The organism is Cupriavidus sp. FW306-1B-F12B (genome assembly GCF_058781795.1).
The window spans coordinates 57,354-280,995 of record NZ_JBYSXC010000008.1; the positions used below are offsets into that span (position 1 = coordinate 57,354).

Annotated in this window: 201 protein-coding genes and 3 pseudogenes (2 of these 204 only partly in view); 94 read left to right on the top strand and 110 right to left on the bottom strand. The window is 66.7% G+C overall.

Annotated elements, in window-relative coordinates:
* Window positions 1-6,509, bottom strand: partial view of an amino acid adenylation domain-containing protein gene (locus AC3WLE_RS15275; RefSeq protein WP_492356007.1) — the 5' portion only. 2,779 nt of this gene lie to the left of the window's left edge; 6,509 of the gene's 9,288 nt are visible here — the first part of the coding sequence; its start codon is at window positions 6,507-6,509; the stop codon falls past the left edge of the window.
* A 115-nt stretch (window positions 6,510-6,624) separates the two neighbouring features.
* Window positions 6,625-7,572 (bottom strand): TauD/TfdA family dioxygenase, encoded by a 948-nt coding sequence (locus AC3WLE_RS15280; RefSeq protein WP_492319570.1) that lies wholly within the window; start codon window positions 7,570-7,572, stop codon window positions 6,625-6,627.
* Between the two features lie 326 nt (window positions 7,573-7,898).
* On the opposite strand from AC3WLE_RS15280, the gene AC3WLE_RS15285 reads away from it, so the two are divergent.
* The 4 genes from AC3WLE_RS15285 to AC3WLE_RS15300 are packed head-to-tail and all read left to right on the top strand — an operon-like array spanning window position 7,899 to window position 11,160.
* Entirely contained in the window at window positions 7,899-8,105 is a 207-nt protein-coding gene (locus AC3WLE_RS15285; RefSeq protein WP_492352175.1) for an MbtH family protein, read from the top strand.
* Window positions 8,102-8,920: a thioesterase II family protein gene (locus tag AC3WLE_RS15290; protein ID WP_492319569.1), complete on the top strand. Its 819-nt coding sequence runs from the start codon at window positions 8,102-8,104 to the stop codon at window positions 8,918-8,920. Before AC3WLE_RS15285 ends, AC3WLE_RS15290 begins: the two co-directional genes overlap by 4 nt.
* On the top strand, window positions 8,907-9,725 hold the full coding sequence (locus AC3WLE_RS15295; RefSeq protein ID WP_492319568.1) for a 4'-phosphopantetheinyl transferase family protein: 819 nt from the start codon (window positions 8,907-8,909) through the stop codon (window positions 9,723-9,725). Before AC3WLE_RS15290 ends, AC3WLE_RS15295 begins: the two co-directional genes overlap by 14 nt.
* A 10-nt stretch (window positions 9,726-9,735) precedes the next feature.
* The gene (locus tag AC3WLE_RS15300; RefSeq protein ID WP_492319567.1) at window positions 9,736-11,160 is read left to right on the top strand and encodes a diaminobutyrate--2-oxoglutarate transaminase; all 1,425 of its coding nucleotides are present in this window, start codon (window positions 9,736-9,738) and stop codon (window positions 11,158-11,160) included.
* 48 nt (window positions 11,161-11,208) lie between these two features.
* On the opposite strand, the gene aliA is transcribed toward AC3WLE_RS15300, so the two are convergent.
* The 4 genes from aliA to badH are packed head-to-tail and all read right to left on the bottom strand — an operon-like array spanning window position 11,209 to window position 15,660.
* The gene (gene aliA / locus AC3WLE_RS15305) at window positions 11,209-12,852 is read right to left on the bottom strand and encodes a cyclohexanecarboxylate-CoA ligase (protein ID WP_492356006.1); all 1,644 of its coding nucleotides are present in this window, start codon (window positions 12,850-12,852) and stop codon (window positions 11,209-11,211) included.
* Between the two features lie 45 nt (window positions 12,853-12,897).
* Window positions 12,898-14,049 carry a cyclohexanecarboxyl-CoA dehydrogenase gene (gene aliB / locus AC3WLE_RS15310; RefSeq protein ID WP_492356005.1) on the bottom strand — a complete coding sequence of 384 codons (1,152 nt, stop codon included), beginning with the start codon at window positions 14,047-14,049 and terminating at the stop codon, window positions 12,898-12,900.
* Window positions 14,050-14,079: 30 nt separating this feature from the next.
* On the bottom strand, window positions 14,080-14,862 hold the full coding sequence (badI, locus tag AC3WLE_RS15315) for a 2-ketocyclohexanecarboxyl-CoA hydrolase (protein WP_492319564.1): 783 nt from the start codon (window positions 14,860-14,862) through the stop codon (window positions 14,080-14,082).
* A 30-nt stretch (window positions 14,863-14,892) separates the two neighbouring features.
* Window positions 14,893-15,660 carry a 2-hydroxycyclohexanecarboxyl-CoA dehydrogenase gene (gene badH / locus AC3WLE_RS15320; RefSeq protein WP_492356004.1) on the bottom strand — a complete coding sequence of 256 codons (768 nt, stop codon included), beginning with the start codon at window positions 15,658-15,660 and terminating at the stop codon, window positions 14,893-14,895.
* Window positions 15,661-15,799: 139 nt separating this feature from the next.
* Between badH and AC3WLE_RS15325 the strand changes: the two genes are divergently transcribed.
* Together AC3WLE_RS15325 and AC3WLE_RS15330 are read left to right on the top strand one after the other, a co-directional pair.
* Window positions 15,800-16,321 carry a MarR family winged helix-turn-helix transcriptional regulator gene (locus tag AC3WLE_RS15325; protein WP_492319562.1) on the top strand — a complete coding sequence of 174 codons (522 nt, stop codon included), beginning with the start codon at window positions 15,800-15,802 and terminating at the stop codon, window positions 16,319-16,321.
* Between the two features lie 264 nt (window positions 16,322-16,585).
* Entirely contained in the window at window positions 16,586-16,879 is a 294-nt protein-coding gene (locus AC3WLE_RS15330) for a GYD domain-containing protein (protein WP_010810201.1), read from the top strand.
* Between the two features lie 78 nt (window positions 16,880-16,957).
* On the opposite strand, the gene AC3WLE_RS15335 is transcribed toward AC3WLE_RS15330, so the two are convergent.
* The 6 genes from AC3WLE_RS15335 to AC3WLE_RS15360 form a co-directional block, all read right to left on the bottom strand.
* Window positions 16,958-17,974 carry a zinc-binding alcohol dehydrogenase family protein gene (locus AC3WLE_RS15335; protein WP_492319561.1) on the bottom strand — a complete coding sequence of 339 codons (1,017 nt, stop codon included), beginning with the start codon at window positions 17,972-17,974 and terminating at the stop codon, window positions 16,958-16,960.
* Window positions 17,975-18,143: 169 nt separating this feature from the next.
* Window positions 18,144-20,960: a formate dehydrogenase subunit alpha gene (gene fdhF, locus AC3WLE_RS15340; RefSeq protein WP_492356003.1), complete on the bottom strand. Its 2,817-nt coding sequence runs from the start codon at window positions 20,958-20,960 to the stop codon at window positions 18,144-18,146.
* A gap of 9 nt (window positions 20,961-20,969) precedes the next feature.
* A complete protein-coding gene (locus AC3WLE_RS15345; RefSeq protein ID WP_492319559.1) occupies window positions 20,970-22,679 on the bottom strand; it encodes an NADH-ubiquinone oxidoreductase-F iron-sulfur binding region domain-containing protein in 1,710 nt (569 codons plus the stop codon).
* 180 nt (window positions 22,680-22,859) lie between these two features.
* On the bottom strand, window positions 22,860-24,182 hold the full coding sequence (oxlT, locus tag AC3WLE_RS15350) for an oxalate/formate MFS antiporter (protein ID WP_492319558.1): 1,323 nt from the start codon (window positions 24,180-24,182) through the stop codon (window positions 22,860-22,862).
* Between the two features lie 679 nt (window positions 24,183-24,861).
* On the bottom strand, window positions 24,862-25,080 hold the full coding sequence (locus tag AC3WLE_RS15355; RefSeq protein ID WP_010810206.1) for a hypothetical protein: 219 nt from the start codon (window positions 25,078-25,080) through the stop codon (window positions 24,862-24,864).
* Between the two features lie 147 nt (window positions 25,081-25,227).
* Window positions 25,228-26,151 (bottom strand): LysR family transcriptional regulator, encoded by a 924-nt coding sequence (locus tag AC3WLE_RS15360; RefSeq protein WP_492319557.1) that lies wholly within the window; start codon window positions 26,149-26,151, stop codon window positions 25,228-25,230.
* A 318-nt stretch (window positions 26,152-26,469) separates the two neighbouring features.
* Here AC3WLE_RS15360 and AC3WLE_RS15365 point away from each other — a divergent pair, with 318 nt between their 5' ends.
* From AC3WLE_RS15365 to AC3WLE_RS15375, 3 genes are all read left to right on the top strand, one after another.
* Window positions 26,470-27,411, top strand: a complete 942-nt coding sequence (locus AC3WLE_RS15365) for a LysR family transcriptional regulator (protein WP_492319556.1) — start codon at window positions 26,470-26,472, stop codon at window positions 27,409-27,411.
* A gap of 104 nt (window positions 27,412-27,515) precedes the next feature.
* The gene (locus tag AC3WLE_RS15370; protein WP_492351331.1) at window positions 27,516-27,821 is read left to right on the top strand and encodes a LysR family transcriptional regulator; all 306 of its coding nucleotides are present in this window, start codon (window positions 27,516-27,518) and stop codon (window positions 27,819-27,821) included.
* 152 nt (window positions 27,822-27,973) lie between these two features.
* Window positions 27,974-28,561: a TetR/AcrR family transcriptional regulator gene (locus tag AC3WLE_RS15375; RefSeq protein WP_492319554.1), complete on the top strand. Its 588-nt coding sequence runs from the start codon at window positions 27,974-27,976 to the stop codon at window positions 28,559-28,561.
* A gap of 24 nt (window positions 28,562-28,585) precedes the next feature.
* Here AC3WLE_RS15375 and AC3WLE_RS15380 read toward each other — a convergent pair whose 3' ends face one another.
* The 12 genes and pseudogenes from AC3WLE_RS15380 to AC3WLE_RS15435 form a co-directional block, all read right to left on the bottom strand.
* Window positions 28,586-29,599 (bottom strand): Bug family tripartite tricarboxylate transporter substrate binding protein, encoded by a 1,014-nt coding sequence (locus tag AC3WLE_RS15380; protein ID WP_492319553.1) that lies wholly within the window; start codon window positions 29,597-29,599, stop codon window positions 28,586-28,588.
* A gap of 77 nt (window positions 29,600-29,676) precedes the next feature.
* The gene (locus tag AC3WLE_RS15385; protein WP_492319552.1) at window positions 29,677-31,254 is read right to left on the bottom strand and encodes an AMP-binding protein; all 1,578 of its coding nucleotides are present in this window, start codon (window positions 31,252-31,254) and stop codon (window positions 29,677-29,679) included.
* Between the two features lie 279 nt (window positions 31,255-31,533).
* Window positions 31,534-31,971, bottom strand: a complete 438-nt coding sequence (locus AC3WLE_RS15390; protein WP_492340420.1) for a PAS domain-containing protein — start codon at window positions 31,969-31,971, stop codon at window positions 31,534-31,536.
* A gap of 154 nt (window positions 31,972-32,125) precedes the next feature.
* A complete protein-coding gene (gene frc / locus AC3WLE_RS15395) occupies window positions 32,126-33,376 on the bottom strand; it encodes a formyl-CoA transferase (protein WP_035818898.1) in 1,251 nt (416 codons plus the stop codon).
* Window positions 33,377-33,418: 42 nt separating this feature from the next.
* A complete protein-coding gene (gene oxc, locus AC3WLE_RS15400; protein WP_492319550.1) occupies window positions 33,419-35,158 on the bottom strand; it encodes an oxalyl-CoA decarboxylase in 1,740 nt (579 codons plus the stop codon).
* 576 nt (window positions 35,159-35,734) lie between these two features.
* Window positions 35,735-35,935 (bottom strand): annotated as a pseudogene (locus tag AC3WLE_RS15405) (oxalate/formate MFS antiporter); the annotation flags it as partial.
* A gap of 359 nt (window positions 35,936-36,294) precedes the next feature.
* Window positions 36,295-37,692 (bottom strand): Re/Si-specific NAD(P)(+) transhydrogenase subunit beta, encoded by a 1,398-nt coding sequence (gene pntB, locus AC3WLE_RS15410; RefSeq protein ID WP_492319549.1) that lies wholly within the window; start codon window positions 37,690-37,692, stop codon window positions 36,295-36,297.
* A gap of 14 nt (window positions 37,693-37,706) precedes the next feature.
* Window positions 37,707-39,269, bottom strand: coding sequence for a Re/Si-specific NAD(P)(+) transhydrogenase subunit alpha (locus tag AC3WLE_RS15415; protein WP_492356002.1), 1,563 nt, complete (start codon window positions 39,267-39,269; stop codon window positions 37,707-37,709).
* Between the two features lie 37 nt (window positions 39,270-39,306).
* The gene (locus AC3WLE_RS15420; RefSeq protein ID WP_010810220.1) at window positions 39,307-40,089 is read right to left on the bottom strand and encodes a fumarylacetoacetate hydrolase family protein; all 783 of its coding nucleotides are present in this window, start codon (window positions 40,087-40,089) and stop codon (window positions 39,307-39,309) included.
* A gap of 138 nt (window positions 40,090-40,227) precedes the next feature.
* Window positions 40,228-41,460, bottom strand: a complete 1,233-nt coding sequence (gene frc / locus AC3WLE_RS15425; protein ID WP_035818879.1) for a formyl-CoA transferase — start codon at window positions 41,458-41,460, stop codon at window positions 40,228-40,230.
* Window positions 41,461-41,818: 358 nt separating this feature from the next.
* Window positions 41,819-42,538 (bottom strand): GntR family transcriptional regulator, encoded by a 720-nt coding sequence (locus tag AC3WLE_RS15430; protein WP_010810222.1) that lies wholly within the window; start codon window positions 42,536-42,538, stop codon window positions 41,819-41,821.
* Window positions 42,539-42,814: 276 nt separating this feature from the next.
* Window positions 42,815-43,792, bottom strand: coding sequence for a 2-dehydropantoate 2-reductase (locus AC3WLE_RS15435; RefSeq protein ID WP_492356001.1), 978 nt, complete (start codon window positions 43,790-43,792; stop codon window positions 42,815-42,817).
* A gap of 205 nt (window positions 43,793-43,997) precedes the next feature.
* Between AC3WLE_RS15435 and AC3WLE_RS15440 the strand changes: the two genes are divergently transcribed.
* The 3 genes from AC3WLE_RS15440 (at window position 43,998) to AC3WLE_RS15450 (ending at window position 47,310) form a co-directional block, all read left to right on the top strand.
* On the top strand, window positions 43,998-44,750 hold the full coding sequence (locus tag AC3WLE_RS15440; RefSeq protein WP_492351336.1) for a TerC family protein: 753 nt from the start codon (window positions 43,998-44,000) through the stop codon (window positions 44,748-44,750).
* A 133-nt stretch (window positions 44,751-44,883) separates the two neighbouring features.
* A complete protein-coding gene (locus AC3WLE_RS15445) occupies window positions 44,884-46,497 on the top strand; it encodes an OpgD/OpgG family glucan biosynthesis protein (protein WP_492319546.1) in 1,614 nt (537 codons plus the stop codon).
* Window positions 46,498-46,617: 120 nt separating this feature from the next.
* Complete coding sequence (locus tag AC3WLE_RS15450) at window positions 46,618-47,310, top strand: GntR family transcriptional regulator (protein ID WP_492319545.1); 693 nt, start codon at window positions 46,618-46,620, stop codon at window positions 47,308-47,310.
* 24 nt (window positions 47,311-47,334) lie between these two features.
* Here the strand turns inward: AC3WLE_RS15450 and AC3WLE_RS15455 are convergent, their stop codons facing one another.
* Together AC3WLE_RS15455 and AC3WLE_RS15460 are read right to left on the bottom strand one after the other, a co-directional pair.
* Window positions 47,335-48,210, bottom strand: coding sequence for an EamA family transporter (locus tag AC3WLE_RS15455; RefSeq protein WP_492351337.1), 876 nt, complete (start codon window positions 48,208-48,210; stop codon window positions 47,335-47,337).
* 216 nt (window positions 48,211-48,426) lie between these two features.
* The gene (locus AC3WLE_RS15460) at window positions 48,427-48,612 is read right to left on the bottom strand and encodes a hypothetical protein (RefSeq protein WP_010810228.1); all 186 of its coding nucleotides are present in this window, start codon (window positions 48,610-48,612) and stop codon (window positions 48,427-48,429) included.
* A gap of 286 nt (window positions 48,613-48,898) precedes the next feature.
* Between AC3WLE_RS15460 and AC3WLE_RS15465 the strand changes: the two genes are divergently transcribed.
* Window positions 48,899-49,702, top strand: a complete 804-nt coding sequence (locus AC3WLE_RS15465) for a BPL-N domain-containing protein (RefSeq protein WP_492319543.1) — start codon at window positions 48,899-48,901, stop codon at window positions 49,700-49,702.
* Window positions 49,703-49,722: 20 nt separating this feature from the next.
* Here AC3WLE_RS15465 and AC3WLE_RS15470 read toward each other — a convergent pair whose 3' ends face one another.
* Genes AC3WLE_RS15470 through AC3WLE_RS15485 form a run of 4 tightly spaced genes read right to left on the bottom strand, consistent with a single transcriptional unit; the run spans window position 49,723 to window position 55,245 of the window.
* On the bottom strand, window positions 49,723-51,453 hold the full coding sequence (locus AC3WLE_RS15470; protein ID WP_492356000.1) for an acetyl/propionyl/methylcrotonyl-CoA carboxylase subunit alpha: 1,731 nt from the start codon (window positions 51,451-51,453) through the stop codon (window positions 49,723-49,725).
* A 26-nt stretch (window positions 51,454-51,479) separates the two neighbouring features.
* Window positions 51,480-53,123 (bottom strand): 5-oxoprolinase subunit PxpB, encoded by a 1,644-nt coding sequence (gene pxpB, locus AC3WLE_RS15475; protein ID WP_492355999.1) that lies wholly within the window; start codon window positions 53,121-53,123, stop codon window positions 51,480-51,482.
* 27 nt (window positions 53,124-53,150) lie between these two features.
* Complete coding sequence (locus AC3WLE_RS15480; RefSeq protein ID WP_492355998.1) at window positions 53,151-53,963, bottom strand: putative hydro-lyase; 813 nt, start codon at window positions 53,961-53,963, stop codon at window positions 53,151-53,153.
* Window positions 53,964-53,991: 28 nt separating this feature from the next.
* Window positions 53,992-55,245 (bottom strand): MFS transporter, encoded by a 1,254-nt coding sequence (locus AC3WLE_RS15485; RefSeq protein WP_492319539.1) that lies wholly within the window; start codon window positions 55,243-55,245, stop codon window positions 53,992-53,994.
* Between the two features lie 335 nt (window positions 55,246-55,580).
* Here AC3WLE_RS15485 and AC3WLE_RS15490 point away from each other — a divergent pair, with 335 nt between their 5' ends.
* Window positions 55,581-56,249 carry a GntR family transcriptional regulator gene (locus AC3WLE_RS15490; RefSeq protein ID WP_492319538.1) on the top strand — a complete coding sequence of 223 codons (669 nt, stop codon included), beginning with the start codon at window positions 55,581-55,583 and terminating at the stop codon, window positions 56,247-56,249.
* 108 nt (window positions 56,250-56,357) lie between these two features.
* Here the strand turns inward: AC3WLE_RS15490 and AC3WLE_RS15495 are convergent, their stop codons facing one another.
* Complete coding sequence (locus AC3WLE_RS15495) at window positions 56,358-57,254, bottom strand: GntR family transcriptional regulator (protein WP_492355997.1); 897 nt, start codon at window positions 57,252-57,254, stop codon at window positions 56,358-56,360.
* 267 nt (window positions 57,255-57,521) lie between these two features.
* On the opposite strand from AC3WLE_RS15495, the gene AC3WLE_RS15500 reads away from it, so the two are divergent.
* Window positions 57,522-58,646, top strand: coding sequence for an NAD(P)H-dependent flavin oxidoreductase (locus tag AC3WLE_RS15500; protein ID WP_492355996.1), 1,125 nt, complete (start codon window positions 57,522-57,524; stop codon window positions 58,644-58,646).
* 83 nt (window positions 58,647-58,729) lie between these two features.
* Window positions 58,730-59,326 (top strand): DJ-1/PfpI family protein, encoded by a 597-nt coding sequence (locus AC3WLE_RS15505; protein WP_492319535.1) that lies wholly within the window; start codon window positions 58,730-58,732, stop codon window positions 59,324-59,326.
* Window positions 59,327-59,360: 34 nt separating this feature from the next.
* Here the strand turns inward: AC3WLE_RS15505 and AC3WLE_RS15510 are convergent, their stop codons facing one another.
* Both AC3WLE_RS15510 and AC3WLE_RS15515 read right to left on the bottom strand, forming a co-directional pair.
* Window positions 59,361-60,005, bottom strand: a complete 645-nt coding sequence (locus AC3WLE_RS15510) for a response regulator transcription factor (RefSeq protein ID WP_492319534.1) — start codon at window positions 60,003-60,005, stop codon at window positions 59,361-59,363.
* Window positions 60,006-60,048: 43 nt separating this feature from the next.
* Entirely contained in the window at window positions 60,049-60,987 is a 939-nt protein-coding gene (locus AC3WLE_RS15515; protein WP_492355995.1) for a S1C family serine protease, read from the bottom strand.
* A 491-nt stretch (window positions 60,988-61,478) separates the two neighbouring features.
* On the opposite strand from AC3WLE_RS15515, the gene AC3WLE_RS15520 reads away from it, so the two are divergent.
* On the top strand, window positions 61,479-62,111 hold the full coding sequence (locus tag AC3WLE_RS15520) for a malonic semialdehyde reductase (RefSeq protein ID WP_492319532.1): 633 nt from the start codon (window positions 61,479-61,481) through the stop codon (window positions 62,109-62,111).
* A 12-nt stretch (window positions 62,112-62,123) separates the two neighbouring features.
* Here the strand turns inward: AC3WLE_RS15520 and AC3WLE_RS15525 are convergent, their stop codons facing one another.
* Both AC3WLE_RS15525 and AC3WLE_RS15530 read right to left on the bottom strand, forming a co-directional pair.
* Window positions 62,124-63,503 (bottom strand): FAD-containing oxidoreductase, encoded by a 1,380-nt coding sequence (locus AC3WLE_RS15525; protein WP_492356021.1) that lies wholly within the window; start codon window positions 63,501-63,503, stop codon window positions 62,124-62,126.
* Between the two features lie 68 nt (window positions 63,504-63,571).
* Entirely contained in the window at window positions 63,572-64,489 is a 918-nt protein-coding gene (locus AC3WLE_RS15530; RefSeq protein WP_492351346.1) for a LysR family transcriptional regulator, read from the bottom strand.
* Window positions 64,490-64,602: 113 nt separating this feature from the next.
* Here AC3WLE_RS15530 and AC3WLE_RS15535 point away from each other — a divergent pair, with 113 nt between their 5' ends.
* Entirely contained in the window at window positions 64,603-65,352 is a 750-nt protein-coding gene (locus AC3WLE_RS15535; protein WP_492355994.1) for an SDR family oxidoreductase, read from the top strand.
* Between the two features lie 55 nt (window positions 65,353-65,407).
* A complete protein-coding gene (locus tag AC3WLE_RS15540; RefSeq protein ID WP_492355993.1) occupies window positions 65,408-65,731 on the top strand; it encodes a putative quinol monooxygenase in 324 nt (107 codons plus the stop codon).
* Window positions 65,732-65,743: 12 nt separating this feature from the next.
* Here the strand turns inward: AC3WLE_RS15540 and AC3WLE_RS15545 are convergent, their stop codons facing one another.
* A complete protein-coding gene (locus tag AC3WLE_RS15545) occupies window positions 65,744-67,189 on the bottom strand; it encodes an efflux transporter outer membrane subunit (RefSeq protein ID WP_492351348.1) in 1,446 nt (481 codons plus the stop codon).
* Between the two features lie 95 nt (window positions 67,190-67,284).
* Here AC3WLE_RS15545 and AC3WLE_RS15550 point away from each other — a divergent pair, with 95 nt between their 5' ends.
* The 3 genes from AC3WLE_RS15550 to AC3WLE_RS15560 all read left to right on the top strand — a co-directional run bounded on the left by AC3WLE_RS15550 (window position 67,285) and on the right by AC3WLE_RS15560 (window position 72,237).
* Entirely contained in the window at window positions 67,285-67,902 is a 618-nt protein-coding gene (locus AC3WLE_RS15550) for a TetR/AcrR family transcriptional regulator (RefSeq protein WP_492355992.1), read from the top strand.
* Window positions 67,903-67,996: 94 nt separating this feature from the next.
* Window positions 67,997-69,121, top strand: a complete 1,125-nt coding sequence (locus AC3WLE_RS15555) for an efflux RND transporter periplasmic adaptor subunit (protein WP_492340419.1) — start codon at window positions 67,997-67,999, stop codon at window positions 69,119-69,121.
* Window positions 69,118-72,237: an efflux RND transporter permease subunit gene (locus AC3WLE_RS15560; protein ID WP_492319524.1), complete on the top strand. Its 3,120-nt coding sequence runs from the start codon at window positions 69,118-69,120 to the stop codon at window positions 72,235-72,237. The genes AC3WLE_RS15555 and AC3WLE_RS15560 overlap by 4 nt, the downstream gene beginning before the upstream one ends.
* A gap of 298 nt (window positions 72,238-72,535) precedes the next feature.
* On the opposite strand, the gene AC3WLE_RS15565 is transcribed toward AC3WLE_RS15560, so the two are convergent.
* The 3 genes from AC3WLE_RS15565 to AC3WLE_RS15575 form a co-directional block, all read right to left on the bottom strand.
* Window positions 72,536-73,009, bottom strand: a complete 474-nt coding sequence (locus tag AC3WLE_RS15565; protein ID WP_492319523.1) for a MaoC family dehydratase — start codon at window positions 73,007-73,009, stop codon at window positions 72,536-72,538.
* A gap of 65 nt (window positions 73,010-73,074) precedes the next feature.
* Entirely contained in the window at window positions 73,075-73,971 is an 897-nt protein-coding gene (locus tag AC3WLE_RS15570; protein WP_492355991.1) for a thiolase family protein, read from the bottom strand.
* A 128-nt stretch (window positions 73,972-74,099) separates the two neighbouring features.
* Window positions 74,100-74,588 (bottom strand): winged helix-turn-helix transcriptional regulator, encoded by a 489-nt coding sequence (locus tag AC3WLE_RS15575; protein WP_492319521.1) that lies wholly within the window; start codon window positions 74,586-74,588, stop codon window positions 74,100-74,102.
* Between the two features lie 291 nt (window positions 74,589-74,879).
* Between AC3WLE_RS15575 and AC3WLE_RS15580 the strand changes: the two genes are divergently transcribed.
* The gene (locus tag AC3WLE_RS15580; RefSeq protein WP_492319520.1) at window positions 74,880-75,656 is read left to right on the top strand and encodes an enoyl-CoA hydratase; all 777 of its coding nucleotides are present in this window, start codon (window positions 74,880-74,882) and stop codon (window positions 75,654-75,656) included.
* Between the two features lie 32 nt (window positions 75,657-75,688).
* Here AC3WLE_RS15580 and AC3WLE_RS15585 read toward each other — a convergent pair whose 3' ends face one another.
* The 6 genes from AC3WLE_RS15585 to AC3WLE_RS15610 all read right to left on the bottom strand — a co-directional run bounded on the left by AC3WLE_RS15585 (window position 75,689) and on the right by AC3WLE_RS15610 (window position 81,042).
* The gene (locus tag AC3WLE_RS15585) at window positions 75,689-76,123 is read right to left on the bottom strand and encodes a MarR family winged helix-turn-helix transcriptional regulator (protein ID WP_492351352.1); all 435 of its coding nucleotides are present in this window, start codon (window positions 76,121-76,123) and stop codon (window positions 75,689-75,691) included.
* A 232-nt stretch (window positions 76,124-76,355) separates the two neighbouring features.
* A complete protein-coding gene (locus tag AC3WLE_RS15590; RefSeq protein WP_492319518.1) occupies window positions 76,356-77,408 on the bottom strand; it encodes an alpha/beta fold hydrolase in 1,053 nt (350 codons plus the stop codon).
* A 158-nt stretch (window positions 77,409-77,566) separates the two neighbouring features.
* Complete coding sequence (locus AC3WLE_RS15595; protein WP_492319517.1) at window positions 77,567-77,758, bottom strand: hypothetical protein; 192 nt, start codon at window positions 77,756-77,758, stop codon at window positions 77,567-77,569.
* Between the two features lie 13 nt (window positions 77,759-77,771).
* The gene (locus AC3WLE_RS15600) at window positions 77,772-79,373 is read right to left on the bottom strand and encodes a DHA2 family efflux MFS transporter permease subunit (protein WP_492355990.1); all 1,602 of its coding nucleotides are present in this window, start codon (window positions 79,371-79,373) and stop codon (window positions 77,772-77,774) included.
* Complete coding sequence (locus tag AC3WLE_RS15605) at window positions 79,373-80,479, bottom strand: HlyD family secretion protein (RefSeq protein WP_492351354.1); 1,107 nt, start codon at window positions 80,477-80,479, stop codon at window positions 79,373-79,375. The genes AC3WLE_RS15600 and AC3WLE_RS15605 overlap by 1 nt, the downstream gene beginning before the upstream one ends.
* Window positions 80,480-80,553: 74 nt before the next feature.
* Window positions 80,554-81,042, bottom strand: coding sequence for a winged helix-turn-helix transcriptional regulator (locus tag AC3WLE_RS15610; protein ID WP_492319514.1), 489 nt, complete (start codon window positions 81,040-81,042; stop codon window positions 80,554-80,556).
* Window positions 81,043-81,164: 122 nt separating this feature from the next.
* Here AC3WLE_RS15610 and AC3WLE_RS15615 point away from each other — a divergent pair, with 122 nt between their 5' ends.
* Window positions 81,165-82,643 carry an efflux transporter outer membrane subunit gene (locus AC3WLE_RS15615; RefSeq protein ID WP_492355989.1) on the top strand — a complete coding sequence of 493 codons (1,479 nt, stop codon included), beginning with the start codon at window positions 81,165-81,167 and terminating at the stop codon, window positions 82,641-82,643.
* Between the two features lie 16 nt (window positions 82,644-82,659).
* On the opposite strand, the gene AC3WLE_RS15620 is transcribed toward AC3WLE_RS15615, so the two are convergent.
* The 3 genes from AC3WLE_RS15620 to AC3WLE_RS15630 form a co-directional block, all read right to left on the bottom strand.
* Window positions 82,660-83,964 (bottom strand): sensor histidine kinase, encoded by a 1,305-nt coding sequence (locus tag AC3WLE_RS15620; RefSeq protein ID WP_492351356.1) that lies wholly within the window; start codon window positions 83,962-83,964, stop codon window positions 82,660-82,662.
* Window positions 83,961-84,704, bottom strand: coding sequence for a response regulator (locus AC3WLE_RS15625; RefSeq protein WP_492319511.1), 744 nt, complete (start codon window positions 84,702-84,704; stop codon window positions 83,961-83,963). Before AC3WLE_RS15625 ends, AC3WLE_RS15620 begins: the two co-directional genes overlap by 4 nt.
* Before the next feature lie 147 nt (window positions 84,705-84,851).
* The gene (locus AC3WLE_RS15630; protein WP_492355988.1) at window positions 84,852-85,562 is read right to left on the bottom strand and encodes an SDR family NAD(P)-dependent oxidoreductase; all 711 of its coding nucleotides are present in this window, start codon (window positions 85,560-85,562) and stop codon (window positions 84,852-84,854) included.
* A gap of 289 nt (window positions 85,563-85,851) precedes the next feature.
* On the opposite strand from AC3WLE_RS15630, the gene AC3WLE_RS15635 reads away from it, so the two are divergent.
* Window positions 85,852-86,763: a LysR family transcriptional regulator gene (locus AC3WLE_RS15635; RefSeq protein ID WP_492355987.1), complete on the top strand. Its 912-nt coding sequence runs from the start codon at window positions 85,852-85,854 to the stop codon at window positions 86,761-86,763.
* Window positions 86,764-86,778: 15 nt separating this feature from the next.
* Here the strand turns inward: AC3WLE_RS15635 and AC3WLE_RS15640 are convergent, their stop codons facing one another.
* Both AC3WLE_RS15640 and AC3WLE_RS15645 read right to left on the bottom strand, forming a co-directional pair.
* Entirely contained in the window at window positions 86,779-87,243 is a 465-nt protein-coding gene (locus AC3WLE_RS15640) for a RidA family protein (RefSeq protein ID WP_492319508.1), read from the bottom strand.
* Between the two features lie 149 nt (window positions 87,244-87,392).
* Window positions 87,393-88,343, bottom strand: a complete 951-nt coding sequence (locus AC3WLE_RS15645; RefSeq protein ID WP_492319507.1) for a GlxA family transcriptional regulator — start codon at window positions 88,341-88,343, stop codon at window positions 87,393-87,395.
* A 142-nt stretch (window positions 88,344-88,485) separates the two neighbouring features.
* Here AC3WLE_RS15645 and AC3WLE_RS15650 point away from each other — a divergent pair, with 142 nt between their 5' ends.
* Window positions 88,486-89,289 (top strand): SDR family NAD(P)-dependent oxidoreductase, encoded by an 804-nt coding sequence (locus tag AC3WLE_RS15650; RefSeq protein ID WP_492355986.1) that lies wholly within the window; start codon window positions 88,486-88,488, stop codon window positions 89,287-89,289.
* Between the two features lie 53 nt (window positions 89,290-89,342).
* Here the strand turns inward: AC3WLE_RS15650 and AC3WLE_RS15655 are convergent, their stop codons facing one another.
* The 8 genes from AC3WLE_RS15655 to AC3WLE_RS15690 all read right to left on the bottom strand — a co-directional run bounded on the left by AC3WLE_RS15655 (window position 89,343) and on the right by AC3WLE_RS15690 (window position 96,677).
* Window positions 89,343-90,377, bottom strand: a complete 1,035-nt coding sequence (locus AC3WLE_RS15655; protein WP_492319505.1) for a LacI family DNA-binding transcriptional regulator — start codon at window positions 90,375-90,377, stop codon at window positions 89,343-89,345.
* 92 nt (window positions 90,378-90,469) lie between these two features.
* Window positions 90,470-91,453 carry a tripartite tricarboxylate transporter substrate binding protein gene (locus tag AC3WLE_RS15660; protein ID WP_492355985.1) on the bottom strand — a complete coding sequence of 328 codons (984 nt, stop codon included), beginning with the start codon at window positions 91,451-91,453 and terminating at the stop codon, window positions 90,470-90,472.
* A 16-nt stretch (window positions 91,454-91,469) separates the two neighbouring features.
* On the bottom strand, window positions 91,470-92,573 hold the full coding sequence (locus tag AC3WLE_RS15665) for a porin (protein ID WP_492355984.1): 1,104 nt from the start codon (window positions 92,571-92,573) through the stop codon (window positions 91,470-91,472).
* Window positions 92,574-92,658: 85 nt separating this feature from the next.
* Entirely contained in the window at window positions 92,659-93,000 is a 342-nt protein-coding gene (locus AC3WLE_RS15670; RefSeq protein WP_492319502.1) for a cupin domain-containing protein, read from the bottom strand.
* Window positions 92,997-93,974, bottom strand: coding sequence for a quinone oxidoreductase family protein (locus AC3WLE_RS15675; protein WP_492355983.1), 978 nt, complete (start codon window positions 93,972-93,974; stop codon window positions 92,997-92,999). Before AC3WLE_RS15675 ends, AC3WLE_RS15670 begins: the two co-directional genes overlap by 4 nt.
* A 41-nt stretch (window positions 93,975-94,015) precedes the next feature.
* A complete protein-coding gene (locus tag AC3WLE_RS15680) occupies window positions 94,016-94,900 on the bottom strand; it encodes a beta-keto acid cleavage family enzyme (protein WP_492355982.1) in 885 nt (294 codons plus the stop codon).
* 51 nt (window positions 94,901-94,951) lie between these two features.
* The gene (locus tag AC3WLE_RS15685) at window positions 94,952-95,701 is read right to left on the bottom strand and encodes an SDR family NAD(P)-dependent oxidoreductase (protein WP_492319499.1); all 750 of its coding nucleotides are present in this window, start codon (window positions 95,699-95,701) and stop codon (window positions 94,952-94,954) included.
* Window positions 95,702-95,741: 40 nt separating this feature from the next.
* Window positions 95,742-96,677 carry a dioxygenase family protein gene (locus AC3WLE_RS15690; RefSeq protein ID WP_492319498.1) on the bottom strand — a complete coding sequence of 312 codons (936 nt, stop codon included), beginning with the start codon at window positions 96,675-96,677 and terminating at the stop codon, window positions 95,742-95,744.
* Window positions 96,678-97,091: 414 nt separating this feature from the next.
* Between AC3WLE_RS15690 and AC3WLE_RS15695 the strand changes: the two genes are divergently transcribed.
* The 5 genes from AC3WLE_RS15695 to AC3WLE_RS15715 all read left to right on the top strand — a co-directional run bounded on the left by AC3WLE_RS15695 (window position 97,092) and on the right by AC3WLE_RS15715 (window position 100,888).
* Complete coding sequence (locus AC3WLE_RS15695) at window positions 97,092-97,403, top strand: hydroxyquinol 1,2-dioxygenase (protein ID WP_492319497.1); 312 nt, start codon at window positions 97,092-97,094, stop codon at window positions 97,401-97,403.
* A 33-nt stretch (window positions 97,404-97,436) separates the two neighbouring features.
* Complete coding sequence (locus AC3WLE_RS15700) at window positions 97,437-97,856, top strand: organic hydroperoxide resistance protein (protein WP_492319496.1); 420 nt, start codon at window positions 97,437-97,439, stop codon at window positions 97,854-97,856.
* 58 nt (window positions 97,857-97,914) lie between these two features.
* Window positions 97,915-98,430 (top strand): DUF1097 domain-containing protein, encoded by a 516-nt coding sequence (locus tag AC3WLE_RS15705; RefSeq protein ID WP_051591497.1) that lies wholly within the window; start codon window positions 97,915-97,917, stop codon window positions 98,428-98,430.
* Window positions 98,431-98,516: 86 nt separating this feature from the next.
* The gene (locus AC3WLE_RS15710) at window positions 98,517-99,062 is read left to right on the top strand and encodes a thioredoxin family protein (RefSeq protein WP_492355981.1); all 546 of its coding nucleotides are present in this window, start codon (window positions 98,517-98,519) and stop codon (window positions 99,060-99,062) included.
* A 38-nt stretch (window positions 99,063-99,100) separates the two neighbouring features.
* On the top strand, window positions 99,101-100,888 hold the full coding sequence (locus AC3WLE_RS15715) for a cytochrome c biogenesis protein DipZ (RefSeq protein ID WP_492355980.1): 1,788 nt from the start codon (window positions 99,101-99,103) through the stop codon (window positions 100,886-100,888).
* Window positions 100,889-101,052: 164 nt separating this feature from the next.
* Here AC3WLE_RS15715 and phoU read toward each other — a convergent pair whose 3' ends face one another.
* From phoU to AC3WLE_RS15745, 6 genes are all read right to left on the bottom strand, one after another.
* Window positions 101,053-101,745 carry a phosphate signaling complex protein PhoU gene (gene phoU, locus AC3WLE_RS15720; RefSeq protein WP_492319494.1) on the bottom strand — a complete coding sequence of 231 codons (693 nt, stop codon included), beginning with the start codon at window positions 101,743-101,745 and terminating at the stop codon, window positions 101,053-101,055.
* 13 nt (window positions 101,746-101,758) lie between these two features.
* Window positions 101,759-102,544: a phosphate ABC transporter ATP-binding protein PstB gene (gene pstB / locus AC3WLE_RS15725; protein WP_492319612.1), complete on the bottom strand. Its 786-nt coding sequence runs from the start codon at window positions 102,542-102,544 to the stop codon at window positions 101,759-101,761.
* A 68-nt stretch (window positions 102,545-102,612) separates the two neighbouring features.
* The gene (gene pstA / locus AC3WLE_RS15730) at window positions 102,613-103,536 is read right to left on the bottom strand and encodes a phosphate ABC transporter permease PstA (protein WP_492355979.1); all 924 of its coding nucleotides are present in this window, start codon (window positions 103,534-103,536) and stop codon (window positions 102,613-102,615) included.
* An 11-nt stretch (window positions 103,537-103,547) separates the two neighbouring features.
* Entirely contained in the window at window positions 103,548-104,501 is a 954-nt protein-coding gene (gene pstC / locus AC3WLE_RS15735) for a phosphate ABC transporter permease subunit PstC (protein ID WP_492319492.1), read from the bottom strand.
* 60 nt (window positions 104,502-104,561) lie between these two features.
* Window positions 104,562-105,554 (bottom strand): PstS family phosphate ABC transporter substrate-binding protein, encoded by a 993-nt coding sequence (locus tag AC3WLE_RS15740; protein ID WP_492319491.1) that lies wholly within the window; start codon window positions 105,552-105,554, stop codon window positions 104,562-104,564.
* Between the two features lie 210 nt (window positions 105,555-105,764).
* On the bottom strand, window positions 105,765-106,661 hold the full coding sequence (locus AC3WLE_RS15745) for an AraC family transcriptional regulator (protein WP_200872552.1): 897 nt from the start codon (window positions 106,659-106,661) through the stop codon (window positions 105,765-105,767).
* 98 nt (window positions 106,662-106,759) lie between these two features.
* Between AC3WLE_RS15745 and AC3WLE_RS15750 the strand changes: the two genes are divergently transcribed.
* The 9 genes from AC3WLE_RS15750 to AC3WLE_RS15790 all read left to right on the top strand — a co-directional run bounded on the left by AC3WLE_RS15750 (window position 106,760) and on the right by AC3WLE_RS15790 (window position 114,657).
* Window positions 106,760-107,503, top strand: coding sequence for an SDR family oxidoreductase (locus AC3WLE_RS15750; RefSeq protein ID WP_492319611.1), 744 nt, complete (start codon window positions 106,760-106,762; stop codon window positions 107,501-107,503).
* A 131-nt stretch (window positions 107,504-107,634) separates the two neighbouring features.
* Window positions 107,635-108,690, top strand: a complete 1,056-nt coding sequence (locus AC3WLE_RS15755) for a LacI family DNA-binding transcriptional regulator (RefSeq protein ID WP_492319490.1) — start codon at window positions 107,635-107,637, stop codon at window positions 108,688-108,690.
* 246 nt (window positions 108,691-108,936) lie between these two features.
* A complete protein-coding gene (locus AC3WLE_RS15760; protein WP_492319489.1) occupies window positions 108,937-109,740 on the top strand; it encodes a transporter substrate-binding domain-containing protein in 804 nt (267 codons plus the stop codon).
* 54 nt (window positions 109,741-109,794) lie between these two features.
* Entirely contained in the window at window positions 109,795-110,553 is a 759-nt protein-coding gene (locus AC3WLE_RS15765; protein WP_492319488.1) for an amino acid ABC transporter permease, read from the top strand.
* The gene (locus AC3WLE_RS15770) at window positions 110,550-111,200 is read left to right on the top strand and encodes an amino acid ABC transporter permease (RefSeq protein ID WP_492340418.1); all 651 of its coding nucleotides are present in this window, start codon (window positions 110,550-110,552) and stop codon (window positions 111,198-111,200) included. The genes AC3WLE_RS15765 and AC3WLE_RS15770 overlap by 4 nt, the downstream gene beginning before the upstream one ends.
* Window positions 111,187-111,921: an amino acid ABC transporter ATP-binding protein gene (locus AC3WLE_RS15775; protein WP_492351369.1), complete on the top strand. Its 735-nt coding sequence runs from the start codon at window positions 111,187-111,189 to the stop codon at window positions 111,919-111,921. Before AC3WLE_RS15770 ends, AC3WLE_RS15775 begins: the two co-directional genes overlap by 14 nt.
* Complete coding sequence (locus tag AC3WLE_RS15780; protein ID WP_492319485.1) at window positions 111,918-112,706, top strand: sugar phosphate isomerase/epimerase family protein; 789 nt, start codon at window positions 111,918-111,920, stop codon at window positions 112,704-112,706. The genes AC3WLE_RS15775 and AC3WLE_RS15780 overlap by 4 nt, the downstream gene beginning before the upstream one ends.
* Window positions 112,703-113,647, top strand: a complete 945-nt coding sequence (locus tag AC3WLE_RS15785) for a sugar kinase (protein ID WP_492355978.1) — start codon at window positions 112,703-112,705, stop codon at window positions 113,645-113,647. Before AC3WLE_RS15780 ends, AC3WLE_RS15785 begins: the two co-directional genes overlap by 4 nt.
* Before the next feature lie 20 nt (window positions 113,648-113,667).
* On the top strand, window positions 113,668-114,657 hold the full coding sequence (locus AC3WLE_RS15790) for a 2-hydroxyacid dehydrogenase (RefSeq protein WP_492319483.1): 990 nt from the start codon (window positions 113,668-113,670) through the stop codon (window positions 114,655-114,657).
* 15 nt (window positions 114,658-114,672) lie between these two features.
* Here the strand turns inward: AC3WLE_RS15790 and AC3WLE_RS15795 are convergent, their stop codons facing one another.
* Window positions 114,673-115,635, bottom strand: a complete 963-nt coding sequence (locus AC3WLE_RS15795; protein ID WP_492319482.1) for a tripartite tricarboxylate transporter substrate binding protein — start codon at window positions 115,633-115,635, stop codon at window positions 114,673-114,675.
* 36 nt (window positions 115,636-115,671) lie between these two features.
* Here AC3WLE_RS15795 and AC3WLE_RS15800 point away from each other — a divergent pair.
* Window positions 115,672-115,901: pseudogene (locus AC3WLE_RS15800) on the top strand (biotin carboxylase N-terminal domain-containing protein); the annotation flags it as partial.
* A gap of 150 nt (window positions 115,902-116,051) precedes the next feature.
* Here the strand turns inward: AC3WLE_RS15800 and AC3WLE_RS15805 are convergent.
* From AC3WLE_RS15805 to AC3WLE_RS15825, 5 genes and pseudogenes are all read right to left on the bottom strand, one after another.
* A complete protein-coding gene (locus AC3WLE_RS15805) occupies window positions 116,052-116,552 on the bottom strand; it encodes a DUF6496 domain-containing protein (protein WP_492319610.1) in 501 nt (166 codons plus the stop codon).
* A 375-nt stretch (window positions 116,553-116,927) separates the two neighbouring features.
* A complete protein-coding gene (locus AC3WLE_RS15810) occupies window positions 116,928-118,088 on the bottom strand; it encodes an acyl-CoA dehydrogenase family protein (RefSeq protein ID WP_492355977.1) in 1,161 nt (386 codons plus the stop codon).
* 26 nt (window positions 118,089-118,114) lie between these two features.
* Window positions 118,115-118,963, bottom strand: a complete 849-nt coding sequence (locus AC3WLE_RS15815) for an HTD2 family dehydratase (protein WP_492319609.1) — start codon at window positions 118,961-118,963, stop codon at window positions 118,115-118,117.
* 195 nt (window positions 118,964-119,158) lie between these two features.
* A pseudogene (locus AC3WLE_RS15820) lies at window positions 119,159-119,395 on the bottom strand (aldolase/citrate lyase family protein); the annotation flags it as partial.
* A 94-nt stretch (window positions 119,396-119,489) separates the two neighbouring features.
* Complete coding sequence (locus tag AC3WLE_RS15825) at window positions 119,490-120,668, bottom strand: CaiB/BaiF CoA transferase family protein (RefSeq protein ID WP_492319480.1); 1,179 nt, start codon at window positions 120,666-120,668, stop codon at window positions 119,490-119,492.
* Window positions 120,669-120,891: 223 nt separating this feature from the next.
* Between AC3WLE_RS15825 and AC3WLE_RS15830 the strand changes: the two genes are divergently transcribed.
* Window positions 120,892-121,815 carry a LysR family transcriptional regulator gene (locus AC3WLE_RS15830; RefSeq protein WP_492355976.1) on the top strand — a complete coding sequence of 308 codons (924 nt, stop codon included), beginning with the start codon at window positions 120,892-120,894 and terminating at the stop codon, window positions 121,813-121,815.
* A 56-nt stretch (window positions 121,816-121,871) separates the two neighbouring features.
* Here AC3WLE_RS15830 and AC3WLE_RS15835 read toward each other — a convergent pair whose 3' ends face one another.
* Genes AC3WLE_RS15835 through AC3WLE_RS15845 form a run of 3 tightly spaced genes read right to left on the bottom strand, consistent with a single transcriptional unit; the run spans window position 121,872 to window position 124,508 of the window.
* Window positions 121,872-123,341, bottom strand: a complete 1,470-nt coding sequence (locus AC3WLE_RS15835; RefSeq protein ID WP_492355975.1) for an aldehyde dehydrogenase — start codon at window positions 123,339-123,341, stop codon at window positions 121,872-121,874.
* Window positions 123,342-123,373: 32 nt separating this feature from the next.
* Window positions 123,374-123,970, bottom strand: coding sequence for a thiamine pyrophosphate-dependent enzyme (locus AC3WLE_RS15840; protein WP_492351374.1), 597 nt, complete (start codon window positions 123,968-123,970; stop codon window positions 123,374-123,376).
* Window positions 123,971-123,974: 4 nt separating this feature from the next.
* Entirely contained in the window at window positions 123,975-124,508 is a 534-nt protein-coding gene (locus AC3WLE_RS15845; RefSeq protein ID WP_492319608.1) for a phosphonopyruvate decarboxylase, read from the bottom strand.
* A 134-nt stretch (window positions 124,509-124,642) separates the two neighbouring features.
* On the opposite strand from AC3WLE_RS15845, the gene AC3WLE_RS15850 reads away from it, so the two are divergent.
* On the top strand, window positions 124,643-125,572 hold the full coding sequence (locus tag AC3WLE_RS15850; protein ID WP_492319476.1) for a LysR family transcriptional regulator: 930 nt from the start codon (window positions 124,643-124,645) through the stop codon (window positions 125,570-125,572).
* A gap of 18 nt (window positions 125,573-125,590) precedes the next feature.
* On the opposite strand, the gene AC3WLE_RS15855 is transcribed toward AC3WLE_RS15850, so the two are convergent.
* Together AC3WLE_RS15855 and AC3WLE_RS15860 are read right to left on the bottom strand one after the other, a co-directional pair.
* Window positions 125,591-126,556, bottom strand: coding sequence for a Bug family tripartite tricarboxylate transporter substrate binding protein (locus tag AC3WLE_RS15855; protein WP_492344818.1), 966 nt, complete (start codon window positions 126,554-126,556; stop codon window positions 125,591-125,593).
* Window positions 126,557-126,830: 274 nt separating this feature from the next.
* Window positions 126,831-127,811, bottom strand: a complete 981-nt coding sequence (locus tag AC3WLE_RS15860; protein WP_492355974.1) for a tripartite tricarboxylate transporter substrate-binding protein — start codon at window positions 127,809-127,811, stop codon at window positions 126,831-126,833.
* Between the two features lie 507 nt (window positions 127,812-128,318).
* Here AC3WLE_RS15860 and AC3WLE_RS15865 point away from each other — a divergent pair.
* From AC3WLE_RS15865 to AC3WLE_RS15875, 3 genes are read left to right on the top strand one after another with little or no spacing between them, the layout of a single operon-like run.
* The gene (locus tag AC3WLE_RS15865) at window positions 128,319-129,314 is read left to right on the top strand and encodes a Bug family tripartite tricarboxylate transporter substrate binding protein (protein ID WP_492355973.1); all 996 of its coding nucleotides are present in this window, start codon (window positions 128,319-128,321) and stop codon (window positions 129,312-129,314) included.
* A 38-nt stretch (window positions 129,315-129,352) separates the two neighbouring features.
* Window positions 129,353-130,708, top strand: coding sequence for an acyclic terpene utilization AtuA family protein (locus tag AC3WLE_RS15870; protein WP_492319472.1), 1,356 nt, complete (start codon window positions 129,353-129,355; stop codon window positions 130,706-130,708).
* A 9-nt stretch (window positions 130,709-130,717) separates the two neighbouring features.
* Window positions 130,718-131,068, top strand: coding sequence for an AtuA-related protein (locus tag AC3WLE_RS15875; protein ID WP_492319471.1), 351 nt, complete (start codon window positions 130,718-130,720; stop codon window positions 131,066-131,068).
* Window positions 131,069-131,085: 17 nt separating this feature from the next.
* Here the strand turns inward: AC3WLE_RS15875 and AC3WLE_RS15880 are convergent, their stop codons facing one another.
* Together AC3WLE_RS15880 and AC3WLE_RS15885 are read right to left on the bottom strand one after the other, a co-directional pair.
* Window positions 131,086-131,904, bottom strand: a complete 819-nt coding sequence (locus tag AC3WLE_RS15880) for an IclR family transcriptional regulator (protein WP_492319470.1) — start codon at window positions 131,902-131,904, stop codon at window positions 131,086-131,088.
* Between the two features lie 41 nt (window positions 131,905-131,945).
* Window positions 131,946-133,139 carry an acyl-CoA dehydrogenase family protein gene (locus AC3WLE_RS15885; protein WP_492319469.1) on the bottom strand — a complete coding sequence of 398 codons (1,194 nt, stop codon included), beginning with the start codon at window positions 133,137-133,139 and terminating at the stop codon, window positions 131,946-131,948.
* Between the two features lie 227 nt (window positions 133,140-133,366).
* On the opposite strand from AC3WLE_RS15885, the gene AC3WLE_RS15890 reads away from it, so the two are divergent.
* Genes AC3WLE_RS15890 through AC3WLE_RS15925 form a run of 8 tightly spaced genes read left to right on the top strand, consistent with a single transcriptional unit; the run spans window position 133,367 to window position 142,402 of the window.
* Window positions 133,367-134,800, top strand: coding sequence for an FAD-binding oxidoreductase (locus AC3WLE_RS15890; protein ID WP_492355972.1), 1,434 nt, complete (start codon window positions 133,367-133,369; stop codon window positions 134,798-134,800).
* Window positions 134,801-134,819: 19 nt separating this feature from the next.
* Entirely contained in the window at window positions 134,820-135,905 is a 1,086-nt protein-coding gene (locus AC3WLE_RS15895) for an ABC transporter substrate-binding protein (RefSeq protein WP_492355971.1), read from the top strand.
* A gap of 38 nt (window positions 135,906-135,943) precedes the next feature.
* Window positions 135,944-137,035, top strand: a complete 1,092-nt coding sequence (locus AC3WLE_RS15900; RefSeq protein WP_058696498.1) for an ABC transporter ATP-binding protein — start codon at window positions 135,944-135,946, stop codon at window positions 137,033-137,035.
* Window positions 137,032-138,801, top strand: a complete 1,770-nt coding sequence (locus AC3WLE_RS15905) for an ABC transporter permease subunit (RefSeq protein ID WP_492351377.1) — start codon at window positions 137,032-137,034, stop codon at window positions 138,799-138,801. The genes AC3WLE_RS15900 and AC3WLE_RS15905 overlap by 4 nt, the downstream gene beginning before the upstream one ends.
* Window positions 138,802-138,812: 11 nt before the next feature.
* Entirely contained in the window at window positions 138,813-139,727 is a 915-nt protein-coding gene (gene dapA / locus AC3WLE_RS15910; protein WP_492319465.1) for a 4-hydroxy-tetrahydrodipicolinate synthase, read from the top strand.
* A 13-nt stretch (window positions 139,728-139,740) separates the two neighbouring features.
* Window positions 139,741-140,898: an alpha-hydroxy acid oxidase gene (locus AC3WLE_RS15915; RefSeq protein WP_492355970.1), complete on the top strand. Its 1,158-nt coding sequence runs from the start codon at window positions 139,741-139,743 to the stop codon at window positions 140,896-140,898.
* A gap of 37 nt (window positions 140,899-140,935) precedes the next feature.
* On the top strand, window positions 140,936-141,760 hold the full coding sequence (locus AC3WLE_RS15920; RefSeq protein ID WP_010810310.1) for an IclR family transcriptional regulator: 825 nt from the start codon (window positions 140,936-140,938) through the stop codon (window positions 141,758-141,760).
* Window positions 141,761-141,763: 3 nt separating this feature from the next.
* The gene (locus AC3WLE_RS15925; protein ID WP_492319463.1) at window positions 141,764-142,402 is read left to right on the top strand and encodes a uracil-DNA glycosylase family protein; all 639 of its coding nucleotides are present in this window, start codon (window positions 141,764-141,766) and stop codon (window positions 142,400-142,402) included.
* 43 nt (window positions 142,403-142,445) lie between these two features.
* Here the strand turns inward: AC3WLE_RS15925 and AC3WLE_RS15930 are convergent, their stop codons facing one another.
* The 3 genes from AC3WLE_RS15930 to AC3WLE_RS15940 are packed head-to-tail and all read right to left on the bottom strand — an operon-like array spanning window position 142,446 to window position 145,986.
* A complete protein-coding gene (locus AC3WLE_RS15930; RefSeq protein WP_492319462.1) occupies window positions 142,446-143,438 on the bottom strand; it encodes a tripartite tricarboxylate transporter substrate-binding protein in 993 nt (330 codons plus the stop codon).
* A 32-nt stretch (window positions 143,439-143,470) separates the two neighbouring features.
* Window positions 143,471-144,970: a M81 family metallopeptidase gene (locus tag AC3WLE_RS15935; RefSeq protein ID WP_492355969.1), complete on the bottom strand. Its 1,500-nt coding sequence runs from the start codon at window positions 144,968-144,970 to the stop codon at window positions 143,471-143,473.
* A gap of 26 nt (window positions 144,971-144,996) precedes the next feature.
* Window positions 144,997-145,986, bottom strand: a complete 990-nt coding sequence (locus AC3WLE_RS15940; protein WP_492319460.1) for a Bug family tripartite tricarboxylate transporter substrate binding protein — start codon at window positions 145,984-145,986, stop codon at window positions 144,997-144,999.
* A 135-nt stretch (window positions 145,987-146,121) separates the two neighbouring features.
* On the opposite strand from AC3WLE_RS15940, the gene AC3WLE_RS15945 reads away from it, so the two are divergent.
* The gene (locus AC3WLE_RS15945; protein WP_492355968.1) at window positions 146,122-147,165 is read left to right on the top strand and encodes a LysR family transcriptional regulator; all 1,044 of its coding nucleotides are present in this window, start codon (window positions 146,122-146,124) and stop codon (window positions 147,163-147,165) included.
* Between the two features lie 18 nt (window positions 147,166-147,183).
* On the opposite strand, the gene AC3WLE_RS15950 is transcribed toward AC3WLE_RS15945, so the two are convergent.
* Window positions 147,184-148,008 carry an IclR family transcriptional regulator gene (locus AC3WLE_RS15950; RefSeq protein ID WP_492319458.1) on the bottom strand — a complete coding sequence of 275 codons (825 nt, stop codon included), beginning with the start codon at window positions 148,006-148,008 and terminating at the stop codon, window positions 147,184-147,186.
* Window positions 148,009-148,139: 131 nt separating this feature from the next.
* Here AC3WLE_RS15950 and AC3WLE_RS15955 point away from each other — a divergent pair, with 131 nt between their 5' ends.
* The 3 genes from AC3WLE_RS15955 to AC3WLE_RS15965 all read left to right on the top strand — a co-directional run bounded on the left by AC3WLE_RS15955 (window position 148,140) and on the right by AC3WLE_RS15965 (window position 152,047).
* The gene (locus AC3WLE_RS15955) at window positions 148,140-149,795 is read left to right on the top strand and encodes a GMC family oxidoreductase (RefSeq protein WP_492355967.1); all 1,656 of its coding nucleotides are present in this window, start codon (window positions 148,140-148,142) and stop codon (window positions 149,793-149,795) included.
* 129 nt (window positions 149,796-149,924) lie between these two features.
* The gene (locus AC3WLE_RS15960) at window positions 149,925-151,253 is read left to right on the top strand and encodes an MFS transporter (RefSeq protein WP_492355966.1); all 1,329 of its coding nucleotides are present in this window, start codon (window positions 149,925-149,927) and stop codon (window positions 151,251-151,253) included.
* A 68-nt stretch (window positions 151,254-151,321) separates the two neighbouring features.
* Complete coding sequence (locus tag AC3WLE_RS15965) at window positions 151,322-152,047, top strand: GntR family transcriptional regulator (RefSeq protein ID WP_492340417.1); 726 nt, start codon at window positions 151,322-151,324, stop codon at window positions 152,045-152,047.
* 20 nt (window positions 152,048-152,067) lie between these two features.
* Here the strand turns inward: AC3WLE_RS15965 and AC3WLE_RS15970 are convergent, their stop codons facing one another.
* Window positions 152,068-152,736, bottom strand: a complete 669-nt coding sequence (locus tag AC3WLE_RS15970) for an alpha/beta hydrolase (protein ID WP_492319454.1) — start codon at window positions 152,734-152,736, stop codon at window positions 152,068-152,070.
* A 445-nt stretch (window positions 152,737-153,181) separates the two neighbouring features.
* Between AC3WLE_RS15970 and AC3WLE_RS15975 the strand changes: the two genes are divergently transcribed.
* Both AC3WLE_RS15975 and AC3WLE_RS15980 read left to right on the top strand, forming a co-directional pair.
* Entirely contained in the window at window positions 153,182-155,647 is a 2,466-nt protein-coding gene (locus AC3WLE_RS15975) for a DUF3772 domain-containing protein (RefSeq protein WP_492355965.1), read from the top strand.
* Window positions 155,648-156,031: 384 nt separating this feature from the next.
* Window positions 156,032-156,400: a hypothetical protein gene (locus AC3WLE_RS15980; RefSeq protein ID WP_035818922.1), complete on the top strand. Its 369-nt coding sequence runs from the start codon at window positions 156,032-156,034 to the stop codon at window positions 156,398-156,400.
* Window positions 156,401-156,562: 162 nt separating this feature from the next.
* Here the strand turns inward: AC3WLE_RS15980 and AC3WLE_RS15985 are convergent, their stop codons facing one another.
* The 4 genes from AC3WLE_RS15985 to AC3WLE_RS16000 form a co-directional block, all read right to left on the bottom strand.
* Window positions 156,563-159,679 (bottom strand): efflux RND transporter permease subunit, encoded by a 3,117-nt coding sequence (locus tag AC3WLE_RS15985; protein WP_492317430.1) that lies wholly within the window; start codon window positions 159,677-159,679, stop codon window positions 156,563-156,565.
* Window positions 159,680-159,685: 6 nt separating this feature from the next.
* Window positions 159,686-160,846, bottom strand: a complete 1,161-nt coding sequence (locus AC3WLE_RS15990) for an efflux RND transporter periplasmic adaptor subunit (RefSeq protein WP_492357077.1) — start codon at window positions 160,844-160,846, stop codon at window positions 159,686-159,688.
* A 2-nt stretch (window positions 160,847-160,848) separates the two neighbouring features.
* Window positions 160,849-162,303, bottom strand: coding sequence for a TolC family protein (locus AC3WLE_RS15995; protein ID WP_492357076.1), 1,455 nt, complete (start codon window positions 162,301-162,303; stop codon window positions 160,849-160,851).
* A gap of 217 nt (window positions 162,304-162,520) precedes the next feature.
* On the bottom strand, window positions 162,521-162,925 hold the full coding sequence (locus tag AC3WLE_RS16000) for a cobalt-zinc-cadmium resistance protein (protein WP_492317427.1): 405 nt from the start codon (window positions 162,923-162,925) through the stop codon (window positions 162,521-162,523).
* Between the two features lie 337 nt (window positions 162,926-163,262).
* On the opposite strand from AC3WLE_RS16000, the gene AC3WLE_RS16005 reads away from it, so the two are divergent.
* Window positions 163,263-163,478: an antitoxin of toxin-antitoxin stability system gene (locus AC3WLE_RS16005; protein WP_492340416.1), complete on the top strand. Its 216-nt coding sequence runs from the start codon at window positions 163,263-163,265 to the stop codon at window positions 163,476-163,478.
* Window positions 163,471-163,830 carry a type II toxin-antitoxin system PemK/MazF family toxin gene (locus AC3WLE_RS16010; protein ID WP_492317425.1) on the top strand — a complete coding sequence of 120 codons (360 nt, stop codon included), beginning with the start codon at window positions 163,471-163,473 and terminating at the stop codon, window positions 163,828-163,830. The genes AC3WLE_RS16005 and AC3WLE_RS16010 overlap by 8 nt, the downstream gene beginning before the upstream one ends.
* A gap of 70 nt (window positions 163,831-163,900) precedes the next feature.
* Here AC3WLE_RS16010 and AC3WLE_RS16015 read toward each other — a convergent pair whose 3' ends face one another.
* The 3 genes from AC3WLE_RS16015 to AC3WLE_RS16025 form a co-directional block, all read right to left on the bottom strand.
* Complete coding sequence (locus AC3WLE_RS16015) at window positions 163,901-165,523, bottom strand: rhodanese-related sulfurtransferase (RefSeq protein WP_492357075.1); 1,623 nt, start codon at window positions 165,521-165,523, stop codon at window positions 163,901-163,903.
* On the bottom strand, window positions 165,520-166,137 hold the full coding sequence (locus AC3WLE_RS16020; protein ID WP_492317423.1) for a cysteine dioxygenase family protein: 618 nt from the start codon (window positions 166,135-166,137) through the stop codon (window positions 165,520-165,522). Before AC3WLE_RS16020 ends, AC3WLE_RS16015 begins: the two co-directional genes overlap by 4 nt.
* A 113-nt stretch (window positions 166,138-166,250) precedes the next feature.
* Window positions 166,251-167,462 carry an acyl-CoA dehydrogenase family protein gene (locus tag AC3WLE_RS16025; protein ID WP_492317422.1) on the bottom strand — a complete coding sequence of 404 codons (1,212 nt, stop codon included), beginning with the start codon at window positions 167,460-167,462 and terminating at the stop codon, window positions 166,251-166,253.
* 228 nt (window positions 167,463-167,690) lie between these two features.
* Between AC3WLE_RS16025 and AC3WLE_RS16030 the strand changes: the two genes are divergently transcribed.
* The 8 genes from AC3WLE_RS16030 to AC3WLE_RS16065 all read left to right on the top strand — a co-directional run bounded on the left by AC3WLE_RS16030 (window position 167,691) and on the right by AC3WLE_RS16065 (window position 177,169).
* Window positions 167,691-168,788 (top strand): LLM class flavin-dependent oxidoreductase, encoded by a 1,098-nt coding sequence (locus tag AC3WLE_RS16030; protein ID WP_492357074.1) that lies wholly within the window; start codon window positions 167,691-167,693, stop codon window positions 168,786-168,788.
* A gap of 41 nt (window positions 168,789-168,829) precedes the next feature.
* Window positions 168,830-169,846 (top strand): ABC transporter substrate-binding protein, encoded by a 1,017-nt coding sequence (locus AC3WLE_RS16035; protein WP_492351389.1) that lies wholly within the window; start codon window positions 168,830-168,832, stop codon window positions 169,844-169,846.
* 4 nt (window positions 169,847-169,850) lie between these two features.
* Window positions 169,851-170,897: an ABC transporter permease gene (locus tag AC3WLE_RS16040; protein ID WP_492357073.1), complete on the top strand. Its 1,047-nt coding sequence runs from the start codon at window positions 169,851-169,853 to the stop codon at window positions 170,895-170,897.
* Entirely contained in the window at window positions 170,891-171,769 is an 879-nt protein-coding gene (locus AC3WLE_RS16045) for an ABC transporter ATP-binding protein (RefSeq protein ID WP_492351391.1), read from the top strand. Before AC3WLE_RS16040 ends, AC3WLE_RS16045 begins: the two co-directional genes overlap by 7 nt.
* A gap of 31 nt (window positions 171,770-171,800) precedes the next feature.
* Complete coding sequence (locus tag AC3WLE_RS16050; RefSeq protein WP_492317417.1) at window positions 171,801-172,976, top strand: c-type cytochrome; 1,176 nt, start codon at window positions 171,801-171,803, stop codon at window positions 172,974-172,976.
* Between the two features lie 403 nt (window positions 172,977-173,379).
* Window positions 173,380-175,146, top strand: coding sequence for a sulfoacetaldehyde acetyltransferase (gene xsc, locus AC3WLE_RS16055; RefSeq protein WP_492317442.1), 1,767 nt, complete (start codon window positions 173,380-173,382; stop codon window positions 175,144-175,146).
* 221 nt (window positions 175,147-175,367) lie between these two features.
* Complete coding sequence (pta, locus tag AC3WLE_RS16060; RefSeq protein WP_492317416.1) at window positions 175,368-176,402, top strand: phosphate acetyltransferase; 1,035 nt, start codon at window positions 175,368-175,370, stop codon at window positions 176,400-176,402.
* Window positions 176,399-177,169 carry a TSUP family transporter gene (locus tag AC3WLE_RS16065; protein WP_492317415.1) on the top strand — a complete coding sequence of 257 codons (771 nt, stop codon included), beginning with the start codon at window positions 176,399-176,401 and terminating at the stop codon, window positions 177,167-177,169. The genes pta and AC3WLE_RS16065 overlap by 4 nt, the downstream gene beginning before the upstream one ends.
* A gap of 103 nt (window positions 177,170-177,272) precedes the next feature.
* On the opposite strand, the gene AC3WLE_RS16070 is transcribed toward AC3WLE_RS16065, so the two are convergent.
* Genes AC3WLE_RS16070 through AC3WLE_RS16080 form a run of 3 tightly spaced genes read right to left on the bottom strand, consistent with a single transcriptional unit; the run spans window position 177,273 to window position 180,886 of the window.
* Window positions 177,273-178,994: a cobaltochelatase CobT-related protein gene (locus tag AC3WLE_RS16070; protein ID WP_492317414.1), complete on the bottom strand. Its 1,722-nt coding sequence runs from the start codon at window positions 178,992-178,994 to the stop codon at window positions 177,273-177,275.
* The gene (locus AC3WLE_RS16075; protein ID WP_492317413.1) at window positions 178,991-180,007 is read right to left on the bottom strand and encodes an AAA family ATPase; all 1,017 of its coding nucleotides are present in this window, start codon (window positions 180,005-180,007) and stop codon (window positions 178,991-178,993) included. Before AC3WLE_RS16075 ends, AC3WLE_RS16070 begins: the two co-directional genes overlap by 4 nt.
* A gap of 48 nt (window positions 180,008-180,055) precedes the next feature.
* On the bottom strand, window positions 180,056-180,886 hold the full coding sequence (locus tag AC3WLE_RS16080) for an IclR family transcriptional regulator (protein ID WP_492317412.1): 831 nt from the start codon (window positions 180,884-180,886) through the stop codon (window positions 180,056-180,058).
* A 335-nt stretch (window positions 180,887-181,221) separates the two neighbouring features.
* Between AC3WLE_RS16080 and AC3WLE_RS16085 the strand changes: the two genes are divergently transcribed.
* The 4 genes from AC3WLE_RS16085 (at window position 181,222) to AC3WLE_RS16100 (ending at window position 186,300) form a co-directional block, all read left to right on the top strand.
* Window positions 181,222-182,658, top strand: coding sequence for an amino acid permease (locus AC3WLE_RS16085; RefSeq protein ID WP_492317411.1), 1,437 nt, complete (start codon window positions 181,222-181,224; stop codon window positions 182,656-182,658).
* Window positions 182,659-182,734: 76 nt separating this feature from the next.
* Window positions 182,735-184,297 (top strand): MocR-like pyridoxine biosynthesis transcription factor PdxR, encoded by a 1,563-nt coding sequence (gene pdxR, locus AC3WLE_RS16090; protein WP_011617530.1) that lies wholly within the window; start codon window positions 182,735-182,737, stop codon window positions 184,295-184,297.
* A gap of 140 nt (window positions 184,298-184,437) precedes the next feature.
* Complete coding sequence (locus tag AC3WLE_RS16095) at window positions 184,438-184,842, top strand: nuclear transport factor 2 family protein (RefSeq protein WP_492317410.1); 405 nt, start codon at window positions 184,438-184,440, stop codon at window positions 184,840-184,842.
* A gap of 15 nt (window positions 184,843-184,857) precedes the next feature.
* On the top strand, window positions 184,858-186,300 hold the full coding sequence (locus tag AC3WLE_RS16100; protein ID WP_492317409.1) for an NAD(P)/FAD-dependent oxidoreductase: 1,443 nt from the start codon (window positions 184,858-184,860) through the stop codon (window positions 186,298-186,300).
* 349 nt (window positions 186,301-186,649) lie between these two features.
* Here AC3WLE_RS16100 and AC3WLE_RS16105 read toward each other — a convergent pair whose 3' ends face one another.
* Window positions 186,650-187,423 (bottom strand): SDR family NAD(P)-dependent oxidoreductase, encoded by a 774-nt coding sequence (locus tag AC3WLE_RS16105; protein ID WP_492317408.1) that lies wholly within the window; start codon window positions 187,421-187,423, stop codon window positions 186,650-186,652.
* A gap of 357 nt (window positions 187,424-187,780) precedes the next feature.
* On the opposite strand from AC3WLE_RS16105, the gene AC3WLE_RS16110 reads away from it, so the two are divergent.
* The 3 genes from AC3WLE_RS16110 (at window position 187,781) to fusA (ending at window position 192,415) form a co-directional block, all read left to right on the top strand.
* Window positions 187,781-188,710 carry a LysR family transcriptional regulator gene (locus tag AC3WLE_RS16110; RefSeq protein ID WP_492357233.1) on the top strand — a complete coding sequence of 310 codons (930 nt, stop codon included), beginning with the start codon at window positions 187,781-187,783 and terminating at the stop codon, window positions 188,708-188,710.
* A gap of 569 nt (window positions 188,711-189,279) precedes the next feature.
* Complete coding sequence (locus AC3WLE_RS16115) at window positions 189,280-190,158, top strand: oxidoreductase (protein WP_492352877.1); 879 nt, start codon at window positions 189,280-189,282, stop codon at window positions 190,156-190,158.
* A 202-nt stretch (window positions 190,159-190,360) separates the two neighbouring features.
* Window positions 190,361-192,415, top strand: a complete 2,055-nt coding sequence (gene fusA, locus AC3WLE_RS16120) for an elongation factor G (protein ID WP_492357234.1) — start codon at window positions 190,361-190,363, stop codon at window positions 192,413-192,415.
* Between the two features lie 23 nt (window positions 192,416-192,438).
* Here fusA and boxA read toward each other — a convergent pair whose 3' ends face one another.
* From boxA to AC3WLE_RS16140, 4 genes are all read right to left on the bottom strand, one after another.
* Window positions 192,439-193,719, bottom strand: a complete 1,281-nt coding sequence (gene boxA / locus AC3WLE_RS16125) for a benzoyl-CoA 2,3-epoxidase subunit BoxA (RefSeq protein WP_492317404.1) — start codon at window positions 193,717-193,719, stop codon at window positions 192,439-192,441.
* Window positions 193,720-193,910: 191 nt separating this feature from the next.
* On the bottom strand, window positions 193,911-195,338 hold the full coding sequence (gene boxB, locus AC3WLE_RS16130; protein ID WP_492357235.1) for a benzoyl-CoA 2,3-epoxidase subunit BoxB: 1,428 nt from the start codon (window positions 195,336-195,338) through the stop codon (window positions 193,911-193,913).
* Between the two features lie 45 nt (window positions 195,339-195,383).
* Window positions 195,384-197,042: a 2,3-epoxybenzoyl-CoA dihydrolase gene (boxC, locus tag AC3WLE_RS16135; protein WP_492317402.1), complete on the bottom strand. Its 1,659-nt coding sequence runs from the start codon at window positions 197,040-197,042 to the stop codon at window positions 195,384-195,386.
* 159 nt (window positions 197,043-197,201) lie between these two features.
* Window positions 197,202-198,164, bottom strand: a complete 963-nt coding sequence (locus AC3WLE_RS16140) for a helix-turn-helix transcriptional regulator (RefSeq protein ID WP_492317401.1) — start codon at window positions 198,162-198,164, stop codon at window positions 197,202-197,204.
* A gap of 90 nt (window positions 198,165-198,254) precedes the next feature.
* On the opposite strand from AC3WLE_RS16140, the gene AC3WLE_RS16145 reads away from it, so the two are divergent.
* From AC3WLE_RS16145 to AC3WLE_RS16160, 4 genes are all read left to right on the top strand, one after another.
* Window positions 198,255-198,719, top strand: coding sequence for a DUF4863 family protein (locus tag AC3WLE_RS16145; RefSeq protein WP_492317400.1), 465 nt, complete (start codon window positions 198,255-198,257; stop codon window positions 198,717-198,719).
* A 7-nt stretch (window positions 198,720-198,726) separates the two neighbouring features.
* Window positions 198,727-200,274, top strand: a complete 1,548-nt coding sequence (locus AC3WLE_RS16150) for a 3,4-dehydroadipyl-CoA semialdehyde dehydrogenase (protein ID WP_492357236.1) — start codon at window positions 198,727-198,729, stop codon at window positions 200,272-200,274.
* A gap of 85 nt (window positions 200,275-200,359) precedes the next feature.
* On the top strand, window positions 200,360-201,964 hold the full coding sequence (locus tag AC3WLE_RS16155; protein ID WP_492357237.1) for a benzoate-CoA ligase family protein: 1,605 nt from the start codon (window positions 200,360-200,362) through the stop codon (window positions 201,962-201,964).
* A gap of 47 nt (window positions 201,965-202,011) precedes the next feature.
* Window positions 202,012-203,370: an MFS transporter gene (locus AC3WLE_RS16160; protein WP_492357238.1), complete on the top strand. Its 1,359-nt coding sequence runs from the start codon at window positions 202,012-202,014 to the stop codon at window positions 203,368-203,370.
* 79 nt (window positions 203,371-203,449) lie between these two features.
* Here the strand turns inward: AC3WLE_RS16160 and ycaC are convergent, their stop codons facing one another.
* Together ycaC and AC3WLE_RS16170 are read right to left on the bottom strand one after the other, a co-directional pair.
* Window positions 203,450-204,076: an isochorismate family cysteine hydrolase YcaC gene (gene ycaC, locus AC3WLE_RS16165; protein ID WP_010812838.1), complete on the bottom strand. Its 627-nt coding sequence runs from the start codon at window positions 204,074-204,076 to the stop codon at window positions 203,450-203,452.
* A 91-nt stretch (window positions 204,077-204,167) separates the two neighbouring features.
* The gene (locus AC3WLE_RS16170) at window positions 204,168-204,845 is read right to left on the bottom strand and encodes an isochorismatase family protein (protein WP_492357239.1); all 678 of its coding nucleotides are present in this window, start codon (window positions 204,843-204,845) and stop codon (window positions 204,168-204,170) included.
* A gap of 152 nt (window positions 204,846-204,997) precedes the next feature.
* Between AC3WLE_RS16170 and AC3WLE_RS16175 the strand changes: the two genes are divergently transcribed.
* The 4 genes from AC3WLE_RS16175 (at window position 204,998) to AC3WLE_RS16190 (ending at window position 207,214) form a co-directional block, all read left to right on the top strand.
* Window positions 204,998-205,906 (top strand): LysR family transcriptional regulator, encoded by a 909-nt coding sequence (locus AC3WLE_RS16175; protein WP_492357240.1) that lies wholly within the window; start codon window positions 204,998-205,000, stop codon window positions 205,904-205,906.
* 431 nt (window positions 205,907-206,337) lie between these two features.
* A complete protein-coding gene (locus AC3WLE_RS16180) occupies window positions 206,338-206,562 on the top strand; it encodes a hypothetical protein (protein WP_037023361.1) in 225 nt (74 codons plus the stop codon).
* Window positions 206,563-206,660: 98 nt separating this feature from the next.
* Window positions 206,661-206,882, top strand: a complete 222-nt coding sequence (gene infA / locus AC3WLE_RS16185) for a translation initiation factor IF-1 (RefSeq protein ID WP_008646230.1) — start codon at window positions 206,661-206,663, stop codon at window positions 206,880-206,882.
* Between the two features lie 77 nt (window positions 206,883-206,959).
* On the top strand, window positions 206,960-207,214 hold the full coding sequence (locus AC3WLE_RS16190) for a hypothetical protein (protein WP_018308947.1): 255 nt from the start codon (window positions 206,960-206,962) through the stop codon (window positions 207,212-207,214).
* Between the two features lie 30 nt (window positions 207,215-207,244).
* On the opposite strand, the gene AC3WLE_RS16195 is transcribed toward AC3WLE_RS16190, so the two are convergent.
* The 4 genes from AC3WLE_RS16195 to AC3WLE_RS16210 form a co-directional block, all read right to left on the bottom strand.
* On the bottom strand, window positions 207,245-207,619 hold the full coding sequence (locus AC3WLE_RS16195; protein ID WP_492317394.1) for a hypothetical protein: 375 nt from the start codon (window positions 207,617-207,619) through the stop codon (window positions 207,245-207,247).
* Between the two features lie 93 nt (window positions 207,620-207,712).
* Complete coding sequence (locus AC3WLE_RS16200; RefSeq protein ID WP_492317393.1) at window positions 207,713-208,039, bottom strand: hypothetical protein; 327 nt, start codon at window positions 208,037-208,039, stop codon at window positions 207,713-207,715.
* A gap of 141 nt (window positions 208,040-208,180) precedes the next feature.
* The gene (locus AC3WLE_RS16205) at window positions 208,181-208,483 is read right to left on the bottom strand and encodes a hypothetical protein (protein ID WP_492317392.1); all 303 of its coding nucleotides are present in this window, start codon (window positions 208,481-208,483) and stop codon (window positions 208,181-208,183) included.
* Between the two features lie 178 nt (window positions 208,484-208,661).
* The gene (locus AC3WLE_RS16210; RefSeq protein WP_010812830.1) at window positions 208,662-208,865 is read right to left on the bottom strand and encodes a cold-shock protein; all 204 of its coding nucleotides are present in this window, start codon (window positions 208,863-208,865) and stop codon (window positions 208,662-208,664) included.
* Window positions 208,866-209,189: 324 nt separating this feature from the next.
* Here AC3WLE_RS16210 and AC3WLE_RS16215 point away from each other — a divergent pair, with 324 nt between their 5' ends.
* Window positions 209,190-209,417, top strand: coding sequence for a hypothetical protein (locus tag AC3WLE_RS16215; protein ID WP_010812829.1), 228 nt, complete (start codon window positions 209,190-209,192; stop codon window positions 209,415-209,417).
* Window positions 209,418-209,498: 81 nt separating this feature from the next.
* Here AC3WLE_RS16215 and AC3WLE_RS16220 read toward each other — a convergent pair whose 3' ends face one another.
* Entirely contained in the window at window positions 209,499-211,736 is a 2,238-nt protein-coding gene (locus AC3WLE_RS16220) for an NADP-dependent isocitrate dehydrogenase (protein WP_492317390.1), read from the bottom strand.
* Between the two features lie 338 nt (window positions 211,737-212,074).
* On the opposite strand from AC3WLE_RS16220, the gene AC3WLE_RS16225 reads away from it, so the two are divergent.
* On the top strand, window positions 212,075-213,445 hold the full coding sequence (locus AC3WLE_RS16225; RefSeq protein ID WP_492357241.1) for an esterase-like activity of phytase family protein: 1,371 nt from the start codon (window positions 212,075-212,077) through the stop codon (window positions 213,443-213,445).
* Between the two features lie 69 nt (window positions 213,446-213,514).
* Here AC3WLE_RS16225 and AC3WLE_RS16230 read toward each other — a convergent pair whose 3' ends face one another.
* Entirely contained in the window at window positions 213,515-215,056 is a 1,542-nt protein-coding gene (locus AC3WLE_RS16230; protein ID WP_492357242.1) for a methyl-accepting chemotaxis protein, read from the bottom strand.
* 279 nt (window positions 215,057-215,335) lie between these two features.
* Between AC3WLE_RS16230 and AC3WLE_RS16235 the strand changes: the two genes are divergently transcribed.
* Window positions 215,336-215,764, top strand: a complete 429-nt coding sequence (locus tag AC3WLE_RS16235; RefSeq protein WP_010812825.1) for a phasin family protein — start codon at window positions 215,336-215,338, stop codon at window positions 215,762-215,764.
* A gap of 12 nt (window positions 215,765-215,776) precedes the next feature.
* Here the strand turns inward: AC3WLE_RS16235 and AC3WLE_RS16240 are convergent, their stop codons facing one another.
* The gene (locus tag AC3WLE_RS16240) at window positions 215,777-216,082 is read right to left on the bottom strand and encodes a DUF1272 domain-containing protein (protein ID WP_492317386.1); all 306 of its coding nucleotides are present in this window, start codon (window positions 216,080-216,082) and stop codon (window positions 215,777-215,779) included.
* A gap of 167 nt (window positions 216,083-216,249) precedes the next feature.
* Here AC3WLE_RS16240 and AC3WLE_RS16245 point away from each other — a divergent pair, with 167 nt between their 5' ends.
* From AC3WLE_RS16245 to AC3WLE_RS16265, 5 genes are all read left to right on the top strand, one after another.
* Entirely contained in the window at window positions 216,250-216,453 is a 204-nt protein-coding gene (locus tag AC3WLE_RS16245) for an STAS domain-containing protein (RefSeq protein ID WP_492317385.1), read from the top strand.
* A 255-nt stretch (window positions 216,454-216,708) separates the two neighbouring features.
* Window positions 216,709-217,317, top strand: a complete 609-nt coding sequence (locus tag AC3WLE_RS16250; protein WP_492357243.1) for a C39 family peptidase — start codon at window positions 216,709-216,711, stop codon at window positions 217,315-217,317.
* Entirely contained in the window at window positions 217,314-218,225 is a 912-nt protein-coding gene (locus tag AC3WLE_RS16255; protein ID WP_492357244.1) for a hypothetical protein, read from the top strand. Before AC3WLE_RS16250 ends, AC3WLE_RS16255 begins: the two co-directional genes overlap by 4 nt.
* A 32-nt stretch (window positions 218,226-218,257) precedes the next feature.
* Window positions 218,258-218,692 carry a hypothetical protein gene (locus tag AC3WLE_RS16260; RefSeq protein WP_492357245.1) on the top strand — a complete coding sequence of 145 codons (435 nt, stop codon included), beginning with the start codon at window positions 218,258-218,260 and terminating at the stop codon, window positions 218,690-218,692.
* 48 nt (window positions 218,693-218,740) lie between these two features.
* Window positions 218,741-219,055 carry a hypothetical protein gene (locus tag AC3WLE_RS16265; RefSeq protein WP_492317381.1) on the top strand — a complete coding sequence of 105 codons (315 nt, stop codon included), beginning with the start codon at window positions 218,741-218,743 and terminating at the stop codon, window positions 219,053-219,055.
* Between the two features lie 402 nt (window positions 219,056-219,457).
* Here AC3WLE_RS16265 and AC3WLE_RS16270 read toward each other — a convergent pair whose 3' ends face one another.
* On the bottom strand, window positions 219,458-220,387 hold the full coding sequence (locus AC3WLE_RS16270; RefSeq protein ID WP_010812822.1) for a LysR family transcriptional regulator: 930 nt from the start codon (window positions 220,385-220,387) through the stop codon (window positions 219,458-219,460).
* A gap of 178 nt (window positions 220,388-220,565) precedes the next feature.
* Between AC3WLE_RS16270 and AC3WLE_RS16275 the strand changes: the two genes are divergently transcribed.
* The gene (locus tag AC3WLE_RS16275; protein ID WP_492317379.1) at window positions 220,566-221,540 is read left to right on the top strand and encodes a tripartite tricarboxylate transporter substrate-binding protein; all 975 of its coding nucleotides are present in this window, start codon (window positions 220,566-220,568) and stop codon (window positions 221,538-221,540) included.
* An 8-nt stretch (window positions 221,541-221,548) separates the two neighbouring features.
* Here AC3WLE_RS16275 and AC3WLE_RS16280 read toward each other — a convergent pair whose 3' ends face one another.
* The 3 genes from AC3WLE_RS16280 to AC3WLE_RS16290 form a co-directional block, all read right to left on the bottom strand.
* Entirely contained in the window at window positions 221,549-221,836 is a 288-nt protein-coding gene (locus AC3WLE_RS16280) for a XapX domain-containing protein (RefSeq protein ID WP_492317378.1), read from the bottom strand.
* A 39-nt stretch (window positions 221,837-221,875) separates the two neighbouring features.
* The gene (locus AC3WLE_RS16285) at window positions 221,876-223,336 is read right to left on the bottom strand and encodes an aldehyde dehydrogenase family protein (RefSeq protein WP_492352886.1); all 1,461 of its coding nucleotides are present in this window, start codon (window positions 223,334-223,336) and stop codon (window positions 221,876-221,878) included.
* Between the two features lie 160 nt (window positions 223,337-223,496).
* Window positions 223,497-223,642, bottom strand: the 3' portion of a protein-coding gene (locus AC3WLE_RS16290; protein WP_492357246.1) for an MFS transporter. 1,480 nt of this gene lie beyond the right edge of the window; the window shows 146 of its 1,626 coding nt (coding positions 1,481-1,626); its start codon lies off the right edge, out of view; the stop codon is at window positions 223,497-223,499.

Below are 223,642 nucleotides of genomic sequence, written 5' to 3' on the forward strand. Positions count from 1 at the left end.
CCCTCCTCGCCGGCGGCTGCCACCTGCGGCGCGGGCAGCGCCTTGCGGTCGATCTTGCCGTTGGCGTTGAGCGGCCAGACCGGCATGCGCACCCACGCGGCCGGCACCATGTAGGCCGGCAACCGCGCCGCGACGCTGGCGGCAAGCTCGGCTTCCAATACGGCTTCCGCGCCGGCTTCTGGCTGCCAGTAGGCCGTCAGCCATTCGCTGCCGGCGGCCTGGTACACCGTCACCAGCGCCTGACGCACGGCGGGATGCGCGGCCAGCACGGCCTCGATCTCGCCCAGCTCGATGCGGTAGCCGCGCAGCTTGACCTGGAAGTCCTTGCGACCCACGTACTCCAGCACGCCGTCGGCCTGCCAGCGGCCGAGGTCGCCGGTCAGGTAGCGGCGGCTGCCCGGGGCGCCGGTCGGATCGGGCACGAAGGCGGCGGCGGTGCGGCGCGGGTCGGCCAGGTAGCCCCGGCCCACGCCGGCGCCGGCCACCGCGATCTCGCCGATCACGCCGGGTGCGGCCAGGTTGCCGTCGGCATCGAGCACCTGCAGCACCGCATTGGCGGTGGGACGGCCGATCGGCACGGTGTCGCTGCCCTGCTCCAGCCTATCGGCAGACAAGGGGTGGAAGGCCACGTCGTCCGAGCATTCCGCGGGACCGTAGGCGTTCATCAGCGGCACCGCCGGGTAGCGCCCGAACCAGGCGCGCGCGGTGGCGGGCGGCAGCGCCTCGCCAGTGGGCAGCACCCAGCGCAGCGCCGGCAGCGGCGCGTCGCGGCCCTCGGCGGCCTGGCAGTCGAGCATGGCCTGCAGCAGCGACGGCACCGGTTCGAACAGCGTCACGCCGCGCTGCGCCAGCAGCGCCGTCAGCGCCGAAGGATCGCGCACCACCTCGTCGGCGACGATCTCCATGCGCGCGCCGAACAGCGGCGCGGCGAGCGCCTGCCATACCGAGATGTCGAAGCACGGCGGCGCGGTCTGGGCGATCACATCGCCCTCGCCCAGCCCCAATGGCACCACCTTGGCCAGCATGTTGTTGAGCATGCCGGCGCGCGTGACCATCGCGCCCTTGGGCACGCCGGTCGAGCCGGAGGTGAACAGCACGTAGGCGAGCTGGGCGGGGTGCGAGGATGCCGGCAGTGCCGTCGATCCCGCAGCGGTGGCCTCGACGGCGGCCAGCGTCCGGGCGTCTGCGATCCCCGCCTCGGCAATCGCAGCAACGCCTGCAGCATCCGTCAGCACCTGCGCGGGGCGCGTCTGCGCCAGCACCTGCAGCCAGCGCGCCGGGGGATGGCTGACGTCGAGCGGCACCCAGGCCGCGCCGGCGCGCAGTATTCCGGCCAGCGCGACCAGCCAGTCGAGCCCGCGCGGCAGCAGCACTGCGACGACGTCATCCTGCGTCACGCCCGCGGAACGCAGGCCCCCGGCAAGCCGGCCGGCACGTTGCCACCAGTCGCCGTAGGTCAGTGCGGCGTCGCCGCAGCGCGCCAGCACGCGCTCCGGATGCGCGGCGACGCGGCGCGCCACGCGCTGTACGTAGTCGTCGTGCAGGGCTGCCTGCGAGACGCTGGTGTCATCGCTGGCGCCCCAAGCCTGCAGCCGCGTGCGCGTGGCCGGGTCAAGCAGATCGACGGCACCGACATGCGCCGCGCCCTCGGCCAGCGATGCCAGCGCGGCCGCGTACGCGTCCATCCATTGCGCGAGGCGTTTCGCCTCAACGCGGCCGGCATCGCAGGTGAAGCGGACGGTGAAGCGACGATCGGGCATCACTTCCAGCGTCAGGCCGTAGTGGGTCTGCTCGATGTTGTCGTGCTGGCGCAGGCGCAGGCCCGCCACCTCGCGCGCCCGGTCGTTCAGGTCGGGCAGGTTCTGGAACACCATCAGCGTGTCGAACAGCGCGCCACCGGTACCGGCCTGCGCCTGGATCTCGGCCAGCGCGGCATGTTCGAACTCGCGCATGGCGACGCCGGCTTGCTGGGTAGCCTGCAGATAGTCCGTCACCGTCAGCGGGCCGCGCGGACGCAGACGCAGCGGCAGTGTGTTGATAAACACGCCCAGCATGCGCTCGGCGCCGTCGAGGCCCGTTGGCCGGCCGGCCGAGGTCACGCCGAAGACGATATCGTCGCTGCCGCAATGGCGCGCCAGCACGATACCCCACGCCGCCTGCATCACGGTATTGAGCGTGACGCGATGCGCGGCCGCCAGCGCGCGCAGGCTGGCGTCGAGTCCGGCCGGCAGCACCAGGTCGCGGCACAGCGGCACCGCATTGGTGTGCGCGGCCGCCGGCGCGATGCCCGGCAGCACGGTGGGACCGGGCAGGCCGGCGAAGGCCTCGCGCCAGAAAGCCTGCCGCGCCGTCGCGGGCTGCGCGGCAAGCCAGGCGATATAGTCGCGGTACGGCCGGCGCGGCGCCGGGGCGTGGGCCGGATCGGCGTAGCGGGCCAGCGCGTCGTCGAGCAGTTGCACCGAGCCCCAGCCGTCGACGATCAGGTGGTGCCGGCTCCAGACCAGCCACCATCCCTGCTCGCCGGTGCGCAGCAGTGCCAGCCGCATCAGCGGCAGCGCAGCCGGGTCGAAACCACGCGCGCGGTCGGCGCGGCACCAGGCCGCCAGACGCTCGGCCAGCGCTGGACTGTCCTCGCCGCGCCAGTCCTCTACGGCCACGGGCAACGTGGTGCGGGCATGCACGCATTGCAGCGCGCGGTCGCCGCAACCGGCTTCGCCTGGCGCGACAAAGGTGGTGCGCAGGATCGGATGGGCGTCGAGCAGCCCCTGCCACGCGGCAGCCATGCGCGTCGGGTCGAGCGGCCCGTCGATTTCCAGCACCAGTTGGTTGACATAGGCGCCGTTGCCGCCGTCGCGCAGGTGGTGGAACAGCAGCCCTTCCTGCAGCGGCGACAGCGGATAGGCATCCTCGATGCCGCCCTGCGCGATGCGCAGGCGCTCCAGTGCTGGCGCGTCGCAACCGCTCAGCGCAAATGGCTGTGCCACGGCCGGCGTCGCAGCGGGAGCGGCGGCAGGTTGCGCGCGCGCGGCGAGATGCGCCGACAGGCGCGCCAGCGTCGGGTGCGCGAACAGGTCCCTGGGCGCCAGCATCAGTTGTTGCGCGCGGGCCTTGGCCACGATCTGCAGCGCCAGGATGGAATCGCCGCCGAGCGCGAAGAAGTCGGCGTCGCGGTCGACCTCGTCGCGCCGCAGGATCTCGCGCCAGAGCGTGCGCAGCGTCTGCTCGATGGCAGCGCTTGCGTCAGCCGGTGCGGCGCATGCGCGCAGCGCGGCGGCCAATGCCGAGGGCGTGGGATGGGAGAACAGCAGCTTGGGGGTCAACGCCAGACCGGCCTGGCGCGCTTGCGCGACCAGCTGCAGCCCGAGGATCGAGTCGCCGCCGAGGGCGAAGAAGTTGTCGTCGGCGCTGACGGCATCGCGCCCGAGCACGTTGGCCCACAGGCGCGCCAACGTCGCCTCGGTTTCGTCCTGCGGTGCAGCGCGGACGGGCGCGACGCCTTCATCGGGCACCGGCGGCAATGCCTTGCGATCGACCTTCCCGTTGCGCAGTCGCGCGAAGGCGTCGCACTGCACGAAGGCCGCCGGCAGCATCGGCGCCGGCAGTGCGGCAGCCATGGCGGTGCGCAGTGCGGCCAGGTCGAATCCGTCGGCGGGCACGAGATAGGCGACCAGCCGCAGCCCTTCGCCTGCGGGCGAGGGCTGCGCCAGTACCACCGCATCACGCACGTGCGGCGCCTGGCGCAGCCAGGCTTCGACTTCGCCGGGTTCGACGCGGAAGCCACGGATCTTGACCTGGGCATCGGCACGGCCGAGGAAGACGATGGCGCCGTCATCAGTCATGCGCACGCGGTCGCCGGTGCGGTACAGGCGGCCGCCGGGCTGGAACGGATCCGGCACGAAGCGTTCGGCGCTCAGCGCCGGGCGGCGCAGGTAGCCGCTCGCGACGCCGGCCCCGCCGACGTAGAGCTCGCCTGCCGCGCCGCGCGGCACGGGATTCAGGTGCCGATCCAGCACGTGGGCGCTGACGCCGGGCAGCGGGCGGCCGACCGGAATCGCACCCTGCGCTCCGCCCGATGGCACCGCGTGCGTCAGGCAGCCAACCGTGGTTTCGGTGGGCCCGTAGTGGTTGACCACGCGGCAGGCCGGATGCAGCGCCTGCACGCGCGCCACCAGCGCCGCATCCAGCGCCTCGCCACCGAACACCAGGCATTGCCGCGGCACCAGCCGCGCCGGATCGGCGACGGCCAGCAGTGCGCGCAGGTGCGAGGGCACGATCTTCAGGCAATCGACCGGCCGCGCCGCCAGCGCGCTGGCGAGGGCCTCGGGGTCTTCGCCCAGCGCATCGTCCAGCACGCGCAGCGTGTGGCCGCCCAGCAGCGCGCCGAGCCAGGCGGTGTGGCCCAGGTCCGCGGTCACGGAGGACAGCGACGCCATCGACGATCCCGCCGGCAGGGCCAGCGCGTGCAGCACGCCAGCGGCGTAGTGCGCAAGGTTGCCTTGCGTCACCACCACGGCCTTGGGCGTGCCGGTCGAGCCGGAGGTGTAGATCAGGTAGGCCGGCTGGGCGGGCACGGCAGCGGGCCATGTAGCCGGGCGGGTTGCGGCATCGGCTTGCAGGGAGGCGGCATGCCAGCCGGCAGCGGGCAGCGCGTCCGCCAGCCACTGCGGCCGGCCACCCTCGCCCACTACCGCTTTCAGGTCCGCATCTGCCGCCAGTTGTGCCAGCCGCGCGGCGGGCAGGGCTGCGTCGAGGCACAGGAACGCGGCGCCCGCTTTCCACGAGGCGAGCATGGCCACGGCCATGCCGGCGCCGCGCGGCAGCAGCAGGCCGACCACGTCGCCGGCGCGCGCGCCGCCGTGCTGCAATCGCGCAGCGAGCGCGGAGGCGACAGCGTCGAGCGCACCGTAGGACAACTGCGCATCGGCAGCGTCTACCGCGAGGCGCTCCGGATGCTCGCGCACGCCGGCCTCGAAGGCCACCAGCGCGGTGGCGTGGGCCTGCGTTGCGGCGCCGCTGGCCTGCCCATGCGAAAGCATCGCCACATCGAACAAGGACAGATCGCCGACACGCACTTCCGCATCGTCAAGCACCGCATCCACCGCAACCCCCAGCGCCGCAATCAGCCGCAGCACTGCCTCCGGGGCAAAGCGGTCAGCGTCGTAGCGCCACTGGCCGCGCAGGCATTCGCCTTCGTCCTGCCAGCGCAGGTTCATGTCGTTGGCCGCGCCGCGCTGCGTGGCCAGGTATTCGCGCACCAGGTAGCGGCCCAGCACCTTGCGCGGGCCCACCGGCACGAAGGTCGTCATATGCCGGAACAAGGGTCCCGAGGTGCGATCCGCGCCGCCCATGCGCGCCAGCGGATATTGCTGGTGGCGCAAGGCGCCACGCATCTGGCGGGCGCAGTCGCGCACCACCGCGGCAAAGGCCGGGTTGGCGGAGAATTCCGCGCGCAACGGCACGGCGTTGAGCGTATAGCCGATCAGGTCGGCATGCTGCGCGCCGGAGCGTCCGGCCGTAGGCGTGCCGATGAGGAAGCCGTCCTCGCCGCTGGCCCGGTGCAGCACGGTCTTGAACAGCGCCAGCATCACCACGAAGACGCTGACCTCGAGCCGCACGGCCAGGTCGCGCAGCCCCTGCGTCTGTTGCGCCGTCAGGTGGAATTCAATCTCGGCGCCGCGCAGGCGGGGCTCGACGGCGCGCTCGCCGGCCAGGGCCGGCGCCGCGGGCGCGTCCTCGAGTACGCTGTCCCAGTAGGCGCGCAGCGATGCACCACGCGGCCCCGCCAGCAACTGGCGCTGGCGCACCAGCCAGTCGCGGTAGCGGCCCACCTGCGACGCCATCGGCGGACTGGCCGGGTCCTTGGCACGCAGCGCTTCGTAGGTCGCAAGGATCTGGTCGCAAACCGTCTCGAAGCCGAGGTAGTCGCCGGCGATATGGTGCATGCCGGCACACATCCACATGCGATCGGTGCCGTCGGCCTGGCGCGAGACCAGGAAGCGGAAGCGGCAGACCTGGCCCGCGTCGGGGTCGAACGGCTCGTCCGCTTCGCGCTCGAACCAGGCCATCAGATCGGCCTCGGCAAGGCCGTCGACGCGCGTCAGCGAAACCTCGGCTTCAAAGCCGGCCGGCCGCGCCATCACGATCTCGCCGTCCTCGTCCAGGTAGGCGCTGTGCAGCGCCTCGTGGCAATCCACTACATGGCGCGCGGCCTGCTCCAGCAGGTCGAAGCGCAGCCCCGGCGCCAGCTCGATCGTGAAGACCATGTTGTACGCGGCGCTGTGCGGATGGCGGCGATGGAAGGCCAGCAGCGCCAGCTGGCCGGGGCCGGCGGGATAGCGGTCGAAATAGCCGGGATGCGCGGCCAGCCAGGCATCGGCCTCGGCGGCGCGCGTGGCGAGCAGCGCGGCCGCGGCGTCCAGCGCCTCAGCGCTGGCGGCGCAGCCATCGGCCACGCGCCAGCGCCCGTCCAGCAGGCGCAGGCGCACGCCATCGGCGCGCAAGGTTCGCATCAGGGCGCCGGTTTCTGCCGGCAGGGAAGCTACGGAAGACGACATGGCGAAAACGTTGGAGATGGCAAGGCCCTGGCCCGCAGGGCGGCCAGTGGGCATCGGGACGGCGGCGGGATCAGCCCAGGCCGGGCGGCGCGGGCTCGGCCATGGCGACGATCACGCGGCGCGGGCCGCTGAAGGTGCCGCGCCCGTGGGCGGCCAGCATGTTGTCGAGCATCAGCACATCGCCCTGCTGCCAGGGAAAGCGCACGGTGCAGTCGTCGAGCGTGGCGCGGATGGCGGCAAGGGCGTCGTCCTCCAGCGGCGCGCCGTCGCCGTAGACGACATTGCGCGGCAGTTCGTTGACGCTGCCGACCACGGCGAGCAGGGCCTCGCGCACGTGGGGCGCGAGCCCCGAGACATGGAACAGGTGGGCCTGGTTGAACCACACCATCTCGCCGGTCACCGGATGCCGCGCGACGGCCTGGCATAGCTGGCGCGTGCGCAGTTCGCCGTCGGCCTTCCATTCGAAATCGATCTGCTGGGCGCGGCAGAAGCGCTCCACCTGCGCGCGGTCATCGGTGTTGAAGGCGCGTTGCCAGCTCAGGTCGAGGCCGTTGCCGTAGTTGCGCACGTACATCAGGCGGCGCGCGGCAAAGCGCTCGCGGATGACTGGGTCCAGGCGCTGGTAGACCAGCCGGCTGTCGGCGATGGGCGTCTCGCCGCCCGATTCGCTCGGCTGCACGCAATGGAACCAGATCTTCATCGGCCACTGCAGCGTGTACGACTGCTCGTTATGCAGCGGGATGACCTGGTGCGCCGGGTATTCGGTGGAGGTATAGACGCCCTCCTTCACCTGCGAGCGCGGCGTCGAGCCGAACTCATAGCTCAGCAGCGGATGGCCGAAGGCGCTGGCGAAGGCGCGGAAATCCGAGTCATCGTCAAAACGGAAGCCGCGGAACAGCACGCCGCCGACGCGCGGCAACTGTTCCGCGGCAATCGCGGCCATGGCGCCGAACTGGCGGCGCCAGTCGGTGTCGCCGTCGGGGGTGACCACCAGCGGCAGCGCGCTGTGCTCAAACATCGGCGCGGCGCGCAGCGCGCCCGCCCTCGCTGTCGATGCGGTGGCAGTTGCGGCGGAGCCGGCGCGACAGTCCGCATGGAGGTCGGCGATGGTAGCGGTCGTGTCCAAATCCATATCCCTGTTGCCTCGCTGGGTTCGTTCGCGCTTGCCGCACGGCGCCGGAAGGCGTTGCAGCGGGGCCAGGGGCGGGAGGGGCGCGGCCACGCGAACAATGTCTGCACATTGGATGGAAAGCGAGTCTACCGGAAATATTTACGAATGGAAATACAAATCATTATCATTTACGATATAGCCTTCGACGTCTTACTACCTGAAGGAGCACAGCCATGAGCTGGGATCATCCCGACACGCGTTTCCACGTCGTCCGCAACGATGAAGGCCAGTATTCGATCTGGCCCGACTACAAGCCCGTACCGGCAGGATGGACCAGCGTGGGCTTCCAGGGCAGCCGCGACGAGTGCCTGGCCCATATCGAGACGGTCTGGACCGATATGCGTCCGCTGAGCCTGCAGCGCGCGCTGGCCGGCGCATGAGCCCCGCGCAGCCGATGCGCGATCCCTGGTACGCCGTGATGCCGGGCCGCGGCGGCCCGGCTGCCGGCGATCGCGTGCGCCTCTATTGCCTGCCCTACGCCGGCGCCGGCCATACTGCGTACCACGGCTGGCGCGCCGCGCTGCCCGCCGCGATCGAGCTGGCGCCGGTATGCCTGCCCGGACGCGGCACGCGCACGGCCGAAGCGCATGGCGCATCGATCCATGCGCTGGCCAGCGCGCTGGCCGCGTCGATCGCGCGCGCGGCCCGAGCCGAAGCGCCGCGCTTTGCGCTGTTCGGCCACAGCATGGGTGCGCTGCTGGGGTTCGAAACCGCGCGCGTGCTTGAGACCGTGCATGGCCTCTCCCCCGCCGCGCTGGTGGTGTCCGGGCGCGGCGCGCCCGCGCTGCCGTCGGCTCGGCCGCCGTTCAGCAGCCTGCCGGACGGCGCCTTTGCCGACGTCATCGCCGCCATGGGCGGCATGCCGGCCGAGATCCGCGAAACGCCGGAAGCGCTCGCCTTCTTCCTGCCCGTGCTGCGCGCGGATATCGCGCTGTGCGAGGCCTGGCGCTACCGTCCCGGGCCGCGGCTGGGCTGTCCGGTCACCGTGCTCGGCGGCAGGGACGACGTCCACGCCCCGCCCGCGATGCTGGCCGCGTGGCGCGACGAGACCCTGCACGACTGCAGCCACCGGCTGTTCGCGGGCGGGCATTTCTTCCTGCACGAGGCGGCGCAGGACGTGCTGGATGCGGTCACGGATGCCGTGCTCGGTTCCACGTTGAGCGCCACCAGAGACCACGGCCATGCGCTCGCCTGACATGGCCGCGCCCGCGCACGGCCAGATCCACGTCTGGCACGTGGCAGTCGACGCTGCGGCAGACCTGTCGGCGCTGTCGGCAAGCGAACGCGCGCGCGCCGCCACGTTCCGGCAACCCGGCGACCGCGCCCGCTTCACCGCGGCCCGCTCGGCATTGCGGACACTGCTGGGCCTATACCTGGGCGTGTCGCCCGACGCCGTGCCGCTGGTCGCCAACGCGTTCGGCAAACCCACGCTTGGCGGCCATTGCACCACAGCCTTGCAGTTCAACGTCAGCCACAGCGACGCACGCGCCGCAATCGCCTTGTCATGCGCGCCGGTCGGGATCGACATCGAAGCCTGGCGCGCGGACATGTCGTGGGCTGCCTGGCACGACAGCGCGGCCGTGGCCTGCGCCCCCGACGAAATGCGCTGGCTTGGCGCGCTGGCGCAGCGCCGGCCGCGGGACGCCATGCTCGCCTTCCTGCGCCTGTGGACCGCCAAGGAAGCGTGCAGCAAGGCCGTCGGCACCGGGCTGTCGGCTGCGCCGCAGTCGGTGCGCGTGGCGCTGCCGGCGTGCGCTGCCTGCGTGCCGCCGCTGGCGCGCGCCGGGGCCGACCTGCGCGTCTGGCATATCCACGATGCATGTGGCCAGCCCGATCACGACACCCGCTACGTCGCGAGCCTGGCCACGCCACTGGCCGCCGCGCGCGTCGTGCACCGGCAGTATCCGCCGCGCGAGCTGCCCCCGCGCGCGGCCAACCCATCTTGCCCGGTCTCGATGCCGGGCCCCGCAGTCAACGTCCCTGTTCAACGCCCCCGTTAGGAACGAAACCATGACGCCTCCCTCGCTCGCCACGCATGCCCACGGCCAACCAGCGCCGTTCTCGGCCGGCGCCTTCGTCCGGCAAGCGCCGATCCGGCTCGACGACAACCCCTACCTGCAGCGCCAGTGCGCGCGCGAGTCCAACGCCCGCTCCTATCCGCGCCGCATCCCGCTGGCGCTGGAACAGGGCTATGGCGTGTATTTGCGCGATACCAGCGGCCAGCTCTTCATCGACTGCCTGGCCGGCGCCGGCACGCTGGCGCTCGGCCACAACCACCCGGCGGTGGTGCGCGCGCTGCGCGACACGCTCGACAGCGGCCTGCCGCTGCATACGCTGGACCTGGCCACGCCGGTCAAGGACCGCTTTGTCGACGACCTGTTCGGCCTGCTGCCGCCCGAGTTCGCCGCGCGCGCCCGCATCCAGTTCTGCGGCCCGACCGGCGCCGACGGCATCGAGGCGGCGCTCAAGCTGGCCAAGACCGCCACCGGCCGCCATACGGTGCTGAGCTTTGCCGGCGGCTACCACGGCATGACGCACGGCACGCTGGCGCTGATGGGCAATCTCGGCCCCAAGGCGCCGCTGGGTGCGCTCGGCGGCAGCGTGCAGTTCCTGCCCTACCCGTATGACTACCGCTGCCCGTTCGGCCTGCGCGGCGACGCCGGCATCGACGCGGGCCTGCGCTATATCGAGCAGATGCTGGCCGACCCGGAGTCCGGCGTGCTGCCGCCGGCGGCGGTGGTGGTGGAAGCGGTACAGGGCGAAGGCGGCGTGATCCCCGCGCCCGCGCGCTGGCTGCGCGAACTGCGCCGCATCACGCGCGAGCACGGCATCGCGCTGGTGCTCGACGAAGTGCAGACCGGACTGGGCCGCACCGGGCGCATGTTCGCGTTCGAGCATGCCGGCATCGTGCCGGACGTGCTGGTGCTGTCCAAGGCGATCGGCGGCGGCTTGCCGATGTCGGTGGTGATCTACGACAACGCGCTCGATGCGTGGCAGCCGGGCGCGCACGCCGGCACCTTCCGCGGCAACCAGCTGGCGATGGCGGCGGGCTCCGCCACCATCCGCACCCTGGTCGCGCAAGGCATCGTCGCCCATGCCGAGACCATGGGCCAGCGCCTCGCCACGCGGCTGCGGCAGTTGCATACCGCGTGCCCCGCGATCGGCGAAGTGCGCGGGCGCGGCCTGATGATCGGCGTGGAACTGGTCGACGAACGTGCCGAGCCCGATGCGGTGGGCGCCTACCCGGCCGACGGCACCTTCGCGCGCACGGTGCAACGTGAATGCCTGCAGCGCGGGCTGATCGTCGAACTGGGCGGACGCCACGGCGCCACGGTGCGCTTCCTGCCGCCGCTGGTCATCGGCGAGACCGAGATCGACCTGGTGGCCGAGTTGTTTGGCGACGCAGTCAGCGCGGCGCACAAGCAATGCCGCTGAGCGCTTGCGCGCCGTTCCGCGGTGGCCGGGGCCACCGCGGAACCAGCTTCAGGACGCGTCGCCGCGCAGCATCTCGCGCAGACGGAATTTCTGGATTTTCCCGGCGGGCGTGGCCGGCAGGGCGTCCCGCACCACGAGCTTCTCGGGGATGTACTGCAGCGCCATCTTCTGCGCCTTGAGCCAGTCCACCATCGCCGCCTGGTCGAAAGGCTGGCCGGCGCGCGGCACGACGAAGGCGCAGGCGCGCTCGCCCAGGCGCTCGTCGGGATAGGCGACGATGGCCACCTGCGAGACCGCGGGATGGCGGTACAGCAGGGTCTCGACCTCCAGCACGGGGATGTTCTCGCCGCCGCGGATGATCACGTCCTTGCTGCGCCCCGCGATGCGCAGGTAGCCGCTGGCATCCAGCCGTGCGAGGTCGCCGGTGTCGAACCAGCCGTCGGCATCGGTGCCGTTGAGCTGCGGACGCTTCAGGTAGCCGCCGAAGTTGGAACAGGCGCGCACCAGCAGGCGGCCGGTTTCCCCCGGCGGCACGTCGGCGTCGGTGCCGTCCACGATGCGTATTTCGACGCCTGGCAGCGGGCAGCCGTCGGTGGTCGACGCGAGTTCGTCGCTGTCATCCGGCAGCGTGGTGGTGACCGCGCCGTTCTCTGTCATGCCCCAGGCCGACACGATCTTCGCGCCGAGCGCCTCGCGGGCGCGCTCGACCAGCGCGCCGGGAATCGGCGCACCCGCGCACAGGAAGATGCGCAGGCTGGGGACCGGCGTGCCGGACTCCGCCACCACACGCGCCAGATCGGTCAGGAACGGCGTCGAGCCCATGGTGAAGGTCACGCGCTCGTCGCGAATCAGGGCGGCGGCGCGCGCGGGGTCCCAGATGTCCTGCAGCACCGCATGCGCGCCCAGCACCACCGGCATCAGCAGCCCGTACATAAAGCCGGTCTGGTGCGCCATCGGCGAGGCCATCAGCACCACATCGTCGCCGGTCAGGCGCAGCCGTTCGGCATAGGCGACGATGTTGGAGAACAGCGTGTTGGCCGTGTGCATCACGCCCTTGGGCTCGCCGGTGGTGCCGGAGGTGTAGATCAGCTGGGTGACGTCGTCCGGGCCGGGGCGGCTGTGCAGCAGGATGTTGGCGGCATCGGGCTGTTCTTCCCATGCCGGCCCGCTCAGCAGCGCGTCAAAGCTGTCCGGGCCATCACCGCCGGCAACAACGATGTGGCGCAGCGCCGGCAATGCCTCGCGCAAACCCTGCAGCATCTGGGCATGGCCGAAGCCACGGAACAGCTGCGGCACCACCGCCACCTTGCATTGCGCATGCGCCAGCATGAACGACAGCTCGCGCTCGCGGAAGATCGGCATCAGCGGGTTGAGCACCGCGCCCAGCCGCGAGCAGGCGAGATACAGCACAGTCAGGTGCCAGCCGTTCGGGAGCTGGCATGACACCACATCCTGCGCGCCGATGCCGAGGCGGCTGAGCCCCACCGCTACCCGGTCCGCCATCCGGGCCAGTTCGCGCCAGGTGAAGCGTGTCACGCTGCCGCTGTCGAGGCTCAGCGCCGTCAGCGCTGGGGCGTCGGGCCGGTCGCGCACGCAGGCGGCCAGGTAGTCGTTGACGGTGCGGTCATGCCAATGCCCGGCGGCAATGCTGGCGGCACGGCGCGGCGCGATCAGTACGGCGTCGAAATCCATGGGTGTCTCCTCTTTATCGGATGGCTCGGCGGTCGTGGCGCCGCTTCAGGCCGGTACGGCTTCGCGCCCCGCGCGCGTGCGGGCAATGATGGTCTTCATGATCTGTGCCGTGCCGTCGCCGATCTGGAAGCCCAGCACATCGCGCAGGCGCTGCTCCATCACGCCGCGGTCATAACCGCCGTGGCCGAACGACAGCAGGCACTGGTGCACCACGTCGTACGCCAGCTTGGGCGCCCACCACTTGCACATCGCCGCCTCTGCGGTGTGCGGCAGGCCACGGTCCTTGAGCCACAGCGTCTGCAGGCACAGCAGGCGCGCGCCCTGCACCTGGGTCTCGAAGTCGGCGAGCGGATGCGACACGCCCTGGAAGGCCGACAGCGGCTTGCCGAAGGCCTGGCGCTCGGCCACGTAGGCCCAGGTCTCGTCCAGCGCGGCCTGCGCCACCGCCAGCACCTGCAGGCCGATCAGCGCGCGCGAGAAGTCGAAGCCCTGCATCACCTGCACGAACCCCTCCCCCTCCTTGCCGAGCAGGTGGCTGGCGGGCACGCGCACGTTCTCGAAGAAAATCGAGCCGCGCCCGATGGCGCGCTGGCCGTGGCAGTCGAAGCGGTTGCGCGTGATGCCCGGCAGGTCCATCGGCACCAGCAGCGCAGACACGCCGCGCGCGCCGGACTCGACGGTGCCGCTGCGGGCAAAGACCACCGCGGCATCGGCCTGGTCGGCGGCGGAGATCGAGGTCTTCTCGCCGTTGAGCACGTAGACATCGCCATCGCGCTCCATGCGCAGGCGCAGGCTGGCCGCGTCGGAGCCGCCGCGCGGCTCGGTCAGCGCGATTGCCAGCAGCGCCTCGCCGCGCGTCAGGCGCTGCAGCCACGGTCCGGCGATTTCCGGCTGCGCATGGTGCGCCAGGATCTGGCCGTTCAACGAAGCCAGCAGGTTGATGTACGACAGGCTCAGGTCGGCGCGCGCCACGGCTTCATGGATCACGCCAGTCGCCAGCGAGCCCATGCCCTGCCCGTCATACTGTTCCGGCAGTTCGGGCGCGATAAAGCCCATCTCGCCCATTTCGCGCATCAGCGCGCGGTCCAGCACGCGGGTGCGGTCGCGCTCCAGGTAGCCGGGCGCCACGCGCGCATCGGCAAAGCGGCGCGCGTGCTCGGCCAGTGCCGTCAGGTCTTCGTCAAGATAGGGATTCATGGTGGTCTCCGCTGGTTCGGACGGCACGGCTTACTTCGCGTACTTGCGGAACTCGGGCTTGCGCTTTTCCTGGAAAGCGCGCACGCCTTCGCGCGATTCCTCGGTGTCGTAATAGAGCTTGAGCGCGTACATGCCCATGCCGGCGATGCCGCTCTGGTGCGCGGTATCGAGATTGAAGGAGCGCTTGGCGATGGCGATCGCGGTGGGACTCTTCTCCATGATCTCGTCGCACCACTTCTGCACCTCGGCATCGAGCTGCTCGTGCGGCACCACCGCATTGACCAGCCCCATCGCCAGCGCTTCCGCGGCCGGGTAGCGGCGGCACAGGTACCAGATCTCGCGCGCCTTCTTCTCGCCCACCACGCGCGCCAGGAAGGCGGTGCCGTAGCCCGGGTCGACCGAGCCGACCTTGGGCCCGACCTGCCCGAATACGGCCTTGTCCGACGCGATGGTGAAATCGCAGATCGTGCACAGCACGTTGCCGCCGCCCACGGCATAGCCCTGCACGCGCGCGATCACCGGCTTGGGCACGTCGCGGATGGCGTTGTGCAGTTCTTCCATCGGCAGGCCGATGGTGCCGCGGCCGTCGTACTGGCCCTCGTGCGCGGACTGATCGCCGCCGGTGCAGAAGGCCCTTTCGCCGGCACCGGCCAGCACGATGGCGCCGATCTCGCGGTCATAGCCGGCGCGGTTGATCGCGTGGATCATTTCGTCGCAGGTGCGGCCGCGGAAGGCGTTCATCTTTTCCGGGCGGTTGATGATGATCCAGGCGGCGCCGTTGCGCACTTCGTACAGGATGTCTTCGTATTGCATGGTGGTCTCCGTTTTCTGGTGTTTGCTTGCTCAGCCGTTCATGGTCAGGCCGCCCGACACGCTCAGCACCTGGCCGGTGATGAAGCCGGCGTCGTCGCTGGCAAAGAACAGCACCGCGCCGGGCAGGTCGTCGGGCTGGCCGATGCGGCCCAGCGGGATCGAGCGGGTAAAGGCTTCCACCAGCTTCTCGGGGTTGCCCGCGCCCTGCTTGTAGTCTTCGAACAGCGCGGTCTCGGTCGGCCCCGGGCACACCACGTTGACGGTGATGCCGTGGCGCGCATGCTCGCGCGCGATGGTCTTGGAGAACGACACCAGCCCGCCCTTGCACGCGGCGTAGACCGCTTCGCCGGACGAGCCCACGCGCGCGGCATCGGAGGCGATATTGACGATGCGCCCGCGCTTGCGCTCGACCATGCCGGGCAACACCGCGTGATGCATGTGCAGCGCGCCGGTCAGGTTGATGGCGATCAGCCGATCCCATTGCGCGGGCTCGGTCTTGATGAACGGCTTGAACACATCCCAGCCGGCGTTGTTGACCAGCACGTCCACCGGGCCCAGGCCCTGCTCCACCGCCGCCACCGCGGCATCCACGCTGGCGCGCTCGGTGATGTCGCAGCGGATCGCCAGCGCCCGCCCGCCAGCCTCGCGGATCTGGCCGGCGACGCGCTCGGCCGCTTCCGGGTTCAGGTCGAGTACGCCCACCGCCGCCCCGGCGCGCGCAAAGCGCAAACACGTTGCACCGCCGATACCACCGCCACCACCGGTCACGATGACCGTCTTGCCTTCAAGTCCTTGCACAGCGTTCTCCTTTCAGGATTCCGGTGCTATCGTGCCGGCCATGACGCCGCCACATCGCACCGCCAATTAGGTAAATATATTTACCTATAATAGGAGGCAGCCATTGCCTGCGCAAGACGCCAACACTGTGGAAAAGACTATGGTTAACCCGGACGTAGAAGCAGAACTCCCCGCAAACGCGCGCATGGAACTGGCCAACCGGCTTTTCTTCCGGCTATACCAATGCGCAAATATGTTGCATAAAACGGGATCACGAGCCGTCGAGGCAGAGGGCCTGACGACGCAGCAGTGGGCCGTGCTCGGCGCGCTGTCGCGTCCGGAAGCCGCCGATGGCATGAGCGTGGGCGACCTGGCCCGCTACCTGATGGTGAGCCGGCAGAACCTGTCAGGACTGGTCAGCCGGATGGAACGCGACGGCCACGTCACGCTGGCCCCGGACGGCCGCGACCGCCGCTCACGGCTGATACGGATGAGCGAACCGGGACGGGAGGTCTGGCTGCACCAGGCGCAGCCGAAGATCCGGGCCTATTACGAGCAGGCGCTGACGGGGTTTTCTACCAATGACCTGACGCACACGCTGCATTACCTGCTCAAGTTGCTGGACAACATGCGTGCGCTCGACACGCCCGACAGCGCAGACGGTGGCAGCCCAGGGGACTGAGCCGCACGCAGTATCGCAACTGAAACACACCGGCCGGCTGGAACAGCCGAGCGCGCGCCCGCGATCCGCATCCTGGCCTGCCGCGCCGACTGGCGCGCAATATGCGTTGGCATGAAGTTGCTCAGACATCGCGAGCATCAACGGCGAGGCGCCATGCCATTCGCGCCTCGCCACGCCCCGAAGCCCTGAACCACTGCCCCGGCCGCTTGCCCCATGCACGCCGCCGGGACGGCGACCGATCCAACCATAACCGGAGGTCCCGCCATGACCCGCTACATCGTGCTAGCCAGCTTCACCGACCAGGGCATCCGCACCGTCAAGGACACCACCAAGCGCGCGGCCGCCGTGCGCGAGATGGGGGCACGCCTGGGCGTGCAGATGAAAGACATCTACTGGACGCTGGGCGAATACGACATCGTGCTCACCGTCGAAGCGCCCGACGACGAGACCATGACCAGCTTCGGGCTGACCATCGGCGCGGCCGGCAACGTGCGCACCCAAACCCTGCGCGCCTTCAATAGCGACGAGATGCAGAGCATCCTCGGCAAGATGGGCTGACCCCTGCCGCGGAAACGCACAACGCCCGCCGAGGCCATGCCGGCGGGCGTTGTTGTTTGCCGGGCGCAGCGCGCCGGCTCAGAACCCTTCCAGCACCAGCTTGCCGATAGTGCGCCCGCCTTCCAGCATGGCGTGCGCGCGCCGCAGGTTCTCCGCATTGATGCGCCCCAGGTTCTCGCCCAGCGTGGTCTGCAGGCGCCCGGCATCGACCAGCCGCGTGACCTCGTTAAGCAGACGATGCTGCGCGACCATGTCGGGCGTGCTGTACATGGCGCGCGTGAACATGAATTCCCAGACGAAGGTGGCGCTCTTGTTCTTGAGCAATTCCACCGGCAACGGCCGCGTATTCGCGACGATCGTGCAGATCTTGCCCTGCGGGGCGACCACTTCGGCCATCGCCGGGAAATGCCCGTCGATATCGTTGAAGCAGAGGATGTAGTCGACCTCGGCAAATCCCAGCGCCTTCAGCTGCGCCGGCAGGTCGCCACGATGGTCAACCGTATGGTCGGCGCCAAGGCGGCGGCACCATTCCTGCGACTCGGGCCGCGACGCGGTGGCGATCACGGTCAGCCCGGCCAGCACCTTGGCCAGCTGGATGCCGATCGAGCCCACGCCGCCCGCGCCGCCGACGATCAGCACCGGGCGCCCGGCGTGATCCCCGTTGGGCGAAATGCCCAGCCGGTCGAACAGAGCCTCCCAGGCGGTGATCGCCGTCAGCGGCAGCGCCGCCGCATTGGCGAAATCCAGCGAGGCAGGCTTGTGGCCGACGATGCGCTCGTCGACCAGGTGGAACTCGGCGTTGGAGCCGGACCGAGTAATGCTGCCCGCGTAGTAGACCGGGTCGCCGACCTTGAACAGGGTCACCTCCGGCCCCACGGCGACCACCGTGCCGGCCGCGTCCCAGCCCAGCACGCGCGGCGCGGGCTCTACCTGCGCCTTGGGCGCGCGCACCTTGGTGTCGACCGGGTTGACCGAGACGGCCTCAACCTTCACCAGCAGGTCGCGGCTGCCGGGGCTGGGTATGTCGATCTCCACGTCTTGCAGCGAACGCGGGTCGGAGATGGGCAGGTACTGGGTCAGGCCGATGGCTTTCATGGCGGGCTCCGGGTTGTGTAGGGAATGAACCGAAGCGTAGCCTGTCACGATTGATTTGATTAGCTGGAAGCTACAGCAATCAATTTCCCGAAACTCCGGATAATCACCCAACAAAAAGGGCCGCCTGCGCTACCCGCGCAGGCGGCCCCGCCAGGGCTTGCCGTCGGCCCTACACCGGCGCCAGGATCTGCCCGCCGCCGTAGCTCGACTGCTCCGGCGCCGCGCCGCCCAGTGCCATCTTCACCGCGCAGTACTTGAACTCCGGGATCTTGCCGAAGGGGTCCAGTGCCGCATTGGTCAGCTTGTTGATCGCCGCCTCGTAGTAGCAGAACGGCACGAACACCGCCCCGCGCGGCGTGCCGGCGTCGGCCCGCGCGTACAGCGTGACTTCGCCGCGGCGCGATGCCAGCGTGACCACGTCGCCCGGCTTGCCGCCCAGCGCGTCCAGGTCCAGCGGGTGCACCAGCGCCACCGGATCCGGCTCGATCGCATCCAGCACGCCGGCGCGCCGCGTCATGCTGCCGGTGTGCCAGTGCTCGAGCTGGCGGCCGGTGATCAGCACCATCGGGTAGTCGATATCGGGCCGCTCGGCTGCCGGGATGATGTCGGCCGGCACGAAGCGCCCACGGCCGCTGGCGGTCGGGAAGCTGTCGATAAAGATCACCGGTTCGCCCGGGTCGCCCTCTTCCTTGCACGGATAAGTCACGGCGTGCTCGCGCTCCAGCCGCTCCCAGGTCACGCCGCCGATGCTGGGCATGGCCTGGCGCATCTCGTCGAAGACCTCGGCCACGCCGTCGTAGTGCCAGTCCAACCCCAGCTGCGCAGCCATCTGCTGGATGATCCACAGGTCCTGGCGCGCCTGCCCCGGCGGGTTCAATGCCTGGCGGCCGAGCTGGACGGTGCGGTCGGTGTTGGTGAAGGTGCCGGTCTTCTCCGGGAAGGCCGAGGCCGGCAGCACCACGTCGGCCAGATAGGCGGTCTCGGTCAGGAAGATGTCCTGCACCACCAGGTGGTCGAGCGAGGCCAGCGCCTCGCGCGCATGCTCGGCGTCGGGGTCTGACATCGCCGGGTTCTCACCCATGATGTACATGCCGCGCACCTCGCCGCGCTCGATCGCCTGCATCACCTCGACCACGGTCAGGCCGGGCTGGCGGTCCAGCGGCATGCCCCACAGCGCCTCGAAGCTGGCGATCGCCACGGGATCGTCCACGCGGCGGTAGTCCGGGTACATCATCGGGATCAGGCCGGCATCGGACGCGCCCTGCACGTTGTTCTGGCCGCGCAGCGGATGCAGGCCGGTGCCGGGGCGGCCGATCTGGCCGGTCATCAGCGCCAGCGCGATCAGGCAACGCGCGTTGTCAGTGCCGTGCACGTGCTGCGACACGCCCATGCCCCACAGGATCATCGAGGCCTTGGACGTGGCATACAGCCGCGCCACCTCGCGGATGACCTCGGCCTCGATGCCGCACACCGGCGCCATCAGTTCCGGGCTGTACGCCGCGACATTGCGCTGCAGCTCGTCGAAGCCGATGGTGCGGCTGTCGATGAAGTCCTGGTCCACCAGGCCCTCGGTGACGATGACATGCATCATCGCGTTGAGCAGCGCCACGTCGGCATCGGGCTTGAACTGCATGAAGCGATGGGCAAAGCGCGCCAGGTCCGAGCGGCGCGGATCTGCCACGATCAGCTTGGTGCCGTTCTTCACCGCATTCTTGATCCAGCTGGCCGCGACCGGGTGGTTCACGGTCGGGTTGGCGCCGATCACGATCACCACCTCGGCCTTGTCGACATCCATCACCGGGTTCGATACCGCGCCCGAGCCGATCCCCTCCAGCAGCGCCGCCACCGACGAGGCATGGCACAGCCGCGTGCAGTGGTCGACGTTGTTGCTGCCAAACCCGGTGCGCACCAGCTTCTGGAACAGGTAGGCCTCTTCATTGCTGCCCTTGGCCGAGCCAAACCCTGCCAGCGCGCGCTTGCCGTGGGCGTCGCGGATCTGCGCGAGCTTGCCGCCGGCCAGCGCCAGCGCCTCTTCCCAGGTGGCCTCGCGGAACACGTCCATGACGTGGTCCGGGTCCATGACGAAATCGCCCTGCTTGGGCACGCCTTCGCGGCGCACCAGCGGCACCGTCAGGCGCTGCGGATGCTGCACGTAGTCAAAGCCGTAGCGGCCCTTCACGCACAGCCGCTCGTGGTTGGCCGGGCCATCGCGCCCTTCCACGAACAGGATGCGGTTGTCCTTGATGTTGTAGGTCAGCTGGCAGCCCACGCCGCAGTACGGGCAGACCGAGTCCACCTGCTTGTCCGGAACCGCCAGCGCGGCATCGCGCGCGGGCATCAGCGCGCCGGTCGGGCAGGCCTGCACGCATTCGCCGCAGGCCACGCAGGTCGACGCGCCCATGGGGTCGTCCATGTCGAACACGATGCGGGCTTCGTCGCCGCGCAGGGCCAGGCCGATCACGTCGTTGACCTGCTCGTCGCGGCAGGCACGCAGGCAGCGCGTGCACTGGATGCAGGCATCCAGGTTGACGGCGATGGCCGGGTGCGACAAATCCGCCGCCACGCGTTCGCGCGGGGCAAAGCGCGGCTTGCCGACCTCCAGCTTCGCGGCCCACTGATCCAGCTCGTTGTGGCGGGTGTAGTCGGTCTCGGGCATGTCCGACTGCAGCAGCTCCAGCACCGTGCGCTGGGCGCGGCGGGCGCGCTCGGATTCGGTCTGCACCTGCATGCCTGCGGCGGGATAGCGGCAGCAGGACGGGGCCAGCACGCGCTCGCCCTGGATCTCGACCATGCAGGCGCGGCAGTTGCCGGCCGGCTCCAGGCCGTCCTTGTAGCACAGGTGCGGCACGTCGAAGCCTTCGCGCTGCGCGACCTTCAGCAGGCTTTCGCCGGGCTGGGCGCTCACCTCGCGGCCATTGAGCGTGAAGGTGACGGCTGGCTCGGCGGATTCGACAAGCGCGCGTTCGGCGCGGGTCAGTGCATTCATGTCAGTCTCTCAGGCCAGTTCGTGCGGGAAGTACTTGATGACGCAGTCGACGGGATTGGGCGCGGCCTGCCCCAGCCCGCAGATCGATGCATCGCGCATCACCGCGGACAGGTCATCCAGCGCCGACAGGTCCCACTTGGGCTGGCGGATCAGGTCGAGCGTCTTGGCGGTGCCAGTGCGGCACGGTGTGCATTGCCCGCAGGACTCGTGCTTGAAGAAGTGCATCAGGTTGCGCGCTGCGTGCGTGGCGCTGTCCTGGTCGGACAGGATCACCACCGCGGCCGAGCCGATAAAGCAGCCGTAGGGCTGCAGCGTGTCGAAGTCCAGCGGGATATTGCCCATCGACGCCGGCAGGATGCCGCCCGAGGCGCCACCCGGCAGGTAGCCGTAGAACGCATGGCCGTCGAGCATGCCGCCGCAGTATTCGTCGATCAGCTCGCGCACGGTGATGCCGGCCGGCGCCAGGTGCACGCCAGGGCGTTTCACGCGGCCCGAGACCGAGAACGAGCGCAGGCCCTTGCGCCCGTTGCGCCCCTGCGAGGCAAACCACTCGGCGCCCTTCTCGATGATGTCGCGCACCCAGTACAGGGTCTCGAAGTTGTGCTCCAGCGTGGGCCGTCCGAACAGGCCCACCTGCGCCACATAGGGCGGGCGCAGCCGCGGCATGCCGCGCTTGCCTTCGATCGACTCGATCATGGCCGACTCTTCGCCGCAGATATAGGCGCCCGCGCCGCGGCGCAGTTCGATCGTCGGCAGGCCGGGGATTGGCGGGTCTTGCTGCAGCCGCCGCAGTTCTTCCGCCAGCAGCTCGCGGCAGCCGGCGTATTCGTCGCGCAGGTAGATATAGATCGCTGACACGTTGACCACCGTTGCCGCGATCAGCATGCCTTCCAGGAACCGGTGCGGATCGCGTTCCAGGTAGACGCGGTCCTTGAAGGTGCCGGGCTCGCCCTCGTCGATGTTGATGGCCATCAGCCGCGGTGCGGGCTCGTTCTGCACGATGCGCCATTTGCGCCCGGTCGGGAAGCCTGCGCCGCCCAGGCCGCGCAGGCCGGAGTCCTCCATCGTGCACAGCACGGCGGCCTGGTCCAGGTCGCCGCTGGCGAGGGACTTAAGCAAGGCATAGCCGCCGTCCTTCCGGTAAGCGTCGTAGCCGATATAGGGCTCGGGCGCATGGCGCACGGCCTTTGCCTGCACGGCGGCGTCGATGGCCTCGGCCGTGGCGGTGTCGACCGGATTCTGCCCGACCAGCGCCGCGGGCGCCTTCTCGCAGCGGCCGATGCAGGGCGCGGCCACCACGCGCACTTCAGTGCCGAGCAGCGCGGGCAGCTTGTCGATCAGCGCCTGTGCGCCCGCCAGCTCGCAGGCAATGCCTTCGCATACGCGCACGGTCAACGCCGGCGGCGGTGCGATCTGGCCGTCGGCGTCCTCGCGCACCACGTCGAAGTGGTGATAGAAGGTGGCGACTTCATAGACCTCGGTCATCGACAGCCGCAGTTCGCTGGCCAGCGCCACCAGGTGCGGCATCGCCAGCTGGCCGTAGCGGTCGTTGATGCAGTGCAGGTGTTCGATCAGCAAGTCGCGCCGGCGGGGCATGTCGCCCAGCGCCACGCGCACTTCGGCCAGTGCGGCCGCGTCTACCTGCCGGCCCTTGGGCTGGCGGCGCTTGCGCTGCCGGCCGAGCCCCGTCGCCTCGAGAGGAATGACAACCTGGTTCATGGCGTGCCTGGATTCTGTTTGTGGGTATCCGATGTGCGATCAGGAAGGCGCCCGGCGGGCCGCCTCCCTGTCGCTCTTTCTATTTTTCGTATTGTGCTACCGGGCGCGGCGCCTGTGCAGGCATCGCAGCCGCCACGTCCGGGTCCTGCCGGCGCCGGAGGCGCCGTACTGCTTTCTTCATCAGGTCAGGTCTTCCGGCACGGTACGATAACCGATCGGTGCCGAGGCATTGGCATGCACATACTTGCGGGCATGGGCCTCGCGCATCGGCTTGAGCACGAACAGCGCCATCACCGCGGTCAATGCCGCCATGCCGGAGGCCACCATGAAGACCGCATGCCAGCTGCCGGTGGCAGTGGTGATCACGCTGGAGAACGGCACCAGCAGCGCGGCCGTGCCCTTGGCGGTGTACAGCAGGCCCGCGTTGGTGGCGGCAAACTTCGGCCCGAAGGTGTCGCCGCAGGTGGCAGGGAACAGGCTGTAGATCTCACCCCAGGCAAAGAACACCACGCCTGTCAGCACCACGAAGGCAACCGGATGGTGGCCGTACTTGGACAGCAGCAGGATGCCGATGGCCTCGACCCCGAAGGCAAAGAACATGGTGCGTTCACGGCCGATATGATCGGAGATCCAGCCGAAGAACGGGCGCGTCAGGCCATTGAGCACGCGGTCGATGGTCAGTGCGAAGGTCAGCGCCGGCAAGGTCAGGCCGAGGATCGAGATGGGGGCGTCGTGCAGGCCGAAGTCCTTGGCGATCGGGCCGAGCTGGGCGGTTGCCATCAGGCCGCCGGCGGCCATCATCACGAACATCGCGTACATGACCCAGAAGATCGGCGACTTCAGCACCTCGCGCGGCGAAGCGTTGTAGGTTGCGGCAGCCTTCAGCGTGGACTTGACCTCGCTCAGGATCTTGGCCGACGGCGGGTACAGGGCCATGCCCAGGACGAACACGATCAGGCCCTGGCCAAGACCGAACCACAGGAACGCAGCCTCATAGCCCGAAGTCTTGATCATGTTGGCAATGGGCACCACGGTCAGCGCCGAGCCCGCGCCGAAACCGGCTGCGGTAATCCCCGCTGCCAGCCCCCGGCGATTGGGAAACCACTTCAGCGCGTTGCCCACGCAGGTGCCATACACCGCGCCCGCACCCAGGCCGCCGATCGCCGCCGCGAAGTAAAGCATGGGCAGCGAGGACGCCACCGAGTTCAGGGCCCAGGCAATGGCGCACAGCAGGCCGCCGCCCACCACTACCGGACGCGGGCCGTACTTGTCGACCAGATAGCCTTCAATCGGGACCAGCCAGGTTTCCGTCACGACGAAGATGGTGAAGGCCACCTGAATCGCGGTGCGGCCCCAGTGGTACTTGTCGTCGATCGGGTTGACGAACAGCGTCCAGCCGTATTGCATGTTGGCGATCATCGCCATGCAGATCACGCCGAATACCAGTTGCACCCACGGCGACGCAAAGCGCGACGTGGACTCCCTCTGCTGCTGCAATTCCATGATGTCTCCTTATAGCGGCTTGCCGCCAAGGTGGAAGATGGGCGCCTGTAGACGCCTCTGCGTGACTCTCAGTCAAAGAACAGCTGAGCCGTTCTAGTGCTATACGGTATGTGATATATCAGGTAAGTCAAGCGTATTCGTCGCGGCTCTGCAGCATGGAACCGCGGTGAGCGACGCCTGGTTGGCCGTTGCTGCAGTGCGACTGGTGCACATACCGCATCAATGGCCGGTCCGACAGCATCCGGAGTCTTTGGAAATCAAGCAGTTGCCATGCATCGGCACATGAATCAGCCGACTGATGGCATCTGCAAGAATGCCGGGGATCGCGCCTCGGAAAAACCGGGAAAACGATGAATTGGGGAAAGTCCCTAGATGCATACATTAATGTCTGGTCACGCGCGTATGGCTTGGGAACGACGCCGAAAGCGGCGTTAAAGACACAGCAGCGAGCCTGCCGGCTTGGCACCGGGCGCAGGAAGAGGGGTCGTGCAGAGCGATCGCTGGCAGCGATCGGGGGAGGAAGATGGTGGCGGCCGCAGGTTCGTGCAGAACCCTGCCCTGGCTCGCGGCGAATGCCGCAGATCAGGAATCAACCGAGGTACTGCCACAAGGGATGCCGGCCGCTACAACCCTTGCTGGTTGCGCGGTTCAGCGCGATGGCGCATGGCGCCGGCGCGCATTACGCGTAGGCCAGCTCACCGGCAGCGGGAACGATGCGCGACGGGCTGGCACGGCCCACGCCATCGCCTTCCTGGTTCGAGCCCAGGCCGGCGAAGCGACCGTGCTCCTGCGCGGTCACCAGCACATCCATCGGCAGGCGCGTGGCCAGCAGCGTGGTCACGCCGGCACCGGCAGCAATCAGGCCCAGGCCAAGAGCGAAGAGAAGAGCGACTTCCATTTGAAAACTCCAATAGCGTTGTGATCAGGAGTTTTCATTATATGCTGCACCGCACTATGTGTAAATATCCTGTATGTGATATATCAATGGAAGTTTTGCACTAATACAACGAATGCCCGCCCCATGCCCTCAGATGAGCCGATTGCCTCACACCATGGTGGTTTCACGACGCACCACCGGCGACTCCTGATACTCCTGGCCGCGCAAGGCATCCCAGATTGCCGCGGCATTGGGCTTGAGCGAACGGCTCTTGCGCCGAACCAGCATCACCGTGGAAGTCACCTGCGGACGCAGCGGCCGCATCACCGCCGCCGGGTTCATGCCGCCCACCTGGGCACGCGACGGCACCACGCCGATGCCAAGGCCCAGCGCCACCATGCCGAACACTGCCGCAAAGTGGCCGAGCAACTGCAGCGAGCCCGCGCGCACGTGATAGCTGCTGAGCGCCTTCTCCACCGCGGGCTGCATGCCGCACTGCTGGTCCAGGGCCAGCACGCGGGCATCGCTCAGGTCGCCCCACCCTACCGCGTCGCGCATGGCCAGCGGGTGCTGGGCGGGCAGGACGGCGTGGTAGGCATCGACGCACAGCGGTTCACAATAGAGGTCGTCGGTTGGCTTCGGATCGGTGGCAATCCCGAAGTCCACCTCGCCGCTGCGCACGCTCTGCAGCACCGACTCCTGCGAGCGGTCCTTCAGGTGGATGGCAATTGCCGGCCACGCTTGCCGGCAGCCGGCCAGCCACGTCGGCACCGACATCGAGCTGAGCACCGGATCCGAAGCGATCTGCACCAGGCCCTGGCACGGACGGCTGGCGCTCTGGCTGTCGCGCAGGGTCTGCTCGACCTCTTCGATCAGGTGGCAGATGCGCTGCGACAGGTGCTGGCCGGCATCGGTCAGTTCCACCTGGCGCGTGGTACGGTCGAACAGGCGCTGGTCGATCTCATCTTCCAGCTCACGCACGCTGCGGCTGACCGCGGATTGCGTCAGGCCGAGCTCAACCGAGGCACGCGTAAAGCTCTTGTGCCGCGCCACTGCGGCGAAGGCCTTCAGTTGGGGGAGCGAGATATTCACGACCTGCCCCCCTGCCCGGCACCGGCGTGGCTGCGATGGGTCTCTTCAGCCATGGCGGGGTGCCGCGTTGCACGCACCGTTGCATTCAGTCCGGTCACGGTAGTCTCCTTGTGTATTTTTTGTCGTGGCTGTAGGCAGCCATCGTTGTTATCGGCCATGCTTGTGGCCATTGGCGGGCTCCTGGCGCAAGCCGGAGAGCCGGATTCGGGGCGGGGCAGGCAAATCCGACGATTGATGCTACTTGAATCTAAGATCAGCACTGCATAAAGTTTTTTATCGTTTATATAGCCAATCGTTTATATATTGCACGGGACGAGGATGAGGAACGCCACACTGCGGCAGTTGAAGGTCTTTGAGACCGTTGCCCGCCATATGAGCTTTTCACGCGCTGCCGAGGAACTGCACCTGACGCAGCCCGCGGTATCGACCCAGGTGCGGCAGCTGGAGCACCACGTGGGGCTGCCCCTGTTCGAGCAGTTGGGCAAGAAGATCTACCTGACCCCGGCGGGCCACGAGATGCTGCATTACAGCCGCAGCATCATCCAGCAGTTCCGCGAGGCCGAAGACGCCATGTCCCAGCTCAAGGGCATCTCCGGCGGCCGGCTCAACGTGGCGGTGATCAGCGCCGGCGACTATTTCTTTCCGCGCCTGCTGGCCGAGTTCATGAACCGCCATGAAGGCGTGACCCTGAACCTTGCCGTGCATAACCGCGAGGAATTGCTGCACCAGCTGGCCGGCAACCTGACCGACCTGGCGGTGATGGTGCGCCCGCCCGAAGGCATGGACACCATCAACGAGGCCTTCGCCCCCCACCCCTATGTCATCGTGGCTGCGCCCACCCACCCGCTGGTCGGCCAGCGCAATATCCCGCTGGCCGAGCTGGCTGATGAAGCCTTCGTTTCACGCGAGAAAGGCTCGGATACCTGGAATTCGATGCAGGAGGGCTTTGCCGGGCGTCTGTCGAACATGCGCATCGCGATGGAGATCAAGAGCACCGAGACCATCAAGCAGGCCGTGATCGCCAACATGGGCATCGCCTTCCTGTCGGCGCACACGGTCGGCCTGGAATTGCAGGCCGGCAAGCTCGCGGTGCTGGACATCGAGGGCTTCCCGGTGATGCTCAACTGGTATGTGGTGCACCGCAAGAACAAGCGGCTGCCACCGGTGGCGCTGGCGTTCAAGCAGTTCCTGATGGAGGAAGGCGCGGGACTGATCGAGCGAATTACCGGCGTGGAAGGTTTGATCCGCCAGAATGCATAAACGATTGATTATGGTTTTGCTATGAAACTTTAATTATCGTAAATCATTCGCGGTCTCTATGCTTGTCTCAACCCAACCGCTACAGCGCATCTCAGGAGACGAGCATGAACCAGGTCCAGCAGGAAAGCCGCCAGGCTGCCATCACGGTCGGCACCGATAACCAACCCATTCCGCGCGACACCCAGCTCGCCGCCTACAACGCCGCGTTTATCGAGCTGGGCCTGCGCTTCCGCTGGGACGCCGAGATGTATGAATGGCTGTGCGGCATCGAATGCGAGAAGGCGCGCGTGGCCCGCTATATCGAAGAACACCACGCGCACCTGCTGGCCGCCTATGATGCCGCCTTTCTGAGCGCGCTGATCTTCGAGAAGAAGAACGAATACCTGCGCGCGGTCGGTCATCTCAACTGAGGGGGCCGGTCAGTTCACGGCGAGGCGCGCGAGCGGCCTCGCCTGATGGAAGCCTGCTTGCGATCCATCGCCATGCCTGCACCGCGCAGTCGTCGTAAGATTCGGCATCTACACTCACGCGCCCGGCGCTTGCCCGGCTTGCCACCCGTTTCATGCCGACTCGACGCACCGATGAAGAATTTGTCCACGAACTGACCCGGCTGCTGAGCACCGAAGGCGTGTCGTCGCTGACCATCGGCGAGATTGCCCGACGCATGCGCTGCTCGCGGCGGCGCCTGTACGAGATCGCGCCGACCAAGGAAGCGCTGTTCGTCGGCATCTGCCGCGACGTGCTCGCTGACAACCTGGAAAGGGGCTTTGCCGCGGCGCGCCGCGAAAGCGATGCGGCGCGGGCAGTGTCCGCCTACCTGCATGCCGCGCTCAACACGTCGGGACTGAGCAAGGCCGCGCTGGCGGACCTGGATGCGATCGACAGCGGCCGGGCGATATTCGACGACTACCAGCTGGCGCGCGTGCGCGGGCTGGAGAGCCTGCTCGAGGCAGGCATGCGGCAAGGGCTGATGGCGCCGCACAATCCGCGGCTGGTTTCCGAAGCGATCCTGGGCGCGGCGTACCGGCTGCGCAATCAGCAGTTCCTGAAGGAAACCGGCCTGAAGATCGGCGATGCCTTCAGCGAGTTCTACGAGATCATCCTGAACGGCCTGCTGTGCCGGCCCGAAGCCGGCGCCGGCACGTCCTAGCCGCGGATCGCGGCGCCTGCCCTGCTATTGCGGCGGGATGTTGGCGGCGCGGATCACGCGGCCCCACTTGACGTATTCATCCTGCACGAAGCGGCTGGCCTGGTCGGGCGCCGCCACTACCGGGATCAGCGCCGCGGCATCCAGCGTGGTGCGCAGATCCGGGTTCTTCTGGGCCTGGTTGATGACCTCGTTCAGCCGCGTCACCACTGGCGCCGGCGTGCCCTTGGGCACGAAGGCCGCCATCCATCCCACGACCTCGAAACCGGGGACGCCCGATTCCGCGATAGTGGGCACGTCCGGCAACTGCGGCGCGCGTTTCGCGGTGGTTACCGCCAGCGCGCGCACCTTGCCCGATTTCACCTGCGTGACCGCGGCGCCGATGTTGGCGAACAGGAAGTCCACGTGCCCGCCTATCAGCGCGGCCATGGCTTCGGACGGCCCGCCATAGGGCACGTGCGTGTACTCCAGCCCCTTCACGTCCTGCTTGAGCAACTCCGCCGACAGGTGCGCCGAACTGCCGACACTGCCCGACGCGTAGTTCACCTTGCCGGGCCGGGCCTTGACGTATGCCAGAAACTCGGCAAAGGTCTTGGCCGGGAAGTTGTTGTTCACCAGCAGCACATTGCCATTCAGTCCGAACACGGCCACCGCCTGGAAGTCCTTCAGCGGGTCGTAGGGCGTCGCCGCGATCAGGCGCGGGTTGATCGCATGGGTGACGTTGGTGCCCAGCAGCAGCGTGTAGCCGTCCGGCGCCGATCGTGCCACGAAGTTGGCACCGATGGTCGCGCCGGCGCCCGGCTTGTTCTCCGCCACCAGCGGCTGGCCCAGGGCGTCGCCCATGTATTTGGCGAAGGTGCGTGCGGTCAGGTCGGTGACGCCGCCCGGCGCGAACGGCACCACGAAGCGGATCGGCCTGGCCGGGTAGGTGTCGGCGGCGTGCACGCTGGCGCAGGCGAGGCCCAGCGCCAGCAGGCATGCCCGCGCGGCGTGGAGCGCCCGGGTTGGGCGGATAGCGTTGAAACGTGAGCGGATTGCCATGATGGTCTCCTCCATTGTTGTCGGTCTGGCAGGCCGCCGGCCCTCTTGCGGGGCCGTGCGGCATGCGGTGGGCGCGCTCAGGCCACCTGCCTCTCCTGGCCGCCCCAGTAGCGGCCGCGGATGGCCTTGCGGTCGATCTTGCCCAGCGCGGTCAGCGGCAGCTCATCCACGAACACCACCTGCTTGGGCGCATTGACCACACCCTTGTGCTGCGTCACGTGGCCGATCACGTCGGCCTCGGTAAGCGCGGCACCGGGCCGGGCCGCGACCACGGCGATGACCGCTTCGCCCCACTTGGGGTCGGGGATGCCGATCACCGCGGACATGGCGATGGCCGGGTGCAGCGCCAGGCAATGCTCCACCTCGCTCGGGTACACGTTGAAGCCGCCGCTGATGATCATGTCCTTGGCGCGGTCGACGATGTACAGGAAGCCCTCGCTGTCGCAACGGGCCATGTCGCCGGTATGCAGCCAGTCGCCGGCAAAGACCTTGGCGTCTTCCTCGGGCCGGTTCAGGTAGCCCTCCATCACCAGCGGACCGCGCACGCACAGCTCGCCCACCTCGCCCGGCGCGACTTCACGCAGGTCGGGGTCCAGCAGCTTGACCTGGTTGCCCGGGATCACCTTGCCGCACGAGCGCAGGCGCTCGGGGTTGTCCGGATCGTGGTCGCGCTGGCTCAGGTAGCTGATGCACATCGGCACTTCAGCCTGGCCGTAGACCTGCCCGAACACCGGGCCGATGCGGCGCAGCGCGTCAGCGAGGCGCACCGGCGCGATCGGCGCGGCGCCGTAGAGCACCAGCTCCAGGCTGGACAGGTCGGCCGCGTCCAGCCCGTCGCAATCGAGCAGGCCATAGATCTGCGTGGGCACCAGGAAGGTCAGGTTGATCCGCTGTTCGGCCACGCGGCGCAGGAAATCGGCGGGGCTGAACTTGTCGCACAGGTAGATGGTGCCGCCGCGCAGCAGCGTCGGCAGGAACAGGCTGCCGGACGCGTGCGAGATCGGCGTGGTCACCAGGTAGCGGATCTGCGCCGGCCATTCGTAGCTGGCCAGCATGTACTGCAGCACCGTCACCGTGGTGCGGTGCGTATGCAGGATGCCCTTGGAACGGCCAGTGGTGCCGCCGGTATAGGCCAGCCGGCTGATTTCCGTGGGGTCGTCGCCGGGGACCACGGGCGCGTCATCGAACGCAGCCGCCGCATTGGCCAGGCCAGGCCCGAACTCGCCATCGTCCAGCGGCAGGACCTGCAGGCCGGCGCCAGCTGCCAGCACGCGCGCGCGCTCGCTGAAGCGGGCGTTGTCCACCACCAGCGCCCGCACCCCGGCATCCTGCAGCACGAAGGCGTGATCCGCTTCCGATGCCATCGGATGCAGCGATACGTTCTTCAGCCCGGCCAGCTGCGCGGCGATGATGGCGGCGACCGCTTCGGCGCGGTTGCCCACCAGGAAGGCCACGGCATCCTGGCGCGCCAGGCCGCGGGCGGCAAACAGCCGCGCGACGCGCGCGCACTGCCGCGCGAGCGCCTCATAGCTCAGCGTGGTGTCGTCGCCGACGATGGCGGGCACGCCGGGCCGGGCACGCAGCGCGGCCGCATAGAGCTGGCCCACCGTAGCGCCGCCATGGACTACCGCAGCGGCCGAAGCTTGACGGCTCATGTTGTCTCCTCGGATCTGTCTTTGTCAGGGCTCCCAATGTAGGAGGCATTCGGTACTCAGTCAACGATTTTGGTACCAAAAAGACCAGGATCGGCTACGCCAAAGCGGCGCTGGAAGCGCATGCCGGCCACCTATTCGGGAAAACTCGGGGGGACAAACGAACCTGCGCGGCGGCCCCGGCCGGGGCCGCCGCGCAAACAGGAAACGGCCAGGACCAGGCCTGGCCACCGGGCCGACGCGCTGCGCGGCTGGCCCTGGATCACGGAAAAGGCACGCGCCTCAGGCCTGTTCCTTGACCTGGTTTTCCAGCTCCACCAGCCGCTTCTTCAGCGCCCGCTCCTCCTGGAAGCGCACGGTCTCGTCGCGGACCACGGCGACGATGCCGGTGATAGCGCCCGCATCATCCTTGAGCAGCGCCACGGTGAAGGCGATCGACATGGCCTTGCCGTCCTTGTCGACCGCGGGCACCTTGAGCAGATCGTGGCCGTAGCGCGTGATGCCGGTCGCCATGGTCTTGTCGTAGCCCTCCCAGTGCCGCCCGCGCAGGCGCTCAGGGATGATCAGGTCGAGCGACTTGCCCATGGCCTCGGCCTGGGTAAAGCCGAACATGCGCTCGGCCGCGGGATTCCATAGCGTGATGGCGCCCTTGGCGTCGGAGATGATGATGGCGTCGCCGATGGCGGACACCAGTTGCGCGTAATCGATCTGGTCTGTCATGGGGATTCCCTCGTTATTACCAGGGCCGGTCGGCGCCGGCCTGTCATGGCCATCAAGGTAGCGTGCCACATGGCCACGCTGCAAGCAAAAACGCCGGGGCCCGCTATGCGCGAGACCCCGGCGTACACTCCGGCACAAGTGCCGGCGGGCAGCGTCAGATCACCTGGGACTCGCGCAGGCGCTTGATGTCGTCCGCGCCGTAGCCCAGGCCGGCCAGCACCTCTTCGCTATGCTCGCCCAGCAGCGGCGACCCGGTGATCTCCGGCTTGAGGTCGGAGAACTTGATCGGGCTGCCCACCGTCAGGTAGGTGCCGCGCTCCTTGTGCGGCACCTCGGTGATGCTGCCGCTGGCTCGCAGCGACGGATCATCGGCGATTTCCTTCATCGACAGCACCGGCGAGCACGGGATGTCGAACTTGCGCAGGATGTCCACGGCCTCGTACTTGGTCTTGTCGGCGAGCCATTCCTCGATGGTGTTGAAGATATCGAAGATATGCGGCTGGCGAGCCTTGGCGGTGGCGTAGTTGGGATCGGAAATCCATTCCGGCTTGCCCAGCGCTTTGCAGATCGGCTCCCAGGCATGGCCCTGGATGGTGAAGTAGATATAGGCGTTGGGGTCGGTTTCCCAGCCCTTGCACTTCAGCACCCAGCCCGGCTGGCCGCCGCCGCCCGCGTTGCCGCCGCGCGGCACCACGTCGCTGAAGCTGCCGTGCGGATACTGCGGGTACTCTTCCAGGTAGCCCAGGCGGTCCAGGCGCTGCTGGTCGCGCAGCTTGACCCGGCACAGGTTCAGCACCGCATCCTGCATCGACACGGCCACCTTCTGGCCCTTGCCGGTCTTGTCGCGGCCGATCAGCGCGGTGAGGATGCCGATGGCCAGGTGCATGCCGGTGTTGGAATCGCCCAGCGCCGCGGCGGACACCGTCGGCGGGCCATCCCAGAAGCCGGTGGTCGAGGCCGCGCCGCCGGCGCACTGGGCCACGTTCTCATAGACCTTCAGGTCTTCATAGTGGTGGCCGTCGCTGAAGCCCTTGACCGAAGCCACGATCATCTTCGGGTTCAGTTCGTTGATGCGTTCCCACGAGAAGCCCATGCGGTCCAGCGCGCCCGGGCCGAAGTTCTCGACCAGCACGTCCGACTCGCGGATCAGCTGCTCCAGGATCTTCTTGCCGTCCGGCTTCTTGGTGTCCAGCGTCAGGCTGCGCTTGTTGCTGTTGAGCATGGTGAAGTACAGCGCATCGACATCCGGGATGTCGCGCAGCTGGGTGCGCGTCACGTCGCCGGAACCGGGGCGCTCGACCTTGATCACGTCCGCACCGAACCACGCGAGAAGCTGCGTGCAGGCGGGACCGGCCTGGACGTGCGTGAAGTCGATGATCTTGATGCCGTTGAGTGGGAGGTTCACTTTCGTTCTCCTATTGGATCAGAGGGGTGAAATTCGGGTGAATTACTTCTTGGCCGAGCTTTGCGGATTCAGATTGGTCAGACGACCGCTTTCCGTGCCGGCAGCCGGATCGATGACAGCGTTGACCAGCGTGGGCTTGCCCGAGCGCAGGGCTTCGTTCACCGCAGCCTCGAGTTCCGCCGGCGTGGTGACGTTGTGGCCGACGCCACCGAACGCTTCCATCATCTTGTCGTAGCGCGCGCCCGGGACGAACGTCGTGACCGCCGGATCCTTGCCGCCGGTCGGATTCACGTCGATACCCTTGTAGACGCCGTTGTTGTTGAAGATGACGATGCAGACCGGCAGGTTGTAACGGCAGATCGTCTCGACTTCCATGCCCGAGAAACCGAACGCACTGTCACCGCACAGCGCCAGCACCGGCTTGCCGGTCTCGACCGCCGCGGCGACCGCGTAGCCCATGCCCACGCCCATCACGCCCCAGGTGCCTACGTCCAGGCGCTTGCGCGGCTCGTACATGTCGATCACGGCACGGGCGTAGTCCAGCGTGTTGGCGCCTTCGTTGACGAACGAGATGCCCGGGTTGGCCTTGACCACATCCTTCAGCACGCTCAGCGCGCCGTGGAAGTTCATCGGCGAGACATCCCTGGACTTGGCCAGGGTCTCGGCCATCTTCGCCAGGTTCGTGTCCCTGCGGTCGGCCACCGCGTTCAGCCACTCGGCGCCCGGCTTGGCAAAGTCATTGCCGACCTTGTCGAGGATTGCCGACACGCACGAACCAATGTCACCCACTACCGGCGCGGCGATGGCGACGTTGCTGTCCATCTCGGTCGCCGCGATGTCGATCTGGATGAATTGCTTCGGCTTGCCCCAGGTCTTGCCCTTGCCGTGCGACAGCAGCCAGTTCAGGCGGGCGCCGACCAGCAACACCACGTCAGCTTCAGCCAGCACATACGAGCGTGCGGCCGAGGCCGATTGCGGATGCGTATCGGGCAGCAGGCCCTTGGCCATCGACATCGGCAGGTACGGAATGCCCGTCTTCTCGACCAGCGTGCGGATATCCGCTTCGGCGCGTGCGTACGCGGCACCCTTGCCCAGCAGGATCAGCGGGCGCTTGGCGCTCTTCAGCAGCGCGACGGCACGGTCGATCGAGTCCGGTGCAGGCAGTTGGCGCGGGGCCGGATCCACCACCTTGATCAGCGACTTGCGGCCCTTCTCGGCTTCCATCGACTGGCCCAGCAGCTTGGCCGGCAGGTCCAGGTACACACCGCCCGGACGGCCCGACACGGCGGCACGAATGGCACGCGCGATCCCGACACCAATGTCTTCAGCGTGCAGCACGCGGAAGGCAGCCTTGGCGTGCGGACGCGCGATGGCCAGCTGGTCCATCTCTTCGTAGTCCCCCTGCTGCAAATCGACGATCTCGCGCTCGCTCGAGCCGCTGATCAGGATCATCGGGAAGCAGTTGGTGGTCGCATGCGCCAGCGCCGTCAGCCCGTTCAGGAAGCCCGGCGCAGAAACGGTCAGGCAAACGCCCGGCTTTTGCGTGAGAAAGCCGGCAATCGCTGCTGCGTTGCCTGCGTTCTGCTCGTGACGGAAGCTGATGACGCGCATGCCGTTGGCCTGCGCCAGACGGGCCAGATCGGTGACCGGAATGCCGGGCAGGCCGTAGATGTTTTCGATGCCGTTCAGCTTCAGCGCGTCGATGACCAGATGAAAACCATCGGTTTGTGCCTGATGTTCTTCCGTGGCGTGACGCTGCAGTTCGTTTCCGACTTCTGCCATGGTTGATTCCTTCTATACAAATTGACTGGGGTTGGAATTCTTCTAATTCAGCGTGTCTTCCGCGTGGTGCTCCCGGCCCGCTTGGCTTCGACGACTTTGGACATGTCTTGGTCTCCTCGTTGAACTCTTTACGGGGCGGGGCACTCTCGCCTTCTCGCCCTTCGCTGTTGCTACCCGTATGCCTTGCGGCGCCCGATCGTTTCATTCGATCTTGATGACATACGGTATGTGATATATCAAAACGAAGCAAGAAGAATTTCCCTTAGGCCTTCAAGTTTCGTCGATGCGGCGCAGCAATTTTGCAGGCAACTACGGCTAAATCAACCCAATTCCTGAAAGCACGCCATTCATGCGCAATCGGCACAGATTTCCGGGCCATGTCGAAACCTGGAAATCTAGTCGGAATTACGCATGTAGATATACTACATACCAAAATTCCAGCGACTTTGTGGCCCTCTGGAGCACGTTGCCGCGCACTGACGTCCTCCGCGAACACCAGCGCGCCCACTATGGGAATGTCCTGCCCCCACTCCGGAAGCCCGGCAGCCTACGCGAGGCTCCCCCTCTACCCTTCCGCCTATGCGGCGACATGCCAGCCAGGCACGCGCCGTCGGACACGCGCACTGCCTCGGCATGCCCGATGATAAAGCGCTTGCGCATGGGCGCCAGGAACACCTTGGCCGAGATCCCTGCCGCAATCGTCACCACCGCCGCCACCGAGAACACGGCTCCCCAGCCACCATGCGCCGACAGGACCGATGCCAGCGGCACCACCACAGTACCGCCTTGGCCGCCACCGCGCCCTTGGGCGCCTTGGGCTTCACCAGCAGCAGTGCCAGCACGAAAATGCACACGCCCTGCAAAATGCCGAAGGTCAGGAAGGCCTTTTCATAGCCCGAGCTGCATTGCGGCACATGAAGTCGTGGATTGATGCTACCTGAAGCTTAATTTGACTAGTCTTAAAGTTTTTTATCGTATCTATTCGTGATCGTTTATATATCGCGGAGCTGGCATGAATCGCCTGCCGGGCTTCCAAGATTGTCTATGGCTGGGCCCATCCAGACAACAAAAGCCACCGCCGCCCCGACCAACGCGGGGCGGCGGTGGCTTCGCGGCCGCCTGAACTGCTCAGCAACTCAGGCCGGCGCTTCCTCCAGTTGCCTCAGCAGGGCATCGACACTGCCCTTGGCGTCGCCGAACCACATCCGCGTGTTGTCCTTGTAGAACAACGGGTTGTCCACGCCCGCATAGCCCGCCGCCATGCTGCGCTTGGACACCACCACGGTGCGGGCCTTCCACACTTCCAGCACCGGCATGCCGGCAATGGGGCTGCCTGGGTCTTCCAGCGCACCGGGGTTGACGATGTCGTTGGCGCCCACCACCAGCACCACGTCGGCCTTCTCGAAGTCGTCGTTGATCTCTTCCATCTCCAGCACGATGTCGTACGGCACGCGCGCCTCGGCCAGCAGCACGTTCATGTGCCCGGGCAGGCGGCCCGCCACCGGGTGGATGCCGAAGCGCACGGTGACCCCCTGCGCCCGCAGCCGCCGCGCGATCTCGCTGATGGTGCCCTGCGCCTGCGCCACCGCCATGCCGTAGCCCGGCACGATGATCACGTCGCTGGCGTCCTTGAGCAGGTTGCCGACTTCCTCGCTGGACACCGGCAGCACCTCGCCCTGCTCCGTCGCCGCGCCCTGTGCCTGCACTGCGCCGAAGCCGCCCAGGATCACCGACAGGAACTTGCGGTTCATCGCCTTGCACATGATGTAGCTGAGGATGGCGCCGCTCGATCCCACCAGCGCGCCGGTGATGATCAGCAGGTCGTTGCCCAGCATGAAGCCGGTGGCCGCCGCGGCCCAGCCGGAGTAGCTGTTGAGCATCGACACCACCACCGGCATGTCGGCGCCGCCGATGGCCAGCACCAGGTGCGCGCCGACCAGCAGCGCAATCACCGTCATCGCCGCCAGCGGCACCAGCCCCTGCTGCGCGTCGGGCGCGCTCAGGAAGGCATAGCCCAGCCACACGCAAACCAGCAGCGCGATGGCATTCAAGGCATGCCGGCCCGGCAGCAACATCGGCTTGCCGCCCATGGTGCCCTGCAGCTTCAGGAAGGCGATGATCGAGCCCGTGAACGTGACCGCGCCGATCAGGATGCCAAGGTAGGTTTCCACTTCATGGATGGCCTTCTCCGCGCCGGTGAGCGCATGGGTATCCAGGTAGTTGGCGTAGCCCACCAGCACCGCGGCCAGGCCGACGAAGCTGTGCAGCACCGCCACCAGCTGCGGCATCTGCGTCATTTCCACGCGCCTGGCCAGCAGGGCACCGGCGATGCCGCCCACCAGCATTGCGCCGATGATGATGGCGATGCCGTCCGGGCTGCCCGCCAGCACGGTGGTCAGCACCGCGATCACCATGCCAGCGATGCCCAGCAGGTTGCCGCGGCGCGCGGTGCCGGGGTGGCTCAGCCCGCTCAGGCTGAGGATGAAGAGCGCACTGGCGCCCAGGTAAGCGATATTGCTGATTCCGGATGGCATCCTTGTCTCCCCCTCTAGTCCCGCTGGAACATCTTGAGCATGCGCTGCGTCACCAGGAAGCCGCCGGCGATATTGATGGTGGCCAGCAGCACCGCGCTGCCGGCAATCACCGCCGTCATCAGCGACGGCTTGCCCAGCTGCACCAGCGCGCCCACCACGATGATCCCGCTGATGGCATTGGTCACGCTCATCAGCGGTGTATGCAGCGCGGCGGTGACGTTCCACACCACCTGGTAGCCGACAAAGATCGCCAGCACGAACACCGTGAAATGCGCCATGAAGGCCGGCGGCGCGACCGCGCCCAGGCCCAGCAGCGCCGCCGCCGCGATGGCCAGCGCGACCAGCGTCGCGCCGGTGCGGCTGCGCGGCGGCTCGGCCTCGGCCTGCACCGGCGGCGGCGCGGCCGGCGCCTGCTGCTGCGGGATCGCCACCGTCAGCGGCGGCGGTGGCCAGGTCACCGTGCCCTGGTGCAGCACCGTGGCGCCGCGGATCATCTCGTCGTCCATGTCGACCACGAGCTGGCCGTCCTTGCCCGGCGTCAGCTCCGTCAGCAGGTGGCGGATATTGGTGCCATAGAGCTGGCTGGCCTGCGCCGCCATGCGGCTGGGCAGGTCGGTGTAGCCGATGATGGTGACGCCGTGCTGCCGCACCACCTCGCCCGGCACGGTCAGCACGCAGTTGCCACCCTGCTCAGCAGCCAGGTCGACCACCACGCTGCCGGCGCGCATCAGGCCCACCGTGCCGGCCTCGAGCAGCTTGGGCGCGGGCCTGCCCGGGATCAGCGCGGTGGTGATGATGATGTCCACCTCGCGCGCCTGTTCGGCAAAGAGACGCATCTCGGCTTCGATAAAAGCCGGGCTCATCTCCTTGGCATAGCCGCCGCTGCCGCTGCCGTCCTCTTCGATCTCGACGGTCAGGAACTCGGCGCCCAGGCTTTCGATCTGCTGGCGCACCACCGGTCGCGTATCGAAGGCGCGCACCACCGCACCCAGGCTGCGCGCCGCGCCGATCGCCGCCAGCCCCGCCACGCCCGCGCCGATCACCAGCACGCGCGCCGGCGGGATCTTGCCCGCTGCCGTGATCTGCCCGGCAAAGGGCCGCCCGAACGCATGCGCGGCTTCGATCACCGCGCGGTAGCCAGCCATATTGGCCATCGAGCTGAGCGCATCGAGTTTCTGTGCGCGCGAGATGCGCGGCACGCAGTCCATCGCCAGCACGGTTGCGCCGCGCTGCGTCAGCCGCTCCAGCATCGCCATCTGCTGCGCCGGCCAGACAAAGCCGATCAGCGTGGCATGCTTCTTCAGCAGCGCCGCCTCTTCCACGCCCAGGCTGGGATGGACCTGCGGCGGGCGCACCTTGATCACCACGTCGACCGAGGCCCACAGGCTGGCCGCGTCGACAATGGCCGCACCGGCGGCGCTGTAGTCAGCGTCGGAGAACGACGCTTCCTGGCCGGCGCCGCTCTCCACCACCACCTGATAGCCGAGCTTGAGCAGTTCCCTGACCGAGTCGGGCGTGGCGGCAACGCGCCGCTCGCCCGGGTGGACTTCGCGTGGCACACCGATCGTCATTGGCATGGCATTCACCGTTTTATGGAAGGAATCGGGCACCGGCTCAGCCGCGCACGTGGTTGACCAGCGAGCCGATGCCCGCGATCGCCACCTCGACCACCGCACCGTCCTTCATCGATCCCACGCCGATCGAGGTGCCGCACGCAATCACGTCGCCGGGCATCAGCGTCAGGTCCTGCGAGATCCGGCTGACCTGTTCCTCGGGCGAGAAGATCATGTCCGACAGCGGGTAGTTCTGCCGCTCCACGCCATCGAGCCGCGTGATGACGCTGGCGGCCTTCCAGTTGAAGCCGCAGACAATGGCCGGGCCGATGCAGCCGAAGGTGTCGAAGCCCTTGGCGCGCGTCCACTGCGGGAAGTTGGGGTCGGCCGTGATCAGCTCGGCCGCGGTCACGTCGTTGACGACGGTATAACCGAAGATATGCGCGCCGGCCTCGGCCACCGACACATTGCGCGCCTTGCTGCCGATCACGATGCCCAGCTCGCCCTCATAGACGATCTTGCCGTCGTAGCTCTTGGGGCGCTGCACCGCATCGCCCGGCCCGGCCAGCGACGAGGCCGGCTTGAGCAGGAACAGCGGGTGCGTAGGCACGGGCTTTTCCAGCTTGCGCGCGAGTGCGTGGAAGTTGTTCCACAACGCCACCACCTTGCCCGGCGCACAGGGCGCGAGCAGCGTCAGCGACGCGCGCTCATGCACGGCGCCGGTAGGGGCGGGGTCGTTGAAACCGTCGCCGTCATATTCGACGACACGGTTGCCATCGGCTTCGTCGATGCGGCCATGGCCGATGCTGCCGTCAGCGCGGCGAAAGCGTATCCAGGTTTGCACAGCATGCTCCTTGCGCAGGCAAAGCGGGGCCCTGCCTGCTCCGATGTCGGTTGCAGGATCTTGGAAGAAATGGGATCGTGGGCGGCTCGCGCCCGGATTCGTCATTCCCGCACAGGCGGGAATGACGTCAGGCTTGCGTCATACCGCGCCGGCCAGCTTCATCGCGGCGATCTGCGCGGGCGAGCGCCCCAGCCACTCGAGAATTTCTTCGGTATGCTCGCCCAGCAGCGGCGAACGCTCGATCTCCACCGGCGATGCCGAGAGCGTGATCGGGCAGCCCAGCTGCACGTAGCTGCCGCGCTGCGGGTGCTCCAGCTCCTTCAGGTAGCCGCGCTGGTACAGCGACTCGTCCTCGATCAGGTCCTTCATCGACAGGATCGGGCCGCACGGAACATCGACCTCGTTGAGCGCCGCCATCACGTCGAACTTGCTGCGGCCACCGGTCCATTTCTCGATCACGGCGAAGCAGTCGGCCAGGTGCTTGAGGCGTGCTTCTGGCGTGGCGTAGTCCGGATTGGTGATCAGGTCCTCGCGCCCGCACAGGCGCATCAGCGGCTCCCAGCCTTGCGGCTGGATGATGACGTAGACATAGTCGTTGGGGCCGCCCGGCGCGCAGCGCAGCGCCGCGCCGGGCTGGCCGCCGCCCGAGGCATTGCCGGCGCGCGGCACGTGGTCGCCGAACTCTTCGTTCGGGTACTCGCGCAGCGGGCCGTTGGACAGGCGCTGCTGGTCGCGCAGCTTGACGCGGCACAGGTTCAGCACCGCGTCCTGCATCGCCACTTCCACGCGCTGGCCGCGGCCGGTGTGCTCGCGCTGCAGCAGCGCGGCCAGGATGCCGACCACGCAATGCACGCCCGTGCCCGAATCACCGATCTGCGCGCCGGTGACAGTGGGCACGCCCTCGGCATCGCCCGTGGTGGAGGCCGAACCGCCCATGCACTGGGCCACGTTCTCATACGCCTTGCAGTCCGCGTACGGCCCCGGGCCGAAGCCCTTGATCGAGGCATAGACCAGCCGCGGGTTCAGGTCCTGCAGGTGGTCCCAGTCAAAGCCCGCGCGCTCGAGCACGCCCGGCCCGAAGTTCTCGATCAGCACGTCGCTGCGCTGGACCAGGTCTTCGAGCAGCGCCTTGCCTTCGGGCGTCTTCATGTTCAGCGTCAGGCTGCGCTTGTTGCTGTTGAGCATGGTGAAGTACAGGCTGTCGGCGTTGGGCACGTCGCGCAGCTGGCTGCGGGTGATGTCCCCGCGGCCGGGCATTTCCACCTTGATCACGTCCGCGCCCAGCCACGCCATCAGCTGCGTGGCCGAGGGGCCCGCCTGGACGTGGGTCATATCCAGGATGCGAACGCCTTGCAGTGCCTTGGTTTCCATTTCGGATGTCTCCTCGGACGATGGTTTCACTTGTATATGGTCTGTTCCTGGTGCTCGGCGCGTACTCGCTCACGTCCGTTCCGGCCCTCTTGATGACATACGGTATGTGATATATCAGAAGAGAGCAAGAGGAGTTTGCCCGATGCAACACAAATTTCGACGATGCAATGCAGCAATCGACCTGTTTTGCTTGCCCGAAGTGGGAAACCCAGTCAAATCCCGAATCAGTCAGCCAGCATCTTTTTCACATTGATATATCACATACCACAACACGAAAAGCTCGCGCGTCATCCGGGAACGCACAAAAGCAAAACGGCGGACCAAGGTCCGCCGTATTGCCGCCCTACCCCGCCCGCCTTCAGTCGAGGAAGTCGCAGTGCCGTTCCACGTAGTCAGCCAGATCCAGCGAATGCTGCCGCACCAGCCGCTCGGCCAGTTCGGTATCGCGTTTCTCCAGCGCCTCGATGATGCGCAGGTGGTCCACGATCGAACGTGCCGCCCGGTCGCTCTGCGAGATCGTCATCTTCCGGATCGCGCGCACGTGGATAAAGATATTGCGGATCGTGTCCATGATGATCTGCGACTTGGACAGCTGCACGATCGCCTGGTGGAACGCGATATTGGCGTCGGAATACTCTTCGATATGCTCGGCCGGAGTGGAATCGCGGAAGCTGTCGAACATGCTGCGCAGCTGCGCGATCTCGGCATCGGTGGCGTTCTCGGTGGCCAGCCGCGCGGCCATGCTTTCCAGCGCGGCCCACATCTGGATCATCTCCACGATCTCGCGCTTGGTCTTGCGCATGATGTAGATGCCGCGCCGGGGCACGGTGCGCAGGAAGCCCTCCTGCTCCAGCAGCGTCATGGCTTCGCGGATGGGTGTGCGGCTGACACCCATGGCCTCGCTCAGAACCCGCTCATCGAGGCGGATCTCGTCGCGCGACTGGTAGATGTCAGCGTCGGCGATGGCCTGGCGCAACATGGCGTAGGCCTGGTCGCGCAGGCTCGCGCCGGCATTGATCGGTTGCACGGACAAGGCCAGCCCGTTGGGCTGGACGATGGATTGGCTTTGCGCAGACATGAATGAGCTCGTGTGAGACCAGCGGCAGGGTGGCCGGAATGGCTGCCCCCCGCATTGCCGCACAGCTTAGCAAAAACGCCGGACCCATTACGAAAACGCATCAAACAATGCGTTGTTGTCATGCATCGGCACAGTAGCGGTGCGCGGTCTGTCGTATATGGTATATCACTATCGCCCTGCCTTTCTCGCTTCGCAAGCCCGGCTCACGCTACCTTGGCGCGCCTGGCGTGCGCCAGGGGATACCTGACCCGCGGTATCCCCTGTTCCCAGCCGCGCTCAGGCGGCCAGCTTGGCCATCGTGTCGCGCTGCTTGATCAGACCCAGCACGGCATCGCACATCGGCGTGGGCTGCGCAACCAGACGTCCCATTTCCTGCACCACGGTCAGCAGCGGGTCGATTTCCATGGCCCGCCCGGCCTCCAGGTCCTGCAGCATCGAGGTCTTGTGCGCGCCCACGGCACCGGCGCCGTCGATGCGCCGCTCCACGTCGACGCGGAATTTCACCCCGAAACGCTCGGCGATGCCTTGCGCCTCAACCATCATCTGGCGCGACAGCGCCCGCGTGGCCGGGTCGGCGGTAATGACGTCGAGCGTGGCGTGCGTGAGCGCGCTGATCGGGTTGAAGCACAGGTTGCCCCACAGCTTGAGCCAGATCTCGTCGCGGATATTGTCGCGCACCGGGGCGTCCAGGTCGGCGGCCATCATCATTTCGCTGAGCCGGGTCACGCGCGCCGAGCGGCTGCCATCCGGCTCGCCCAGCGGATACTTCTTGCCGTAGACATGCTTGATCACGCCGGGCGCAACGATCTCAGCCGCGGGATAGACCACGCAGCCGATCGCCCGCTCCGGCCCCAGGCCTTTCCATTGGCGCCCGCCGGGATCGACGCTTTCCAGCGTGCTGCCGGCCAGCTCGCCGCCATGCTTGTAGAAGTACCAGTACGGAATGCCGTTGACGCCGGTGACGACCGCGGTTTCCGGCCCCAGCAGCGGCTGCATCTGGTCCACCACGCCCGGCACGGAATGCGCCTTGAGGGTGATGAACACATAGTCCTGGTGTCCGAGCTCGCGCGGATCGCTGGTGCAGCGCACCTTGGCCACGCGCTCCTCGCCGTCGATCAGCAGCCTGACACCATGTTCCTGCATCGCCGCGAGATGGGGGCCACGCGCGACGAAGCTGACCTCCGCCCCCGCGCGCGCAAGCTGCGCCCCGACATAGCCGCCGATCGCGCCTGCGCCGTAGATACACACTTTCATTGCTGTCTCCTTGATGGCTCGATTTGGATCTTTTGATATATCACATACTATATTCCATCGAGGCACATGGCAACCGCGTCAAACAACCTTTATCTTTCCGGATCACACTGCGCGGGCAAGCGGCGCTGCGCTAACATGACGCCTGCATGTGCCCCGGGCGGACCACCGTCCGGCGCCAGCCTGGAACCTGACACCCGGAGCTCTCATGGAAGCGTCGTTGGCATTGCTGCAGGATCCCGCCGCGTGGGCGGCACTGGCCACGCTGGTGGCCATGGAAATCGTGCTGGGGATCGACAACCTGATCTTCATCTCGATCCTGACCAACAAGCTGCCTGAAGCCATGCGCGAGAAGGCGCGCAAGATCGGCATCAGCCTGGCGCTGGTGATGCGCCTGGGCCTGCTCGCCACCATCGCCTTCATCGTCAAGCTCACCGAGCCGGTGTTCACCATCCTGGGCCAGGGGCTGTCGTGGCGCGACATCATCCTGATCGCGGGCGGCGCCTTCCTGGTCTGGAAGGCCACGCGCGAAATCCACCACCACGTCACCGCCGCCGAAGAAGGCGAGGAAGGCGGCACGGCCAAGGCGGTGCAGAGCTTTGCCGCGGCCATCGGCCAGATCCTGGTGCTGGACCTGGTGTTCTCGATCGACAGCATCATCACCGCGGTCGGCATGACCGAGCATGTGCAGATCATGTTCGTGGCGGTGATCGCCGCGGTGATGGCGATGCTGTTCGCGGCCACGCCGCTGGCCAACTTCATCAACCGCAACCCGACCATCGTGATGCTGGCGCTGGCCTTCCTGATGATGATCGGCATGACGCTGATCGCGGAGGGCCTCGGCACCCATGTGCCCAAGGGCTATATCTATACGGCGATGGCGTTCTCGGCAGCGGTCGAGGGGCTGAACATGCTGGCGCGGCAACGGCGCCAGCGGCGCCGGGCCAGCGGGCAGGCCTGATGTGCGGCGGCGGCCGCTTGCAGCCGGGCTGCGGGCGGCCGCCTGTAACAGAGGGTGTCCGAACTTTTCGCTGACGGCGGCGTCTCTTACAGTTCTGCACAACCCCCGGACAATAAAAGGACGCTTTCGCCACATGATGAACCGCCGAACCCTGCTGGTCTCAGCCACTGCCTCCGCCGCGCTCGCCGCACTGGGCATTACCCCGTCGGTGCTGGCAGCCAGCCGGATCAAGCTCGGCGACGCCCAGCCATTCGGTTTCGACGCCCTGATCGAACGCGCCCGCGCGCTGGCCGGCAAGCCCTACGCGCCGCCAGCGTCGCCGCCCGCGGACGTGCTGTCCCGCATCGACTACGACGCCCACGGCAAGATCCGCTTCCGCACCGACGACGCGCTCTTTGCCAGTGGCCCCGGCCAGTTCCCGGCCACCTTCTTCCACCTCGGCACGTACTTCCGCACGCCGGTGCGCATGCACGTGATCGAACGCGCCAAGGGCGGCCCTGGCAAGACCCGCGAGATCGTCTACGACGACGCCTACTTCGACATGCCGGCCGACAGCCCCGCGCACAAGCTGCCGCCGGGCAGCGGCTTTGCCGGGTTCCGCTTCCAGGAAAGCCGCCTCGGCGACCAGAAGACACGCGACTGGCGCAAGAACGACTGGGTTGCCTTCCTCGGCGCGTCGTATTTCCGCGCCATCGGCGACCTGTACCAGTACGGGCTGTCCGCGCGCGGCATCGCCATCGACGTGGCCGAAGCCGGCAAGTCCGAGGAATTCCCGGCCTTCACCCATTTCTGGTTCGAGACCCCCGAGGGCAATGGCGATACCGTCACGGTCTACGCCCTGCTGGATGGCCCCAGCATCGCCGGCGCCTACCGCTTCGTCATGCAGCGTGGCAAGGCCGTGATCATGGATGTGGAGTGCGCGCTGTTCCTGCGCAAGGATGTGGGCCGGCTGGGGCTGGCGCCGCTGACCTCGATGTTCTGGTTCTCCGAAGGCATCAAGGGCACCGCCGTCGACTGGCGCCCGGAGGTGCATGATTCCGACGGCCTGGCGCTGTGGAACGGCGCCGGCGAGCATATCTGGCGCCCGTTGAACAACCCACCGCAGACCACGGCCTCGGCGTTTTCCGACGATAACCCCAAGGGCTTCGGGTTGCTGCAGCGCGACCGCCTGTTCGACCACTACCAGGACGGCGTCAACTATGAGCGCCGCCCGAGCCTGTGGGTCGAGCCGCGCGACGGCTGGGGCGCCGGTTCGGTGCAACTGGTCGAGCTGCGCACCGATGACGAGATCCACGACAACATCGTCGCCATGTGGGTGCCCAAGGCCCCGGCCAAGGCCGGCAGCACCTACCGCCTGCGCTACCGGCTGCACTGGCAGGCCGACGAGCCCTTTCCGTCGCCGCTGGCGCGCTGCGTGGCCACGCGCCTGGGCAATGGCGGCCAGCCGGGCCAGCCGCGGCCCAAGGGCGTACGCAAGTTCATGGTCGAGTTCAAGGGCGCGCCGCTGGAGAAGCTGCCCTTCGGCGTCAAACCCGAGGCCGTGCTGACCGCCTCGCGCGGCACCTTCTCCTACGTCTTCACCGAGGCCGTTCCCAACGGTGTGCCGGGCCACTGGCGTGCCCAGTTCGACCTGACCGCCGACGGCAACCAGCCGGTCGATATCCGCCTGTTCCTGAGGATGAACGGCAAGCCGCTGTCCGAGACCTGGCTCTACCAATACCACCCGTTCCAGTCGCCGGCGGGCTAAGGCGCAAGGCACGGCCACGCGCCGGGCCCTTTACACCATATTGCGTCGCCGTGATGTCAGGCGCGCACGAGCGGGTATGATGGCTGGCTACGACAGTCCAACCGCATCAGCCAGCCTCACATGATTTCTCAAGAGTTCGCCGGCGCCGCCGAGAGTGGCCAGGCCGCATCGCTTCCGCGCTCAGAGCGCGCCTACCAGCAACTGCGCGCCGCCATCCAGGCCGGCCAGCTGTCCCCCGGGACGCGGCTGCGCGAGGTGGAACTGGCCGAATCCCTGGGCCTGTCGCGCACGCCGGTGCGTGAAGCGCTGTCGCGGCTGGAGTCCGAAGGGCTGGTCGTCAACGAGCCCAACCGCGGCATGATGGTCACCCAGCTCGACGCCAGCATGGTCAGCGAGCTGTACGTGATGCGCGAAGTGCTGGAAGGCACCGCCGCCGCGCTGGCCGCGCGCCACGCCACCGATGTGGAGATCTCGCTGCTGCGCGATATCGTCGAGCGCGACCTGGCGTTCGCCGACGACCCGGACCGGCTGGCGCAGAACAACCGCCTGTTCCACGAAACCCTGCACCGCTGCGCGCATAACCGCTACCTGCTGAAGAACCTGCGCTCGCTGCATGAGTCGATGGCGCTGCTGGGGCGCACTACGCTCTCAGTGCCGGGACGCGCGCGCAGCTCGTACGAGGAACATATCGCGCTGGTGGAGGCGCTCGAACAGCGCGACCCGGCGCTGGCGGAACAGATCGCACGCCGGCATATCCAGCAGGCCTACAAGGTGCGGCTGTCGCTCTGGATCCAGGAACAGTCGGGCAGTTGATCTGCCCGGCAGCAGCCGGCAGTATCAGGCCGCCTGGGCCCGCGCCGTGCGCAGCGTGCCCAGGCTGAGCACGGCCAGCGCCACCAGGATCAGCATCACCGCACCCAGCGTCTGCGGCGCGATCTGCTCGCCGCCCAGCCATGCACCCATCGCCAGCGCCACCGGCGGGTTCACATAGACATAGCTGGCCGACAGCGTCTGGCTGACCGTGGACACCAGGTACATATAGGCAGAAAACGCCACCAGCGACCCCGCCACCACCAGGTAGACCCAGGCCCAGCCGGCCTGCGCGCTGACCGATGCCGGCCACGGCTCCTGCCGCAGCGCCGACAGCACCATCAGCACCGCGCCGCCGATCAGCATCTCCGCGGCAAATGCCGCGGCACCCTGGGGCAGCTCCAGGCGGCGCGCCAGCTGCGAGCCGAACGACCAGCTCGCCACTGCCAGCATCAGCGCCACCACGCCCCCGGTACTGACGCGGAATTCCGCGCCCGCGGTCAGCACCAGGATGCCCAGGCTGCCGATCGCGATCGCCACGTACTCATACCATTTCGGCCGGCTGCCGAAGCAGGCACTCCAGACCAGCGCGAAGATCGGCATCGACCCGATCATCACCGTGGTGGCACCGGAAGAAATCGTCTGCTCGGCAATCGCGGTCAGGCCCATGCCGCCCACCAGCAGGAACAGCGCCGGCACCGCGCAGTTGCGCAACAGCCGCCACGACGGCATCGGCGTGCCCCGCCACGCCAGCCAGGCGGCCAGCAGCAGGCCCGCGCAAAGGAAGCGCGTGCCCATCATGAACAGCGGCGGAAAGCTCTCCAGCGTAAAGCGGATCGCCAGGTAGGTCGTGCCCCAGACCACATAGGTGATCAGCAGGCACAGCAGCACAAGCGGGGGCATGGTCGAAAAGGCGTATTGCGAAGGCATCCACGATAGCCCCCTGCCAGGCCCCGGCCAAACGAAAAGGTCTGGCAAGCCTTGCGAAAGTTATTCACAAAGCACGCAAAAACCGCGGGCAAAACAAAACCGGCCGCGTCTGCCCGGGCGGGCGCACGTATGGCCGGTTCTACAACGCAGCCCGCAACGGGCCGCAACTACTCTGCTGCAAACAACTCTTTAGCCGTTGGCGTAGACCACGTGGGCCTTGCGGGCCTGGGTCTGCAGGCGCTCGATCGCGCTCTGGACGAAGGCGATGGCGCGCTTCACGTCATGGGCGAAGCCCAGGCTTTGCGTACCGAGTTCACGGTCGATCAGTTCGCGTTCGAGTTGGTCAGTCAGCTTGATATCGGATTGGGTGTTCATGGCGTCCTTCCTTTCGGGATTACCCTCATGGGGTTTTCCCCGATTGTAGCAGAGGAATTGTCGCGCTGCAGCATTAGGTGAAAGTACGTATGTGGGAGAGCAACGGCTGGTGGCGTTGCCACTGAAATCTTGCCGGTCGGCCGCGTTATGCTTGAATCCATTCAGGGCAACGATGTGCTTTACCAATGCACAACAAGAGCACCTGGAATCACCCAACCTCCTCTCCGAGACCGGTACCGGAGCCGTCCCGTGAGTTCCCGTTCGTTATTCAAAAGCGGATACCGGTATGCCAAGGCCCAAGATCCTGACCTATGTCGACGCCGGCGCTTCCGACTGGACCGCATGCCTGATGCGGACCATCGGGCACCAACTCCATGCCAGCACCTACGAGCTCCGCGCGGTGATGGCAGACGACATCCGGCACGACGCCACGCTGTTCGCTGGGGCGGTGCTGTTTGTCATGCCGGGCGGCGCCGACCTTCCCTACTGTGCACTGCTGAACGGGGCCCCGAACGCGCGCATCCGGCATTTCGTCGAGCAGGGCGGCGCCTACCTCGGGATTTGCGCGGGCGCTTACTACGCATGCCGGGAACTGGCGTTTCACGCCGGCACCAGGGGCGCAATCTGCGGCCCGCGCGAACTGTGCTTTGTCGACGCGGTGGCAGTGGGCTCGCTGCCGGAACTGACCGACGGCATGCTGTATGACGGCACGCCGCGTACCACGGCCGCGGTGAAACTGCGGACCACGGACAGGCTGACCGATGTCCCGATGTCGCTATACGCCCACTACCATGGCGGCTGCCGCTTTGACTTCGGCGACGCTCTCGGCCCCGACACGCAGGTCCTGGCCGTCTATGCGGATATCGATGGCACGCCGCCCGCCATCGTCAGTTCACGGGTTGGCAAGGGCCGCGCGGTGCTCGCCGGCGTCCACCTGGAGATCTCAGAGCGGGAGTGCAAGGATGCGCTGCGCGGACACAGCGATATGCCTGAACACCTCCATGTCTGTGACCGGCTGGCGCAGACCGGCGATACACGCCTGGCGGTGTTTCGCCGCTTGCTGGCGCACGCGGGGCTTGCGCTGAACTGAGCGGCGCACCCTAAGTGCATTCACACAATATTGACCAGCCGCGTCCCCGCCGTCAGGAAAGTGCCCTCGGCCGCCTGCCACGTTACGCGGCCGCCGCGATGGGCATGGACTTGCATCTCCATCTTCATGGCTTCCATCACGGCGATCAGATCGCCTTCCTCGACCTCGTCGCCAACTGCGACCTTCCAGGTCTGCACGGTGCCGGCGATCGGGGATGGCAGGTCGGCCGGGTCGGTAGCGGCGGCCTGGGCCGGCGCCGCGGCGCTGCCTTGCCCGGGCGCATCGGCGAGGCCGCGCAGCAACTGCGCCGGCAGGCCCAGCACCACGCGGCGGCCGTCGATCTCGATGGCGGTGCGCAGCAGGCTGGCATCGTGCCGGGGCTCGGCACGGGTGGCCGCCGCCAGCGGCTCGGCGAAGTCGGACTCGATCCAGCGCGTGTGGACCCTGAAGCCATCCGCGCCGACGAAATCTGCATGGTTGATCACCGCACGGTGGAACGGCAGCACCGACGCCACCCCCTCGATTCGGAACTCGCGCAGCGCGCGGCGTGCGCGCGCCAGCGCCTGTTCGCGCGTGGCACCGGTCACGATGAGCTTGGCCATCAGCGAGTCGAATGTGCCGGGGACCACCGAGCCGGACTGCACGCCCGAATCCACGCGCACGCCGGGGCCCGACGGCGCCTCGAAGGTCTGCACCGGCCCGGGCGTGGGCAGGAAGCCGCGGCCCACGTCCTCGGCGTTGATGCGGAACTCGATCGAATGGCCCAGCGGCGCCGGGGTTTCGGTAATGGAGAGCGGCAAGCCATCCGCCACGCGCAATTGCTCGACCACCAGGTCCACGCCGGTGGTCTGCTCGGTCACGGGGTGCTCCACCTGCAGGCGGGTGTTGACCTCCAGGAAGGAGATCGCGCCGCTGGCGCTGAGCAGGAATTCCACGGTGCCGGCACTGGTGTAGTTGGCCGCCGCGCAGATGTCGCGGGCGGCGGCATGGATACGCGCGCGCTGCGCGTCGGTCAGGAACGGCGCCGGGGCTTCTTCGACCAGCTTCTGGTTGCGGCGCTGCAGCGAGCAGTCGCGCGTGCCCAGCACCACGACATTGCCATGCTGGTCGGCCAGTACCTGCGCTTCGATATGGCGGGGCTTGTCGAGGAACTGCTCAACGAAGCACTCGCCTCGGCCAAAGGCAGTGACAGCCTCGCGCACAGCGGAGGCGTACAGCTCTTCTACCTCATCCATGCGCCATGCGATCTTCATGCCGCGGCCGCCGCCGCCGAAAGCCGCCTTGATGATGATCGGCAGGCCGTTCTGCTCGGCAAAGGCAAGTACCTCGCTGGCGTCCACGACCGGGTCTGCCGTACCGGCGACCAGCGGCGCACCAACCTGCAGGGCGATCTTGCGCGCTTCCACCTTGTCGCCCAGCCGCGCAATCGTGGCGGGAGACGGGCCGATCCAGACCAGGCCGGCATCGATCACTGCCCTGGCAAACGCTTCACTTTCCGACAGGAAGCCGTAGCCTGGATGCACGGCATCTGCCCCGCTGCGTCGGGCGATATCGAGCAACTTGGGAATGTTCAGGTAGGTGTCGGCCGGACGGTCGCCATCCAGGCCGTAGGCCTCGTCGGCCAGCCGCGCGTGCAGCGCGTCGATATCGGCATTGGCATACACGGCCACCGACCCGACGCCGTAGTCGGCACAGGCGCGGATGATGCGGACGGCAATTTCGCCACGGTTGGCAATCAGGACTTTCTTCATCGCAATCTCTGTTAAGGCTTGTGCGCTCAGGCGGCAGACGGTCGCTGCGCCGACGGTTGCAGTTCTGACGGTTGAAGTTCTTCGAAGGCGCCGAGCGGGTTGAAGCGCAGCCAGGCGCCAACCGGAACCTGTCCGGCGCGGTCCAGGTGGTAAGGCGCCACGGCCCCGATCACGGGGTAGCCGCCGGTCAGCGGGTGGTCGGCCAGGAACAGCACGGGCTGGCCGCTTGGCGGCACCTGCAACGCACCCAGGGCGGTGCCCTCGCTGGGCAGCTCGCCGGTGATGGCGCGCTCCAGCGGCACCTCGCCGGCCAGGCGCAGGCCCACGCGGTTGGATTGTGGGGTGACCTGCCAGCGCTGCGCGGCAAGGCGCGCCACGGACTCGGCAGTGAACCAGTCGGTGCGGGGACCGAGCACCACGTCCAGCACGACGTCCTGCTCCACCGTGGGCAGGTCGGCCGCAGGCAACCCGGGGGTGCCCACGACGGCGCCGGCCGGTGCCGGCAGCAGCTCCAGCACATCGCCCACGGCCAGCGGCGCGGGGCCGACCTTTGCCAGCGTGTCAGTCGCACAACTGCCCAGCACCGGCGCGACGGCAAACCCGCCGCGTGCGGCCACATAGCTGCGGGCGCCGGCAAGAGGCTGGCCAATGCTCAGCGTGTCGCCATCGGCCAGCGCCACGGCCTGGTGGTTCGGGACGCTCCATCGGCGGCCATCGGCAGTGCGCACCGTCAGCGCCGCATCGGCGCCGGCGACAGCCAGCACGGTTTCGCCCACGCTCTGCAGTTGCAGGCCGCCGCCCACGGTCTCGAGCGCCGCGCCGTCGCTGCGGTTGCCGACCAGGCGGTTGGCCATCTTGAGGGCGGCCTGGTCCATCGCACCCGAGGCCGAGACGCCCTGCCCCGCCTGGCCGTGCCGGCCCAGGTCCTGGAACACAGTCTGCAGCCCGGTGGCCTTCACCTTCAGCGCCGCGGCAGCAGGCGCCTGGTCCGTCGGCAACGGCTGGCGCGCCGGGGCGCCGGCGGCGATGGCATTGTCCGCATCGAGTACGCCATCGAGTGTGGCGATGTCGATGAAGCGCACGCGATAGCCGGGCTGCAGCAGCGCAGGCTGTTCGCGATTCAGGTCCCACATGGCCACGGGGGTGACCCCGATGATCTGCCAGCCGCCCGGGCTGGCCTGCGGGTACACGCCGCTGAAAGTGCCCGCCAGGCCCACGGCGCCGGCGGGAATACGCGTGCGCGGCGTACTGCGGCGCGGCACGTCGAAGCTGGGATGGCCGCCGCTGAGATAGGCAAAGCCTGGCGCAAAGCCGGTAAAGGCAACGGTGTATTCGCTGCCGGTGTGGCGGCGCACCACTTCCGCGGGCGTGATGCCAAGCAGCTGGGCCACCTCGGCCAGGTCCTCGCCGTCATAGCGCACCGGAATCTCGACCAGGATGTTGCTGCGCTCCACGCGCTGCGACAGGTCGCGCGCGGCAATGGCCGATACCAGCGCGGCGGCGCTGGTGGCCACTGGGCGGAAGTGGACGAGGATGGTGCGCGCGGCGGGCACCAGCTCCGCTACGCCATGCAGCGGATCGCGCTGCAGCGAGGCAAGCAGGGCCAGGGTCTGGTCCAGGTCGGCCAGTTCCACCAGCAGGGCATTCGAAGTGACGGGCAGAAAACGCAAAACTAGCTCCGCAATGACCCGACGGTCCTAGACGTGATACGTGCTGTCTGGCACGTCGGTAATGAACATGTGGCCTGGCGCATGCGTCACGGCGAACGGCACGCCTGACGCCATCACGGCCGCCTGGGGCGTGACGCCGCAAGCCCAGAACACCGGGATCTCGCCCGGCTCGATACGCACGGCGTCACCAAAGTCAGGCCTGGCGAGATCGGCAATGCCGAGCGCGGCCGGATCGCCGACATGGACGGGCGCGCCGTGCACCGACGGGAAGCGTCCGCTGATGGAAACCGCATCGGCAACCCGATGCGCGGGGATGGGCCGCATGGACACGACCATCTCGCCATGCAGGCGGCCAGCCGGGCGACACTGGCGGTTGGTGCGGTACATCGGCACGTTGGAACCGTCGGCGATATGCCGCACCTCGATGCCTGCCTCTTGCAGCGGCGTCTCGAAGGTGAAGCTGCAGCCGATCAGGAAGGTGACCAGATCCGGATGCTCGGTCCACAGGGGCGTGGCATCCGCCACCTCCTCCACCAGCTTGCCGTCGCGCCACACGCGATACAGCGGGATGTCGGTGCGGATATCGGCCCCTTGCGCCAGCACGGTCTGCTGTGCACCCGCTTCGATCACGTCGAGCACGGGACAGGCCTTGGGGTTGCGTTGTGCGTACAGCAGGAAGTCCCAGGCCCAGTCGCGCGGCAACGCGATCATGTTGGCTTGCGTCATCCCCGGTGCAATGCCGGCGGTAGGCTGTACGGCGCCGGCACGGTAGCTTGCGCGCGCTGCGCGCGCGGCGTTCACGGCGGCGATGCGGGTGCGTTCCAGTGCGGAATCTTGCATGAGGGTTGCTCCAGTGTCTTGGATCTGATCAATGCGCAGCCTCGGCCCCGGCTTCGGCGAGCAGTTCGCGCCCTTGCGTTTCCGGCAACAGCAGGCAGGCGATAACGACCAGCCCATAGGCGCCGGCGGCGAGATAGCCGATGGCGACACCCAGCGACATCGATGCACTCATATGCCCGATCATGGCCGGGAATACGGAACCGACCGCGCGGCCAAAGTTGTAGCAGAAGCCCTGGCCGGAGCCGCGGATATGGCTCGGGTACAGCTCGGTCAGGTAGGCCCCCATCCCCGAGAAGATGCCGGACAGGAAGAAGCCCAGCGGAAAACCCAGCACCAGCATCGCAGCGTCGGTGATCGGCAACTGCGTATAGCAGATCACGAGGAAGGCCGCGCTCACCGCAAACAGCATGAAGCAACGCCGGCGCCCCAGGCGGTCGGACAGCCAGGCGCTGGTCAGGTAGCCGGCGAAGGACCCGGCGATCAGCACCATCAGGTAGCCGCTGGTGTTGAGCACGGAGAGATTGCGCTCCATCTTGAGGTAGGTGGGCAGCCAGGTCGTCACCGAATAGTAGGCACCTTGCATGCCGGTCGCCAGCAGGCTTGCCAGCACCGTCACGCGCAGCACGCCGGGCTTGAAGATCAGCATGAAGTTATTGCTTTGGCCGGTGCGGGCCAGCTTGGCCCTGGTTTCCTGATACACCTCGGGCTCGGAGATATTGCGGCGGATATACAGGATAAAGATCGCCGGCAGCACGCCGGCCCAGAACAGCACGCGCCATGCGTATTGCTGCTCGAACACGGCATAGACCGCCCAGAATGCAATCGCCGACAGGCCCCAGCCGATGGCCCAGCTGCTTTGCACCAGTCCGACCGCCTTGCCGCGGTGGCGGGCCCGGATCATCTCGGCGATCAGCAAGGAACCGACCGACCATTCGCCGCCGAAGCCCAGGCCTTGCAGCATGCGGGTCAGGAACAGTTGCTCGGGGGACTGGGTGAAGCCGCTCAGGAACGTAAAGAAACTGAACCAGAGCACGGTCAGCTGCAGGATCCGCACGCGGCCATATTTGTCGGCCAGGATGCCGGCCAGCCAGCCGCCGATGGCCGAGCTGATGAGCGCGCCCGTCGCGATGTAGCCAGCCTCGGCCTTGGTCATGCCCCACACCAGGATGAAGGTGGGGATCATGAAGGTGTAGATCATGTAGTCGAAGGCATCGACCCCGTAGCCGACGAAGGCGGCAAAGAGCGTCTTGCGCTCCGCCTGGTTGGTTTCTTTAAGCCACATGGTTGCGCTCACTATGGATAAGGACAAAGCGTGGACAAGGCTCGTCGTGCTGTCTTCACGACGAAGTTCCGGTAGCGAGCAAGACTGCTAAACAGCGGCCCCGCACCCCAGCCGCTGTCTAGCAAAACACATACCATGTTCATTTATATGCACGTGTGACTCAACCACCGTGCATTATTGTTGAACAATATTGGCTGCTATTCGATCCTCGTATACACCTAAGTCGCGCCTGTAGGGCATCGTTCGCACCAATCTTGTGCCTATTGTTCAACAAAGTGAGATAACATCGCCGCACGGGGGCATGCCGGAACCTGTCGCCCCCGACGCAAGCCAACATGACATCCAGTACTGACGTAAGAAACCTGGCCGAGCGGGTCACGGAGCAGATTCGCCAGCGCATCGTGCATGGCGAATTCGCGCCCGGGCAGCGCTTGTCGGAAGCCGCGCTTAGCGAGAGCCTGCAGATCTCGCGCAACACCTTGCGCGAGACCTTTCGCGTGCTGACCAAGGAAGGCCTGCTCAAGCACGAACCCAACCGCGGCGTATCCGTGGCAATTCCCAGCATCGCGGCCATCATCGACATCTACCGCGTGCGCCGCATGATCGAGTGCCAGGCCATCGCCCAGGCCTATCCCAGCCATCCGGCCAGGAAGCACCTGCGCGAAGCGGTGGAAATGGGACTGCGCTGCCGCGACAGCGGCGACTGGCAGGGCGCGGGCACCGCCAATATGGAGTTCCATATGGCCATCGTGGAACTGGCCGACAGCGAGCGGCTGAACGTGATGTTCTCCCACCTGCTGGCCGAGCTGCGCCTGGCTTTCGGCATGCTGCAGGATGCGGAATTCCTGCATGGCCCATATGTCGAGATGAACCAGCACATCCTGCAGTTGTTCGAGGCGGGCAAGCTCGCAGAGTGTGCCGCGGCCCTCAACGACTACCTGGTGCAGTCCGAGCGCATCGTGCTGTCGGTTTGCGCCCGGCACCCGATTTTCAAGGGGCGTTGAACGCCGGTGCGGCGCATCCATGCATAGCTGCTGCACGCCGAGCCGCGATGGCCACCGCCTGTTCAAGATGCGGCGCCATGCATTGTCGTCGGTAAGGCGCCAGTGCCCTCACTTCACGGCGAGCGTAAACGGCAGCAGCAGCGCATTCACAAGCAGCAAGCCATAGACGACCACCGCCGCCGCCGGGATGGCGAAACGCGTCCGATCCTGCGCGCTCGCAGCACGGCGCGTCCACAGTAAACCCGCACCCATCACGACCAGCCCTGAAAGCAGGCTCTCCACGGCAAGGGCTGCCGGATGGGACTTGTCCGCGCGGCTGTTCTCGTTCTCGGCAACCGGAGGCGCTGTGGCGTGCCAGACCGGCAGCGCTGCGACAGCGGGAGCCGTCGGCCGTGCTGGTTCGACGGGTTCCGGTGCGGGCGACATGGCAGGCGGCTCCGCCGGCGGCGGCTCTTCTTGCACGCGCTGCGTCGGCGCAGGAATCTGCGTTGAGGTCTGTGGGGCCTGTGCGGAAGCCGCCTCGGGCGGCGGTGCCGCCTCCTGGCTGGCCGGGGTCGATCTGGCAGTTGCCGCCGGATTCGCGGCGTCGGAGCGGCCTGGCGCGATTCGCATCGAATCCCGCTCCCGCCAGAATCTGCCGAACAGGCTTTCCAGGCAGCGTACCGAGTCGCAGGCATCGCGCCGGCCGCGCCACGCCGCGATGTCCGAGTCCAGGATCCTGCCCTTGCGCAGCATCCTCTGCTGCTCGGCGTAGATGCGCTCGTAGCGCTCTGACAGCCTGGAGGAATCGCAGATCAGATGCCGCGGGCGCGCCTTCTGGCCGACCTCGCCCGTCGCAAGGTTGCATCTCACCCCGGAGCCATCCGGGTTGTTGCAGCGTACGGGGGGTTCGCGCGCAGTGGATTTGCAGACGATGTCAGAGGCCCACGCGCCGCTTGCGGCAAGGAGGCCCGCTGCTATGTCCACGGAAACAATCGTGACCAGGCGCCCTGTGATCGTCTTCATCAAATGCCCCATCGAAGCGGCCCCAAGGCTTCCAAGCTAGTCGATAGTTGCCGGGTATCCCAAGCCTGCAATGCGGGGCGCGTGCGGTAAGCCACCTTGCCCCGCACCGACAGGACCGGATGCGCCGCGCGATGAACAATCCATTGCGAAGCCGCAGCAACATCTCACGCCGCCGGATTTCATGGCATGCTCGATACCCTCCGGTACAGCCTCGCCTTCGATGAGCTCCCGAGCGGAATCCTGCACTTCAAAGAGAAAGAGACCTTCATGGACACTTCCACGCCCTCCAGCCACCGCCGCAACCTTCTTTCAATCCTGGGCATTTCCACGCCCATCATCCAGGCGCCCATGGCCGGTGTCAGCACAGCGGCCATGGCTGCCGCCGTGTCGGAGGCCGGCGGGCTGGGCTCGCTTGGTGTCGGGGCAATGGACGCGCAAGCCGCGCGCAAGACCATCCGCGAGACCCGAGCGCTGACCGGCAAGCCATTCAACGTCAACCTGTTCTGCCACGCCCCGGCCAAGGCCGATGAGGTGCGCGAGCAGGCCTGGCTCAGCTACCTTGCCGCCCAGTTTGCCGAGCACGGCGGGACCACACCGGCGAGCCTGCGCGAGATCTACAAGAGTTTCGTGGCCGACGACGCCATGTTCCAGATGCTGCTGGAAGAAAAGCCAGCGGTCGTGAGCTTCCATTTCGGCCTTCCCGCCCAGCAGAAAATTGACGCGCTGCGCGCGGCTGGGATCGTGCTGCTGGCCAGTGCAACGTCGCTGCATGAAGCGCGCCAGATAGAGGCCGCCGGCGTGGACGCCATCGTCGCGCAAGGCATCGAAGCCGGCGGACACCGCGGCGCCTTCGACACCGATGGCTACGACGAAGGCCTCGGCACGCTGGCTCTGGTGCGTCTCCTGGTGCTGGGCACGAAACTTCCGGTGATTGCCTCGGGCGGCATCATGGACGGGGCAGGCATTGCCGCGGTGCTGGCTCTCGGGGCGGAAGCCGCCCAGCTTGGCACCGCATTCGTCGCCTGCCCGGAGTCATCTGCCGATGCCGCCTATCGCGCGGCGCTGACCGCGCCCCAGCCGCGCGCGACCACGCTCACCCGCGCCATATCGGGCCGCGCGGCCAGGGGCTTCACCAACCGGCTCACGGCACTCGGCATCGCCGCCGACGCACCGCCGGTGCCGGACTACCCGATCGCCTATGACGCGGGAAAGGCGCTTCACGCCGCAGCCAAGGCCGCGGGAAGCGCTGAGTATGCAGCGCAGTGGGCCGGGCAGGCAGCGCCCTTGACCAGGTCCCTGCCGGCCGCGGAGCTGGTGGCGCAACTCAGGTCGGAGCTCAGGGAAGCGGTCCTGCGCATGGCGGCGTTTGCGGACCCGCAGGACGCAGCCTGAGCGTATCTATAACAATTATTTGAATGTACTGACTGCCGGCTCTACGATGGCGCAACCCAACGTCTCCACTCCCACGAGGCCCCATGCATATCGCCATCCTGACCTTCGAAGGTTTCAACGAAATCGACTCGCTGATCGCGCTCGCCATCCTCAACCGGGTCAAGCGGCCCGGCTGGCGGGTTTCGATCGCCAGCCCGGCGGCCAAGGTGCGTTCGCTGAACGGTGTGGTGATTGAGTCGCAAGCATCGCTGGAGGACGCATGCAACGCGGACGCTGTGCTGGTGGGTAGCGGGATACGAACCCGGGACGTCGTTGCCGATGCCGCGCTGATGTCGCAACTGCGCTTCGACCCGACGCGCCAGTTGTTGGGCGCGCAATGCTCGGGCACGCTCATCCTCGCCAAATTGGGCCTGGTGAACGACGTTCCGGCCTGTACGGACCTGATCTCCAAGCCATGGGTAGTGGAGGCCGGCGTGGCTGTGCTCGATCAGCCGTTTGTCGCCAAGGGAAACGTTGCAACCGCCGGCGGATGCCTGGCGTCGCAGTACCTGGCCGCCTGGTTCATCGCCCGCCTGGAAGGCGTCGAGGCTGCACGCAGCGCGATTGACTATGTGGCGCCAGTGGGCGAGAAGGAGGCCTACGTGTCGCGCGCGATGGCGAACATTGCGCCGTTCCTCTGATGCGCGCTGGTGATGTGACTCCGGGCTGAGCCTCCTACACCAGGATGAGACCGTGCCGCATACCCTGCAATACAGCCTCGGTGCGGCTGCTTGCGCCGAGCTTGCCGAAAATGGCGGACAGGTGGAACTTCACCGTGTTGTCCGATATGTCGAGTTGGCGCGCGATTTCCTTGTTGCCAAGCCCTTCGGCGAGCATGGCCAGCACTTCAAGCTCGCGTGGGGTGAGCGTTTCGGTCAGAGCCGCGGATGCCGTCTGGCGAGGTGCCCTGCGCTGCGCCAGCAGCCTGGCGAGGACCTCCGGGGACAGCACGCAAAGTCCCGCGGCCACAGCTTCGATCGCGGCGATGATTTCGCCGGGCGTCGCGCTACGCGGCAGCAGTGCCGTGGCGCTGGCTCCCAGCGCCTCATGGATCCAGTCGCTGTCCGTCTCGTCGGTGAGCAGGACCAGCGCCGGCGCTGCGGGATCGCGGCCCGCCTCCGGCGCCGGCAGGTCACCGGCGTGCGGCTCAAGTTCGACCACGACCACATCCGGCACGTCCCCGGCAAAGCGGTCGGCGATCCCTGCGGCGTCGGCCGCGCTGCCTGCGAAATCCAGCGCCGACACCCCCTCGACAAGCGCCTGCAGGCTTGCGCGCGCCTGCGGCGAGGCGGCGACCACGGCGACCCTGACCGGGCTCATCGGTGTCATCCTGGCATCCGGCATGCGACGGCTTGCATGAATCTCAGCCGCACGACTTCCGTGACTGGCGTTCGCCCACCGTGACCGAGCACTCCTTGCGCTCGCCACCCCGGATCAGCCCGATCTTCAGCAACTGCCCGATGCGGTCGCCGCCCAGCGCGGCATGGACGTCGTCCATGTCTTGGCATGGCTTGCCATCCAGTTCGACCAGCACATCTCCGATCAGCACCCCGGCTTGCTCCGCGGGCCCGCCCGCCGCAAGCGATACCACCAGCAACCCGCGCCCGCATGCCAGATTCAGCTTCGTCACCCAAGACTCCGACAGGTTCACCGGCTGCGTGCCCACGCCAAGGTAGCCGTGCGAGACACGTCCTTTGCTTAGCAGTTCGCCGCTCACGCGCGCCACGGTCGCAGCCGGAATCAGGATGCCGGCGCCAGGCGCGAGCGCCGATGTGCACAGGCCCATGACCCGCCCCTGCATATCCGCCAGGGCCGCTCCGGAGAAACCGGGGCGCAGGCCGCCGTCAAGCCGCACGAAGGCGTCGAACTGCCCGCCTCGCCAGGTACGCCATGGACCGCCGGCAGTGCCGACAACGCCGAAATCCGCGCTGGTGCCGAGCCGGTCCACTCGCGCCACCGCGAGCACCAGATGGCCCGCTTTGAGGGCGCGCGCATCACCGCTCTCGACCGGGTTCAACTCCACGCCATCGAGCCTCAGTACGGCCAGGTCGGTGCCAGGGTCCCGTCCCGCCAGGACGGCCGCCACGCTACGGCCATCGGCCAGGGTGACTTCAATGCCGTCTTCCTGCCTGAGCGTATGCGCGGCCGTGACCACCACGCCGGGTTGCCAGATGACTCCACTGGAGGGAAAGCGATGCCGCCCGTGCACCGCCACGACACTCTGGCCGACGCGCTCGGCGATGGCTGCCAGGTTGGCGGAAAGATCCTGCAAGGGATTTCCGCTGGGGGTTGAGGTTTCCATGGTGATGACTCCTGCCATTTGCTACATGAACCGATGCGTCGCGCGCCCGGCCAGCTTGAGGAAGCCAGGCAGGCAAGCGCAGACGAGTGGTTTCACAATGACAGGCGCGCGACGGCCGCGCACCACCCTGATGGGTAGCTGGTGCAGGGGGAACTCGCGCGCGGCGTATGTGTTTGCACAAGCTTTTGCCTTCTCGCCATTGCTCCCCCATTTTTCGTGGCACAGGTGCGCCAGGTGTTTGCCAGTATCACCGCGAGCACCAGGGCCGGCAATCGTCACTTCGACCGGATCACTGCGCGTTTCGCCCGGCGTGCCAAAGCGGCTTTGCGGATACCTGAGCCCCTGCCCGCGCTGGCACATGCCGATGGCGCGGACAATCTCTGCGGATCCATGCGAAAGCCTGCGGCGCGGCGGCGAGCGGCGCTGCCTATGCTAGACAGAAGCGGCGCCCTGGCCGGGCAGCCGCGTGGTCCCGTTTCCAGGAGATAACCATGAACAAGCGCTTGAGTGAAGAAGGCATGGATCTGCTCTTTCGCGATGCTCGCACGCACAGCGCATGGCTGAACCAGCCCGTGAGCGACGAAACCCTGCGGCAGCTCTATGACTTGATGAAATGGGCGCCGACCAGCGCCAACTGCTCTCCCGCGCGCATTCTGTTCCTGCGTACCCCTGAGGCCAAGCAGCGCCTGTTGCCCGCGCTGGCGCCGGGCAATGTAGAGAAAACCATGGCCGCGCCGGTCACAGCCATCATCGCCTATGACATCAAGTTCTACGAACTTCTGCCCAAGCTGTTTCCGCATGCGGACGCACGCTCGTGGTTCGCCGAAACCCCCGAGCTCGCGCTGACTACCGCGAGGCGAAACAGTTCCCTGCAGGGCGCGTACTTCATCATCGCCGCCCGCTCGCTGGGGCTCGACTGCGGGCCGATGTCCGGCTTCGACAATGCCAAGGTCGATCACGAATTCTTTCCCGCGGACCCTAAGGACAATGCCTTCCAGCTCGAATATTTCCCGGACAGCCACGTGAAATCGAACTTCCTGTGCAATCTTGGCTATGGCGACCCTGCCAAGCTGTTCCCACGCAGCCCCCGCCTGGAATTCGACGAGGCATGCAAACTGCTCTGAAGGAGGCGGCACCTAGGCCAGTGGCCGCAGCTCCTGCAGCAGCGTCGGCACCAGCTCCGACACCGTCGGATGGATGTGCATCGCGCGGCTGATGGTGGTATAGGGAGCCTTGGCATACATGATGTCGAGCAGTGAGTGAATCACCTCATCGCCGGTCAAGCCGAGGATCGCGGCGCCCAGGATCATGCGGGTATCGGCGTCGACCACGACCTTCATGAAGCCCTGGCTCTCGCCCTTCTCCACGGCTCGCCCGACGCGGCTCATGGGGCGAGAGCCGACCAGCAGCCTGCGTCCGGATTGCCGGGCTTCTGCTTCCGTCATGCCGGCGCGGCCGAGCGGAGGGTCGATGAACATGGCATAGGCCGCGATGCGGTCCGTCAGCTTGCGGGGATCGTTGTCGAGGAAGTTGGCAGCGACGATCTCATAGTCGTTGTATGACGTATGCGTGAAGGCACCGCGGCCATTGCAATCGCCAAGCGCCCAGATGCCAGGGACGTTGGTGCGCAGCTGTTCGTCTACCTGGATATAGCCGCGAGCGTCGGTCTCGACCCCGGCCTGGTCCAGCCCCAGGTCCTCGGTGTTGGGCACGCGCCCAACCGCCAGCAGCAGGTGCGAGCCGTGGACGTCGCGCGCCCCATCCGAACAATCCAGCTCGACCGCAATGTGATCGCCTTCCCTGCGCGCGCTCAGGCAATTGGCATTGAGCCGGATTTCGATCCCCTCGCGTTCCAGGATCTCCCGCACTGCCTGCGACACATCCTCGTCTTCGCGCTGGATCAGGCGCGGGCCTTTTTCGACAACGGTCACCCTGGCCCCAAAACGGCGGTACATCTGGCCAAACTCGAGGCCAATGTAGCTGCCGCCGACGATGATCAGGTGCTCCGGCAGGAAATCCACCTCCATCATGCCCGAGTTGGTCAGGTACGGCACCTGGTCCAGCCCGTGCATGGGCGGAACCAGGGCCCGGCCGCCGACGTTCACGAAAATCCGGTCGGCTTCCAGCAGTTCGCCGTTGACCCGCACACTGCGCGCGCTTTCGAAGCGAGCGTGCCCCTGATAGACCGTGCCATTCTCCAGCCCGCGCATCCACTGTTCCACACCGTTGCTGGAACGGCCGGAGATCTCGTCCTTGCGTGCCTTCACCTGCTTCATGTCGACCGCGACCGGCCCGCCGATGGTCACGCCGTACTCGGCAGCCCGCCGCGCCAGTTGCGCCGCGTACGCGCTTGCGATGAGGGTCTTGGTGGGAATGCAGCCGGTGTTCACGCAGGTGCCGCCAAAACGCGCGCGCTCGATGACGGCCGTTTTCATACCCGCGCCGGCCAGCCGCGCAGCGAGTGCGGGGCCGGCTTGCCCGGTGCCGATGATGATCGCGTCGAATCCTTGGGCCATCACGATTCTCCTTGCCTGGTACCGCAAAGCCACAAGCTACTTTAGATGGTAGGACGCTGCCCTGCCAGCTACGCGTAGGCGTCGACGCCCCGCACCAGCAGCCTGGCCAGCCGGGGCCGTCGCAACTGCTCCAGCCACCATTGCAGCGCGCGGCCTTCGTGATCGCCGCGCCAGCCCACGTAGAGCAGGTTGGGCTCGCGCGGGTCGGCGGTGCGCTTCTCTATCAGTTCGCCGCGCTGCAGCAGCGAGCCGACCCGGTGCCTGGGCAGCCAGCCGATCCCCAGGCCATCGCGCTGCGCCAGGGTCTTGGCTCGCATGCTCGGCACGGCCAGCAGGCGCTGTCCGCCCACCATGCCGTAAGCACGGCCGCCCGTGAGGCGTGATGAATCTGCCACCACCACGGCACGATGGCGGGCGATCTCCTCACGCGTCAATGGTTGGCGGGCGGCCGCCAGCGGATGCCGGGGCGAAACCGCAAACACCCATTCGATCACGCCCAGCTCGAACCACCCCAGGTTAGGGATGGCGGGCGGCTCGTTGGTGGCACCGATGACCAGGTCGGCGCGGCCGTCCCGCAGCGCTTCCCAGGTGCCGGCCAGCACTTCGTGCGTGACGCGCAGCGCCACGCCGGATTCCTGCGCGTCGAACGCATGCATGACGGGCATCAGGGTCTCGAATTCCATCAGCTCGTCGGTCACGATCCACAACCGGTCTTCCCAGCCGTTGGCGACCTGCCGCACGCGCTGTGTGACGCGCGCGACATCCTGCGCGAGCCGGGCGGCTTCTTCTGTGAGCAATTCGCCGGCACGCGTCAGCTGCAGGCGGTAGCGGCGGCGGTCGAACAGGAGTGCGTCGAAGCGCTGCTCCAGCTGCCGCGCGGCGTGCGACACCGTGGACGGCGCCTTGCCCAGCCTGGCCGCCGCGCGCGACAGGCTGCCGGCCTCGCGGATGGCCTCCAGCAGGGCCAGTTCGTCTTCCGACAACATGTGCGACTCCTTCGAACGTGTTCGTCGGATCGATCGTATGGCAAACCGGAGGCCAGCGCCCATACTGCAGTCACGCGATTGTTCAAGTTCAACTTTCCCAACCGGAGGACATCATGAATCGCTTCGAAGGCAAGACCGTTCTGGTCACTGGCGGCAACAGCGGCATCGGCCTGGCGGCTGCCCAGGCATTCGCCCAGGAAGGGGCTCGCGTGGTCATCACCGGCCGCGACGCAGCGGCACTGGAAGGCGCCCGCGCCACGCTCGGCAACGAGGCCATCGCCATCCGCAACGAAACCGGCACCGTGCAGGCCGCGCGTGACCTGGCTCGCCAGCTGACCGACGCCGGCATCCGCCTGGACGCCGTCTTCATCAACGCCGGCATTGCCAGGTTTGCCGCCGTTGCCGATGTGGACGAGGCACTGTGGGACGCCACCTTCAACGCCAACGTGAAGGGCGCGTACTTCCAGATCCAGGCGCTGCTGCCGCTGCTGAACCCGGGCACGTCGATCGTGCTGAACGGCTCGATCAATGCGCGCATCGGCATGCCGATGTCTTCCGTGTATGCCGCCAGCAAGGCAGCACTGATCTCGCTGGCCAGGACCCTGTCGGGTGAGCTGGTCAGCTCGGGCATCCGGGTAAATGTGGTCAGCCCCGGGCCGGTGACGACGCCGCTGTATGGCAAGCTGGGCCTGGAAGCCGACACCCTGTCGGCCACCGCCGCGCAGATCCAGAGCCAGATCCCGCTGGGCCGTTTCGGCCAGCCGGCCGAGATTGCGTCGACGGTGCTGCATCTGTCGGCGCCGGAATCGGCCTTCATCGTTGGTACCGAAATCATCGCCGACGGTGGCATGAGCCAACTGTAAGTCAATGCCTTTGCGGTCCGCGCATGAGGTGGCCCATCCTGCCTGGAGCAGTACCATGAACCAATCCATTGCCTTTATCGTCCATCTGCCGGGCAAGCCCGAGCGGCGCGCCGAGCTCGAGTCAAAACTCCTTGATGTCCTCAACCAGATGTCGAAGGAGCCGGACTTTATCAACACGTATCTGCACCGCTCGCTCGAAGATCCTGACACGCTTGTTCTCTATGAGAACTGGGCCTGCAGCGCGCAGCATTTCAGGGACCACCACCTGAAAGCGTCCTACCGGCGCGAATCTGAGGCGGTGCTGGCCGATTTGCTGAAAGCACCACGTACGCTGGAGTTTCTGACGCCAGTGCGCGCCTACCAGAAAGCCGGCAACTAGAGCGGTATTGCCCTATAAGGCAGCTGCCGGTTCCCACCCCCCGCCGAGCGCCTTGAACGCCGCCACAGCGGCCCGCGCTGATTCGGTCTGTGCCTGCGCTCTGGCGTCGGACGTCCGCAGAAGACTCTCGTCAGCATGCAAGACCTCAATCAAGCGGACCACGCCTTTCTGGTAGGCGGCAAATGAGGCATTGCGCGCCTGCGTCAGCGAGGTCTCGCCTTGTGCCAGCGTGCCTGCCTGATCTTCACGCTTGATCAGCGCGGAGAAGGCATTTTCGACATCCTCGGTCGCGCGCAGCACAGCCTGACGGTATGCCGCCAGCGCTTCTGCCTCCTGCCCTCGGGCCAGTTCGATCTGTGCATTGATGCGGCCGAAATCAAACAGACGCCAGCGCAGGCCCAGCACGCCTGCTGCCTGGCTTGCGCCCGCGGAAAAGAGGTTCCCGCTGGCTACGGTTGTGGCGCTGCCCAACAGGGCACTGAGCGAGAATTTTGGGTAGTACTCCGCAATGGCTACACCGATTCGTGCGTTCGCCGCCGCCAGCCGGCGCTCCGCGACGATGAGATCGGGCCTGCGTCGCAGCAGATCCGCCGGCGAGCCCGTTCCGGCGAGCTGCGGTGCGGCGGGAATCGCTTCAGGGCCGGCCAGTTCGGCACGATACGTGCCGGGCGGAACACCAAGCATTACGTCCAGCGCATTCAATGCTGCATCGAGGCCTGTCTCCAGCACCGGGACGGTCGCGCGGACCTGAGCGAGCGCGCCTTCGGCCTGTCGTACCTCCAGTTCGGCTGCAAGCCCTTTGCTGTAAAGCAGGCTCACCGTCGAAAGCAGCTTCTGCTGGGTCTCCACTTGCTGCCTGGCGATGGCAATGCGGGACTGCAGTCCGCGCACGGTGATATAGAGATCCGCAGTTTGGGCGGCCACAGCGAGACGCGTCGCGGTCGCGCCCGCAGTCGATGCCTGGTACTCCGCCAGGGCGGCTTCCCGCCCACGGCGCAGTCCACCGAATACGTCCAGTTCCCAGGCTGCGCCGAGATTGGCCTCGTAGCTGTTGCCATATCTGTCAAAGCCGGGCGTTGCATCGAGCAGCTTCCCGAGGGGCGTCTCGATCGACTGATAGTTTCTGGCCGCCTGCGCACTGGCGCTGCCCGAAGGAAGCAAGGCCGCATTGGCCACGCCGAGCCCCGCGCGTGCCTGGGTGACGCGCGCCGACGCTTGCGCCAGGTCCAGGTTCTGATCCAATGCCAATGACACCAGCCGGGTCAGCAGCGGATCGCCAAATCCTTCCCACCACGTGACGAGCTCGGCAGCGGATGACGCATGCCTTTGTTCAACGCCGGACTGGCCCAGGTAGCGGTCGGGGAGCGGGGCGCCCGGTTGTCTGTAGTCGGGGCCGACGGCGCAACCCGTCAATACGCCGACACTCAACAGCAGGGCAAGAAAGCGATGGGTAAGCATGGGGTTCACGGAAGCCAGGGCGAACAGGAATGTGTGACTATATTATAAAATGGTCACTGGTTGTCAACAGCCATCTGGAGCGCTAAGCTCGCTGCATGACCGAAACCACACCCACCGCCCTGCCGTCCCGAGGCCCTGTCGACCACAATGTCCGCTCCCAGATCGTGGCGGCGGCGACCGAGCACTTCAGCCTGTATGGCTATGAGAAGACGACAGTTTCCGACCTGGCCAAGGCGATCGGCTTTTCCAAGGCTTACATCTACAAGTTCTTCGATTCCAAGCAGGCGATCGGAGAAGTGATCTGCGCGAACTGCCTGTGCGCCATCACGGCCGAGGTTGATGCGGCGATTGCAGACGTCCCGACCTCGTCGGAACGTTTGCGGCGCCTGTTCAAGGCCCTGATGGAGGCCAGCGCCCGTCTTTTCTTCCAGGACCGCAAACTCTACGCCATTGCTTCGGCGGCAGCCCAGGAGCGGTGGCAGCCTGTTCTGACCTATGAGGACCACATCAAGCAAGTGGTAATGCGGATTGTTCTGGAAGGACGCAAGTCCGGGGAGTTTGAGCGCAAGACGCCACTGGATGAGACCGCCAAGGGCATCTATCTCGTCATGCGCCCTTACATCGATCCGCTGCTGCTACAGCACAACCTCGATCTCGCTGCGGAGGCCCACGTCCAGCTTTCCAGCCTGATACTGCGCAGCCTTGCTCCTTAAGGTGGTGCACATCGCTAGCGGATTTGCTTGTGACCATTGACTAAATTGGTCACAAGAACAATAATCCAGGTCCAGTCTCGCTTGAGAGGACCTTATGCTTCAGCGCCGCTTTGCCTCATCCGCCGCCGCGTGCGTGTTGCCGCTTGTATTAGCCGCTTGCGGCGATACGGCGCCTCCCGATCCGCGCAGCCAGCCGCCGCTGGTCAGAATCGGGACCGTTCAGGACCCGGCCGCCACGACACGTTCATTCACGGGGACCGTTGCCGCCCGGGTCCAGGGCGATCTGGGCTTTCGTGTCTCTGGCAAAGTGCTGGAGCGGCTGGTCGATACCGGCCAGACCGTCAAGCGCGGCCAGCCGCTCATGCGCATCGACCCGAACGACCTCAAGCTGGCGGCGCACGCCCAGCAGGAGGCCGTCGTCGCCGCGCGGGCGCGGGCCAGGCAAACCGCGGAGGATGAGGCCCGGTATCGCGACCTGGTCGGGTCCGGCGCCGTATCGGCCTCGTCCTATGACCAGATCAAGGCCGCGGCGGAGTCGGCCAGGGCACAGCTCAACGCAGCGGAAGCCCAGGCCGATGTGGCGCGCAATGCAACTGGCTACGCGGTTTTGCTCGCCGACGCCGACGGCGTAGTCGTCGAGACGCTGGCCGATGCCGGCCAAGTCGTCAACGCCGGCCAGGTCGTGGTACGCGTGGCGCATGCCGGCCGCCGCGAAGCCATCGTTCACCTGCCGGAAACGCTCCGCCCCCCCGTGGGCTCCGTAAGCCAGGCGACGCTATACGGCAATGACACATTGACCGTGCCGGCGAAACTCCGGCAGCTTTCCGACTCGGCGGACCGGCTGACCCGCACCTATGAAGCAAGGTACGTGCTCGAAGGCACGCTGGCCGAGGCCCCGCTCGGCGCGACCGTTACCCTCCGGATTCCGGAAATCCGCCCGTCGAAGCAAGTCGACCTGCAGGTGCCGATCGGTGCCCTCTTCGACCCGGGCAAAGGCCCTGGCGTGTGGGTGCTGGACGAGAGATCCAATCGCGTCACCTGGCGCCCGGTGAAGGTCCGCGGTTTGGATGACGACGCCGCGCGTGTCGCAGGTGAACTCAGGGTCGGGGACCGGATCGTTGCCCTCGGCGCCCATCTTCTGCGCGACGGCGAGCAGGTTCGCATCGCGGCAAGCGGAACCGGAGCCAGTCCGATTCCTGCTCGTGGAGTGCAGCAATGAGTGGGTTCAACCTTTCGGCACTCGCTGTCCGTGAACGATCTGTCACGCTGTTCCTGATCGTCCTGGTGTCGCTGGCCGGCGTTATCGCCTTCTTCCAGCTGGGCCGGGCGGAAGATCCCGCCTTCACGGTGAAAACCATGACGGTCATCACGGCCTGGCCGGGAGCGACGGCGCAGGAGATGCAGGACCAGGTGGCGGAAAGACTGGAAAAGCGCATGCAGGAACTGCGCTGGTATGACCGCACCGAAACCTACACGCGGCCTGGCCTGGCGTTCACCACAGTGACCCTGCTCGACAGCACACCGCCGTCGGAGGTCCAGGAGGAGTTCTATCAGGCGCGCAAGAAGATTCTGGACGAGTCGGGCAGCTTGCCTGCCGGCGTCATCGGCCCGATCGTCAATGACGAGTATTCGGACGTAACCTTCGCCCTGTTTGCGTTGAAGGCAAAAGGCGAGCCACATCGGGTGCTGGTACGCGACGCCGAAACACTGCGGCAGAGACTTCTGCACGTAGCGGGCGTGAAGAAAGTGAACATCATCGGGGAACAGTCCGAACGCATTTTCGTTTCCTTTTCCCATGATCGCCTGGCCACGTTGGGTATCTCGCCGCAGGACATCTTCACCGCGCTGAACAGCCAGAACGCCCTCACGCCGGCCGGCTCGATCGACACCTCGGGTCCCCGGGTTTTCATTCGCCTCGACGGCGCCTTCGACAAACTGCAGAAGATCCGGGACACGCCAGTGGTGGCGCAGGGCCGGACCCTCAAGCTTTCGGATGTCGCCACGGTTGAACGCGGCTATGAGGATCCGGCGACCTTCCTGATCCGCAACAACGGCGAACCCGCACTGCTGCTGGGCATCGTGATGCGCGACGGCTGGAACGGCCTGGACCTGGGCAAGGCGCTGGATGCGGAAGTGTCAGCAATCAATGAAGCGTTGCCGCTGGGCATGAGCCTGACCAAAGTGACCGACCAGTCCGTCAACATCAGCGCATCGGTCGATGAGTTCATGGTCAAGTTCTTTGTCGCCCTGCTCGTGGTGCTGGCGGTGTGTTTCCTGAGCATGGGCTGGCGCGTCGGTATCGTCGTTGCAGCGGCTGTGCCGCTGACGCTGGCCGCAGTGTTCGTCGTCATGGCGGCCACTGGCAAGAACTTTGACCGCATTACCCTGGGCGCGCTGATCCTTGCGCTGGGCCTGCTGGTGGACGACGCCATCATCGCGATCGAGATGATGGTGGTCAAGATGGAGGAAGGCTACGGCCGCGTTGCCGCCTCCGCCTATGCCTGGAGTCACACTGCCGCGCCGATGCTGTCCGGCACCCTGGTGACGGCGGTGGGCTTCATGCCCAACGGTTTTGCGCGTTCCACCGCCGGCGAATACACCAGCAACATGTTCTGGATCGTGGGCATTGCACTGGTCGTGTCCTGGATCGTCGCCGTCGCCTTCACGCCTTACCTGGGCGTCAAGCTGCTGCCTGAGATCGGCAAGGCCGAAGGCGGCCACGATGCCATCTATGGCACCTTGAACTACAACCGCTTCCGACGTCTGCTAGGGCGCGTCATCCAGCGCAAATGGATCGTGGCCGCCGTCGTGGTGGGCAGCTTTGTGGTGTCCGTGCTGGGCATGGGCTTGGTGAAAAAGCAATTCTTCCCGACTTCCGACCGGCCCGAGGTGCTGGTCGAAGTCCAGATGCCTTATGGCACGTCCATCGCCCAGACCAGCGCGGCAACGTCCAAGGTGGAAGCGTGGCTCGCCAGGCAGGCAGAGGCGAAGATCGTGACGGCCTACATCGGTCAGGGTGCGCCCCGGTTTTATCTCGCCATGTCCCCCGAGCTGCCGGATCCCTCCTTCGCAAAGATCGTGGTGCGGACTGAGAACCAGGACGAACGCGAGGCGCTGAAGCTCAGGCTGCGCCAGGCGGTCGCCGCCGGACTCGCGCCAGAGGCCAGGGTGCGCGTCAACCAACTGGTATTCGGCCCATACTCGCCCTTCCCCGTGGCATTCCGCGTCGCCGGGCCGGACCCGGACAAGCTGCGTGCCATTGCGGCGGACGTGCGCCGGGTGATGGACACCAGCCCACTGATGAGAACCGTCAATACCGACTGGGGACCGCGCGCGCCCGCCTTGCACTTTACGCTGCAGCAGGATCGGCTGCAGGCCGTCGGCCTGACTTCCAGCGGCGTCGCCCAGCAATTGCAGCTTCTCCTCAACGGCCTGCCGGTCACCGAAGTCCGCGAGGACATTCGCTCGGTGCAGGTCCTGGCACGCGCCGCGGGAGACATACGCCTGGACCCGGAGAAGATCTCCGGCTTCACGTTGACCGGTGCGGCAGGACAGCGCATTCCGCTCTCGCAGGTAGGCACCGTCGATGTGCGCATGGAAGACCCGATCCTGCGCCGGCGCGACCGAACGCCTGCCATTACGGTGCGCGGCGACATCGCCGAGGGGCTGCAGCCACCCGACGTGTCCGCGGCCGTCCTGCAGCAACTGCAACCGGTCATCGCCAGGCTGCCGGCCGGCTACCGGATCGAGCAGGCCGGCGCCACCGAGGAATCCGACAAGGCCACCAAGGCCTTGCTGCCACTGTTCCCGATCATGCTTGCGTTGACCTTGCTGATCATCATCCTGCAAGTGCGATCGATCTCGGCCATGGTCATGGTGCTCGCCACCAGCCCGCTGGGACTGATCGGCGTAGTCCCGACCTTGCTGCTGTTCCGGCAGCCATTCGGCATCAACGCCCTGGTCGGTTTGATCGCACTGTCCGGCATCCTGATGCGCAACACGCTGATTCTGATCGGGCAGATCCACCAGAACAAGCGCGCGGGACTGGCGCCGTTCGACGCTGTCGTCGAAGCCACGGTACAACGTGCCCGGCCAGTGATCCTGACCGCGCTGGCGGCTATCCTGGCCTTTATACCGTTGACGCATTCAGTGTTCTGGGGGACGCTGGCTTACACGCTGATCGGCGGCACCTTTGCCGGCACGGTGCTGACGCTGGTGTTCCTGCCAGCGATGTATGCCATCTGGTACCGGATCAGGATGCCTGCCGATGCGAACGAGATGACGCCCGCGGATTTGAACGACAGCGGCGTGAACACGCCCACGGCCGCCACTTGATCCGACAGACACCGGATGCCATGACGGCACGGGTGGTGGAGGCCATGAATGCGTGGGCGGGTCAGCCCGGAAAGCCGTATCCGGCGCGCCGTCAATCTCCAGCGCGCGATCGAGCCGATGACAATGGCCCAGGCGCAAGCCTTCATGAGCAACGAACACGCCAAGCTGACCCGCATTGCCAAGAGCCTCAAGCTGGCCGGGCAATGCGGTCACCCGCCTGCGCCGCGGCTATGCCCGATCGCCGCGGCGCAAACTGGCATCCCGCCCATGCCCCCCTCCGCACCGAGTACAAGAATCTTCATGACGCATCTGCCTGCGCGGCGGCTGCGGGGCGCCGCCGGACGATCAGGTTGCCGGTGAAAACCTGCACTGGCTCGCCGGCCTGGTTGAAGGTTGTGGTACGCACCTTCACGATGCCCTGATCGGGGCGCGATTTCGAAATCCGCACTTCCAGTATCTCGCTCTCGATATGCAGTTCATCGCCGGGGCGTACCGGTTTTGGCCAGCGCAGTTCCTCGAAGCCCGCGCCGACAATGCCGCCTGCGGGCCGGAATTCGCCGTCGACCAGCAGGCGCATCGTCAGCGCGGCGGTATGCCAACCGCTCGCCGCCAGTCCACGAAATAGGGTGTCGCGTGCAGCGGCTTCATCGAGGTGGAAAGGCTGCGGGTCGAACTCGGCAGCAAAGGCCTTGATCCGTTCTGGCTCGACGGTCAGCCGCCCCGAACCGTATTTCTGGCCCGGCGCGAGGTCCTCAATGTATTGAATGCTCATTTCTTCTCCAGATAGTTTGCGCTGATCTTTCCGATCCATGCACGCCCGTCACGAGAACAGACGGATCAGGCCAGCGCCTCGAGCGCCAGCGCAATCCCTTGTCCGCCGCCGATGCACAGCGTGACGATGCCGCGCCGTATGCCGTCGGCCCGCATGGCATGCAGCAGCCGCGTCGTCAGCACGGCGCCGGTCGCACCGATCGGATGGCCGTGGGCAATGGCGCCACCGTCGACGTTGATGATGTCGTGCGGCAATCCGAGCTCGGCCGCGACGGCCAGCGGCACCGCGGCAAATGCTTCATTGATCTCGATGCGTTCAATGTCGCCCAGCTCCCAGCCGGCGCGTTGCAGCGCCTGCCGCACCGCCGGGACCGGACCCAGCCCGAACATGCCGGGCTCCACGGCCCCGACACCATAAGCGGCCAATCGTCCCATCGGCTCCAGCCCCCTGGCTTCAGCCACCGAACGTTCGGCCACGATCATGGCCGCTGCGCCGCTGTTGAGCCCGGGCGCATTGCCGGCGGTAATCGTGCCGTCCGGTCGAAAAGCCGGCTTGAGCCGGCCGAGCGTATCGAGGCTGGTATCAGGGCGGTTGGCTTCATCCACGTCGAACATGGCCGTACCGCCCTTCCCTTTGGTCGCCACCCCGGCAATCTGGCCGGTGAATCGCCCGTTCGCCTGCGCTCCCGAGCCGCAGACACGGTTGACGGTCATCGCCGGAACCGAAACCGGCAGCCCTGCCCCGATGGCAGCCTGCCGGGCCGGGTTCATGCGGTTGCCGGCCTGGATCACGTTTCCGAACACCACGCTGCCGACCTCGCCTGGATCGATTCCCGCCCGCGCCACGGTTGCCCGTATCGCCGCGGCGCCGAGATCAGCCGCCGGAACGCCTTTCAATGAGCCGTTATAGGCGCCGATAGCGGTCCGCACCGGCTGGCACAGCACGACATCTCTTGCATGCATCGCATTCTCCCTGCCAAACACCCGGTATCAATCGGCCGCACGCACTACAGTTGAGGCGCCATGCGGTATGCGCCCGGTGGCCGGGCCTTGAAAGTTGCAACAAGAATTGGCCATGCGGGAAATCCGTCTCAGGCTTCGGCCGAGCGGGTCAGCCGCTGGCGCACGCGGTCGCTGGCAGCCGGGCCGGGCGCAAGGTGATAGTCGGCATCGGTGACCGGGCGCCCGTTGGCTGCGTCGACCAGCACAGGCTCCACGCGCACGCCGGTGCGCCGGTTGGCCAACTGCACGCTTTCGCCTTCAGGCGCGAGATGCTTGTTGCCCCAGGCCAGCATCGCCAGCAGCACCTGGCGGAAATCGCGCCCGCGCTCGGTCAGGATGTACTCGGAGCGGGGCGGGCGGTCACAGTACTGGCGACGCTCCAGCATGCCTTCTTCGACAAGCGAGTTCAGGCGACGGGTGAGCATATTGGGTGCGATATCCAGGTTTTGCTGGAACTCGTCGAACCGGGTCACGCCGTAAAAGGCTTCGCGCAGGATCAATACGCTCCAGCTGTCGGCAACGCGGGCCGCGGTGCGTGCGATCGGACACGGCGTTTCACCAAGTGGCTTCCTCTGCATGATTGGCTCCCTCGAAAAACCTACTTGCTATCGATTTGAAAGTCAGTCTAGAGCAGTCACTATCATCATGCAAGTTCGCTTTCCGCTTGTGCTGTATTCCGCGCCTATCAGCACCGCAAGCACGCGTCTGCCCGCACCGTCTGTGTGGAGGACGCTGGCCCAGGTGCTGATTCCGCACGCTGCCCGGCCTCCATCGTTTACTTCGCACGCGAACCATCTATATACTTCGTATGCGAACTTAATCGCGAAGCCTGCACGGCAGGCGTGCAACTCTCACCTGGAGACCGACCAATGACCCCGGAAATCCGCGTTGACCTCACCGGCGGCGTGCTGACCCTTACGCTTGCCCGGACGGACAAGAAGAACGCCTTGACGAACGAGATGTACGGCGCGCTTGCCGACACTATCGAGCAGGCACAGCAGGACCGGCTTATCCGGGTATTGCTGTTGCAGGGGGACGGAGACAGCTTTACCGCCGGCAATGATCTCGGCGAATTCGCGGCGATCGCCTCGGGAAATGGCCCCAGCGAACGTCACGTGCATCGCTTCCTGCGCGCCCTTGCCAATTCGACCGTACCGATTGTCGCCGCGGTCAATGGCAAGGCCGTCGGCGTCGGGACCACCATGCTGCTGCATTGTGATTACGTCGTACTCGGCCAGGATGCGCAACTGATCACGCCTTTCGTCAATCTCGCCCTGGTTCCCGAAGCGGCGTCGAGTTACCTGCTCCCGCTGCGGATCGGACACGCCAGGGCCTTCGAGATGTTCGCGCTGGGCGAGCCGCTTGATGCGCAAACCGCCGTGGCATGGGGCATTGCGAACAAGATTTGCGCCAATGACCAGCTGCGCACGGATGCGCGCCGGATGGCCGAGAAGATTGCCGCCAGGCCGGCGGGCTCCCTGAGCGCAATGAAACAGCTCATGCGCGATGCGGAAAAACTGGTTTCGCAGATGAACAGCGAAAGCGCCAGGTTCGAGGAGCGGCTGGCCAGTGCGGAAGCCCGGGAAGCATTCTCCGCCTTCGCCGAAAAACGCAAACCTGACTTCACCAGGGTTGCCGGGCAGTAAGTCGACTGCCTCGCTTTCCGGCCGCTGCCAGGCTACACCTCGCCCTCGTCCGCGGCCGGAAACTTTGTCTGCAGGCTGGTCAGCCAGCGCGCCACCACGTCGATCTCGGCGGCGGTGAAACCTTCGGTCAGCCTGGCATTCAATGCCTTCATGCTCGCCTTGGAACGCTGGCGCGCCAGGCGCCCTGCCTCCGTCAGCCACAGGCGCGAGGCACGGCCATCGTTCTCGTCCGGCCGGCGCTCGATCAGGCCGGCCCTTTCGGTCCGGTCGGCCAGGCCGCTCATCCCGGGCGCGCCCAGGTCCAGCGCCGCGGCAGCCTCGCTCGTCAGCGCGCCATCGTTGCTGCCCAGGAAGAAAAGCAGTCCGGCCTGGGCTGGTGTCACGCCACCCGCGGCAGTGCGCGTTTGTGACCAGCGCTGCAGGCGCCGCTGGCCCACGTTCAACAGGTAGACGAGGCGATGTTCCATGTCTGGTGCGCCATAAAGGGGGGGATTTTCGTTCGCATGCGAATATTATCATGCGCCGGTGTAGCCCTCAGCGCCCGAGCCGCCCCTGTTTCGTGCCCGCTTCTCCGGGCGCATGGTCCGGGGCATGCCCGACCATGCGCACCGATGGCCTGCGCCGCCCAGCTCCGATGCCAGCGCCGACAGCGTCATGGCAGCCAGTATCAGCAATCTGCGCATTGCGCCCCCGCTTTCGTCAGCGCCTGTCAACGTCGAGCACCGCCTGCGCAAACGCTGTGGGCGCTTCCTGCGGCGGGTTGTGGCCGATCCCCCCGGTCAGGTCCCGGTGCTCGTAGCGGCCCGTGAACTTGCTGGCATAGGCGCTGGGCTCGGGGTGCGGCGCGCCGTTGGCATCGCCTTCCATGGTGATGGTGGGCACGCCGATGGCTGGCGCCGTAGCGAGCCGCTTCTCGAAGTCGTCGAACCTGGCCTCGCCGCTGGCCAACCCCTGCCGCCAGCGATAGTTGTGGATGGTGATTTCCACGTGGTCGGGATTGTCGAAGGCGGCGGCGCTGCGGTTGAACGTCGCATCATCGAACTGCCATTGCGGCGATGCCAGTTTCCAGATCAGCCTGGCGAACTGGTGCGTGTACTTCTGGTAGCCGGCGCGGCCCCGATCGGTGGAGAAATAGAACTGGTACCACCACTGGAGCTCGGCCTCAGGCGGTAGCGGCTGCTTGCCGGCTGCCTGGCTGCCGATCAGGTAGCCGCTGACCGAGACCAGCCCCCTGCAGCGGTCCGGCCAGATCGCCGCCATGATGTCGGCGGTGCGCGCGCCCCAGTCAAAACCGGCCACGACGGCGTTGCGGATATTCAGCGCGTCCATCAGCGCGATCATGTCGGCGGCGATTGCCACGGGCTGGCCGTTGCGCATGGTGTCGGCAGACAGGAAGGACGTCGAGCCAAAGCCACGCAGGTGGGGAATGACCACCCGATAGCCGCGGGCCGCCAGCAGCGGTGCCACGTCGACAAAGCTGTGGATATCGTAGGGCCAGCCGTGCAGCAGCAGCGCGACCGGCCCTGTGGCAGGGCCGGCCTCGGCGTAGCCGATATTGAGCACGCCGGCATTGACGTGCTTGATCGGCGCGAAGCTGGCATGGGTGCCCGGCGTGGTCAAGGGCAGCGCCGGCGCCTTCGACACACCGTTTTGCGCGCGGGCGGCCTGCGGCAGCCCGAACGGCGCGGTGGCCAGCGTCGCTGCCGCTGCACCCAGAAAGCCTCGACGGGGTAAATCGACTGTCTTCGACATCTTCTTCTCCTGTTTGCGTGATCAATGTGAGCACGAGTCTAGGAGGCCATGGCAAGCGGCATGTGTCGGATTTCAGGGGGATTTGTATTGCTGTGTATGGATCCGTGATGGCGACATACGTAGATACAAAGCAGCCCGGTTGAGGACTGGCACACCAGTCAATCGGACTCTCCCTGCGGCACGCCTTGCGGCATTGGCCTATAGCCCTTATCTGGAAGATTGCAATAAGCATTCGCTGCACGAGCGCACGCCACACCGTTGTCGCGCGGGCGCTCCCCCGCATACGCCACCGTGACGCTCCCCGCGATCAGCGCGACAGACAGGAACCGCTTGCACAGACTGATATTCATGGTCGTTCCTTCATCAATGCGCGTCTGCCGACGGGCCCTTCGGCACCCCAACCTTGCGCATCAGCGGCACCATGGCGGTGGCGATCGCGAAGCAGACCAGGATCAGCAGGAAGATGTCGCCAAAGGTCTGGGTCTGCGCCTCGCGCCAGGCCAGCCCCCACAATTGCCTGAGGGCCGCGGTCTGCGCATCGAGGGCATCGTGCCCGGCCGCGACGAACTGGTCGCTGATCCCTTGCAACAGGTTGCCCATGGCTTCATTGCGGATGTTCAGGTGCTCTGCCTCGCGCAGGAAGTGCATGTTGCCGCGGTTGTTGAGCGCGGTCGCGCAGGCGGCGATGCCGATGGCTCCGCCCAGGTTGCGCATCAGGTTGAACAGCCCGGACGCAAGCTTGAGCCGCTCCGGCGGCAGGCTGCCCAGGGTCAGCGTCACCGTGGGCGCCACCGCGAACTGCTGGGCCATGCCGCGCAGCGCCTGCGGCAGCAGCAGTTGCGCCGCGCCCCAGTCGTGCGTGATGGGGGCGAAGTACCACATCGACACCGCGAACAGCCCCAGGCCGATCATCATCAGCCAGCGCAGGTCGACCCGGTTGGCCAGGAAGGCATAGAGCGGGATCGACGCCATCTGGAACACGCCCGTGGAAAACACCGCCAGCCCGATATCCAGCGCGCTGAAGCCGCGCACGCGCCCCAGGAACAGCGGCGTCAGGTAGATGGTGGCAAAGATGCCGATGCCGGTGACAAAGGAGAAGAAGCAGCCAAGCGCGAAGTTGCGGTCCTTGAGCGCGCGCAGGTCCACCAGCGGGTTGGCATAGGTCAGCGTGCGCCAGATGAACGCCACGCCCGACAAGCCGGAGATCCAGGCGGTGGCCAGGATCACGTCGTCGCCGAACCAGTCCCAGCGCGGCCCTTCCTCCAGCGTGTATTCGAGGCAACCCAGGAACAGCGCCATCAGCACCATGCCCAGGTAATCGGCACCGCGCACCAGCGACCAGTTGGGCCGGTCGACCTTGACCAGCAGCGGCACGGCGATGGTGACGAAGATGCCCGGCACCAGGTTGATGAAGAACAGCCAGTGCCAGGAATAGTGATCGGTGATCCAGCCGCCGATGGTGGGCCCCAGCGTCGGCGCCAGCGAGGCCAGCCCGCCCACCGTGGCGGCGGCGATGACGCGCTGGGGGCCGACGAAGAAGGCAAAGGCCGTGGTGAACACCATCGGGATCATCGAGCCGCCCAGGAAACCCTGCAGCGCCCGGAACACGATCATGCTGTTGATGTCCCACGCCACCCCGCACAGCAGGCTGGCCACCGTGAAGCCCGCCGCGGAGGCGGCGAACAGCCAGCGCGTCGACATCACGCGCGACAGCCAGCCGGACAAGGGAATGACGATGATCTCGGCGATCAGGTAGCTGGTCTGCACCCAGACGGTTTCATCGGCGCCGGCCGAGAGCGCGCCGCCGATATCGCGCAACGAGGCGGATACGATCTGGATATCCAGTAAGGCGATGAACATGCCCACGCACATCGTGCTGAAGGCGAACACCTTGGCGGCGGTGGACATCTCGTCCGGCATCGCCGCCACGGCGGACGCAGCGGTGGTCTGGGTGGCCGTGGTCATCACTGCACCTGCTTGCCTGGCTGCGTGTTGACCTGGGCGATCACCGACAGGCCCGGGCGCAGGACGCCAAGCCGGGCGTCCTGCTCGTCCAGGCGGATCCGCACCGGCACGCGCTGGACGATCTTGGTGAAGTTGCCGGTGGCATTCTCCGGCGGCAGCACGCTGAACTGCGCACCGGTGGCGGGCGCCAGGCTGGCAACGTGGCCATGGAAGACCCGCCCCGGCAGCACATCGGCTTCAATTTCGACCGGCATGCCGGGGCGCATGTGCGCCAGTTGCCCTTCCTTGAAGTTCGCGTCCACCCACAGCCCGCTGGCCGGCACGATGGACAGCAACTGACTGCCGGCACCGGCAAAGGCGCCGACGCGGGCGCGCCGGTTGCCCACGGTGCCGTCCACGGGCGCGCGCAGTTCCGTATAGCCAAGGTTCAGCTTGGCGATGTCGCGCTCGGCAATCGCCTGCGCCAATGACGCCTGCGCCTGCTGCTTCTGCGTGCCGATCACGTCCAGCTGGCGCTGCGCGGCCAGCAGCGAGGCACGCGCCTTCTCGCCATTGGCCTGGGCCTGCTTGTAGTCCGAGTCAGCCTTCTGCGAGCTCTGGATGGAGACAGCCGCCTTCGCCACCAGGCTGGCGTAGCGCACCTGGTCGTCGCGCGCCCGTACGGTGTCTGCATTAGTAGCCGAGATGCCAGCCCTGGCCTGGGCGATGACCGCCTCCTGCAGGCGCGCGGTGGCATCCAGGTTTGCCAGCAGTGCCTGTTGCGCGGCCACGGCGCCTTCCGCCTTGGCCAGTGCGGCGCGGTAGTCGCGGTCGTCGATACGCACCAGCACGTCGCCCGCGTGGACCGTCTGGTTGTCCGTCACCGTGACTTCCGCGATGTAGCCACCGACCTTGGCGCCGATCACCGTGACATCGCCGCCGACATAGGCGTCATCGGTACTCTGCAGGTGGCGAGCCGTTGTCCACCAGTGATAGCCGTAGCCGATCGCGGCCAGTCCGGCGACAACCAGCGCGCCGGTCGCCAGCAGCCGCCTGGGGCTGGCCTTGGATTTCGAAGCGGGAACGGGTTCGGTACCCGCCCGATCAGTCAGCGTATTACTGCTCATGGCACTTCCTTTCTGCTTTCAAGGCTTACCCCGCCTGCGAGGCGGAATAGGTGGAGGGTTCGGGAGAGTTCGGGTCAGGCCTCGGCCGAGCGGTTCAGCCGTCGCCGCAGGCCGTCGGTAGCCGCCGGGCCGGGAGCGATGTGGAAATCGGGGTCGGTGACAGGGCGGCCGCTGGCGGCATCGACCAGTACCGGCTCGACACGCTCGCCGGTAAGCCGGTTGGCCAGCTGCACGCTTTCGCCTTCGGGCGCGAGATGCTTGTTGCCCCAGGCCAGCATGGCCAGCAAGACCGGGCGGAAGTCGTTGCCGCGCTCGGTCAGGACGTACTCCGAGCGCGGCGGGCGGTCGCAGTACGGGCGCCGCACCAGCATGCCCTCCTCCACCAGCGAGTTCAGGCGGCGGGTCAGCATGTTGGGCGCGATGCCCAGGTTGTGCTGGAACTCGTCAAAGCGCGTCACACCGTAGAACGCTTCGCGCAGGATCAGGACGCTCCAGCTGTCGGCGACGCGGGCCAGCGTGCGAGCGACGGGGCACGGGGTTTTAGCAAGCGGCTTTCTCTGCATGACGGGCTTCCTCCGAAAATGGGGTTGCTATCAATTTGAAAGTTAGTCTAGAGTAGTAACTATCATCATGCAAGTTAGTTTTTGGCTTGTGCTTTATCCGTCGCTGTTGAAAGGTGTCCGTCATGCCCCAAAGTCGATTCCATCCCCCGCTCCGACGCACCCGCGCCGGTATCGCACGCCTCCTGCCCACCCTGCTTGCGGCCAGCGCCGCGGCCACCCTGGTGGCCTGCGCGGTCGGCCCCGAGTACCAAACGCCGGCCTCGGACATGCCCGCGGCCTATCCGCACGCAGCGGCGCTGGACGCCCGCGAGGCCACGCAGCCGGCGCCGTCACTGGACAGCTGGTGGCTGGCCTTTGACGATCCCGCGCTGATGCGCGTCATCCAGCGCGCGCTGGAGCAGAACCTCGACCTGGCGGCGGCCATTGCGCGGGTCGACCAGGCGCGCGCCGCGGCCAGCCACGCCGGCGCCGAACTGCTGCCGCAGGCATCGTTGTCCGGCAGCGTGGCCAGGCGGCGCCAGTCGCTGGAAGGACCCTTGGGCAGCCTCGGCAAGAACGCGCCGGGCTTTGACCGCAACAAGACGGTGTACAGCGCAGGCGTGGGGGCAAGCTGGGAGATCGACGTGGCCGGCGGCCTGCGGCGCGGCGCCGAGGCCGCCAGCGCGGAGGCCCAGGCCGCGGAAGCCGAGCACATGGGCGTGCGCGTGCTGGTGGCCGCCGAAGCGGCAGATGCCTATTTCCGCGTGCGCGGCGCGCAGCAGCGCATCGCCATCGCGCAACAGCAGGTGCGGACCAATGCCAAGCTGCTCGAGCTGGTTCAGCTGCGCCTGGCCGATGGCATCGGCGCGGAGCGGGAACGGGCCCAGGCGGAAGCACAGCTGGCACAGACCCGCGTGACCATCCCGCCGCTGCAGATCGAGCTGGAGACACAACTGAACCGCCTCGATGTACTGATGGGCGCGCATCCAGGCACCTATGCCGCCGAACTCCTGACGCCGACCGAATGCACCGCCGTGCCGCAGATCGCCGTGGCGCAAGGTCCGGCCAACCTGCTGCAACGCCGCCCGGACGTGATTGCCGCGGAGCGCCGGCTGGCGGCATCCAGTGCCCGCATCGGCGTGGCCACTGCCGAGTACTACCCGAAGCTGTCGCTGTCAGCGCTGCTCGGCTTCGAGAGCCTCTCCGCCGGCAAGCTGTTCACCGGGTCCGCCTTCCAGCCCGCCGCGATCGCGGGACTGCGCTGGCGGCTGTTCGACTTCGGCCGGGTCGACGCCGAAGTGGCGCAGGCCAAGGGCGCCAACGCCGAAGCCCTGGCCACCTATCGCAAGGCCATGCTGCGCGCCACCGAGGACGTGGAGAACGCGATCATTACGCTGACCCAGCTGGAGTTGCAGGGCAAGGAGCTGACCGTGGAAGTGGCTGCCCACGCGCGCTCGCGCGGCGCCGCCGAGGACGCCTACAAGGGCGGCGCGGTCAGCCTGTTCGAAGTGCTGGAGGAAGACCGCCTGCTGCTGGCCGCGCGCGACCAGCAGGCACGTGTGGGCGCCGACAATGCCCGCGCGGCGGTGGCAACGTTCCGTGCGCTGGGGGGCGGCTGGTAATGTGGCGGGCGGCGGCTCAACCCACCCTGAGCCGCGCCTCCAGGCCGCCGCCCTCGCGATTGCGCAGCGTCAGCGAGCCGCCGATCGCCAGCGCAAGCTGGTGGGCAATCGCCAGGCCCAGGCCGGTGCCGCCGGTCTCCCGGTTGCGCGATGCCTCGAGCCGGACAAACGGCTGCAGCACAGACTCGAGCTGCTCTGCCGGGATGCCGGGCCCGCGGTCGAGCACGCTGATGATCACCGCGCCGCCGTCCTCACGCTGCACGCTCAGCTCCGCCGCGCCGCCGAACTTGAGCGCGTTGTCGGTCAGGTTGGTCAGGATGCGGCGCAAGGCGTGCGGGCGGGTCTCGAGGGTGCCGACGGCACGCTGCAGGATGGTGACGGCCTTGCCGGTGTCCTGGTAGTCGTAGACTAGGCTCTCGACGAACGACACGATGTCGATCCGCGACGGCGTCTCGCCATCGCCATGCGTGGCGCGCGCGTAGGCCAGCCCCTCCTTCACCAGCGTCTCGATCTCGTTGAGGTCGTCCACCAGCTTGCGCTTGTCTTCAGAGTCTTCGGTCATTTCGGCGCGCAGCTTCATCCGCGTGATCGGCGTCTGCAGGTCGTGCGAGATCGCGGCCAGGATCTGCACGCGCTCTTCGACAAAGCGGCCAATGCGCTCGCGCATGGCATTGAATGCGCGCGCGGCGCGTGCCAGTTCGGTGGGCCCGGTCTCGTCCAGCGGCCGGCTCCTGGCATTCGGGTCGAGCGCGTCGGCGGCATTGGCCAGCGCCACCAGCGGGCGGATCGCCAGGCGCACGGCAAGCCAGCAGCACAGCACCAGCAGCAGCAACTGGATCAGCAGCACATAAGGCAGCCATTGCGCCACCGGGGTCGGCTTCGGATGCACGTCGATGGTCAGCGGGCTGCCATCACTGAGGGTCAGGTGGGCCTGCATGCGCTTGCCCTGGCCGGGGATGGACTCGACCCTGACCGGGAAGCGGCCGCCGCTCGCTTCCATGATCCGGTCGGCAACTTCCGTGGCCTGCGCCGACATCTCCGGCACGCCTGGCAGGCCCGGCCCCAGGATGTACTGGTAATTGCCGCGGTTCACGTGTCGCAGCCACTGCGGGCGCTCCGCCGCGGGCAGGCGGTCCAGGATCGCGATCGAGGTGGAGACGTCGGTCTCCAGGGTGCCGAGCATGACCTGGCGCGCGGTGATGTAGCGCTCGGCAAACAGTACGCCGAACGACAGGCCATGGGCGACGATAAGGCCGGCCAGCAGGATCAGGAACAGCCGCGAGCCCATCGTACGGGGCCAGGGCAAGGCACGGAGATTCACTGCCGTGCCTCCCGGATCTCAACGGGCGTCGAGAAGACATAGCCCTCGCTGCGCACGGTCTTGATGTAGCGGGGCTCGCGCGCATCGTCCCTGAGGTGCTGGCGCAAGCGGCTGACCAGCAGGTCGATCGAGCGTTCGAACATTTCCGCTTCGCGGCCCTGCGTCAGGCTGAGCAGCTGGTCGCGGTTAAGCACGCGCTGCGGATGGTCGACAAAGACGCGCAGCAGCCGGTATTCCGCGCCGCTCAGCGCAACGATGACGCCATCCTGGTCGATCAGGTGGCGCGCGGTGGTGTCCAGCTGCCAGTCGCCAAATGCAAGCAGCTGCCCGGCCTCGGTGATCTGCAGGTTGGGCGGCAGCATCCGGGTGCGCCGCAGCACCGCCTTGATGCGGGCAAGCAGCTCGCGTGCGGCGAAAGGCTTGGCAAGATAGTCGTCTGCGCCCATTTCCAGGCCGACGATGCGGTCGGTCTCGTCGCTGCGCGCGGTCAGCATCAGTACCGGGGTGGCCTTGTGCTTGCCCACCCGCAGTTCTCGGCACAGCACCAGGCCATCGTCGCCCGGCATCATCACATCGAGCACGATCAGGTCGACGCTGTTGACGTCCAGGAACGAGCGCATATGCCGCCCGTCTGGCACCACGGTAACGCGCAAGCCGTTCTTGGTGAGGTAGGTTGAGACCAGTTCGCGAATTTCGCGGTCGTCATCGACGATCAGGATGTGGTCGGTGTGTGCGTCCATCGGCGTCACCTTGGCAGATTGATTGAAAACCGCCAGGCGCGGCGCCGGGCACCGAAAGATTAACGCAATACGGCGCGACGGGTATTCCCCCATCGCGCCGTCGGGAACCACCCGCGGTGCGCCGGCGCGCGCCGCGCGGGTGTCCGCTCAATGCCCTGCGCTCTGGCCGCCGTCTACATGCAGGATCTCGCCGGTGACGAACGGCGCGTTGTCGAGATACAGGACAGCATCGACGATATCGCGCATCTCGCCCATATGACCCACCGGGTGCAGGGCGCCCAGCCCCGCATGGGTTTCGGGCGGATGCATCGGCGACTTGATGATGCCGGGCGAGACAGCATTCGCGCGGATGCCGGTCCTGGCGTACTCGATGGCCAGCGACTTGGTCGCGGCGTTCAGGCCCCCCTTGGTCAGCGAGGCCAGCACCGACGGCACCCCGCTGATCGCATGGTCGACCAGGCTGGTGGTGATGCTGACCACGTGGCCGCTGCGGTGCTTCTCCATTTCGGCGATGGCCAGCTGCGTGATATGGAAGAAGCCCGTCAGGTTGATGCCGGTGGCGGCCGCGTAGTCCTCGTCGGTATAGCTGGTGAACGGCTTGGCGATGAAGATGCCGGCGTTGTTGACCAGCGTGTCGATGCGCCCGAACCTTGCCACGGCTTCGGCGATGACGCGGCGCGCCGTGGACGGATCGGCGATATCGCCGGCGACTGCCAGGATGTCCTGGTCGTCCGACGGCTTGATGGTGCGCGCCGTGGCGACAACGCGATGGCCACGTTCCCGGAACGCCTTGACCAGTTCAGCGCCAGTGCCTTGCGATGCGCCCGTGATGACAACGACTTTCTGTGCTGCGCTCATTTTCTTGAACCTCGATGTAGATGGAATCGGCTTGCTTGCCGATCGGGCCGGCGGCTCCGATGGGTTCCAATCTAGGCAATCCGCTTGCGCATTCGAAGACCCTGGCGGCACAAACAGTCTTGCGCCACAAGCATAAATAGAGCGGGACGAATCCTCTGGCGGGAATGGCGTGCGCAGCCTCGCGGTCACTTCGGCGCCAGCCACGGCCCGGACATCGACTTCTGCCGGTGGCGCACATATGATGGATACATCGCTTGATCCGGTGCGGCCTGCGGTCGCAAGCAAAGCAATGAAACGGCAATTCGATGACCTTCAGCTTGGCAGCATCGAGCTGTTCTGCCTGGCCGCGGAGCTGGGCAGCTTCACCGCGGCGGCAGTGGCCGCCGGCGTGACGCCGCCCGCGGTCAGCCGCACTGTGCAAAGGCTGGAAGAGCGCCTGGGGGTGCGGCTGTTCGTGCGGACCACGCGGCAGATCCGCCTGACCGACGAAGGCCGGGTGTATTTCGAGCAGAGCCGCGGCGCACTGGCGCAGCTGGTGGACGCGGAGCGGCAGATCAGCGGCCAGCAGTCTGCCCCTGCGGGGCGGCTGCGGATCAGCCTGCCGACGCCTTACGCGCACTATCGCGTGCTGCCGGTGCTGCCGGCATTCCGCGAGCGCTACCCGGAAGTCGAGATCGACGTGCACATCAGCAACCGCAACGTGGACTTCGCCGATGACGCCTATGACCTGTCGGTGCGCGGGCGTGCGCCGGACGACTCGAACCTGATCGCGCGCAAGCTGGAAGACGCTGAGCTGGTGGTGGTGGCAACGCCTGGCTATCTGCGGCGTGCCGGCACGCCGCAGTCATTGGAGGACCTGCTCAGGCATGAGTGCATCCAGTTCGAGCGCCCGAGCAGCGGCCGGCGGATCCCATGGACGTTCCAGGTCAACGGCGAGGACACGGATGTCGTGACCACCGGCTCGTATGCGGCGTCAGAAGACATCCTGGGCGGGGCCACGCTGGTGCGCGCCGGCGCGGGCCTGTTCCAGACTTACCGCTTCGTGGTGGAACAGGACCTGCGCGACGGCACACTGGTGGAGGTGCTGAAGGACTATGGCGGCAGTACACGCCCCTTTGTGCTGCTATACCCGTCCGCGCGCCACGTCTCGCGCCGGGTACGGGCCTTCGTCGACTTCCTGGTCGAGAAATTCTCGGCGTAACGGCTCACGCTGCGCTTATGCAGACCGGATCTGGGCGATGACCACAAGGATCACGGCCGCATTCGCCGGCTGCTGGAAGTGCGAGGAAATGGTTCGCGCGTGGCCGGCCTTCTCTGCCAGCACCTCGCCAAACAGGTCGGAGGCCCCATCGAGGACCGCCGGCTGCCCGTACCAGCCGGGCGCGCTGGAAATGTGCCCGTCGACGCGGACGATGTGGTCCAGGCGCTCGAAGCCACCCAGATAGGCATCGATCTGCGCCAGCACGTTGAGCGCCGCCAGCTCGGCGGCACGCTTGCCCTGCCCGACATCCAGGTCCTTGCCGACCTGGCCTTGCCAGACCACCTTGCCATCCTGCAAGGGCAACTGCCCGGAGATGAACAGCAGGTCGCCGGCCTGGCTGACCGCGGTATAGCTGCCGAGGGGCTGCGGGGGCTGCGGCAGCACCAGGCCGCGCGCTGCGAGTCGTTCTTGCACAGACATGCTGGCTCCAATCAGGTGGGGGTCATGCGACCAACTCTATGTGCGCGCCGGCCTGGGATAAAGGCATGGCGCGGAACAGGAATTGGTACCTGGGGTAACAAGTCGGATGTCCGGCCAGCTTGCATGCCTCTGTACCGCCACGGCCGCCCCTACGCAGTCTGCAATTCGTCGCCGCGCGCCATGCGCCGGATCGCCTGCGGCGGTTGGCCGAAGGCCCGCAGGAAGGCACGCCGCATGCGCTCGCGATCGCCGAAGCCGGTATCCCGCGCCACCACATCGATGGCATGGCGGCCGCTTTCCATCATCAGCCTGGCCGCCTCCACGCGCAGGTGCTCCACTGCCTTGGCGGGGGTCTGCCCGGTCTCGTCACGGAATGCGCGCGCGAACTGCCGCGGGCTCAGGTGCGCCGCATCCGCCAGTTGTTCTACCGAGAGTTCCTGTTGCAGGTTCTGCCGCGCGAAATCCAGCGCGGCACGAATGCGGTCCGAGCGCGGTTCCAGGTCCAGCAGTGCCGAGAACTGTGACTGCCCGCCGGCGCGCCGGTGATACACGACCAGCAACTTCGCCACATCGCGCGCAACCGCAGCGCCCGCGTCCTTCTCCACCAGCGCCAGCGCCAGGTCGATGCAGGCCGACATCCCGGCCGAGGTCCAGACCGGGCCATCGATGATGAAGATGCGGTCCTCTTCCACGCCGACGTTCGGGAAGCGCCGCCGCAACTGCTCCGCGTAATACCAGTGCGTGGTGGCGCGGCGGCCATCCAGCACCCCGGCCTCCGCCAGGTTGAAGGCACCGGTGCAGGTGGCACCGATGCGCCGCGACGTCCGCGCCGCTCGTTGCAGGAACTTCACCAGCGCGGGCGGCGTGGGCAGCACGTCGTTGTCTCCCACCACCAGCACGGTATCGAAGCGGCGCTTGCCAAACGGCTCGGTATTGACGGAAAAGCCACCGGAGCTCAACACGGGTCCGCCATGCTCGGACAACAGGTGGACCTTGTACAGCGGCTCTCCAAGCGAGCGGTTGGCGAACTCCAGCACCGTCGAGACAGCGAGGTTCAGTGCCTGGAAGCCGGGATAGAGGGCAAGGGCCACGTGATGCATCTCGGACTCCTCATGGCAGAAAAGGTGGCATCTATGACATTGGCGTCATGGCCATTGTGCTCCTAATCTTGGTTTCACGCAGCCGGCCGGTCCAGGCCGACCGCTACGGACATCCTCTTCCCACTGAATCTGGAGCTTTGACATGACCACGCACAACCATTCCGGCACCGCCCTCATCACCGGTGCTTCGTCCGGCATCGGCGCCATCTATGCGGAGCGCCTGGCGCGCAGGGGCCACGACCTGATCCTGGTGGCGCGCAACCGCGCGCGGCTGGAAGCACTGGCCCGCCGGATTACCGACGATACCGGCCGCTCGGTCGAGATCGTGACCGCTGACCTTGGCCAGGCCGCCGAAGTGCGACGCATCGAAGAGATCCTGCGCACCGATGCGAGCATCACCACGCTGGTCAACAACGCCGGCTTCGGCGGCGCTGCACCGCTGCTGGATTCGGATGTCGACACCATGCAGGCAATGATCGAGCTCAACGTCACGGCCCTGACCCGGCTCACCTACGCCGCCGCCCCGGCCTTCGTCGCGCGCGGCCAGGGCACGATCATCAATATTGCCTCGATTGTGGCGGTCGCGCCCGAGGTCCTGAACGGTGTCTACGGTGGCTCCAAGGCGTATGTGCTGGCCTTTACCCAGTCGCTGCAGCATGAGCTTGCCGGCAAGGGCGTGCGCATCCAGGCCGTGCTGCCGGGGGCCACCCGCACCGAGTTCTGGGACACCGCCGGCCAGCCGGTCGAGAACCTGCCGCAATCGATGGTCATGAGCGGCGACGACCTGGTCGACGCGGCCCTGGCAGGGCTGGACCAGGGCGAGGTGATTACCGTGCCGTCGTTGCCCGAGGTGGCCCACTGGCACACGTTCGAGGCAGCACGCGCCGCGCTCGGCCCCAATCTTTCGCGTGACCAGCCCGCTGCCCGGTACGGCGTTGCCCGGTAACTGCGTGCGCCGACGGCGCCCGCGCCTGACACCCCACATCGCCGCGATTCACTCTATTCCATTGCGCGCGGCGCAGCCGTGGAACCCCGCACGATCAGCTGCGGCGTCAGTTGCACGGTGACGGCATCCGAAGCTGGCATGTCGATCTTCCTGAGCAGGAGCCGCGCTGCTTCCTCGCCCATTTCATGGACGGCAATGCGCACGGTGGTCAGCGGCGGCGTCAGGGCGTCGGCGAAAGGCATGTCGTTGTGGCCCACCACCGAGACGTCATCGGGGCAACGCATGCCGTGCTCGCGCAGGTAGTCGTAGCAGCCCATCGCCACCAGGTCATTGCCGGCGGCAATGGCGGTCACCTGCGGGAAGGCCGCGAAGAGCTGCTCGCATGCGAGCCGGCCGGCCTCGCGCGAATAGCTGGCGGCTTCCATGACTTGCCATTCCCCGCGGCGCAGGCGGTGGCGCTTGACCGCCTGAAGGAAGCCCTCGCGACGCAGGAAGCCGGTCGACAGCGTGGCGGGTCCGGCAATATGCCCGATGCGGCGGTGGCCCAGGCCGACCAGGTGGTCGACCGTCTGCCGCATGGCCAGCAGGTTGTCGCTCACCACGCAGGACACCCGGCCCGTGTCGTCGCCCCGGTTGACCGTGACCACGGGGATATGCTGCTTGAGGCAGTAGGCGAGTATCGGATCGTCCCGTTCCGCGGTGGCAAGCACCAGTCCTTCGACTTGCCGGCCGATCATCTGGTCGATGACAAAGCGCTGCCGGCTTTTGTCGGTACCGGCATTGACCACGATCGGCACGTAGCCCTGCTGCGCCAGCACCGATTCGATTCCGGCCAGGATAGGCGGAAACACCGGGTTGGAAATATCGGGCAGTACCACGCCCACCAGTCCCGAACGCTGGGTGCGCAGCCCCGCCGCGATGCGGTTGGGGCGGAAGCCGCGCGCCTCGGCAACCTCCAGGATGCGGGCCGCCACGTCCTCAGCCACCAGGTGCCGCGTGGCCGGGTTCATCACTCGCGAGATGGTCGAGTAATGCACGTCGATCTCGGCAGCCAGGTCTTTCAGGGTGAGGCGCTTGCGCTCGGGCATGACGGCAGTTGGCGGGGCGGCAGCCCGGGGAGGGTTGGAAGACACCATTCTAAGCCAGCCCCGCGCCGCCGCCGCACACCTGCCGGGTGCCGCTACTGCCCCGCTTGCACGCCGGATTGCCTGACCACCGGCGCCAGCTTGCCGATCTCCGCCTGGATATAGGCAGCAAACTCCTGCGGCGACGAGCGCTTTGGCTCCGCCCCCTGGGCGGCCAGGCGCTCGCGCACGTCCGGTGCGGCCAAGGCCTTGCCGATCTCGGCATTGAGCGCATCGACGATTTCCTTGGGGGTGCCGGCGGGCGCCAGCACGCCGAACCAGGAGTCGAACGCGTAGCCGGGGAAGCCGGACTCCGCCACCGTGGGAATCTCCGGCAGCGCGCTGGCGCGCCTGGCCGTGGTGACCGCCAGCGCCCGCAGCTTGCCTTGCCTGACGAACGGCATGGCCGATACGCTGGGCGCGAACATCATGTCGCCCCGGCCAGCCATGACGTCGGTCAGCGCTTCGCCCGTGCCCTTGTACGGGATATGGACGATGTCGATGCCGGCCTGCATCTTGAACATCTCGCCGCTCAGGTGGGTTGAGCTGCCGGAACCCGCCGAGTCGAAGTTCAGCGCGCCTGGCGTCGCCTTGGCGGCGTTGACGACGTCCCGCACCGACTTGTACTTGCTGGCGGCATTGACCACCAGCACATTGGGGACCGTGGCCACCAGCGAGACCGGCGCGAAGTCCTTCACCGTGTCATACGAGAGCTTGGGATACAGCGTGGCGTTGATGGCGTGCCCGACCGAAACCAGGATCAGCGTGTAGCCGTCCGGCGCCGCCTTGGCCACGCCGGTGGCGCCCAGGGTGCCGCCGGCGCCGGGGCGGTTGTCGACAATCACCTGGTAGCTGCCGCCCTCGCCCATCTTGCTGCCGATGATGCGCGCCAGGATGTCGGTGGCGCTGCCCGCCGAGAACGGCACCACCAGCCGGATCGGCTTGCCGGGATATTGCGGCTGCGCGTGGGCGGCGGGTGCGGCCGCCAGCATGAGCGATGACGCCAGCGCCAGCACCGTGCCTTGGATGGATCGGATCATTCTGTGTCTCCTCACATCAGAAGAAGTGCCGCATGCCAAGCGCGACCGTCTGCGGGTCAGCACCCGCGCTCACGCCCAGTTCATTGATGGCAAAGTCGTAGATCGCATTGCGCTTGTTGTTGATGCGGCTGTAGTACGCATACAGCGCAGTGCGCTTGGACAGCGGATAGTCGTAGCCGACCGTGACCTGCGTGGCGCCCGTTTCCGCGCCGCTGCGGAAGAAGCCCACGGTCTCGGTCGCATTGCCCGCGCCATTGCTGGCAAGGCCAAAGCCGACGCGCACGCTGCCCGGCCCGAGCTTCTGCACCAGCGAGGCGTAGTACCCGTTGCGGGTCAGGTCGCCGGTCGCGGTGCGGTAGTGGAGCCGTTCATAGAGCAGCGCCACCGTGGTGGTGGGGAACTTGTACGAAACGCCCGCCTTCATCGCATCGTCGTTGCGGCCGGCGGTCTGGTAGTGCTGGTGGACTTCATAGGCCAGCACCACATTGAGCGGTCCGTTGTCGTAGGCGGCCGAGAACGAATACAAGCCGGGATTGCGCGGTACGGTGGTCTTCTCCTCGTTCACGCCCCACGCCGCGGCCCCGCTGAAGCCGGCGAACGACGGCGACTTGTAGACGATGATGTTCTTCTGCCGGCGGTCGAACGAGCTGGTGTCCTGGACGTTGTCGGAGCTGGAGGTGGAGCCGTTGCCGATCAGCGCCATATAGCCGGCGGTGGTCGGATAGTACGGATCGTAGGCGGTGGTCGATTCGGTGTACGGGGTCTGCCAATGCCCCAGGAACAGCGTGCCGGCATCGCCCTGCAGCCCCACCCGCGTATTGCGCCCGGCCACCTGGCCCTGGCCGGTATCGAGCGAAAAATTGCTTTCGATCTGCCAGATGGCTTTCAGGCTGCCGCCCAGCCCTTCTTCGCCGCGCATGCCGAAGACCGAGCGGTTGTTGGTCAGGCGCCCCACGCCGCCAAGGCGCGTACCGTCGGTCGCGGTGTTGGCATAGGAATACTCCAGTGCCGTATTGATGCGCCCGTACAGCGTCACGGCTGACTGCGCGCAGGCCTCGCCGCCACAGGCTGCGGCCATGGCAAACATGAGCAGATGGCTGCGCTTTCCGATGGATTTCATTGATCTCCCCTGGTTTGTCGTGGTTGTTGTGGCCGGGCCGTCCGCCCGATTTTTTTGCAATCGTTTGCAGTCCGGCCCGAGAAAATCAGCGCTTGGGATACGGCATCGCCAGCAGCAGCATCGCCGGCCGATTGCCCGGGTTCGACACCTGCCGCGCTTCGCCCGGCGCCAGGCGCACGGAATCGAACTGGCCCAGCGTCACGCGCTCGTCGGGCGTGGCGATGCAGACTTCGCCTTCCAGCACGACGTAGTGCTTTTCCACGGGCGAGGCATCCATCGACGTATGGCCGCCCGGCAGCAGCACCGAGACCCCCATCCACAAGGCTTCGGACGGTCCCGCTTCATGCCCTTGCAGGCGCAGGCAATGCATGCCTTCGTGGTTGGCCGGGAAATAGGCCGGCGCCTGTGCGAACCGGGTCGTGTTCATGGCTTCAGCACCACGCGTTCGGTCGCGCCCTGCAGGACCGCCCGGTAGGCCTCCTTGGCATCGGAGAGCGCATAGGTGTAGTCGGAAAGGACCGGGAACGGCCGCAGCGCACCCGAGGCAAACATCGGCGCCAGCTGGTCAAGGATGCTCGCGCACGCGTTGCTGTCCAGCGCAAGGGTGTCGACGCCCACATAGGTGTGCTGGCCACGATAGAAGGCGAAGATGTCGAACGGCACCGGCTTCTCGATGGTCGAGATGAAGATCTGCGCCGCGCCAATCGCCATGGCCTGGTTGGCCTGTTCGAAGTAGGGGCTTCCCACTGTGTTGTAGACGATGTCCGCACCGTGCCCGTCGGTCTCTTCGCGCACCACCGCGGCAATGGATTCGCTGCTGGCATCGATCATGCGCACGTCGCCGCTGGCATGGCCACGATACGCCTCCGCGGTGCGCTCCAAGGCAAAAACGCGCGCGCCGAGCGCGGTAGCGATCTGGATCGTTGCCTGCCCCACCTTGCCATTGCCGCCACACACCAGCACGGTGCTGCCAGCCTGCGGCATGCCCGCGCGGCGCAGCCCTTCATAGGCGGTAATGAACGGCACCCCCACGGCGCCGGCTTCCAGCAGCGACACCGACGCCGGCTTGGCGCGCACGGCGCTGGCCTGGATGCGCAGGTACTTGCCATGCGTGCCGTCGCGGCGGATGCCGAGTTCGCCGCCGCTGCCCCAGACCTGCTGGCCCAGCAGTTCGGAGGGACCGTCGACCACCAGGCCTGCATAGTCGCGGCCTGGCGTGCGCGGCCAGACCGCATGCGGCATCAGGCCGAGCGTTGCCTTCACGTCGCTCGGGTTCACGCCGGCGCTGGCCACTTCGATGATGACCTGACCCGCCGCCGCTTCCGGGCGCGGCACGCCGAGCAGCTCGAGCTGCAGGGCATCGATATTGGCGGCTTTCTCGCTGACTCGAATGGTGTTCATGGTGCTTCCTTCCTCAAATATTTCGTTCGGTATGGCCGGGATCAGGCCTCGCGCAGGCCGAGCGTGTGCCGGGCCTCGGCCGACGATGCAATCTCGCCGCCAAGCGACCTGACGATGTCGCGCGCCTTGGCCACCAGCGCGGCGTTGCTCGGCGCCAGCACGCCCTTCTCCAGATAGATGTTGTCTTCCATGCCGACGCGCACGTGTCCGCCTGCAAGCCATGCCTGGGCCACGATCGGGAACTCCGCGCGGCCGATGCCGAAGGCCGACCAGTGGGCGCCGGCGGGCAGCATGTTGCGCGCATAGAAGATGGTTTCCGGCGTGGGCGCAAAGCCGTACTTCACGCCAAGCACCAGGGTCCACAGGCCGGGGCCGTCCAGCACACCCTCACGGATGAAGTCGAGCGCCATGTTGAGGTCGCCGGAATCGAAGATCTCCAGCTCGGGCATGACGCCGGCCGCGCGGATCACGCCGGCCATCTTGCGTACGTTGGTGGGCGTGTTGATGACCACGTCGCCACCGGAGTTCATGGTGTTCAGGTCGAGCGAGCAGACGTCCGGGCGCAGCGCCGCGATGTGTTCGACGCGCTTCGCGGGATGCAGCAGCGTGGTGCCCGGCGCCGCCACGCGCGGCTCGTCCTCGCTCGGCACGAAGCGGCCGCCGGGTCCGGTGGTGAGGTTGATGATCAGCGAGCGGTTGCGCTTGCGGATGCGGTCGATGACATCGGCGTAGTAGTCGAGCGACATCGACGGCCGTCCGGTTTCGGGGTCGCGCACGTGGATGTGGGCGGCAGCTGCGCCGGCCTCGGCGGCTTCCAGCGCGGCGTCGGCAATCTGGGCCGGCGTCACCGGCAAGCCGGGGTGCTGCTCCGGGGTGACGATATTGCCGGTCACCGCGCAGGTGATGATGGTCTTGCGTGCGTGCATGAGCGAAGGTCAGTGGTGGAAATGCGGTTGGGTGGACATGCGGGGCCTGGCCTATCCGAGCTGGCGGCCGCCGTCCACGACGATGGTGGTGCCGGTGGCAAAGCGCAGTGAGGTCGCGCAGGCCGCGATGGCATCGGCCACGTCCTGTGCCTGGCCAACACGTTTTAGCGGCGTCGACCTGGCGGCGCGCTCGTTGAAACCGCTGTCGCGTCCCGGCACGAAAGCGGTATCGACCACGCCTGGTGAAACGTTCAGCACGCGGATTTGCGGCGCCAGCGCGCGCCCGAGCGACATCGCCATGACATCGAGCCCGGCCTTGGCAGCGCAGTACGCAACGTTGCTGCCCTGCCCCGTACGGCCGGCGATGGACCCGACATTGACCACCAGCCCGTCGCCATTGGCGCGCAGGTGCGGCGCGAACGCACGGATCGCGGCAAACTGCCCGCGCCAGTTGACGGCAAACAGTTCATCGATCAGCGCATCGTCCAGCGCGTCCAGGTCGGCGTGCGGGATCGCCCGCGTAAAGCCTGCGGTGTTCACCAGGATATCGACGCGGCCGTAGTGATGGATGACCTCGTCGGCCAGCGCGCGCAGCGAGGCGCTGTCGGCAACCTCGGCCACGGCGGCAAGATGGTTGCCGGCCGGCAAGGCCGCCGCGGCACTGGCCGCCTTGTCGGCGTCGCGCCCGGTCAGCACCACGCTCGCGCCAAGGCGCGCCAGCGTTTCACCGGCGGCAAAGCCGATCGCACCGGTGCCGCCGAGGATCACGGCCACCTTGCCGGAAAGAGAATTAGCACTCATGGTTCTTTTGGGAATGGGTCAGGGTAAGTCGATCGGGTCGTCAGTCGATCGGCGGCTTCGGGAAGGTCTGCTCGCCGGGCTCCAGCGTGAAATCGAACGCCAGCGTGTAGAACGGTGCCGGCAAATCGCCCCACGGGCTGCGGCCATGGTGGTGTAGCCGGAGATCGCCAACCAGTTGCCGTTGCACGCCGAACGTGACATCGGATTCCAGCTTTTCCGGCGTGTCGGCAAACACCTGGGTCACGAGCGTGCGGTAGCCCGGCGCCGCAACGATGAAATGGATATGCGCCGGCCGGTACGGATGGCGCTGCTGTGCGGCCAGCAACGTGCCTACCGGGCCGTGGGTCGGCACCGGATACCCTGCAGGCCGTACCGTGCGGAAGTGATAGCCGCCGCTTTCATCGGTATGGAAGCAGCCGCGCAGGTTGCGGTCGGGTTGCGTCGGATCCTGGTTGTCATACAGTCCCACCGGCGACGCCTGCCAGATCTCGACCAGCGCGCCTGGCAGCGGCGTGCCATCGGTCGCCCGCACGGTGCCGCTGACCAGCAGCGGCAAGCCAGGCGCATCGTCCTGCACCACGCAGTCACCGCAGTCATAGCGCGGCGCGTTGGCGCGATAGAACGGGCCGAGCAGCGCGCCGGGCGTGCGCCCGTCCCTGGTGCTGTTGTTCATGGCTGTCACCAGCGTCGACAGCCCCAGCACGTCGGCAGCCAGGACAACCTCGTTGTGCTTGGCATTGGTCGCATGGCCGAGACTGGCGATATACCCCAGGGCAAGCTCGAATTCCTCGTCGGACAGCCGCACCTCGGACAGGAAGCCGTGGAGGTGCCGCACCAGGGAATCCATGATGAAGCGCAAGCGGGGATTCGTCGTATTGGCCATGGCCGCCTGGACCACGCCTGTCACCGAGTGTTCATCCTCGATCAGCGCCAGGCGCTCGCCTTGTGGCGCCTGCCGCTCGCTGGAAGTTTTCATGTCTGATCTCCTTTGCAAACGTTTGCATTATCGACGGTTCGGACGGATGGTCAAGGCGGAAATTCGTCACCATCGCGACCTGCAACGGCTGCCGCGCTATCAGAATCACAATCAAAACAAGGGAGTACGGGCGATTTTCGGGAGAAACCCTAGGTGCAGGCAGAGGCGTCGAATGTGGCGCATAGGCCTGTCCCAGTTCTTTGCCGATGCGGCTCCCCAACCCGTTCGCGCATGGATTTGTACCCGTCTGTATCACGCTGCCACAACGATACGTGTTCCGACAGAGACACCCCTCACGCGCTACGGGGCAGATACATCGATCGCCTTAAATGCATTCCGTGGCCCGGCGGCGAACATCAACCAAGCCAGTCCCTGCCGCGCAATACCGAACCCAAACCTTTAAGGAAGACGATCATGACTACCCACAACATCGCCAAGCGTTTTGTCTTCGCCATCGCCCTGGTTGCCGCCGCTGCCGGCGCGCAGGCCGCCGCACCGTCCCAAGCGGGCGCGCGGGACCCGTTCACCGACGGTGCCCGCTCCGTGCAGGAGGCACGCAGCCCATACAGCGATGGCGCGCGCGCAGTCGACCCGTTCACGGACGGTGCGCGCAACGTGGATCCGTACTACGACGGCGCGCGCACCCTGTCCGGCCTGGACCGCACCGGCGTTTCGGCGGACCCGGCGCGCAGTGTCGATCCCTATCTTGACGGCGCCTACGCCTGAGCCCCGACTTTCTGAATAAACAAGGAACGCATCATGACCCGTATCGAAAAAGTGCTGTACACCGGCAAAGTCCACATCACTGCAGGCGGACGCGACGGCGAAGCCCACAGCGACGACGGCCGGCTGAAGCTTCAACTGTCCTCGCCGGGCACCAAAGGCCCGGGCACGAACCCGGAGCAATTGCTCGCCGCGGGATGGTCGGCGTGCTTTATCGGCGCGATCGGCCTGGCCGCCGGCAAGATGAAAGTGAAGCTGCCGGCCGAGCTCTCGGTCGACGCCGAGGTTGACCTGGGCACGGCTGGCGAGGCCTATCTGCTGCAGGCCCGGCTCAATGTCCACATCCCCGGCATTGACCGTGAAGTGGCCCAGGCGCTGGTGGATACCGCGCACCGGACCTGCCCGTACTCGAAGGCCCTGCACGGCAACATCCACGTCGAAACCAACCTGGTCTGACGCACACCGTGACCTGCCTGAGGCAACCGGGCAGGTCATCTTCCAGAAGGAGGCTCCCATGCCGAAGATTGGCATTTCGGTGCAGGCTGCGGCACTGAATATCCCGCCAGGCACGTTCCATGGCATTACCCTGATCGGGGCCGTGGTGGCTGCCGTTACGACTTTCCTGACGCTCACCGCAGCGCTACCCGCCTGGGCCATGTTCCTGGGCTGGGTCGCATTCAACACAGGCTCGCAGACGGCGCGCGAAGGCGCAGCGAACCTTGCGGCATTCCTGCTCGGCATTGTCTTCGGTGCTGCGACCGGACTGCTGATTGGATGGCTGACGCCGCGCTTCGGTGACCTGGCTACACCGCTCGCGGTGTTCGGCGACGTGGTACTCGTGCTCAGCCTGCGCGCGCTGCCCCGGATCAACAATCCGCTTGCCTATTTCCTTGGCCTGATCAGTTTCTTTGCTGCGAGCCAGCCACCGTCGCTGATGTTGCTAGGGGCGCTGGCCGCTGCCGGTGTGCTCGGCGCGATCGGCGCCGGTATCAGCAACGTGCTGCAAGCGCGACTTGCGCGCGCAGCTTGAGTCGGGTTGTCTGCGCCTGCGACGGCCGTCGCAGGCGCCTCCTTCCCGGTTCCTGACATCCCTTCCAATTTCCACGAGCACGAATCATGCGCACGCTTCTTCGCACCGCAATGGTTGCGGCCGGCATCGCCGCGATCTATTTCATCGGCACGGGCGCCAACGCCCTCCGCCCCAGTGTCGGGGACCAGGGCGGCGCGCCCGAGTTCGCGGGCATCAACCAATGGCAGAACTCGCCGCCGTTGTCGATGGACGCATTGCGCGGCAAGGTCGTGCTGGTCGACTTCTGGACCTATTCGTGCATCAACTGCATCAACACCTTGCCGTACGTAAAGCAGTGGCACGAGAAGTACAAGGGCCAGGGGCTGGTCGTCGTGGGTGTGCACACGCCAGAGTACCCATTCGAAAAATCGACCGACAACGTGCAGGCAGCGCTCAAGCGCTTCGATATCCGTTATCCGGTTGCACAGGACAATGCGTATGCCACGTGGTCGGCATTCCGCAACCAGTACTGGCCGGCCAAGTACCTGATTGATGCCAATGGCCGGATCGTCTACCAGCACTTCGGAGAGGGAGGCTACGCCGAAACCGAAGCAGCCATCCGCAAGCTGCTGGCGGACCGCATCGGTGCCTGATCGAAGGCAGGCCAAGTCTTTAGGAAAGGACACTGATCATGACCCTGCTGATACTCGCCTACCTTGGGGGTGTACTGACCATCCTGAGCCCGTGCATCCTGCCCGTCCTGCCCTTTGTCCTCAGCCGCACCGGCCAGCCGTTCCTGCGCGGCAAGCTGCCGATGCTGGCCGGCATGGCACTGACCTTTTCCGCCATAGCCACGCTGGCGTCGGTGGGCGGCGCATGGGCCGTGCGCTTCAACGAGTACGGGCGCCTCGCCGCCCTGGTCCTGCTGGCAGTCTTCGGGCTGTCCCTGCTCCTGCCGAAGCTGGCGAGTACCCTCGCGCGGCCTGTGGTGGCGCTCGGCAACCGGCTGGCTGCCAGCAACTCGACCACGGCGCCTTCGTCCTCGCAGGCTTCTCCATGGAGCTCGCTGCTGCTTGGCGTCGCCACCGGCATGCTGTGGGCCCCATGCGCCGGCCCGATCCTCGGTCTTGTGCTGACAGGTGCGGCCCTGAATGGCGCGAGCGTATCGACTTCGCTGACGCTGGCTGCCTATGCCGCCGGGGCAGCCACCTCTCTAGCCGCCGCGCTCGGCATCGGCGGCCACGTGCTCACTGCAATGAAGCGGTCAATGGGCGCTGGCGAATGGCTGCGTCGAGGTCTGGGTGCGGGTGTGCTGGGCGGGGTACTTGTCATCGGACTCGGTGCCGACACCGGCCTGCTGGCACGCTTGTCCGCAGCCGGACCGGCACGGATCGAGCAGGCGCTGGTCGATGCGCTGCGCAAGGAGCGGCTTGCGCCGCAAGCCAGGAATGACGCCAACCGCGGTGGCGTGCTGCTTGCCACAAATGAAACACCCGTGCTCGTCCCGAGCCACTTGCCCGTGGAGGGTCGCCTGCCTTCGCTCGATGGTGCAACGCAATGGATCAACTCCCCGCCGCTGTCGCGCGACCAGCTGCAGGGCAAGGTCACACTGGTCTATTTCTGGACCTACTCTTGCATCAATTGCATTCGCACCCTCCCCTACCTCCGGGCCTGGGCGGAGAAGTACAAGGATCGGGGCCTGACGGTAGTCGGCGTGCATACGCCCGAGTTCGCCTTCGAGAAGACACCGGCGAACGTCCGCCGCGCGATCGCAGATTTCCGCATTGGCTTCCCCGTGGCAGTCGATAACGACTACCGCATCTGGCGCGCATTCAGGAACAGCTACTGGCCCGCCGCCTACTTTGTCGACGCCCGCGGCAATATCCGCCACCACCAGTTCGGCGAGGGCAACTACGCCAATTCCGAGCGCGTCATCCAGTCGCTGCTGGCGGAGGCCGGCAATCGGTCGGTGGCACGCGATGTGGTCGCCCCCGACGCGCGTGGCGCACAGGCGGCACCGGACCTTGACAACGTTCGCTCCGTCGAAACCTACGTCGGTTACATGCAAGCGGAGAATTTCGCCTCTCCTGGGGGCACCCGGCAGGACGCACCGCGCGCGTACACAGTCAGCAAGCTTCGCCTCAACGAGTGGGGCCTGTCAGGCAGCTGGACCGTCGGTGCCGAGCAGGCAACGCTCAACCGCGCCGGCGGCGGAATCGCCTATCGCTTTCACGCGCGCGACCTGCACCTTGTGCTGGGGCCTGCAGCCGATGGCCGGGCAGTGCGTTTTGTAGTAACGGTCGACGGCAAGCCCCCAGGCGACAGCCACGGCTCGGACACCGATGCAGCCGGCAATGGCGCGGTCACACAGACACGGCTCTATCAGCTGGTACGCCAGGAGGGCGACGTAGGCGAGCGCACTTTCACGATCCGGTTCCTGGACCCCGGTGCCCAGGCTTATGCCTTCACCTTCGGCTAGTGTCCTGTCCCGCTAATAGCTTGTGCTCGTCAGGCTAGGCGCAAGGAGGCGCCATAGCCGTAGCTATGGCAACGACGAGCAACGACGCATGGCGGGCAACTGGGCGATTTCATATCGAGTTTATTTGCGGGACAGGACACTACGAAACAAGCGCAGAGCGCTGCTCAATCTTTGCTTGCTTCCTGCCCGATGTGCCGGACATCGGTGCCCTTGATGATGTAGATCGTGAATTCAGCGATGTTCGTGGCGTGGTCGCCGATGCGTTCGATCGCCTTGGCGATGAAGAGATAGTCGAGCGACACGGAGATCAGCTTCGGGTTCTCCATCATGTAGCTCATGAGCTTGCGCACGAAGCCGCGGAATTCTTCATCGAGGGCGCGATCTTCCTGCACGATTTCTGCCGCGGCAGCGGCGTCGAGCCTGGCAAAGGCATCCAGGGCCTTACGGAGCATTTCGACAGCGAGTGCAGTGGAGACGCGGAGCTCGGAAAAGTCGATGGTCGGGCGCGACACTTCGCAGATGATGTGCTTCGAGCGCGTCGCGATGTGGTAGGCCTCGTCTCCTGCACGCTCCAGGTTGGTGATGGTCTTCGAGATTGCCATCAGCAGTCTCAGGTCGCGAGCCGTGGGCTGCCGCCGGGCGATGATGTCGCTGCAATGCGCGTCAATTTCGACTTCCTGCCGGTTGACACGCGCCTCCGTCGCGATGACGTTCTCCGCAAGGCTCACATCGAATGTCTCCAATGCACGGATTGCCGACTGAACCTGCGCCTCTATCAGCCCGCCCATCTGCAAGACTTCCGTGGAGATATCGGCAAGGTCGGCATCGAACTGGCTGGACAAGTGTTTCTCGGTCATGGGGCGTCCCCGTTCAGCCGAAACGTCCGGTGATGTAGTCTTCCGTGGCCTGCTGAGTTGGCTTGAGGAAGATCTGGTTGGTCTGGCCATGTTCGATCAGCTCGCCGATGTACATATAGGCGGTGTAGTCGGACACCCGAGCCGCTTGCTGCATGTTATGGGTCACGATCAGGATGGTGACGCGTGCCCGCAGCTGGCTGATGAGTTCTTCGATACTGGCCGTGGCAATCGGGTCCAGTGCCGAGGTTGGCTCGTCGAACAGCAGGATCTCAGGGTCGGTGGCCAGGCATCGTGCGATGCAAAGACGCTGCTGCTGTCCGCCGGACAAGGTCATAGCCTGGGCCTGAAGACGGTCCTTGACCTCGTCCCACAGAGCAGCATCCCGCAGGGCCACCTCGACGCGTTCATCGAGCATGGACCGACTCTTCGCCCCCCGCAGGCGCAGCCCATAGGCAACGTTTTCGTAGATCGACTTGGGGAAGGGATTTGGCTTCTGGAAGACCATGCCGATGCGCATGCGCACTTCTATGGGATCGACTCTGGGATCGAGGATATTGGTGTTGTCGGGATAGAGGCGGATGTCGCCCTCGTACCGGTTGCCCGGGTAGAGGTCATGCATGCGATTGAAAGATCGCAACAAGGTCGACTTGCCGCAGCCAGAGGGGCCGATCAGGGCAGTGACACGCTTCTCCTGGATGGGCAGGTTGACGTCCTTGAGCGCCTGGAAGGTTCCATAGTAGAAGCTGAAGTTGATCGCAGCCGCCTTCACAGGAGTCGGATCCAGGGCATGCGCCTTCAGCTCTTGCGCGATGGCATTGCGTGCCGGAGCGGCGTAACCGGCCTGGTCTGACACGGGAATGGCGTTGCTTACCACTTGATGTCCCTCCTCAGGCGATAGCGAATCCAGATCGCAAGTCCGTTCATCGAAAGTGTCATCAGGACCAGGATAAACCCGGCTGCAGCGGCGTTCTGCTGAAAGGCTTCCTCGGGGCGGGAGGTCCAGTTGAACATCTGGATCGGCATCACGGTGAAGCCTGACCAGAGCCAATCAAGATTGATCCAGGGGAATCCTGGCTCGAACGGCGACGGTGGCAGGAATGCGATAAAGGTGAGTGCGCCGATGGTTATGATGGGGGCGGTCTCGCCAATGGCGCGCGACATGCCAATGATGACGCCGGTCATGATGCCGGGCATGGAGTATGGGACGATGTGGTCACGGGTTACCTGCCACCGGGTGGCACCCAGCCCGTACGCGCCTTCACGAATATGCTGCGGGATGGCGCGAATCGCCTCGCGTGTGGCCACGATAACGACCGGAAGAATGAGCAGTGCGAGCGTCAGGCCAGCGGAGAGGATGCTCTGGCCGAAGCCAAAGGCATAGACGAAGATCCCAAGTGCGAGCAGGCCATAGATGATGGAGGGCACGCCAGCCAGGTTGGTGACGTTGATCTCGATCACGTCGGTGACCAGGTTCTTGGGTGCGTATTCTTCCAGGTAGGTGCCGGCGGCAATCCCCAACGGAACGGCTGCCATGGCCGTCACCAGCATCACCAGCAAGGAGCCGACCCAGGCGGAAAGTATGCCGGCCTGCGCAGCCCGCCTCGACGGAAAGTTGGCGAAGAACTCCGGTGTGAGACGTTCCCAGCCCGTATAGGCCATCTGGACGAAGAGCGCAACGAAAGTCAGGATGCCGACAAGCAGGGCGATAAAGCCTGCAATGGCGAAGAACAGGTCCCAACGCTTATTGGACTTGATGATGACGCGCATCGCGTCGAGTGGCGGCTGGTGCATGGACGTACCCTTCAATAGGCCTCGCGATAGCGGCGGCGAATGATGTGCCCCAGAATGTTGAAGAACAGCGTCATCAGCATCAGCGTCAACCCCGCGGCGAAGATGGATTGGTAGCCGATGGAGCCATGCGGGAGGTCGCCCAGCGCCACCTGCACGATGTAAGCGGAGATGGTCTGGGCAGGCTCCATGGGATTGATAGTGAAATTTGGCTGCATGCCGGCGGCCACCGCAACGATCATGGTTTCGCCCACGGCACGGGAGATCCCCAGGATGTAGGCGGACATGATTCCGGACAACGCGGCAGGCACGACGACTCGCACCGAGGTCTGGAAGCGTGTGCCGCCCATGGCATAGGAGCCTTCGCGGATGCTCATTGGCACCGCCCGCATCGCGTCTTCGGCCAGCGAACTGACGTAGGGGATGATGGCGATGCCCATCACGAGCCCGGCCGAAAGCATATTGAAGCCCGGCAGCGAAGGGATCAGCGCTTGCAGCAGCGGCGTGATGACCGTAAGGGCGAAGTAGCCGTAGACGATGGTGGGAATGCCGCCAAGCAATTCAAGGAACGGCTTGATGACTTCCCGGAGCGAGGGATTGGCGAACTCCGAGAGATAGATGGCAATCACGGTGCCAAGCGGAATGGCGACGGCCAGCGCGACCAGTGATGTGCTCAAGGTGCCCAGCAGCAGCGGCAGGATGCCGTAGCGGGGTTCTGCGAAGAGCGGCGTCCACAGCGTATCGGTGAAAAATTGCCAGACGGGAATGCTGCCGAAGAAGTGCGCCGACTCGCTGACCAGGACCCCCACGATGCCCACGGTCGCAATAGCGGAAACCGAGGCGGCAAGAAAGAGGACGCCCTCGATCACGCGTTCCTTTGTGTTCCGGAAGGCTTTTCTGGCAAGCCGCTCGCTGACCACATGTGGGGTGATGTCCGTGGGAGCGGTTGCGGTAGAGGGTTCTGGCATGGCAGCCTTCAGGCGAGCATCCTGGCCCTGGCGCGGGTGCCGGCCCGCGCCAGGCATCGGTTACAGCTTTGCTTCGCGAGCCAGCAGGGAATCGATGGTGACCGCCACGTCGGGTTCACCGCCAAACACCGTGCCAAGCTTCTTCTTCGCCAGGTGCTCCGCTGCAATCGTATAGGCCCTGGCGGGGAGGGGAACATATTTCACCTCGGAAGCCAGGCGCGCCCCGTGCTGAAGGTAGTAGGCAACGAAGTCCTTGACCTCGGGCTTCTCGAGCGACTTCTCATTGACGTAGATGAAGATCGGCCGCGAAAGCGGATTGTATGAACCATCCAGGACGGCACTGGCGCCCGGAGCCACGGCCTTGCCGCTCTTGTTGACGATAGGGACGGCCCTCAGTTTGCCCTTGTTCTCTTCATAATAGGCGTAGCCAAAATACCCGAGGCCGTTCACATCGCGCGAGACGCCCTGCACCAGGACATTGTCGTCTTCGGAGGCGGTGTAGTCGCCGCGGGAAGACTTGGCCTTGCCGACAATGGCTTCCGTGAAATAGTCAAAAGTACCCGAATCCGAGCCTGCGCCGAACAGCTTCAGGGGTGCGTCCGGGAACGAAGGATCGACTTGCTTCCAGGTCGTGACCTTGCCTTGTGCCGCCGGCTCCCACATCTTCTTGAGCTGCTCCACAGTCAGTTGCCTGACGAAAGTGTTCTTCGGGTTGACGACGACAGTCAGCGCGTCGAAGGCAATAGGAAGCTCGTAGTATTTGACGCCCGTCTGCGCGCACGCTTCCATTTCCTGCTTCAGGATAGGGCGCGAGGCGTTCGAGATATCGGTTTCGCCGCGGCAGAACTTCTTGAAGCCGCCGCCGGTGCCGGAGATGCCCACAGTGACCTTGGCCGCCCCTTTCCTGGCCTTCTGGAAATCTTCAGCTACGGCTTCGGTGACCGGATAGACGGTACTGGAGCCGTCGATCTTGACAATGGCCTGGCCGTGCGCGGCCTGGGTGCTGATCGCAAACGCAGCAACCACCAGTGCAGCGTGAGGATTGAAGCGCATCTTGAACCCCCTTTGTCTCGATGGGTGGACAGAGCCAGAATGGAAACTGCGATTCTGCAAATCTAGTTCTATGAATGCATTGTGACTAAACGATGACAGTGAAGTGACTGTCCGTGACAAGTGCATAAAACGTCCCCGCACAGTCTTGGGATGACGTGCCTCAACAGCTCGCTGCCCGGTCACCTTCAGAAGCGCTTTCCATGTGACGTCCTAACCTTTGCGCGCGTAGAGACTCGGTGGCTGGCCGACGTGCCGGCTGAACGCGGTGCTGAAGGTACTCGCCGAGCCGTAGCCGACGCGTTCAGCAACTTCGGCGATCCCGAAGTCATGGCGACGGAGCAGGTCCTTCGCCACGGCCATGCGCCAGGCGACCAGGTATTCCATCGGTGGCATTCCCACGGCGCGCGTGAAGCGCTCAAAAAAGGTCGAGCGCGACAGCGCGGCCTTCCTTGCGAGCTGGGCCACCGTCCACGAGCGCGCGGGATCGGCGTGCATCTGCCGCATCGCCGACGCGAGTCGCGCATCGGCCAGGCCGCGCAGCAACCCCGGGGGCGCGTCCTCCCCCGACGTTGAGCGCAGCGCTTCGATCAGCAGCACCTCCACCAGGCGCGTGAGCACGAGCTCGCGGCCCGACCTCCGTTCACCCGATTCCTCGCCGACGAGCCGGACGATGGCCGAAAGCCGCTCGGCGCCGCGCACATGCACCAGCGCCGGCAACAGCGACACCAGTAACGCGGCATTGGACGAGTCGAAGACGAAGTAGCCGCCGAGCAGTCGCACATCGGGGCGTCCACCGCGCCTGCCGTGACGAACTTCGCCCATCGGCGCGGACGTCACTTTCGGGTCGATGCACTCGGGCGCCACCGGCTCAAAGCCCGACAAGGTGAAGCCCGGCGTTGCCGGCAGGAGCACGAAGTCGCCCGCCTCAAGCGTGAGGGCATGCTGGCCGTCGACGGCGAGACGACAACTGCCCTCGAGCACGGCGCAGAAGCTTGGCTGGCCGTAGTCAGCGTAGCGAACACCCCAGCGGCCGGCGCCGCTGATGCGCTTCGAGAACACGGCACGCGGCTGGAGCAGCGAGATGACTTCTGACAGGGGATCGCTCATCCGCGGACGATTGCAAATGAAATCTGGACTTTTCATTGTAGGAAGTCCGTCGCATGCCCGCTATCGTTACCGACATCAAAACCAACACCGAAACCTCCATGAAAACCGTGCTGATTACCGGCTGCTCCTCTGGCTATGGCCTTGAAACCGCGCGCCACTTCCACTCGCAGGGCTGGAACGTCATCGCCACCATGCGAACGCCGAACCAAGACCTCTTGCCCCGATCCCACCGGATCCGCGTGCTGGCGCTCGACGTGACAAAGCCCGAAAGCATCGCCGCCGCGCTTGCAGCGAGCGGGCCCGTCGACGTGCTCGTCAACAACGCGGGCATTGGCCTGTTTGGCGCCTTCGAGGCCACGCCGATGGCCACGACGCGCGAGGTGTTCGAGACCAACACGTTCGGGGTAATGGCGATGACCCAGGCGGTGCTGCCCCAGTTCCGTGCGCGCAGGTCGGGCGTGGTGGTGAACGTGACCTCCAGCACGACGCTGGCGCCGATGCCGATGGTGGCCGTCTACACCGCGAGCAAGATGGCCATCGAAGGCTTCACCGCGTCGATCGCGTTCGAGCTCGAAGCGTTCAACGTGAGCGTGAAGCTGGTCGAGCCAGGCTACGGACCGACCACGCGCTTTACCAGCAACGGGGGACCGCGCATGGAGGGCCTGATCCCCGAGGCGTACGCGCCTTTCGCGCAGCGCATCTTTGCTTCACTCTCGCAACCGGCAGCGGTGACGACCGAGGCCGATGTGGCCGAAGCGGTGTGGCGTGCCACCAGCGACAGGTCCGGGCTGCTTCGGTTTCCGGCAGGTGCCGATGCGGTAGCGCTGGCTCATTCGGGATGAGCGTCGAAGGGCATCTGGCCCTTCGACGGTTCGCCGCACCAGGTATCGGAGCCCAATCGCCCCGGATGCTGGCACATCCCGACACGCCCGAGGCATAATCGTGAAACTGGTTTCACCGAGACCCGAATCCTATGCCGCGCCCAGTTACCCGACCTGTGTCCGACCAGAAACCTGCAGAGAAGCTCACCATCCAGGACGTTGCCGACTATGCGGGCGTCTCCAAGGCAACCGTATCGCGCTACCTGAACCGGGGCGGCGAGCAGTTGTCCGCGGACGTGGAGGCGCGCGTCGCCGCGGCCATCCGCGCGCTCGGCTACAGCCCCAGCCCGATGGCGCAGGGGCTCAAGCGCGGCAAGTCGCGCCTGATCGGGCTGGTGGTCGCGGATGTCTCCAATTCGTTCTCGGTGGCCGTGCTGCGCGGCGTCGAGAAGGCCTGCCGCGACGCCGGCTATATGGTGATGCTGTTCAACCTCGGCAATGACGAGCAACTTGAGCGCGAAGCCATCCGCTCGCTGTCCGCCTACCGGGTCGAAGGCTTTATCCTGCACACGCTGGGCCACGATGCCGGCGCCCTGGCCGATGCGGCGCAGTTGGGCAAGCCAGTGGTACTGGTCGACCGCAAGGTCGGCGATGCCGAAGTCGACCTGGTGGCCCTGGACAACCAGACCGCCGTCCAGGAAGCCGCCGGCCACCTGGTCGAAGCCGGCTATCGGCGCCTGCTGTTCATCAGCGAGCCGATCAAGGCCATCAGCTCGCGCAACGAGCGCGCGCGCGCGTTCCAGGCCTTTGTCGCCGAACACGCGGACACGGTTGGCGGGACCGTTTTTGAAGCCCAGCGGGGTGACGACGAGGCCCTCGATGAAGCGCTGCGCGCCCTGCGCCGTGGCGCCGGACAGGCACCCGTTGCGGTGCTGGCGGCCAACGCAGTGATCTCGCTGCGCGTGGCCGCATCGGCCGCCAGACTGGGTTGGCAGCTTGGCACCGACCTGGGCCTGATCGGCTTCGATGATCCGGAATGGGCGGCATTGGTCGGCCCCGGCCTCAGCGCCATTTCCCAGCCCACCGACGATATCGGGCGCGTCGCCACCAACTGCCTGATCGAGCGCCTGCAAGGCGCGCAACTGCCGCCGCGCCGGGTGCTGTTGCCCGGCACCTTGGTCACGCGCGGATCCACGCGCCGCGCCTGACTGCAGAGCCGCTCCCCACCGGCTTCCACCGCGCCCGCTAGATCCACGCCTGCACCCGCTTCGCACGTACCGCGGGTGCCTGACGTGGCTGTTTCCGCATCCGTCGAACGCAGTTTTTGCCCGTAAGGGTTTCCACTGTTGGATCCCTGAAACCGGTTTCCTATAATCCTGAAACCGGTTTCAAGACGGTGCTTGCCGAAACGCTGCGACGCCAGCGACACACCCATATACGTGCAGGAGACATAAATGAACGTTCAACGCTTGTTGCGCCGCGTAGCCGCGCCCGTGCTGACTCTGCTGGTCCTGACCAGCGCCGCTTTCACCGCCCAGGCGCAGACCGTCGCCGAGATCGTCAAGAAGGGCAAGGTCACCATCGGCGTGGTGACCGGCGCCCCGCCCTTCGGCACCACGGACGCCACCGGCAAACCCGCCGGCTATGACGTCGACGTGGCCAACCTGCTCGGCAAGTACCTGGGCGTTCCGGTCGATATCGTCCCGCTCACCTCACCCAGCCGGATTCCGGCGCTGGAGGCCGGCAAGGTCGATTTCCTGGTGGCGACGCTGGCGCCGACGCCCGAGCGGGCGCGGGCCATCATGTTCAGTGCGCCCTACAGCGCGTTCGAGCTGACCATCTTTGCGCCCGTCGCCGCCAAGTACGCCAAGCTGACTGAGCTCGGGAAGAAGAAGGTCGGCGTGACGCGCGGCACCACACAGGACACCGCGCTGACCCGGCTGGCCGTGCCCGGCATGAACATCGTCCGCTTCGAGGACGATGCCACCTGCGCGCAGGCGCTGATCAGCAACCAGGTCGAAGCCATTGCCCTGCCCAATACCACCGGCAACGAGATCATGAAGGCGCGCGGCGCCGGCAAGTTCGACGCCAAGTTCGCGTTCTCGGTGCAACCCAATTCGATGGCCGTGCGCCGCGACGCCTTCGAGCTGCGCCAGTGGCTCAACACCACCATCTCCTACGTCAAGCTGAACGGCGAACTCGACGCCATTGCGCAGAAGTGGACCGGCAAGGCGCTGCCCACGCTGCAAGCGTTCTGAACCAGGCCGTCTGAGGTTGCGCGCCGGCGCCAGCCGGCGTGCCAGGAGACCCGCATGAACTACCAATTCGAATGGACCCCGGTGCTGTCGCAGCTGGACCGCTTCGCGGAAGGCGCGGCGATGACGCTGGCGCTCAGCTTCGGCTCGATCCTGCTTGGCACCGTGGTCGGCACCGCCGGCGCGATTGCCGCCGCTTTTGGCGGTCCGTGGCTGCAGCGTGCCACCAGGGCATATGTCGAAGCCATCCGCAACACGCCCTTCCTGATCCAGCTCTTCATCATCTTCTTCGGCTTGCCGACCGTGGGCCTGCAGATCGATGCCGTCACCGCCGCGGTGATCGCGATGACTGTCAACCTCGGCGCCTACTCGACGGAGATCATCCGGGCCGGCCTGCAGGCGGTTCACCGCTCGCAACTTGAGGCCGCCGCCGCGCTGGGCATGACACGCTGGCAGCTGATCCGCCACGTCGCCCTGGTGCCGGCCTTCGAGAAGGTCTATCCGGCCCTGACCAGCCAGTTCACGCTGATGATGCTGACCTCGAGCGTGGTGTCGACGATCTCGGTGGAAGAGCTGACCGCGGTCGCCAGCCAGGTCGATTCGCAGACTTTCCGCACCTTCGAGAGCTACATCCTGGTCATGTTCATCTACATCGGGCTGGCACTGCTGCTGCGCGCCATGTTCGGCCTGATCGGCAACCTGGTGTTCAAGCGGCGCCGCGTGGTGGCGCGCGCACGAAAGCTGGCCCGCACGGCCCGGATCGTGCCGCTGGCGCAAACGGAACTGACGGCAGCGGTTGCTGGGAGCGCGAAATGATCACCGAGTTCTCCTGGAATCATCTTGAAATGCTGCTGCTGGCGGCACGCTGGACGCTGTGGGTGACCTTGCTCGCCTTCGTCGGCGGCACGCTGGCCGGTTTTCTGGTGGCACTGGCGCGTACCTCCGGAAGCCCGCTGCTGCGCCTGGCCAGCACGGCCTATATCCAGGTCGTGCAAGGCACGCCGGTGCTGATCGTGCTGTTCCTGAGCTACTACGGACTCTCCGTGCTCGGGCTCAAGCTGTCGCCGATGGTCGCGGCCATGCTGGCGATGTCGATCTACGCCAGCGCCTACCTTGGCGAGATCTGGCGCGGCTGCATCGAGGCCGTGCCGCAAGGACAGTGGGAGGCCAGCGAAGCGCTTGCCCTCACCCGCTGGCAGCAGCTGCGCTACGTGGTGCTGCCGCAGGCCGTGCGGCTGGCCTTGCCGCCCACGGTCGGGTTCTCGGTCCAGCTGGTCAAGAACACCTCGATCACTTCCATCATCGGCGTCATCGAACTGACCCGCGCCGGCCAGCTGATCAACAACGCGACCTTCCAGCCCTTCGCGGTCTTCGTCGTCGTCGCACTTATCTACTTCGCGCTCTGCTTCCCGCTGTCGGCGGCAGCCCGGCGCATGGAAAGGAGGCTCCATGTCAATCGTTGAAGCACAAGGCGTGCACAAGTCGTATGGCGCCGTCGAAGTCCTGAAGGGCGTTTCGTTTGCGATCGAGCCGGGCCAGGTGGTCGCCATCATCGGCCGCAGCGGCTCCGGCAAGAGCACCATGCTGCGTTGCCTGAACGGCCTGGAGACGATCAACGCCGGCAATATCACCGTCGCCGGACACAAGCTGGATCACGACCGCAAGCGCCTGCTCGACCTGCGCCGCGACGTGGGCATGGTGTTCCAGAGCTACAACTTGTTTCCGCACCTGACCGTGGGCGAGAACATCGCGCTGGCGCCGTCCATCGTGAAGAAGATGGCAGCCGGCAAGATCGACGGCATCGTCGACCAGGTGCTGACCCAGGTCGGCCTGCTCGACAAGAAGGACTGCTACCCCGAGCAGCTCTCGGGCGGCCAGCAGCAGCGCGTGGCCATCGCCCGTTCGCTGGCGATGGAGCCCAAGGTAATGCTGTTCGACGAGGTCACCTCCGCGCTCGACCCCGAGCTGACGGCGGAAGTGCTTCGGGTCATGGAGAACCTGGCCGCCTCCGGCATGACCATGGTGCTGGTCACGCATGAAATGGAGTTCGCGCGCCGCATGGCGCATACCACCATCTTCATGCACCAGGGCAAGGTCCACGAGGCGGGGCCATCGAAGGCGCTATTCGCGCAGCCGCGGACACCGGAACTGCTGCAATTCCTCGGCGCGGGAGCACTGAAATGAGCCAGTGGCAAGCAGATGGTGCTTCGCGCCCGCCGGTGCTGATCTCGTTGACAGCCTATGGCGCCGACCTCGCCCTGCGCGACGGACAGGCCGCGCTGGCGCGGATTGCCGCGGCAGCCGGCGCGGACGGCGTGGAATTCCGCGGCGAACTCCAGCGCGGGCACAAGGATGAAGTCATTGAACAGCGCGAGGTCGCGCGGCAGCATGGGCTGAGCGTGGTCTGGTCCAGCCCGGAAGGCCTCTGGAGCGAAGCCGGCAGCCTCGATGCCGCCGCGCTCGACCGTGCCTTCACGACCGCGCTGGCGCTCGGTGCGACCCGGGTCAAGATGTCGCTTGGCGGCTATCGGCAAGGCACGGCACTGGAAGCACTGCTTCCCTGGCTGCGGCACGATGGCATCGAACTCGTCGTGGAAAACGACCAGACCGCCCAGGCCGGCACCGTGCCGCCGCTGCGCGATTTCTTCGCGCGTATCATGGCGCTCGGCGAGAACGTGCCGATGACCTTCGACATGGGCAACTGGCACTGGACCGGCGAAGACCCGCTCGACGCCGCGCAGGTCTTCGGCGCCGGCGTCGGCTACGTGCACTGCAAAGGCGTGCAGCGCACGCCCGCCAAATGGATCGCGGTGCCGCTGGACCAGTCGGCGGCACCCTGGCGCAGCGTCTTGCGCCGCCTGCCCACGCACGTTGCGCGTGCGATCGAATTCCCCCTGCAAGGCGAAGACCTGGTGCAGGTCACGCGCCATCATGTCGAACTGCTGCGCTCGGTGGAGGTCCCCGCATGAGCACCGATCTTGACGTGGTCACGCTGGGCGAGGCGATGCTGATGCTGGTCGCCGGCGAAGCCGGGCCGCTCGAAGGCGCACAGACCTTCCACAAGCGCACCGCCGGTGCCGAGACCAACGTGGCCATCGGCCTGTCGCGCCTGGGCCTGAAGGTCGGATGGGCCAGCCGCCTGGGCGACGACTCGATGGCGCGCTACCTGCTCGGTGAAATGCAGCGGGAAGGCGTGGATTGCAGCCAGGTGGTGTGCGAGCCCGGTGAGCGCACCGGTTTCCAGTTCAAGGGCCGGGTCGACGACGGCAGCGATCCGCCCGTCGAATACCACCGCCGCGGCTCGGCGGCCAGCCGCATGAACCCGGAGCACCTGGACGGCAGGTGGCTGCGGCGCTCGCGGCACCTGCACGTCACCGGCGTGTTCCCCGCGCTGGCCGCAGGCACGCAGGCTGCCACGCGCCAGGCCATCGCCACCATGCAGGCCGCCGGCCGCACGATCTCTTTCGATCCCAACCTGCGGCCCACGCTGTGGGCCTCGCCCGAGTTGATGCGGGAGACGCTGAACGACCTGGCGCAGCAGTGCGACTGGGTGCTGCCCGGCATCGAAGAGGGCCACTTCCTCACCGGCCACGCCGAGCCGGAACGCATTGCCGCCTTCTACCGCGCGCGCGGCGCCAGGCTGGTGGTGGTGAAGCTGGGCGCCGACGGCGCCTACTTCGATGGCGAGGCCGGCACCGGCCATGTCGAGGCATTCAGCGTCGAGCGTGTCGTCGACACCGTTGGCGCCGGCGATGGCTTTGCCGTGGGCGTGATCAGCGCGCTGCTGGAGGGCCGCCCGGTGGCCGATGCCGTCCGGCGCGGCGCCTGGATCGGCGCCCGCGCGGTGCAGGTGCGCGGCGATACCGAAGGCCTGCCGACCCATGCCCAGCTGGCGGCCGCCATGTTGTGATGCCACTGCAAGGATTACCCATGCGCAAGAATGTCCTGGTGTTCCGCCCGATTCCTGACGACCTGCTCGCCAGGATCGAGTCGGAACACGATGTGATCGTGGCCGACCCGCGCCAGCCGGCACAACGGCCTGCCTTCCGCGCCGCGCTGGCCAACGCCCACGGCCTGATCGGCTCCAGCGTGAAGCTGAGCGCGGCGGAACTGGCCGAAGCGGGCCAGTTGGAGGTGATCTCGAGTATTTCGGTGGGGGTCGACAACTACGACCTCCCCTGCCTGCACCGGCGCGGCATCACCCTGTGCCACACGCCCGGCGTACTCACCGAGACCACCGCCGACACCGTCTTCGCGCTCATCATGGCCACGAGCCGTCGGCTGGTCGAACTGGCGGCCCACGTGAGCGAAGGCCGCTGGACTGCCAATATCGGTGAAAACCTGTTCGGCTGGGACGTGCACGGCAAGATCCTGGCGATCCTGGGCTTCGGGCGCATCGGCCAGGCCGTGGCACGCCGCGCGGCGCTCGGCTTCGGCATGGAGGTGCTCTATGTCAACGAGACCGCAGCGGAACCGTCCGACCTGGCGGGACGCGCAGCCCGCACGGAACTCGACAATGCCTTGCGGCGCGCCGATATCGTCGCCGTCACGCTGCCCCTGACCGACAGCACGCGCGGCCTGATGGGCCGCCGCGAGTTCGCGCTGATGAAGCCGGGCGCCATCTTCGTCAACGGCGCGCGCGGCCAGATCGTGCAGGAAGACGCGCTGCTTGCGGCGCTCGACAGCGGCCACCTGCGCGCCGCCGGGCTGGACGTCTTCGCCACCGAGCCCCTGCCGCAGGATTCACCGCTGCGCAGCCATCCCAGGGTGACGGCCCTGCCCCATATCGGCTCGGCCACGCATGAGACCCGGCGCGCCATGGCTGAACTCGCCACGCGCAACCTGCTGGACGCGCTCGCCGGGCGGCAGCCCGCCGCGCGCTTCGACCTCGCGGCCTTCGCCGCCCGGGCAGCCGCCTGATGCGGACGCGCTGCCTCACTTGCGCAGGTTGGTCCTGGCAACCAGTGCCTTCATCACCGCGTTGTCTGCCGCGATCATCGCCTTGAAGGTCACGGCGTCGGCATAGGCAATCCCAAGGTTCTGCCGGCCCAGCGCCGCCACGAAGACAGGATCCGCCACCGCCTTGCGGCTGGCGGCCGCAAGGGTTTCGAGCACTTCAGATGGCGTGCCTTTGGGCGCGGCCAGTCCGCGCCATGTGCCGATCGAGAGATCGATACCGCGCTCACGCAGCGTCGGAACGTTCTCGAAGCCCCTGACCCGCTGTCCGGCCATCACCGCGAGCGTCTTCACCTTGCCTGCGGCCACATAGGCCGATACTTCGGCGGGACTGACGGCCACCGCGTCGATATGCCCGCCCATCAACGCCACCAGGGCCGGCGCCGCACCGGAGAACGGCACATGATTGAACCTGACGTGCGCCTTGTCCTCCAGCGCCGTCGCCGCCAGGTGCCAGATCGAGCCCGGGCCGGAGTTCCCGACCTGCACCTCCCCCGGGTGCGCCTTGGCGAATTCCAGGAACGCCTCGATGGTGCTCCAGCGCGAGTCGGCCTTGACCGTGATCGCGGACGGATCGGCATTCAGGCGCGCGATCGGCACCAGCGCGGCGGCGTCGAGGGTGGTCGGCCCGAGATGCGGGACGATCACGGCTTCGGCGATGATGATGCCAAGCTTGTAGCCATCGGGCTTGGCGCGGGCCACTTCCGTCATGCCGATTGCGCCGCTGGCACCCGGCTTGTTCACCACGGTCAGCGGCTGCGGCAGATACTTTCGCATGGCTTCGCTGAAGGCCCGCGCAACCGTGTCGGTACCACCGCCAGCCGTGCTTGGCACCACGAGTTCGACAGGATGATCCGGGTAGGGCGCCGCGGACGCCTGGCCGACGGCAGCAAGTGAGGCCAGCAGGGCGGCCATGGGAAACAGCTTGCGGGGCAATTGCATCTATGGCTCTCAATTCAGGGGGGCGAAGAAGCTTATTCCGCGGGGGAAGCCTCGGACACACGACGTGAAAGACCATCGCATCCCGGGTATGGGTTCTTGTCCGAGAGCGCCCCGATTTTGCCGAAGCCGTTGGAAGGGACGGGTTGGTATGCATCGGGCCTACGGCGGCTTCGATCCGGCGCGTAGGCGACAAGGTCAGCGCCAAACGCGCCATGATCGAAGCCGGTGTCCCCGGCGTTCCGCGCTCCGAGGGCGCACTGGCAGATTCTACGCCAGCCCCTGGCCGAAGAGACCTACTCGCTGCTCGACCGCACAGTGAGAGTGGGTGGCTTACCTCCGTGTCGGTTCAGTGCGGTGAACGCCGGAGAGCGCCGCGTGCCAGGCGCGCAGCTTGCCGACAGCGGTACGCTGGTTGGCTAACGCGCTGACTCCTTCTTTGCCGCACGCGTGCGAGCGGCCTTGCGGGCCGCTTCGGAGCGACCGGCAGCACCCTTGGTGCTCGCCGCCTTCTTCGCCGCAGCCGAGCGATCGGTCGCGGTGCGCTTGCTTGCCGCGCTCTTGGCCTGGGCGGACAGCGCCTTGGGAGAAGCGCCGGCGGTGCTCTCGCGCTTGAGTGCCTTGAGCGCTGCCTCGGAGCGCTTGGCCGTGCTTTCTGAACTCGCGCGGCGCGGCGCAGCCTTGGCGGCGGCGGACTTGGTTTCCGCCTTGGTCGCGCCCTTCTTCGGCGGCACATCGACGCCGGCGCGGCGCGCCTCCGATAAGCCGATCGCTATGGCCTGCTTGGCCGAGCGCACGCCGTGCTTACCCTTGCGCACGGCTTCAATCTCGTCACGAACGAAATGGCCGGCCTGGGTGGTCGGCGACTTGCCTGCTCTCTTGTCTGCCCTGGCTTGGGCTATGCTCGATGCCCTTGGCATGGTCGTCTCCATGACAGCCGCGGTCATCCGGCACGGGCCATGGCAGATGCAATGTCCGCGGCGGCTGTTCAGGGCCCGCCATCTGCCGGCGGGTAAAAAAATCCCACGCAAATGTCGTTCCAGGCGTGCAACTGGCGCGCCGCCGCCACTCATAGAGGCAACGGTTGTACAGCTGCCTGCGCAATCCGCGCACCTTGCGCCAAATCTACCCTGCGAGACGCGGTCTACACCAGGCAACGCGGCCCCTGGAACTCGACTTCGTGCCATCCCTGGCCCTCACCCACCGCTCTCCCGCAAGCGGGAAAGGGAGCACACAATCGGTAATGCGGACTCCGTGAGGGGTCATGAGAGGCCAGAGGCCACTGAAGCAAACCCTCAGAACGACCGCGGCATCCCCAGGATATGCTCGCCGACGTAGGAAAGAATCAGGTTGGTCGAAATCGGCGCCACCTGGTAGAGCCGGGTCTCGCGGAACTTGCGCTCGACGTCGTACTCCGCCGCGAAGCCAAAGCCGCCGTGATATTGCAGGCAGGCGTTGGCCGCTTCCCACGACGCGTCCGCGGCCAGCAGCTTCGCCATATTGGCTTCGGCGCCGCAGGGCTGGTGCGCGTCGAACAGCTTCGCGGCCTTGAACCGCATCAGGTTGGCCGCTTCCACGTTGACGAAGGCCCTGGCGATAGGGAACTGCACGCCCTGGTTCTGGCCGATCGGCCGGCCGAAGACGATGCGCTCGTTGACGTACTTGGTCACCTTGTCGATAAACCAGTAGCCGTCGCCGATGCACTCGGCGGCGATCAGGGTGCGTTCGGCGTTGAGGCCATCCAGGATGTATTTGAAGCCCTTGCCTTCCTCGCCGATCAGGTTCTCCGCCGGAATCTCCAGGTTGTCGAAGAACAGCTCATTGGTCTCGTGGTTGACCATGTTGATGATGGGCTGCACCGTCAGCCCCTTGCCGAAGGCCTCGCGCAGGTCCACCAGGAAGATCGACATGCCTTCGGACTTCTTCTTGCACTCGGCCAGCGGCGTGGTGCGGGCCAGCAGGATCATCAGGTCCGAATGCTGGACGCGCGAGATCCACACCTTCTGGCCGTTCACGACATACTTGTCGCCCTTGCGCACGGCAGTGGTCTTGATTTTGGTAGTGTCAGTGCCGGTGGTCGGCTCGGTCACCGCCATCGATTGCAGGCGCAGTTCGCCGCTGGCGATCTTGGGCAGGTACAGCTTCTTCTGTTCGGTGGAACCGTGGCGCAGCAGCGTGCCCATGTTGTACATCTGGCCGTGGCAGGCGCCAGAGTTGCCGCCGGCACGATTGATTTCTTCCATGATGACGGACGCCTGGGTCAGGCCCAGGCCCGAGCCGCCATACTCCTCCGGGATCAGCGCGGCCAACCAGCCGGCCTGGGTCAGCGCGTTAACGAATTCCTCGGGATAGCCCCGCACTTCGTCAACCTTTCGGAAGTACTCCGACGAGAACTGGCCGCACAGGTCGCGCACGGCTTCACGGATTTCCTGGTATTCATCGATTCTGTTCTGCACAGCCTTGTCTCCAACAACTTTTGGGGTTAGTTCAGTTCAGCCGTCGCGCTCATCGCGAGGGCGCCGTCTTCATGGCGGATCCACAGCTCGACGGTCTTGCCGTCCTCGCTGCGCTTGCCACAGACAAAAATGCGCTGGGGCACGAAGGTCGGCCGCACGCCTCGGAACGAGAAGCTCTTGACCACTGCATCCGGCAGGTTCTTGCGCACCAGTTCGAGCAGCAGCATCGCCTGCAGCGGACCGTGGACGATCAGGTCCGGGTAGTGCTCGACCGCGGTCACGTACTGCTTGTCGTAATGGATGCGATGGCCGTTGAAGGTCAGCGCGGAAAAGCGGAACAGCAGCACCGGGTCGGTCGCCACCTCGTGCACCCATTCTTCGCCCGTCGGCGCCGGCACCGGTTCCGGTGTGGGCGCGTTCGGCGATGCGTTCTCGCGGTAGACGATGTCGTGTTCTTCGGTAACCGCGAGTCCGTTGCCGCCGTAGTACTGGTGCTCGACCGTCACAAAGGCGAGCGAGCCGCTGCGTCCGGATTTGGCACTGACATCGAGGATGCGCGACACCTTGGAGGCGGCATCGCCGATACGCAGCGGCTGGTGGAACCACAGACGGCCGCCAGCCCACATGCGGCGCGGCAGCGGCACTGGCGGCAGGAAGCCGCCGCGGCTGGCGTGGCCATCGGAACCGATCTCGGATTGCCGGTGCAGCGGCAGGAAATAGAGCCAGTGCCAGAGCGGTGCAATGGCATCGCCGCGTACGGGCGCCGGGGCATCGTAGTCGAGCGTCGCCGCGAGTGCCTTGACGGGAAACGCTGTCACCTCGTCCTGGCTTTCGGTCGTCTTCCCAACCCATTCCTTCAACTTCACAACGTCCATCACGTCTCTCTGTGGTCTGATTGCCTGACGTCCACTATGCACGGTGCCGCCGCTGCTTCCAATTCGAAAGTTCGGAACGAGCCATTCGCTTCGACAGAAAGCATTGGGGGCCTGCCGCATTTCCGAATGCAGTGTTCGGTGCCTCAACCGGCCTGCTTCAGCAGGTCCGCAGCACGCGCGATCACGGAGGCAGGCGCGCATGTCATCCTCGAACCAGCGCGTCTGCGTGGCGTTGATGCGGACCAGGCCGGTGCCGCCGGCGTCCAGGTAGTCCGCCAGCAGTTGCCTGGCGCGGTCCTTGTCACTCTCGGACACGGCATCCTCCAGGTCCAGGATGACGCGATCGGCGCCCGCTGCGTGGGCCTTGGCAAAGCGCTCCGGCCGGTTGGCGGGAACGAAGAGGCAGGAACGGGCGATGGCGGTGGTGGTCATGGGAGCACTGTCTGGCAGATGGGCGAGCGCCTCCTCCGGCCCTCAGGTGACCGCGAAGAGGCGGAACAGGAACGGCCGCGGTCCGGCCGGGGGATCAGATGGCGCCTTCGGTACGCAGGCGCGACACGTCGTCGGCGGTGTAGCCGAGTTCGCGCAGGAGGCCTTCGCTGTGTTCGCCCAGGGCCGGGATCGCGTCCATGCGCGGCTCGAAGGCATTCGGCAGGCCGGGCGGCAACAGTGCGGGAATCACGCCCACGGGTGAGCTGACCGACGTCCACCGCTCGCGTGCCTTGAGCTGCGGGTGGTTCCAGACATCGCGCATATCGTTCATGCGGGCGTTGGCGATCTGGGCGCGCTCCAGGCTAGCGACCACCTGGTCGATGGTCAGTGCGGAGAAGACGTCGGTGATGATCTGCGTCAGCGCCTCGCGGCTCCTGGCGCGCAGGGAGTTGGTGACGAAGCGCGCGTCGGTGGCGAGCTCCGGCCGTTCCAGCACGACCCGGCAGAAGGCCTCCCACTCGCGCTCGTTCTGCAGGCCGAGGATGATGGTCTTGCCGTCGCCGGCCGTGAACGGGCCATAGGGGAAGATGGTCGCGTGCGAGGCGCCGGCGCGCGGCGGCGGCGTGGCGCCGTCGAAGGCGTAGTAAAGGGGGTAGCTCATCCACTCGACCATGCTTTCCAGCATCGATACGTCGATATGGGCGCCCTTGCCCGTCTTGCCGCGCTGCAGCAGCGCCGCCAGGATATTGGTGTACGCATACATGCCGGCGGCAATATCCGCGATCGAGCAGCCTGCCTTGGACGGGCTCTCCGGCGTGCCGGTGATGGAGACGAAGCCGGACTCCGCCTGGATCAGCAGGTCATAGGCCTTCTTGTCCCGGTAGGGGCCGTCGTTGCCATAGCCGGAGATATCGCAGACGACGATGCCCGGGTAGCGCTGCGACAGCGCTTCGTAGGACAGGCCCAGCCGGTCGGCGGCGCCCGGTGCCAGGTTCTGCACCAGCACGTCCGCCTTGTCGAGGATCTTCTGCAGGATGGCCGGCGCTTGCTGGTGTTTCAGGTCCAGCGCCAGGCTTTCCTTGGAGCGGTTGGTCCAGGCGAAGTGCGATGACATGCCATCCACCCGCTCGTCATAGCCGCGGGCAAAGTCGCCGACCCTGGGCCGCTCGACCTTGATCACGCGCGCGCCCAGGTCGGCGAGCTGGCGGGTACAGAACGGCGCAGCGATTGCATGCTCCAGGGAAACCACGGTAATGCCATCGAGGGGACGCATAGCAGCCTTTTCGGGGAAGATTGCGGTCGAACTGCCATGGCGGCAACGAACGACGGGAATTCTGTCGGCGATGCAATTCGCCTCTGAGCAAGTCTCGCAGCGACGCAGGCTTGGGTAAATCTCGTTTTCTCGAAGCAGCCGTTCGTCTGCGCCGAAAACACTGAAGACTTGCTGGTTTGCGACATATCTGACGCCTTGGTAAAGTTCAGCGGAAGGAGCACTTATGCATTTTGACTTTGCCGACCTGAGGCTGTTTGCACGCATCGCCGAGGAGGAAAACCTGTCGCGTGGGGCGCGCAAGGCATTTCTCTCGCCCGCCGCAGCGAGCGCGCGGCTCAAGGCGCTGGAGGACCAGCTAGGCACCCGTCTCTTCTATCGGGAAAGCAAGGGCCTTGCCCTGACCCCTGCCGGCGAGCGCCTGCTGCGGCATACCCGGGTGATCGAGCGCCAGTTCGAGCATGTCAAGAGCGAGTTCGAGGAATACGCCAAGGACTCGGTCGGTCATATCCGCATCTTCGCGAACACCACTGCGGTGACGGAGTTCATGCCGGAGGTGCTGGCGCGCTTTATGTCAGAGCGCCCCGCCGTCACCGTCGACCTGCAGGAACGCCTGACGCGGGATATCATCCGCGGCGTGCTGGACGGCAGCGCGGACCTTGGCATCATCTCCGGACCGGTGACCTCGAAAGGTCTGGAGGTCATCCATTTCAGTACCGACAAGCTGGTCCTGGCCACACCGGTCGGCCATCCGCTGACGCAGAAGCCGAACCTCGCTTTTGAAGACACGCTCGACTACGAGCATGTCAGCCTGCATGAAGGCAGCACCCTGCATGCCTTTCTTACCGAGCTGGTCCGCGACCAGCGGCGCAAGCTGCAGATCCGCATCCAGATCCGCAGCTTTGAAGCGATGTGCCGGATGATCGAGGCAGGCGTCGGCATTGGCGTGGTGCCGTTATCGGCCGCGTTGCGCCACCGGCAGACGATGAAAATCGAGATCATCGAGCTGCACGAACCGTGGGCGATCCGGGAGCGGGCGGTGATCGTGCGGGAACTGGAAGGGCTGCCGGGGTGCGCGAAGGCGTTGATCGATGAACTGATCGAGGTGGCGCAGGCAGCGGGCGGGAGCCCTGACAACGCGCTGTCATAATGCGTTTCAAACCGCTACCGGTTTGCTCCCCCGCCACAGCCTTCGGCAAGACACAATCAGCGGATCGTGAACGGATTGCCCGTGGCAGCCCCGGTGTTGATCCACACACTCTTGGTCTGCAGGTACGACTCGATCGCGGCAATACCGTTTTCCCGGCCGAGGCCCGAGTCCTTGTAGCCGCCGAACGGCGACATGAAGCTGACGGCGCGATAGGTGTTGACCCATACCGTGCCGGCCTGGATCTTCTCCGACATGCGGAAGGCGCGGCCGATATCCGAGGTCCAGACCCCGGCGCCAAGCCCATAGCAACTGTCATTGGCAATCGCGATGGCTTCGGCTTCGTCCCTGAACTTCAGGATGGACAGCACCGGTCCGAACACCTCCTCCTGCGCGATGCGCATCTTGGGCGAGACCCCGGCAAAGATGGTCGGCTCGACAAACCATCCCTCTCCGCAGGACGCCGGCTTGCCGCCGAGCAGCAGCTGCGCCCCTTCCTCCTGCGCGATCTGGATATACGACAGCACCTTTTCATACTGCGCGGGCGTCGTGACAGGCCCCACCTGCGTGGAGGCATTCATCGGGTTGCCGAGCTTTGCCGTGCCGGCCAGTGCCAGCAGCTTTTCGACAAAGACATCGTGGATGTCTTCCTGCAGCAGCAGCCGTGAACCGGCGATACAGGTCTGGCCGCTCGCGGCGAAGATGCCGGAGACGGCGCCGTTGACGGCGTCATCCAGGTTGGCATCGTTGAAAACGATGTTCGGCGACTTGCCGCCGAGCTCCAGGCTCACGTGCTTGAACTGCGCCGCACACTGCTGGTTGATCACGCGCCCGGTGGCGTCCGAACCGGTGAAGGTCACCTTCTTGACCAGCGGATGCGTCACCAGCGGCGAGCCCACCTCGGTGCCAAACCCGGTCACGACGTTGAATACGCCCGCGGGAAAGCCGGCTTCCTCGAACAGCAGCGCAAGCTCGAGCGCCGACACCGAGGTGAACTCCGACGGTTTCACCACCACGGTACATCCCGCCGCGAGAGCCGGCGCGATCTTCCACGCCAGCAGCATCAGCGGCGAGTTCCACGGCGTGATGGCGGCCACCACCCCCAGCGGTTCGCGCCGGGTGTAGTTGAAGTAGCCCTTCTTGTCGAGCGGAATGACCGTGCCTTCGATCTTGTCGGCCAGCCCGCCGAAGTAATAGAACCACTGCGGCAGGTACTTGAGCTGCGCGCCCATCTCCGCCAGCAGCTTGCCGTTGTCCTGCACCTCGAACTCGGCCAGCCGCTCGGCGTCCCTTGCGATCAGGTCACCGAGCTTGCGCAGCAAGGAGCCACGTTGCGTCGCAGTCATCTCCGACCAGGGGCCCGAGCGGAACGCCTGGTCGGCCGCCTGCACGGCGCGGTCGATATCCGCTGCGGTGCCGCGGGCCACTTCGGCCCAGGTCTTGCCGGTAAAGGGATTCCGGGTTTCAAACCAGCGACCGTCGCTTGCATTGACGAAGGTGCCGTCGATGAACATTTGATACTGCTTCATGGCGCGATGCTGTCCGTGTTGGTGTTGGCAGATCAGAACGGTGCGAAGCCGAGATGCTCGCGGAAGCGGTTCTTGACGAAGGTGCCGTCGCGCGGCGGCAGGGCCCGCTGCGGCTCGTCGGTCGAGATGTAGACCTGCGCCACGGTCATGCCGTCTGCCTGCCTGATGGCTTGCGCGAGCTTGCCCAGCTCATCGATATCGGAGATCTCGAGCGTCGTCGGCACGCCGACCGCCTTCGCCACCTGGGCCAGGTTGGTCCCCAGGCTGGTGTGGCTCTGCTGCATGCCGGTCTCGCCGAAGTGGCCGTTATCGAGAATCACGATGTTCAGGTTCTTCTGCTGTTGCGCCGCCGCGGTGGCCAGGCTGCCGATGCCCATCAGCTGCTCGCCGTCGCCGGTGATGGCGATCACGGTCTTCTCAGGTTGTGCGATGGCAAGGCCGAGCGCCAGCGAGGTGGAAGCGCCCATCGCGCCCCACAGATAGAAATTGCCGGGACGGTCGCCAGCGGCAAACACGTCGTACGAAGGCGAACCGAGGCCCGATACCAGGAGCGCGTCGGGAAATTGCTTCAGCAGTTCGGCAACGAACTTGCGGCGGTCGATGCCGGGCTTGGAGGTAGAGGTAGTCATAGGATCAGCGCATCCACTTTTTACGGCCGATAAGGCTCTGGGACAGGAGAACGGCAACGCGGTTGCCAGCATCGAAGGCGGAAACCAGACCGGCGTCGACCAGCTCGGCGGCTTCTTCCGGCGAGTTCACGCGATAGACCGTGATGCCCATCAACTCCAGCGCGCGCTGGGTGGCCAGGCCCATCGGGTTCTGCCAGGGATTGAACTCGGCGTACTCGCCGCGCATGGTCACCAGGGTGAAGAACGGGAACTTGCAGCTCTCCAGCAGCGAGAACATGTTCACGCAGTTGCCGACGCCGCTGCTCTGCATCAGCAGCACAGCGCGTTCGCCGCCCAGCCAGGCGCCGCTGACGACGCCCACGCCTTCTTCTTCGGTGGTGAGCACCACGTCGCGGATTTCGGGGTCGGCCTTGGCGCGTCGGATGACATGCGAGTGGCCGGCGTCGGGCACGTAGGCCACCTGGCGGATGCCGTTCTGTTTAAGGACCTGAAAGATGTCCTCTTGCCAGGCAAGAGACTCTGAGTTGTTTGTCGTCATGGTGCGCAAGTTATGAAAGGGGGAAAGCGGGGGACAACGTTTGCTATCATAGAGTTGACTAGCTGGAACCATGAAATACAATTAATTGATGCCTGCAATCACGAAGTTGAATGCCGGCCGGGGCCTCTACAGATATGGACATCAAGCAGCTTCGCGCCCTGTTAGCCATCGCCGAGACCGGCAGCGCCACCAAGGCGGCCGAACTCCTGCGCATCGTGCAGCCGGCGGTTTCCCGGCACGTGCGCCTGCTCGAGGAGGAACTCGGCGTCGAACTTTTCGAACGCGAGCGCCATGGCATGGTCCTGACCGACGCCGGCCGCACGCTGGTCGAATACGGCCGCAGGGCGCTGCAGGAACTCGATCGGGCCAAGGCGGAGATCAAGCCGGCGTCTGGCGCGATTTCAGGCACTGCGGTCATCGGGCTACTCCCAAGCACTTGCGAACTGCTGGCAGCGGAGCTGGTTGCCACGGTGAAGGCCAGGCATCCGCAACTGGTGGTACGTCTCAACGTCGGCTACGCGGGGAACCTGCTGCAGTGGCTCGAGGCTGGCGACGTGGAGGTCGCCCTGCTCTACGACACCAAGAGTTCTCCCGGCCTGCACGCCGAAGCACTGCTCGATGAACAGCTCTACCTGGTGGGACCCGCTGGCACGCTTGCGCCAGGCGAGGAACAAACCGTCGAGAGCTTCCGCGACCTGCCGCTGATCCTGCCTAATGCCCCGCACGGGCTGCGCAGCGTGGTCGAGCATGCCTGCGCGGTCGCCGGCTTCAGCCCCACGATCGCCGTCGAGACCAACTCCCTGGCCGTTCAGAAAAACCTGGTTGCCAAGGGCTTCGGCCACACCGTGCTCCCCAGCTCCGCCGTGTCTGAGGAGATGGAGGAAGGCATCCTTGCCGGCGCACCCATCGTGTCGCCCAACCTGTCGCGCCGCATCGTGCTGGCGCACGCGGCCACCCGCAGGCTGACACCCGCAGCCAGCTTCGTCTCCGCCGAGCTGGTGGCATTGATGAAGCGGCTGGTGCTCGACGGCGCATGGCCCGGTGCATCCTGGATCAGCGCCTGATACGGTGCCAGCGGCAGTTCAGTCCAGTTCGATGTTGGCGGCCTTGATGACCTCGGCCCACCGGCGCGTCTCAGCCTGGACAAACTTGCCCGCCTTGTCCGGGGTGGAATCGACGATGGGCTGCACGCCGATCTTTTCCATGCGCTGACGCACCTCCGGGTCCTTGACAGCCGTCTGCAAGGCAGCGCTCAGCTTTTCAATGACCGGGGCCGGCGTGCCCTTTGGCACCATCACCATATTCCACAGCGACGTTTCATAATTGGCGTAGCCCGCTTCCTTCATCGTCGGCACGTCCGGCAGCACGCTGGAACGCGTGGCAGTCGTGACCGCGAGCGCCTTCAGGCGGCCGGACTGGATCATGGGCGCAGCCGTCGACACGGCATCGGTGATGAGCTGGACGTCGCCGGAAATCACCGACTGGATCGCCTGGCTGGCGCCACGGAACGGAACGTGGGTGAGCTTCAGGTGCTCCTGGAATTGCAGCAACTCGACCGCCATATGGACGGCGCTACCCTTCCCTGCCGAACCGTAGCTGTACTTGCCAGGATTCTTCTTGATGTCCTCGACCAGTTCCTTCGCCGTGTTCGCCTTTACCGAAGGATTGACCGCCAGCACCATCGGCACCCCCGCGACCACAGATACCGGCACCAGCGCATTGACGGGGTCATACGGCAGCTTCTTGTAAAGCGTGGCGTTGATGGCGTGGGAACTGGTGCCGAACAACAGCGTGTAGCCATCCGCCGGACTCTTGGCCACCACATCGGTCGCAATGGTGCCGCCGGCACCCGCCTTGTTTTCCACCACGAGCGGCTGCCCGAGCAAGGCGCCGAGCTTGTTCGCCACGATGCGCGCCACCACGTCGGTGCTGCCGCCGGCGGCGAAGCCTACGACCAGGCGGACGGGATGGTCAGGGTAAGCAGCCTGGGCGTGCGCGCTGAACGAAATGAGCGCACCGATCCCCACTTGGGCAAGCAAGCGTTTCATGTCTCTTCCAGTTAGATAGTTTTGGTTGGGTGGCGCATTGCGCGTCAACACCCTTTGAGACGATGGTAGCGAGCAACCGTGGCGACGGTGAAATAGAAAATTCCGCTGCTGCTATCAAGGGCCGGCATGCCTGGGGCTTCTACTGCGGTGTTAACCCGAAGCTTGCTCAGCGGGCGCCGCGTAAACGCAAGTACGCCGCGCAGCCATCGCCACGCGGCGTACATTCAGGGTCCAACGGAACGCAAGCGCTGCCGCGCTTGCCGCCTGCAGGATGTCAGTCGGCCTCCACCTTCATCGTCTTCAGCAACGGCTGCCACTTGTCGCTTTCCGCCTGGAGCCAGGTGCGCAGCCCTTCCGGCGTCTGCTTGTCTACCGGAACAACCTCCGCACCCAGGTCGTCAAGCCGCTTGGCCACGGCAGGATCCTTCAGTGCCTGCTGCAGCGCCTTGGTCAGCCTGGCAGTGACCTCGGGCGGCGTGCCCTTGGGCGCATAGATCCCGTGCCAGACCTTCATCGAGAAGCCCTTCAGGCCGCCTTCCTGCAACGTCGGCGCATTGGGCAGCGCCTTGATGCGGCTCGGTGTCGTCACGCCATACAGCTTGACCCGGTTGGCGTTGATATGCGGCAGCGTCGAGGTGGTCTGGTCGCACAGCAGGTCCACCTGCCCGCCCAGCAATGCCGTCAGCGCGGGGCCGGTGCCCTGGTAGGGAATGGAGGTCATCTTGACTTTGACTGCCTCCTCGAACAGCAGGCCGCAAAGCTGCGAAACCGCGCCAAGGCCGGCATTGGCCAGCGAGACCTTCTCCTTGTTCTGCTGCACGTACTTGATCAGCTCGGCCGCGTTGGCCGGCGGCAGGTCCTTGCGGCCCAGCAGCGTCATCGGCACATCCGCCACCTGCCCGATGTACTCGAAGTCCTTCAAAGGGCTGAAGGAGAGCTTCTTGTACAGCGCCGGCGCCGTCGCCATGCCGTTGTGGTGGATCAGGATGGTGTAGCCGTCGCGCTGCGCCCGCGCCACAAATGCGGCAGCCACGGTGCCGCCGGCGCCGAGCTTGTTTTCCACGACAACGCTCTGCCCCAGATCCTTCGACATGGCCTGCCCAAGCGCCCGGGACACCACATCGGTCGGGCCTCCGGCCGAGAACGGCACCACCAGCGTAATCGGCTTGGACGGATAGGCATCCGCTGCCAACGCCCCCGCGGAAAACGCCAGGCCGAGCGCCCCGCCCGTGACCCACTTCATACCGGCCAGCATGGCCCTGCTTGCTTGAACGCACATAGCACCGTCTCCATGTCGCCGGCGCGCTTATCATGTCGCGCCGGTCGGTTTATCAAACAGGGCTAGAGTGGGGGATAGCGGCACCGGAGGGCAATCCGGATATATCGAACGGGCCATACGGCCAGGCCGAACGCAGGCCGGCCGATCACCTGGTCTGGAACATCTGCCCGAAGTCGCAGGTCTCCCGGGCCAGCATGGCGATGGACGACACAAGCTTGCTGCGCTGGTCACTCTTGCAGATGACGGCATCCGCCTGCCACCATGGCGCATCTTCCGGCAGCAGGTCGAAGCTTCATGTTCAGCGCTCCATAGCCACGCGCCCACGGAGCTGGTCCGCCTGAAACCGCCTGAAATTTTCATCCAGTGAAAATATGCGGCATTCGTTTGACGCTGTTTCGTACCGCTCCCTAAGATCTCCCACACAGAGTTTCCCTCGACGAAACCAGATGCGCGCGCACCGCCTCGCGCCCAGGAGACAACCCGATGCAGCGTCATTCCCGCCAGCGGCGCGCCGTAGTTGCGGCGCTCGCCACCCTGCCTGCCTTGTGCGCCTGGTCCGCACCGGCCTGCGCGGCAGAGGCCTTTCCTTCGCGTCCGATCCGGCTGGTGGTGCCCTTCACGCCCGGCGGCACCACTGACATCCTGGCGCGCCTGGTTGCGCAGAAGGCCGGCGAGGCGCTGGGCCAGCAGATCGTGGCCGACAACCGCCCGGGCGCGGGCGGCAACATCGGCGCCGAGGCCGTGGCGCGCAGTGCGGCTGACGGCTATACGCTACTGATGGGCACGCTGGGCACGCAGGTGACCAACCAGTTCATCTACCCGCGCATGCCGTATGACAGCACCCGGGACTTCGTGCCCGTGACGCTGGTCGCCAATTCCCCCAACGTGCTGCTTGTCAACAGCACGCTGAACGCCAGGTCGGTGGGCGAACTGGTGACGCTGGCCAGGCGCGAGCCGGGCAAGATCAACTATGCCTCGACCAGCACCGGCGGGTCGCCCCACCTGTCAGGCGAGTTGCTGAACATGATGGCGGGCGTCAGCATGCAGCACGTGCCGTACAAAGGGGCCGCCCCCGCCATGACGGACCTGCTCGCGGGCCAGGTCAACCTGATGTTCGACAACCTGCCGTCCGCGCTCGCCCAGATCCAGGCTGGCAAGGTGACGGCGCTGGCGGTCACCAGTGCCAGGCGGGCATCGGTGCTGCCTTCCGTGCCGACCGTGCGCGAGTCGGGGCTGCCGGGCTATGAAGTCAATTCCTGGTTCGGGCTGCTCGCGCCGGCCGGCACGCCGCCCGAGCGCGTGCGCCAGCTCCAGCAGGCCGTGGACAAGGTGCTGGCCACGCCTGACGTGCGCAAGCGCATCGAACAGCTTGGTGCCGAGCCGGGCGGCGAAGGCTCCGCCGCGTTCGCGGCGCAGATCAGGAGCGATACGGAAAAATGGTCGCGCGTGATCCAGACCGCCGGCATCAAGCCGCAATGACACCGCCCGGCAGCGCCAACCCCTGACACAGGACAACCATGACCAAGACCAACACCCTTCGCATCGGCTCGGGATCGGGCTGGTGGGGCGACCGCGTCGAGCCGGCCGAGCGTTCGGCGCGCCTGGGCAAGCTCGACTACCTGTGCTTCGAGACCATGGCCGAGGCCACGGTATCTGCCGCGCAGGTGCGCAAGCGGCGCGACCCGGCCTTCGCCGGCTACGACACCTATCTCGACGAACGCATGCGCGCAGTGCTGCCCCCGTGCATCGCCAATGGCACGCGCATCATCAGCAACCAGGGCTGGATTCATCCGCTCGGCGCTGCCCGGCGCGTGGCCGAGCTCTGCGAGGAACTGGGCCTGCCCGGTGTCAGGATCGCCGCGGTCACCACCACGGACCTGACCGGGAGCATCTGCGAGCTGGATCTCACCCTGCTGGAAAGCGGCGCACCGGTTTCCTCGCTGCGTGAAACCCTGATCAGCGCCGAACCATACGAAGGCGCCGAGCCGATCGTCGCCGCGTTGCGCGCGGGCGCGCAGATCGTGATCACCGGGCGCGTGGCCGACCCGTCGCTGTTCCTCGCGCCGATGATCCATCATTTCGGCTGGTCGCCGGACGATGTGACACGGCTTGCGCGCGGCAGCGCCATCGGCCATCTGCTCGAGTGCGGCGCGCAGGTGACGGGGGGATATTTCGGCGACCCCGGCTACAAGGATGTGCCGGAACCATGGAACCTGGCTTTCCCGATCGCCGAGGTGGAGGCCGACGGCAGCGCCGTGATCGGCAAGGTGGATGGCAGCGGCGGGCGCATCGACCTGCAGACGGTCAAGGAGCAGATGTTCTATGAAGTCCACGACCCGCGCCGCTACATCACGCCGGACGTGGTGGTCGACTTCTCGACCGCGGTGCTCGAACAGGTGGGGCCGGACCGCGTGCGCATCAGCGGCGTGAGCGGGCAGCCGCGCACCGATACGCTCAAGGTGTCGCTGGGCTGCACCGAAGGGCATATCGGCGAAGACATGTTCTTCTACGCGGGACCGGGTTGCCTGGAAAAGGCCAGGCTGGCCAAACGCATCCTCCAAGCGCGCTTTGCCATGGCAAGGTTGCAGGCGGATGAGGTGCGCATCGACTTCCTCGGCGTCAACGCCGTGCACGGCGCGGCCTCGCCCGAGCCTGCCTGCGAGCCCAACGAAATCGCGGTCCGCGTCGCCGCGCGCACCCGCACGCGCGAAGAAGCCGCCAAGGTCGGCCGCGAGATCGACAGCATGGCGGTCTGCGGCCTGGCCTCCACCGGCAAGCGCGTGCCGCACCAGGAGCGCACGCGCGAGATCATCGGCGTCTGGTCGGCGCTGGTGCCGCGCGCATTGATCACCTCCCAGGTCCACTATCTCTGAGGATTCGCCATGCGTGTACCACTGCGACGTCTCGCACACAGCCGCTCCGGCGACAAGGGCAATACTTCGAACACGGCGGTCATCGCCTACGCGCCGGAGTTCTACCCGCATATCAAGGCCCAGCTGACGGCACCCGCGTTCAAGGCGCTGTACGGCACGCTGCTCACGGGCGCGGTCACGCGCCATGAAGTGGATGGGCTGCAGGTGCTCAACTTCGTCGCGGAGGGCGCGCTCGGCGGCGGTGTGTCGCGCAGCCTCGCGATCGACAACTACGGCAAGGCGCTGGCCAGTGCCGTGCTGCGTTTCGAAGTCGAGATACCTGACGCGCTGGCCGGCCTGCTGCGCGGGCCGGCGTCATAGGCTCGCCAGGGTAGGCGTCAGCCGCCGCCGGACTGGCGCCCCCTGGCACGCCGGCCGTCCGTGCATGCGTCGGCCCGCGGCGGTATCACGGTGCGCGTCCAGGCGCTGGTGATGCGCCGCGCCTCTTGCTTGAGCTTGCGCGCCAGCGCGGCCTCGCGCGAGCGGATGCGCGCACTCGTCGCCGCCACGCTCAAGGCACCGATCGGCCGGCCCTCATAGTCGAGAATCGGCACCGCGATGCCGCCCATGCCGTCGACCACCCAATCGAGAAACAGCACATGCCCGCGCGCGCGGGCGGCCTCGATTTCCGCGGCGATGCACGCCGCATCGAGCCGCGGGTGCTTGCCAAGCTTGCGCGTGGTCTGCTGCAGCCGGCGCGCGCGCTCGGGCGCGGGCAGCCATGCCAGCACCGCCAGGCTGCCGGCGCCCACGCCGAGCGGCCGGCGCGTGCCGACCGTCACGTAGTTCGCCCGTATCGCATATGTGCCGGGTTCCAGGTCGGTGCACACGGCCTCGCCACGGCTGGCCTCGGTCAGCACGGCGGTATCCTCGAACGCCTCCACCAGCCGTTCCAGTGCCGGACGCGCCAGCTTGCGCAAGTCCACGCGCCGCTGCGCCACGTCTGCCAGCTGGAAGATCTCGGGCCCGATGCCGTAGCGGCGCGCCTGGTCGCGCGTGGCGAACCCCTCCTGCACCAGCAGCTCGAGCATGCGCGAAGCCGTGGCCGGATCGAGCCCGGTGGCGCGCGCCACGTCGCTCATGCGGCGCACTTCCGGATCGGACAGCGCGCGCAGCACGGCCAGGGCGCGCTGGATCGGGGATGGGCGCGATGGCACCTGGCGGGCCCGCTCAGGCAGGCCCGGCGCCAGGGCGGCGCTCAGCCATGATGCGATGCTGCCAGGGTATCGCGCTTGATCTTCTTTGCCAGCGACCACTTGTGGACCTCGGTCGGGCCGTCGTAGATGCGAAACGCACGCACTTCACGGAAGACCTGTTCGACAATGGTGTCGCGCGAAACCCCGATGCCGCCGAGGATCTGCACGCAGCGGTCGGCCACGCGGAACAAGGCATCGGACACGGCCACCTTGGCCATCGAACTCTCCGCGGTACCCAGGGAGCCGCCGTCGAGCACCCCGGCGCACCAGTCGATCATCAGCGCGGCCTGCTGCAGGTCGATCAGGTTCTCGGCCAGCATGAAGCCCACGCCCTCGTGGTCGATCAGCAGCTTGCCGAAAGCCTTGCGCGTGGTGGCGTAGGCTCGCGCGATCTCGTCGGCACGCGCCACACCCCCGAACCAGCGCATGCAATGCGACAGCCGCGCCGGCGACAAGCGAACCTGCGCATAACGGAAGCCCTCGTCCACCTCGCCCAGCACCTGGTCCTGCGGCACGCGCAGGCCGTCGATCAGGACCTGTGCATGCCCGCCCGGCATGGAACTGTCGATGGTGTCGAGCAGGCGCTCGATGCGGATCGCCGGATGCGGCAGGTCGACCAGGAACATGGTGGCCTGCGCGCGCTCACCATCGCCGGTGCGCGCCATCAGGATGCCGACGCTGGCCCCTTCCGCTCCGGTGATGAACTTCTTGCGGCCGCGGATCACCCATTCGCCGCCGTCCCTGACCGCGGTGGTCTGGAGCATCGACGGGTCGGAACCGGCCCCGCCTTCTTCCGCCGGTTCGGTCATGAAGAATGCGGAGCGGGCCTCGCCGCTGACCAGCGGTGCAAGGAAGCGCTGCTGCTGTGCCTCCGTGGCGACCTTGCCCAGCAGGAACATATTCCCCTCGTCCGGGGCCATGGTGTTGACCGCGACCGGCCCGAGGGGCGACAAGCCCGAGCGTTTGAGCACGGCCGCGGTTTCGAGCTGGGTCAGGTGAGAGCCGTCGGCCAGGATATGTGGCGTCATGACGCCGGCCGCGCGCGCCAGGTCGCGAAGCTCGGCGACCAACCCGGCCGTCGGGCCATGGGCTTCGCAGCGCACGTCGCGCTCATAGGGCATCACGACGTCGCGGACAAAGCGCTCGACGCGATCGGCAATGACACGGCTTCTTTCTGTGGGACAGGCGGTGAACATGGTGAGCCTCGTTGTCAGGACAGGATCAGATTGTAGGACGGCACGCCGCCGGGCCGCTGTCACGGAAGGCCGTTCGCACAAGGAACCCCCGACATCTGGTCTGCAGCCCCTTGCCCGTCGATCGACGGAATAATCGCATTGCGATTACTGATATGTGGATTTCACCTATACCTATGCTCATGACAATCGACTAGTATGGCTTCAATCGAGCACGAGGGCACAAGGCGATGTCACTTGTATTGAAGCTGAAAGACCTGTTGGGACCCGATGCGGTTCTCACCGAACCCGCGGACGTAGCCGCCTACGTCGAGGACTGGCGCGGCCGCTATAAGGGCCCGGCGCTGTGCGTGGTGCTGCCGGCCTCCACCGCGCAAGTCGCCGCGGTGGTGCAGGCCGCGGTCCAGGCCAACGTGCCCGTGCTGCCGCAAGGCGGCAATACCAGCCTGTGCGGCGGCGCGGTGCCGGCCCCGGACGGCACGCCGCCCATCGTCATCAGCCTGGCACGCATGCGGCGCATCCGCGCCATCGATGCGGCCAACAACTCGATGGAAGTCGAGGCAGGCTGCGTGCTGGCCGCGATCCAGCAGGCGGCGGCGGAACAGGGGCGTCTCTACCCCGTGAGCCTGGGCGCCGAAGGCTCCTGCCAGATCGGCGGCAACATCGCCACCAATGCGGGCGGCACCGGCGTGCTGCGCTATGGCAACACCCGCGACAACGTGCTCGGCCTTGAAGTGGTCCTGCCTGACGGCCAGGTCTGGAACGGCCTGTACCGCTTGCGCAAGAACAACACCGGCCTCGATCTCAAGCACCTGTTCATCGGCTCCGAAGGCACGCTCGGCGTGATCACCGCCGCCACGCTCAAGCTGCATCCGCTGCCCACCGCGCACGCCATGGCGTGGCTGGCGGTGCGCACGCCGCAGGAGGCACTGGAGATGCTGGGACGCTTCCAGCAGCGCTGTGGCGCCACCCTGTCCGCGTTTGAAATGCTCAATCACGTGCAGTTGCAGATCGTGCTCGATCACGTGCCCGGCCGCCGTGCGCCGTTGCCTGCCAGCCATCCCTGGCACGTGCTGGTGGAACTTGCCGACACCGGCCGGCGCGAGCTGCTCGACGAGGTGCTGCAGGAAGTGCTGGAGCAAGGTGTGGCCGAAGGCCTGGTCGACGATGCCGTGGTGGCCGCCAGCGGCGCGCAGCGCGAAACCATGTGGCAGGTGCGGCATAGCGTCTCCGAAGGCAACAAGAAAGCGGGCCTGGGCCTGAACACCGATTGCGCCGTGCCGGTCTCGGCGGTGCCGCAGTTCATTGAGCGCGCCACCGCGGCGGCGCATGCGGTCCTGCCGGATTTGCCGATCATCGTCGTTGCCCACCTGGGCGATGGCAACGTCCACTTCATCCCGCTGGTGCCTTTCCCGCAGTGGCAAGCGCTGCCAGCGCGCGATGCCGTGGCCGCCCGCATCAAGCACGCCATCGACCAGGTGGCCTACGAACTGGGCGGCACCTTCAGCGCGGAACATGGCATCGGCCAGGTCCTGACCGAGGAAATGGCGCAGTTCAAGCCGGCGGTCGAGATCGCCATGATGCACGGCATCAAGCGCATGCTCGACCCGCGCGACCTGTTCAACCCCGGCCGGCTGCTGCCGTCCCCACCTTCCCAGCAATAACGGCAATCAAGGAGCTCGCATGAACGACCACAGCCCCATCAACTCTTCTCGCCGGCGTGCGCTCAAGGTCACCGCTGCCGGCCTTGGCACGCTTGCCGCGCCCGCCGTGCTCCAGTACGCGCGCGCGCAGTCCAAGCGCATCGTGGTGCGCGACGACGGCGGCATCTACACCAAGGCCTACAGCGCGGTGTACTACAAGCCGTTCACCGAGAAGACCGGCATCGAGGTCGTGGGCGTGCAGGCCAACGCCGAACCGGTGGCGCAGATCCGCAGCATGGTCGAGACCAGGAACTACACCTGGGACATGGCCAAGATCAGCCAGCCGGCCATCCTGCTGCTGACGCAGGGCGGCAAGGTCTACCTGGAGAAGCACGGCCTGGAGGGCGACGCCACCGTCAAGACCATTCCGGCGCATTTCATGTCGCCCTATGGCGTGGGCACCAACGTCTACAGCACGGTTCTCGCCTATCGCACCGACGCCTTCAAGGGCCGCAAGGCACCGTCGTCGTGGGCCGACTTCTGGAACGTCAAGGATTTCCCCGGCCGCCGCGCCCTGCGCAAGCACCCGTTCGACACGCTGGAAGAGTCGCTGATGGCCGCCGGCACCGCGACCTCCGCGCTCTACCCGCTCAATGTCGACCAGGCCCTCGCCAACCTGGAGAAGATCAAGGCCAGCGTTGACGTGTGGTGGAACTCCGGCGCCCAGGTAGAGCAGATGCTCAAGTCCGGCGAGGTCGACATGGTGGCCACCTGGGTGTCGCGCGCACAGAGCGCGGCCGCCTCCGGCGCCCAGGTCGGCATCGTCTGGAACCAGAACCTGTGGGGCGTGGACAACTGGTCCATCCTGGCCGGCACGCCGAATGCGCAAGCCTGCCGCGAATTCATCAAGTTCGCGTCCGACCCCAAGCGCATGGCTTCGCTGGTGGAGTACTTCCCGGCAGGCGTGACCCAGCCGGATGCCTTCAAGTACATCAAGCCCGAGGTCGCGAAGAACTGCCCGACCCACCCCGACAACATCAAGTCGGGCGTGCAGATCAACGCCAAGTACTGGCTCGACAACCAGGCCGCGGTGATGGAGAAGTTCAACGGCTGGATCCTCAAGTGATCTGAACCTCTTCTCCAGACACCACCAGCAACGACACGATGCCGAATTTCAAACTCAAGATTTCCGGGCTGACCAAGCGTTATGGCGACTTCGTCGCGCTGGCCCCGACCGACCTTGAAGTGGCCGAGGGGGAATTCCTTACCCTCCTGGGCCCTTCGGGCTCGGGCAAGACCACGCTGCTCAGCCTGATCGCCGGGCTGGCCGTGCCGGACGGCGGCCAGCTGTTGATCAATGGCAAGGACGTGACCTATGGCGCCCCCTACGAGCGCGATATCGGCATGGTGTTCCAGAACTACGCGCTGTTCCCGCACATGACGATCGCGGAGAACATCGCCTTCCCGCTGAAGATGCGCCGGGTCGACGCGGCCACGGCGAGGCGCCAGGCACTGGAAGCACTGGAAATGGTCCGCCTGCCCCACGTCGCGGCGCGCTTCCCGAAGGAACTCTCGGGCGGCCAGCAGCAGCGCATCGCGCTGGCCCGCTGCCTGGTCTACAAGCCGTCGATCATCCTGATGGATGAACCGCTGGGCGCCCTGGACAAGAAGCTGCGCGACCACATGCAGCTGGAGATCAAGCGCATCCACCGCGAGCTGGGCACGACCATCGTCTATGTCACCCACGACCAGGAAGAGGCGATGACGATGTCTGACCGCATCTGCCTGATGAACGGCGGCAAGATCGAGCAGCTAGGCACGCCGTCGGACCTGTACTTCCGCCCGCGCACGCTGTTCGTGGCCGACTTCCTGGGCGAATCGAACCTGTTCGAGGGCACGGTCACGGAAGTGCGCGGCGACCACGTGGAGGTGGCGCTGGCACAGGGGGGCGCCGTCGCCCACGCGGTCACCAATGCGCCGGTGGCCGCCGGGGGCAAGGTGCGGGTCATGGTGCGGCCGCAGAACATCGCCATGGCCAACGGCGTCACCGCCGCCAATGCGGTCAGCGGCAAAGTGCTTGACAGCATGATCACCGGCAGCCTGACCAAGCTGTACGTGGAATCCGATGCCGCCGGCCAGGCCCCGGTGGTGCTGTCTTACCCCACCTCGATGGGCGCTTCCCGGCACGCGGTCGGGCAGCAAGTCACGCTCACCTGGCAGCGCAGCGACGCTGTCGCCGTCCCGGATTCCCTATGACCGCCGTCGCCCTGCAACGCCGACCCCTACCCTGGCTGCGGCCCGCCTTGCTGGCCGCGCCGCTGGTGCTCCTGTTCGTGGTGCTGCTGGTCTACCCGGTCGGCCAGCTGCTGCTGCTGAGCGTCTACAGCGACGGTGCCTTCACGCTGGCCAAGTACCGCCAGCTGTTTGCGTCGTCGGTCTACGTCGACGTGATGCTGATCACGCTGAAGATCTCGCTCTGGACCACGCTGCTCTCCGTGGTCGCCGGCTATCCGGTGGCCTACCTGATCTCCTCGCTGTCGAAGGACAGGAAGGCAAAGTGGCTGTTCTGGGTGCTGCTGTCGTTCTGGACCAGCTTCCTGGTGCGCGCCTTTGCCTGGATCGTGATGCTGGGCCGCAACGGCGTGGTCAACCAGTTGCTGAGCGCCGCGGGCATCCAGGACGCGCCGTCCAACCTGCTATACAGCCTCGGCGCCGTGCTGGTGGCGATGGTGCACGCGCTGATGCCGCTGGCGGTGCTGACCATGCTGTCGGTGATGGAGAACATCGACCGCAACCTCCCGCGCGCGGCGCTTACGCTTGGGGCACGGCCTGGCACGGCGTTCTGGCGCGTCTACTTTCCGCTCTCGATGCCGGGCGTGGCGGCTGGCGCCATCATGGTGTTCGTCACCGCCGTCGGCTTCTTTATCGTGCCAGCGCTGCTGGGCGGACGCAAAGAGATCATGGTCGCCCAGCTGATCATCGACCAGGTGCAGCAGACCATGAACTGGGGTTTCGCCGGCTCGATCTCGGTGTTGCTGCTGCTGGTCGTGCTGGCGGTATTCGCCTTGTATGACAAGGTGCTCGGGCTCTCGTCGATGGCAGGCGGAGCAGAGCAACGCACCCGCTCCGCCGCCGCGCACGATGGCGTGCTGCATCGGCTCGGCGACAGCGTGCTGGGCGCACTGGGAACGGTCAGCGACAAGCTGCTGGCACTGGTGCCGCGCGGCCGGCGCGAGCCGCAGCCGGGCGACTCGCTGCCGCTGCGCACGATCGTGCTGATGGTACTGCTGTTCCTGAGCGTGCCGGCGCTGCTGATGATCCCGCTGTCGTTCGCCGACAAGTCGGGCCTGAACTGGCCGCCGCGCGGCTTCACGCTGCAGCACTACCAGGACTTGCTCGCGTCGCCGCTGTGGATGCAGGCCGGGCTGCGCTCGCTGCTGGTCGGCCTTGGCGCCGCGGTGCTGGCGCTGCTGGTCGGCACGCCGGTGGCGTTCCTGCTGGCGCGCTCGCAGATGCGGGGCAAGTCGCTGCTGCTGGCGTTCGTGCTGTCGCCGATCATCATCCCGCGCATGATCATCGCGGTGGGGATGTTCTACTTCTTCGCCAGGGTCGGGCTGGTCGGCACCTCGCTCGGCCTGATGATCGGCCACACCGTGATTGCCGTGCCCTATGTCGTCATGACGATGATGGCGGTGCTGCGCAACTACGACACGCGGCTCGACCTGGCGGCGCAAAGCCTGGGCGCCAGGCCCTGGCAGACGCTGCGCTACGTGACGCTGCCGATCCTCGCCGCCGGCCTGTTCTCGTCCTTCCTGTTCGCCTTCGCCACCTCGTTCGACGAGCTGACGATCGCCCTGTTTGCCTCTGGCGGACTGAGCGCCACCCTGCCCAAGCAGTTCTGGGACGAGGTGACGCTGCAGCTTTCACCGGTGATTGCCGCGGTGTCTACCTGCCTGTTCGTCTTCGTTACCATCCTGATCACCTGCGCCGAGCGCTTGCGCCGCAAGAGCGCCGGGCGCTGAGAACCCTATCCATGAACAACAAGCTTACCGCCGCCGACCTGCGCGGCATCTTCCCCGCCATCCCGACGCCCGTGACGGCCGACGACAGGATCGACCAGGACGCCACGCGCAAGCTGATGGCCTACCTGCTGGCCAACGGCGTTGCCGGCGTGGTGCCGCTGGGCGGCACCGGCGAATACGGTGCCCTCTCGCGCGAGGAGCGCGTCCGCATGGCGGCCCTTTGCGTCGAAGCAGCGGCTGGCCAGGTTCCCGTCATTCCCGGCGTGCTCGACCCAGGGTTCCACGATGCGCTAGATGCGGGCAAGGCCTTTGCCGGCGTTGGCGCCTCTGCCCTGATGGTGCTGACGCCCTATTACACCTCGCCGACCCAGCAAGGCATCCGCGACTACTTCCTGCGCTATGCCGACGCCTCGCCGGTGCCGGTCATGATCTACGAGATCCCCTACCGCACGCGGATCGCGATCGCGCCCGAGGTGCTGCACGAGCTGTCGCGCCACGAAAACATCATCGGCATGAAAGCCTGCAACACCGACATGTACCACTTCCTCAAGGTGGTGGCGGGTGTCGACGACAGCTTCAGCGTGTTCAGCGGCGAGGACAGCCTGTTCCCGCTGCACATGGCGGCGGGTGCCAGGGGTGGCGTGGTCGTGACCGCCTCCGTGCTGCCGCGCACCTGGCGTGCCATCTATGAGCTCGGCGTGGCCGGCAATACCGCTGAAGCGGTACGCCTGCACCGCGAGCTGATTCCGTTGCTGGACCTGGCCTTCTCCGAAACCAATCCGGGGCCGCTGAAATCCGTGCTCGACCTGGTGGGCGTGACCGCGCCGAAGGTGCTGGCACCGCTGGTAGCGCCGGCGCCCGGGCTGCAGGCACAGCTGCGTGCCGAACTGACGCAGCGGCTGCAAGCCGAGGCCGCCCTCGCCTGAGGCGCCGACGATCATGCTGCCGGCCATCAAGGACTATCGGGACCTGGCGCGGCGCCGGCTGTCGCGCTTCGCCTTCGACTATCTGGAGGGAGGCGCGGAGGACGGGCGCACGCTGGCACGCAACCTGGCCGCATACCAGGCACTGCTGTTCCGGCCGCGCGTGCTGCGCGACGTCACGGAGATCGATCCCGGCATGGAGATCTTCGGCCGCAAGTACCGCCTGCCGTTGCTGGTGGGCCCCACGGGGCTGAACGGACTGTACTGGCCGAAGGCCGAAGAGGCGCTGGCACGGGCCGCACACGCCGAGGGCCTGCCCTTCGTGATGTCGACGGCATCGACCTCGCTGATCGAAGACGTGCGCGCCGCCACTGACGGCGACCTGTGGCTGCAGCTCTACGTGCAGCGCGGCCGCGCCATCGCCGAAAACATGATGGCGCGCGCACGCGCCGCCGGCTTCAGCACGCTGATGCTGACCGTCGACACCATGGTGCACGGCAAGCGCGACCATGACATCCGCAACGGCTTTCGCATGCCGGTGCCGTGGACGCCGCGGCTGCTGGCCGACCTGGCGGCCCATCCGCGCTGGTGCCTGCGCATGCTGCGCCAGGGCGGCTCGCCGCAGCTGGTCAACCTGGCCCGCAGCAGCGGGATGGCCAACGACCTGAAGGCGCAGGCGGCGGGATTGAGCCGGCAGATGGACATGTCGCTGTGCTGGGACGACATCGCCTGGCTGCGCCGGCACTGGCACGGGCCCGTCATCATCAAGGGTATCCTTACGCCGGCCGACGCGGAAATCGCCGCCCGCCAGGGCCTGGATGGCATCGTGGTCAGCAACCACGGCGGCCGCCAGCTGGAAGGCGCGCCCAGCGCAGTCGAGATGCTGCCCGCCATCGTCGCGGCGGCGGGCAGGATGCACGTATTCGTCGATGGCGGCGTGCGCCGCGGCGCCGACATCGCCAAGGCGCTGGCAATGGGCGCCCGCGGCGTGCTGGTGGGGCGCGCACCGCTTTACGGGCTGGCGGCGCGCGGTCCCCGCGGCGTGGCGGAAGTGCTGGCCATCCTGCGTGGAGAATTCGAGACCACGCTGCGGCTGCTCGGCGTTCCGCAGGCCGCCAGGCTGGACACTGCCGCGCTCTCGGACGACCATGCCGCGCGGCTGGCCGCACTGTAAGCCATGAAAACAATGACAAGGACGAGCAGGAGGTTGTGTGGATTCAGGTAATGAAGGCAACGGGCTGCGCACAAGGCGCGAGCGTTCGTCCCTGTTCGTCGGTTCGGTGGAAAAGGCCTTCCAGGTGCTGGAAGCCTTCCACGGCCCGGACCGCCGCCTGATGTCGATGGCGGAGATCGCCCGGGCGGCCGATCTCGACCGCAGCGCCACCCAGCGGCTGGTGCACACCCTGGAACAGCTGGGCTACATCCGGCGCCTGCCCGATTCGGCGATGTATGGGCTTGCGCCGAAGGCACTGGGCCTGTCGTACAACTACCTGCGCTCCAACGACCTGGTCGAGCGCGCATCGCCCTACCTGCTCGATATCAGCCGCACGCTGGGGGAAACCGCCAACCTGCAGGAACTCGACGGGCACGAGATCGTGTTCCTGGCCCGCTTCCCCGGGCAGCACCTGATCAACGTCGATTTCGGGGTCGGGTACCGGCTCCCGGCCGTGTACACCGCGTCCGGGATTGCGATCCTGTCGAAGCTGCCCGAAGCGCAGCGCCTGGAGGTGGTGCGGGCGACCGCACTGAACCCCATCACGCCGTTCACTGAAACCGACCCCGACAAGCTGATGACGGCGATCCGCGAGGCCGGTGAACGCGGCTATGCCGTGGCCATGAACCAGACCGTGGTCGGCGACATCTCCGTCGCAGCAGCAATCACCGACCATCGCGGCCTGCCGGTGGGCGCCATCAATATCTCCGTCCCGTCCACGCGCTGGACGCTGGAGACCGCCCAGGCCAAGCTGGCCCCGCATGTGCAAGTGGCGGCCATGTCGATCTCGCAGGCAAAGCGGATGAGTTTCCAGACGGCATGAGCTATGCGGAAATCCAAGCCAACGCCTGAGGGAAGCCAACGCTCCTCGCTCGATACCCTGCTGACCGAAGTACGGGCTTGCCGCGCCTGTGCGCCACACCTGCCGCTGGGCCCGCGCCCGATCGTGCGCGTCGGGGCCGAGGCGCGCATCCTGATCGTCGGCCAGGCGCCGGGGATACGCGTGCACGAAACCGGCATCCCCTGGAACGATGCAAGCGGCGAGCGCCTGCGGCAGTGGCTTGGGGTCGATACCGCCACCTTCCTCGACGAATCGCAGTTCGCGATCATCCCGATGGGGTTCTGCTATCCCGGACGCGGCAAGAGCGGCGACAACCCGCCGCGCCGCGAATGCGCGCCACTGTGGCTCGACCGGCTGCTGGCGGAACTGCCGTCGATCGAGCTGACCTTGCTGGTCGGCCAGTACGCGCAGCGCCATTTCCTCGGGGCGCGCCGCAAGCCGACGCTGACCGAGACCGTCAGGGCATGGAAGGACTACGCGCCCGGCTTCGTGCCGTTGCCGCATCCGTCACCGCGCAACCAGCCGTGGTTCAAGCAGCATCCCTGGTTTGAGGGCGAAGTGCTGCCGATGCTGCGCGAGCGGGTCGGGCAACTGTTGCGGCACAGCCCTGTGCAGACAGGGTAGGCAGCAAGCGATACCCGCGCCACCCCCGCCTGGACGGCCGGCCTCATTCGCTGGCCGTAAAGCCCGAGGCCGCGACCACCGGGCCCCACTGCGTGCGCTGCGCCTGGATGAGCTTGCGCAGGGCATCCCCCGGCTTGCCGTTCATCTCCATGCCCAGCGCCGACATCTTGTCGCGCACCACGGGATCCTTGATGGCGTCGAGCAGCGCCTTCTCGATCCTCGCTACCGCAGCCGGCGGCGTCCCCGCCGGCACAAAGGCCGAGTACCAGCCGGACGCCGCCTCGAAACCCGGCGCGGCCGCCTCCGCCAGCGTTGGCACATCAGGCAGCAGTGCCGACCGGCGGGTCCCGGTGACGCCGAGGAAACGGATCTTGCCCGCCCGGTACAGCTCCATCTGGCCCCCCACCGCATCGATACCCAGCGGCAGCGTGCCGCCGATCTCATCGGTCAGCATCATGACGGCGCCGCGATAGGCAGTGGGCAGCAACGGCACGCCAATCGACTTGCTGAGCGACAGCACGCCGAAATGAATGCTGCCGCCGAGCGTGACCAGCCCGACGCCGCCCTTGTCCGGGTTGCGCTTCACCCATGCCAGGTATTCCGGCATGGTCCGATAGGGCTGGTTGACGCTGGCGGACGCCACCAGCGGCACGTCGGCCAGGTAGGCGACCGGAACCAGGTCCTTGTCGGGGTCATAGGCCAGGCGCTTGTAGGTCAGCGGAAAGATGGTGAACGGCGGCGCGGGCGAGATCAGCACCGTCTTGCCGTCCGGCGGCGCGCGTTTGACGTTCTCCAGTGCCAGCCGCGCCGATGCGCCGGGGCGGTTCTCGACCAGGACGGGCGTGTCGAGCGAAACACGCAGCTTTTCAGCAAGCGTGCGCGCGAAGATGTCCAGCGCGCCACCGGCCGCGAAGCCGACGACGATGCGCACGGGCGCGTCGCCGCTGGCGGGGGCAGCCTTGGCAGGAACGGCATTGGCACCCAGGGCCAATGCCAGCGCGGCGGCCAGCCGTCGCAAGGGGGTCGAATAGGTCATACGGTCACTCCGGTTGACGGCGGCGGATGCGCTCAGGCAGCCTCGAGCACGGTATGTGCTTCCAGCGGATAGATCGGCCGGCGCAGGTTGCGGAACGGGAACTGGCTGTAGTCAGAGCTGCAGACTCCGGGGCCGGCCACCAGCACGATCTCGCTGGCGATCGGCTCGAACCCGGCGCGGAAGTGCTGGCGCGACTTGATCAGGATGTATCTGCGGCGCGACAAGTCGATGCCTGCGTGCGTGAACACGCCGGTATCGAACGGCTCCTGCGGCTTCTCGCAGATCACGACCAGCGTGCCGGCGACATCCAGCACCACGGTGCGGCCCAGGCTCAGCTTCATGCCTGTGAACATCGGGCCGGTGACCTGGTAGTTGCCGTCGGTAATGCACTGCACCCGGCCGCTCAGCCGCAGCGGACGGCCCTTCAGGTCCAGCGCGGGCATGTCGGTCTTGCCGCCCACATCCAGCGTGACGGACTGCCCGACGCCGGCGGCAATCAGTTCCGCCACGGCGCCCGGGTCCCAGAACGGCCCGGCGACCACGCCTTCGAGCTCCTGGCGCAGGACTTCGCCCAGCACCGTCATTTCATCCGTCGGCCCGCCTGCGCCGCAGTTATCGCCATGGTCGACCAGCACGACCGGGCCCTGCGTGAGCGTCTTGGCGCGCGCGATGGATTCCTCCATCGGCTCGATCGGAAAAACAAGATCAGCCCGGCGTTCCCACGCCATGCCGCAGAGCTCGTCGAGCAGGCGCCGCCCTGCGTCGACCCTGGCGGCATCCGCCACGATCACCACGGCCAGTCCGGTATGCGGGATATCGGCAAGCGGAAAGCCACCGAACACCGAGGCGTTGAGCACCTCGCCATCGCGCTCGGCCGCCATCGCACGCTCCATGATGTCCTTCATGGGTTGCGCGCGCGGGGTCTGGCGCAACATGTGGGTGAGCATCGGCAGCGTGCGCCACAACAGGACCGGGCGGGCCTCGCCTCGCAGCGCCGCCATCAGGGTACGGGCGGCGCGTGCGCCGGTCTCGTACACGTCCACGTGGGGATAGGTGCAGTAGCCGGCGATCACGGTCGCATTGTCAACCAGCGCAACGCTGAAGTTGGCGTGGAAATCCAGCGATACCGCGATCGGCACCTCGGGCGCGGCGGCACGGATGCGTGCCAGCAGTTCGCCTTCGGCATCCGGATAGCCCTCGGCCACCATGGCGCCGTGCAGGTCCAGCATCACGGCATCGCAGCCCGCGCGCACCGCCTCGACAATGCTGGCCGCCATCGACTCGAATGCCTGTGCGGTCACCATGCCACTGGGCACCGCGCTCGCCATCAGGGGCATCACGAACTCGTCGCCCTGGCGGCGTACCAGGTCGATGAACGCGGCCGCGGCACTGTTGGTGCCCTGGCACGCACGCACCGCGTCGTCGCCGTAGAGCGGGCCAGCGGTGCTGCCGCGGTTGAACGCGCTCAATGGCGTGGTAATCGGCGAAAAGGTATTGGTTTCATGCCGCATCAGGGCAATGACAAAACGCATGGACTGGCTCCGACAGCGTGAAGGGTTCAGTTGGATTCGAGATCGACCGCGCGCGCAATGGCGCCGTAGCGGATCGTTTCCGCCTGCAGGAAGCGGCGGGCCTGCTCGGGGGTGGAAAGGACCGGCTCATAGGCAAGCGTCTGCAGGCGCGCGGCAAAGTCCGCTTCCTGAACGCTGGCCTTCACTTCCTTGTAGAGCCGGTCGATGACCGGAGCCGGCGTGCCCGCCTTGACCACCAGCGCCAGGTTGCCGCGTACCTGCAGCGCATCCGTGCCGCCCGCCTTCTGCGTTTCGAGGCCGGGAAACTGCGTGACGGGCTCCGCCTGCAGCGTGGCCAGGGGCCTGGCCTTGCCATCCTGGACGTAATTGACCGAAGAGCCGATCACATCGACATGCGCATAGGTCTGGCCGCCGATCAGGTCCGCCATGGCCGGCGGCGAGCCGCGGTATGGAACGATGGTGAAATCCAGGCCATTGCGGCGCTTCCAGTCGGCCAGGCCGAGGTGCGCAGCCCCCGCGACGACGTTGATGCTGATCGACACCCTGCCGGGGTTGCGCTGGATATGCGTCTTCAGCTCGCCCAGCGTCATCTCCTTGCGGTCGGCGCGCGTGATGATCCAGTGCGGCACGGTGCTGACGATGGTCACCGGCGTCAGGTCGGTCTCGGGGCGATAGCGCAGGCCCTTGATCGTGAACGGATTGATACTGAGCGTGCCGTCGCTGGCCAGCAGCAGCGTATTGCCGTCGGCCTTCTCCTTGAGCACCGACGACACGCCCGGCACGGTCGCGCCGCCGGCGATGTTCTCCACCACCACCGGCTGCCCCAGCCGCTGTTCCAGCTTGCGCGCGAGCGTGCGGCCGATGATGTCGTAGGAACCGCCGGCCGGGAACGGCACCACCAGGCGCAGCGGCCGGTCGGGCCACGCAGGTGCGGCAGTTGCGCAAGTGGCTGCGAGCAAGGCTGCGCCGGCAAGCATGCCGCGCATGATCGAGCGCAAATGGCTCATGGCTTCCATGGGTCTCCTCCTGAGGTCTGATTGCCTCGTGATGGCTTGGAATGAATCAGGTGATGCGCCGACTATATGGGATCGGTTCCGATACCAAAAGCGAATAAAAATCGCTGTTTGTTGAGCAAATGGTTAACTTATAGAATGAGCCACCCGGCCCTGCCGATCGTCGCCTGCCCCATGCCCGCCGAAGCCTTCGCCCATACCCTGCTTGGCCGCCTCAAGCTGCGCCACCTGCGCATCATGCTGGCGCTGAGCGAGATGCCAACCGCCGCAGCCGTCGCCGCGCGCTTTCATGTCAGCCCCGCCGCGGTGTCCAAGACCCTGGCCGAGATCGAAGACATCGTGGGCATGCCGCTGTTCGAGCGCGGCCGCCGCGGCCTGCACCTGGCCGAGCCCGGACGGGAGATGGCAGCCCATGCGGCGGTCTTGCTGGCGCAGCTCGAACGGCTCGCCGAATCGCTGCAGGCAGTGCGCGCCGGCAGCCAGGGGGCGTTGCGCATCGCGTTCCGGACGATGTCGGTGCAGCCCTTCCTGGCGCGGGCGATGAGCGACTTCTACCGTGACCATCCGCGCGTGGAGATCAGCGTGATCGAAGGCGGCATCGGCGAACTGGCGGATCAACTGGTGGATGGCTCGCTGGACCTGCTGTTCGCCTATGACGATCCGCGCCTGTCGCTACCCGCGCTGCGCACGGCACCGGTAGTCCCGGCACAGAAGGTGGTGATCGTCGCCAGCCTGGACCATCCGCTGCTCACGCGCCGCAAGCTGGCGGCGCAGGAACTGTCCGGGCAGCAATGGTGCATTCCGGTGGCCGGCTCGCGCATGCTTCACCTGCTGCACACGGCGTTTCATACCCTTGGGGCGCCGGCGCCCTCGCTGGGCATCCGCACCAGCGATGTGGCCGCCACGGCCAGCTTGTTGCAGGCGGGTCATTTCCTCGCGGTGTTCCCCGAGCGCATTGCCGCGCAGCTCGCCCTGGCCAAGGTGGCGAGAGTGCTTCGCTTCGAACTCGGCAGCCGCGTGGAGCCGGTGGTCGCGGTCTGGAACGACGAACTCACGCCACGCACGCCGGCGCGCCTGTTTCGCGAGCTCGTCATGCGCCGGGCCGGCGAGACCGTCACGGCCGAGCCGGTGCCGTTGCTGGCCGCGCGCGCGGTGGCGGCGGCTGGCGTTCGCAAGCGCTGAGCGGGAAGCCGGCCCGGCTCAGTGCCCGCACAGCACCGCAGCCATCTCCCTGGCCGCGCCCTGCAGCGTCGGCACCGCCTGCAGCAGCGCCTCAAGCGATGCCCGCGCCGTCGGCGCATGACAGGCAATCGCGGCCACCACCCGGCCTGAACCCTCGCCATCCGGCTCGCGCACCGGCACTGCCACCGCGCACATGCCGCGCACGAATTCCTCATGGTCCACGCCGATGCCGCGCGCGCCCAGCCGGTCCAGCTCGGTATTGAGTCCCGGCACATCGGACAGCGTGCGCGGCGTGTGCGGGGCTAGGTCCAGGCGCCTGAGCATCTGCTGGCGTTCCAGCCGGTTCATGGCTGACAGGAACAGCTTGCCGCTGGCGGTGCAGTGCAGCGGCACGTGGATGCCGGGCGACAACTGCAGGCGCAGTGGCTCGTGCGTCTCGACGCGCTCCACATAGAGGACCCGGTCGCCGTCGAGCGCGGTGAGATTGCAGGTCTCGCCCAGGCTCGCCACCAGCCTGGCCAGGATGGCGCGGCACTCGCGCAGCATCGGCGGGCTCCTGAGGGTCTGCAGTGCCAGCGACGCGGCGCCCGGGCCGGGCACATAGCCGCGCTCGGCCGGCATGCGGACCACGAAGCCGGTGCGCTCCATGGCGGCCAGCAGGCGCATCAGTGTCGCCTTGGGCACATGCAACCGCTGCGAAAGCTGGGACAGCGTTTGCGGGTGCTGTGCCCTGGCCAGGCTGGACAGCACCATCAGCACGCGCAGGCTGCGTGCATCGTCCTCCACCGTCCCGTCCTCTGCTGCAGTGCGATTCTGAAACGGGAATTGCACGTTCTGTTTCACAACCGGCGTCTCCTCGCGATTGAGCTTTCCATTCCGGTTTTGAAAAATAAAATCCGGAACAGAACGTTTCAGATTATAGATCGAAGCCGGGTGGCTACGTGCCTGCCGGCCAGAAAAAGGAGACAGCGACGATGTCGCAAACCGTTGACTACATCGTGGTAGGCGCCGGCTCGGCCGGGTGCGTGCTGGCCAACCGGCTCAGCGAAGACGGCCGCTATTCGGTCTGCCTGCTGGAGGCCGGCCCGCCCGACCGCTACCCGTGGATCCATATCCCGATCGGCTATGGCAAGACCATGTTCCACAAGGAAGTGAATTGGGGCTTCTATACGGATCCCGATCCCAACATGCTCAATCGCCGCATCTACTGGCCGCGCGGCCGCACGCTGGGCGGCAGCAGCGCCATCAACGGCCTGATCTACGTGCGCGGCCAGCGCGAGGACTATGACCACTGGGAGACGCTGGGCAATCCTGGCTGGGGCTGGGACAACTGTCTGCCCTACTTCCGCAAGCTCGAGAACAACGACCTTGGCGCCGGCCCCACGCGCGGCACCGACGGCCCGCTGAACGCGACCTCGATCGACCGGCAGCATCCGCTGGTCGATGCCTTCATCGGCGCCGGCCAGGCGCTGGGCCTGCCGCGCAAGACCGACTTCAACGGTGGCGACCAGGAGGGCGTGGGCTATTACCAGCTCACCACCCGCAACGGCTGGCGCTGCTCCACCGCGGTGGCCTACCTGCGTCCGGCGCGCGGGCGCACGAACCTGCGCGTCGAGACCGATGCCCACACCACCGGGATCCTGTTCGAAGGCAAGCGTGCCGTGGGCGTGCGCTACACCCAGCATGGCCAGCCCTATATCCTGCGGGCGCGGCGCGAGGTGATCCTGTGCGCGGGCGCGCTGCAGTCGCCGCAGTTGCTGCAGCTGTCGGGCATCGGCCCGGCGCCGTTGCTGCAGGATCTGGGCGTACCGGTAGTGCATGCCCTGCCGGGCGTGGGCGAGAACCTGCAGGACCATCTGCAGGTGCGGCTGATCTACGAGGTGGCCAAGCCGATCACCACCAACGACCAGCTGCGCTCGCTGACGGGCAAGGCGCGCATGGGCCTGGAATGGCTGCTGATGCGCAAGGGGCCGCTGGCGATCGGCATCAACCAGGGCGCGATGTTCTGCCGCGCCTTGCCGCAGGAAAGCGCCACGCCGGATACGCAGTTCCATTTCTCGACCCTGTCCGCCGACATGGCCGGCGGCATGGTGCATCCCTTCTCCGGCTGCACCTATTCGGTATGCCAGCTGCGGCCCGAGTCGCGCGGCACGGTGCGGATCCGCTCGACCGATCCGTATGAGCCGCCGTCGATGCAGCCCAACTACCTGTCGGCCGAGCTGGACCGGCGCTGCACCGTGGCAGCGGTACGCTACGCCCGGCGCGTGGCGCAGACCGAACCGATGCGCGGCCTGATGAAACGCGAGTTCCGGCCGGGCGACGAGGTGCGCAGCGACGACGAGATCCTGCATTTCTGCCGCGAGTACGGTGCCACCATCTTCCATCCGTCGGGCACCGCGAAAATGGGGCCCGCCGCCGAGCCACTGGCGGTGGTCGATGCGCGCCTGCGCGTGCATGGCGTGGGCGGGCTGCGCGTGGTGGACTGCTCGGTGATGCCCACGCTGGTCTCGGGCAACACCAACGTGCCGGTGGTGATGATGGCCGAGCGCGCGGCCGACTTCATCCGCGAAGACGCACGGCGGGAAATGCATCCCGTCGATGTGGCGACCCCGATGGCAGCAGCCGCCTGAGCGGCTTGCGCCAGTCCTGATTGCGAACAACCAAGGCCAGGCATCCATAACAAGGCCAAACCCTGCAGTGCATCCGGCGTCCATAACCATCCTTCCAGAGGACGCCGCCCATCACCTGAGGAGACAAGCATGACAAGCCCCAACGAACAGGCGATCCGCAAGGTCGCGCTGGCGTCCGTAATCGGCGCCACCATCGAGTGGTATGACTTCTTCCTGTACGGCGTGGTCGCCGGCCTGGTCTTCAACAAGCTGTACTTCCCCGGCAATGACCCGCTGGTGGCCACCATGCTGGCCTACACCACCTTTGCGGTGGGCTTTGTCACGCGGCCGCTGGGCGGCGTGATCTTCGGGCACTTCGGCGACAAGGTCGGCCGCAAGAGCATGCTGGTGATCACGCTGATGATCATGGGCGTGTCCACCTTCCTGATCGGGCTGGTGCCGACCTACGACAGCATCGGCATCCTCGCGCCGATCCTGTTGCTGCTGCTGCGCGTGCTGCAGGGCATCGGCCTGGGTGGCGAATGGGGCGGCGCGGTGCTGATGGCCTATGAGTACGCACCGCCGGGCAAACGGGGCTTCTATGCGTCGCTGCCGCAGATCGGGCTGGCGATCGGACTGTGCCTGGCATCCGGCGTGGTGGCGCTGCTGTCGCTGACCCTGAGCGATGCGCAATTCCTGGCGTGGGGCTGGCGTGTGGCCTTCCTGATCTCGGCGGGAATGGTGTTCGTGGGCATGTATATCCGCCTCAACGTCAAGGAGACGCCTGAATTCGCCGTGATCAAGCAGCGCAATGCCGAGACCCGGATTCCCTTTGTCGACATGATGCGGCGCTACCCGGGCAATATCCTCAAGGGCATGGGCGCGCGCTATATCGACGGGGTCTTCTTCAACATCTTCGGCGTGTTCTCGATCACCTACCTGACCCAGACCATCAATATCAGCCGGACTGAAGCACTGGTCGGCGTGATGGCAGCGGCCATTGCGATGTGCTTCTTCATTCCGTTCTTCGGCCACCTGTCCGACCGCATCGGCCGCACCCGCGTGTATTTCTGGGGCTCGCTGATCACGGCCCTGTCCGCCTTCCCGGCGTTCTGGCTGATGCTGAACAGCGGCGGCAGCACCATGCTGCTGTGGCTCTCCATCGTGGTGCCGTTCGGCATCCTCTACGCCGCGGTCTACGGCCCGGAAGCGGCGCTGTTCTGCGAGCTGTTCGATGCCAGGGTGCGATACACCGGGATCTCGTTCGTCTACCAGTTCTCGGGGATCTTCGCCTCCGGCATCACGCCCATCATCGCCACGGCACTGCTCAAGTCGGGCGGCGGCAAGCCCTGGCAGATCTGCGCCTACGTGGCCTTTGCTGGGGTTGTGTCGGCGTTGTCGGTGGCGCTGATCGGGCGGGGCGAAGGCTCACAGGCGCCGCGCGAAAACGGCATGCCGCTGCGCGGTCCGGCGCGCTAGGCTCGGAGGGGGCCGCCGCCCGCCGGCAATGTCTTAGAATGGCGCAACGCCAATGACAGGGACATTGCATGCAAACTCCGGACGGCACCGGTGCGGCCGCCGCCCCGCTCCTGCCCAGGGTCGTGCGCCAGCGGCTGCACGACACCGTGGTCGACCACCTGCGCAACTTTATCGTCGAGGGGGTGCTGCCGCCGGGCATGAAGCTCAATGAGCGCGAGCTGTGTGAAACGCTGGGCATCTCGCGCACTCCGCTGCGCGAGGCGCTGAAGGTGCTGGCCGCCGAGGGGCTGATCGAGATCTCGCCCAACCGCGGCGCGAGCGTGTCACGGATGAGCGAGGCCGAGGCCTGGGAAGCCTTCGAGCTGATGAGCGGCCTGGAGGCCTTTGCCGGGGAACTGGCCTGCGAGCGCATCACGCCGCCGGAGCTGGCCGAGATCAAGGCGCTGCACTACGCCATGCTGGCCTGCCGCGCGCAGAACGACCTGCCCGGCTACTACGCCCGCAACCAGGAGATCCACGACCGCATCGCCGGGGCCGCGCGCAACCAGACGCTGCAGCAGACCTACCTGACGCTCAACCGGCGGCTCAAGGCGATGCGTTTCCGCTCCAACCACCAGACCGACAAATGGGACCGCGCCGTGCACGATCACGAAGAGATGATCCGCGCGCTGGAAGCCCGCGACGGCAAGCGGCTGGCGGCCATCCTGCGCCAGCACTTGCTGGAGAAGCGCGCCGCGCTGATGCAGATCCATCCCGACCCGATCGGCGGCGCACCGGCGATGCCGAACGCCTGAGGCCTGGCGCCCTTAAGCCGTCAGGCGGCCGCCCCCGCATCGGGACGATCCAGGTAGCCGCCGACGATACGGACCAGCAGCGGCAGCTTGCCGGTAAAGAAGTGGTCCGCCCCCGGCACCACTACCACGGGCAGCCCCTGCGGGCGCGCCCAGTCGAACAGCGCGCCGAGTTCCGCGCGCTCGTCACGCTCGCCGTGGACCACCAGGCAATCGGCGGGAACGGCCGGCGTGTCATAGCTGCGGTGCGCCTTGACGGTGCCGTAAGGCGTGCCGGCAAGCACCAGGTGGCGGATCGGCACGGACTGCGCCGCCAGCGTGGCGGCGACATGGGCCATGACGAACGCACCAAAGGAAAAGCCGGCCAGTGCCAGCGGCAGGCCGGGATGGGCCTCGCGCAGATGGGCGACCACGGCGAGCATGTCCTGCGCCTCGCCGCTGCCCTGGTCATGCTGCCCCGCGGACCCCTCGACCCCGCGGAAATTCGGCCGCACGGTCAGGAAGCCGCGTGCCACCAGCGCCTTGGCCAACTGGTGCGGCACCTTGTGCGTGGCCGAGCCGCCCAGCAGCGGATGCGGATGCGCGACCACGGCGATGCCTCGCAGCGCGCCGGCGGGACGATCGACCAACATTTCAATCTGCCCGGCCCCGCCGCCGAGCTGCGCCTTTTCCGTGCCTGACGGAACAGCCATGCCATCTCCTGGTAATGAAATGGGCCGCCTGCGGCCCGAAGACCGTGATGGTAATGCGATTCCCGCAGACCACGCGCCACCGCGCGCGCATCCGTATCAAAATGTCACCCAGTGCGCTATCCGACACAAGGAACGGCTGGGTGGCGTATCCGCTTTCGTATAATCTCGCGAACCGCGGCAAGGCCGTTTTTCGTGTCCTCTGGTCCCGCCGCCATCGGTCAGCACGTCCCGTGTCCCGCACACCGGCCTGCCAGGCAGCCCGCCGCGCTTCGTGCCCTGACCAGACTTCGCCGAAGGGAGCGCCAGCGAGCGGCCCCCTTCCCGTGTTCATTGCCGGTGCTCCGGCCGTTCCCGCATCCCATCGCCGCCGCATCCGACGCGTGCCAGCGCGATGCCGTTGCCGATGCCGGAGCCGCCGCAAGTCACCATCCGACGAGATTCCGCCATGAGCAAAGTTTCACGGCTCGCACTGGGCCTTGCGCTCGCTGCGCTATGCCACCTGATGCCGGCCACGCTGCCCGCCGCACTGGCCGCCCCGGCATCAGAAGCAGCTTCCGAGGCCGGCGCCCAGCAGGCGCCCGCCATCAGCCACGGCGAGGCCGCCGCCGAACTCAAGCGCCTGCAGACCGAGCAGGACCGCATCAAGCAGCAGGCCTCCGACCCGGATGGCAACACCAGGCTGCATGAACTCGAAGAAACGCTGCAGAAGCTCGATGCCGACGTCGACAAGCTGTCTTCGGCGCTGACCCCGCAGCGGGCGCAGCTGCAGGCGCAGCTGGACGTGCTGGGTCCGCCACCGGCGGCCGGCACCACCAAGGAAGCGCCGGCGGTGGTAAGGCAGCGCGCCGAACTGAATGCGCGCCGTGCCCAGCTTGACGCACAACTCAAGCAGGCAGGTGAGAGCAAGGCGAACATCGCCAACCTGAGCGACCAGCTGGCGCGGCTGCAGCGCGGCCAGATGAAGGACCAGCTCGCGCTGCGCTCCGAGAGCATCCTGAACCCGCAGTTCTGGAAGCCGCTGGTCAGCCCGACACAGGAAGACCAGGCGCGCCTGGCCTCCTTCACCGACCAGGTGGTGCCGATGGCACAACTGGCCTGGCAGCCGTCACAGCGCGCCGCCACCATCGCCTTGCTGTTGCTGGCCCTGGCGGTATGGACCCTGGGCCGACGCCTGGCGGAACGGGCACTGGCGTGGTTCTGCCTGCACAAGCTGCCGGAGACGCGCCTGCGCCGCAGCGCCCTGGCACTGGCCACCACGCTGGCCACCGTGTGCACCACCGGGCTGGCGGTGCAATTGATCTACAACGCCTTCACGCGCAGCTATGAACTGCCGCCGGACCTGGTCGAGCTGTACGGCCAGTTGCTCAAGCTGACGCTGACCAGCGCGCTGATCGCGGGCCTGGGGCGCGCGCTGCTGTGCACGCGCCATCCCTCCTGGCGCCTGCCGGCGCTGGCCGATCCGGTGGCGCTGGCGATGAAGCCGTTCCCCGCCGTGCTGGCCGGCCTGTTGCTGCTGGCCGGTACGCTCGAGCAGCTGAACCGCATTGCCGATACCAGCGTGCAGGTCACGCTGCTGGGGCGCGGGCTGGTCTCGCTGGTGGTGGTGCTGACCATCGGCGCCGCGCTGCTGCGCGCCAACCGCGTGCGCAACCTGCTGGCGGCCGCCGGCGAGCGGCCCGAGGCGCGCGCCACGCTGGCGGGCATGATCCACGCCGGCGTGTCGGTCATCGTGCTGGTGTCGGTGGTGGCGCTGCTGGCCGGCTACATCAGCTTTGCGCGCTTCCTGACCTACGAGCTGGTCTGGTTCGACATCGTGCTGTGCAGCCTGTACCTGCTGACCCAGGTCACGCGCGACGTCTGCGAAAGCCTGCTCTCGACCAACTACGCCAGCGGCCGTGTCATCAAGCAGCTGTTCGGCGTGGACGATTCGCACCTGGAGCAGGCCTCCACCATCCTGTCAGGCATCGGCGCCAGCGTGCTGCTGCTGGTGGCGGTGCTGGCGCTGCTGACCGGCGGCTTCGGCACCACACCCGCGGACCTGCTCAACAGCCTGGTAATGGTGCTGGGCGGCGAGAAGCTGCACAGTCTCAACATCATGCCCGACCGCATCCTGAATGCGCTGATCGCTCTCGGAGTCGGCATCTGGCTGCTGCGCTCGGTGCGGCGCTGGCTCGATGGGGAACTGCTGCCCAAGGTCTGCAAGGAGCCGGGCCTGCGCGCCTCGCTGATCACGCTGTACAGCAATGTCGGCTACGTGTTGCTGGTGCTGCTGGTGCTGTCGCTGCTGGGCGTGCGCTGGGACAACCTGGCGTGGATCGTCAGCGCACTGTCGGTGGGTATCGGCTTCGGCCTGCAGGAGATCGTGAAGAACTTCGTCTCCGGCCTGATCCTGCTGACCGAGCGGCCGGTCAAGGTGGGCGACATGGTCAGCATTGCCGGCGTGGAGGGCGATATCCGCCGCATCAACGTGCGCGCCACCGAGATCCAGCTGGGCGACCGCTCCACCGTGATCGTGCCCAACTCGCAGTTGATCTCGCAGAACCTGCGCAACGTGACCATGAGCAACAGCACCCAGGGGGTGGCGTCGCTGCAACTTACCTTCCCGCTGAATACCGACCCCGAACAGCTGCGCGACCTGCTGCTGGACGTCTACCGCGAGAACGAGAGCATCCTGGACGTGCCGGCACCCTCGGTCATGTTCAGCCAGCTGGCGCCCAACGGCATCACGCTGTCGGTGACGGGCTATGTCGGCAGCCCGCGCATCGCCGCCAACACGCGCAGCGACCTGTTGTTCGAAATCCTCAAGCGCCTGCGCGCCGCGGACATCTCGCTGTCGGTGCCGCAATCGCTGCGGCTGGAGAACATGCCGCCATTCGGGCAGGAGCCAGAGCGCGCGCTGGCCGCCGGCTGACCGGCATTAAGAACCCATTTCATAATGAAGAAGGGGCGCGAAGGCTGCTGCCGGGCCGCAGGGCTAGGCGTGGCCGACGCGGCGTGGTTATTCCACGCTAGGAGGCCGCAACAACGCCATGCGGCCCGGCAGCAGCCTTCCCTTCGGGTTCAAGCCAGGCGCGGCGCATGCGTCGTTACGGGCCTTGACCTTGGAATGACCAAGGCCGGCGGCCCGCGCCTAGCCTGCGCCGCGCCTGGCTTGAACGCGTCCCCTTCTTCATTATGAAATGGGTTCTAAAGCAGCCGTTACAACCCTAACAAGTCGCCGGCCGCGCAGAAACACCTTGAGGGGCGCTTTGCGTGCATCATCAATGCACACAAGCTGCATCAGAAGGAGTCCGATATGCGCCCCTCCACCCGAATCGTTTCAGCGGTTGCCCTGAGCGTGGCGCTGGTGGCAGCCGGCCCGGCGTCGGCGCGCGGGCGCCACCACCACCACGGCGGCGGCTCGAATGCCGGAGCGGTGCTCGCTGTCGGCGCGCTGGTCGGCCTGGCCTTTGGCGCGGCCCTGGCCTCGGCGCCGGTCATGGCGGCACCACCCCCTGTCACGTACGCACCGGCTCCGGTGACCTACGCGCCGGCTCCCGTCTCATACGCACCGCCGGCAGCGCCGCCGGGGTATTGCTACCGCGACTACGACCGTGCCTATGTGCCTTGCGGCCCGCAGCCGTCGGGGTATTACGAACAGCAGCAGCCGTATTACGGTTATTGAATCAGGCGGCTGTGCAAGAAGGAAACGCCCCATGCCAAGCATGGGGCCTTTGTCTTGTAACGGCTGGCAAGCGCGCAGGGTTCTGAATGACCACTTGCGTGCTCCCTCTCCCGCAAGCGGGAGAGGGGAGCAAACCAGCGGGACTCGATGGTAGCCGCTGCCCTACACCGGCACATCCCTGGTCGGATCCGGCCTGCGATCATCAAACCACCGATACAGCGTCGGCACCATCACCAGCGTCAGCAGCGTCGACGTAATCAGCCCGCCGATCACCACCACCGCCAGCGGACGCTGCACTTCCGAGCCCGGCCCCGTCGAGAACAGGAACGGCACCAGGCCCAGCATCGCAATGGTCGCGGTCATCATCACCGGGCGGAAACGCTGGGTCGCGCCCTGCACCACCGCTTCATCGAGCGACAAACCCGAGTCGCGCAGCGTGCGGATATACGACACCAGCACCACCCCGTTCAGCACCGCCATGCCCCACAGCGCGATAAAGCCCACCGAGGCCGGCACCGACAGGTATTCGCCGGTGACGAACAGCCCGATGATGCCGCCGATGGAGGCAAACGGCAGCACCGTAATGATCAGCGTGGCAAAGCGCAGCGAGTTGAACAGCAGGAACAGCAGGAAGAAGATCGCGGCGATGGTCACCGGCACGATGATCTTCAGGTGGCCCATGGCGCGTTCCATGTTCTGGAACTGGCCGCCCCACTCCAGGTAGTAGCCTTCGGGCAGCTTCACCTTGGCGTCGGTGGCCTGCTGCAGCTCGGCCACGAAGCCGCCGAGGTCGCGGTCCTTCACGTTGATCATCACCACCACGCGGCGCTTGGCCATTTCGCGGCTGATCTGGGCCGGACCGTCGTTGACCTCGATCCTGGCCACGCTCTGCAGCGGCACCTGGGTGCCGTTGGGGGTGGACACCAGCAGCTGGCGGATGGCCTGCTCGTTGTTGCGGAACTCCTCCGGCAGGCGCACCGCCGCGGCAAAGCGGCGCTCGCCTTCGAAGATGTCCGTGGCACGCTTGCCGCCGATGGCGATCTCGATCACGTCATGGATATCGGACACGTTCAGCCCGTAGCGCGCAATCGCCTGGCGGTCGATCTCGATCGACAGGTACTGCTGCCCCGACACGCGCTCGATGCGGATGTCCTGCGAGCCCTGGATGCCGCCGGCCACGCGCGAAATCTCGCCCGCCAGCTCGCGCAGCTTGTCCAGGTCGTCGCCGAACACCTTCACCGCCACGTCCGAACGCACGCCGCTGACCATTTCGTCGACTCGGTCCGAGATCGGCTGCGCCATCACGATCTGCACGCCGGGAATGGCCTTGAGCTTTTCGCGGATGGCGTTGGCGATATCGTCCTGGGTCCAGCCGTCGGGCCACTCGCCGCGGTCCTTCAGGCTGGCGATCGGGGTCGACTCGTTCTGGCCCTGCGGGTCGGCCGGACTTTCGCCGCGGCCCACGCCGGACACCACCGACTTCACGCCCGGCACGCTCAGCACCAGCTTGTTGGCTTCCTTCTCCAGCTTGATCGACTCTTCCAGCGAGATGTTGGGCACGCGGTCGATCGCGGGCACGATCGAGCCTTCCTTCATCTCCGGAATGAACGAGGTGCCCAGCAGCGGCACGATCGCCACCGTGGCAACGAAGGCCGCCACCGCGCAGATCACCGTCTTGCGGCTGTTGCCCAGCGCCCAGTGCAGCAGGCGCAGGTAGTGGCGCTTCATGAAGGCGATCACATGCGTGTCGTGCTCGGCGCCGCCCTTGAGCAGGTACGACGACAGCACCGGCGACAGCGTCAGCGACAGGAACAGCGAGATCGCCAGCGCGATCGAGATGGTGAACGCCAGCGGCGCGAACATCTTGCCCTCCATGCCCGACAGCGTCATCAGCGGCAGGAACACCAGGATGATGATGCCCACGCCAACGATCACCGGCGTGGCCACTTCCTGCACGGCCTTGACCAGGATCTCGGTCTTGGTGAGGCCCGGCTCCTTGTGGCCGAGCCGCTCGAACGCGTTCTCGACCACCACCACCGAGCCGTCCACCATCAGGCCGATGGCGATGGCCAGCCCCCCCAGCGACATCAGGTTGGCCGACAGCCCCACCTCGTTCATCACCATGAAGGTCAGCAAGGGCGTCAAGACCAGCGTGGCCAGCACGATCACCGACGAGCGCACGTCGCCCAGGAACAGGAACAGCACGATCACCACCAGCACCACGCCTTCCAGCAGCACCTTGGTCACGGTCCACAGTGCGGAGTCGACCAGTTCGCTGCGGTCGTAGTACGGCACGATCTGCAGCTTGCCCGGCAACATGCCGCGCTCGTTGATCTCGGCCACGCGCGCCTTCACGCGGCTGACCACCTCCTTGGCATTGCCGCCGCGCATCATCATGACGATGCCGCCGACCGCCTCGGTCTGGCCGTTCTTGACCAGCGCGCCCTGCCGCACCTCATGCCCGATGGTGACGTTGGCCACGTCGCGCAGGTACACCGGCGTGCCGTTGATCTCCTTGAGCACGATGCTGCCCAGGTCATCCACGCCGCGGGCCAGGCCCACGCCGCGGATCAGGTACTGCTCGGCATAATGCGGCAGCACGCCGCCGCCGGAGTTGGCGTTGTTGCGCGCCAGCGCCTCATACACCTGCTGGGTCGAGATCTGGTAGTGGCGCATGCGTTCCGGGTTGACCAGCGCCTGGTACTGGCGCACGTAGCCGCCCTGCGAGTTGATCTCGGCCACGCCCGGAATCGAGCGCAGCAGCGGGCGCACCACCCAGTCCTGGGCGATGCGGCGCTCGGCCAGCTCTTCCTGCGTCAGTTCGCGGTTGCCGTCGTCGGCACGGTCCAGCGTGTACTGGTAGACCTCGCCCAGGCCGGTGGAAACCGGGCCCAGCACCGGCGACACGCCTTCCGGCATGCGCCCGCCCACTTCGATCAGGCGCTCCATCACCAGCTGGCGGGCAAAGTACACGTCAGTGGCGTCGGTAAACACCAGCGTGATCAGCGACAGGCCCGCCTTGTTCAGCGAGCGCATTTCTTCCAGGCCGGGCAGGCCGGTCATGGCCATTTCCACCGGCACGGTGACAAAGCGCTCGACTTCCTCGGGCGAGCGGCCCGCGGCTTCGGTCGCGATCTGCACCTGCACGTTGGTGACATCGGGGAAAGCATCCACCGACAGCCTGGTGGCAGCGCGCAGGCCGAAGAAGAACAGCACCACGGCTATCACGCACACCACCAGCCGCTGCTTGATGGCGGCTTCGACTAGGGATTTCATCATGGCCGATTACCCTTGCTCGAGGCGCTTGCGCTCGTTGTCGAGATGGAAGGCACCATCGACCACGATGCGGTCGCCGGCCTTCACACCGTTCTGCACCACGCGCATGCCGTCGCTCTCGGCGCCCAGCTTGACCTTGGTGAGGCGGTACTTGCTGCCCGGCATCTCGACATAGACCAGCTCGTCGTTGCCGTCGCGAACCACCGAGGCGGCCGGGATCACCAGCTGGTCGACCGGCTTGCCGGCGATCAGCATGCTGGCCAGCATGGCAGGCTTGAGGCGGCCTTCGCGGTTCTCCAGCTCGGTGCGGACCAGCACCGTGCGCGACTGCGGGTTGACCGTGCGGCCGACGTAGATCAGCTTGCCGGTGATGCTCTTGCTGCCCGCGCCGTTGCCAAGCGAAGGCACCTCGATGTCGACGCTCTGCCCTTCGGCCACCTGGGCGGCCTGCTGCTCGGGCACCTCGGCCACCACCCACACGCGCGACAGGTCGGCCACGGTATAGAGCGCATCGGCCGGCTGCACCACCTGTCCTTGCGCCACGTTGCGCTCGACCACGGTGCCGCTGATGCTGGAAAACACCGGCGAATGCGAGTTGATGCTGCCGCTCCTGGCCAGCTCGGCAATCGATGCCTGCGACATGCCCAGCACGCGCAGCTGGTCGCGGTAGGCGCGCATCTCGGCCGAGGCGATCGCCAGTTCGCTCTCGCGGCGCTGCAGCTCGCCGCGGCCGATCACGTCGGCGGCAAACAGCTGGCGCGCGCGCTCGGCGTTGCGCCCCTGCAGCTCAGTCTGGGCCTCGCTCTTCAGGAAGGCCATCTGCGCCGTGCCCAGCTCGCTGCTGTGCAGGCGCGCCAGCACCTGGCCGGCCTTCACTTCCTGGCCCAGGGTGGCATAGAGATCGGTCACGCGGCCGGTCACGCTGGCGCCGATGCGGGCCACGCGTTGCTCGTCGAAGTCGATGCGGCCGGCCACGCGCAGCATCTCGCTGAACGGGGAGGTGGCCACCGGCGCCACCTTCAGCCCCTTCTGCAGGTTGCCCTCGGGCTGGATCACGCCCGGCGGCAGCTTGGGCGCTTCGGCGACGGGCTCAGGTTTGCCTGAGCAGGCCGCCAGGCTGAACGTCAGGACGGCAGCGGCCGTCAGAGAAAGCAGGAAATTGGGGCGCATGGTTATTTCTGTTCGATGGTGGAGGTCGGCTGCAGGCCCGGCGCTGCGGTAGCGCCCGGGGCGGTCGACATAAGCTTTTCGATCTGGATGGCGGCCACCTGCAGGTCGTACTGGGCGGCAATCAGGTCATTGCGCGCGCCGCGCAGCACGCGCTGGGCATCGAGGTAGTCCAGGATGCCGCGCTCGCCGAAGCGGTAGGCGGACTCGGCCACGCCCAGCGCCGACTCGGCCTCGCGCACGATGCCGGACTCGAGCGCCGTCACCTGGGCCTGGTTGATCTCGTACTGGCGGTAGGCGGCTTCCAGCTCCTGCGTCAGCTCGAACTCGCGCGCTTCCAGGGCGCTGCGCGCCTGCGTGGCCTGCGCCGTGGCCTCGCCCACCGGGCCGCTGCGGCGGTCCCACAGCGGGATGGTCAGGACCAGGCCGATCTGCGAGACGTTGTTGTCAGGCTGGCGGTCGGTGCTGGCGCGCACCGCCACCTCGGGCCAGCGCAGCGACTTCTGGTAGTTCACGCCCAGCTGCGCGCGCTCCAGCTCCATGCGGCGCTGGACCAGCTCGGCATTGCTGGCGGTCATGGTGTCGCGCAGCACCGGCAGCGGCGGCACGTCGGGCGCCTGGCCCAGGGTGCCGGCCAGCGCAAACTGGCCCGGCATGGCACCGCCCACCTGCTGGCGCAGCGCGGCCTTGGCCTGGTTGACGCGCAGCCCGGCGGTCTGCTGGCTCTTCTGCGAGGCCAGCAGTTCGGTCTCGGCCTTGATCAGTTCATAGCGCGGCGCCTCGCCCACCTCCACGCGCAGGCGCGCCCGCGAATGGATCTGGCGCATCATCGCCAGGTCTTCCTCGGCGGCATGCAGCTCGCTCTCGCGGCGCAGCACGTCGTAGTAGGCAGTCTTCACGCGCGCGGCCAGGTCGGCCCGGAAGCCTTGCCGCATGGCCTGCGACGACTCCAGCCCGCGGGTGGCCATGGCCTCGCGCAGGCTGCGCTGGTGCGGGTAGTCCAGCTTCTGCACCACGGCGTAGCTGGGCGCATTGCCGCTGGTCACGCCCGGCTGCTTGCCGGACAAGCGGCCGTACATCACTTCCACCTGCGGGTTGGGATAGGCACGTGCGCTGCTGATGGCCGCGCTGGCGGCATCGACACCGGCCTCGGCGGCGGCCACGCCCTTGTTGGTGGACTGGGCCAGGTCGAGCAGTTGGGGCAGCGAGTAGGCGGGTCCCGCCTGGGCGCCGGCCGCTGCGGCGGATGCGAGCTTCGGCACCGCCGCGGCCGCCAGGATGGCGGAGCCCGGCATGGGTGCGGCAGCAGGTTTGGTCAGGGGCGCGGAGGCGGCTGGCGCGGCACCGGCCGCGTCCGTTGGCTTCGGGGACACCCCGCCTTGTGCGCCGGCATGGGCCGGGGCAGCGGCGAGCGCGATCAGCGAAAGCGACGCGATCAGGGTCAGCTTGGTTGTTGTCATGAGTCGGGAAAGCAAGCAATACGGCTGCCTGTCGCCATGCTGCCGCCCGCCCCGGGGCGAGCGGTCACTTGGACGCGATCACGGCAGGACGCACAACGGCAGCGGCTTGCCCGCGCGGTCAGGCAGCAGGCAGGCTGGCGATATCAGGCAAGGGGGGCGCGGCCCGCGGCACGGCAGCGGCATGCTGCAGCGCGTGCGGTGCGGGCGCAGGAAACGCTCAGGCGCGGGAAATGGGTGGCCGGAAGAAGGCCGAAGGCGGCGGCTCGGCGCGGCCAGGCGGATGCTGGGCGACGTCGCCGGAGGGCAGCAGCAGCTTCACTGGCGGCAATGCAATCAGGGCGCTGGATTCCTCGATCTCGTCGAGCAGGTCGAGGGGATCGAGCAGGTCCGCCGACCAGATATTGCAATACCCGGGGGGCGGGTCGTCGCAGATATCGTCGTCATGCAAGCCGTCGTCACCGGGCACGATGATCCGGCCCAGGTCGTCGACAGGCTGTGCCGCCGCCAGGTCCACCAGGTCAACGCTGACCTGCGCCTGCGACGCGGCGCGCGCGTCCGCCACTGCTCCGAAGGAGAGCAGCGACAAGCACATGGCAGTCAGCAGGAGGAACAACAGGCGCATTGGATCGGGGGCATTGACGGCATCACCGCCGGGCCCGCTGTCGGAGCTGGCCGGTGGGATGCTGCAGGACAGCATTGTAACGTAACGATTACGATTGACAGGGAATCGTTACGTTCGTTCCCTTGCTGTAGAGAGATCGGGCGCCTGCAAGGGCTTTCAGACTCCTCCAACTTCTGCCCGATCCGCTTCCCAGCTACGCGCTGGTCAATGCTTCCAAACCCTGTAAGCCGGCCTGAGCATCCATCTGTTGGTGGTTTTGTAATACAAAAATGAGAGACAAATGAGCGCTATACTTCCGTATCAGCCAAGTACGGAGCCATTCATGCAAGGAACGACCTTGTCCTTCCGCGCCGGCGAAGAACTGGCCGACCAGACTCGCGCGCTGGCAAAGGCATCGGGACAAAAAACTTCCGACTACATCCGCGATGCCGTGCGCGAGAAGAACGAGCGGGAAATGGCCTCCCGTATCGCCATGCTTTCCCGCAAGCTCTCGGCAAAGCACCTGGCCGCCAGCGAAGACATGGACGCATCGGCTGGAGACGGGCTTGACTGAGCTGAAGCGCGGGCAGATCTGGGAGGTCGACCTCAATCCCCAGACGCATCGGGAAGAGCCGGCCAAGCGCAACCGGCCGGCACTGATCATCCAGACGGATTTGCTCAATGACGCCGGCCATCCGACTACGATCATCGTGCCGGGCACATCACAAATCGAGCGCGAGGATTGCTTCCCGTTGCGGGTCGCGCTGGGCAGGCTGCCTGGCCTAGCCTGTGAGACGGACCTGTTGATCGACCAGGTCCGAGCGGTGTCCAATCGCCGGTTCATGGGCGGCCGGCCGGTAGCCACGCTGGCGCCCAATCACCTGCGCAAGGTGGAAGAGGCCATGCGTCTGCTGCTCCGCCTTTAGGCCTTTCGGTCTCGCCCGTCGCCAGCCTCGCTGCATGATATGCAGCGTCAGTGCATATCATGCAGCGGCCCTACACCACCCTGAACCCATGCGTCCCGTCGCGCTCCAGTTGCGCGATCAGGCCGAACTCCCAGTCCAGGTAGCCCTGCATCGCCTCGCGCGGGTTGTCGGTGCCTTCATACGGCCGGCGGTAGCGGTCAGTGCGTTCCGAGGCCAGGCGCGTTTCCCCGCTTTCCAGCGGCAGTCCCGCGGCGATCCATGCCTGGGTGCCGCCTTCCAGCACGAACACTTCCGCATCCGTCAGGCGCTGCAGGTCGGCAGCGGCAAAGCGCGCCAGCAGGCTCGATCCGCAGGTGAGCACGTAGCGCCTGGCCTGCGGGATGCGTGGCAGCGTGTCCGCCAGCTGCGCGCGAATGACGAAGTAGGCGCCGGGAATATGGCGCTTGACGTAGTTGGCGCTGGTGGTGAAGTCGAGGACAGCGGTGCTGCCATCGCCTGCGTCAATCCATGTAGCCAGTTCGGCTGCAGTGACGGTCGATACCGGCGCTGACGCCGGCACCGGTGCGCTGACCGCGCCAGTTTCGCTGCGCTCTGCCGCCGCCACCGGTTCCACCACCCAGACGTCCCAGCCCATCTGCGCCAGCCATGAGCCGGTCATGCTGGCGCGCACGTCGTCATCATCCGCCAGCACGATGCGCGCGCCGCGCACCGGAGCGGAATGGTCGGTCTCCTGCACCAGCTGGCCACCGGGCGCGTTGACAAAGCCCGGCAGGTGGCTGTCCGCAAATTCCTCGGGCGTGCGCACGTCGAAGCGGTACACGGTGCGGCCAGGCGGCTGCAGCGCTTCGATCTGGGCCAGCGCAATGCGGCGCACGCCGGCCCGGTCGGCGATCTCGCGCGCGCCGCGGCGGGCACTGTCGCGGTTGGCGTCGCTGACCGCGGCGGGCGCGCGGCGGCTGGCACCGTGGTCCAGTCGCTGGCCGGCCAGGGTCCAGCCGATGGTGCCGTTGCGCAGCGCCGCCACCGGGTTGGGAATCCTCGCGTTGACCAGCGACTGCGTGCCGATGATGCTGCGCGTGCGCCCGGCGCAGTTGACGATCACACGCGTGCGCGGATCGGGCGCCAGCTCGCGCACGCGCAGCACCAGTTCGGCGCCCGGCACGCTGGTCGCGGTGGGAATGCTCATGGTCTGGTACTCGTCGAAGCGGCGCGCATCGACGACCACCACATCGGCCTTGGTGTCGATCAATGCCTGCACCTCCTCGGCCGCCAGCGACGGCGTGTGGCGCTTTGCCTCAACCACCTCGCCGAACGACTTGCTCGGCACGTTGACGTCGCGGAACACCTCGCCGCCGCCGTCGATCCAGGCGCGCAGGCCGCCTTCCAGCAGATGCACGCGCGTATAGCCCAGCTCGCGCAGCACGGCCGCGGCGCGCGGCGCCAGGTCGGTGCCGGCGTATTCGCCGTAGACGACGATCAGCGTGTCGCGGCGGGGGATGCGTGCCCAGGCGTCGATCTCTAGCTTCGACAGCGGAAAATTGGCGGCCCACAGCGGATGTTCCTGCGCGAACGGGTCTTCCTCGCGCACGTCGATCAGCGCGATCTCGTCGCCGTTGCGCAGGGCCTTGCGCACAGCTTCGGGCGAATACGTCGGAAATGCCGGTGCGGCTTGCGTAGCAGTAATCGTGATCATGACTGGGCAACTTCGCGGGAACGGTCCCACAGGTTAGGCAGGGTCTGGTTGGAATAGCCGGAGATGAAAGGCTTGCGGGTGCCGTCCTCGGTATAGACCGAGCGCCGCACCGCGCCGATATTGGCGCCGTACACGTGGATGCTGACCGAGACGCGGTCGTCATGCACGTTGTTGACACGGTGGATATCGCCTACCGTGGGCGACACGGCCTCGACCTGCCCGGGCAGCAAGCGCACGGCGTCGCCATGCGGCACAGGCCGGCCGCCGGCGTCGAGCACGAACGGCTGCGAGTCTTCCGCGCCGCGCAGCATGCCGATCAGGCCCCATACGGTGTGGTCGTGGATGGGCGTGCGCTGGCCCGGTCCCCAGACAAAGCTGACGACCGAGAAGCGTTCGGCGGAATCGCAATGCAGCAGGTGCTGCTGGTAGTACTCGGGATGCGGCTGGGCCCAGGCATTGGGCAGCCAGTCGTCGCGCGCAACCAGCCTTGCCAGCAGCGCGCCGCCTTCGCGCAGGATGCGGGGCTCGTCCGGCTGCTGGTCCAGCAGCGCGGCCAGGCCGGTGATGAAGTCGCGCAGCGGCGCGAGCGTGTCGGGGGTGGGGGTGCTGCCCATGGGAATGACTCCGGAGTGTCTCGTTCTGGTTTGCCGGCGCGGCGGGCGCCTGCGCCGCGGCCCTCTGCGGGGCGGTGCTGCTGCAAACATAGCACGGCCAGGCAGGCCCGCGCTTACAGGCCAAGCTGCGCCCGCCCGGCGGCGACCAGGATGGAATCGTTCTGCGGCGTATGGATGCGGCTGCACAGCACGTCGCGGTAGTGGCGCTCGAGCGGGTTGTTGCGGCTCAGCCCGTGGTTGCCGGAGAGCTGCAGTGCCAGTTCCACCGCGCGGATGGCATTGCCGGTCACGGTGTACTTGAGCAGCCCGCTGTCGGCCGGCGCGGGCGGCTCGCCCGCGTCGGTGCGCACGGCGGCATCGTCCAGCAATACCTGATTGGCCCGCAGCAACGCGGCGATCTCGCCGATGGCTTCCTGCACGCGCGGCAGCGTGGCCAGCGGCGCCCCCAGGCTGCCGGGCGCACGCTCGCGCACGAAATCGCCAATCCAAACAGCGGCCGCGTGCGCCACCGCGTCATAGAGGCTGCCCAGCAACACGGTCATCCAGGCCTGCTGGTCGGCGTTGGCGTCGATGTCGGCCTGGCTGGCGCCGGCCGGCGCCCATGCTGACGGCGGGCGGATATCGACCGCGTGGTCAGGCGGGATCCAGACGTTGTCGAGCACGGTCTCATGGCTGCCGGAAGCGCGCAGGCCAAGGTGGTTCCAGTTCTCGACGATGCGCACGCCCGCGATGCCGGCCGCCGGTCCGGGCACCAGGAACACGCCCACGCGCGGCTGCGCCTCATCGGTGCGCGCCCAGACCGCCAGCCAGCGCAGCGCCGGGATGCCGGTGCTGTACAGCTTGCGCCCGCTGATGCGCCAGCCGTCGGCCACGCGCGTGGCCACCGTGGCCGGCAGGCCGCCGCGTGCCGGCGATCCCAGTTCCGGTTCCACCCGCAGCGCGTTGATCAGCGCACCGTCCTGCACCGCACTGGCAAAGACCTGGTCGCGCACGGTCTGTGGCCAGTGCGAATCGGCGCGGGTGATCGCGCGGTGCTGCAGGTAGGTCATGGTCAGCACCAGCGCGGTTGCGGCATCGCCGCCCGCCACCGCCGCCACGATGCGGCGCGCCTGCGCCAGGCCTGCCCCGCCGCCGCCCTGCGCGTGCGGCACCACCTGCGCAACCAGGCCACTGGCATGCAGCTGCGCAAAGTTGTCGTGCGGAAAGCTGGCAGCGGCATCGTGCGCGCCGGCACTGGCGGCAAAGCGCGCGGACAGCCCGGCCAGCACCTCGCCAAGGCGCGCTTCGCTGCTGGGCAGCCTGCGCAAGGTAGACGTTAAAGACATGGGAGAAGACTCCGGGAAGGATCACGATGCGGCGCGCAGCCTGCACGAGGCTCGCACCGAATGCCGCCTAGCGTAGCGCCAGCACCGCATTACGAAAACGACGCTTATTGAATATGGACCGTCGTTTTTATTCGTTAGTGAGCGCGCGCGCCTGTCGTACTTTCTGCCTCAGCCCAACACCATCCGGGCGGTCACGCTGCCGCCCTCACCGAAACCAGGAGAACGCGCATGAGCGTCGATTTCATCGGCATGATCCAGAGCCAGAAGCAGTCCGAGATCCATCCGCCATCAGGCCCGGTGATCGATCGCGACTATGTGCGCGCCTTTGCCCAGGCCCATGAGCAGGCCGGCTTCGACCGCATCCTGGTGCCGCACCATTCCACCGGCCCGTCGGCGACGCTGACCATCGCCTACGCAGCCAGCGTGACCGAGCGCATCCACTTCATGCTGGCGCACCGCCCCGGCTTTACCGCGCCGACGCTGGCCGCGCGCCAGATTGCCACGCTCGACCAGTTCAGCGGCGGCCGCCTCGGGGTGCACTTCATCTCGGGCGGCTCGGACAGCGAGCAGCAGCGCGACGGCGACTTCCTCGACCATGACCAGCGTTATGCGCGCACCGACGAGTACCTGCACATCCTGCGCCGCATCTGGACCGAGGCCGCGCCGTTCGACCACGAAGGCCGGTTCTACCGCTTTACGCAGGGCTTCTCGGAGGTCAAGCCCGCGCAGCAGCCGCATGTGCCGATCTATTTCGGCGGCGCCTCGGAAGCGGCGCTGGCCGTGGCCGGCAAGCATGCCGACGTCTACGCGCTGTGGGGCGAGTCGCTCGAGCAGGTGCGCGAGCTGACCGGCCGCGTGCGTGCCGAAGCCGCGCAGCATGGCCGCACGGTGCGCTTCTCGGTGTCGTTCCGCCCGGTGCTGGCCGAGACCGAAGAAAAAGCCTGGGCCCGCGCCGACAGCATCCTGGAGCGCACCCGCGCCCTGCGCGTGCAGGCCGGCTACAGCCGCGGCGGCCCGCAGCAGAGCGAAGGCGCACGGCGCCTGCTCGCTGCGGCCGACCAAGGCGAGCGGGTCGACCAGCGCCTGTGGACCGCGATCGCGCGCGAGACCGGCGGGCGCTCCAACTCCACCGGCCTGGTCGGCACCCCGGAGCAGGTGGCGCAGGCCCTGCTGGCGTACTACGAACTGGGTGTCACCACCTTCCTGATCCGCGGCTTCGATCCGCTGGAAGACGCCATCGACTATGGCCGTGAGCTGATACCGCGCGTGCGCGAGCTGGTGGCGCAGCACGACGCCGCGCATCAGGCGGAGCGCAAGGCCGCCTGATGGCCTCACCACACAACACAACGAAAACGGGGAGTCTCACCATGAGCCAGGACAACAACAATCACGCCGACCCGCGCCGGCGCAGCATGCTGCGGCTGGCCGGCGCCGCGGCCATTGCCGCGCCGTCGCTGATCCTGGGCCGACAGGCCTGGTCGGCGCCGCGCAAGCTGACCTTCGCGTGGAACCAGAACTCTTTCTGCCTGACGCCGATCGTGGTGGCGCAGGAGAAGGGCTTCTTCGAGAAGAACGGCCTGCAGGTCGACCTGATCAACTACAGCGGCTCGACCGACCAGTTGCTGGAATCGATCGCCACCGGCAAGGCCGATGCCGCGGTCGGCATGATCCACCGCTGGCTCAAGCCGCTGGAAGCCGGCTTCGACGTCAAGATCATCGGCAGCTCGCACGGCGGCTGCGTGCGGCTGGTGGGATCGAAAGCGGCGGGGGTCACCAGCCTGCAGCAGCTGAAGGGAAAGACCGTCGGCGTCAGCGACCTGGCCGCACCGGGCAAACACTTCTTCACCATCCTGCTGGCCAAGAACGGTATCGACCCGGACAAGGACATCACCTGGCGCCAGTACCCGGCCGACCTGCTGGGCGTGGCGGTGGACAAGGGCGAGATCCAGGCGATCGCCGACGGCGACCCCAACCTCTACCTGCTGGAAAAGCGCACCAACGGCGCCTACGTGGAACTGGCCACCAACCTCACCGGCGAGTACGCGCGCAAGGTCTGCTGCGTGGTCGGCGCCCGCGGCGAGCTGGTGCGCCACGACCGCCCCGCGGCCACGTCGCTGGCGCGCGCCATCGTGCAGGCCACCGACTATGTCAACGAGAACCCCAACGAGGCCGCCAGGGTCTTCGCCAAGTACTCGCCCAAGATCAACCCGGAAGACCTGCGCAAGCTCTACGCCACGCTGACCTATACCCACCACCCGACCGGCGTCGACCTGCGCGACGAGATCGCCTTCTACGCCGATGATTTCCGCCGCATCGGCGTGCTGAAGAAGACCACCGATGCCAAACGCCTGGCGCAGCACGTCTACGCCAATGTGCTGGGGTGATGCCATGACGACAAGCCAACCTGCACTCGACGCCGGGCTCGCACGCGAGCCAGCTGCGCCTGCCATCGCCACCGTACGTGGTACCAGCCCGGTCTGGGCCACGGGCATCGTCGCGGCCCTGGCGTGGGGCGCGTTCGGCGCGCTGACGTGGCTGTGGCCCAACCAGGCGGTGGGCTTCAGCGACTGGGCCTATACGGCCGAGCTGGGGATTGCGGCGCTGGCAGGCGCCGCGTTGCTGGCACTGGTTGCGCTGGCCGGCCAGCGGGTCCTGGCGGCGCAACGCGCGCTGGCCGCGCTGCGCGCCGCCGGCCCGTGGCTGGTGGCGCTGCCTGTGGCCCTGGCCGCGTGGGAAATCCTGACCGCCAAGACCGCCATCCTGCCCACGCCCTTCTTCGCGCCGCCACAGGCGCTGATCGAGGTCTATGCCGACGACTGGCGGCGCCTCGGCGACAGCGTGCTGAACACGCTCAGGCTGCTCGGGCTGGGCGTGGCCTATGGCGGACTGGCCGGCTTCCTGGTGGGGGTGTCGATCGGCTGGTCGCGCCGCATCGGCTACTGGGTGCATCCGGTGCTGCGCGTGCTGGGCCCGCTGCCGTCGACCGCGCTGCTGCCGCTGACCTTCTACTTCTTCCCGTCGAGCTATTCCGCCGCGGTGTTCCTGATCGCGCTGGCCACCGCCTTCCCGGTGGCGGTGCTGACCTGGTCAGGCGTGGCCGGCGTCAACAAGAGCTACTACGACGTGGCGCGCACCATGGGCGCCTCGGGCTGGTTCCTGGTGCTGCGCGTGGCGATCCCGGCGGCGCTGCCGCAGGTATTCGTCGGCCTGTTCATGGGGCTGGGCGCTTCGTTCTCGGTGCTGGTGACGGCGGAGATGATGGGCGTGAAGTCGGGCCTGGGCTGGTACCTGACATGGGCGCAGGGCTGGGCTTCGTACGTCAATATGTATGCGGCGCTGATCGTGATGGCGCTGCTGTTCTCGGGCGTGATCACGCTGCTGTTCGTGGCGCGTGACCGGGTGCTGTCGTGGCAGAAGGGGACGGTGAAATGGTGAGTGTGGTTGAGCGGTTGAAAGCATCGAGACCCTACACGCACGTGAAGAAGGCTCCCCTCTCCCGCACGCGGGAGAGGGGAGTTAACGCGGCGGCAGACGACACCGCGGAAGCCCGGACCGGTGCCCGCATCGACATCCATCAGGTCAGCCACTGGTTCGGCAGCGGCGGCGACCGGCTGCAGGTGCTGGACGACGTCGACCTGAGCGTCGCACCGGGCGAGTTCGTCGCGCTGCTGGGGCCCAGCGGTTGCGGCAAGTCCACGCTGCTGCGGCTGGTGGCAGGGCTGGACCAGCCCTCCTCCGGCGAGATCCTGCAAGACGGCACCTCGATCACCGAGCCTGACCCGTCGCGCATCGTGGTGTTCCAGGACCCCACGCTGTACCCGTGGCGGCGCGTATGGGACAACGTCGCGCTGGGCCTGCAGGCGCGCGGCGTGCTGGCAAGCCAGCGCCCGCGCGTGGATGACGCGCTGCGGCGCGTCGGGCTGGAAACCTTTGCCCGCGCCTTCCCGCACCAGCTCTCCGGCGGCATGGCGCAGCGCGTGGCGCTGGCGCGCGCGCTGGTCAACGATCCGCGCCTGCTGGTGCTGGACGAGCCGCTGGGCAAGCTGGATTCGCTGACGCGGCTGGCGATGCAGAGCGACCTGGTCGAACTGTGGCAGCGTTCGCGCTTCTCGGCGCTGCTGGTCACGCACGACGTGGAGGAAGCGCTGTTCCTGGCGCAGCGCGTGATCATCTTCAGCCAGCGTCCGGCACACATCACGGCAGAGATCCGGGTCGACCTGCCCTACCCGCGCCATCGCGGCGATCCGCGGCTGACCGGGCTGCGGCACGAAGCGCTGCGCCACCTGGGGCTGGACGCGAGCTGGTAATGGCGTTGCGCTCCGCCTCGCGGGCCGCCAGATGAACGGCCCGCCGCCGCAGGCATGGCTCAATGCATTGCTGGTTCTGATCGAGAAATTCCAGCTTGGCTTGCTGTCGCTCTGGCATGCCCTTGGCCTGACCGGCGACAGCCACGGCCAGCCCGCGTGGCCCTGGGCACGGCGCGTGGCGGGCCAAACCCTGCTGATCGACCTGGGCCTCGCGCGCCAGGTCGGCCTGAGCCTGTGCGCGCTTGTCTTTGCCGTGCTGGCCATTACCGCCGCGCTGGCATGGCGACGCCAGCGCGGCATATTGCTTGCCGCCGGTGCGCTCGCCCTGGTGGCGGCTCCCTGGCCCGGCGCAGCGCTGCTGTTGGTGCCAGCCGCGCCGACCAGCTTCCACGCCAGCCCTACCCGCTTCTCCGTCGATGCCATCGCGCTCGGCGCCCGGGTCTATGCGCAGCATTGCGCCAGCTGCCACGGCGCGGACGGGCGCGGAGAAGGCCCGCTGGCCGCCAGCCTGGCGCAGTGGCCGCCCACGCTGGTCAGCCCGCTGCTGGCACGCCGCGCCGATGGCGAACTGTTCTGGCATGTGCTGGCCGGCATGCGCGACCGTCACGGCCAGCCCACCATGCCGGCCTTCGGCAATGTGCTCGGCCTCGGCGAGGCCTGGGCTGTGATCGACTACATGAAAGCGCTGTCGGCCGGCGGTGGTGCCGAGGGCAACTGGCCGGTGCCGTTGCGGCTGCCGGAGATGGCAATCCGCTGCGCCAATGCCGCGCCGCTGGCGCTGTCGCAATGGCGCGGCGACCAGCGCGTGCGGCTGGTGGCGGTGGACGGGACGGCATCGTTGCCGTTCGAGGATCCCCGCTTCCTGACCGTGCTGGTCACCCCCGACGGGCAACCGCCGGCGCAGGTGCCGCGCTTCCGTGCCGGCTGCACCGCGGTTTCCTCACATGCCTGGCAGGCCGTGGCGGCAATCGCCGGGCAATCGCCTTCGCGCCTGGCCGGCACCCAGCTGCTGGCCGACCGCGGCGGCTGGCTGCGCGCCCGCGGCACGCCGGGGCGGCAATGGTCCGACGCAGACCTGGTCTGCGTCTCGGGACCGGACGCCGGCGCACAGCGCGCGCCGTCACCCGCGGCTGACGGGCTGACTGCGCTGCTCCTGCGCATGGACGCCGAGCCGGTGCGCTTCGTCAAGGGCGGTTTCATTCACTGAACCGCCCCCCAGGCCGGCACGCAGCCATCCGAGTGCCGCACGCCTGCCCCTCCTCCCCCTTGTTTCCTCCACCGCAGGTGAGCCCTCGCCCGCGGCGCACCTTCCGTCGCCGCTCTGGAACGGCCAACCGACCCCTATAAATGCCGTACAAGGCACTCAAAACCGCATCTTGTCTCAATTTTTCATCAATTTCATTCCGTAAACCAAAACTTCCTATTGACCAACCGAAGTCTTCCGCCTACATTTCCCCCAACAAGCAATTTTCCGGAACGCCCTGTTCCACTTTATAAGACCCTCATCAGGAGACAACGCCATGCGCGACCTCGATACCACCTCGAATCCCGCCGTTTCCGGTGGCTCGGCCGCCGCGAAGGAGAGCCAGGTCCCGGCCGGCCCGCAGACCATGACCCCGTCGGAAGCCTTCGTTGAAACGCTGGCCGCCAACGGCGTGACCGACATGTTCGGCATCATGGGCTCGGCCTTCATGGATGCGATGGACATCTTCGCGCCGGCGGGCATCCGCCTGATCCCGGTGGTGCACGAACAAGGCGCCGGCCACATGGCCGACGGCTACGCCCGCGTGTCGGGCCGCCACGGTGTGGTGATCGGCCAGAACGGCCCCGGCATCTCCAACTGCGTGACCTCGATCGCCGCTGCCTACTGGGCCCACAGCCCGGTGGTGATCGTCACGCCCGAGGCCGGCACCATGGGCATCGGCCTGGGCGGCTTCCAGGAAGCCAACCAGTTGCCGATGTTCCAGGAGTTCACCAAGTACCAGGGCCACGTCACCAACCCGGCCCGCATGGCCGAGTTCACCGCCCGCTGCTTCGACCGCGCCACCGCGGAAATGGGCCCGACCCAGCTGAACATCCCGCGTGACCACTTCTACGGCAAGGTCAACGTCGAGATCCCGCAGCCGCGCCGCCTCGACCGCGGCCCCGGCGGCGAGCAGAGCCTGAACGATGCGGCCGAGCTGCTGGCCAACGCCAAGTTCCCGGTGATCATCTCGGGCGGCGGCGTGGTGATGGCCGATGCGATCGAAGAGTGCAAGGCCCTGGCCGAGCGCCTGGGCGCGCCGGTGGTCAACAGCTACCTGCACAACGACTCGTTTCCGGCCAGCCACCCGCTGTGGTGCGGCCCGCTGGGCTACCAGGGTTCGAAGGCGGCGATGAAGCTGATCTCGCGCGCCGACGTGGTGATCGCGCTGGGCTCGCGCCTGGGGCCGTTCGGCACGCTGCCGCAGCACGGCATGGACTACTGGCCGAAGAACGCCAAGATCATCCAGATCGACGCCGACCACAAGATGCTGGGCCTGGTGAAGAAGATCTCGGTCGGCATCTGCGGCGACGCCAAGGCCGCCGCGGTCGCGCTGAGCCAGCGCCTGGCCGGCCGCACGCTGGCCTGCGATGCCAGCCGCGAGGCCCGCGCCACCGAAATCGCCAACGAAAAGGCCGCGTGGGAGAAGGAGCTGGACGACTGGACCCATGAGCGCGACCCGTACAGCCTGGACATGATCGAAGAGCAGAAGCAGGAGCGCACGCCCACCGGCGGCCACTACCTGCATCCGCGCCAGGTGCTGCGCGAGCTGGAAAAGGCCATGCCGGAAGATGTGATGGTGTCCACCGATATCGGCAACATCAACTCGGTGGCCAACAGCTACCTGCGCTTCGAGAAGCCGCGCAGCTTCTTCGCGGCAATGAGCTGGGGCAACTGCGGCTACGCCTTCCCGACCATCATCGGCGCCAAGGTCGCGGCACCGCACCGCCCGGCCGTGTCGTACGCCGGTGACGGCGCCTGGGGCATGAGCCTGATGGAAACCATGACCTGCGTGCGCCACAACATCCCGGTGACCGCGGTGGTGTTCCACAACCGCCAGTGGGGCGCGGAGAAGAAGAACCAGGTGGACTTCTACAACCGCCGCTTTGTCGCAGGCGAGCTGGACAACCAGAGCTTTGCCGAAATCGCCAAGGCGATGGGTGCGGAAGGCATCGTGGTGGATCGGCTGGAAGATGTCGGCCCGGCCCTGAAGCGCGCCATCGACCTGCAGATGAATCATGGCAAGACCACGATCATCGAGATCATGTGCACGCGTGAACTGGGCGACCCGTTCCGCCGCGATGCGCTGGCCAAGCCGGTGCGTTACCTGGACAAGTACAAGGACTACGTCTGAGTCTGAGCCTGTACAGGCGCCCCGCTTGCAATCGGTTTGCTCCCTCTCCCGCTTGCGGGAGAGGGTTGGGGTGAGGGCGGGGATCTCCACGAAGTTCCGCCTGGTGGCATGCCACCGCCTGCCCTCACCCCCTGCCCCTCTCCCGCAAGCGGGAGAGGGGAGCAAACCGCAAGCATGACAAGGGCTCCGGCCCTTTTTTCCGTTTCTGAAACCATCCGACCATGAAAGCCATCCTCCGCATCATCGACCGCGCCCGCGCCGCGCCTCGCCGCATCGTGCTGTGCGAGGCCGAAGACCCGCGCATCCTGCAGGCCGCGCAGCGCGCGACGCAGGAAGGCATCGCGCGCATCGTGCTGGTCGGCAACACGCGCCAGATCAACGCCGCCGCGGCCATCCACGGCATCGGGCTGGACGGCATGACGCTGGTCGATCCATCGACCTCGGCGCTCACGCCCTCGTTCGCGCAGCAACTCTTTGCGCTGCGCCAGAAGAAGGGCATGACGCTCGATGAAGCCAAGCGCGCGGTGCTCGATCCGCTGTGCTTCGCCAACCTGATGGTGCGGCTCGGACACGCCGACGGTTCGGTGGCGGGCGCCGACCACACCACCGCCGACGTGGTGCGCAACGCGATCCAGCTGATCGGGCTGGCACCCGGCTTCCGGCTGGTGTCGAGCTTCTTCCTGATGATGCTGTGCGAGCCTTTCCACACGCTCAAGGGCGGGCTGATTTTCTCCGACTGCGGGCTGGTGGTGGATCCGGATGCCGATGCGCTTGCCGATATCGCCATGGCCGCGGCCGACAGCGCACGCACCTTGCTGATGGAAGAGCCGCGCGTGGCCATGCTGTCGTTCTCGACCAGCGGCAGCGCCAGCCATGCGGCGGTGGACAAGGTGGTGGCAGCCACCGAGCGCGTGCGCGCGCAACGCCCGGGCCTGGCCATCGATGGCGACGTGCAGCTCGACGCCGCCATCGTCGCCGAGATCGCCGCGCGCAAGGTCGCGCATTCGCAGGTGAACGGCCACGCCAACGTGCTGGTGTTCCCCAGCCTGGAAGCCGGCAATATCGGCTACAAGCTGGCCGAGCGGGTCGGTGGCGCCAAGGCCATCGGGCCGATGCTGCAGGGGCTGAACAAGCCCGCCAACGACCTCTCGCGCGGCTGCAGCGCGGACGATGTGTTCCACGTCATCGCCGTCACCGTGGTCCAGGCGCAAGCCACCGCGGAACAGGCCGGCAAGGGCGAGCAGGCGGCGGCATGAAAGCAGAACTGTTGTTGCCGCTGCTGGGCCTGCAGGCCCTGCTCGGTGCCGGCACCTATTTCCAGACGGTGACCGGCTTTGGCCTTGGCATGATCGTGATGGGCGTCACCAGCGGACTGGGGCTGGCGCCCGTGGCCACCGTGGCCGCGGTGGTGAGCCTGGTCACGCTGGCCAACAGCGCCTGCGCGCTGCCAGGCAAGCTGCAGCATATCGACTGGCGCGCCGTCGCCGCGGCAGCCATCGGCATCCTGCCGTCGGTAGTGGTCGGCGTGCTGGTGCTGGAGTACCTGAGTTCCAGCGCAGCCACCCTGCTGCAACTGCTGCTGGGCGCCGTGATCCTGTATGGCGGCCTCAGCGCCGCACTCAAGCCCGCGCCGCTGGCGCAACGCTCCGGTGATGGCACCTTCTTCATGAGCGGGGTCTTCGGCGGACTGCTGAGCGGCATGTTCGGTGTCTCTGGCCCGCCACTGATTTTCCAGTTCTACCGGCAGCCGATGAAGCCGGTTGAAATCCGTTGCGCGCTGATCCTGGTCTTTACCGTGACCTCAACCGTGCGCACGCTGTTCTCGGCCTGGCAGGGGCAGCTCGATGCCGCCGTGTGCATGCAGGCCGCCATCGCCGTGCCGGTGGTGGTGATCGCCACGCTGCTGGGGCGGCGTTTCCCGCCGCCGTTCTCGCCGATGACGACGCGACGCCTTGCGTTTGGCGTGCTGATCGGGATCGGGGTCAGCCTGATGCTGCCGGCGGTGGTGGGGTGGGTGATGTAACGGCGGCTGCCGCTGTACGTGTTCCGTGCGATGTACACGTTACGCGTACATCGCGAAATATCGGACAGCGCACACTGATGCGTGTCCGCGCCCTCACCGCCCCTCAGCGTCTTCTCGCCCCCACCAGCCCCGCCACCTCATCCAGCATCGCCATATCCACCGGCTGCGACAGGTCCAGCGCCAGCGTGTGCCGGTAGTAGGGGCTCAAGTCCAGCCCCACCCCCAGCCCCAGCACTTCCACATCCCGCAGCGCCTCGTGCCGCGCCACCACGGCCTTCAGGTGGTTGTCCAGGTAGCAAGCGTCGTTGGCCTGCCCGGTCGCGGTATCCATGGGGCTGCCGTCGGACACCACCACCAGGATGCGGCGCACCTTGCCGGTGGCGTGCAGCCGCGCGCATGCCCACTCCACCGCCTCGCCGTCCACGCCTTCGCGGAACAGGTCGGCCTTGAGCAGCGCGGCGATGTCGGTGCGCGCGCGCCGCCAGCTGCGCTGCGCGTCCTTGAACACCATATGGCAGGTCTCGTTGAGCCGGCCAGGGTGCTGCGGGCGGCCGCGCGCGAGCCAGTCGGCGCGGGCGCGGCCGCCGTTCCAGGCGTTGGTGGTGAAGCCGAGCACCTCGGTGGCCACGCCGGCCTGGTCGAGCGCGCGGGTGAGCATGTCGATCAGCAGCGTAAGCGGCTCGGCCTGCGCCTTCATGGAGCCCGAGCAATCGATCAGGAAGGCGACCACGCAGTCGGCATGGGCCTTGTGCGCTTCCAGGCGGAAGAGCCGGCGCTCGGCGGGGGAGCTGACCAGTTGCGCCAGGCGGCGGCCGTCGATGCGGCCGCTTTCCTCGCCGAAGGACCAGCCGTCCACGCGCGGCTGCGACAGCGCGGCGCGCAGCCGGCGCGCCAGCCGGGCGACGTTCACGCCCGCGCGCGCGATGCGTGCGTCGAGCCGCGTGCGGTACTCGTCCAGCAAGGCGCGGCGCACCAGCGTGGCGGCGCGCACTTCGCGGTCGTAGCGGGCGGTGAAGACGCGGTAACCGTCGGTGGCGTCAGCCAGCACGCGGCTGTGGCCGCTGTCGGCCAGTGCAAAGTCTTCCGCAGGCGGTTCGTCGAAATCCAGCCACAGCGCAAACCCGGCGCGCGCGGCCGAGGCTAAGTTGTCGTCGTCTTCGCCGGCAAGCGGGGCTTCGGTACGGATCATCTGCGCCACCGCGCGCGCCAGCGCCAGTGCGTGCGCGGCGTAGGCGGCCTGGTCGTGGCGTTGCGCGCGCAGGCCGGCCAGCGAGGTGCCGAGCACCGGCACGATGGCGGCGCGCGTGGCCTCGATCAGGTCTTCGGTCTCTTCCAGCACCGGCTCCCCCGTCAGGCGCGACCACGACACCTGCGCCACGGTATAGAGCAGGATGCCGAGATGCCCCTCGGTCAGCCCGGAGCGATGGAAGGCCCGCGACCACGCCATGAAGCGGTGGCGCAGGTTAGCCGCCACGCCGGCCATGCCGCGCGGCAGGCGGGTCTCGCAACGCAGCTGCTCCAGCAGTTCGAAGACCAGGCGCTCGACCGGATCGGCCGGGCACAGCTGCCGATGCAGCGCGGCGTCGGAATGCGCCTGGCGCAGCGCGGCACCATCGGCCGCGCCGCGCAGGCAGGTGGCGGTGTCGGTTTCCAGGTCCGTGCGCAAGTGCGGCGCATGCTGCGGCACCGGGCGCATCGCGCGCCAGAGCTGGCCGTCGCGGAAATGCAGCGCCGCATCGCCGGTGATCGCGCGCACCGCGGCACCGGACAGCGCATCCTGCCGCTGGCGCCGGCGCAACTGCTGCGCGACCGTGCCCGCACTCATCGCGCGGGCTCCGACTCGGCGCTCACGCCGGCGGCCTCACCCGGCAGGTGGCCGAAGCAACGCTGGTAGTACTCGGCCACCACCGGCCGCTCGGCCTCGTCGCACTTGTTCAGGAAGGTCAGGCGGAAGGCGAGCGCGGGGTCGCGGAAGATCTGGCAGTTCTCGGCCCAGCTGATCACCGTGCGCGGCGACATCAGCGCCGACACATCGCCGGCGGCAAACCCGCGGCGCGTGAGGCCGGCCAGCGCCACCATCGCATCGACCAGCGCGCGCCCGGCGTCGTGGTCCAGCTCCGGCACGCGCGCCAGCACGATGCCGGCCTCCTCTTCATGCGGCAGGTAGTCCAGCGTAGCGACCACGTTCCAGCGGTCGATCTGCGCGTGGTTGAGCAGCTGGGTGCCGTGGTAGAGGCCGTTGACGTTGCCCAGGCCGACGGTATTGGAGGTCGCAAACAAGCGGAAAGACGGATGCGGGCGGATCACGCGGTTCTGGTCCAGCAGCGTGAACTTGCCGTCGCGCTCCAGGATGCGCTGGATCACGAACATCACATCGGGCCGGCCTGCGTCGTATTCATCGAAGATCAGCGCCACCGGGCGCTGCAGCGCCCACGGCACGATGCCTTCCTGGAATTCGGTGACCTGGCGCCCGTCGCGGATAACGATGGCGTCCTTGCCGACCAGGTCCAGCCGGCTGATATGCCCGTCCAGGTTGACGCGCACGCAAGGCCAGTTCAGCCGCGCGGCGACTTGCTCGATATGGGTCGACTTGCCGCTGCCGTGCAGGCCCTGCACCATCACTCGCCGGTCGCGCATGAAGCCGGACAGGATTGCCAGCGTCACCTCGGGCTGGAAGCGGTAGGCCGGATCGATCTCCGGCACGTGGTCGTCGCGCTGGCTGAAGGCCGGCACCATCAGGCCGGAATCGATGCCAAACGCGCTGCGCACCGGAATCATCCGGTCCGGCTTGCCAAACTGGTCTTGCGTCACCTCATGCTCCTTGTTGCTTGCTGCCATGCCATCGGCACTGCGGCAAGCGGAGCAATCCGCGTGACGCCGTGCGCGCTATTCGTCCTCTTCCGCGCCGCCCTGCCAGTTGCCGGCGCTGTCGGCCTCGATCGCCGCCAGCGCGCCCGCCGCACGCTGCAGCGCGGGCAGCAACTGCAGCACCTTGTCGCGCGTCACGCGCATCACCGGGGCCTGCAGCGCCAGCCCCAGGTTGGACTTGCCGCCGTCCACGGCCGGCACCAGCACGCCGATGCAGACCAGCCCCGGCAGGAACTCTTCATCGTCCATCGCGTAGCCGTCGCGCTTCACGCGCTCCAGTTCGGCTTCCAGCTGCGCGTGGTCGGTCAGCGTGTTCTGCGTGTAGCGTTCCAGCTCCACGTTGGCCAGCAGCCGCTGGCGCTGCGCCGGCGCCAGCTGCGCCAGGAACAGCTTGCCCGTGGCCGAGCAGTGCGCCGGCACGCGCGAGCCCGGATGCAGGTAGAAGCGCAGCGGCGCCGCCGTTTCCACGCGGTCCAGGTACAGCACCTCGCCGCCGGAGAACGCGGTCAGGTTGCAGCTCTCGCCCACCTCTTCCACCAGCCGGCGCAACACCATGTGGCGCGCGCCGTGCGAGGTGCTGTTGAGCAACAGGTTCTCCGCCAGCCGGCGCAGCCGCAGGCCGGTGCCGTATTGCCGCCCGTCGCCGTTGCGCTGGATCAGGCCCGCGGCCTCGAGCTGCTGCAGCATGCGGTGCAGCGTGGGCTTGGGCAGTCCGGTTTCTTCCACCAGCGCCTGCAGGTTGAAGGACTGGTCCTTCTCCGCGATGACTTCGAGCAGGCCGAACAAACGCAGTGCCGGCGTGTCTCCATCCGGCTTGGCGTCACTTTTGGCGAGGCGCATATCGTTCATGCCTGGCTCCATCATAGGTAAGTTTCATTTTCAGAGTCAAATCATATCAATTATCGAAACTTCTGGTTGACCTTCCCCCGCGAACGGCCTACATTCCAGTGAAAGAACAATTTTTCGGAACTTATGGTTCCAATTTTTTAAGCGATCACCGGAGACAAGTCGACATGTACGGATAGGCCTTCCCTCCCCGGGATTGCAAATACTGACCGACCACGGCCCCAGGCTGGCAATTACTGCCCTGCCGCCTATACCGAAGAGAAGCCGTGGCGCCTGCCTTAAACGCTGTACTGGCTGCAACGCAGTACCGACAGCAAGCGCAGCACAGGAGACACAACATGATCCAACAACCAGAGTCCGGCAACGGGCTATCCCACGGCCTGAAGCAACGCCACATGACCATGATCGCGCTGGGTGGCGTGATCGGCGCGGGCCTCTTTGTCGGCAGCGGCGTCGTCATCAAGTCCGCCGGCCCCGCCGCGGTCCTTTCCTTCCTGATCACCGGCCTGCTGGTGGTGCTGGTGATGCGCATGCTGGGCGAGATGGCCTGCGCCATGCCTGGCAGCGGCGGTTTCTATGAGTATGCACGCGAAGCCTGGCGCGACCGCCCGGCGGTGGGCAACCTGGCCGGCTTCCTGACCGGCTGGATGTACTGGTATTTCTGGGTCATCGTGGTGGCGCTGGAAGCCGTGGCCGGTGCCGACCTGGTGCGCTACTGGCTGCCCGACGTGCCCAACTGGATCATCAGCCTGGTGCTGCTGGTGATGCTGACGCTGACCAACCTGGTGTCGGTCAAGTCCTTCGGCGAGTTCGAGTTCTGGTTCGCATCGATCAAGGTCGCCGCGATCATGGTGTTCCTGTTCGTCGCCGGCGTCTATGTGCTGGGCCTGGCCCCGGGCTCCCATGGCATGCAGGTGGCCAACCTGACCGCCAACGGCGGCTTCATGCCGCACGGCATTGTCCCGGTGCTGACCGGCGCGGTAGCCGCCACCGGCTTCTACTTTGGCGCCGAGATCGTCACCATCGCCGCTGCCGAGACCGCCGAGCCGCAGAAGGCCGTGGCCAAGGCCACCAGCTCGGTGATCACGCGCGTGCTGGTGTTCTATGTGGGCTCGATCCTGCTGGTGGTCTGCCTGGTGCCGTGGGACTCCTCCAGCATCGCCACGCCGTACGTCAGCGCGCTGAACGTGATGGGCGTGCCGGCGGCCGCGCAGATCATGAACGCGATCGTGCTGACCGCGGTGCTGTCGGCGCTCAACTCGGGCCTCTATGCCTCGTCGCGCATGCTGTTCGCGCTGACCCGCCGTGGCGACGCCCCCAAGTCGCTGGCCCGCGTGAGCCGCAACGGCGTGCCGGTGCGCGCCATCCTGGTGGCGACCCTGTTCGGCTACGGTGCGGTGGTGATGTCCTATGTCTCGCCTGATACGGTGTTTGCCTTCCTGGTGAACTCGTACGGCACGGTGGCGATCTTCGTCTACATCCTGATCGCGATCTCGCAGCTGCGCCTGCGTTCCCGCCTGGAGCGCGAAGCGCCGGGCCAGCTGCGCGTGCGCATGTGGTGCTACCCGTACCTCACCTACCTGGCGATCGTCGGCATGATCGGTATCGTGGTGGCGATGGCCTTCATCCCCGACCAGCGCACGCCGCTTGCGCTGGGTGTGGTGAGCCTGGGCATCCTGCTGGTGGCCTACGCCGCGCGGCAACTGTTTCGCGGTAGCGTGGATCCGGTAGTGCCGCTGGCGGAGATGCCGCGCCCGGACCTGCATGAGTATTGATGACTGACCATGACTGACGTGGCGCGCCGGTGCGGTATGCTGGCGCGCTTCGCCGTCTAGGCAACGCCCCCGCCCCATGAGCCTGAAGTCTCCCACCACCCTCTGGTCCCAGCTGTTCCAGCAGCATGCCCACTCGGGCCTGAGCCTGCAGGGCAAGATCCGCCAGATGCTGGTCTCGGCCATCCTTGACGAGCAGCTGCCGCAGGGCGAGCCGCTGCCCAGCAGCCGCGAGCTGTCGGCGCAGCTGCGCGTGGCGCGCAACACGGTGGTGCTGGCCTACCAGCAGCTGGTCGATGAAGGCTACCTGGTGGCGCGCGAGCGCAGCGGCTACTTCGTCAACCCGGAGATCCTGGGCACGCGCGTGAGCGGCGTGGCCTCGCTGCGCGGCGAGGCGGTGCCCGCCCGCTCGGGCGAGCCCGACTGGGAGCGGCGCTTTGTGTTCCGCCCCACGCAGCAGCGCAATATCGTCAAGCGCGCCAACTGGCGCGACTACCCCTACCCCTTCATCTACGGCCAGTACGACCCGGTGCTGTTCCCCACCGCGGACTGGCGCGAATGCTGCCTGAAGGCGCTCAGCGTGCTCGACATCCACGACTGGGCCCAGGACATGATCCTGCGCGACGACGAATCGCTGGTGCAGCAGATCCGCACCCGCGTGCTGCCGCGCCGCGGCGTGTGGGCCGGCGCCGACGAGATCGTGGTGACCGTGGGCGCGCAGCAGGCGCTGTACCTGCTGGCCGACCTGCTGGTCAGCCCCGACACGCCGGTGGGCATCGAGGACCCCGGCTATCCGGACGCACGCAATATCTTTGGCTCGCACACCTCCCACCTGGTGCCGCTGCCGGTCGACGGCGACGGCCTGACCCTGTCTGACGCGCAACGCGCCTGCGACTATGTCTACGTGACCCCGGGCCACCAGTGCCCGACCACCGTGACCATGCCGCTGGCGCGCCGCCAGGCCCTGCTGCGCCAGGCCGAGGAAGCTGACTTCGTGCTGATCGAGGACGACTACGAAAGCGAAAGCCGCTTCGAAGGCGACCCCACCCCCACGCTCAAGAGCCTGGACCGCAGCAACCGCGTGATCTATGTCGGCAGCCTGTCCAAGAGCCTGGCGCCGGGGCTGCGCATCGGCTATATCGTCGGGCCGGCGGCGCTGATCGCCGAACTGCGCGGCGCGCGGCGGCTGATGCTGCGGCATCCGTCGGCGTATATCCAGCGCGCGTTCTCGCTGTTCCTGTCGCTGGGCCACTATGACGCGCACCTGCGCCGGCTGGCGGCCGCGCACCGCGAGCGCGCCGAAGCCGTGCTGGCGGCGCTGGCCACGCATATGCCTGACTTCCGCGCGGTGCCGATCGCCGGCGGCGCCTCATGCTGGATCGAGGGGCCGTCCTGGCTCGATGCCGATGCGCTGGCGCGGCTGGCCGAGCTGCAGGGTGTGCTGATCGAGCCCGGCAGCGTCTTCTTCATGGCCGAGCCCGCGCCGCGCAACGGCTTCAGGCTGGGCTACTCGTCGATCTCGCTGGACCGCATCGAGCCCGGCATCCGCGTGCTGGCGGGCGTGGCGCGTGAACTGCAGGCCACCGCCAGCGGCGCCACAACCATCGCCGCCGTCACTTCCCGGGTCCGTCCCGCGGCCTGAGCCTGCCCGCGGCGGTGTCTGCCGCCGCTGGCCCAAGCGATTGTCCCGAACTGGCGCTACAGCGCCGCGCACGGCTTCCCTATCCTCGAGTCATGGCCGGTTCCCCACGGACCGGCAGACAACACTCAGGAGACCAACCCATGTCCAAGGACAACACCGCCGCCGGCATCGAACTGCTGCAGGCCTTCAACGACGCCTGGAACCGCCACGACATCGAGGCCCTGATGAGCTTCATGGCCGATGACTGCGCCTTCCACGGCGTGGCCGGGCCCGATCTGCTGGGCCGCAGCTATATCGGCCGCGACGCGGTGCGCGAAGGCTTCCAGCTGGCCTGGCAGACCTTCCCCGACGCACAGTGGGTCGATGGCGACCACTTCGTCGTGGGCGACCGCGGCGTGAGCGAATCCACCTTCCGCGGCACCCGTGCCGACGGCGCCCGCATCGAGGCGCGCATGGTGGACGTCTTCACCTTCCGCGACGGCAAGATCGCGGTCAAGAACGCGTACCGCAAGGATCGCCCGCCCGTCGTAGCGCCCGCAGCCTGACCGAGGAGACGCGCCATGCAAGCCGTAGCCCCCCGCAGCCTCCTTGCCGGCGAGCAGTCCACCGCTCCCGCCCGCCCGTACGACCCCGCCTACGACCCGCTGCACACCCCCAACCCCGGCCACGGCCGCGAGTACGCGCCCACCTACTGGATCGGCACCGCGGGCGAGCCGCCCGCCGACGACGGCCCGATCACGCACGACATCGACGTGGATGTGGCGATCATCGGCTCGGGCTTCACTGGCCTGACCTGCGCCATCTTCCTGGCACAGGAATACGGCATCAAGGCCACCGTGCTCGAAGCCAACCGCGTCAGCTGGGGCTGCAGCACGCGCAACGGCGGCCAGGCGCAATGCGCGTCCGGGCGGCTCAAGCGCTCGCAGTGGATCCAGCGCTACGGCCTGGATACCGCGCTGCGCCTGCATGAGGAAGTCTGCGACGGCATGGAGACCTTCAAGGGCCTGATCAAGGACATCAACTGTGACCCGCAGCCGGGCGGCCACCTGTATATCGCGCACCGCGCCAAGGTGATGCCGGCGCTGGAGAAGGAGGCCAAGCTCCTGCGCGAAGTCTTCAAGTACGACGCACGGATCATGGACGCCGACACCGTGCGGCGCGAGTATGTCGACGACAAGGAAGCCGCCGGCGCCATGCATGAGCCCGAAGGCATCGGCATCCACGCCGGCAAGCTCGCCTTCGGCTACCTGCGCCGCGCGCGCGAGCTGGGCGCCAAGGTGCATCCGTCCAGCCCGGTGACCGGCTGGGAAACGCGCAACGGCGTGCACTACCTGCGCACCCCCGGCGGCATCGTGCGCGCCCGCGCGGTGGGTGTGGCCACCGGCGGCTATACCTCGCAGACGCTGCACCGCGAGCTCAAGAACCGGCTGTTTCCGATCCTGTCGAACTCCATCGTCACGCGCCCGCTCACGGCCAGCGAACTGGCCGCGTGCAACTTCCGCACCACGCAGGTCATCACCGACACCCGCATCCTGCGCCACTACTACCGCCTGATGCCAGACGGCCGCCTGCAGATCGGCAGCCGCAGCGCCATCACCGGCAACGACGCGCCGCAGGAGCAGTACAAGCACAAGCTGATCGGCGACATGTACCGCAAATTCCCAGCGCTGCAGGGGATCCAGGTCGATTACTCATGGTGGGGCTGGGTCGATGTCAGCCACGACATGATGCCGCGCATCACCCAGCCGGATCCGGCCCAGTCGATCTACTACGCCATGGGCTATGGCGGCAATGGCGTGATGTACTCCGCGCAGGCCGGCAAGCGGCTGGCGGCGTTGATTGCCGGCAAAGCTGCCGCGCTGCCGGAACTGCCGATCTTCCGCTCGCCGCTGCCGTTCCCGAACGTGCGCGAGATGGTGGAATCGCAGATGTTCGCGCCGTTCCGGAGGATGGGGCAGCGCGTGCTGTACCACTGGTATCACTTGAAGGATGACGTGCTTTGAGGAATGTGGTCGGGCGGCTGCATCGAGGACGCCGGCAACGCGATAGCAGGCCTTCGCCTCCCATCCTTGTCGAGCCCGCCGTGGCGGGCCCCTTCGCGCTATGCCATATGCCCGGCGCTTCTGCACAGGGCTATGTACTGGCAGGCCACCTGCATCCGGCCTGCCGCCTGCGCGGCGCAGGCGCAGACAGCCTGCGCCTGCCCTGTTTCCTGTTCGGCCCGCATGGCGCCATCCTGCCGGCTCTTGGCGCCTTCACCGGCCACGCCACCGTCCGGCCGCAACCGGACGAGCGCGCCTATGGGGTCGGCGGCGGCCGGGTCTGGCCTGTTGGACCTGCCGGACGTCCGGCTCAGAACAGCGTATAGCCACCGTCGATCACGAAGGTGTCCCCCGTGTGGTATGCGGAAGCCGGGCTCATCAGGTACACCGCAATCCCGGCGAAGTCGCTGCCCTCGCCCCAGCGGCGCATCGGCACGCGCTTGTGCACCATTTCCTGGAAGGCATCGTTGCCCTGGGCCACGCTGGTCATCTCGGTCTTGATCCAGCCCGGCAGGATCGAGTGCGCGCGGATGCCTTTGCGCGCGTACTCCACCGCCAGCCCCCGCATCATCGAAATCACGCCGCCCTTGGTGGCGGCATAGTGCTCGGAGCGCGGCGCGCCTTCAATCGCTGCAACCGAGGCCGTACTGCACAGCACCCCGCCCTCGCCCTGCACCAGCATCTGCCGCACCGCGGCGCGCAGCGTGAAGAAGGCACCGTCCAGGTTGACGCGCATGGTCCTGCGCCAGGCCTCGGTCGGCATCTGGTCGAACGGCCCCTTGTTGCCGCTGCCCACCCCGGCATTGGCAAAGCAGCCGTCAATGCGCCCCAGCGCCGCCACCGTGCGCTGCATTGCAGCATCGACCGCCTGCTCGTCGCCAACGTCGCAAAGCTCGGTATGCACCTTGCGCCCACGCTGGGCCAGGCGGTCGGCGGCGGCAGCGTTCTTGGCGGCATTCGTGCCCCAGATCGCGATATCGGCGCCGGCCGCGGCCAGCCCTTCGGCAATGCCCAGGCCGATGCCGCCGTTGCCGCCGGTCACCAGTGCCACTTTGCCGCTCAGGTCGAATGGATGCTTTGTCATGTGATTGTCTCCTTGGGTGGTGGGACATTGTTCACATGGCAAAGGGTTCAAGGCGTCGTCGGAATGGATGAAATCGCCGAGGCAGCTGACGGGCGCCGGACAGGCCATGAACGGCCAGCCGGTGAATGCGCATACGAACGAACTGGGCGTCAAGGGATTAGCCGAAATCGCGTTGGTGGGCGTGGCGCCGGCCGTGACCAACGCCGTGTTCCACGCAACCGGAAAGCGCGTGCGGGAGCTTCCGATCCGCGTCGAGCACCTGGTCGAGCAAAAGTCTGCGCACTGGCCTGCCCTTGCTGTTTTCGTACTACCGGCTGGCATTATGATGGCCACATTCCCAACCTCTGGTTGCCAGTCATGGACAAGGCCCGTGTCCTCACCCTCTTCCTCGGCGTGGTGCGCGCCGGCAGCTTCCACCGCGCCGCGGTGGAAGCGGGCGTCACGCCGCAGGCCGCCAGCAAGGCCTTGCGCACGCTGGAGGATCATCTCGGCGTGCGCCTGCTGCACCGGACCACGCGCAAGCTCAGCCTGACGGAAGAAGGCGCACGCCTGTTCGAGCTGGCCGCGCCGGGCATGCGCCAGCTTGACGAAGCGCTAGAGCAGGTCCGCAGCAGCAAGAGCGACGACGACGGTCTGATCCGCCTGACCGCTCCGCCGTCGCTCGGCAGCCGCGTGCTGGTCCCGCTGGTGCGCGGCTTTCGCGAACAATATCCCGGCATCACCTTCGATGTGGTGCTGAGCGACCTCTTCACCGATCTTGTGGAAGCCAAGATCGACGTCGGCTTCCGCGTCGGCACCAGCCCCGGCCAGAACCTGGTGGCGCGGCGGCTGTGCGACCTGCCGCTGGTCATCTGCGCGGCGCCGGATTACCTGGCGCGGCACGCCGAGCCGGCCACCCTCGACGACTTGCTGCAGCACCAGTGCACGGGCTTCCGCCGCCCCGCGACCGGGCGCATGGTGCCGTGGGAACTGCAGGTGGACGGCGACCTGATCTACCAGGAGGTGCCTGCCGTGGCGAGCTTCAATGACGTGGAAACCGAGGTCGAAGCGGTGCGCGCCGGCATGGGCATCGGCCAGCTGCCCGCCTACATGATCCACGCCGACCTCGTGAGCGGGCGGCTGAAGGCGATCCTGCCGGGGTACAGCAGCAGCAATGTCGGCATGTACATGTACTACCCGCATCGCAGCCAGATGCCGGTGCGGGTCCGGCGCTTCATCGACTTCGTGGTGGAGGCGGGCCGGGGCGCGGAGCAATCGCTGTCGCGCCTGGTCGGGATCGTGCCCTGAGCCGCTTCACCACCGCTTGTTTGCAACGACGACAGCAGCAAGCACCCCGCCGCCAAAGCACGTCTGCAAACGCCCTCCCTCCCCTTTCGCTTGATTCTTCTCAACCGAAAACGCCGGAAATATCGTTTGTCGCGCAAGCCGACGACGACAACCATTACGCCAAGGCCAACCAACAGCGATCTCAGACCAGCTCTATCCGCTCTGGAGCGCGGAACCCGTCCCCAACTGCTCGCGTCGCGCGACCGCGCCACCGGCGAGTGGATCTTCCCGGCGCTGCCAGCCCGACTCGCCACTGGCGGACGGGCACGAGACCGTCGCCATCCCGGCACGGGCGTGCTCTACAGCTTCACCGTGTCCACCCCGCGCGCAAGAGCGGACTGGCTCCGCATGCGCTCGGCTATGTCGATTTCGTCGGCTCGACGCGCCGGCCTTCCATTCACAACTAATGGTTGTCGTTGAAACGCGATTACATCGCCTAGTGTTGTGGGCGTTGCCGGCCTAAATTGGTCTCCGTGGCCCCCGCCATCAGACATCGCAGTCAAACCGAGCACCCTGAAAGGAGATTCACCATGTCCGCCAACACCACCAACACCGCCATCAACGCTGCCAGCAAGGTCTGGTTCATCACCGGCGCTTCGCGCGGCTTCGGCCTGGAACTGACCCGTGCCGCGCTGGCACGCGGCGACCGGGTCGTCGCCACCGCGCGCCGCCCGGAAACCATCACCGCCGCACTGGGCGAGCACGACAACCTGCTGGGCGTGGCGCTGGACGTCACCAACGAAGCGCAGGCGATCGCCGCCGCCGAGGCCGCCGTGGCCAGCTTCGGCCGCATCGACGTGCTGGTCAACAACGCCGGCTACGGCCTGCTCGGCGCGGTCGAAGAGGCCTCCGCACAGGAAGTCGAGCAGCAGTTCGCCACCAACGTGTTCGGCGTGCTGACCGTGACGCGTGCGGTGCTGCCGCAGATGCGCCGTCAGCGCAGCGGCCGCATCCTCAACATTTCGTCGATCGGTGGCTACGCCGCGTATCCCGGCTGGGGCGTCTATGGCGCCACCAAGTTTGCGGTGGAGGGCCTGACCGAAGCGCTCGATGCGGAACTGTCGCCGCTGGGCATCCGCGCCACCGTGGTCGAGCCGGGCTTCTTCCGCACCGACTTCCTCGATGCCAGCTCGCTGGTGCGCGTGCGCACCGAGATCGCCGCATATGCCGATACGGTCGGGGCAATGCGCGAGCACATGGCTTCGGCCAACCACCAGCAGCCCGGCGACCCGGCCAAGCTGGCGGCAGCGCTGCTGACCCTGGCCGACAGCGAAACCCCGCCGGTGCGGCTGCCGCTGGGCTCGGACACGGTCTACCGCATCACCGAGAAGAACCGCAAGGTGGAAAGCGAACTGGCCGCCTGGCAGGCGCTGGCGGTGTCGACCGACCACGACGACGTGCGCCGCTGATCTTGCTGCAACGCAGCAGCGCACGCTTTGCTGCAATGCGGGCAAGCTGTGTGAAACGCGAAGCGAGGCCGGCCGAGCGCCGGCCTCGCCACTTGCGGGCCATCTTGCGTCAGGCAATGCACCGAGTCGGGCATCCGCGTATGTCGCTTCCGGCGAATTTGGCCAATAATTCCCGGACAGCCATTGCCGGACGAGAGCCACCATGCACGATAGTCCCGATGCCATCCGCACCGTCGCCTTGCTAGGGCACGCGGGGTGCGGCAAGACCTCGCTGGTCGAAGCGCTGTTGCACAAGGGCGGTGCCCTGCACACGCCCGGCAGCGTCGAACGCGGTTCCACGGTCTGCGACAGCGACCCGCTCGAGCGCAAGTACAAACGCTCGCTCACCACCGCCGCCGCCCACCTGCACTACCGCGACACCCGCATCTACCTGCTTGACACCCCCGGTTACCCCGACTTCTCCGGCCTCGCCATCAGCGCGCTGGCGGCGGTGGAAACCGCCGCCATCGTCATCAATGCCCAGACCGGCATCGAGATGACCACGCGCCGCGCGATGGCGTGGGCGCAGGCGCGCCAGCTGTGCCGGATGATCATCGTCAACGGCATCGACGGCGACAAGGTCGACCTGCCCGCGCTGCTTGCGGATATCCAGGAGGCCTTTGGCAAGGAATGCCTGCCGATCAACCTGCCTGCCGGCAACGGCAGCCAGGTGGTGGACTGCTTCTTCAATCCGGCCGGCGAGTCGGATTTTTTATCTGTTCCCGCCGCCCACGATGCGCTGATCGACCAGGTGATCGAGATCGATCCCGAACTGATGGAGCTGTACCTGGAACAAGGCGAGGCGATCACGCCGGAGCAGCTGCATGCGCCATTTGAGCGCGCGCTGCGCGAAGGCCACCTGGTGCCGATCTGCTTTACCTCGGCCGCCACCGGCGCCGGCATCACGGAACTGCTCGACGTGTTCGTGCAACTGCTGCCCAACCCGACTGAAGGCAATCCGCCGCTTTTCTATCGCGATACGGGCGATGGCAGCGAACACCGCAAGGCCGTGCGCGCCGAGCCCGTGCCTGACAAGCACGTGCTGGCCCATGTCTTCAAGGTGGTGATCGACCCCTATGTCGGCAAGCTGGCGGTGTTCCGCATCCACCAGGGCACAGTCACGCGCGACAGCCAGCTCTATATCGGCGACGGGCGCCAGCCGTTCAAGGTGGCGCACCTGCTGCGGCTGCAGGGCAAGGAGACCCAGGAGATCCCACGGGCCGGCCCGGGCGATATCTGCGCGGTGGCCAAGGTCGACGAACTGGGCTTCGATGCCGTGCTGCACGACGCCACCGAGGACGGCAATATCCACCTGACGCCGCTGGAGTTTCCAACCCCCATCTACGGCCTGGCGATCGAACCGGCGCGGCGCGGCAACGAGCAGCGCCTGGCCGAAGTGCTGCACAAGCTCAGCGCGGAAGACCCGTGCCTGCGCGTCGAGCATCCGGTTGGCACCAATGAGACCGTGGTGTTCGGCCTGGGCGAATTCCACCTGCGCTGCGCGCTCGAGCGGCTGACCGAGCAATACAAGCTGGAGGTGGTGACGCGCCCGCCCAAGATCGCCTACCGCGAAACCATCGGCGGCAAGGCCGAGGGCCATCACCGGCACAAGAAGCAGACCGGCGGCGCCGGGCAGTTCGGTGAAGTAATGCTGCGCGTGGAGCCGCTGTCGCGCGGCGAGGGCTTCGACTTTGTCGATGCGGTAAAAGGCGGCGCGATTCCCGGCCAGTTCATTCCCGCCGTGGAAAAAGGCATCCGCCAGGTGCTGGACAGCGGCCCGCTGGCGGGCTTCCCGATGCAGGACGTGCGCGTAACCGTGTATGACGGCAAGAGCCATCCGGTCGATTCCAAGGAAGTCGCGTTCGCGACCGCCGGGCGCAAGGCCTTCATCGATGCGGTGCTCAAGGCCAGGCCCAGCGTGCTGGAACCGATCGTCGACATCGAGGTGACGGCGCCGGGCACAGCCATGGGCGACATCATCGGCGACCTCTCCACCAAGCGCGGCCAGGTCCACGGCACGCGCACCGCGGTCGGCAACGCCGTGGTGGTGGCCGGCCAGGTGCCGCTGTCCGAGCTCAACGACTACCAGTCACGGCTGAACAGCATCACCGGCGGCCACGGCAGCTATACCATCCAGTTCAGCCACTACGACAACGTGCCGCCGGCGCAGCAGGACAAGATGGCATCGAAACACAAGGCGCAGCAGGATACGGATTGAGCGGTTCGCGCCCGCGGCTGCGTCTAGTACGTTTCCAGATGCAGTCGCCCCTCCCGCTTCAACCCTTCAGCCAGCGCCTCCCATTGCAACCCCGCCTGCTGCGCTACGTCCCTCAGCGCCAGCACCACGCCCTCTTCCATGCTCTTTAGCCCGCACACATAGAAGCAGGTGTCGGAACTCGCCAGCAACGCTGCCAGGTCCGCCGCGCGCTCGCGCATCAGGTCCTGCACATAGCGCTTGGGCTGCCCCGGCGTACGCGAGAACGCCAGGTTGATGTCGATGAAATCCTTGGGCAGGTTCTGCAGCGGGCCGAAATAAGGCAGATCCTCCTGCGTGCGCGCGCCGAAGAACAGCATCAGCTTGCCGCCGTCGAACTTGCCGGCCTTGCGCAGGCGCCGGCGCCATTCGGTCATGGCGCGCATCGGTGCGCTGCCGGTGCCGGTGCAGATCATCACGATGTTGGAGCGCGGGTGGTTGGGCATCAGGAAGCTGGCGCCGAACGGGCCGATCACTTCGACCTTGTCGCCGACCTGGAGGTCGCACATGTAGTTGGAGGCCACGCCACGCACCGGGTTGCCGTCATGGTCCTGCAGCACGCGCTTGATGGTCAGCGACAGGTTGTTGTAGCCCGGACGCTCGCCGTTGCGCGGGCTGGCGATCGAGTACTGACGGGCATGGTGCGGGCGGCCGCCGGCGTCGGTGCCGGGCGGCACGATGCCGATCGACTGACCTTCCAGCACCGGGAACGGGGTCGCGCCAAAGTCCAGCACGATGTGGTGCGTGTCGTATTCGCGGCCCACTTCGGTCACGCGCACATTGCCGGTCACGGTAGCGGTGATGGTCTTGTTGGCGGACTTCGCGCCATACAGGTTGGTGTATGCATGCGCGGCGGACCAAGGCGGCACCGTGGCGCCGTAACGGGCGCCGTTGATGGCATCTTCGCCGGAGCCGGCCAGCGGCGACGCGGCGGGAATCTCCGGCGCGGCGGTCTGCAGCTCGGCGCCGGGTGCCAGGTCGGCCAGTTGCTCGGGCGTCAGCTCGTCGGGCAGCGTGTCCCAGCTGAGCTGCTCTTCGATGCTGTAGGCGCGCAGCTTCGGCATGGCGCGCCAGTTGTCGATCGAGCCGGTCGGGCACGGGGAAATGCAGGCCATGCACAGGTTGCACTTGTCGGCATCGACCACGTAGTTGCGCGAGTCGTGCGTGATCGCGCCCACCGGGCAGGTGGCTTCGCAGGTGTTGCAGCGGATGCAGATCTCGGGATCGATCAGGTGCTGCTTGATGACTTGAATTTCTGCCATGTCCATGGCGGTCTCCAGAATCAGAGTGCTTCCAGGGCGTGTATCCCTGCCCTTGGTGTTCCCCTCTCCCTCAGGGGAGAGGTAGGGTGAGGGGTGGTTTAAGCACCGGCGCTTCGTTGATGCCCCCGCCCTCACCCCACCCCTCTCCCGCATGCGGGAGAGGGGAGCAAACCCGCAGCGGGCGGATGGCCCGAAGCTCAGTTAAACCGCACGTACTCGAAATCCACCGGCTGGCGGTTGATGCCCATCACCGGCGGCGCGATCCAGTTGGCGAACTTGCCCGGCTCGACCACGCGGCCCATCAGGCTGGCGACAAAGGCGCGATCGCCTTCGCCGGGCAGCCACTGGTCGCGGAAGTCGCGCCATTCGGCGTCGGAGATCACGCGGCCGTCCGGCGATACCTTGACGCCCGCCAGCGCGCCGATATTGCGGTGGAAGGCCTTGTGCGGCACCTTCAGGCGGAACGGGATGCCGGCCTTCTCGATGACCTTGTTCCAGCGTTCGATGCCGGCCATGCTGTCCTTGATGTAATCGTCGCGCAGCACTTCATTGAGCGCGTTCAGCATCGGCACTTCCTTCTCGGTCAGCTGGCCGTTCTGCGCCTGCAGGATGCGGTAGGTCTGGCCCTTGAGCACGTGGTCGTCCATGCGCTTGCCTTCTTCGTAGCGGCCCTTGAGGCCGGTGCTGTAGAAGGTGGCGGCGTTGCTCGACTCATCGGCACCGAACAGGTCGATGGTGACGCTGTAGTGGAAGTTCAGGTAGCGCTGCAGGGTCGGCAGGTCGATCACGCCGGCCCCGCGCAGCTTGGCGGGATCGTCGGTCTTGAGTTCGTTCATCACCTGGCAGGTGCGCTGGATCACGCGCGACACGCCGGACTCGCCCACGAACATGTGGTGCGCTTCCTCGGTCAGCATGAATTTCGTCGTGCGCGCCAGCGGATCGAAGGCGCTTTCCGCGAGCGCGCACAGCTGGAACTTGCCGTCGCGGTCGGTGAAGTAGGTGAACATGAAGAACGACAGCCAGTCCGGGGTCTGTTCGTTGAACGCCTGCAGGATGCGGGGATTGTCCTGCTGGCCGCTGCGGCGCTCCAACAGGGCCTCGCCCTCCTCGCGGCCGTCGCGGCCAAAATACTTGTGCAGCAGGTAGACCATCGCCCACAGGTGGCGGCCCTCTTCCACGTTGACCTGGAACAGGTTGCGCAGGTCATACATGCTGGGCGCGGTCAGGCCCAGGTGGCGCTGCTGTTCGACCGACGCGGGTTCGGTATCGCCCTGCGTCACGATGATGCGGCGCAGGTTGGCGCGGTATTCGCCGGGCACGTCCTGCCACGCATCCTCGCCCTTGTGGTCGCCGAAATGGATCTTGCGGTTGGCCTCGGCCGGGTTCAGGAAGATGCCCCAGCGGTAGTCCGGCATCTTGACGTGGCCGAAGTGGGCCCAGCCCTGCGGATCGACGCTGATCGCGGTGCGCAGGTAGATGTCATGGCTGTGCGAGCCTTCCGGGCCCATGTCGTTCCACCAGCTCAGGTAGTTAGGCTGCCATTGCTCGAGCGCGCGCTGCAGGGTGCGGTCTTCGCTCAGGTTGACGTTGTTGGGGATCTTGTCGCTGTAGTTGATGCCGGACATGGTGGTCTCCTTCGGGGGACGATTCGGTTGTCGTGTAAGGCTGGATCAGACGCGGTTCCAGTCGAAGGCGGCCTTGTCGCCCTTGCCGTAGACCTTGAGCGCGCCCTTGTCTCCCACCGCGTTGGGGCGCTGGAAGATCCAGTTCTGCCACGCGGTCAGGCGGCCGAAGATGCGGGTGAACATGTTTTCCTGGCCGTTGAAGCGCAGGTTGGCTTCCATGCCGGTGAGCGCATCGGGCGACATCGCCACGCGCTCTTCCAGCGCGATGCGCACTTCGTCGGTCCAGTCGATGTCGTCGGGGTTGGCGGTGACCAGGCCCAGCGCGTAGGCGGCATCGGCATCGAGCGGCTGGCCGGCCTTGGCGCGCACCGCGTCCAGCGCGGGCTGCTCGTCGTAGAAGCGGCGTCCCAGGCGGCTCTGGCCGGTGGCCATCGGGTACAGGCCGAAATTGACTTCCGCCACGGTGATCTTCGGTGCGCGCGCCTCGTCGTCCGGCAGTGCCAGGTGGTAGCTGCGGTCGCAGGCCAGCGCCAGTTCCAGGAAGGTGCCGGCAAAGCAGGACTGCGGCTCGATCAGCGCGAACAGGCTGCGCGACGACACGTCCAGGCGGCTCAGCGTGCGGCGCAGCAGGCCGATGGTCTCGCGCACCAGCCAGTGGTCCTTGTGCGCGAGCAGCGTGGCGTCGGTGGCCAGTACCGCGGCGGCATCGCCGCTGGTCTTGATCAGCCAGGTGCCGATGTCGAGTTCATTGGTGCGCATCGACAGGATCGCGTCTTCCAGTTCGCGCGCCAGTTGCAGCGGGTACCAGGCGGCGCCGGCGGCGACGATCTCTTCGATGCTCTGCGGTTGCGCACCGACGGGCGCCTTCACGGTGAAGGTCGCGGTACGGCCGGTGCGATCGATCTCGACCGTCACATGCGTATAGCGCAGCGCATCCGCTTCGATCGTCCGCTCGATCGGCTCGAGCGCCACGCCCTGCGCATCGGCCGGACGATCGCTCTGCGCGGCCAGCGCCAGCGCGCGCTCCTGCACCTTCTGCGCGAACACGGCGGGCTTGGCGATATCGTCCACCAGGCGCCAGTCCTTGGCACGCTGGCCGCGCACGCCTTCGGTGGTGGTGCAGAAGATGTCGGCGAGGTCATGGCGCACGTGGCGCTTGTCGGTCACGCGGGTCAGGCCGCCGGTGCCGGGCAGCACGCCCAGCAGCGGCACTTCCGGCAGGCTCACGGCCGACGAGCGGTCGTCCACCAGCAGGATCTCGTCGCAGGCCAGCGCCAGCTCATAGCCGCCGCCGGCGCAGGCGCCATTGACCGCGGCCAGGAACTTCAGGCCGCTGTGCGCCGAGGAATCTTCGATGCCGTTGCGGGTCTCGTTGGTGAACTTGCAGAAGTTGACCTTCCACGCATGGCTGCTGACACCCAGCATGAAGATATTGGCGCCGGAACAGAACACCTTGTCCTTGCCGCTGGTGACGACCACGGTGCGCACTTCCGGGTGCTCGAAGCGGACGCGGTTGAGCGCGTCGTTCAGTTCGATGTCGACGCCGAGGTCGTAGCTGTTGAGCTTGAGCTTGTAGCCGGGGCGCAGGCCGGCGTTCTCGTCGATGTCCACCGCCAGCGTGGCGACGGGGCCGTCGAACGTCAGCTTCAGGTGTTTGTATTGGGCGGGGGCGGTCTGGTAGTCGACGCGGGGGGCGGTTGTCACGGCGGTGTCTCCTCTGCGAAACTGCACTATCGTGCATGAACAGGAATCTGGTGAGACGAACTATAGTTCATCTATCAGATTTTCTGCAAGCATTATTGTGCAGATTTCTCAGGAGGTGCCGCTCGCTGCCCCCGATGCCGCGTTATTGCGCCCCAGCCGTCACAACGGCATGCGCAAGGCCTGGCGCACCAGCTCGCGCAGCGCGGTAAATGTGGGTTCCAGCGGTTGCGCGCTGGTGTCCAGCGCGAACTCCGCCTTGGAATAGAAGGCCGCGCGACCGGCCAGGATATGGCGCAGGTCCTCCATGGCCTCCTTGCTTGCCGCCATCGGACGGAAGTCGCCCTGCCCGCGCACCCGCTCCATATGGTCTTCCGGCTCCGCCTGCAGCCAGACCGTGGTGCAGTGGGCCAGCAGCAGGTTGAAGGTGGCCGGATCGGAGACCAGGCCGCCGGGCGTGGCGATCACGGCCTCGGGGTAGATCTGGATGGCTTCTTCCAGCGCGCGCCGCTCATAGCGGCGATAGGCGTTCATGCCATACAGGCCCTGGATCTCCGAGATGCTGCAGCCGGCAAACTTCTCGATCTCGCGGCTCAGCTCGACAAAGGGGAAGTCCAGGTCTTCGGCCAGCATCCCGCCCAGCGTGCTCTTGCCGGCGCCGCGCAGCCCGATCAGCGCCACGCGCGGGCTGCGCGCGGCCTGGCCGGCATTCTCGCCACCCGTGCCGAGCATCTCGCCCACGGCAATGCGCACGCGCCGCAGCGTGGCTTCGTCACGGTGCTCCAGCAGTTCGCGCAACAGGATCCATTCCGGCGACGAAGTGGTGACGTCGCCCAGCAGCCCGGCCAGCGAGCACTGCAGCGCATCCGCAATCTGCTGCAGCACCAGGATGGAAGCGTTGCCGCTGCCGTATTCCAGGTTTGCCAGGTGCCGCTCCGATACGCCGGCGGCCTGCGCGGCGGCCTTTCGGGTCAGGCCGCGGCAGGCGCGCAACTCACGCACACGCTCGCCCAGCGCGACCAGAAACGGGTTCTTCTCAGTGCCATTGGCAGCGCTTGCATCTGAATCATGATGCATGTCGGCTGCCGGGGTTAACCCAGATTTATGCAATATAGTGCTTGACATGATTTCTGTGCGGCTCTATTTTCCATACATGCACAATAATGCATGAAGCCAGTGATAGCAACTGGCGAATCAGATGGAGCCCCCAACACCATGTCCCCCACAGAATTCCGCAGCCAGATCGCGCAGCTCACCGCGCAACTGGCAGGCCGCCCGCTGGATGCCGCACTCGATGCGTGGCTCAATGCCGAGCACGGCGCCGGCAGCCCCACCTACCAGCAACTTAAGGACGCCTGCCAGGCCGGCGTGGCCGAAGGCTGGCTGTGCGACCGCGAAGGCGGCGGCATCCGCTACGGCCGCATCTTCAAGCCGGCTGACGACCTGCACGGCTTTTCCGTCGACGTGGTCGACATGCAGGACATTGCCGGCCCGCATCACACCCATCCCAACGGCGAGATCGACCTGATCATGCCGCTCGAGGGCGACGCGCAGTTCGACGGCCGCCCCGCCGGCTGGCTGGTGTGCCCGCCGGGCAGCGCCCACCGCCCCACCGTCAGCAACGGCCGCGCGCTGGTGCTCTATCTGCTGCCGGAAGGCCGCATCGACTTCACGCGCTGAGATCCCCATGACTGAATTGCTATCCAACTACCTCGGCGGCAAGTGGCAGGCCGGCAGCGGTGCCGGCACGCCCTTGTTCGATCCGGTGCTGGGCGACGAACTGGTGCGCGTTGACGCCACCGGGCTGGACCTCGCTGCCGGCTTCGCCTTTGCCCGCGAACAGGGCGGCATGGCCCTGCGCGCGCTGACCTATCGCCAGCGTGCCGCGTTGCTGACTGACATCGTCAAGGTGCTGCAGGCCAATCGCGATGCCTATTACGACATCGCCACGGCCAACAGCGGCACCGTCAGGAACGACTCCGCGGTCGACATCGACGGCGGCATCTTCACGCTGGGCACTTACGCCAGGCTGGGCGATGCGCTCGGCGACCGGCACTACCTTCCGGATGGCGAGGCCGCGCGGCTGGGCAAGGACCCGTTGTTCCAGTCGCAGCACGTGCTGGTGCCCACGCGTGGCGTGGCGCTGTTTATCAATGCCTTCAACTTCCCGAGCTGGGGACTGTGGGAGAAGGCGGCGCCGGCATTGCTGGCCGGCGTGCCGGTGATCGTCAAACCCGCTACCGCCACCGCCTGGCTGACCCAGCGCATGGTGCGCGACGTGGTCGAGGCCGGGGTGCTGCCGGCCGGCGCTTTGTCGGTGGTGTGCGGCAGCTCGGCCGGCCTGCTGGACCAGTTGCAGCCCCTTGACGTGGTGTCGTTCACCGGTTCGGCCGATACGGCCGCGGTGATCCGCTCGCATCCCGCCATCGCGCAACGCTCTGTTCGCGTGAATATCGAAGCGGACAGCATCAATTCCGCCGTGCTGCTGTCGCAGGACGGCCCTGATACCGCCGCCTTCGACCTGCTGGCGAAGGAAGTCGTGCGCGAGATGACGGTCAAGTCCGGCCAGAAATGCACCGCGATCCGGCGCGTGTTCGTGCCTGAAGCGCTGTATGGCCAGGCCGCCGAGGCCATCGGCGCACGGCTGTCGAAAGTGACCGTGGGCAACCCGCGCAACGATACGGTGCGCATGGGTGCGCTGGTCAGCCGTGCGCAGTTCAACGCCGTGCAAGACGGGCTGGCAACCCTGCGCAAGCAGGCACAGGTGCTGCATGACGGCACGCTGCAGCCGCTGGTCGATGCCGATCCGGCCGTGGCCTGCTGTATCGGCCCGACGCTGCTGGGCGTGACCGATGCGGACGCCGCCGCCGCGGTGCACGACACCGAAGTGTTCGGCCCGGTGGCCACGCTGCTGGCCTATCGGGATACCGCCCATGCACTGGCACTCGTGCGCCGTGGACAGGGCTCGCTGGTGGCATCGCTCTATGGCAGCGACGCGGCCGCGCTCGGCGCGGCCGCCGTCGAGCTGGCCGACAGCCATGGCCGCGTGCATGTGATCTCGCCCGACGTGGCGCAGCTGCACACCGGCCACGGCAACGTCATGCCGCAATCGCTGCATGGCGGCCCCGGCCGCGCCGGCGGCGGCGAGGAACTGGGCGGACTGCGCGCCCTGCACTTCTATCACCGGCGCAGCGCCATCCAGGCCAGTACCGCGGTGCTCGACGCGCTCGCCTGACCGTTCAAGCCAACCCGCTTCACCGCGCCGCCACGTCCGCATGGCGGCGCGCGGCACACCGTACACCAGCAACGGGGAGACACCCATGACCGCCACGCACGCAGAACCACCCGTCCGGCCACCCGGCACGTCCTTCAACTTTGCCGGGCACCTGCTCGGCTGCAATGCCGGGCGCGCCGGCAAGGTGGCCTATATCGATGACGACGGCCAGCTCACCTACGGCGAACTGGCGCAGCAGGTGCGGCGCCTGGCCGCGGCGCTGCTCGGCGCCGGCATCCGCCGCGAGGAACGCGTGCTGCTGCTGATGCACGACTGCAGCGACTGGCCGGTCTGCTTCCTGGGCGCGATGTACGCCGGCATCGTCCCGGTGGCCGTCAACACGCTGCTGACCGCCGACGACTACAGCTACATGCTGCAGCACAGCCGCGCGCAGGCGGTGCTGGTGTCGGCCGCGCTGCTGCCCGTGCTGCAGGAGGCGCTGGCACGTCCCGGGCATGAAGTCGGGCAAGTGTTCGTATCCCGTGCGCATGAGCCGCTGCCCGATGGCATGGCGGCGCTGGATGCGCTGCTTGCCGCGCAAACCCCGTTGCAGGCGCCTGCCGCTACCAGTTGCGACGACCCCGGTTTCTGGCTCTACTCGTCCGGCTCGACCGGCCAGCCCAAGGGCGTGGTGCACAGCCACGGCAACCCGTACTGGACCGCGGCGCTCTATGCAGGCCCGGTGCTCGGCCTGGAGGAGCAGGATGTCTGCTTCTCTGCGGCCAAGCTGTATTTCGCCTACGGGCTGGGCAACGGCCTAAGTTTCCCGCTCAGCGTAGGCGCCACCGTGGTGCTGATGGCCGAGCGGCCCACGCCCGAGGCCACCTTCCGCCGCTGGCTGCAACACCGGCCAACGGTGTTCTTCGGCGCGCCGACAGGCTACGCCGGCATGCTCGCCTCGCCGGCGCTGCCGCAGCGCGCCGAGGTCGCGCTGCGGCTGTGCTCGTCCGCCGGCGAGGCCCTGCCCGCCGATATCGGCCAGCGCTTCACCGCGCATTTCGGCTGCGAGATCATCGACGGCATCGGCTCCACCGAGATGCTGCATATCTTCCTGTCCAACCGCCCCGGCCAGGTGCGCTACGGCACCACCGGCTGGCCAGTGCCGGGCTATGCCATCGAGCTGCGCGACGAAGAAGGCCGCCCGGTGCCCGACGGCGAGATCGGCGACCTCTATATCCAGGGCCCCAGCGCCGCGCTGATGTACTGGGCCAACCGCGAGAAGTCGCGCGAGACCTTCCGCGGCGGCTGGACCAAGAGCGGCGACAAATACGTGCGCAACCCGGATGGCACCTACAGCTACGCCGGGCGCAGCGACGACATGCTCAAGGTCAGCGGCATCTACGTTTCGCCGTTCGAGGTCGAGGCCACGCTGGTGCAGCACCCGGCAGTGCTGGAGGCCGCGGTGATCGGCGTACCTGACCAAGACGGACTGGTCAAGACCAAGGCCTTCGTGGTGCTGAAGGCCGGCGCGCAGCTTGGCGACGGCGAACTGAAGGCCTTCGTCAAGGAGCGGCTGGCGGCCTACAAGTACCCGCGTGCGATCGAGTTCGTCGATGCGCTGCCCAAGACCGCCACCGGCAAGATCCAGCGCTTCATGCTGCGCGAACGCGAACTGAAGGCCGCCGCAGAGCGCGCCGTCGCGGTGGCGTGAGCGGCAACGCCGCCCGCCCCGTCATACCACCATACCGGAGACAAACCATGCGTCAGATCGATGTCCACAAGCTGGCCGACGAGGCCCGCTTCAACCGCTTCCATGCGCTCATCCTGTTCTGGTGCGCGCTGATCATCATCTTCGACGGCTACGACCTGGCCGTGGCCGGCATCGCCCTGCCGTCGATCATGAAAGAGATGGGCGTGACCGCCACCAGCGCCGGCTTCATGGTCAGCTCGGCGCTGTTCGGCATGATGTTCGGCGCGATCTTCCTCGGCACCGTGGCCGACCGCATCGGCCGCAGGCGCGCCATTGCCATCTGCATCGTGCTGTTCAGTGTCTTCACCGCGGCGGCGGGCTTTACCAGCGACCCGGTGACGTTCAGCGTCACGCGCTTCCTGGCGGGCCTGGGCATCGGCGGCGTGATGCCCAACGTGGTGGCGCAGATGACCGAGTACTCGCCGCGCAAGCTGCGCGGCACGCTGGTGACGCTGATGTTCAGCGGCTATTCGGTGGGCGGCATGCTGGCCGCGCTGCTGGGCAAGGGACTGATCGAAAGCTACGGCTGGCAGTCGGTTTTCCTCGCCGCCGGCCTGCCGGTGCTGCTGGTCCCGCTGGTGCTGCGCTCGCTGCCGGAGTCGATGCCATACCTGCTCCGCACGGGCCAGACCGACGCTCTGCAATCCGTGGTGTCGCGCCTGGTGCCGGCGCACCGGCCGCAGCCGGGCGACGTCTTCACCCTGGCCGCGGACGACAAGGCCGGCAGCGCGCCGATCCGGCGCCTGTTCCAGGACGGCCGCGGCTTCAGCACGGTGATGTTCTGGGTGGCGTTCTTTATGTGCCTGTTCATGGTGTACGCGCTCAGCTCCTGGCTGACCAAGCTGATGGCCGCCGCCGGCTACAGCCTGGGCTCGGCGCTGACCTTCGTGCTGGTGCTGAACTTCGGCGCCATGCTCGGCGCCATCGGTGGCGGCTGGCTGGCCGACCGGCTGCCGATCAAGCATGTGCTGATCGGCATGTACGCGCTGGCGGCAGTGTCGATCACGCTGCTGGGCTACCCGATGCCCAGCGCCGCGCTGTTCGTCGTGGTGGGCCTGGCTGGTGCTTCCACCATCGGCACGCAGATCGTCACCTATGCCTATGCGGGCCAGTTCTATCCGATGGCGGTACGCGGTACCGGCATCGGCTGGGCCTCCGGCGTGGGACGCAGCGGCGCCATCCTGGCACCGATCGTGATCGGCGTGCTGGTTGGGATGTCCCTGCCGTTGCAGCAGAACTTCATGGCGATGGCAATCCCGGCGGTGATTGCGGTGGGGGCGGTGTCGATGATCAATCACCGGAGGTCGGCGTCGGCGCAGGCGGAAGTCGCTGCGGCGCCGGTGCGAGGGGCTGTGAAGGAGGCCTGAGAGAAGTCAACCGCCAGTTGTTCGCTCCCTCTCCCGCTTGCGGGAGAGGGAGCGAACCGGCAGCGCTGAAGGACGTAGCTTACTTGCTGCCCTTCACCGTCGTGTACGCCGTAATCAAATTCCGGTAATCCGGAATATGGTTCGAGAACAGCGTGCCCAGGCCCTCGATGTCGTTGCGCCAGTCGCGATGCAGTTCGCAAGCCACGCCGAACCACGTCATCAGCTGCGCGCCGGCATCCGACATCCGCTGCCAGGCGGAATCGCGCGTGATTTCATTGAAGGTGCCCGAGGCATCGGTCACGACAAAAACTTCGAAACCCTCTTCGATCGCCGACAACGCCGGGAAGGCCACGCACACTTCGGTGACCACGCCGGCGATCAGCAGCTGCTTCTTGCCAGTGGCACGCACCGCGGCAACGAAGTCCTCATTATCCCAGGCGTTGATCTGGCCCGGGCGCGGAATGAACGGTGCGTCAGGGAACATGGCCTTGAGCTCAGGCACCAGCGGTCCGTTGGGGCCATCCTCGAAGCTGGTGGTCAGCACGGTCGGCAGCTTGAAGTACTTGGCCAGGTCGGCCAGTGCCAGCACGTTGTTCTTGAACTTGTCGGGCTCGATATCCCGCACCAGCGACAGCAGGCCGGCCTGGTGATCGACCATCAGGACGGCTGCCTGGCTCTTGTCAAGGCGCTTGTAGGGCTTGCTCATGGTGTGCTCCTGTCAACAAAAAAAGGTACGCACGCGTGGCGTCTGCCACGCGTGCGTACCCCTGGGTATGCCGTGCGTTGCCGGCAAGGCGTCAGCGCTTGGAGTCCAGCACCTCGTGGTTCTTCTCCACGTCCTGCGCCTTGAGATAGCTTTCAATCAGCAGGCGATAGGCCGGGAAGATCTGCGTGTAGACCTCGGCCCATTGCTGCGCGTCCGGGCGGTTCCAGCTCTGCTGCAGCTCAGAGGCCACGGCGGCGGTATCCATCGGCACCACGCCGGCCTGGACAATGCGCGCCAGGGTGATTTCCTGCGCCATCTTGGAATAGGTGCCCGATGCATCCACCACGGCAAACACCTTGTAGCCGTCAGCCACCGCGCTGATCGACGGGAATGCCATGCACACGCTGGTGATGGTGCCGGCGATGATCAGGGTCTTCTTGCCGGTCTCGCGCACCGCGGCGACAAAGTCGGGGTTGTCCCAGGCGTTGATCTCGCCCTTGCGCGCAACATATTTGGCATGGGGGGCGTTTTCGTGGATTTCCGGAATCAGCGGGCCGTTCGGGCCTTGCGGCACGGATGCCGTGGTGATCACCGGCAGCTTGCACAGCGTCGCGATCTTGGCCAGCGCGGCCGCACGGGCGCGCAGCTCAGGCATCGGCATGTCGCCAACGGTCTGGAACAGGCCACTCTGGTGGTCGATCAGCAGCATGGCCGTATCGGCGGGATCCAGTACCGGACGCTTGCCGTTGAAATTCGCGGGTGTGGTCATTTGGCTTTCTCCTATGCGGTTGGCGAAACCGGCGACTCTGGGCAATCCCCAAGCCGACCGTGTGGCGAAAGCATAGGTCTTGGCAGATCGCATCGCTAGGAGGGAAAATCTGCCCTCAGCGTCCTACTGGCAGGACGACAGGAGCCGCCCGCTTGCATCCCGACCTGAATGACCTGTATTACTTCGCGCAGGTAGTCGATCACCAGGGCTTTGCGCCCGCCGGGCGCGTGCTCGGCATACCCAAGTCCAAGCTGAGCCGGCGCGTGGCCGTGCTGGAAGAACGCCTGGGCGTGCGCCTGATCCAGCGCTCGACGCGGCGTTTCTCAGTGACAGAAGTGGGGCAGACCTATTACGCCCACTGCAAGGCCATGCTGGTGGAGGCCGAAGCGGCCGAGAGCGCGATCGCGCAGAGCCGCGCCGAACCCAGCGGCCTGGTGCGCATGAGCTGCCCGGTGGCGCTGCTGCACGCGCGGGTGGGAAACATGATTGCGGATTTCATGGCGGCCAACCCCAAGGTCATCGTGCACCTGGAAGCCACCAACCGGCGCGTGGACGTGGTGGCGGAGGGGATCGACCTGGCCATCCGCGTGCGCGTGCCGCCACTGGAAGACAGCGACCTGGTGATGCGCGTGCTGGCCGAGCGCGCCTGGTGCTTCGTGGCCAGCCCGGCGCTGCTGGCCGGCCATGGGCCGCTGCTGGCGCCCGCGGACCTCAACGCGCTGCCAACGCTGGACCTGGGGCCGCCGCGCCCCTCGCACACCTGGTCGCTGTACGGCCCCGATGGCGCCAGCGCCGAGCTGCACCACAAGCCCCGCCTGGTGACCGACGACATGATCATGCTGCGCACCGCGGCCGTGGCCGGTGCCGGCATCGTGCAGCTGCCGGTCATGATGATGACCGACGAGCTGCGCGATGGCCAGCTGGTAAAAGTCCTGCCGGACTGGTCGGTCAGGGGCGGCGTGATCCACGCCGTGTTCCCCTCACGGCGCGGGCTGCTGCCTTCGGTGCGTGAACTGATCGACTTCCTGTCGCGGCGCTTCGCGCAGATCAGCGAACTCTAGGCACCGCAAGGCGGCCCCTCCAGGGGCACTGCCCGTCACGCGGGCAGGATTGACCCGGAAGTGGTATCATCCGGGATCCTATGCACGGATCGGCAACGCCCGACATCTGTGCGCCAGCCGCAAGACAATCCCACAAGAAGCATTCAGCGGCGGCATATCGGGCGTACACCCGATGCGTCTTTTGGGCCAGCCTATGCAGAACGGCCCACCACCCTATCCGACCAGCGGCACGTCCGCTCCGCAACGATCGCCCCTGTACCTGGCGGATCGGCTTGCGCAGGCATGGTCCACTTCACGCCAGATGCAACGCCTGCGCAGCCGCGCGGGCCCGACGCTGGCCTACAGCAACGGCGAACGGCCGCCACCGCGCGACGCCTGCATCGGAACGATGCTCCGCGCCCCTGCGGCCGCGCCTTAGAACAGGCATCACATTGAATCGAGTCAACCCTACCCCTTACACCGTTTCCGTCTATCCCATCCAGCAGGAACCCGGCCTCTGGTTCGCGACCTACATGATTGCGGAATACCGCAATGGCGCCGAACGCATCGTCGCCAACGTGGCAATGCGCCACGACACGCACCGCTCTGAAGCCCGCGCCAGGCAGTCCGCCCGCCGTGCCGGCGAACGCGCCGCAGCACGCCTGCGCCAGCAGTAAGCCAGGCATCGCAAGCCCCATCCCATCGGCCAGTTGGTGTCCAGTTGGCCGTCACAACAGCTCGCGCACAAGCGGCGCGGCTACAGCAAGGAGCCTCCTTGGCAAAAGAAGAACTGGTCGAATTTGGCGGCAAGGTGTCGGAAGTCCTGCCCGACAACCGTTTCCGCGTGATCCTGGAAAACGGCTTCGAAGTCTGGGCGTATTCGTCCGGGCGGCTGAAGAAGAACCGCATCCGCGTGCTGGCGGGCGACCGCGTCACGCTGGAGATGTCGCCCTATGACCTCACCAAGGGGCGCATCAACTACCGGCACAAGTCGTAGGCCGGCGTCATGGCATGCGCCGCGCCGGCGCGTGCCGTCCCGCTAACGATTCATCCCTCAATCAAGGAGAACCGATCATGTCCGTCATCGAAGAATGGGAAGCCGTGCACCTGACGCCCGAAGGCTGGCAGGCAGGCAGTTACCGGCATGCACCGTGGCAGGCGGTTGAAGTCGCACCGCCCGCATCCGGCGTGCTGACCGTCAGGCGCCACGTGACTGCCACCTATTGCGGGCCGTCGCGCGCGGTGGAAGACCGTACTCCCGAGATCGCCGACATGGCGCTGATCGAGGCGCTGCTGGAGCGCCACGGCAATCCGGTATTCCAGATCTGACCTGACCTGGCTTGACGATTGCGTGCGGCCTCAGCCGAGCACGCGCACATGCGGCCGGGCCGTCCTGAGCCCCGCGCCGACCGTCCTCAGCTCGCCGTCCCATGGCGAGGCGGCGAGGTCCAGCACCGCATCGCCCTCGCGAGCCTTGTCGTGCAGCTGGTCGCGCACTACCTGGCCGATGGCCAGGCGGCACAGCGCCTCGCCGCTGGCGGCAAGCTGGCCCTGCAGGGCCCCTGGCTCGGCCAGCACGCCGAACGACCGCCGCCCCACACCCACGAAGCTGGTGAACAACACCCCGGTGGGGCGCTCCGCATCGATAAAGCAGACCGCAACGTGATAGGTGATGCCTTTGCCCTCACCGGGCAACGTGCACAGAAAACCGGATGATCCCGAACGCATGTCCATGAACGGACTCCTTGCAGTCTGACGGATAGCGCCGCGCCTGTTTCCCCGCTCCGCAACTGGCCTGTGACCAGGCCGCTGCGGAACCGAAAATACCTAGATCGACGCCACGGATTCGCCGGCGACCAGGCCATTGATGATGTCTTCGCCGAACTGCAGCGCGCCGCGGCGCGCCGAGCCGATGTTCTCCCAGCGCGACTCGCTCATGGGGTACACGCGCGCATGGTCGCTGCCAGGGCGATAGCCCTCGCGGCAAATCACGATCGACGCGAGGAAGCTGCTGTCGGGCTTGGTGCGCGGCCAGGCCTGCTCAGGCCGATGGCGATAAACCAGGGGATACAGATCGAAACCCTTGTAGCTGGCAAAGGGCGTACTGCCGGGAACAGTGTTGCCGGGACTGCGGCTGGGACTGCTGTCGCTCACGACATCTCCATGCGGCATCGTGCCGCGCTGATGGGAAGGATTGCTGAACTCATGCGGATCACGCGCACGGCATGGGCCATGACCCCGCGCGGGCGTCAGCGGCGCAAATGCACCGCGGCGCCAGGATCCGTCGTCGGACCTTCAGGACGCCATCGGCGCGCCGGCCGTTGTTACCGATACCCCCGGCACCGCGCCATTGATGATGGCCTCGGCATAGCGCAACGCACCGCGTCGCGCGCCACCGACGTTATCCCACGGTGCGGCGTCCAGGCGGAACGTACGCGCCTGCATGCCTTCTGGTGACTCGCCTTCCAGGCAGATCACCACGGCAGCATCGAAGGAACGGTCGGGCCGCGGCTCGGGCCACACGCGCTCGGCGGCGTGCTTGTACACAAGGGGATAGAGGTCGTAGCCCTTGTAAGTTGCAGCCGGATAGATATCCATGGCAGCCTCCGCCGTGTGGTGATCCTGCCCCCACTCTACGCTTGTTGCCGCGTCAGCAGTGGCTTTATTTCACGGTTGCGGGGAATAGCGGCAACGGAAACAAAAAAGCTCCGCGTTGGCGGAGCTTTTTTCATTGGACTGGCGCCTCGGCGCTCAGCTCAACTCAGGTCGGTGCGATTCAGATCGGCTCGATCTTGGTCGCGGCCGGGCCCTTTTGGCCGACGCCAGCGACGTAACGCACCTTCTGGCCTTCTTGCAGCGACTTGAAGCCGTTGCCCTGGATTTCGGAGAAGTGCGCGAACAGGTCGTTGCCGCCTGCATCAGGCGTAATGAAGCCAAAACCCTTCGAATCGTTGAACCACTTGACGGTACCGGTTTCCATGTTGGATTCCTCAATAAGTTTTTTCTCACCGGCAAAAGCGCCGGCAAGGCATGACGATCAAGGAAGACACAAGGAGAAAAAGTGGCGCCGTGTGGGCAAGCACCTGGACTTCTAGGTTGCTGCTTGAAAGATCCTGCACTCATCCTTATACAGGCCCCACCCAGGCATGTCAACGAACTTCACCGGATCGGGCCCAAATCACATGGAAAGTGCGGGTTGAGGTTCTCGCCGAGCGAATTCTCGAGTGCGCCGCATGTTCCTGCCCACTTCCGGCCCCGAAGGCGCCGGCATGCTACAGTGGCCGATCGAACGGAACAGACACGGATGACACTCTGCACTGCCTGCCAGGCCATTGAACGCCACGTGCGCGGCGCCCCCGGGCACGCGGCACTGCGCATCACCGATACCCGACGCATCAAGCCCGCCGGCTCCGCCGCCGTCACCATCAGCAGCTTCGTCTGCCAGGACTGCGGCGCGCTCTGGACCTACCGGGACCAGAAGAGCGGCCCGGAACAGGGGTGGGACATCCATATGGAAGCGCAGCAGCCATAACGCCTTCCGCGGCGCAAAGAAAAACCCGGGCCAGGGCCCGGGGTTGCGATGCCTGCCGGCCCGCCAGGCGGGCCAGTCCGGTCAGGCCGTCACGGTCGACAGCGCGGCGTTCAGCGTCTGGCTCGGGCGCATAGCGGCGCTGAGCTTGTCGGCTTCCGGCATGTAATAGCCGCCGATATCCACCGGCTGGCCCTGCACGGCGCCGAGTTCGCCAACGATCTTCTGCTCGTTGTCGGTCAGCGTCTTGGCCAGCGGCGCGAACTTCGCGGCCAGTTCGGCGTCCTCCGACTGGGCGGCCAGTTCCTGCGCCCAGTACATCGCCAGGTAGAACTGGCTGCCGCGGTTGTCCAGCTGGCCGGTCTTGGGCGACGGGCTCTTGTTGTTGTCCAGCAGCTTGCCGGTGGCAGCATCCAGCGTCTTGGCCAGGATCTTGGCCTTGGCATTGCCGGTCTTGATGCCAACGTCTTCCAGCGACACCGCCAGCGCCAGGAACTCGCCCAGCGAATCCCAGCGCAGGTGGTTTTCTTCCACCAGCTGCTTGACGTGCTTCGGAGCCGAACCGCCGGCGCCGGTTTCATACATGCCGCCACCGGCCATCAGCGGAACGATCGACAGCATCTTGGCGCTGGTGCCCAGCTCCATGATCGGGAACAGGTCGGTCAGGTAGTCGCGCAGGATGTTGCCGGTCACCGAGATGGTGTCCAGGCCGCGGATCACGCGCTCCAGCGTGTAGCGCATGGCGCGCACCTGCGACATGATCTGGATGTCCAGGCCGTTGGTGTCGTAGTCCTTCAGGTAGGTCTCGACCTTCTTGATCAGCTCTGCTTCGTGCGGACGGTACGGGTCCAGCCAGAACACGGCCGGCATGCCCGAGTTGCGCGCGCGCGTGACGGCCAGCTTGACCCAGTCGCGGATCGGCGCGTCCTTGACCTGGCACATGCGCCAGATGTCGCCCTGCTCGACGTCCTGCGTCAGCAGCACTTCACCGGTGGCCAGGTCGACGATGTTGGCGACGCCGTCTTCGGCGATCTCGAAGGTCTTGTCGTGCGAGCCGTATTCTTCGGCCTTCTGCGCCATCAGGCCGACGTTGGGCACGGTGCCCATGGTGGTCGGGTCGAAATTGCCGTTGGTCTTGCAGAAGTTGATGATCTCCTGGTAGATGCGGGCAAAGGTGCTTTCCGGGATCACGGCCTTGGTGTCCTTCGGACGGCCGTCGGCGCCCCACATCTTGCCGCCGATGCGGATCATGGCCGGCATCGAGGCATCCACGATCACGTCGTTGGGCGCGTGCAGGTTGGAGATGCCCTTGGCCGAATCCACCATCGCCAGTTCCGGGCGATGCTCGTGGCAGGCGTGCAGGTCGCGGATGATCTCTTCGCGCTTGGAGCTGGGCAGCGCCTCGATCTTCTCGTACAGGTTGACCAGGCCGTTGTTGACGTTCACGCCCAGTTCGTCGAACAGCGCGCCGTGCTTGGCGAAGGCTTCCTTGTAGAAGATCTTGACGGCGTGGCCGAACACGATCGGGTGCGACACCTTCATCATGGTCGCCTTGACGTGCAGCGACAGCATCACGCCGGTCTTGCGCGCGTCTTCGAACTGCTCTTCATAGAAGTCGCACAGCGCCTTCTTGCTCATGAACATGCTGTCGATGATCTCGCCATCCAGCAGCGAGACCTTGGGCTTGAGCACGATGGTCTTGCCGCTCTTGGTGACCAGCTCCATCTTGACGTCACGCGCCTTGTCCAGGGTCATGGACTTTTCGCCGTGATAGAAGTCGCCATGCTTCATGTGCGCCACGTGCGTGCGCGAAGCCATGCTCCACTCGCCCATGCTGTGCGGGTGCTTGCGCGCGAAATTCTTGACCGCTGCCGGTGCGCGGCGGTCGGAGTTGCCTTCGCGCAGGACCGGGTTCACGGCCGAGCCCAGGCACTTGGAATAGCGCTTCTGGATCGCCTTTTCTTCGTCGTTCTTCGGGTCTTCCGGATAGTCCGGCACCTTGTAGCCCTTGCCCTGCAGTTCGCGGATGGCGCTGACCAGCTGGTGCACCGAGGCGCTGATGTTCGGCAGCTTGATGATGTTGGTGTCCGGCAGCTGGGTCAGCTTGCCCAGCTCGGCCAGGTTGTCCGGCACGCGCTGCGCTTCGGTCAGGAATTCGGGGAACTCGCCCAGGATACGGCCCGCCACCGAGATGTCGCTGGTGGTGACGTTGATGCCGGCGGGCTTGGTGAAGGTCTGGATGATCGGGAGGAACGCACTGGTCGCCAGCAGCGGAGCTTCGTCGGTCAGCGTGTAGATGATGGTGGGTTGCTGGGTACTCATTGCTTCTCTCAGATCCTCGAACGGGTGGTAGGGCATCCGCCTGCTGGGTCACAGCGCGGCGGCATACTAGGCGAAAAATAGAATTTTGCCTCAGTTTGCTTTCAGGGGCCTGAAAACCCACTGCTTTTTGCGCGGCTATCGGCAGAAATCCGGACGCCGGTGCCGCGTTGGGCCGTCCTCGCAGCATGATCGTTCGCAGATTGCACCGGCACGGTGCCCATATGGCACCTACGCTGCAGTGCAACATGCCGGGCCATGCGTCCCACGGATCACAGTTCTGTCAAACTTGGCGCCGACAATGCAGGGTTTTGTCATCTTGAACGCCAAGGAAAACCACAATGTCTCGTCATTTGCTGCTGGCCCCGGCGGCCATCGCACTGGGTTGCCTGGGCGCGGCGCAGGCGTGGGCGCAGGCCCCTGCCGCCTACCCCGCCACGCTGGCCGGCCACGCAGTGCTGCCGGCCCAGACCCTGCTTGCCGTGCCGAAGGATGCGCCCGCTGACCTGCAGGTCAGCGGCAAGTTCACCACCGCGCAGCGCGTGGACACGCCGGGCACGGTCGAAGGCAAGTCCAATGGCCGCCCCACCGGCGTGTCGCTGCCGTTCCGCGGCCAGCCGGCACAGGGGCATTCCGGCATCAAGCGCATGGCCGACGGCAGCTTCTGGGTGCTGACCGACAACGGCGCCGGCGCCAAGGCCAACTCGCCGGACTTCATGCTGTACCTGAACCGCTACAAGGTGGACTTCGGCAGCGGCCGCCTGCAGCGCCTGAAGACCATCTTCCTGCACGACCCCGACAAGAAGGTGCCGTTCCGCATCGTCCACGAGGGCACCAGGCAGCGCTACCTGACGGGGTCGGATTTCGATACGGAGAGCTTCCAGTTCGCCGATGGCGCGGTCTGGATCGGCGACGAGTTCGGCCCGTTCCTGATCAAGGCTGACATGGACGGCAAGGTGCTGGCCGTGTTCGACACCAAGGTCGACGGCAAGGTGGTGCGCTCGCCCGACCATCCCGCCGTCACCGCGCCCGGCGCGCCCGGCGCGCCGGACGGCAGCGTGAAGTTCCAGGTGCGGCGCTCCAAGGGCTTCGAGGGCATGGCGTCCTCGCCCGATGGCAGCAAGCTGTACGCGCTGCTGGAAGGCGCGCTGTGGGACGAGGCCGCCAAGGGCTACGAGAACGATGGCGGCAAGCCCTACCTGCGCGTGCTGGAGTTTGATGTCAGGCAGCAGGCCTGGACCGGCCGCCACTGGAAGTACGTACTGGAAGGCGCCAGCCACGCCATCGGCGACTTCAACATGATCGACGCCACCACCGGCCTTATCATCGAGCGCGACAACGGCGAAGGCACGCCGGACAAGGCCTGTCCGGCCGGGCAGAAGCGCCCGGACTGCTTTGACGACGTGGCGAAGTTCAAGCGCGTGTACAAGGTCGAGCTGAGCGATGCCAACGCCGGCGGGCCGCTGCGCAAGATCAGCTATATCGACCTGCTGCGCATTGCCGACCCGGCCAAGCTTGCGCGCAAGCCGTTGACCGATGGCGTGCTGGCGTTCCCGTTCTTCACCATCGAGAACGTCGACGTGGTCGACGCCACGCATATCGTGGTGGGCAACGACAACAACCTGCCCTTCAGCAGCAGCCGCGAGCCGAACCAGGCGGACGACAACGAGCTGGTGTTGCTGGAGGTGGGGGAGTTTCTGAAGGCGCGGTGAGCGTCCGCTGCGATGGAGATGCTCCCCTCTCCCGCTTGCGGGAGAAGGGAGCAAGCAAACAGCCTACGCTTACGCCGCCAGCCTGAACGTCGACACCGCCTCCTTCAGCCGCTGCGCCTGCTCCTCCAGCGAGCCTGCTGCAGCGGCGGCCTCTTCCACCAGCGCGGCATTCTGCTGCGTCACGGTATCCATCTGCGTCACCGCCTGGTTGACCTGCTCGATCCCGGCGCTCTGCTCGGCCGAGGCCGCGCTGATCTCGCCCATGATGTCGGTCACGCGCTTGACCGCGGCAACGATCTCCACCATGGTCTGGCCGGCCTGCGTCACCTGCATCGAACCCTTCTCGACGCGATCGACCGAATCGCCGATCAGCGCCTTGATCTCCTTGGCGGCGGAAGCGCTGCGCTGCGCCAGCGTGCGCACCTCGCCCGCGACCACGGCGAAACCGCGGCCCTGCTCGCCGGCGCGCGCGGCTTCCACCGCGGCATTGAGCGCCAGGATATTGGTCTGGAAAGCGATGCCTTCAATCACGGCGATGATGTCGACCACCTTCCTCGACGCGCCGTTGATCTCCTCCATGGTCTCGGCAACCTTGCCCGCCGCGTCGCCGCCCTTCTCGGCGATGTCCGATGCATTGACCGCCAGCGTGCTGGCCTGGCGCGCGTTGTCGGCGTTCTGGCGCACGATGCTGGTCAGCTCTTCCATGCTGGCCGCGGTCTGCTGCAGCGACGAGGCCTGTTCTTCCGTGCGCTGCGACAGGTCGGTGTTGCCGGCCGCGATCTGGCTGGTGCCGGACACGATCGACTCGGTGCCCGCGCGCACCTGGCGCACGATGCGCAGGATATTGGCGTTCATGTCCGCCAGTGCCTGCAGCAGCTGTCCGGTTTCATCGCGGCTGTCGACATCGATGCGGCTGGTCAGGTCGCCCGACGCCACGGTGCGCGCCACCGCCACGGCGCGATGCAGCGGCCGCGTGATGCCCGCCGTCAGCCATACCGAAAACGCGATGCCGATCGCCAGCACCACCACGCCCAGCCCGATCAGGCTGTTGCGCGCGTTGACGTAGATGCCGTTGATCTCGCGCGCGGTGGCGTCGATGCTGGCGCGCTGGATGTCGAGCAGCTTCTGGATCTCGCCCAGGTAGGCGTCGCCGGCCGGGACGAACTCTTTCTCCAGCACCTGGTTGGCCTCTTCGGTCAGCCCCTCTTGCTTGAGTTTGGTGATCTTGTCGCGGCCGTTGTTGTACGGGTCACGCACGCTCAGGATCTTCTGGAATGCGGCCTTTTCCTCGGCCGAGCTGAGCATGGGCTGGAGCTTGTCGCGCAAGGTGGCGATGCCTTCGATCGACGCCTTGGTCTCGGCCGCGAAGAACGCGCCGAGCGACGGGTCGGCACTGCGCGCCACCGCCGTGGTGCGGCGCACGCTGGTGTGCATGAGGCGGTACCAGTCGCTGACCAGCCGCTCCTTGGTCAGCGGCTGCTGCATCATCGCGTGCGTGCGCTCAGCCACCTGTTGCAGGCGCATCATGCCGAATACCGTCATGAGCGCAGAAAGCAGCAATACCACCCCAAAGCCGATGCCGAGGCGGACCCCGATGCCTAGATTCTTCATGTCTTCTACCTGATTAGCACTGGTTACGGCGAAGTGCCGGTCCGCGCCTGGGACGGCGCGGCGTTCTTCGCTCTCATCGTCCGCGGACGCGCCCGGTCGGGCCGACGCACTTGCGGGCTATGGATGCCAACGGCATGGGGTCCGGAAACTTTAGGGTCTTCCTCGATTGACGGCCAGAAGTGTGCGGATACCGGCTATAGTGGACAGGAACCCGGCCGAAGGGCACGCTCCATCCCCGCCGCCGGCCACCCTGCCAGTCCTTCCAGAAGGAGACCCAGCATGGCCACGCCTCCCAATCCCTTTGCAGACTTCACCAAGATGATGGAACAGTTCCGCCTGCCGGGCGTGGACATGAGCGCGGTAATGGAAGCGCGCCGCAAGGACATCGAGGCCCTGACCGAGGCCAACAAGCTGGCCTATGAGGGTATCCAGGCCCTGGTGCAGAAGCAGCAGGAGATCTTCGCCCAGACCATGCAGCAGCTGCAGGCGGCCGCTCAGCAGTACAGCACTGCAGGCAATCCTGCCGAGGCCATGGCCAAGCACAGCGAATTCGTGCAGCAGCAGCTGCACCAGGCATTGGAGAACATGCGCGCGCTGGCCGAAACCGCGCAGAAGGCGCAGGCCGAAGCGCTGGCCGTGATCAGCAAGCGCGCCGAGCAGAATGTGAAGGAGGCTGGCGAGTTGCTCAAGCCGAAATCCAAGGGCTAGCCCAGGCCACCGCTAGCGCTGCTCGGGCGGGACCGGGGCGATCGCTCCGGCAAAGCGGGCATGCACCTCGAGGTCGACCGGCCGGTGCTTCACCCTGGTACTGGCCGGGTTGTTGCCGAGGTAGTTACCGTTCTTCCAGTCGCGTACCGGGCGCACCGGCCGCGGCACGAAGCCACCCCCGCAGTTCGGGCAGACGTTGCTGAGCCTATCCACGCAGTCTGCACAGAAGGTGCATTCGTACGAGCAGATGCGGGCTTCGGTCGATGCGGGTGGCAGGGGCTTGTTGCAATGCTCGCAGCCCGGTCTGAGTTCCAGCATATCGCTTGCTTCCTGTGTGGGTGAACGATTGGGGATCGACGCTATCGTAGCCGCATTTCCGGTGGCGGGGCTCGCCCGTTCCGGCGCGGCATCGCAGCCGGCCCCGGCCTGATGCCCGGCGCCGCCGAATTGCTGCGCTACCACCGCAAGGATTATCAGCCGGGCCTGTGGCAAGGCCACTTGGCTTCTACGAACTGGCCCACTACCCCGAGGCCCGGCCCTTGCCGGGGCTGCTGATCTACCGCTTCGAATCGCCGCTGACGTCCTTCAACGCCGATTTCCTGCGCCAGCGCATCCTGGCGCTGACCACGCGGCACGAGGTGCGCTGGGTCGTGACCGATGGCCCTTCCGCCGCAGGCTCAGCACCATAACGCCAGCCCCCACCAGCGCGATGCCCAGCCATTCGCGCGGGGCGGGCCGCTTGCGCAGCGTGCTGATCGCGAAAATTCCCCGCGTCCCGCAGACATCTCTCTGCCCCAAACGGCCAGAACTGCATGGCCTTGCAGAATCGGCCGTCTCCGCAAGCCCGCTGGCGTGGCTAACCTGCGGCATATCGGAAGTAATGAGAACTATTTTCATCTCAGCGCTGCTCCGGACTTCGCAGAACTTGTTCCAGACGCCCCGACATGAAACGCAAGGCCATTTCCTTTCTCGCTCTGACACTAGCCCAGGTTTGCGAAGCGACCGCGGTAGGCACGCCCTCAGTGCGCTCATGGACGGCACTGCGCGATACCGGCGTGATCAAGCAGAAATTCGACTACTCCTGCGGCGCCGCTTCGCTGGCGACCTTGCTGCACCACTACTACGGCGATCCGGTAGACGAAGCCGCGGTCCTGCAGCAGATCGCCGCGACGGGCCCTGCCACCTTCAGCGCGCTGTCCGCGTCGGCGGCCCACTTCGGCTATGAGGCGCGCGGCTATGCGCTGTCGCTGGACGCGCTGCGGCAGCTCGCGCTCCCTGCGATCGTCTTTCTCTACGCAGGCAACGACAACCATTTCTCTGTCTTGCGCAGCATCGACGCGCATTCGGTGGAGCTTGCCGACCCGTCGTACGGCAACCGCATCTACGCCATCCCCGATTTCCTGCGCCTGTGGACCACCCGGCCCAACCGCGACTATCCCGGCCGTGCGCTGGTGGTGCTGCCGCGCAAGGCGGGGCAGGCCGGCAATGCGGCGTTCATGCGGCCAATTCCCGCGAAATTCGGCGGGCTGCCGTTGAGGCCCATCCAGCCATGAAGTGGCGCCTGCGCAGAATGGTCGCGGTGACCGCCACCGCCTTCGCCCCGTGTTCCGCGTCGGCGCAGATCGTGCCGACGCTGGAGGACTTGCTGACGGCACAGAACCGCTGGCGCGCAAACCTGGGGCTTTCGTACTTCAACCATGAAGCCAATGGCACCGCGGCTAGTGGGCCGATCTATATCCAGGTCGGGCAGAACATCATCCCGGTAGCGACGGGTGTCATCCCAAAAACGCGGAATGTGGATTCGCTGGTCGCTTATGCCGGGCTACGCTATGGCTACTCGGCCGACACGGAACTCTCGTTCTCCGGTACCGGTTCGCATACCAGCGAGCGCACCTTGTTCGAGGGCGTCGGCAACCGCTCGAGCACGAACACCAACTTCTCCAGCCTGTCGCTGGCCATCAGCCATCGCTTCCTTAAGGAACGAGGCAGTCCTGGGCTGGTGGCCTATCTGGAAACCGGTGCCGTGGAACACACCGGCGATGCCACCACCTACTTCAGCAGCTTCACCGCCGGCGGCACGCTCTATCGCACCATCGATCCTGTCGTGCTCAGCCTGAACGCTGCCTATCGGCTGAACCTGCCGCGCCATGATGGCGCCTCGCCCACACCGGGCAACGTGCTGTTGCTGACGCCACAGGTCGGCTTTGCCGTCAACGAGACCGTGACGCTCTATGGCGGCATCAAGTGGCAATTGCAGCAGGCCGAAGACGACCCGCAGGGCTTGCCCTCGCAACGCAACACGCAAACCGCATTGGTCTTCGGGCTGGGTTACCGGGCCAGCGACCGGACCACCATTTCACTGAGCGGCAACGCCAATATCAGCGGCCGCGGCGGTGCACAGGTAACGCTCAGCACAGTAGTGAAACTGGGCGCCATGCCCGAACGGGAACGTTTTCAGTGAGTGTTGACCTTTGACTTCAAGGAGAGCTACCGATGCAAGTCGTACCAAGAGCTTCTGCCGGCATTGTCCTGGCGTGCCTGTGCTGCGGCGCGTGGGCCAAGGCGCCCGTGACATTCAGCGATATCGAGCGGATGGATAGCACACCAGGACTGCATATCAGCCAGTTGTCGAGCATGGAGATGGATACTATCGAAGGATCTCTTGCTCCAATAGTGGTCGCTGCAGGAGTGGCGGGGGCAGCCGTTGCCAGTGGCGCAGGATATCTTATGGCCGCGGACAACCCCAACGCCAGAGATTTCGCCTGGTACACCGGCTTGGGCTTTACCGGCGGGACATTGGCAGCCATTGCCGCAACGATGCCGCCTGTTGCAGGCAGCATCACTACGTTAGGAGGGGCCCTGTTGCCCTTGCTCCCGCCACCGCCGCGGGACTTCAACCCGGACGACTGCGCCGTCCGCGCGTGCTGACACCTTGATCCGACAGCCCGGGGATCGCCATCGCCGGGCAAGGTGAATATGACTATGGAATTAGGCGTCAGCAATTTCGACAAAGTAAAAGGCTTGTACAACTCGGTGGTCTTCTTCATGCTCGTACCGAGATACCTGCTGTTTCCGCAGCTATTTAAGGAGCGGTACCTGACGGTTGCGATACATCTTCTGTGCTGCTTTGTAGGGAATTTGTTTGTCCTTACCTTCTATTTCCCGGGATCCCGGATTCCACCCTTCTATGAAGCGATGTTCAATCCGGTGATGAGCTTCTGGATGGCAGTGGTCTTGTGCATCATCGAACAAGCGTATCCGGGTTACTACAAGGACCTTGATCGCCGTTAATTTCGCGAGTCCCGCCATGCCGGATATACAACTCAGTACTTCTGACATTACCAAAATCTTTTACTTGGGCATCGTATTCGTTGCACTTGTTCCCCGGTATTTTCTGTGTCCACTTATCCGGCGGCGTCGCTATCAGGCGCTCATCGGCGCGATGTTTGGCATCTTCCTCGCAAACTTCGCAATTCTGGCGTTGCTGCTACACGGCAAGCTGGGGCTGGCCTATTTTCAAACGTTCGGCGCACTGTTGGTGAGCATATGGGTGTCGTTACTCCAGTGCCAGATCGACAGGACGAACGCCGGAAAGCCCGCCCCCCGCCAGGGCCAACGCAAAGGCCATGCGAACGGGCGTTGTTCACGAAACGGAGAAGACGGGCAAGTCCCGCTGACTTTGCCGCGCCCCCCTCACCGCACCCACCCCCTCTCCATCAACGGCACATCCCACGGCGGCTCGCCCTGCAGCCTTTCCGCCAGGTAGTCCACCAGCACCCGCACCTTCAGCGCCTGCCGCTGCGTGGCCGGATACACGGCGGCGAACTCGAACGATGACAGCGCATAGTCGTGCAGCACCGGGACCAGCCGGCCGGCCAGCAGGTCTTCGCTGGCGACCAGCGTGGGCAGGCAAACCACGGCGGCACCGCTGACCGCATAGTCGCGCAGCAGGTGGACGGAGTTGGTGCGCATGCGCGGGGCCAGGTCGATCTCGACCGATTCGGCATCGCGCGAGAAGGTCCACTTGTTGCGGGTCGGGTAGGCGGAGTACAGCGCCACCTTGCTGCAGATCAGGTCCGCCGGCCGCTCCGGCTTGCCCCAGCGCTCAATGAACTCCGGGGCCACGCAGAAGATGCGGCGCAGCGTGAACAGGCGCCGCGCGATCAGCGAATCGTTCTGGGGCGCGAAGATCTGGAAGGCCACGTCGAAGCCTTCCTCGATCGGGTCGATGACGCGGTCGTTGACGACGACGTCCAGTTCGATATCAGGATACTGCTGGCTGAAGCCGGCCAGGATATCGGCGAAGTGGCCAATGGCGAAGCCGGGCAGCACCTGGATGCGCAGGCGCCCCGCCGGGGTGGCGCGCAGGTCGCGCATCTGGTCGGTCAGGTCGGCCAGGTTGGCGACCACGTCGGCGCATTGACGGTAGTAGGTCTCGCCCACTTCCGACAGGCGCACGTGCCGCGTGCTGCGATGGAACAGCGGCGCGTTGATGTACTTCTCGAGCTGCTGCACGCGATGGCTGACGACGGAATTGGTCACGCCGAGCTGGCGCGCGGCCTCGGCAAAGCTTAACGTGTCCGCGACCCTGACAAAGGCTTCGATACTGAGAAAACGGTCCATGGCAAACCCGTGCGAAGAGGATCATGACCCACCGCAGTGCTACCATCTGGCCCTCGCCGGGCCAGCAAGGCCGACAACGTACCGCGGTTGCTTGCACAACGGTGGGGCGCGGCGACATCCCGGCCGCGATCAGAAGGCAGTTCGACGGCAATCATAGCGAACGAGGGGCAGATCCGTCATGCAGATCCGTGCATTGCATCGCCGTCGCCTGGTGCTGGGCGGCGCCGCAGCCATGCTGCTGGCCGGCCGCGCCGGCGCACAAGCGCGCAGCAACGGCCCGCTGATGCTGGTCGTGCCGTTTGCGCCAGGCGGCGTGGTCGACAAGACCGCGCGTGCAGTCCATGTTGGCCTCGGACGGCGGCTCGGCCAGACCGTGGTGATCGAGAACCACGACGGCGCCGGCGGCACCATCGGCACGGGCATCGTGGCGCGCAGCAAGGCCAACGGCCACACCATCGGCCTGGTCTATGACTCGTATGCGACCGAGCCGCTGGCCTACCCGAACCTGCCTTACCGCGCCGGGCGTGATCTGACCGGCGTGTCGTATATGGTGCGCGCGCCAATGGCGCTGGTGGTGCCTGCAGCGTCGCCGTGGCGCACGCTGCAGGACTATGTGCGGGCATGCCGACAATGGCGCGAGGTGTCTTATGCCTCCGTGGGTATCGGCAGCTCCAACCACCTGACCGCCGAATGGTTCCACCAGGCCGCCGGCACCCATGGCCTGCACGTGCCGTTCCGCGGCGGCGCCCCGGCACTGAAAGACCTGCTGGGCGGCCATGTCGATTCGATGTTCGCCAGCCTGCCGCTGGTGCTGGCGCAACTGCAGGCCGGCAAGCTGCGGGCGCTCGCGGTCAGCTCTTCTGCGCGCAATGCGCATCTGCCGACGGTGCCCACGCTGGCCGACACCTGGCCAGGCCTGGTCACCTATTCCTGGGTCGGCATGATCGCGCCGGCCGGCACGCCGGCCGCGCAGCTCGACCGCCTGGCCGCCGCAGTCAGCCAGACGCTGCGCGAAGCGGCCGTCACGCAGTACCTGTACGACAATGGCTTTGAAGTCGTGGCCAGCGGACGCGAGGCGATGAATGCACTGGTCGCTTCCGAAGCGGCGCGCTGGGCGGAACTGGCGCGGCAACGCACGCTGGCGCTGAGCTAGCGCGATGCCTAGTGCGCCTGCGGCTCGTCCCGTGCTGCTTCCGCAGCCGGGCGAGCCGCCGTCGGCGCCGACGGTGCGCCGGTGATCTTCGGCACGCACTCGCCACGGAACCAGGCCACCGTGACCGGCTCGCCCGCCAGCAGGCGCTTGACGGGCGGCACCACTTGCTCGCCGATCAGCATGCCCAGCAAGCCGATCAGCGCCACCACCGGCGGCGCCGGCGAGCGCACCTGCAGCAGTGCATAGATGATGCCGACCAGGATGCCGGCGGCCAGTGATACCAGATAGAGCTTCATTTCGTTCTCCCTGAAATGATTGGTGGTGCCGCGCTGGCTTCAGCGCGCAAAGTGCGGCGCAATGCCGGCATCCACGTTGATCCATACCGAGCGCGACTCGGTGTAGCCGTGCATCGCCTCGAACCCCATGTCGCGCCCGTAGCCGGATTCACCCACGCCGCCGAAGGGGCTGCCCGGATGGACGCGCTTGTAGCAGTTGACCCAGCACATGCCACCGCGGATATCGCGCGCGAGGCGGTGCGCGCGGGCCAGGTCGCGCGTCCATAGCCCGTTGCCCAGCCCGTATTGCGTGGCGTTGGCGATGGCCAGCGCCTGCTCGTCGCTGGCAAAGCGCAGCACCGTGACGACCGGGCCGAAGACCTCTTCCTGGGCGATGCGGTCCTGCGGGCGCGCAGCGACCACGGTGGGCTCGACATAGAAGCCCTGGCGCAGGCGAGGGTCGGCAGGGGCCTTGCCTCCGGCCAGCACGGTGCCAGTCTGGGCCTGTGCCATCTCCACAGACTCGAGCACGCGGTCGCGGTGAGCGGCCGAGGTCAGCGGCCCCATCTCGGTGGCAGAATCGGCCGGATCGCCCACGCGGATCGATTGCGCCAGGGCCACGAAGCGCTCGAGGAAGGCATCGGCGATGTCCTCATGCAGCAGCAGGCGCGAGCCGGCGATGCAGGCCTGGCCCTGGTTGTGGAAGCTGGCCCAGGCCGCGCCCGCCACGGCGGCATCCAGGTCGGCATCGGCAAAGACGATATTGGCGCCCTTGCCGCCCAACTCTAGCTGGATGCGCTTGAGGTTGGCGCGCGAGGCCTCGACGATGCGCCGGCCGGTGGCAGTGGACCCCGTGAAGGCGATCTTGTCCACGTCGGGATGATTGGCCAGCCGCTGCCCGGCCACGTTGCCGAAGCCGGGCACGACGTTGATCACGCCCGGCGGGAAACCGACGTCAGCCGCCAGCGCCGCCACGCGCAGCGCGGACAGCGGCGTCAGCTCTGACGGCTTGAGCACCACCGTATTGCCCGCCGCCAGTGCCGGCCCCAGCTTCCAGCCGGTGAACATCAGCGGGAAGTTCCACGGCACGATCTGCCCCACCACGCCGACCGGGGCCCGTTGCACATAGTTGAGAAAACCGGGTTCGACCGGCACCACGGTGCCTTCGATCTTGTCGGCCATGCCCGCGAAGTAACGGAAGCACGCCGCGGTGCGCGGTACGTCGAGGCCGCGCGCATCGCGGATGGGGTGGCCGGTGTCGGCGCTTTCGAGCTCGGCCAGACCCGTGTCGGCCTCGATGGCGTCGGCCAGCCGTGCCAGCAGCCTGCCGCGTTCGCCGGCGGCGAGGCGCGACCATGCGGGAAAGGCGCGCCGCGCCGCGGCCACGGCGCGGTCGATATCGAGCTGCGCGCCCGCGGCCACGCGCGTGATCAGGCTGCCGTCGTGCGGATTGACGACGTCGAGGGTGTCCCCGTCAAGGGCGTCGACGAAGCGGCCGTCGATAAACAGCTGGTTGTGCATGGGGATCCTTGGGGATGGGGAACGCGTAGGTGGCAGGGTGGCGGCATTGCCTGAAGGGCGGTGTCGGCGCGCCACGCCTGCCCTCACCCCTGCCCCGCTCCCGCAAGCGGGAGAGGGGAGTTCCGCAGCGGCAGATCGGAAGGCCGTCGCTATGGCTTGCTTATTCCAGTGGCTGCCCCGCTGCCAGCAGGTGCCGCACCCGCGGCGGCCCTTCGCCGGTGTGGAAGCGCGCGACCTCGCGCTGCAGGTCTGCGTCCGCGTGCGGCACGCGCTCGTGCTGGCGCAGGTGCTCGGCCCAGGATTCGA

What these genes read in the sequence shown, in the direction of transcription:
- AC3WLE_RS15280 (WP_492319570.1), bottom strand. Translation starts at nt 7,572, where the DNA reads ATGTTTGAGCACAGCGCGCTGCCGCTGGTGGTCACCCCCGACGGCGAC.
- AC3WLE_RS15285 (WP_492352175.1), top strand. Translation starts at nt 7,899, where the DNA reads ATGAGCTGGGATCATCCCGACACGCGTTTCCACGTCGTCCGCAACGAT.
- AC3WLE_RS15290 (WP_492319569.1), top strand. Translation starts at nt 8,102, where the DNA reads ATGAGCCCCGCGCAGCCGATGCGCGATCCCTGGTACGCCGTGATGCCG.
- AC3WLE_RS15295 (WP_492319568.1), top strand. Translation starts at nt 8,907, where the DNA reads ATGCGCTCGCCTGACATGGCCGCGCCCGCGCACGGCCAGATCCACGTC.
- AC3WLE_RS15300 (WP_492319567.1), top strand. Translation starts at nt 9,736, where the DNA reads ATGACGCCTCCCTCGCTCGCCACGCATGCCCACGGCCAACCAGCGCCG.
- aliA (WP_492356006.1), bottom strand. Translation starts at nt 12,852, where the DNA reads ATGGATTTCGACGCCGTACTGATCGCGCCGCGCCGTGCCGCCAGCATT.
- aliB (WP_492356005.1), bottom strand. Translation starts at nt 14,049, where the DNA reads ATGAATCCCTATCTTGACGAAGACCTGACGGCACTGGCCGAGCACGCG.
- badI (WP_492319564.1), bottom strand. Translation starts at nt 14,862, where the DNA reads ATGCAATACGAAGACATCCTGTACGAAGTGCGCAACGGCGCCGCCTGG.
- AC3WLE_RS15325 (WP_492319562.1), top strand. Translation starts at nt 15,800, where the DNA reads ATGGTTAACCCGGACGTAGAAGCAGAACTCCCCGCAAACGCGCGCATG.
- AC3WLE_RS15330 (WP_010810201.1), top strand. Translation starts at nt 16,586, where the DNA reads ATGACCCGCTACATCGTGCTAGCCAGCTTCACCGACCAGGGCATCCGC.
- AC3WLE_RS15335 (WP_492319561.1), bottom strand. Translation starts at nt 17,974, where the DNA reads ATGAAAGCCATCGGCCTGACCCAGTACCTGCCCATCTCCGACCCGCGT.
- fdhF (WP_492356003.1), bottom strand. Translation starts at nt 20,960, where the DNA reads ATGAATGCACTGACCCGCGCCGAACGCGCGCTTGTCGAATCCGCCGAG.
- AC3WLE_RS15345 (WP_492319559.1), bottom strand. Translation starts at nt 22,679, where the DNA reads ATGAACCAGGTTGTCATTCCTCTCGAGGCGACGGGGCTCGGCCGGCAG.
- oxlT (WP_492319558.1), bottom strand. Translation starts at nt 24,182, where the DNA reads ATGGAATTGCAGCAGCAGAGGGAGTCCACGTCGCGCTTTGCGTCGCCG.
- AC3WLE_RS15355 (WP_010810206.1), bottom strand. Translation starts at nt 25,080, where the DNA reads ATGGAAGTCGCTCTTCTCTTCGCTCTTGGCCTGGGCCTGATTGCTGCC.
- AC3WLE_RS15365 (WP_492319556.1), top strand. Translation starts at nt 26,470, where the DNA reads ATGAGGAACGCCACACTGCGGCAGTTGAAGGTCTTTGAGACCGTTGCC.
- AC3WLE_RS15370 (WP_492351331.1), top strand. Translation starts at nt 27,516, where the DNA reads ATGAACCAGGTCCAGCAGGAAAGCCGCCAGGCTGCCATCACGGTCGGC.
- AC3WLE_RS15375 (WP_492319554.1), top strand. Translation starts at nt 27,974, where the DNA reads ATGCCGACTCGACGCACCGATGAAGAATTTGTCCACGAACTGACCCGG.
- AC3WLE_RS15380 (WP_492319553.1), bottom strand. Translation starts at nt 29,599, where the DNA reads ATGGCAATCCGCTCACGTTTCAACGCTATCCGCCCAACCCGGGCGCTC.
- AC3WLE_RS15385 (WP_492319552.1), bottom strand. Translation starts at nt 31,254, where the DNA reads ATGAGCCGTCAAGCTTCGGCCGCTGCGGTAGTCCATGGCGGCGCTACG.
- AC3WLE_RS15390 (WP_492340420.1), bottom strand. Translation starts at nt 31,971, where the DNA reads ATGACAGACCAGATCGATTACGCGCAACTGGTGTCCGCCATCGGCGAC.
- oxc (WP_492319550.1), bottom strand. Translation starts at nt 35,158, where the DNA reads ATGGCAGAAGTCGGAAACGAACTGCAGCGTCACGCCACGGAAGAACAT.
- pntB (WP_492319549.1), bottom strand. Translation starts at nt 37,692, where the DNA reads ATGCCATCCGGAATCAGCAATATCGCTTACCTGGGCGCCAGTGCGCTC.
- AC3WLE_RS15415 (WP_492356002.1), bottom strand. Translation starts at nt 39,269, where the DNA reads ATGCCAATGACGATCGGTGTGCCACGCGAAGTCCACCCGGGCGAGCGG.
- frc (WP_035818879.1), bottom strand. Translation starts at nt 41,460, where the DNA reads ATGGAAACCAAGGCACTGCAAGGCGTTCGCATCCTGGATATGACCCAC.
- AC3WLE_RS15430 (WP_010810222.1), bottom strand. Translation starts at nt 42,538, where the DNA reads ATGTCTGCGCAAAGCCAATCCATCGTCCAGCCCAACGGGCTGGCCTTG.
- AC3WLE_RS15435 (WP_492356001.1), bottom strand. Translation starts at nt 43,792, where the DNA reads ATGAAAGTGTGTATCTACGGCGCAGGCGCGATCGGCGGCTATGTCGGG.
- AC3WLE_RS15440 (WP_492351336.1), top strand. Translation starts at nt 43,998, where the DNA reads ATGGAAGCGTCGTTGGCATTGCTGCAGGATCCCGCCGCGTGGGCGGCA.
- AC3WLE_RS15445 (WP_492319546.1), top strand. Translation starts at nt 44,884, where the DNA reads ATGATGAACCGCCGAACCCTGCTGGTCTCAGCCACTGCCTCCGCCGCG.
- AC3WLE_RS15450 (WP_492319545.1), top strand. Translation starts at nt 46,618, where the DNA reads ATGATTTCTCAAGAGTTCGCCGGCGCCGCCGAGAGTGGCCAGGCCGCA.
- AC3WLE_RS15455 (WP_492351337.1), bottom strand. Translation starts at nt 48,210, where the DNA reads ATGCCCCCGCTTGTGCTGCTGTGCCTGCTGATCACCTATGTGGTCTGG.
- AC3WLE_RS15460 (WP_010810228.1), bottom strand. Translation starts at nt 48,612, where the DNA reads ATGAACACCCAATCCGATATCAAGCTGACTGACCAACTCGAACGCGAA.
- AC3WLE_RS15465 (WP_492319543.1), top strand. Translation starts at nt 48,899, where the DNA reads ATGCCAAGGCCCAAGATCCTGACCTATGTCGACGCCGGCGCTTCCGAC.
- AC3WLE_RS15470 (WP_492356000.1), bottom strand. Translation starts at nt 51,453, where the DNA reads ATGAAGAAAGTCCTGATTGCCAACCGTGGCGAAATTGCCGTCCGCATC.
- AC3WLE_RS15480 (WP_492355998.1), bottom strand. Translation starts at nt 53,963, where the DNA reads ATGCAAGATTCCGCACTGGAACGCACCCGCATCGCCGCCGTGAACGCC.
- AC3WLE_RS15485 (WP_492319539.1), bottom strand. Translation starts at nt 55,245, where the DNA reads ATGTGGCTTAAAGAAACCAACCAGGCGGAGCGCAAGACGCTCTTTGCC.
- AC3WLE_RS15490 (WP_492319538.1), top strand. Translation starts at nt 55,581, where the DNA reads ATGACATCCAGTACTGACGTAAGAAACCTGGCCGAGCGGGTCACGGAG.
- AC3WLE_RS15495 (WP_492355997.1), bottom strand. Translation starts at nt 57,254, where the DNA reads ATGAAGACGATCACAGGGCGCCTGGTCACGATTGTTTCCGTGGACATA.
- AC3WLE_RS15500 (WP_492355996.1), top strand. Translation starts at nt 57,522, where the DNA reads ATGGACACTTCCACGCCCTCCAGCCACCGCCGCAACCTTCTTTCAATC.
- AC3WLE_RS15505 (WP_492319535.1), top strand. Translation starts at nt 58,730, where the DNA reads ATGCATATCGCCATCCTGACCTTCGAAGGTTTCAACGAAATCGACTCG.
- AC3WLE_RS15510 (WP_492319534.1), bottom strand. Translation starts at nt 60,005, where the DNA reads ATGAGCCCGGTCAGGGTCGCCGTGGTCGCCGCCTCGCCGCAGGCGCGC.
- AC3WLE_RS15515 (WP_492355995.1), bottom strand. Translation starts at nt 60,987, where the DNA reads ATGGAAACCTCAACCCCCAGCGGAAATCCCTTGCAGGATCTTTCCGCC.
- AC3WLE_RS15520 (WP_492319532.1), top strand. Translation starts at nt 61,479, where the DNA reads ATGAACAAGCGCTTGAGTGAAGAAGGCATGGATCTGCTCTTTCGCGAT.
- AC3WLE_RS15525 (WP_492356021.1), bottom strand. Translation starts at nt 63,503, where the DNA reads ATGGCCCAAGGATTCGACGCGATCATCATCGGCACCGGGCAAGCCGGC.
- AC3WLE_RS15530 (WP_492351346.1), bottom strand. Translation starts at nt 64,489, where the DNA reads ATGTTGTCGGAAGACGAACTGGCCCTGCTGGAGGCCATCCGCGAGGCC.
- AC3WLE_RS15535 (WP_492355994.1), top strand. Translation starts at nt 64,603, where the DNA reads ATGAATCGCTTCGAAGGCAAGACCGTTCTGGTCACTGGCGGCAACAGC.
- AC3WLE_RS15540 (WP_492355993.1), top strand. Translation starts at nt 65,408, where the DNA reads ATGAACCAATCCATTGCCTTTATCGTCCATCTGCCGGGCAAGCCCGAG.
- AC3WLE_RS15545 (WP_492351348.1), bottom strand. Translation starts at nt 67,189, where the DNA reads ATGCTTACCCATCGCTTTCTTGCCCTGCTGTTGAGTGTCGGCGTATTG.
- AC3WLE_RS15550 (WP_492355992.1), top strand. Translation starts at nt 67,285, where the DNA reads ATGACCGAAACCACACCCACCGCCCTGCCGTCCCGAGGCCCTGTCGAC.
- AC3WLE_RS15555 (WP_492340419.1), top strand. Translation starts at nt 67,997, where the DNA reads ATGCTTCAGCGCCGCTTTGCCTCATCCGCCGCCGCGTGCGTGTTGCCG.
- AC3WLE_RS15560 (WP_492319524.1), top strand. Translation starts at nt 69,118, where the DNA reads ATGAGTGGGTTCAACCTTTCGGCACTCGCTGTCCGTGAACGATCTGTC.
- AC3WLE_RS15565 (WP_492319523.1), bottom strand. Translation starts at nt 73,009, where the DNA reads ATGAGCATTCAATACATTGAGGACCTCGCGCCGGGCCAGAAATACGGT.
- AC3WLE_RS15570 (WP_492355991.1), bottom strand. Translation starts at nt 73,971, where the DNA reads ATGCATGCAAGAGATGTCGTGCTGTGCCAGCCGGTGCGGACCGCTATC.
- AC3WLE_RS15575 (WP_492319521.1), bottom strand. Translation starts at nt 74,588, where the DNA reads ATGCAGAGGAAGCCACTTGGTGAAACGCCGTGTCCGATCGCACGCACC.
- AC3WLE_RS15580 (WP_492319520.1), top strand. Translation starts at nt 74,880, where the DNA reads ATGACCCCGGAAATCCGCGTTGACCTCACCGGCGGCGTGCTGACCCTT.
- AC3WLE_RS15585 (WP_492351352.1), bottom strand. Translation starts at nt 76,123, where the DNA reads ATGGAACATCGCCTCGTCTACCTGTTGAACGTGGGCCAGCGGCGCCTG.
- AC3WLE_RS15590 (WP_492319518.1), bottom strand. Translation starts at nt 77,408, where the DNA reads ATGTCGAAGACAGTCGATTTACCCCGTCGAGGCTTTCTGGGTGCAGCG.
- AC3WLE_RS15595 (WP_492319517.1), bottom strand. Translation starts at nt 77,758, where the DNA reads ATGAATATCAGTCTGTGCAAGCGGTTCCTGTCTGTCGCGCTGATCGCG.
- AC3WLE_RS15600 (WP_492355990.1), bottom strand. Translation starts at nt 79,373, where the DNA reads ATGACCACGGCCACCCAGACCACCGCTGCGTCCGCCGTGGCGGCGATG.
- AC3WLE_RS15605 (WP_492351354.1), bottom strand. Translation starts at nt 80,479, where the DNA reads ATGAGCAGTAATACGCTGACTGATCGGGCGGGTACCGAACCCGTTCCC.
- AC3WLE_RS15610 (WP_492319514.1), bottom strand. Translation starts at nt 81,042, where the DNA reads ATGCAGAGAAAGCCGCTTGCTAAAACCCCGTGCCCCGTCGCTCGCACG.
- AC3WLE_RS15615 (WP_492355989.1), top strand. Translation starts at nt 81,165, where the DNA reads ATGCCCCAAAGTCGATTCCATCCCCCGCTCCGACGCACCCGCGCCGGT.
- AC3WLE_RS15625 (WP_492319511.1), bottom strand. Translation starts at nt 84,704, where the DNA reads ATGGACGCACACACCGACCACATCCTGATCGTCGATGACGACCGCGAA.
- AC3WLE_RS15630 (WP_492355988.1), bottom strand. Translation starts at nt 85,562, where the DNA reads ATGAGCGCAGCACAGAAAGTCGTTGTCATCACGGGCGCATCGCAAGGC.
- AC3WLE_RS15635 (WP_492355987.1), top strand. Translation starts at nt 85,852, where the DNA reads ATGAAACGGCAATTCGATGACCTTCAGCTTGGCAGCATCGAGCTGTTC.
- AC3WLE_RS15640 (WP_492319508.1), bottom strand. Translation starts at nt 87,243, where the DNA reads ATGTCTGTGCAAGAACGACTCGCAGCGCGCGGCCTGGTGCTGCCGCAG.
- AC3WLE_RS15645 (WP_492319507.1), bottom strand. Translation starts at nt 88,343, where the DNA reads ATGCATCACGTGGCCCTTGCCCTCTATCCCGGCTTCCAGGCACTGAAC.
- AC3WLE_RS15650 (WP_492355986.1), top strand. Translation starts at nt 88,486, where the DNA reads ATGACCACGCACAACCATTCCGGCACCGCCCTCATCACCGGTGCTTCG.
- AC3WLE_RS15655 (WP_492319505.1), bottom strand. Translation starts at nt 90,377, where the DNA reads ATGCCCGAGCGCAAGCGCCTCACCCTGAAAGACCTGGCTGCCGAGATC.
- AC3WLE_RS15660 (WP_492355985.1), bottom strand. Translation starts at nt 91,453, where the DNA reads ATGATCCGATCCATCCAAGGCACGGTGCTGGCGCTGGCGTCATCGCTC.
- AC3WLE_RS15665 (WP_492355984.1), bottom strand. Translation starts at nt 92,573, where the DNA reads ATGAAATCCATCGGAAAGCGCAGCCATCTGCTCATGTTTGCCATGGCC.
- AC3WLE_RS15670 (WP_492319502.1), bottom strand. Translation starts at nt 93,000, where the DNA reads ATGAACACGACCCGGTTCGCACAGGCGCCGGCCTATTTCCCGGCCAAC.
- AC3WLE_RS15675 (WP_492355983.1), bottom strand. Translation starts at nt 93,974, where the DNA reads ATGAACACCATTCGAGTCAGCGAGAAAGCCGCCAATATCGATGCCCTG.
- AC3WLE_RS15680 (WP_492355982.1), bottom strand. Translation starts at nt 94,900, where the DNA reads ATGCACGCACGCAAGACCATCATCACCTGCGCGGTGACCGGCAATATC.
- AC3WLE_RS15685 (WP_492319499.1), bottom strand. Translation starts at nt 95,701, where the DNA reads ATGAGTGCTAATTCTCTTTCCGGCAAGGTGGCCGTGATCCTCGGCGGC.
- AC3WLE_RS15690 (WP_492319498.1), bottom strand. Translation starts at nt 96,677, where the DNA reads ATGAAAACTTCCAGCGAGCGGCAGGCGCCACAAGGCGAGCGCCTGGCG.
- AC3WLE_RS15695 (WP_492319497.1), top strand. Translation starts at nt 97,092, where the DNA reads ATGACTACCCACAACATCGCCAAGCGTTTTGTCTTCGCCATCGCCCTG.
- AC3WLE_RS15700 (WP_492319496.1), top strand. Translation starts at nt 97,437, where the DNA reads ATGACCCGTATCGAAAAAGTGCTGTACACCGGCAAAGTCCACATCACT.
- AC3WLE_RS15705 (WP_051591497.1), top strand. Translation starts at nt 97,915, where the DNA reads ATGCCGAAGATTGGCATTTCGGTGCAGGCTGCGGCACTGAATATCCCG.
- AC3WLE_RS15710 (WP_492355981.1), top strand. Translation starts at nt 98,517, where the DNA reads ATGCGCACGCTTCTTCGCACCGCAATGGTTGCGGCCGGCATCGCCGCG.
- AC3WLE_RS15715 (WP_492355980.1), top strand. Translation starts at nt 99,101, where the DNA reads ATGACCCTGCTGATACTCGCCTACCTTGGGGGTGTACTGACCATCCTG.
- phoU (WP_492319494.1), bottom strand. Translation starts at nt 101,745, where the DNA reads ATGACCGAGAAACACTTGTCCAGCCAGTTCGATGCCGACCTTGCCGAT.
- pstA (WP_492355979.1), bottom strand. Translation starts at nt 103,536, where the DNA reads ATGCACCAGCCGCCACTCGACGCGATGCGCGTCATCATCAAGTCCAAT.
- pstC (WP_492319492.1), bottom strand. Translation starts at nt 104,501, where the DNA reads ATGCCAGAACCCTCTACCGCAACCGCTCCCACGGACATCACCCCACAT.
- AC3WLE_RS15740 (WP_492319491.1), bottom strand. Translation starts at nt 105,554, where the DNA reads ATGCGCTTCAATCCTCACGCTGCACTGGTGGTTGCTGCGTTTGCGATC.
- AC3WLE_RS15745 (WP_200872552.1), bottom strand. Translation starts at nt 106,661, where the DNA reads ATGAGCGATCCCCTGTCAGAAGTCATCTCGCTGCTCCAGCCGCGTGCC.
- AC3WLE_RS15750 (WP_492319611.1), top strand. Translation starts at nt 106,760, where the DNA reads ATGAAAACCGTGCTGATTACCGGCTGCTCCTCTGGCTATGGCCTTGAA.
- AC3WLE_RS15755 (WP_492319490.1), top strand. Translation starts at nt 107,635, where the DNA reads ATGCCGCGCCCAGTTACCCGACCTGTGTCCGACCAGAAACCTGCAGAG.
- AC3WLE_RS15760 (WP_492319489.1), top strand. Translation starts at nt 108,937, where the DNA reads ATGAACGTTCAACGCTTGTTGCGCCGCGTAGCCGCGCCCGTGCTGACT.
- AC3WLE_RS15765 (WP_492319488.1), top strand. Translation starts at nt 109,795, where the DNA reads ATGAACTACCAATTCGAATGGACCCCGGTGCTGTCGCAGCTGGACCGC.
- AC3WLE_RS15770 (WP_492340418.1), top strand. Translation starts at nt 110,550, where the DNA reads ATGATCACCGAGTTCTCCTGGAATCATCTTGAAATGCTGCTGCTGGCG.
- AC3WLE_RS15775 (WP_492351369.1), top strand. Translation starts at nt 111,187, where the DNA reads ATGTCAATCGTTGAAGCACAAGGCGTGCACAAGTCGTATGGCGCCGTC.
- AC3WLE_RS15780 (WP_492319485.1), top strand. Translation starts at nt 111,918, where the DNA reads ATGAGCCAGTGGCAAGCAGATGGTGCTTCGCGCCCGCCGGTGCTGATC.
- AC3WLE_RS15785 (WP_492355978.1), top strand. Translation starts at nt 112,703, where the DNA reads ATGAGCACCGATCTTGACGTGGTCACGCTGGGCGAGGCGATGCTGATG.
- AC3WLE_RS15790 (WP_492319483.1), top strand. Translation starts at nt 113,668, where the DNA reads ATGCGCAAGAATGTCCTGGTGTTCCGCCCGATTCCTGACGACCTGCTC.
- AC3WLE_RS15795 (WP_492319482.1), bottom strand. Translation starts at nt 115,635, where the DNA reads ATGCAATTGCCCCGCAAGCTGTTTCCCATGGCCGCCCTGCTGGCCTCA.
- AC3WLE_RS15805 (WP_492319610.1), bottom strand. Translation starts at nt 116,552, where the DNA reads ATGCCAAGGGCATCGAGCATAGCCCAAGCCAGGGCAGACAAGAGAGCA.
- AC3WLE_RS15815 (WP_492319609.1), bottom strand. Translation starts at nt 118,963, where the DNA reads ATGGACGTTGTGAAGTTGAAGGAATGGGTTGGGAAGACGACCGAAAGC.
- AC3WLE_RS15825 (WP_492319480.1), bottom strand. Translation starts at nt 120,668, where the DNA reads ATGCGTCCCCTCGATGGCATTACCGTGGTTTCCCTGGAGCATGCAATC.
- AC3WLE_RS15830 (WP_492355976.1), top strand. Translation starts at nt 120,892, where the DNA reads ATGCATTTTGACTTTGCCGACCTGAGGCTGTTTGCACGCATCGCCGAG.
- AC3WLE_RS15835 (WP_492355975.1), bottom strand. Translation starts at nt 123,341, where the DNA reads ATGAAGCAGTATCAAATGTTCATCGACGGCACCTTCGTCAATGCAAGC.
- AC3WLE_RS15840 (WP_492351374.1), bottom strand. Translation starts at nt 123,970, where the DNA reads ATGACTACCTCTACCTCCAAGCCCGGCATCGACCGCCGCAAGTTCGTT.
- AC3WLE_RS15845 (WP_492319608.1), bottom strand. Translation starts at nt 124,508, where the DNA reads ATGACGACAAACAACTCAGAGTCTCTTGCCTGGCAAGAGGACATCTTT.
- AC3WLE_RS15850 (WP_492319476.1), top strand. Translation starts at nt 124,643, where the DNA reads ATGGACATCAAGCAGCTTCGCGCCCTGTTAGCCATCGCCGAGACCGGC.
- AC3WLE_RS15855 (WP_492344818.1), bottom strand. Translation starts at nt 126,556, where the DNA reads ATGAAACGCTTGCTTGCCCAAGTGGGGATCGGTGCGCTCATTTCGTTC.
- AC3WLE_RS15860 (WP_492355974.1), bottom strand. Translation starts at nt 127,811, where the DNA reads ATGCTGGCCGGTATGAAGTGGGTCACGGGCGGGGCGCTCGGCCTGGCG.
- AC3WLE_RS15865 (WP_492355973.1), top strand. Translation starts at nt 128,319, where the DNA reads ATGCAGCGTCATTCCCGCCAGCGGCGCGCCGTAGTTGCGGCGCTCGCC.
- AC3WLE_RS15870 (WP_492319472.1), top strand. Translation starts at nt 129,353, where the DNA reads ATGACCAAGACCAACACCCTTCGCATCGGCTCGGGATCGGGCTGGTGG.
- AC3WLE_RS15875 (WP_492319471.1), top strand. Translation starts at nt 130,718, where the DNA reads ATGCGTGTACCACTGCGACGTCTCGCACACAGCCGCTCCGGCGACAAG.
- AC3WLE_RS15885 (WP_492319469.1), bottom strand. Translation starts at nt 133,139, where the DNA reads ATGTTCACCGCCTGTCCCACAGAAAGAAGCCGTGTCATTGCCGATCGC.
- AC3WLE_RS15890 (WP_492355972.1), top strand. Translation starts at nt 133,367, where the DNA reads ATGTCACTTGTATTGAAGCTGAAAGACCTGTTGGGACCCGATGCGGTT.
- AC3WLE_RS15895 (WP_492355971.1), top strand. Translation starts at nt 134,820, where the DNA reads ATGAACGACCACAGCCCCATCAACTCTTCTCGCCGGCGTGCGCTCAAG.
- AC3WLE_RS15900 (WP_058696498.1), top strand. Translation starts at nt 135,944, where the DNA reads ATGCCGAATTTCAAACTCAAGATTTCCGGGCTGACCAAGCGTTATGGC.
- AC3WLE_RS15905 (WP_492351377.1), top strand. Translation starts at nt 137,032, where the DNA reads ATGACCGCCGTCGCCCTGCAACGCCGACCCCTACCCTGGCTGCGGCCC.
- dapA (WP_492319465.1), top strand. Translation starts at nt 138,813, where the DNA reads ATGAACAACAAGCTTACCGCCGCCGACCTGCGCGGCATCTTCCCCGCC.
- AC3WLE_RS15915 (WP_492355970.1), top strand. Translation starts at nt 139,741, where the DNA reads ATGCTGCCGGCCATCAAGGACTATCGGGACCTGGCGCGGCGCCGGCTG.
- AC3WLE_RS15925 (WP_492319463.1), top strand. Translation starts at nt 141,764, where the DNA reads ATGCGGAAATCCAAGCCAACGCCTGAGGGAAGCCAACGCTCCTCGCTC.
- AC3WLE_RS15930 (WP_492319462.1), bottom strand. Translation starts at nt 143,438, where the DNA reads ATGACCTATTCGACCCCCTTGCGACGGCTGGCCGCCGCGCTGGCATTG.
- AC3WLE_RS15935 (WP_492355969.1), bottom strand. Translation starts at nt 144,970, where the DNA reads ATGCGTTTTGTCATTGCCCTGATGCGGCATGAAACCAATACCTTTTCG.
- AC3WLE_RS15940 (WP_492319460.1), bottom strand. Translation starts at nt 145,986, where the DNA reads ATGGAAGCCATGAGCCATTTGCGCTCGATCATGCGCGGCATGCTTGCC.
- AC3WLE_RS15945 (WP_492355968.1), top strand. Translation starts at nt 146,122, where the DNA reads ATGAGCCACCCGGCCCTGCCGATCGTCGCCTGCCCCATGCCCGCCGAA.
- AC3WLE_RS15955 (WP_492355967.1), top strand. Translation starts at nt 148,140, where the DNA reads ATGTCGCAAACCGTTGACTACATCGTGGTAGGCGCCGGCTCGGCCGGG.
- AC3WLE_RS15960 (WP_492355966.1), top strand. Translation starts at nt 149,925, where the DNA reads ATGACAAGCCCCAACGAACAGGCGATCCGCAAGGTCGCGCTGGCGTCC.
- AC3WLE_RS15965 (WP_492340417.1), top strand. Translation starts at nt 151,322, where the DNA reads ATGCAAACTCCGGACGGCACCGGTGCGGCCGCCGCCCCGCTCCTGCCC.
- AC3WLE_RS15970 (WP_492319454.1), bottom strand. Translation starts at nt 152,736, where the DNA reads ATGGCTGTTCCGTCAGGCACGGAAAAGGCGCAGCTCGGCGGCGGGGCC.
- AC3WLE_RS15975 (WP_492355965.1), top strand. Translation starts at nt 153,182, where the DNA reads ATGAGCAAAGTTTCACGGCTCGCACTGGGCCTTGCGCTCGCTGCGCTA.
- AC3WLE_RS15980 (WP_035818922.1), top strand. Translation starts at nt 156,032, where the DNA reads ATGCGCCCCTCCACCCGAATCGTTTCAGCGGTTGCCCTGAGCGTGGCG.
- AC3WLE_RS15985 (WP_492317430.1), bottom strand. Translation starts at nt 159,679, where the DNA reads ATGATGAAATCCCTAGTCGAAGCCGCCATCAAGCAGCGGCTGGTGGTG.
- AC3WLE_RS15990 (WP_492357077.1), bottom strand. Translation starts at nt 160,846, where the DNA reads ATGCGCCCCAATTTCCTGCTTTCTCTGACGGCCGCTGCCGTCCTGACG.
- AC3WLE_RS15995 (WP_492357076.1), bottom strand. Translation starts at nt 162,303, where the DNA reads ATGACAACAACCAAGCTGACCCTGATCGCGTCGCTTTCGCTGATCGCG.
- AC3WLE_RS16000 (WP_492317427.1), bottom strand. Translation starts at nt 162,925, where the DNA reads ATGCGCCTGTTGTTCCTCCTGCTGACTGCCATGTGCTTGTCGCTGCTC.
- AC3WLE_RS16015 (WP_492357075.1), bottom strand. Translation starts at nt 165,523, where the DNA reads ATGATCACGATTACTGCTACGCAAGCCGCACCGGCATTTCCGACGTAT.
- AC3WLE_RS16020 (WP_492317423.1), bottom strand. Translation starts at nt 166,137, where the DNA reads ATGGGCAGCACCCCCACCCCCGACACGCTCGCGCCGCTGCGCGACTTC.
- AC3WLE_RS16025 (WP_492317422.1), bottom strand. Translation starts at nt 167,462, where the DNA reads ATGTCTTTAACGTCTACCTTGCGCAGGCTGCCCAGCAGCGAAGCGCGC.
- AC3WLE_RS16030 (WP_492357074.1), top strand. Translation starts at nt 167,691, where the DNA reads ATGAGCGTCGATTTCATCGGCATGATCCAGAGCCAGAAGCAGTCCGAG.
- AC3WLE_RS16035 (WP_492351389.1), top strand. Translation starts at nt 168,830, where the DNA reads ATGAGCCAGGACAACAACAATCACGCCGACCCGCGCCGGCGCAGCATG.
- AC3WLE_RS16040 (WP_492357073.1), top strand. Translation starts at nt 169,851, where the DNA reads ATGACGACAAGCCAACCTGCACTCGACGCCGGGCTCGCACGCGAGCCA.
- AC3WLE_RS16045 (WP_492351391.1), top strand. Translation starts at nt 170,891, where the DNA reads ATGGTGAGTGTGGTTGAGCGGTTGAAAGCATCGAGACCCTACACGCAC.
- AC3WLE_RS16050 (WP_492317417.1), top strand. Translation starts at nt 171,801, where the DNA reads ATGAACGGCCCGCCGCCGCAGGCATGGCTCAATGCATTGCTGGTTCTG.
- xsc (WP_492317442.1), top strand. Translation starts at nt 173,380, where the DNA reads ATGACCCCGTCGGAAGCCTTCGTTGAAACGCTGGCCGCCAACGGCGTG.
- pta (WP_492317416.1), top strand. Translation starts at nt 175,368, where the DNA reads ATGAAAGCCATCCTCCGCATCATCGACCGCGCCCGCGCCGCGCCTCGC.
- AC3WLE_RS16065 (WP_492317415.1), top strand. Translation starts at nt 176,399, where the DNA reads ATGAAAGCAGAACTGTTGTTGCCGCTGCTGGGCCTGCAGGCCCTGCTC.
- AC3WLE_RS16070 (WP_492317414.1), bottom strand. Translation starts at nt 178,994, where the DNA reads ATGAGTGCGGGCACGGTCGCGCAGCAGTTGCGCCGGCGCCAGCGGCAG.
- AC3WLE_RS16075 (WP_492317413.1), bottom strand. Translation starts at nt 180,007, where the DNA reads ATGGCAGCAAGCAACAAGGAGCATGAGGTGACGCAAGACCAGTTTGGC.
- AC3WLE_RS16080 (WP_492317412.1), bottom strand. Translation starts at nt 180,886, where the DNA reads ATGAACGATATGCGCCTCGCCAAAAGTGACGCCAAGCCGGATGGAGAC.
- AC3WLE_RS16085 (WP_492317411.1), top strand. Translation starts at nt 181,222, where the DNA reads ATGATCCAACAACCAGAGTCCGGCAACGGGCTATCCCACGGCCTGAAG.
- pdxR (WP_011617530.1), top strand. Translation starts at nt 182,735, where the DNA reads ATGAGCCTGAAGTCTCCCACCACCCTCTGGTCCCAGCTGTTCCAGCAG.
- AC3WLE_RS16095 (WP_492317410.1), top strand. Translation starts at nt 184,438, where the DNA reads ATGTCCAAGGACAACACCGCCGCCGGCATCGAACTGCTGCAGGCCTTC.
- AC3WLE_RS16100 (WP_492317409.1), top strand. Translation starts at nt 184,858, where the DNA reads ATGCAAGCCGTAGCCCCCCGCAGCCTCCTTGCCGGCGAGCAGTCCACC.
- AC3WLE_RS16105 (WP_492317408.1), bottom strand. Translation starts at nt 187,423, where the DNA reads ATGACAAAGCATCCATTCGACCTGAGCGGCAAAGTGGCACTGGTGACC.
- AC3WLE_RS16110 (WP_492357233.1), top strand. Translation starts at nt 187,781, where the DNA reads ATGGACAAGGCCCGTGTCCTCACCCTCTTCCTCGGCGTGGTGCGCGCC.
- AC3WLE_RS16115 (WP_492352877.1), top strand. Translation starts at nt 189,280, where the DNA reads ATGTCCGCCAACACCACCAACACCGCCATCAACGCTGCCAGCAAGGTC.
- fusA (WP_492357234.1), top strand. Translation starts at nt 190,361, where the DNA reads ATGCACGATAGTCCCGATGCCATCCGCACCGTCGCCTTGCTAGGGCAC.
- boxA (WP_492317404.1), bottom strand. Translation starts at nt 193,719, where the DNA reads ATGGACATGGCAGAAATTCAAGTCATCAAGCAGCACCTGATCGATCCC.
- boxB (WP_492357235.1), bottom strand. Translation starts at nt 195,338, where the DNA reads ATGTCCGGCATCAACTACAGCGACAAGATCCCCAACAACGTCAACCTG.
- AC3WLE_RS16140 (WP_492317401.1), bottom strand. Translation starts at nt 198,164, where the DNA reads ATGTCAAGCACTATATTGCATAAATCTGGGTTAACCCCGGCAGCCGAC.
- AC3WLE_RS16145 (WP_492317400.1), top strand. Translation starts at nt 198,255, where the DNA reads ATGTCCCCCACAGAATTCCGCAGCCAGATCGCGCAGCTCACCGCGCAA.
- AC3WLE_RS16150 (WP_492357236.1), top strand. Translation starts at nt 198,727, where the DNA reads ATGACTGAATTGCTATCCAACTACCTCGGCGGCAAGTGGCAGGCCGGC.
- AC3WLE_RS16155 (WP_492357237.1), top strand. Translation starts at nt 200,360, where the DNA reads ATGACCGCCACGCACGCAGAACCACCCGTCCGGCCACCCGGCACGTCC.
- AC3WLE_RS16160 (WP_492357238.1), top strand. Translation starts at nt 202,012, where the DNA reads ATGCGTCAGATCGATGTCCACAAGCTGGCCGACGAGGCCCGCTTCAAC.
- ycaC (WP_010812838.1), bottom strand. Translation starts at nt 204,076, where the DNA reads ATGAGCAAGCCCTACAAGCGCCTTGACAAGAGCCAGGCAGCCGTCCTG.
- AC3WLE_RS16170 (WP_492357239.1), bottom strand. Translation starts at nt 204,845, where the DNA reads ATGACCACACCCGCGAATTTCAACGGCAAGCGTCCGGTACTGGATCCC.
- AC3WLE_RS16190 (WP_018308947.1), top strand. Translation starts at nt 206,960, where the DNA reads ATGTCCGTCATCGAAGAATGGGAAGCCGTGCACCTGACGCCCGAAGGC.
- AC3WLE_RS16195 (WP_492317394.1), bottom strand. Translation starts at nt 207,619, where the DNA reads ATGGACATGCGTTCGGGATCATCCGGTTTTCTGTGCACGTTGCCCGGT.
- AC3WLE_RS16205 (WP_492317392.1), bottom strand. Translation starts at nt 208,483, where the DNA reads ATGGATATCTATCCGGCTGCAACTTACAAGGGCTACGACCTCTATCCC.
- AC3WLE_RS16210 (WP_010812830.1), bottom strand. Translation starts at nt 208,865, where the DNA reads ATGGAAACCGGTACCGTCAAGTGGTTCAACGATTCGAAGGGTTTTGGC.
- AC3WLE_RS16215 (WP_010812829.1), top strand. Translation starts at nt 209,190, where the DNA reads ATGACACTCTGCACTGCCTGCCAGGCCATTGAACGCCACGTGCGCGGC.
- AC3WLE_RS16220 (WP_492317390.1), bottom strand. Translation starts at nt 211,736, where the DNA reads ATGAGTACCCAGCAACCCACCATCATCTACACGCTGACCGACGAAGCT.
- AC3WLE_RS16225 (WP_492357241.1), top strand. Translation starts at nt 212,075, where the DNA reads ATGTCTCGTCATTTGCTGCTGGCCCCGGCGGCCATCGCACTGGGTTGC.
- AC3WLE_RS16230 (WP_492357242.1), bottom strand. Translation starts at nt 215,056, where the DNA reads ATGAAGAATCTAGGCATCGGGGTCCGCCTCGGCATCGGCTTTGGGGTG.
- AC3WLE_RS16235 (WP_010812825.1), top strand. Translation starts at nt 215,336, where the DNA reads ATGGCCACGCCTCCCAATCCCTTTGCAGACTTCACCAAGATGATGGAA.
- AC3WLE_RS16240 (WP_492317386.1), bottom strand. Translation starts at nt 216,082, where the DNA reads ATGCTGGAACTCAGACCGGGCTGCGAGCATTGCAACAAGCCCCTGCCA.
- AC3WLE_RS16250 (WP_492357243.1), top strand. Translation starts at nt 216,709, where the DNA reads ATGAAACGCAAGGCCATTTCCTTTCTCGCTCTGACACTAGCCCAGGTT.
- AC3WLE_RS16255 (WP_492357244.1), top strand. Translation starts at nt 217,314, where the DNA reads ATGAAGTGGCGCCTGCGCAGAATGGTCGCGGTGACCGCCACCGCCTTC.
- AC3WLE_RS16260 (WP_492357245.1), top strand. Translation starts at nt 218,258, where the DNA reads ATGCAAGTCGTACCAAGAGCTTCTGCCGGCATTGTCCTGGCGTGCCTG.
- AC3WLE_RS16265 (WP_492317381.1), top strand. Translation starts at nt 218,741, where the DNA reads ATGACTATGGAATTAGGCGTCAGCAATTTCGACAAAGTAAAAGGCTTG.
- AC3WLE_RS16270 (WP_010812822.1), bottom strand. Translation starts at nt 220,387, where the DNA reads ATGGACCGTTTTCTCAGTATCGAAGCCTTTGTCAGGGTCGCGGACACG.
- AC3WLE_RS16275 (WP_492317379.1), top strand. Translation starts at nt 220,566, where the DNA reads ATGCAGATCCGTGCATTGCATCGCCGTCGCCTGGTGCTGGGCGGCGCC.
- AC3WLE_RS16280 (WP_492317378.1), bottom strand. Translation starts at nt 221,836, where the DNA reads ATGAAGCTCTATCTGGTATCACTGGCCGCCGGCATCCTGGTCGGCATC.
- AC3WLE_RS16285 (WP_492352886.1), bottom strand. Translation starts at nt 223,336, where the DNA reads ATGCACAACCAGCTGTTTATCGACGGCCGCTTCGTCGACGCCCTTGAC.